Source organism: Ruegeria sp. CK2, from assembly GCF_056536585.1.
This window is the reverse complement of sequence record NZ_JBQFPW010000003.1, coordinates 55,922-279,142: the sequence shown is the minus strand read 5'-3', so window position 1 is coordinate 279,142 and position 223,221 is coordinate 55,922. Positions and strand designations below refer to the sequence as shown.

The 223,221-nt window shown below is 56.0% G+C and carries 224 protein-coding genes, 4 tRNA genes, 1 other RNA gene and 1 pseudogene (1 of these 230 running past the window's edge); 108 read left to right on the top strand and 122 right to left on the bottom strand.

Annotated elements, in window-relative coordinates; translation table 11 throughout:
• Nucleotides 1-275 precede the first annotated feature (275 nt).
• Together ACR0BU_RS06885 and ACR0BU_RS06880 are read left to right on the top strand one after the other, a co-directional pair.
• Nucleotides 276-3,905, top strand: a complete 3,630-nt coding sequence (locus ACR0BU_RS06885; protein WP_480735642.1) for a vitamin B12-dependent ribonucleotide reductase — start codon at nucleotides 276-278, stop codon at nucleotides 3,903-3,905.
• A gap of 548 nt (nucleotides 3,906-4,453) precedes the next feature.
• Complete coding sequence (locus ACR0BU_RS06880; protein ID WP_299889778.1) at nucleotides 4,454-4,699, top strand: EF-hand domain-containing protein; 246 nt, start codon at nucleotides 4,454-4,456, stop codon at nucleotides 4,697-4,699.
• Between the two features lie 54 nt (nucleotides 4,700-4,753).
• Here ACR0BU_RS06880 and ACR0BU_RS06875 read toward each other — a convergent pair whose 3' ends face one another.
• Nucleotides 4,754-6,298 carry a trimethylamine methyltransferase family protein gene (locus tag ACR0BU_RS06875; RefSeq protein WP_480735640.1) on the bottom strand — a complete coding sequence of 515 codons (1,545 nt, stop codon included), beginning with the start codon at nucleotides 6,296-6,298 and terminating at the stop codon, nucleotides 4,754-4,756.
• 450 nt (nucleotides 6,299-6,748) lie between these two features.
• On the opposite strand from ACR0BU_RS06875, the gene ACR0BU_RS06870 reads away from it, so the two are divergent.
• Complete coding sequence (locus tag ACR0BU_RS06870; protein WP_480735821.1) at nucleotides 6,749-7,234, top strand: outer membrane protein; 486 nt, start codon at nucleotides 6,749-6,751, stop codon at nucleotides 7,232-7,234.
• A gap of 6 nt (nucleotides 7,235-7,240) precedes the next feature.
• Here the strand turns inward: ACR0BU_RS06870 and ACR0BU_RS06865 are convergent, their stop codons facing one another.
• Both ACR0BU_RS06865 and ACR0BU_RS06860 read right to left on the bottom strand, forming a co-directional pair.
• The gene (locus ACR0BU_RS06865; protein ID WP_480735639.1) at nucleotides 7,241-8,428 is read right to left on the bottom strand and encodes a pyridoxal phosphate-dependent aminotransferase; all 1,188 of its coding nucleotides are present in this window, start codon (nucleotides 8,426-8,428) and stop codon (nucleotides 7,241-7,243) included.
• A 57-nt stretch (nucleotides 8,429-8,485) separates the two neighbouring features.
• On the bottom strand, nucleotides 8,486-8,830 hold the full coding sequence (locus tag ACR0BU_RS06860) for an MmcQ/YjbR family DNA-binding protein (RefSeq protein ID WP_480735820.1): 345 nt from the start codon (nucleotides 8,828-8,830) through the stop codon (nucleotides 8,486-8,488).
• Between the two features lie 219 nt (nucleotides 8,831-9,049).
• Here ACR0BU_RS06860 and cysS point away from each other — a divergent pair, with 219 nt between their 5' ends.
• From cysS to ACR0BU_RS06845, 3 genes are read left to right on the top strand one after another with little or no spacing between them, the layout of a single operon-like run.
• Nucleotides 9,050-10,447 (top strand): cysteine--tRNA ligase, encoded by a 1,398-nt coding sequence (gene cysS, locus ACR0BU_RS06855; RefSeq protein WP_480735637.1) that lies wholly within the window; start codon nucleotides 9,050-9,052, stop codon nucleotides 10,445-10,447.
• The gene (gene cimA, locus ACR0BU_RS06850) at nucleotides 10,447-12,081 is read left to right on the top strand and encodes a citramalate synthase (RefSeq protein WP_480735636.1); all 1,635 of its coding nucleotides are present in this window, start codon (nucleotides 10,447-10,449) and stop codon (nucleotides 12,079-12,081) included. The genes cysS and cimA overlap by 1 nt, the downstream gene beginning before the upstream one ends.
• Nucleotides 12,078-12,860 (top strand): squalene/phytoene synthase family protein, encoded by a 783-nt coding sequence (locus ACR0BU_RS06845; RefSeq protein WP_480735634.1) that lies wholly within the window; start codon nucleotides 12,078-12,080, stop codon nucleotides 12,858-12,860. Before cimA ends, ACR0BU_RS06845 begins: the two co-directional genes overlap by 4 nt.
• On the opposite strand, the gene ACR0BU_RS06840 is transcribed toward ACR0BU_RS06845, so the two are convergent.
• Nucleotides 12,861-14,081, bottom strand: a complete 1,221-nt coding sequence (locus ACR0BU_RS06840; RefSeq protein WP_480735818.1) for an MFS transporter — start codon at nucleotides 14,079-14,081, stop codon at nucleotides 12,861-12,863.
• Between the two features lie 103 nt (nucleotides 14,082-14,184).
• Here ACR0BU_RS06840 and ACR0BU_RS06835 point away from each other — a divergent pair, with 103 nt between their 5' ends.
• Genes ACR0BU_RS06835 through ACR0BU_RS06820 form a run of 4 tightly spaced genes read left to right on the top strand, consistent with a single transcriptional unit; the run spans nucleotide 14,185 to nucleotide 16,280 of the window.
• Nucleotides 14,185-14,817: a DNA-3-methyladenine glycosylase family protein gene (locus ACR0BU_RS06835; RefSeq protein ID WP_298934946.1), complete on the top strand. Its 633-nt coding sequence runs from the start codon at nucleotides 14,185-14,187 to the stop codon at nucleotides 14,815-14,817.
• Nucleotides 14,814-15,479 (top strand): alpha/beta hydrolase, encoded by a 666-nt coding sequence (locus ACR0BU_RS06830; RefSeq protein WP_298934947.1) that lies wholly within the window; start codon nucleotides 14,814-14,816, stop codon nucleotides 15,477-15,479. Before ACR0BU_RS06835 ends, ACR0BU_RS06830 begins: the two co-directional genes overlap by 4 nt.
• Nucleotides 15,480-15,481: 2 nt before the next feature.
• Nucleotides 15,482-15,973 carry an N-acetyltransferase family protein gene (locus ACR0BU_RS06825; RefSeq protein WP_480735632.1) on the top strand — a complete coding sequence of 164 codons (492 nt, stop codon included), beginning with the start codon at nucleotides 15,482-15,484 and terminating at the stop codon, nucleotides 15,971-15,973.
• Between the two features lie 4 nt (nucleotides 15,974-15,977).
• Nucleotides 15,978-16,280, top strand: coding sequence for a putative quinol monooxygenase (locus ACR0BU_RS06820; RefSeq protein WP_299889798.1), 303 nt, complete (start codon nucleotides 15,978-15,980; stop codon nucleotides 16,278-16,280).
• Between the two features lie 10 nt (nucleotides 16,281-16,290).
• Here ACR0BU_RS06820 and ACR0BU_RS06815 read toward each other — a convergent pair whose 3' ends face one another.
• Nucleotides 16,291-16,716 carry a VOC family protein gene (locus ACR0BU_RS06815; RefSeq protein WP_298934950.1) on the bottom strand — a complete coding sequence of 142 codons (426 nt, stop codon included), beginning with the start codon at nucleotides 16,714-16,716 and terminating at the stop codon, nucleotides 16,291-16,293.
• A gap of 32 nt (nucleotides 16,717-16,748) precedes the next feature.
• Entirely contained in the window at nucleotides 16,749-17,354 is a 606-nt protein-coding gene (locus ACR0BU_RS06810) for an rRNA large subunit pseudouridine synthase E (RefSeq protein ID WP_480735631.1), read from the bottom strand.
• Nucleotides 17,355-17,567: 213 nt separating this feature from the next.
• Between ACR0BU_RS06810 and ACR0BU_RS06805 the strand changes: the two genes are divergently transcribed.
• Complete coding sequence (locus ACR0BU_RS06805) at nucleotides 17,568-18,155, top strand: HNH endonuclease (RefSeq protein ID WP_298934952.1); 588 nt, start codon at nucleotides 17,568-17,570, stop codon at nucleotides 18,153-18,155.
• A 3-nt stretch (nucleotides 18,156-18,158) separates the two neighbouring features.
• Here ACR0BU_RS06805 and ACR0BU_RS06800 read toward each other — a convergent pair whose 3' ends face one another.
• Together ACR0BU_RS06800 and ACR0BU_RS06795 are read right to left on the bottom strand one after the other, a co-directional pair.
• Complete coding sequence (locus ACR0BU_RS06800) at nucleotides 18,159-18,623, bottom strand: disulfide bond formation protein B (protein ID WP_480735629.1); 465 nt, start codon at nucleotides 18,621-18,623, stop codon at nucleotides 18,159-18,161.
• Nucleotides 18,620-19,198 (bottom strand): YqaA family protein, encoded by a 579-nt coding sequence (locus ACR0BU_RS06795; protein ID WP_298934954.1) that lies wholly within the window; start codon nucleotides 19,196-19,198, stop codon nucleotides 18,620-18,622. Before ACR0BU_RS06795 ends, ACR0BU_RS06800 begins: the two co-directional genes overlap by 4 nt.
• Nucleotides 19,199-19,343: 145 nt before the next feature.
• Here ACR0BU_RS06795 and ACR0BU_RS06790 point away from each other — a divergent pair.
• The 5 genes from ACR0BU_RS06790 to ACR0BU_RS06770 all read left to right on the top strand — a co-directional run bounded on the left by ACR0BU_RS06790 (nucleotide 19,344) and on the right by ACR0BU_RS06770 (nucleotide 25,732).
• Nucleotides 19,344-19,429 (top strand) — tRNA-Leu (locus ACR0BU_RS06790).
• A 532-nt stretch (nucleotides 19,430-19,961) separates the two neighbouring features.
• Nucleotides 19,962-21,161 (top strand): glycosyltransferase family 2 protein, encoded by a 1,200-nt coding sequence (locus tag ACR0BU_RS06785; RefSeq protein ID WP_298934955.1) that lies wholly within the window; start codon nucleotides 19,962-19,964, stop codon nucleotides 21,159-21,161.
• A gap of 465 nt (nucleotides 21,162-21,626) precedes the next feature.
• On the top strand, nucleotides 21,627-22,595 hold the full coding sequence (locus ACR0BU_RS06780; protein WP_298934956.1) for a TAXI family TRAP transporter solute-binding subunit: 969 nt from the start codon (nucleotides 21,627-21,629) through the stop codon (nucleotides 22,593-22,595).
• A 99-nt stretch (nucleotides 22,596-22,694) separates the two neighbouring features.
• Nucleotides 22,695-25,304: a TRAP transporter permease gene (locus ACR0BU_RS06775; RefSeq protein ID WP_480735627.1), complete on the top strand. Its 2,610-nt coding sequence runs from the start codon at nucleotides 22,695-22,697 to the stop codon at nucleotides 25,302-25,304.
• Nucleotides 25,301-25,732: a universal stress protein gene (locus ACR0BU_RS06770; RefSeq protein ID WP_298934958.1), complete on the top strand. Its 432-nt coding sequence runs from the start codon at nucleotides 25,301-25,303 to the stop codon at nucleotides 25,730-25,732. Before ACR0BU_RS06775 ends, ACR0BU_RS06770 begins: the two co-directional genes overlap by 4 nt.
• Nucleotides 25,733-25,852: 120 nt before the next feature.
• On the opposite strand, the gene ACR0BU_RS06765 is transcribed toward ACR0BU_RS06770, so the two are convergent.
• Genes ACR0BU_RS06765 through ACR0BU_RS06755 form a run of 3 tightly spaced genes read right to left on the bottom strand, consistent with a single transcriptional unit; the run spans nucleotide 25,853 to nucleotide 29,941 of the window.
• A complete protein-coding gene (locus ACR0BU_RS06765; protein ID WP_480735626.1) occupies nucleotides 25,853-26,893 on the bottom strand; it encodes a lipocalin-like domain-containing protein in 1,041 nt (346 codons plus the stop codon).
• The gene (locus ACR0BU_RS06760; RefSeq protein WP_480735624.1) at nucleotides 26,883-29,297 is read right to left on the bottom strand and encodes an ABC transporter permease; all 2,415 of its coding nucleotides are present in this window, start codon (nucleotides 29,295-29,297) and stop codon (nucleotides 26,883-26,885) included. Before ACR0BU_RS06760 ends, ACR0BU_RS06765 begins: the two co-directional genes overlap by 11 nt.
• Nucleotides 29,294-29,941: an ABC transporter ATP-binding protein gene (locus tag ACR0BU_RS06755; protein WP_300067159.1), complete on the bottom strand. Its 648-nt coding sequence runs from the start codon at nucleotides 29,939-29,941 to the stop codon at nucleotides 29,294-29,296. Before ACR0BU_RS06755 ends, ACR0BU_RS06760 begins: the two co-directional genes overlap by 4 nt.
• 175 nt (nucleotides 29,942-30,116) lie before the next feature.
• Here ACR0BU_RS06755 and ACR0BU_RS06750 point away from each other — a divergent pair, with 175 nt between their 5' ends.
• A complete protein-coding gene (locus ACR0BU_RS06750) occupies nucleotides 30,117-30,551 on the top strand; it encodes an ion channel (protein WP_298934960.1) in 435 nt (144 codons plus the stop codon).
• Here the strand turns inward: ACR0BU_RS06750 and cls are convergent.
• From cls to ACR0BU_RS06735, 3 genes are all read right to left on the bottom strand, one after another.
• On the bottom strand, nucleotides 30,548-31,960 hold the full coding sequence (cls, locus tag ACR0BU_RS06745; protein ID WP_480735623.1) for a cardiolipin synthase: 1,413 nt from the start codon (nucleotides 31,958-31,960) through the stop codon (nucleotides 30,548-30,550). The two genes, ACR0BU_RS06750 and cls, sit on opposite strands and share 4 nt — an antisense overlap.
• Nucleotides 31,961-32,382: 422 nt before the next feature.
• Nucleotides 32,383-32,658 (bottom strand): hypothetical protein, encoded by a 276-nt coding sequence (locus ACR0BU_RS06740; RefSeq protein ID WP_480735621.1) that lies wholly within the window; start codon nucleotides 32,656-32,658, stop codon nucleotides 32,383-32,385.
• 225 nt (nucleotides 32,659-32,883) lie between these two features.
• Complete coding sequence (locus ACR0BU_RS06735; protein WP_298934963.1) at nucleotides 32,884-33,960, bottom strand: AI-2E family transporter; 1,077 nt, start codon at nucleotides 33,958-33,960, stop codon at nucleotides 32,884-32,886.
• Between the two features lie 172 nt (nucleotides 33,961-34,132).
• Here ACR0BU_RS06735 and ACR0BU_RS06730 point away from each other — a divergent pair, with 172 nt between their 5' ends.
• Nucleotides 34,133-34,999, top strand: coding sequence for a YihY/virulence factor BrkB family protein (locus ACR0BU_RS06730; RefSeq protein ID WP_480735619.1), 867 nt, complete (start codon nucleotides 34,133-34,135; stop codon nucleotides 34,997-34,999).
• A 323-nt stretch (nucleotides 35,000-35,322) separates the two neighbouring features.
• Nucleotides 35,323-35,496 carry a hypothetical protein gene (locus ACR0BU_RS06725; protein WP_298934965.1) on the top strand — a complete coding sequence of 58 codons (174 nt, stop codon included), beginning with the start codon at nucleotides 35,323-35,325 and terminating at the stop codon, nucleotides 35,494-35,496.
• 2 nt (nucleotides 35,497-35,498) lie between these two features.
• Here the strand turns inward: ACR0BU_RS06725 and ACR0BU_RS06720 are convergent, their stop codons facing one another.
• Nucleotides 35,499-36,215: an RlmE family RNA methyltransferase gene (locus tag ACR0BU_RS06720; protein WP_299075500.1), complete on the bottom strand. Its 717-nt coding sequence runs from the start codon at nucleotides 36,213-36,215 to the stop codon at nucleotides 35,499-35,501.
• A complete protein-coding gene (locus tag ACR0BU_RS06715) occupies nucleotides 36,215-37,327 on the bottom strand; it encodes a Ppx/GppA phosphatase family protein (protein WP_299075498.1) in 1,113 nt (370 codons plus the stop codon). The genes ACR0BU_RS06720 and ACR0BU_RS06715 overlap by 1 nt, the downstream gene beginning before the upstream one ends.
• Nucleotides 37,328-37,507: 180 nt before the next feature.
• Here ACR0BU_RS06715 and ACR0BU_RS06710 point away from each other — a divergent pair, with 180 nt between their 5' ends.
• The 6 genes from ACR0BU_RS06710 to ACR0BU_RS06685 all read left to right on the top strand — a co-directional run bounded on the left by ACR0BU_RS06710 (nucleotide 37,508) and on the right by ACR0BU_RS06685 (nucleotide 43,060).
• Entirely contained in the window at nucleotides 37,508-39,394 is a 1,887-nt protein-coding gene (locus tag ACR0BU_RS06710; protein ID WP_480735617.1) for a PhoX family protein, read from the top strand.
• A gap of 246 nt (nucleotides 39,395-39,640) precedes the next feature.
• Nucleotides 39,641-39,937, top strand: coding sequence for a virulence factor (locus ACR0BU_RS06705; RefSeq protein ID WP_298934969.1), 297 nt, complete (start codon nucleotides 39,641-39,643; stop codon nucleotides 39,935-39,937).
• Nucleotides 39,938-39,963: 26 nt separating this feature from the next.
• Nucleotides 39,964-40,890, top strand: a complete 927-nt coding sequence (locus ACR0BU_RS06700) for a methylenetetrahydrofolate reductase (protein WP_480735615.1) — start codon at nucleotides 39,964-39,966, stop codon at nucleotides 40,888-40,890.
• Between the two features lie 9 nt (nucleotides 40,891-40,899).
• Nucleotides 40,900-41,961: a methyltetrahydrofolate cobalamin methyltransferase gene (locus tag ACR0BU_RS06695; protein ID WP_298934970.1), complete on the top strand. Its 1,062-nt coding sequence runs from the start codon at nucleotides 40,900-40,902 to the stop codon at nucleotides 41,959-41,961.
• A gap of 126 nt (nucleotides 41,962-42,087) precedes the next feature.
• Nucleotides 42,088-42,915: a polyphosphate kinase 2 family protein gene (locus ACR0BU_RS06690; protein ID WP_480735613.1), complete on the top strand. Its 828-nt coding sequence runs from the start codon at nucleotides 42,088-42,090 to the stop codon at nucleotides 42,913-42,915.
• A 71-nt stretch (nucleotides 42,916-42,986) separates the two neighbouring features.
• Nucleotides 42,987-43,060: transfer RNA gene (locus tag ACR0BU_RS06685), tRNA-Gly, on the top strand.
• 15 nt (nucleotides 43,061-43,075) lie between these two features.
• Here ACR0BU_RS06685 and ACR0BU_RS06680 read toward each other — a convergent pair.
• Together ACR0BU_RS06680 and ACR0BU_RS06675 are read right to left on the bottom strand one after the other, a co-directional pair.
• Nucleotides 43,076-43,930, bottom strand: a complete 855-nt coding sequence (locus ACR0BU_RS06680) for a class I SAM-dependent methyltransferase (protein ID WP_480735611.1) — start codon at nucleotides 43,928-43,930, stop codon at nucleotides 43,076-43,078.
• Between the two features lie 24 nt (nucleotides 43,931-43,954).
• Nucleotides 43,955-45,997 carry an ASKHA domain-containing protein gene (locus tag ACR0BU_RS06675; RefSeq protein ID WP_480735609.1) on the bottom strand — a complete coding sequence of 681 codons (2,043 nt, stop codon included), beginning with the start codon at nucleotides 45,995-45,997 and terminating at the stop codon, nucleotides 43,955-43,957.
• A gap of 217 nt (nucleotides 45,998-46,214) precedes the next feature.
• On the opposite strand from ACR0BU_RS06675, the gene guaB reads away from it, so the two are divergent.
• The 3 genes from guaB to ACR0BU_RS06660 all read left to right on the top strand — a co-directional run bounded on the left by guaB (nucleotide 46,215) and on the right by ACR0BU_RS06660 (nucleotide 51,318).
• A complete protein-coding gene (gene guaB, locus ACR0BU_RS06670) occupies nucleotides 46,215-47,663 on the top strand; it encodes an IMP dehydrogenase (RefSeq protein WP_298934975.1) in 1,449 nt (482 codons plus the stop codon).
• Nucleotides 47,664-47,758: 95 nt separating this feature from the next.
• The gene (locus tag ACR0BU_RS06665) at nucleotides 47,759-48,916 is read left to right on the top strand and encodes an RsmB/NOP family class I SAM-dependent RNA methyltransferase (RefSeq protein ID WP_480735607.1); all 1,158 of its coding nucleotides are present in this window, start codon (nucleotides 47,759-47,761) and stop codon (nucleotides 48,914-48,916) included.
• Nucleotides 48,917-49,026: 110 nt separating this feature from the next.
• Nucleotides 49,027-51,318 (top strand): ATP-binding response regulator, encoded by a 2,292-nt coding sequence (locus ACR0BU_RS06660; RefSeq protein WP_480735605.1) that lies wholly within the window; start codon nucleotides 49,027-49,029, stop codon nucleotides 51,316-51,318.
• A 5-nt stretch (nucleotides 51,319-51,323) separates the two neighbouring features.
• Here ACR0BU_RS06660 and ACR0BU_RS06655 read toward each other — a convergent pair whose 3' ends face one another.
• Nucleotides 51,324-51,917, bottom strand: a complete 594-nt coding sequence (locus tag ACR0BU_RS06655) for a sulfotransferase family 2 domain-containing protein (protein WP_480735604.1) — start codon at nucleotides 51,915-51,917, stop codon at nucleotides 51,324-51,326.
• 192 nt (nucleotides 51,918-52,109) lie between these two features.
• Between ACR0BU_RS06655 and recA the strand changes: the two genes are divergently transcribed.
• The 4 genes from recA (at nucleotide 52,110) to ACR0BU_RS06635 (ending at nucleotide 57,277) form a co-directional block, all read left to right on the top strand.
• The gene (gene recA, locus ACR0BU_RS06650; protein ID WP_120635490.1) at nucleotides 52,110-53,174 is read left to right on the top strand and encodes a recombinase RecA; all 1,065 of its coding nucleotides are present in this window, start codon (nucleotides 52,110-52,112) and stop codon (nucleotides 53,172-53,174) included.
• A gap of 147 nt (nucleotides 53,175-53,321) precedes the next feature.
• Nucleotides 53,322-55,994 carry an alanine--tRNA ligase gene (alaS, locus tag ACR0BU_RS06645; protein ID WP_480735603.1) on the top strand — a complete coding sequence of 891 codons (2,673 nt, stop codon included), beginning with the start codon at nucleotides 53,322-53,324 and terminating at the stop codon, nucleotides 55,992-55,994.
• 1 nt (nucleotide 55,995) lies between these two features.
• Nucleotides 55,996-56,283 (top strand): DUF1330 domain-containing protein, encoded by a 288-nt coding sequence (locus ACR0BU_RS06640; RefSeq protein ID WP_299075468.1) that lies wholly within the window; start codon nucleotides 55,996-55,998, stop codon nucleotides 56,281-56,283.
• Between the two features lie 370 nt (nucleotides 56,284-56,653).
• Complete coding sequence (locus ACR0BU_RS06635) at nucleotides 56,654-57,277, top strand: transglutaminase-like cysteine peptidase (RefSeq protein ID WP_299889837.1); 624 nt, start codon at nucleotides 56,654-56,656, stop codon at nucleotides 57,275-57,277.
• An 81-nt stretch (nucleotides 57,278-57,358) separates the two neighbouring features.
• On the opposite strand, the gene ACR0BU_RS06630 is transcribed toward ACR0BU_RS06635, so the two are convergent.
• The 6 genes from ACR0BU_RS06630 to ACR0BU_RS06605 all read right to left on the bottom strand — a co-directional run bounded on the left by ACR0BU_RS06630 (nucleotide 57,359) and on the right by ACR0BU_RS06605 (nucleotide 63,140).
• Nucleotides 57,359-58,171 carry a hypothetical protein gene (locus tag ACR0BU_RS06630; RefSeq protein WP_480735601.1) on the bottom strand — a complete coding sequence of 271 codons (813 nt, stop codon included), beginning with the start codon at nucleotides 58,169-58,171 and terminating at the stop codon, nucleotides 57,359-57,361.
• 300 nt (nucleotides 58,172-58,471) lie between these two features.
• Complete coding sequence (gene typA, locus ACR0BU_RS06625) at nucleotides 58,472-60,289, bottom strand: translational GTPase TypA (protein WP_480735600.1); 1,818 nt, start codon at nucleotides 60,287-60,289, stop codon at nucleotides 58,472-58,474.
• Nucleotides 60,290-60,365: 76 nt separating this feature from the next.
• Nucleotides 60,366-60,701, bottom strand: a complete 336-nt coding sequence (locus ACR0BU_RS06620; protein ID WP_298935426.1) for a DMT family transporter — start codon at nucleotides 60,699-60,701, stop codon at nucleotides 60,366-60,368.
• Between the two features lie 380 nt (nucleotides 60,702-61,081).
• Nucleotides 61,082-62,245 (bottom strand): HD domain-containing protein, encoded by a 1,164-nt coding sequence (locus ACR0BU_RS06615; RefSeq protein WP_480735599.1) that lies wholly within the window; start codon nucleotides 62,243-62,245, stop codon nucleotides 61,082-61,084.
• Nucleotides 62,242-62,487: a hypothetical protein gene (locus ACR0BU_RS06610; protein WP_298935428.1), complete on the bottom strand. Its 246-nt coding sequence runs from the start codon at nucleotides 62,485-62,487 to the stop codon at nucleotides 62,242-62,244. The genes ACR0BU_RS06615 and ACR0BU_RS06610 overlap by 4 nt, the downstream gene beginning before the upstream one ends.
• Nucleotides 62,487-63,140, bottom strand: a complete 654-nt coding sequence (locus tag ACR0BU_RS06605; RefSeq protein ID WP_120635482.1) for an alpha/beta hydrolase — start codon at nucleotides 63,138-63,140, stop codon at nucleotides 62,487-62,489. The genes ACR0BU_RS06610 and ACR0BU_RS06605 overlap by 1 nt, the downstream gene beginning before the upstream one ends.
• A gap of 178 nt (nucleotides 63,141-63,318) precedes the next feature.
• On the opposite strand from ACR0BU_RS06605, the gene iscR reads away from it, so the two are divergent.
• From iscR to ACR0BU_RS06555, 10 genes are all read left to right on the top strand, one after another.
• A complete protein-coding gene (iscR, locus tag ACR0BU_RS06600; RefSeq protein WP_299075454.1) occupies nucleotides 63,319-63,777 on the top strand; it encodes a Fe-S cluster assembly transcriptional regulator IscR in 459 nt (152 codons plus the stop codon).
• Between the two features lie 53 nt (nucleotides 63,778-63,830).
• Complete coding sequence (locus tag ACR0BU_RS06595) at nucleotides 63,831-64,874, top strand: cysteine desulfurase family protein (RefSeq protein WP_480735597.1); 1,044 nt, start codon at nucleotides 63,831-63,833, stop codon at nucleotides 64,872-64,874.
• An 18-nt stretch (nucleotides 64,875-64,892) separates the two neighbouring features.
• Nucleotides 64,893-66,413, top strand: a complete 1,521-nt coding sequence (sufB, locus tag ACR0BU_RS06590) for a Fe-S cluster assembly protein SufB (protein ID WP_298935431.1) — start codon at nucleotides 64,893-64,895, stop codon at nucleotides 66,411-66,413.
• Nucleotides 66,413-66,616, top strand: a complete 204-nt coding sequence (locus tag ACR0BU_RS06585; protein ID WP_480735596.1) for a hypothetical protein — start codon at nucleotides 66,413-66,415, stop codon at nucleotides 66,614-66,616. The genes sufB and ACR0BU_RS06585 overlap by 1 nt, the downstream gene beginning before the upstream one ends.
• A gap of 49 nt (nucleotides 66,617-66,665) precedes the next feature.
• Nucleotides 66,666-67,421: a Fe-S cluster assembly ATPase SufC gene (gene sufC, locus ACR0BU_RS06580; RefSeq protein WP_480735594.1), complete on the top strand. Its 756-nt coding sequence runs from the start codon at nucleotides 66,666-66,668 to the stop codon at nucleotides 67,419-67,421.
• Nucleotides 67,421-68,701 (top strand): SufB/SufD family protein, encoded by a 1,281-nt coding sequence (locus tag ACR0BU_RS06575; protein WP_298935434.1) that lies wholly within the window; start codon nucleotides 67,421-67,423, stop codon nucleotides 68,699-68,701. Before sufC ends, ACR0BU_RS06575 begins: the two co-directional genes overlap by 1 nt.
• Nucleotides 68,701-69,186 carry a YIP1 family protein gene (locus tag ACR0BU_RS06570; protein ID WP_298935435.1) on the top strand — a complete coding sequence of 162 codons (486 nt, stop codon included), beginning with the start codon at nucleotides 68,701-68,703 and terminating at the stop codon, nucleotides 69,184-69,186. The genes ACR0BU_RS06575 and ACR0BU_RS06570 overlap by 1 nt, the downstream gene beginning before the upstream one ends.
• Nucleotides 69,183-69,764, top strand: a complete 582-nt coding sequence (locus ACR0BU_RS06565; protein WP_480735591.1) for a Yip1 family protein — start codon at nucleotides 69,183-69,185, stop codon at nucleotides 69,762-69,764. The genes ACR0BU_RS06570 and ACR0BU_RS06565 overlap by 4 nt, the downstream gene beginning before the upstream one ends.
• An 11-nt stretch (nucleotides 69,765-69,775) precedes the next feature.
• Nucleotides 69,776-70,996: a cysteine desulfurase gene (locus ACR0BU_RS06560; RefSeq protein WP_480735589.1), complete on the top strand. Its 1,221-nt coding sequence runs from the start codon at nucleotides 69,776-69,778 to the stop codon at nucleotides 70,994-70,996.
• A gap of 89 nt (nucleotides 70,997-71,085) precedes the next feature.
• Nucleotides 71,086-71,162, top strand: a tRNA-Arg gene (locus ACR0BU_RS06555).
• Nucleotides 71,163-71,399: 237 nt separating this feature from the next.
• Here ACR0BU_RS06555 and mepK read toward each other — a convergent pair.
• Nucleotides 71,400-71,969, bottom strand: coding sequence for a peptidoglycan L,D-endopeptidase MepK (gene mepK / locus ACR0BU_RS06550; RefSeq protein ID WP_298935438.1), 570 nt, complete (start codon nucleotides 71,967-71,969; stop codon nucleotides 71,400-71,402).
• Nucleotides 71,970-72,324: 355 nt separating this feature from the next.
• Here mepK and ACR0BU_RS06545 point away from each other — a divergent pair, with 355 nt between their 5' ends.
• Genes ACR0BU_RS06545 through ACR0BU_RS06530 form a run of 4 tightly spaced genes read left to right on the top strand, consistent with a single transcriptional unit; the run spans nucleotide 72,325 to nucleotide 76,567 of the window.
• Nucleotides 72,325-73,932 carry a L,D-transpeptidase family protein gene (locus ACR0BU_RS06545; protein ID WP_480735588.1) on the top strand — a complete coding sequence of 536 codons (1,608 nt, stop codon included), beginning with the start codon at nucleotides 72,325-72,327 and terminating at the stop codon, nucleotides 73,930-73,932.
• A gap of 35 nt (nucleotides 73,933-73,967) precedes the next feature.
• Complete coding sequence (lpxD, locus tag ACR0BU_RS06540) at nucleotides 73,968-75,059, top strand: UDP-3-O-(3-hydroxymyristoyl)glucosamine N-acyltransferase (protein ID WP_480735586.1); 1,092 nt, start codon at nucleotides 73,968-73,970, stop codon at nucleotides 75,057-75,059.
• A 32-nt stretch (nucleotides 75,060-75,091) separates the two neighbouring features.
• Nucleotides 75,092-75,349, top strand: a complete 258-nt coding sequence (locus tag ACR0BU_RS06535) for an acyl carrier protein (protein ID WP_298935442.1) — start codon at nucleotides 75,092-75,094, stop codon at nucleotides 75,347-75,349.
• Between the two features lie 9 nt (nucleotides 75,350-75,358).
• The gene (locus ACR0BU_RS06530; protein ID WP_480735585.1) at nucleotides 75,359-76,567 is read left to right on the top strand and encodes a beta-ketoacyl-[acyl-carrier-protein] synthase family protein; all 1,209 of its coding nucleotides are present in this window, start codon (nucleotides 75,359-75,361) and stop codon (nucleotides 76,565-76,567) included.
• A 60-nt stretch (nucleotides 76,568-76,627) separates the two neighbouring features.
• On the opposite strand, the gene ACR0BU_RS06525 is transcribed toward ACR0BU_RS06530, so the two are convergent.
• Nucleotides 76,628-77,224, bottom strand: coding sequence for an invasion associated locus B family protein (locus tag ACR0BU_RS06525; protein ID WP_299889858.1), 597 nt, complete (start codon nucleotides 77,222-77,224; stop codon nucleotides 76,628-76,630).
• A 452-nt stretch (nucleotides 77,225-77,676) separates the two neighbouring features.
• On the opposite strand from ACR0BU_RS06525, the gene ACR0BU_RS06520 reads away from it, so the two are divergent.
• Nucleotides 77,677-79,224, top strand: a complete 1,548-nt coding sequence (locus tag ACR0BU_RS06520; RefSeq protein WP_298935445.1) for a helicase HerA-like domain-containing protein — start codon at nucleotides 77,677-77,679, stop codon at nucleotides 79,222-79,224.
• A 35-nt stretch (nucleotides 79,225-79,259) separates the two neighbouring features.
• Here ACR0BU_RS06520 and ACR0BU_RS06515 read toward each other — a convergent pair whose 3' ends face one another.
• From ACR0BU_RS06515 to ACR0BU_RS06480, 8 genes are all read right to left on the bottom strand, one after another.
• Nucleotides 79,260-79,511, bottom strand: a complete 252-nt coding sequence (locus ACR0BU_RS06515) for a hypothetical protein (RefSeq protein WP_298935446.1) — start codon at nucleotides 79,509-79,511, stop codon at nucleotides 79,260-79,262.
• A gap of 190 nt (nucleotides 79,512-79,701) precedes the next feature.
• On the bottom strand, nucleotides 79,702-81,015 hold the full coding sequence (locus tag ACR0BU_RS06510) for a branched-chain amino acid ABC transporter permease (protein ID WP_298935447.1): 1,314 nt from the start codon (nucleotides 81,013-81,015) through the stop codon (nucleotides 79,702-79,704).
• Nucleotides 81,012-82,022, bottom strand: a complete 1,011-nt coding sequence (locus ACR0BU_RS06505; protein ID WP_298935448.1) for a branched-chain amino acid ABC transporter permease — start codon at nucleotides 82,020-82,022, stop codon at nucleotides 81,012-81,014. Before ACR0BU_RS06505 ends, ACR0BU_RS06510 begins: the two co-directional genes overlap by 4 nt.
• 182 nt (nucleotides 82,023-82,204) lie before the next feature.
• Entirely contained in the window at nucleotides 82,205-82,534 is a 330-nt protein-coding gene (locus tag ACR0BU_RS06500) for a hypothetical protein (protein WP_480735583.1), read from the bottom strand.
• A 390-nt stretch (nucleotides 82,535-82,924) separates the two neighbouring features.
• Nucleotides 82,925-83,335, bottom strand: coding sequence for a hypothetical protein (locus tag ACR0BU_RS06495; RefSeq protein WP_480735582.1), 411 nt, complete (start codon nucleotides 83,333-83,335; stop codon nucleotides 82,925-82,927).
• A gap of 6 nt (nucleotides 83,336-83,341) precedes the next feature.
• On the bottom strand, nucleotides 83,342-84,172 hold the full coding sequence (locus tag ACR0BU_RS06490; protein WP_298935453.1) for an ABC transporter ATP-binding protein: 831 nt from the start codon (nucleotides 84,170-84,172) through the stop codon (nucleotides 83,342-83,344).
• The gene (locus tag ACR0BU_RS06485; protein WP_299075405.1) at nucleotides 84,169-84,957 is read right to left on the bottom strand and encodes an ABC transporter ATP-binding protein; all 789 of its coding nucleotides are present in this window, start codon (nucleotides 84,955-84,957) and stop codon (nucleotides 84,169-84,171) included. The genes ACR0BU_RS06490 and ACR0BU_RS06485 overlap by 4 nt, the downstream gene beginning before the upstream one ends.
• A 105-nt stretch (nucleotides 84,958-85,062) precedes the next feature.
• Entirely contained in the window at nucleotides 85,063-86,244 is a 1,182-nt protein-coding gene (locus ACR0BU_RS06480) for an ABC transporter substrate-binding protein (RefSeq protein WP_298935456.1), read from the bottom strand.
• A gap of 163 nt (nucleotides 86,245-86,407) precedes the next feature.
• Here ACR0BU_RS06480 and ACR0BU_RS06475 point away from each other — a divergent pair, with 163 nt between their 5' ends.
• Entirely contained in the window at nucleotides 86,408-87,502 is a 1,095-nt protein-coding gene (locus ACR0BU_RS06475) for a PQQ-dependent sugar dehydrogenase (protein ID WP_480735580.1), read from the top strand.
• Between the two features lie 4 nt (nucleotides 87,503-87,506).
• Here the strand turns inward: ACR0BU_RS06475 and ACR0BU_RS06470 are convergent, their stop codons facing one another.
• The gene (locus ACR0BU_RS06470) at nucleotides 87,507-88,511 is read right to left on the bottom strand and encodes a GlxA family transcriptional regulator (RefSeq protein ID WP_480735578.1); all 1,005 of its coding nucleotides are present in this window, start codon (nucleotides 88,509-88,511) and stop codon (nucleotides 87,507-87,509) included.
• A gap of 168 nt (nucleotides 88,512-88,679) precedes the next feature.
• Here ACR0BU_RS06470 and ACR0BU_RS06465 point away from each other — a divergent pair, with 168 nt between their 5' ends.
• On the top strand, nucleotides 88,680-90,050 hold the full coding sequence (locus ACR0BU_RS06465; RefSeq protein ID WP_299075399.1) for a class II 3-deoxy-7-phosphoheptulonate synthase: 1,371 nt from the start codon (nucleotides 88,680-88,682) through the stop codon (nucleotides 90,048-90,050).
• Between the two features lie 55 nt (nucleotides 90,051-90,105).
• On the opposite strand, the gene ACR0BU_RS06460 is transcribed toward ACR0BU_RS06465, so the two are convergent.
• Entirely contained in the window at nucleotides 90,106-90,780 is a 675-nt protein-coding gene (locus ACR0BU_RS06460) for a PAS domain-containing protein (RefSeq protein ID WP_480735576.1), read from the bottom strand.
• Between the two features lie 244 nt (nucleotides 90,781-91,024).
• Here ACR0BU_RS06460 and ACR0BU_RS06455 point away from each other — a divergent pair, with 244 nt between their 5' ends.
• The 12 genes from ACR0BU_RS06455 (at nucleotide 91,025) to ACR0BU_RS06400 (ending at nucleotide 102,791) form a co-directional block, all read left to right on the top strand.
• Nucleotides 91,025-91,915: a YicC/YloC family endoribonuclease gene (locus tag ACR0BU_RS06455; protein ID WP_480735575.1), complete on the top strand. Its 891-nt coding sequence runs from the start codon at nucleotides 91,025-91,027 to the stop codon at nucleotides 91,913-91,915.
• Nucleotides 91,916-91,932: 17 nt separating this feature from the next.
• Nucleotides 91,933-92,574 carry a guanylate kinase gene (gene gmk / locus ACR0BU_RS06450; protein ID WP_480735816.1) on the top strand — a complete coding sequence of 214 codons (642 nt, stop codon included), beginning with the start codon at nucleotides 91,933-91,935 and terminating at the stop codon, nucleotides 92,572-92,574.
• Complete coding sequence (locus tag ACR0BU_RS06445) at nucleotides 92,571-93,095, top strand: gamma carbonic anhydrase family protein (protein ID WP_480735574.1); 525 nt, start codon at nucleotides 92,571-92,573, stop codon at nucleotides 93,093-93,095. Before gmk ends, ACR0BU_RS06445 begins: the two co-directional genes overlap by 4 nt.
• A gap of 27 nt (nucleotides 93,096-93,122) precedes the next feature.
• The gene (locus ACR0BU_RS06440; RefSeq protein ID WP_299889875.1) at nucleotides 93,123-94,169 is read left to right on the top strand and encodes a sensor histidine kinase; all 1,047 of its coding nucleotides are present in this window, start codon (nucleotides 93,123-93,125) and stop codon (nucleotides 94,167-94,169) included.
• Between the two features lie 196 nt (nucleotides 94,170-94,365).
• On the top strand, nucleotides 94,366-95,406 hold the full coding sequence (locus ACR0BU_RS06435; protein ID WP_480735573.1) for a substrate-binding domain-containing protein: 1,041 nt from the start codon (nucleotides 94,366-94,368) through the stop codon (nucleotides 95,404-95,406).
• 88 nt (nucleotides 95,407-95,494) lie between these two features.
• On the top strand, nucleotides 95,495-96,967 hold the full coding sequence (pstC, locus tag ACR0BU_RS06430) for a phosphate ABC transporter permease subunit PstC (RefSeq protein WP_480735571.1): 1,473 nt from the start codon (nucleotides 95,495-95,497) through the stop codon (nucleotides 96,965-96,967).
• On the top strand, nucleotides 96,964-98,295 hold the full coding sequence (pstA, locus tag ACR0BU_RS06425) for a phosphate ABC transporter permease PstA (protein WP_480735570.1): 1,332 nt from the start codon (nucleotides 96,964-96,966) through the stop codon (nucleotides 98,293-98,295). The genes pstC and pstA overlap by 4 nt, the downstream gene beginning before the upstream one ends.
• 15 nt (nucleotides 98,296-98,310) lie before the next feature.
• Nucleotides 98,311-99,108, top strand: a complete 798-nt coding sequence (gene pstB, locus ACR0BU_RS06420; protein WP_298935470.1) for a phosphate ABC transporter ATP-binding protein PstB — start codon at nucleotides 98,311-98,313, stop codon at nucleotides 99,106-99,108.
• Between the two features lie 31 nt (nucleotides 99,109-99,139).
• Nucleotides 99,140-99,841, top strand: coding sequence for a phosphate signaling complex protein PhoU (gene phoU, locus ACR0BU_RS06415; protein WP_298935744.1), 702 nt, complete (start codon nucleotides 99,140-99,142; stop codon nucleotides 99,839-99,841).
• A 12-nt stretch (nucleotides 99,842-99,853) separates the two neighbouring features.
• Nucleotides 99,854-100,543 carry a phosphate regulon transcriptional regulator PhoB gene (gene phoB / locus ACR0BU_RS06410; RefSeq protein ID WP_298935472.1) on the top strand — a complete coding sequence of 230 codons (690 nt, stop codon included), beginning with the start codon at nucleotides 99,854-99,856 and terminating at the stop codon, nucleotides 100,541-100,543.
• A 134-nt stretch (nucleotides 100,544-100,677) separates the two neighbouring features.
• Nucleotides 100,678-101,907 (top strand): acyl-CoA dehydrogenase, encoded by a 1,230-nt coding sequence (locus ACR0BU_RS06405; RefSeq protein WP_480735567.1) that lies wholly within the window; start codon nucleotides 100,678-100,680, stop codon nucleotides 101,905-101,907.
• Between the two features lie 116 nt (nucleotides 101,908-102,023).
• Nucleotides 102,024-102,791: an SDR family oxidoreductase gene (locus ACR0BU_RS06400; protein WP_480735566.1), complete on the top strand. Its 768-nt coding sequence runs from the start codon at nucleotides 102,024-102,026 to the stop codon at nucleotides 102,789-102,791.
• Here the strand turns inward: ACR0BU_RS06400 and ACR0BU_RS06395 are convergent.
• Nucleotides 102,788-103,657 (bottom strand): acyl-CoA thioesterase, encoded by an 870-nt coding sequence (locus ACR0BU_RS06395; RefSeq protein WP_480735564.1) that lies wholly within the window; start codon nucleotides 103,655-103,657, stop codon nucleotides 102,788-102,790. The genes ACR0BU_RS06400 and ACR0BU_RS06395 overlap by 4 nt on opposite strands.
• Before the next feature lie 50 nt (nucleotides 103,658-103,707).
• Complete coding sequence (locus tag ACR0BU_RS06390) at nucleotides 103,708-104,940, bottom strand: serine hydrolase domain-containing protein (protein WP_480735562.1); 1,233 nt, start codon at nucleotides 104,938-104,940, stop codon at nucleotides 103,708-103,710.
• A gap of 202 nt (nucleotides 104,941-105,142) precedes the next feature.
• On the opposite strand from ACR0BU_RS06390, the gene ACR0BU_RS06385 reads away from it, so the two are divergent.
• Nucleotides 105,143-105,748: a DsbA family protein gene (locus ACR0BU_RS06385; protein WP_480735560.1), complete on the top strand. Its 606-nt coding sequence runs from the start codon at nucleotides 105,143-105,145 to the stop codon at nucleotides 105,746-105,748.
• A 38-nt stretch (nucleotides 105,749-105,786) separates the two neighbouring features.
• Here ACR0BU_RS06385 and ACR0BU_RS06380 read toward each other — a convergent pair whose 3' ends face one another.
• Together ACR0BU_RS06380 and ACR0BU_RS06375 are read right to left on the bottom strand one after the other, a co-directional pair.
• Nucleotides 105,787-106,818, bottom strand: coding sequence for a phosphotransferase family protein (locus ACR0BU_RS06380; RefSeq protein WP_480735559.1), 1,032 nt, complete (start codon nucleotides 106,816-106,818; stop codon nucleotides 105,787-105,789).
• A 15-nt stretch (nucleotides 106,819-106,833) separates the two neighbouring features.
• Complete coding sequence (locus ACR0BU_RS06375) at nucleotides 106,834-107,652, bottom strand: SDR family oxidoreductase (RefSeq protein ID WP_480735557.1); 819 nt, start codon at nucleotides 107,650-107,652, stop codon at nucleotides 106,834-106,836.
• 144 nt (nucleotides 107,653-107,796) lie between these two features.
• Between ACR0BU_RS06375 and ACR0BU_RS06370 the strand changes: the two genes are divergently transcribed.
• The 3 genes from ACR0BU_RS06370 (at nucleotide 107,797) to ACR0BU_RS06360 (ending at nucleotide 110,110) form a co-directional block, all read left to right on the top strand.
• Nucleotides 107,797-108,792: an NADPH:quinone oxidoreductase family protein gene (locus tag ACR0BU_RS06370; protein ID WP_480735555.1), complete on the top strand. Its 996-nt coding sequence runs from the start codon at nucleotides 107,797-107,799 to the stop codon at nucleotides 108,790-108,792.
• Nucleotides 108,793-108,908: 116 nt separating this feature from the next.
• On the top strand, nucleotides 108,909-109,358 hold the full coding sequence (aroQ, locus tag ACR0BU_RS06365) for a type II 3-dehydroquinate dehydratase (RefSeq protein WP_299889898.1): 450 nt from the start codon (nucleotides 108,909-108,911) through the stop codon (nucleotides 109,356-109,358).
• Nucleotides 109,355-110,110 carry a LuxR family transcriptional regulator gene (locus ACR0BU_RS06360; RefSeq protein WP_298935485.1) on the top strand — a complete coding sequence of 252 codons (756 nt, stop codon included), beginning with the start codon at nucleotides 109,355-109,357 and terminating at the stop codon, nucleotides 110,108-110,110. Before aroQ ends, ACR0BU_RS06360 begins: the two co-directional genes overlap by 4 nt.
• A 356-nt stretch (nucleotides 110,111-110,466) precedes the next feature.
• Here the strand turns inward: ACR0BU_RS06360 and tsf are convergent, their stop codons facing one another.
• The 5 genes from tsf to ACR0BU_RS06335 form a co-directional block, all read right to left on the bottom strand.
• Nucleotides 110,467-111,342, bottom strand: a complete 876-nt coding sequence (tsf, locus tag ACR0BU_RS06355) for a translation elongation factor Ts (protein ID WP_299075347.1) — start codon at nucleotides 111,340-111,342, stop codon at nucleotides 110,467-110,469.
• Nucleotides 111,343-111,418: 76 nt separating this feature from the next.
• Nucleotides 111,419-112,228: a 30S ribosomal protein S2 gene (rpsB, locus tag ACR0BU_RS06350; RefSeq protein ID WP_298935487.1), complete on the bottom strand. Its 810-nt coding sequence runs from the start codon at nucleotides 112,226-112,228 to the stop codon at nucleotides 111,419-111,421.
• Between the two features lie 166 nt (nucleotides 112,229-112,394).
• Nucleotides 112,395-113,249, bottom strand: coding sequence for a lyso-ornithine lipid O-acyltransferase (gene olsA / locus ACR0BU_RS06345; RefSeq protein WP_480735553.1), 855 nt, complete (start codon nucleotides 113,247-113,249; stop codon nucleotides 112,395-112,397).
• Nucleotides 113,236-113,991: an L-ornithine N(alpha)-acyltransferase gene (olsB, locus tag ACR0BU_RS06340; RefSeq protein WP_480735551.1), complete on the bottom strand. Its 756-nt coding sequence runs from the start codon at nucleotides 113,989-113,991 to the stop codon at nucleotides 113,236-113,238. The genes olsA and olsB overlap by 14 nt, the downstream gene beginning before the upstream one ends.
• A gap of 106 nt (nucleotides 113,992-114,097) precedes the next feature.
• Nucleotides 114,098-114,280, bottom strand: coding sequence for a DUF3553 domain-containing protein (locus ACR0BU_RS06335; RefSeq protein WP_170430504.1), 183 nt, complete (start codon nucleotides 114,278-114,280; stop codon nucleotides 114,098-114,100).
• Nucleotides 114,281-114,322: 42 nt separating this feature from the next.
• On the opposite strand from ACR0BU_RS06335, the gene ACR0BU_RS06330 reads away from it, so the two are divergent.
• The gene (locus tag ACR0BU_RS06330) at nucleotides 114,323-114,919 is read left to right on the top strand and encodes a histidine phosphotransferase family protein (RefSeq protein WP_480735550.1); all 597 of its coding nucleotides are present in this window, start codon (nucleotides 114,323-114,325) and stop codon (nucleotides 114,917-114,919) included.
• On the opposite strand, the gene ACR0BU_RS06325 is transcribed toward ACR0BU_RS06330, so the two are convergent.
• The 9 genes from ACR0BU_RS06325 to ACR0BU_RS06285 form a co-directional block, all read right to left on the bottom strand.
• Nucleotides 114,916-116,178: a glutamate-5-semialdehyde dehydrogenase gene (locus ACR0BU_RS06325; RefSeq protein ID WP_480735548.1), complete on the bottom strand. Its 1,263-nt coding sequence runs from the start codon at nucleotides 116,176-116,178 to the stop codon at nucleotides 114,916-114,918. The genes ACR0BU_RS06330 and ACR0BU_RS06325 overlap by 4 nt on opposite strands.
• Before the next feature lie 44 nt (nucleotides 116,179-116,222).
• Nucleotides 116,223-117,329 carry a glutamate 5-kinase gene (proB, locus tag ACR0BU_RS06320; RefSeq protein ID WP_298935492.1) on the bottom strand — a complete coding sequence of 369 codons (1,107 nt, stop codon included), beginning with the start codon at nucleotides 117,327-117,329 and terminating at the stop codon, nucleotides 116,223-116,225.
• Nucleotides 117,317-118,351, bottom strand: coding sequence for a GTPase ObgE (gene obgE / locus ACR0BU_RS06315; protein ID WP_480735546.1), 1,035 nt, complete (start codon nucleotides 118,349-118,351; stop codon nucleotides 117,317-117,319). The genes proB and obgE overlap by 13 nt, the downstream gene beginning before the upstream one ends.
• A gap of 37 nt (nucleotides 118,352-118,388) precedes the next feature.
• Nucleotides 118,389-118,925, bottom strand: a complete 537-nt coding sequence (locus ACR0BU_RS06310; protein WP_120635435.1) for a GNAT family N-acetyltransferase — start codon at nucleotides 118,923-118,925, stop codon at nucleotides 118,389-118,391.
• On the bottom strand, nucleotides 118,922-119,530 hold the full coding sequence (locus ACR0BU_RS06305) for a LysE family translocator (RefSeq protein WP_298935494.1): 609 nt from the start codon (nucleotides 119,528-119,530) through the stop codon (nucleotides 118,922-118,924). The genes ACR0BU_RS06310 and ACR0BU_RS06305 overlap by 4 nt, the downstream gene beginning before the upstream one ends.
• Before the next feature lie 95 nt (nucleotides 119,531-119,625).
• Nucleotides 119,626-119,895 (bottom strand): 50S ribosomal protein L27, encoded by a 270-nt coding sequence (rpmA, locus tag ACR0BU_RS06300; protein ID WP_037306861.1) that lies wholly within the window; start codon nucleotides 119,893-119,895, stop codon nucleotides 119,626-119,628.
• An 11-nt stretch (nucleotides 119,896-119,906) separates the two neighbouring features.
• Nucleotides 119,907-120,551 (bottom strand): 50S ribosomal protein L21, encoded by a 645-nt coding sequence (locus ACR0BU_RS06295; RefSeq protein ID WP_480735544.1) that lies wholly within the window; start codon nucleotides 120,549-120,551, stop codon nucleotides 119,907-119,909.
• A 220-nt stretch (nucleotides 120,552-120,771) separates the two neighbouring features.
• Nucleotides 120,772-121,575, bottom strand: a complete 804-nt coding sequence (locus ACR0BU_RS06290; protein ID WP_480755739.1) for a DUF2059 domain-containing protein — start codon at nucleotides 121,573-121,575, stop codon at nucleotides 120,772-120,774.
• Entirely contained in the window at nucleotides 121,572-122,414 is an 843-nt protein-coding gene (locus ACR0BU_RS06285; RefSeq protein WP_480735541.1) for a DUF2059 domain-containing protein, read from the bottom strand. The genes ACR0BU_RS06290 and ACR0BU_RS06285 overlap by 4 nt, the downstream gene beginning before the upstream one ends.
• A 123-nt stretch (nucleotides 122,415-122,537) precedes the next feature.
• On the opposite strand from ACR0BU_RS06285, the gene ACR0BU_RS06280 reads away from it, so the two are divergent.
• A tRNA-Ser gene (locus ACR0BU_RS06280) sits at nucleotides 122,538-122,627 on the top strand.
• A 493-nt stretch (nucleotides 122,628-123,120) separates the two neighbouring features.
• On the opposite strand, the gene ACR0BU_RS06275 is transcribed toward ACR0BU_RS06280, so the two are convergent.
• The gene (locus tag ACR0BU_RS06275) at nucleotides 123,121-123,966 is read right to left on the bottom strand and encodes a LysR family transcriptional regulator (RefSeq protein WP_480735539.1); all 846 of its coding nucleotides are present in this window, start codon (nucleotides 123,964-123,966) and stop codon (nucleotides 123,121-123,123) included.
• Nucleotides 123,967-124,052: 86 nt separating this feature from the next.
• Between ACR0BU_RS06275 and ACR0BU_RS06270 the strand changes: the two genes are divergently transcribed.
• The 4 genes from ACR0BU_RS06270 (at nucleotide 124,053) to ACR0BU_RS06255 (ending at nucleotide 127,398) form a co-directional block, all read left to right on the top strand.
• Nucleotides 124,053-124,520, top strand: coding sequence for a c-type cytochrome (locus tag ACR0BU_RS06270; RefSeq protein WP_298935509.1), 468 nt, complete (start codon nucleotides 124,053-124,055; stop codon nucleotides 124,518-124,520).
• 13 nt (nucleotides 124,521-124,533) lie between these two features.
• On the top strand, nucleotides 124,534-125,442 hold the full coding sequence (locus tag ACR0BU_RS06265) for a cytochrome c (protein WP_298935511.1): 909 nt from the start codon (nucleotides 124,534-124,536) through the stop codon (nucleotides 125,440-125,442).
• Nucleotides 125,443-125,607: 165 nt separating this feature from the next.
• Complete coding sequence (locus ACR0BU_RS06260) at nucleotides 125,608-126,489, top strand: cation diffusion facilitator family transporter (protein WP_298935513.1); 882 nt, start codon at nucleotides 125,608-125,610, stop codon at nucleotides 126,487-126,489.
• 159 nt (nucleotides 126,490-126,648) lie between these two features.
• Nucleotides 126,649-127,398, top strand: a complete 750-nt coding sequence (locus ACR0BU_RS06255; protein WP_298935515.1) for a hypothetical protein — start codon at nucleotides 126,649-126,651, stop codon at nucleotides 127,396-127,398.
• A 75-nt stretch (nucleotides 127,399-127,473) separates the two neighbouring features.
• Here the strand turns inward: ACR0BU_RS06255 and ACR0BU_RS06250 are convergent, their stop codons facing one another.
• From ACR0BU_RS06250 to ACR0BU_RS06190, 13 genes are all read right to left on the bottom strand, one after another.
• Nucleotides 127,474-128,121 carry a response regulator gene (locus ACR0BU_RS06250; protein WP_480735537.1) on the bottom strand — a complete coding sequence of 216 codons (648 nt, stop codon included), beginning with the start codon at nucleotides 128,119-128,121 and terminating at the stop codon, nucleotides 127,474-127,476.
• Nucleotides 128,118-129,521 (bottom strand): sensor histidine kinase, encoded by a 1,404-nt coding sequence (locus tag ACR0BU_RS06245; protein WP_298935519.1) that lies wholly within the window; start codon nucleotides 129,519-129,521, stop codon nucleotides 128,118-128,120. Before ACR0BU_RS06245 ends, ACR0BU_RS06250 begins: the two co-directional genes overlap by 4 nt.
• A gap of 592 nt (nucleotides 129,522-130,113) precedes the next feature.
• Complete coding sequence (gene cueR / locus ACR0BU_RS06240) at nucleotides 130,114-130,500, bottom strand: Cu(I)-responsive transcriptional regulator (RefSeq protein ID WP_480735536.1); 387 nt, start codon at nucleotides 130,498-130,500, stop codon at nucleotides 130,114-130,116.
• 15 nt (nucleotides 130,501-130,515) lie between these two features.
• The gene (locus ACR0BU_RS06235; RefSeq protein WP_480735534.1) at nucleotides 130,516-133,026 is read right to left on the bottom strand and encodes a heavy metal translocating P-type ATPase; all 2,511 of its coding nucleotides are present in this window, start codon (nucleotides 133,024-133,026) and stop codon (nucleotides 130,516-130,518) included.
• 57 nt (nucleotides 133,027-133,083) lie between these two features.
• Nucleotides 133,084-133,296 carry a thioredoxin domain-containing protein gene (locus ACR0BU_RS06230; RefSeq protein ID WP_480735533.1) on the bottom strand — a complete coding sequence of 71 codons (213 nt, stop codon included), beginning with the start codon at nucleotides 133,294-133,296 and terminating at the stop codon, nucleotides 133,084-133,086.
• A 30-nt stretch (nucleotides 133,297-133,326) separates the two neighbouring features.
• The gene (locus tag ACR0BU_RS06225; RefSeq protein ID WP_480735531.1) at nucleotides 133,327-133,704 is read right to left on the bottom strand and encodes a thioredoxin domain-containing protein; all 378 of its coding nucleotides are present in this window, start codon (nucleotides 133,702-133,704) and stop codon (nucleotides 133,327-133,329) included.
• A gap of 1 nt (nucleotide 133,705) precedes the next feature.
• Nucleotides 133,706-134,179 (bottom strand): c-type cytochrome, encoded by a 474-nt coding sequence (locus ACR0BU_RS06220; RefSeq protein WP_480735530.1) that lies wholly within the window; start codon nucleotides 134,177-134,179, stop codon nucleotides 133,706-133,708.
• Nucleotides 134,179-134,571, bottom strand: a complete 393-nt coding sequence (locus tag ACR0BU_RS06215; RefSeq protein ID WP_480735528.1) for a multicopper oxidase domain-containing protein — start codon at nucleotides 134,569-134,571, stop codon at nucleotides 134,179-134,181. The genes ACR0BU_RS06220 and ACR0BU_RS06215 overlap by 1 nt, the downstream gene beginning before the upstream one ends.
• A 39-nt stretch (nucleotides 134,572-134,610) precedes the next feature.
• Nucleotides 134,611-135,510: a c-type cytochrome gene (locus ACR0BU_RS06210; protein WP_480735527.1), complete on the bottom strand. Its 900-nt coding sequence runs from the start codon at nucleotides 135,508-135,510 to the stop codon at nucleotides 134,611-134,613.
• A 9-nt stretch (nucleotides 135,511-135,519) separates the two neighbouring features.
• Nucleotides 135,520-136,089, bottom strand: a complete 570-nt coding sequence (locus ACR0BU_RS06205; protein ID WP_480735525.1) for a c-type cytochrome — start codon at nucleotides 136,087-136,089, stop codon at nucleotides 135,520-135,522.
• Between the two features lie 55 nt (nucleotides 136,090-136,144).
• Nucleotides 136,145-136,471, bottom strand: a complete 327-nt coding sequence (locus tag ACR0BU_RS06200) for a hypothetical protein (protein ID WP_480735523.1) — start codon at nucleotides 136,469-136,471, stop codon at nucleotides 136,145-136,147.
• A gap of 14 nt (nucleotides 136,472-136,485) precedes the next feature.
• Nucleotides 136,486-136,935: a c-type cytochrome gene (locus tag ACR0BU_RS06195; protein ID WP_298935536.1), complete on the bottom strand. Its 450-nt coding sequence runs from the start codon at nucleotides 136,933-136,935 to the stop codon at nucleotides 136,486-136,488.
• Between the two features lie 67 nt (nucleotides 136,936-137,002).
• A complete protein-coding gene (locus ACR0BU_RS06190; protein WP_480735521.1) occupies nucleotides 137,003-137,584 on the bottom strand; it encodes a L,D-transpeptidase in 582 nt (193 codons plus the stop codon).
• A gap of 358 nt (nucleotides 137,585-137,942) precedes the next feature.
• Between ACR0BU_RS06190 and ACR0BU_RS06185 the strand changes: the two genes are divergently transcribed.
• Nucleotides 137,943-138,215, top strand: coding sequence for a hypothetical protein (locus ACR0BU_RS06185; RefSeq protein WP_299075281.1), 273 nt, complete (start codon nucleotides 137,943-137,945; stop codon nucleotides 138,213-138,215).
• 10 nt (nucleotides 138,216-138,225) lie between these two features.
• On the opposite strand, the gene ACR0BU_RS06180 is transcribed toward ACR0BU_RS06185, so the two are convergent.
• Nucleotides 138,226-138,885 (bottom strand): L,D-transpeptidase, encoded by a 660-nt coding sequence (locus tag ACR0BU_RS06180; protein WP_480735520.1) that lies wholly within the window; start codon nucleotides 138,883-138,885, stop codon nucleotides 138,226-138,228.
• Between the two features lie 606 nt (nucleotides 138,886-139,491).
• On the opposite strand from ACR0BU_RS06180, the gene ACR0BU_RS06175 reads away from it, so the two are divergent.
• The 8 genes from ACR0BU_RS06175 to ACR0BU_RS06140 all read left to right on the top strand — a co-directional run bounded on the left by ACR0BU_RS06175 (nucleotide 139,492) and on the right by ACR0BU_RS06140 (nucleotide 147,949).
• Nucleotides 139,492-140,049 (top strand): hypothetical protein, encoded by a 558-nt coding sequence (locus tag ACR0BU_RS06175; protein WP_298935543.1) that lies wholly within the window; start codon nucleotides 139,492-139,494, stop codon nucleotides 140,047-140,049.
• A 211-nt stretch (nucleotides 140,050-140,260) separates the two neighbouring features.
• Entirely contained in the window at nucleotides 140,261-141,289 is a 1,029-nt protein-coding gene (locus tag ACR0BU_RS06170) for an alcohol dehydrogenase catalytic domain-containing protein (RefSeq protein WP_480735519.1), read from the top strand.
• Between the two features lie 74 nt (nucleotides 141,290-141,363).
• A complete protein-coding gene (locus ACR0BU_RS06165) occupies nucleotides 141,364-142,239 on the top strand; it encodes a branched-chain amino acid ABC transporter permease (protein ID WP_298935545.1) in 876 nt (291 codons plus the stop codon).
• A gap of 4 nt (nucleotides 142,240-142,243) precedes the next feature.
• Nucleotides 142,244-143,341, top strand: coding sequence for a branched-chain amino acid ABC transporter permease (locus tag ACR0BU_RS06160; RefSeq protein ID WP_480735517.1), 1,098 nt, complete (start codon nucleotides 142,244-142,246; stop codon nucleotides 143,339-143,341).
• Nucleotides 143,338-144,102, top strand: coding sequence for an ABC transporter ATP-binding protein (locus tag ACR0BU_RS06155; protein WP_480735515.1), 765 nt, complete (start codon nucleotides 143,338-143,340; stop codon nucleotides 144,100-144,102). Before ACR0BU_RS06160 ends, ACR0BU_RS06155 begins: the two co-directional genes overlap by 4 nt.
• Nucleotides 144,099-144,872 carry an ABC transporter ATP-binding protein gene (locus ACR0BU_RS06150; protein ID WP_298935548.1) on the top strand — a complete coding sequence of 258 codons (774 nt, stop codon included), beginning with the start codon at nucleotides 144,099-144,101 and terminating at the stop codon, nucleotides 144,870-144,872. The genes ACR0BU_RS06155 and ACR0BU_RS06150 overlap by 4 nt, the downstream gene beginning before the upstream one ends.
• A 5-nt stretch (nucleotides 144,873-144,877) precedes the next feature.
• Complete coding sequence (locus ACR0BU_RS06145) at nucleotides 144,878-146,764, top strand: AMP-dependent synthetase/ligase (protein WP_480735513.1); 1,887 nt, start codon at nucleotides 144,878-144,880, stop codon at nucleotides 146,762-146,764.
• Nucleotides 146,765-146,788: 24 nt separating this feature from the next.
• Nucleotides 146,789-147,949 carry an ABC transporter substrate-binding protein gene (locus tag ACR0BU_RS06140; protein WP_480735512.1) on the top strand — a complete coding sequence of 387 codons (1,161 nt, stop codon included), beginning with the start codon at nucleotides 146,789-146,791 and terminating at the stop codon, nucleotides 147,947-147,949.
• 47 nt (nucleotides 147,950-147,996) lie between these two features.
• Here ACR0BU_RS06140 and ACR0BU_RS06135 read toward each other — a convergent pair whose 3' ends face one another.
• The 3 genes from ACR0BU_RS06135 to rplM all read right to left on the bottom strand — a co-directional run bounded on the left by ACR0BU_RS06135 (nucleotide 147,997) and on the right by rplM (nucleotide 149,873).
• Nucleotides 147,997-148,713, bottom strand: a complete 717-nt coding sequence (locus tag ACR0BU_RS06135) for a class I SAM-dependent methyltransferase (protein ID WP_480735510.1) — start codon at nucleotides 148,711-148,713, stop codon at nucleotides 147,997-147,999.
• 210 nt (nucleotides 148,714-148,923) lie between these two features.
• Nucleotides 148,924-149,409: a 30S ribosomal protein S9 gene (gene rpsI, locus ACR0BU_RS06130; protein ID WP_074736371.1), complete on the bottom strand. Its 486-nt coding sequence runs from the start codon at nucleotides 149,407-149,409 to the stop codon at nucleotides 148,924-148,926.
• Nucleotides 149,410-149,414: 5 nt separating this feature from the next.
• Nucleotides 149,415-149,873: a 50S ribosomal protein L13 gene (gene rplM / locus ACR0BU_RS06125; RefSeq protein WP_058281323.1), complete on the bottom strand. Its 459-nt coding sequence runs from the start codon at nucleotides 149,871-149,873 to the stop codon at nucleotides 149,415-149,417.
• Between the two features lie 241 nt (nucleotides 149,874-150,114).
• On the opposite strand from rplM, the gene ACR0BU_RS06120 reads away from it, so the two are divergent.
• Nucleotides 150,115-150,480, top strand: a complete 366-nt coding sequence (locus ACR0BU_RS06120; RefSeq protein ID WP_480735508.1) for a nuclear transport factor 2 family protein — start codon at nucleotides 150,115-150,117, stop codon at nucleotides 150,478-150,480.
• On the opposite strand, the gene ACR0BU_RS06115 is transcribed toward ACR0BU_RS06120, so the two are convergent.
• Entirely contained in the window at nucleotides 150,481-151,884 is a 1,404-nt protein-coding gene (locus ACR0BU_RS06115; RefSeq protein WP_298935564.1) for an aminotransferase-like domain-containing protein, read from the bottom strand.
• Between the two features lie 99 nt (nucleotides 151,885-151,983).
• On the opposite strand from ACR0BU_RS06115, the gene ACR0BU_RS06110 reads away from it, so the two are divergent.
• Entirely contained in the window at nucleotides 151,984-152,211 is a 228-nt protein-coding gene (locus tag ACR0BU_RS06110; RefSeq protein ID WP_298935566.1) for a DUF1127 domain-containing protein, read from the top strand.
• Between the two features lie 59 nt (nucleotides 152,212-152,270).
• On the opposite strand, the gene ACR0BU_RS06105 is transcribed toward ACR0BU_RS06110, so the two are convergent.
• On the bottom strand, nucleotides 152,271-152,714 hold the full coding sequence (locus tag ACR0BU_RS06105) for a PaaI family thioesterase (RefSeq protein WP_298935747.1): 444 nt from the start codon (nucleotides 152,712-152,714) through the stop codon (nucleotides 152,271-152,273).
• 49 nt (nucleotides 152,715-152,763) lie between these two features.
• Between ACR0BU_RS06105 and ACR0BU_RS06100 the strand changes: the two are divergent.
• From ACR0BU_RS06100 to gluQRS, 4 genes and pseudogenes are all read left to right on the top strand, one after another.
• A pseudogene (locus ACR0BU_RS06100) lies at nucleotides 152,764-153,558 on the top strand (enoyl-CoA hydratase); the annotation flags it as partial.
• Nucleotides 153,559-153,818: 260 nt separating this feature from the next.
• Nucleotides 153,819-155,159 carry a methylenetetrahydrofolate--tRNA-(uracil(54)-C(5))-methyltransferase (FADH(2)-oxidizing) TrmFO gene (gene trmFO, locus ACR0BU_RS06095; protein WP_480735507.1) on the top strand — a complete coding sequence of 447 codons (1,341 nt, stop codon included), beginning with the start codon at nucleotides 153,819-153,821 and terminating at the stop codon, nucleotides 155,157-155,159.
• A gap of 37 nt (nucleotides 155,160-155,196) precedes the next feature.
• Nucleotides 155,197-155,811, top strand: coding sequence for a class I SAM-dependent DNA methyltransferase (locus tag ACR0BU_RS06090; RefSeq protein ID WP_300066013.1), 615 nt, complete (start codon nucleotides 155,197-155,199; stop codon nucleotides 155,809-155,811).
• The gene (gene gluQRS, locus ACR0BU_RS06085) at nucleotides 155,808-156,695 is read left to right on the top strand and encodes a tRNA glutamyl-Q(34) synthetase GluQRS (RefSeq protein WP_480735505.1); all 888 of its coding nucleotides are present in this window, start codon (nucleotides 155,808-155,810) and stop codon (nucleotides 156,693-156,695) included. The genes ACR0BU_RS06090 and gluQRS overlap by 4 nt, the downstream gene beginning before the upstream one ends.
• 10 nt (nucleotides 156,696-156,705) lie before the next feature.
• Here the strand turns inward: gluQRS and hisI are convergent, their stop codons facing one another.
• Nucleotides 156,706-157,095, bottom strand: coding sequence for a phosphoribosyl-AMP cyclohydrolase (gene hisI, locus ACR0BU_RS06080; protein ID WP_480735503.1), 390 nt, complete (start codon nucleotides 157,093-157,095; stop codon nucleotides 156,706-156,708).
• Between the two features lie 48 nt (nucleotides 157,096-157,143).
• On the opposite strand from hisI, the gene ACR0BU_RS06075 reads away from it, so the two are divergent.
• The gene (locus ACR0BU_RS06075; RefSeq protein ID WP_298935575.1) at nucleotides 157,144-157,596 is read left to right on the top strand and encodes an iron-sulfur cluster assembly scaffold protein; all 453 of its coding nucleotides are present in this window, start codon (nucleotides 157,144-157,146) and stop codon (nucleotides 157,594-157,596) included.
• Between the two features lie 58 nt (nucleotides 157,597-157,654).
• On the top strand, nucleotides 157,655-158,293 hold the full coding sequence (locus tag ACR0BU_RS06070; RefSeq protein WP_298935577.1) for a MarC family protein: 639 nt from the start codon (nucleotides 157,655-157,657) through the stop codon (nucleotides 158,291-158,293).
• A gap of 185 nt (nucleotides 158,294-158,478) precedes the next feature.
• Here ACR0BU_RS06070 and ACR0BU_RS06065 read toward each other — a convergent pair whose 3' ends face one another.
• The 5 genes from ACR0BU_RS06065 to sciP form a co-directional block, all read right to left on the bottom strand.
• Complete coding sequence (locus ACR0BU_RS06065; RefSeq protein WP_298935582.1) at nucleotides 158,479-158,601, bottom strand: hypothetical protein; 123 nt, start codon at nucleotides 158,599-158,601, stop codon at nucleotides 158,479-158,481.
• 112 nt (nucleotides 158,602-158,713) lie between these two features.
• Nucleotides 158,714-160,804, bottom strand: a complete 2,091-nt coding sequence (gene recG / locus ACR0BU_RS06060) for an ATP-dependent DNA helicase RecG (protein WP_480735501.1) — start codon at nucleotides 160,802-160,804, stop codon at nucleotides 158,714-158,716.
• Entirely contained in the window at nucleotides 160,801-162,927 is a 2,127-nt protein-coding gene (ligA, locus tag ACR0BU_RS06055) for an NAD-dependent DNA ligase LigA (RefSeq protein ID WP_480735499.1), read from the bottom strand. Before ligA ends, recG begins: the two co-directional genes overlap by 4 nt.
• A gap of 123 nt (nucleotides 162,928-163,050) precedes the next feature.
• Nucleotides 163,051-163,767 carry a response regulator transcription factor CtrA gene (ctrA, locus tag ACR0BU_RS06050; RefSeq protein ID WP_298935588.1) on the bottom strand — a complete coding sequence of 239 codons (717 nt, stop codon included), beginning with the start codon at nucleotides 163,765-163,767 and terminating at the stop codon, nucleotides 163,051-163,053.
• 84 nt (nucleotides 163,768-163,851) lie between these two features.
• Nucleotides 163,852-164,145, bottom strand: a complete 294-nt coding sequence (gene sciP, locus ACR0BU_RS06045; RefSeq protein ID WP_480735814.1) for a CtrA inhibitor SciP — start codon at nucleotides 164,143-164,145, stop codon at nucleotides 163,852-163,854.
• A 129-nt stretch (nucleotides 164,146-164,274) separates the two neighbouring features.
• Here sciP and mnmA point away from each other — a divergent pair, with 129 nt between their 5' ends.
• Nucleotides 164,275-165,420 carry a tRNA 2-thiouridine(34) synthase MnmA gene (gene mnmA / locus ACR0BU_RS06040; RefSeq protein ID WP_298935590.1) on the top strand — a complete coding sequence of 382 codons (1,146 nt, stop codon included), beginning with the start codon at nucleotides 164,275-164,277 and terminating at the stop codon, nucleotides 165,418-165,420.
• On the opposite strand, the gene ACR0BU_RS06035 is transcribed toward mnmA, so the two are convergent.
• From ACR0BU_RS06035 to ACR0BU_RS05950, 18 genes are all read right to left on the bottom strand, one after another.
• Entirely contained in the window at nucleotides 165,417-165,998 is a 582-nt protein-coding gene (locus ACR0BU_RS06035) for a hypothetical protein (protein ID WP_480735498.1), read from the bottom strand. The two genes, mnmA and ACR0BU_RS06035, sit on opposite strands and share 4 nt — an antisense overlap.
• Nucleotides 165,998-167,155, bottom strand: coding sequence for a lipid-A-disaccharide synthase (lpxB, locus tag ACR0BU_RS06030; RefSeq protein ID WP_480735496.1), 1,158 nt, complete (start codon nucleotides 167,153-167,155; stop codon nucleotides 165,998-166,000). The genes ACR0BU_RS06035 and lpxB overlap by 1 nt, the downstream gene beginning before the upstream one ends.
• A complete protein-coding gene (locus ACR0BU_RS06025) occupies nucleotides 167,155-167,949 on the bottom strand; it encodes an LpxI family protein (RefSeq protein WP_480735494.1) in 795 nt (264 codons plus the stop codon). Before ACR0BU_RS06025 ends, lpxB begins: the two co-directional genes overlap by 1 nt.
• A gap of 3 nt (nucleotides 167,950-167,952) precedes the next feature.
• Complete coding sequence (gene lpxA, locus ACR0BU_RS06020) at nucleotides 167,953-168,738, bottom strand: acyl-ACP--UDP-N-acetylglucosamine O-acyltransferase (RefSeq protein WP_298935598.1); 786 nt, start codon at nucleotides 168,736-168,738, stop codon at nucleotides 167,953-167,955.
• Nucleotides 168,735-169,208 (bottom strand): 3-hydroxyacyl-ACP dehydratase FabZ, encoded by a 474-nt coding sequence (fabZ, locus tag ACR0BU_RS06015; protein ID WP_298935600.1) that lies wholly within the window; start codon nucleotides 169,206-169,208, stop codon nucleotides 168,735-168,737. Before fabZ ends, lpxA begins: the two co-directional genes overlap by 4 nt.
• Before the next feature lie 73 nt (nucleotides 169,209-169,281).
• Nucleotides 169,282-169,815, bottom strand: a complete 534-nt coding sequence (locus tag ACR0BU_RS06010; protein WP_298935602.1) for an OmpH/Skp family outer membrane protein — start codon at nucleotides 169,813-169,815, stop codon at nucleotides 169,282-169,284.
• Nucleotides 169,816-169,878: 63 nt separating this feature from the next.
• On the bottom strand, nucleotides 169,879-172,239 hold the full coding sequence (bamA, locus tag ACR0BU_RS06005) for an outer membrane protein assembly factor BamA (RefSeq protein WP_480735492.1): 2,361 nt from the start codon (nucleotides 172,237-172,239) through the stop codon (nucleotides 169,879-169,881).
• A 128-nt stretch (nucleotides 172,240-172,367) separates the two neighbouring features.
• Complete coding sequence (locus ACR0BU_RS06000) at nucleotides 172,368-172,496, bottom strand: hypothetical protein (protein ID WP_298935605.1); 129 nt, start codon at nucleotides 172,494-172,496, stop codon at nucleotides 172,368-172,370.
• 80 nt (nucleotides 172,497-172,576) lie between these two features.
• Complete coding sequence (gene rseP, locus ACR0BU_RS05995; RefSeq protein WP_480735490.1) at nucleotides 172,577-173,929, bottom strand: RIP metalloprotease RseP; 1,353 nt, start codon at nucleotides 173,927-173,929, stop codon at nucleotides 172,577-172,579.
• Between the two features lie 4 nt (nucleotides 173,930-173,933).
• A complete protein-coding gene (gene dxr, locus ACR0BU_RS05990) occupies nucleotides 173,934-175,106 on the bottom strand; it encodes a 1-deoxy-D-xylulose-5-phosphate reductoisomerase (RefSeq protein ID WP_480735488.1) in 1,173 nt (390 codons plus the stop codon).
• Entirely contained in the window at nucleotides 175,106-175,888 is a 783-nt protein-coding gene (locus ACR0BU_RS05985) for a phosphatidate cytidylyltransferase (protein WP_480735487.1), read from the bottom strand. Before ACR0BU_RS05985 ends, dxr begins: the two co-directional genes overlap by 1 nt.
• The gene (gene uppS / locus ACR0BU_RS05980; RefSeq protein WP_298935613.1) at nucleotides 175,885-176,616 is read right to left on the bottom strand and encodes a polyprenyl diphosphate synthase; all 732 of its coding nucleotides are present in this window, start codon (nucleotides 176,614-176,616) and stop codon (nucleotides 175,885-175,887) included. The genes ACR0BU_RS05985 and uppS overlap by 4 nt, the downstream gene beginning before the upstream one ends.
• A gap of 9 nt (nucleotides 176,617-176,625) precedes the next feature.
• On the bottom strand, nucleotides 176,626-177,189 hold the full coding sequence (frr, locus tag ACR0BU_RS05975) for a ribosome recycling factor (protein ID WP_120635394.1): 564 nt from the start codon (nucleotides 177,187-177,189) through the stop codon (nucleotides 176,626-176,628).
• Nucleotides 177,190-177,373: 184 nt separating this feature from the next.
• A complete protein-coding gene (gene acuI / locus ACR0BU_RS05970; protein ID WP_480735484.1) occupies nucleotides 177,374-178,369 on the bottom strand; it encodes an acryloyl-CoA reductase in 996 nt (331 codons plus the stop codon).
• 102 nt (nucleotides 178,370-178,471) lie between these two features.
• A complete protein-coding gene (locus ACR0BU_RS05965; RefSeq protein WP_480735482.1) occupies nucleotides 178,472-179,575 on the bottom strand; it encodes a dimethylsulfoniopropionate demethylase in 1,104 nt (367 codons plus the stop codon).
• Nucleotides 179,576-180,082: a DinB family protein gene (locus ACR0BU_RS05960; protein WP_480735480.1), complete on the bottom strand. Its 507-nt coding sequence runs from the start codon at nucleotides 180,080-180,082 to the stop codon at nucleotides 179,576-179,578.
• A complete protein-coding gene (locus tag ACR0BU_RS05955) occupies nucleotides 180,082-180,786 on the bottom strand; it encodes a DUF1326 domain-containing protein (RefSeq protein ID WP_298935624.1) in 705 nt (234 codons plus the stop codon). The genes ACR0BU_RS05960 and ACR0BU_RS05955 overlap by 1 nt, the downstream gene beginning before the upstream one ends.
• 4 nt (nucleotides 180,787-180,790) lie before the next feature.
• A complete protein-coding gene (locus ACR0BU_RS05950; RefSeq protein ID WP_299076625.1) occupies nucleotides 180,791-181,570 on the bottom strand; it encodes a DUF2182 domain-containing protein in 780 nt (259 codons plus the stop codon).
• Between the two features lie 98 nt (nucleotides 181,571-181,668).
• On the opposite strand from ACR0BU_RS05950, the gene ACR0BU_RS05945 reads away from it, so the two are divergent.
• The 10 genes from ACR0BU_RS05945 (at nucleotide 181,669) to ACR0BU_RS05900 (ending at nucleotide 189,360) form a co-directional block, all read left to right on the top strand.
• Nucleotides 181,669-182,400, top strand: a complete 732-nt coding sequence (locus ACR0BU_RS05945) for a FadR/GntR family transcriptional regulator (RefSeq protein ID WP_298935626.1) — start codon at nucleotides 181,669-181,671, stop codon at nucleotides 182,398-182,400.
• Between the two features lie 131 nt (nucleotides 182,401-182,531).
• On the top strand, nucleotides 182,532-183,932 hold the full coding sequence (locus ACR0BU_RS05940) for a selenium-binding protein SBP56-related protein (protein WP_299075181.1): 1,401 nt from the start codon (nucleotides 182,532-182,534) through the stop codon (nucleotides 183,930-183,932).
• A 13-nt stretch (nucleotides 183,933-183,945) separates the two neighbouring features.
• The gene (locus ACR0BU_RS05935; RefSeq protein ID WP_298935628.1) at nucleotides 183,946-184,599 is read left to right on the top strand and encodes a hypothetical protein; all 654 of its coding nucleotides are present in this window, start codon (nucleotides 183,946-183,948) and stop codon (nucleotides 184,597-184,599) included.
• Between the two features lie 59 nt (nucleotides 184,600-184,658).
• A complete protein-coding gene (locus ACR0BU_RS05930) occupies nucleotides 184,659-185,309 on the top strand; it encodes a TenA family protein (RefSeq protein ID WP_480735477.1) in 651 nt (216 codons plus the stop codon).
• Between the two features lie 18 nt (nucleotides 185,310-185,327).
• Nucleotides 185,328-185,690 carry a DUF4345 family protein gene (locus ACR0BU_RS05925; RefSeq protein ID WP_299075173.1) on the top strand — a complete coding sequence of 121 codons (363 nt, stop codon included), beginning with the start codon at nucleotides 185,328-185,330 and terminating at the stop codon, nucleotides 185,688-185,690.
• Between the two features lie 36 nt (nucleotides 185,691-185,726).
• Nucleotides 185,727-186,098, top strand: a transfer-messenger RNA (tmRNA) gene (gene ssrA, locus ACR0BU_RS05920).
• Between the two features lie 100 nt (nucleotides 186,099-186,198).
• A complete protein-coding gene (locus ACR0BU_RS05915) occupies nucleotides 186,199-186,630 on the top strand; it encodes an ester cyclase (RefSeq protein ID WP_298935632.1) in 432 nt (143 codons plus the stop codon).
• Nucleotides 186,631-186,759: 129 nt separating this feature from the next.
• Nucleotides 186,760-187,575: a chromate resistance protein ChrB domain-containing protein gene (locus ACR0BU_RS05910; RefSeq protein ID WP_480735475.1), complete on the top strand. Its 816-nt coding sequence runs from the start codon at nucleotides 186,760-186,762 to the stop codon at nucleotides 187,573-187,575.
• The gene (gene chrA, locus ACR0BU_RS05905; RefSeq protein WP_480735474.1) at nucleotides 187,572-188,825 is read left to right on the top strand and encodes a chromate efflux transporter; all 1,254 of its coding nucleotides are present in this window, start codon (nucleotides 187,572-187,574) and stop codon (nucleotides 188,823-188,825) included. The genes ACR0BU_RS05910 and chrA overlap by 4 nt, the downstream gene beginning before the upstream one ends.
• A gap of 76 nt (nucleotides 188,826-188,901) precedes the next feature.
• Nucleotides 188,902-189,360, top strand: a complete 459-nt coding sequence (locus tag ACR0BU_RS05900) for an SspB family protein (RefSeq protein WP_298935636.1) — start codon at nucleotides 188,902-188,904, stop codon at nucleotides 189,358-189,360.
• Nucleotides 189,361-189,389: 29 nt separating this feature from the next.
• On the opposite strand, the gene ACR0BU_RS05895 is transcribed toward ACR0BU_RS05900, so the two are convergent.
• Nucleotides 189,390-189,926, bottom strand: a complete 537-nt coding sequence (locus tag ACR0BU_RS05895; RefSeq protein ID WP_299075157.1) for a hypothetical protein — start codon at nucleotides 189,924-189,926, stop codon at nucleotides 189,390-189,392.
• Between the two features lie 234 nt (nucleotides 189,927-190,160).
• On the opposite strand from ACR0BU_RS05895, the gene fumC reads away from it, so the two are divergent.
• Genes fumC through ACR0BU_RS05875 form a run of 4 tightly spaced genes read left to right on the top strand, consistent with a single transcriptional unit; the run spans nucleotide 190,161 to nucleotide 192,610 of the window.
• A complete protein-coding gene (gene fumC / locus ACR0BU_RS05890) occupies nucleotides 190,161-191,555 on the top strand; it encodes a class II fumarate hydratase (protein WP_480735472.1) in 1,395 nt (464 codons plus the stop codon).
• Nucleotides 191,555-191,731, top strand: coding sequence for a DUF4169 family protein (locus ACR0BU_RS05885; protein WP_300065942.1), 177 nt, complete (start codon nucleotides 191,555-191,557; stop codon nucleotides 191,729-191,731). The genes fumC and ACR0BU_RS05885 overlap by 1 nt, the downstream gene beginning before the upstream one ends.
• On the top strand, nucleotides 191,728-191,949 hold the full coding sequence (locus ACR0BU_RS05880) for a ribbon-helix-helix domain-containing protein (RefSeq protein ID WP_298935644.1): 222 nt from the start codon (nucleotides 191,728-191,730) through the stop codon (nucleotides 191,947-191,949). Before ACR0BU_RS05885 ends, ACR0BU_RS05880 begins: the two co-directional genes overlap by 4 nt.
• Nucleotides 191,950-192,007: 58 nt before the next feature.
• Nucleotides 192,008-192,610 (top strand): DNA-3-methyladenine glycosylase I, encoded by a 603-nt coding sequence (locus ACR0BU_RS05875; RefSeq protein ID WP_480735471.1) that lies wholly within the window; start codon nucleotides 192,008-192,010, stop codon nucleotides 192,608-192,610.
• A 26-nt stretch (nucleotides 192,611-192,636) separates the two neighbouring features.
• Here the strand turns inward: ACR0BU_RS05875 and ACR0BU_RS05870 are convergent, their stop codons facing one another.
• The 4 genes from ACR0BU_RS05870 to ACR0BU_RS05855 all read right to left on the bottom strand — a co-directional run bounded on the left by ACR0BU_RS05870 (nucleotide 192,637) and on the right by ACR0BU_RS05855 (nucleotide 196,968).
• On the bottom strand, nucleotides 192,637-193,518 hold the full coding sequence (locus ACR0BU_RS05870; RefSeq protein WP_480735469.1) for a fructose bisphosphate aldolase: 882 nt from the start codon (nucleotides 193,516-193,518) through the stop codon (nucleotides 192,637-192,639).
• A gap of 73 nt (nucleotides 193,519-193,591) precedes the next feature.
• Nucleotides 193,592-194,941, bottom strand: coding sequence for a cytochrome P450 (locus ACR0BU_RS05865; RefSeq protein ID WP_480735467.1), 1,350 nt, complete (start codon nucleotides 194,939-194,941; stop codon nucleotides 193,592-193,594).
• Complete coding sequence (locus tag ACR0BU_RS05860; RefSeq protein ID WP_480735466.1) at nucleotides 194,938-196,152, bottom strand: hypothetical protein; 1,215 nt, start codon at nucleotides 196,150-196,152, stop codon at nucleotides 194,938-194,940. The genes ACR0BU_RS05865 and ACR0BU_RS05860 overlap by 4 nt, the downstream gene beginning before the upstream one ends.
• Nucleotides 196,153-196,215: 63 nt before the next feature.
• Nucleotides 196,216-196,968 (bottom strand): cytochrome c biogenesis CcdA family protein, encoded by a 753-nt coding sequence (locus ACR0BU_RS05855; protein WP_298935654.1) that lies wholly within the window; start codon nucleotides 196,966-196,968, stop codon nucleotides 196,216-196,218.
• A 105-nt stretch (nucleotides 196,969-197,073) separates the two neighbouring features.
• Here ACR0BU_RS05855 and ACR0BU_RS05850 point away from each other — a divergent pair, with 105 nt between their 5' ends.
• Nucleotides 197,074-197,307 (top strand): sulfurtransferase TusA family protein, encoded by a 234-nt coding sequence (locus ACR0BU_RS05850; protein WP_298935657.1) that lies wholly within the window; start codon nucleotides 197,074-197,076, stop codon nucleotides 197,305-197,307.
• Between the two features lie 58 nt (nucleotides 197,308-197,365).
• On the opposite strand, the gene ACR0BU_RS05845 is transcribed toward ACR0BU_RS05850, so the two are convergent.
• The 8 genes from ACR0BU_RS05845 to purC all read right to left on the bottom strand — a co-directional run bounded on the left by ACR0BU_RS05845 (nucleotide 197,366) and on the right by purC (nucleotide 207,400).
• Complete coding sequence (locus ACR0BU_RS05845) at nucleotides 197,366-200,110, bottom strand: Rne/Rng family ribonuclease (RefSeq protein ID WP_480735811.1); 2,745 nt, start codon at nucleotides 200,108-200,110, stop codon at nucleotides 197,366-197,368.
• Nucleotides 200,111-200,586: 476 nt separating this feature from the next.
• Nucleotides 200,587-201,921, bottom strand: coding sequence for a sigma-54-dependent transcriptional regulator (locus ACR0BU_RS05840; RefSeq protein ID WP_120635372.1), 1,335 nt, complete (start codon nucleotides 201,919-201,921; stop codon nucleotides 200,587-200,589).
• A 12-nt stretch (nucleotides 201,922-201,933) separates the two neighbouring features.
• The gene (locus tag ACR0BU_RS05835) at nucleotides 201,934-203,712 is read right to left on the bottom strand and encodes a sensor histidine kinase (protein WP_298935663.1); all 1,779 of its coding nucleotides are present in this window, start codon (nucleotides 203,710-203,712) and stop codon (nucleotides 201,934-201,936) included.
• 36 nt (nucleotides 203,713-203,748) lie between these two features.
• Nucleotides 203,749-204,417 (bottom strand): phosphoribosylformylglycinamidine synthase subunit PurQ, encoded by a 669-nt coding sequence (purQ, locus tag ACR0BU_RS05830; RefSeq protein ID WP_480735464.1) that lies wholly within the window; start codon nucleotides 204,415-204,417, stop codon nucleotides 203,749-203,751.
• Between the two features lie 11 nt (nucleotides 204,418-204,428).
• Nucleotides 204,429-205,472: a zinc-dependent alcohol dehydrogenase family protein gene (locus tag ACR0BU_RS05825; RefSeq protein WP_480735462.1), complete on the bottom strand. Its 1,044-nt coding sequence runs from the start codon at nucleotides 205,470-205,472 to the stop codon at nucleotides 204,429-204,431.
• A gap of 4 nt (nucleotides 205,473-205,476) precedes the next feature.
• Nucleotides 205,477-205,707, bottom strand: a complete 231-nt coding sequence (gene purS / locus ACR0BU_RS05820) for a phosphoribosylformylglycinamidine synthase subunit PurS (RefSeq protein WP_298935669.1) — start codon at nucleotides 205,705-205,707, stop codon at nucleotides 205,477-205,479.
• A gap of 117 nt (nucleotides 205,708-205,824) precedes the next feature.
• The gene (locus ACR0BU_RS05815) at nucleotides 205,825-206,499 is read right to left on the bottom strand and encodes a MarC family protein (protein ID WP_480735460.1); all 675 of its coding nucleotides are present in this window, start codon (nucleotides 206,497-206,499) and stop codon (nucleotides 205,825-205,827) included.
• A 145-nt stretch (nucleotides 206,500-206,644) separates the two neighbouring features.
• On the bottom strand, nucleotides 206,645-207,400 hold the full coding sequence (gene purC / locus ACR0BU_RS05810; RefSeq protein ID WP_298935673.1) for a phosphoribosylaminoimidazolesuccinocarboxamide synthase: 756 nt from the start codon (nucleotides 207,398-207,400) through the stop codon (nucleotides 206,645-206,647).
• Nucleotides 207,401-207,586: 186 nt separating this feature from the next.
• Between purC and ACR0BU_RS05805 the strand changes: the two genes are divergently transcribed.
• Both ACR0BU_RS05805 and bmt read left to right on the top strand, forming a co-directional pair.
• Nucleotides 207,587-207,907 (top strand): DUF1476 domain-containing protein, encoded by a 321-nt coding sequence (locus tag ACR0BU_RS05805; RefSeq protein ID WP_298935675.1) that lies wholly within the window; start codon nucleotides 207,587-207,589, stop codon nucleotides 207,905-207,907.
• A 123-nt stretch (nucleotides 207,908-208,030) separates the two neighbouring features.
• On the top strand, nucleotides 208,031-209,044 hold the full coding sequence (gene bmt, locus ACR0BU_RS05800) for a betaine--homocysteine S-methyltransferase (RefSeq protein WP_299890007.1): 1,014 nt from the start codon (nucleotides 208,031-208,033) through the stop codon (nucleotides 209,042-209,044).
• 6 nt (nucleotides 209,045-209,050) lie between these two features.
• Here the strand turns inward: bmt and ACR0BU_RS05795 are convergent, their stop codons facing one another.
• From ACR0BU_RS05795 to ACR0BU_RS05750, 10 genes are all read right to left on the bottom strand, one after another.
• Nucleotides 209,051-209,827 carry an enoyl-CoA hydratase-related protein gene (locus tag ACR0BU_RS05795; RefSeq protein WP_299075126.1) on the bottom strand — a complete coding sequence of 259 codons (777 nt, stop codon included), beginning with the start codon at nucleotides 209,825-209,827 and terminating at the stop codon, nucleotides 209,051-209,053.
• Between the two features lie 73 nt (nucleotides 209,828-209,900).
• Nucleotides 209,901-210,356: a cytochrome c-type biogenesis protein gene (locus tag ACR0BU_RS05790; RefSeq protein ID WP_298935682.1), complete on the bottom strand. Its 456-nt coding sequence runs from the start codon at nucleotides 210,354-210,356 to the stop codon at nucleotides 209,901-209,903.
• Nucleotides 210,353-212,317: a heme lyase CcmF/NrfE family subunit gene (locus tag ACR0BU_RS05785; protein WP_480735457.1), complete on the bottom strand. Its 1,965-nt coding sequence runs from the start codon at nucleotides 212,315-212,317 to the stop codon at nucleotides 210,353-210,355. The genes ACR0BU_RS05790 and ACR0BU_RS05785 overlap by 4 nt, the downstream gene beginning before the upstream one ends.
• Before the next feature lie 74 nt (nucleotides 212,318-212,391).
• Nucleotides 212,392-212,970 carry a holin family protein gene (locus ACR0BU_RS05780; RefSeq protein WP_480735455.1) on the bottom strand — a complete coding sequence of 193 codons (579 nt, stop codon included), beginning with the start codon at nucleotides 212,968-212,970 and terminating at the stop codon, nucleotides 212,392-212,394.
• The gene (locus ACR0BU_RS05775) at nucleotides 212,961-213,572 is read right to left on the bottom strand and encodes a holin-associated N-acetylmuramidase (protein ID WP_480735453.1); all 612 of its coding nucleotides are present in this window, start codon (nucleotides 213,570-213,572) and stop codon (nucleotides 212,961-212,963) included. Before ACR0BU_RS05775 ends, ACR0BU_RS05780 begins: the two co-directional genes overlap by 10 nt.
• Before the next feature lie 118 nt (nucleotides 213,573-213,690).
• Complete coding sequence (gene ccmE, locus ACR0BU_RS05770; RefSeq protein WP_480735452.1) at nucleotides 213,691-214,137, bottom strand: cytochrome c maturation protein CcmE; 447 nt, start codon at nucleotides 214,135-214,137, stop codon at nucleotides 213,691-213,693.
• 7 nt (nucleotides 214,138-214,144) lie between these two features.
• Nucleotides 214,145-215,173 (bottom strand): N-acetyl-gamma-glutamyl-phosphate reductase, encoded by a 1,029-nt coding sequence (argC, locus tag ACR0BU_RS05765; protein ID WP_480735451.1) that lies wholly within the window; start codon nucleotides 215,171-215,173, stop codon nucleotides 214,145-214,147.
• Nucleotides 215,174-215,267: 94 nt separating this feature from the next.
• Nucleotides 215,268-216,077: a glutamate racemase gene (gene murI, locus ACR0BU_RS05760; RefSeq protein WP_480735449.1), complete on the bottom strand. Its 810-nt coding sequence runs from the start codon at nucleotides 216,075-216,077 to the stop codon at nucleotides 215,268-215,270.
• Between the two features lie 8 nt (nucleotides 216,078-216,085).
• Nucleotides 216,086-216,964, bottom strand: coding sequence for a lysophospholipid acyltransferase family protein (locus ACR0BU_RS05755; protein WP_299075114.1), 879 nt, complete (start codon nucleotides 216,962-216,964; stop codon nucleotides 216,086-216,088).
• Nucleotides 216,965-217,042: 78 nt separating this feature from the next.
• Nucleotides 217,043-220,462: an indolepyruvate ferredoxin oxidoreductase family protein gene (locus ACR0BU_RS05750; RefSeq protein ID WP_480735447.1), complete on the bottom strand. Its 3,420-nt coding sequence runs from the start codon at nucleotides 220,460-220,462 to the stop codon at nucleotides 217,043-217,045.
• A 169-nt stretch (nucleotides 220,463-220,631) separates the two neighbouring features.
• Here ACR0BU_RS05750 and ACR0BU_RS05745 point away from each other — a divergent pair, with 169 nt between their 5' ends.
• A complete protein-coding gene (locus ACR0BU_RS05745; protein WP_298935702.1) occupies nucleotides 220,632-221,540 on the top strand; it encodes a LysR family transcriptional regulator in 909 nt (302 codons plus the stop codon).
• Nucleotides 221,541-221,818: 278 nt separating this feature from the next.
• Nucleotides 221,819-223,221: the 5' portion of a mechanosensitive ion channel family protein gene (locus tag ACR0BU_RS05740; protein ID WP_480735445.1), read on the top strand. 862 nt of this gene lie beyond the right edge of the window; 1,403 of the gene's 2,265 nt are visible here — the first part of the coding sequence; it begins with the start codon at nucleotides 221,819-221,821; its stop codon lies beyond the right edge, outside the window.

Below are 223,221 nucleotides of genomic sequence, written 5' to 3'. Positions count from 1 at the left end.
AAATGACTGAAAAATGACGTTGACCTTATATGGGTATTTACGCCAGATTGTATGAGCCGAAGAAAGCGCCACTACATCTGGTATCGAAAACCAGAGAAGGCGCCGGGCGAGGGTCGGAAAGCACATCAAAGTATCGTGCAACCGTAGGGTCGGTTTCGCGCTGTTCGCAGCAGCGGTCGGACTTTTGCGCCTTTGTCTTCGGTTTGGTGGGCGGCTTGCAATTTCAAAGCCCCAAGTAGCGTGACGATGCAATTGACAGAACCAGGGCGGCGGACATGAAGATTGAAAGAAAATTCACAACAGCGGGGCAGGACGCATATGAGGATCTGGACTTTGTTTCAGCAACGTCTGAAATCCGAAATCCCGATGGCACGATCGTCTTCCGCCTAGATGACATCGAAGTCCCGTCCAGCTGGAGCCAGGTTGCCAGCGACGTCATCGCACAGAAATATTTCCGCAAGGCTGGTGTTCCGACCAACCTGAAGAAGGTCAAAGAAAAAGACGTTCCAGAATTCCTATGGCGCTCGGTTCCCGTTGATGGTGCGGACTTTGAAGGAGAAACCTCTTCCAAGCAGGTGTTCGACCGTCTGGCCGGCGCCTGGGCCTATTGGGGCTGGAAAGGCGGCTATTTCTCGACCGAGGAAGACGCGCACGCCTATTTTGATGAGATGCGCTATATGTTAGCGACGCAACGCGCAGCGCCGAACAGCCCGCAGTGGTTCAATACAGGCTTGCATTGGGCATATGGCATCGACGGCCCGGCGCAGGGGCACCACTATGTCGATTATAAGACCGGCAAACTGACCAAGTCGAAATCCGCATACGAACATCCACAGCCGCACGCGTGCTTCATCCAATCCGTGAACGACGATCTCGTGAACGAGGGTGGCATCATGGACCTGTGGGTGCGCGAGGCGCGTCTGTTCAAGTATGGCTCGGGTACCGGGACCAACTTCAGCCATTTGCGTGCCGACGGTGAGGCGCTGTCGGGTGGTGGCAAGTCTTCGGGTCTGATGGGCTTTCTCAAAATTGGTGACCGTGCAGCAGGTGCGATCAAATCCGGTGGGACAACCCGTCGGGCCGCAAAGATGGTGATCGTCGACGCGGATCACCCTGACATCGAGCAGTTCATCGAATGGAAGGTACTTGAAGAGCAGAAAGTAGCTTCGATCGTTGCCGGATCGAAGATGCACGAAAAGATGCTGAACGGCATTTTCGAGGCCATTCGCACATGGGACGGTGTTCAGGACGATGCGTATGATCCCAACAAAAACGATGCGCTGAAGACTGCCATTCGCGAGGCAAAAAAAGTCGCAATCCCAGAGACTTACATCAAGCGCGTGCTGGACTATGCCAAGCAGGGACACGACAGCATCGAGTTCCCGACCTATGATACGGATTGGGATTCAGAGGCTTACAACTCGGTTTCGGGGCAGAACTCGAACAACTCGATCCGCGTAACCAACGCCTTCCTGACGGCCGTCAAAAAAGACGCCGATTGGGAATTGATCAACCGCACCAACGGCAAGGTCGCTAAGACCGTCAAGGCGCGTGATTTGTGGGAAAAGGTTGGCCACGCAGCCTGGGCCTGCGCTGACCCTGGCATCCAGTTCCACGACACCGTCAATGAGTGGCACACTTGCCCCGAAGACGGCGCGATCCGCGGTTCAAATCCGTGTTCGGAATACATGTTCCTGGATGACACAGCCTGCAACCTCGCGTCGATGAACCTGCTGACATTCCTCAAGGATGATGAATTCCAGGCGGCGGACTACATGCACGCCTCGCGTCTTTGGACCCTGACACTGGAAATCTCGGTGACGATGGCCCAGTTTCCGTCCAAGGAAATCGCGCAACTGTCCTATGATTTCCGCACCTTGGGTTTGGGGTATGCAAATATCGGCGGGTTGCTGATGAACATGGGGCACAGCTACGACTCGGACGAGGGCCGGGCGATCTGTGGCGCGTTGACTGCGATCATGACCGGTGTGGCTTATGCGACCTCAGCGGAGATTGCCGGTGAATTGGGCAGTTTCAAAGGATATGAGCGCAACGCCGACCATATGCTGCGCGTGATGCGCAATCATCGCCGGGCATCTCAAGGTGTGACTGAGGGATACGAAAAGCTGGCGGTGAAGCCGGTTCCTCTGGATCACGGCAACTGCCCCGACAAGCGTCTGGTCGATCTGGCCATGTCAGCCTGGGATGAGGCGCTGACGCTTGGCGAAAAGAATGGGTATCGCAACGCGCAAGCAACAGTGATTGCACCAACTGGCACCATCGGTCTGGTAATGGACTGTGACACAACCGGGATCGAGCCTGATTTTGCGCTGGTAAAGTTCAAGAAGCTGGCCGGTGGCGGGTACTTTAAGATCATCAACCGCTCGGTGCCTGCGGCGCTGGAAAAGCAGGGATATTCTTCGTCACAGATTGAAGAGATCGTGTCCTACGCGGTTGGCCATGGCACTATCGGCAACGCACCTGGCATCAACCACACCTCACTGACCGGTCACGGTTTTGGACCGAATGAGCTGGCCAAGGTGGACGCCGCATTGGCAAGCGCGTTCGATATTCGGTTCGTCTTCAACCAGTGGACATTGGGCGAAGATTTCTGCACCGGTGTTCTGGGCATCCCGGCGACCAAGCTAAACGACCCAACGTTCGATCTGCTACGCCATTTGGGCTTTACCAAAGCTGATATCGACGCGGCCAACGATCATGTCTGCGGGACAATGACTCTGGAAGGTGCGCCGCACCTGAAGGAAGAGCATTATTCGATCTTCGATTGCGCCAACCCGTGCGGCAAGAAAGGCAAGCGTTTCCTGGGCGTTGACAGCCACATCACCATGATGGCGGCGGCGCAGAGCTTTATCTCGGGCGCGATTTCGAAAACGATCAACATGCCGAATGACGCCTCCATTGAGGATTGCCAGAAGGCCTACGAGCTTAGCTGGTCGCTGGGTGTGAAGGCCAACGCATTGTACCGCGACGGATCGAAACTCAGCCAACCGCTGGCTGCAGCTTTGGTCGAAGATGATGACGAAGCGGCCGAAGTGCTGGAAAGCGGCTCGCCGCAGGAAAAAGCCGTCGTGCTGGCTGAAAAGGTCATCGAAAAGGTTGTGGTCAAAGAAATCATCCGCAGCCATCGCGAAAAACTGCCCCATCGCCGCAAAGGGTATACCCAGAAGGCTATCGTGGGCGGTCACAAGGTGTATCTGCGGACCGGTGAGTTCGAAGATGGCAAGCTGGGCGAGATCTTCATCGATATGCACAAGGAAGGCGCGGGCTTCCGGGCGATGATGAACAACTTTGCCATCGCCGTCTCGGTCGGCCTGCAATATGGCGTGCCACTGGAGGAATTCGTGGACGCCTTTACCTTCACCAAGTTCGAACCGGCCGGGATGGTACAAGGCAACGACTCGATCAAGAATGCGACGTCGATCCTGGACTACATCTTCCGCGAACTGGCCGTGTCTTATCTGGACCGCACCGATCTGGCCCATGTGAAACCAGAAGGGGCATCTTTCGACGACCTTGGCCGGGGTGAGGAAGAGGGCGTATCAAACGTATCCGAGATAAGCGAAAGCGCGGCGACCAAATCCTTGGAAGTGCTGAAACAAATCAGTTCGACCGGCTATTTGCGTAAACGCCTGCCGCAAGATCTGGTGGTGTTCAACGGTGGCCAAGCCGAAGTGAACGGAATGGCAGAATCAGCAAGCCAGTTCGAAGTGCAAAGCGAAACAACTGTCGTGGCCGAGGTTGCAACCGGAATGGATGCGCGCACCAAAGCCAAAATGCAGGGGTACGAGGGCGACCCGTGCGGAGAATGTGGAAACTACACGCTGGTGCGCAACGGCACCTGCATGAAATGCAACACCTGCGGGTCTACCAGCGGGTGTAGCTAAAGAAAACACCCTGCCACGCGGGGGTGTAGGGGCCGGATTATCCCTCGGTAAACCGGTCCTGACGAACTCGGAGCAAGGCAAAGCCTAAGGCTTACCTAATTGCCTTGCTCCACTCGACCGGCATGCCCGTGTTGGTCGGGAACAGGGTGGGGCAGAATATTCGCTCTTTCCCACTCTTTCACGGAACGGGTGCGCTCGTTCCATGCGCAGTCCAGGCCGCAGGCAAAAAAATACCGGGCGGTCAACGAAATGAGCCTGGAAGGCGAAACTAACAGGGGGCTTCGGCCCCCTTTCTTTTTTGTCCGGCCCGAGTCGCCGTTTTGAGCAGAGCCTTGCCGGATTGTCGCAAACAAGTCGGGCAAGAACCGCCGAACCGTCGTGTCGGCGTTTCGCCCAGCGGGGGATTGCAGACCCGACTCGGCCAAACACGCGGAGTTTGGCGCGAAACCATCGCATTTGGCCGAGGCGGGTGGTCTGGCGTCTCGCAAAGGTGTCTTTGATGCCTGTCCGGACACAAACACGTAAAAAGTCACTCAGGAGGCAACGTAATGAAACCGCAAAATCTAGCTGTTATCTCGGCAATCGCACTTGGACTGCCGGCAATGGCACTGGCACAATCCAGCGCTGACACCAATGGAGACGGCGTTCTGACGATCGACGAAGTCCAGGCTGTAATGCCCGAAGTCGACACTGATGGCTTCTCGGCAATGGATGCAAATGGCGATGGCGCTTTGGATGCCGATGAGATCGCAGTTGCACAAGAGGCGGGCTTACTGCCGCCCAGCAACGGTTAATTAATAGACAACAGAGGCGGCCCGAATTCGTTCGGGCCGCCGTTTTTCAATAGCTTATGCAGGTAAGTGAATGTTGAATTTGCGGCGTAACTCGTCATCCAGCAGTGGATCGAATTTCGCCGGTGAAGCGGTCGACAGGATTTCTTCCTTACGCGCTGTTGCCTTATCCAGCAAATCAGGTTTGCCCAATTCAACCCATTCTTTCGGCGACGTACGATCGCCAAAAGTGGGATAGACATAGTCGGCCTGCATTCGGCTTAGGGTCGCATCGGTGCCCAGATAGTGGCCAGGACCGCCGATACAAACTTCGGCGATCTGATCCAGGGCCAAAGTCTCATCCGACACTTCAATTCCACGCACACACCGCAGGGCTTGTCCGATCAGGTCATCGCCAAGGATCAGACTTTCGAAGCAGAATCCCAACAGCGATGCATGCATGCCCGCTGCTTCGTAGACCATGTTCAAACCCGCCAAACCCGCCATGACATTTGAGCACATTTGTTCCCAACCAGCCTGCATGTCGGGTAGTTTGGAATCGGAGGCGCCGGCCGCGGCACCACCCGGAAGGTTATAGAACTTATGCATCTGAGCGCACCCAGCACTGAGAAGCGCCTGTTCACCTGATCCGATGGACATTGCGCCCGTGCGCAGATCCAGACCGAAGGGCCAAGTGCCAAAAACCGCCGGAGCACCGGGGCTTACGGCATTTACATAAACCAGACCGGCAAGGCATTCTGCAGTGGCTTGCGTGATCGCGCCGGCGATGGTTGAAGGGGCGGTAGCACCTGCCATACCCGCGGACAGCAGCAATACCGGCATTCCGGCTTTGATGCATTCCTCCATCACCTGACAGCTTTCGGTCGCGAACTTCATCGGCGGAACCACGAAGCAGTTGGAGTTCGACATGAACGGCCGCTCGCGCCATTTGTCTTCTCCGCCAGCGATCATGTGCAGCATTTCTATTGCCGGGGCGACGTGATGAGGCTCGGTGAACGAGGTGCCGATATGCTTATAAGTACCTGATGTACATGCATAAACAGTGTTCAAGTCCATTTCGAGATTGTCGGCGATATCGCGACAGACCATGGGTCGCTGAACAAAATGGATGTTGTCCAATTGCTGGCAAATCCGCGAGGCGTCGTGCAAGTCCTGCACCGTAGAATGTCGATATTCGCGACCGTGGACATCGACCATGCTCACGGCGGCACCGGCGGTGCCGTAGTGCACTTTTGACCCCGACAGCTCTAGGTCTGTTTTGCCGTCCCGGCTGTGGAGAGTAACTGATCGATTGGCCTTGGCAATCGTGTCTTCGACCAGAGCGCGGGGGAACCGAATGCGACCGTCGTCCCCCAGAATGCATCCGGCACCGACCAGATAGTCAATTCCGCTTGGCGGGGCATCGGCAAGGCCAATCGTTTCCAACGCTTGTAGGGCGGCTTCGTGGATGCGTTCCACCTGTGCCTGGGTCAGCGGTTTGTATGTCCCGCCTTCCATTCCAGGGCGCACAGGACGCAGATGTTCGGGCAGGGCGGATGCGCGGGCTGCACGGCGCGCAGAGCGTCCGCCACTGCGCGAGGTATTTCGGGTTTGGTTGTTCATGTATAAAGTCCGGTGGCTAATCTGTGTCGTGAGAAGATGGTTTCACGACACGTGCGGACGACCCCGTGCTGCACGCCCACGATCCGCACCAATGGTGCGGCTGATCAGGCGGATTTTCCAGACTTCATTATGCATGCGACCTCGCAAATCATGGTTCAGACTGTTCCAGTCGGGGACGGGACAATCTGTCCTGTTTGCGACCAGTGCCCAAAAAACCTGCGATGTGAGGGAGAACGTATAGCTTAGAGGAATACATGTCTCAGATTTTCTCCCGCTATAGGAGAAATCTGTTATGCTTCGATCACTTAATGAGGAGTGGAGCGCGATCTGAATTGAAATCTGACAATTACGAACCAAGTTTCAACTGATGGCTGGTGGTCGGCCGAAAGCATGCGTGGGCCCGTCGTGATAACGTGTACGAAACCTCTTTCAGCTCTGATTGTCTCGGTGATGATCACTTGTGCTGCCCCTGCTTTGGCAGAGGACTGGACAGGGGCCTATGCGGGTTTCAGCTTTGGATATGCCGATGCGGATGGCCCGGGTGGGGCCAGCGGCGATGACACGGCCTTTGGCGCGCATATCGGTTATGATCGGGACTTCGGTAACTTTGTTCTGGGTGGTGAGCTTGAGTATAACCGATTGTCCCTGAACCTGAGCGACGATCAGGGCAGTCTGGACAGCATGACAAGCCTGAAGTTTCGCGGTGGGTACGATTTTGGCAGTGCGCTTGGATATGTGGTTGTTGGTGCCGCGCGTGCGGAAACATCAGTTACCAGTGATACTGCCGCAGTTTACGGAATCGGTGTTGCCTATCCGATTGGAGACAACTTTGTCATCAGCGGCGAAGCGTTGCGCCAAAACTTCAACGATGTGACGCGAACGAATGGCGGCCTTGATTCGAACGTTTTCAACCTGCGAACAACCTTTCGGTTCTGAGGTGGATCACTCAGCAGCCTGACAATCGGCAAGGGTTGCGGCAAACTCACACAAAGTTTTCAACGCAGATGCAAACCGTTCGTCGTCGATGGTCATAGCGACCCGAACGTGACCTGCGGCGGCTTTCCCAAAGCTTTCGCCCGGCATGACGGCAATCGAATGCGCATCCAACAGGGCGTTGGCAAATCCTTCGCCGCTTAAGCCTGTGGCGCGGACATCCAGCATCACATACATCGCTCCTTGGGCAGGAACCAAACCGACAGTGTTCTGAGCTGCCAACAGGTCCATTGCCAAAGCACGGCGACGGCGGAACGGGGCAGCAATGTCTTCTTCGAGGACCGTGCCCGCATTCAGCGCGAAACTTGCCGCATCCTGAATGAAACCAGGCACGCCGTAAGTGGTATGGGTTGCCAGATTGATCAAGTGATCGATCACCTCTTCCGGGCCAACAATCCACCCGCAGCGAGAGCCGGTCATGGCGTGGGACTTGGACATTGACCCAACAACCAGGGTTCGATCAGCCATGCCGGGCAGGGCGCGGGGCGAAAGGTGGGCGCCTTGCCAGACCTGCGTGTCATACACCTCGTCCGAGATCAGCCACAGGTCACGCCGCTTGCACAGATCTGCAATATTCTCAAGCGTTTGGCGGGAGTAAACCACGCCGGTTGGATTGTTTGGGGTGTTGATCAACAACGACACGGCCCCGTCTGCTGCAGCCTCGATGGACTCGGCGCGAGGTTGGAACGCATCTTCCGCGGTAGTCGCGACGGCGCGCGCGATGGCACCGGCACCTCGGATCGTTCCGGGGTAAGTGGCGTAATAGGGATCAAGATACAGGCCGACATCGCCTGGATCACAGACAGCCATATGCGCCGCAAACAGACCTGCTTGGCCACCGGGTGTAATCAGTACGTTCTTGCGGGTGGTTGGGATGCCGCTACGCATCTGCACCCGTGCCGCGACAGTGTCGCGCAACATATCTGTGCCCGGAACCATCGCATAACCTGTATGCCCATCCCGAGCCGAGGTTTCCATGGCCTCCAAAATTGACGGATCGGTTCGGATGTCATGCTCGCCAATCGTCAGCTCGGTCACAGCGTGCCCTTCACTGACCATGCGCCGTGCGCGGTAAAAGACATCCCACCCGTCGCCGCCGCCACCGGTCAGATGAGTGATGCGCTGAGACAGTTTCATTGCTACGCCCTTGATAGTCTTTAAGGCGACTGGGGCAGAGCCAAGGACAATTGTCAATCAGCTTCGCGGCGGTAATTCAGCCTGAGCTTTTTTTGTCAGCGAGGCCCGTACCAGATCGTAAGATGCGGCGAGGCGGTGACGCATTTCTGCAGAGTCCGCATCGAAGGGCAGACGCACCCAACTGCGATGAAAGTACGGGGCTTTGACTCCGACGCCCGCATCAATCAGCATCTGAGCGGTTTCGATGTCAGGTGTTTTGACGGAAACCCCGTCATTTTTGACCCCGATGCAGGCAAACATTTTGCCGCCGATTTTCCAGGCGTCATGGCCACCACCCCACGGATCGGACCATTCGGCCCCCGGTAGGTCGCGGCAGATGGAATTGACGTGATCTCGGCTCATGCAAGTACAGTGCCGCGCTGCGCGTTCGAACTCAAGTCTTGGCATGTGATCAATCCCGTGATAATCGAGTTCCCATGAACCCGATGACCTGCATCATTATCTGCTGCATTACCTGCTGAATTCTCAAGCGGGCCGGTTTCTTTCGTTTTCATCCCTGAGACAAGTTGCTAAGCCCGCGCCAACGCGTGACGCGCATGCCGTTTCTTAGGAGCCCGACCGATGACCCCGATCAAGCTGCACAACACTCGGACACGGACGAAGGAAGACTTCGAGCCGATCGATCCTGACAACGTGCGGATGTATGTCTGTGGGCCAACCGTCTATGACCGTGCACATCTGGGCAATGCGCGGCCGGTGGTGGTGTTTGACGTGCTCTACCGTTTGCTGCGCCATGTCTACGGCGCGGATCACGTAAAATATGTGCGCAATTTCACTGACGTGGATGACAAGATCAACGCAACCGCGCTGTCGCGGAAACAGGCCGGGGCCGAGGGCTCGTTGGAACACCTGGTACAGGAACGTTCGAACGAAACCATCGGTTGGTATCTGCACGACATGGGCGCTTTGGCCGCGTTGGAGCCGGATGAGATGCCGCGTGCCACGCAGTATATCGCGCCGATGGTCGCCATGATCAAAGACCTGATTGCCAAGGGTCACGCCTATGCTGCCGAAGGTCATGTGCTGTTTGCCGTTGATACCTGGAAAGAGGACTACGGCAAGCTGTCGGGTCGCTCGGTCGATGACATGATCGCCGGTGCACGGGTCGAGGTCGCGCCTTACAAAAAGAACCCGATGGATTTTGTCCTTTGGAAACCGTCGACCGATGATCTGCCGGGCTGGGACTCACCCTGGGGCCGGGGCCGTCCCGGCTGGCACATCGAGTGCTCGGCCATGAGCTATGAACTTCTGGGTGACAGCTTTGACATTCACGGTGGCGGCAACGACCTGATGTTCCCTCATCATGAGAATGAGATCGCCCAGAGCAAATGCGCCCATCCCGAGGGTCAGTTTGCCAAGGTCTGGCTACATAATGAGATGTTGCAGGTCGAGGGTAAGAAGATGTCCAAATCTTTGGGCAACTTCTTCACCGTGCATGAGTTGCTGGAGCAGGGCGTGCCGGGCGAAGTGATCCGGTTTGTCTTCTTGCAAACCCATTATCGTAAGCCGATGGACTGGACCGAGAAAAAGGCGCGCGAGGCCGAGGCGACGTTGCGCAAGTGGCGGGCGCTGACAGCGGGCATCGAGCCCGTCGCCAGCGCGGCGCCTTCGGTTGTCGGTGCATTGGCGGATGACCTGAATACTGCAGGCGCCATTACTGAATTGCACCGGCTTGCCGCCGACGGAGATGCGGCGGGGCTTTTGGCTGGCGCGCAAATCCTTGGTTTGCTGTCTCCAGAGATGGGGAGTTGGGCAGAAACCGGTGGCGTGGATTTGGCATCTCATGCCGAGGTGCTGGCAAAGGCGCGGCTTGATGCAATGAACAGCAAGGATTTTTCCGAGGTTGATCGCCTGAAAGCCGCGTATATTGCCGCAGGACTTGAGGTTCGGATGAGCAAAGATGCCGTTGAACTGGTTCCCGGAGCAGGGTTCGACGCTGCCAAGCTGGAAGATGTGTGATGACCAAAGAACGCCTCTACCTTTACGATACGACCCTGCGTGACGGGCAGCAGACGCAGGGAGTGCAATTCTCGACCGCTGAAAAGGTGCGGATTACGAAAGCCTTGGATGAATTGGGCGTGGACTACATCGAAGGCGGTTGGCCCGGAGCAAACCCGACGGACAGCGCGTTTTTTGACACGGCACCAGCGACCTCGGCACGGTTGACGGCGTTTGGGATGACCAAACGCTCTGGCCGCTCGGCGGGGAATGATGATGTTCTGGCCGCTGTGATGAATGCGGGCACGCAGGCCGTATGTCTGGTGGGCAAGTCGCATGACTACCATGTCACCCACGCACTTGGCATCCCATTGAAGGAGAATGTCGAGAATGTCCGGGCTTCGGTCGCGCATATCGTGGCGCAGGGGCGTGAGGCATTGTTTGATGCCGAGCACTTCTTTGATGGCTACAAAGACAATCCGGAATACGCCGTCCAGGTGTGCCGCGCCGCGCTGGATGCGGGCGCGCGCTGGGTTGTGCTGTGCGACACAAACGGGGGCGCTTTGCCGGCGGAGGTCGGACGTATTGTCTCGGACCTGATTGCGGCTGGTTTTCCCGGCGATCGGCTGGGCATTCACACCCATAACGACACCGAGAATGCGGTGGCGTGTTCTCTGGCGGCGGTTGATGCCGGGGCGCGGCAGATCCAAGGCACATTGAACGGGTTGGGCGAACGCTGTGGCAACGCCAACCTGACCTCGCTGATCCCGACATTGCTGTTGAAGGAACCCTATGCCTCGGGTTTTGACATCGGCGTCAGCCTGAAAGCGCTGGCAGGTCTGACTCGGATCAGCCGAATGCTGGATGAAATTCTGAACCGGGTGCCGAGTAAGCAGACAGCCTATGTCGGGGCCTCGGCCTTTGCGCATAAGGCCGGGTTGCATGCCAGTGCGATCCTGAAAGACCCGTCGACTTATGAGCATGTTGATCCGGCAACCGTCGGCAACGCGCGCATCATTCCGATGTCGAACCAGGCCGGGCAGTCGAATCTGCGCAAACGCCTGACCGAGGCCGGGCTGACGGTCGAAGCCGGTGATCCGGCGCTGGGGCGTATTTTGGACCGGATCAAGCGTCGCGAGTCAGAAGGCTATTCCTATGACACGGCACAGGCCAGTTTCGAGCTGCTGGCCCGCGACGAGTTGGGGCAATTGCCCGAGTTCTTCGAGGTCAAGCGCTACAAGGTCACGGTCGAGCGGCGCAAGAACAAGTACAACAAGATGGTCAGCCTGTCCGAAGCGGTCGTCGTGGTGAAGGTCGATGGGGAAAAGAAGCTGTCGGTCAGCGAATCTCATGACGAATACGGCAGTGACCGCGGGCCGGTGAACGCATTGGCCAAGGCTTTGGCCAAGGACCTGGGTCAATATTCCCCAATCCTCGACGACATGCATCTGGTCGACTTCAAAGTCCGGATAACGCAGGGCGGCACGGAGGCTGTGACGCGGGTTATTATCGACAGTGAAGACGGGCAGGGGCGGCGCTGGTCCACAGTGGGCGTCAGTGCAAACATAGTCGATGCCTCGTTCGAGGCTTTGCTGGATGCGATCCAGTGGAAGCTGGTTCGGGACTGCGGGCCGCAAAAGGCAGCGGCAGAGTGAGCGTTTCCTTTGACGATGACGTCAAAGCCTGTGCTGCGCTGGTCCACAAAGCTGACCCGGACCGATTCCTTGCGGCGATGGCGGCACCCGTCGCTGCGCGTGCGATTCTGTTCCCGATTTACGCGTTGAATGTCGAGGTGGCGCGCGCCCCGTGGGTGACACAAGAGGCAATGATTGCCGAGATGCGCCTTCAATGGTGGCGCGATGCGCTACAGGAAATTGCCCAGGGCCCAACGGTGCGCCGGCACGAGGTGGTGACGCCTTTGTCACGGGTTCTGTCGCCGCATCTGGCAGAAAAGATGGACGAATATGTCGCCGTGAGGCGCTGGGATATCTACCGCGACCCTTTTGAAGATCAAGATCATTTTGAGGCCTATATCGATCACAGCAGCGGCACCCTTTTGGTTGCCGCGGCGCAAGCCCTTGGTCCGGCAGAGGAAGAGGTTGTGCGGGACTTTGGTTATGGCGTGGGCGTTGCGAATTGGTTCCGCGCGATCCCTGATCTTGAGGCGCGGGGACGTATCCCATTGCTTGATGGAACGTCCGCAGGTGTGAAGCAATTGGCTCGGTCTGCGCTGCGGCGCATTGAAAAGGCCCGGTCGAATCGGGCTTCGATCTCGGATCAGGCGCGGCCAGCGTTGTATGCGGGATGGCAGGCGGAATGGATTTTGAAACACGTGATTGCGCAGCCTGAACGGGTCGCTGCCGGTGCTTTGTCACAAGGTGAGATGCGGCGACGGCTGTCACTGATGTGGACGGCAGCCTCTGGGCGCTGGTAGTCAGACCGTTTCGGTGTCAGCCGGTCGCAGCATCAGCCAAAGCAACGCGCCACCTGCCAGTGTCAGCAATGGAATCATGGCCAGGTTTACCGCAGTCCAACCTTCTACCGGAGAACCACCAGAGCAATTCATCAACCCGCCAGAAGCCAGCGACGCAACGGTCACGCCGCCAAACACTAGCAGATCGTTCAAACCCTGCATGCGTCCCCGCTCATGCACTTCGTGAGACGCAGCCAACATGCTGGTTGCGCCGATAAAGCCGAAATTCCAGCCGATGCCCAAAAGGATCAGGGCGACGAAGAAATTGCCCAGTTCGACCCCCTGCAAAGCCACCACGCCGGCTCCGGCAAGGATGGCCAGACCAAGCGCCACGATCTTCTCGACACCAAACCGCGCGATCAGATGGCCGGTAAAGAAGCTTGGCACATACATTGCCAGCACGTGGCTGGTCACCACATCGGCCGCGTCATTCGCGCTGAAACCACACCCGACAACCGCCAGAGGTGTAGATGTCATCACAAGGTTCATCAAAGCGTAAGAGACCATCGCGCAGATGATCGCCACCGCGATACGCGGGGTCTTCAGCAGCTCCAGCCGTGACCGACCTCTGGGCGTATCTGCCGTGGGTTTGGGTGGCGTCGGGATGTCGAGAAAGAAGAACAGGCCCGAACCGAATACATTCAGCGCGATCACCGCAATGTAGGTGCCCAGAAACGGAATCACATAAGCTTCGGAGGTCAGTTTGACGATCTGGGGCCCGATGACCGCAGCCGCCAAGCCGCCCGCCATAACATAGGAGATCGCTTTGGGGCGAAACTCATCCGATGCGGTGTCGGCCGCGGCAAAGCGATAGAATCCGTGCGCGCTCATGTAAATGCCGGTCAGCAAGCTGCCGAGCAGGAAAATTGGGAAAGACCCGAGAAATAGACCATATGCCCCGATCAAACCGCCCAATGCGCCCGCTGTTGCGCCGACCAGAAACCCGACCTTGCGTCCCCATTTCTGCATGATGCCCGAGATCGGGGTTGCGGCCAGCATCGACCCTAGAACGATCAGCGATATGGGCAATGTCGCGAGGCAGGGATTGGTCGCCAGCGATTGCCCCGCCAGCCCTCCAACGATGAATATCATCGGCATCTGCGCCCCCAGAACCGATTGCGCGGCCACCAGAACGGCGACGTTTCGTTTGGCCTGAGAGTTGTCGGGGGCGGAGGTGGTCATTGTCATGGGCATATCCGTATCGGCGAAAACGATTGCACACAAGCGGGTTGCATATGCGACAAAGCCGCCTAACGTGCGGGCTGTCACTGAAGCTGGAGAACGCATGAAAGTCGGACGTATCATCGAAACGCCAGATTGCGTTGCCGAAGGCGCCGAATGGCTGGCCCAGGCCTGCCCGCGCATGGCGTTCGCGATGGAACAGACCGGCCCGTTACCCCTGCGTCGGCGTCCGGATGGGTTCGCACAGCTGCTCAGCGCCATTGTCAGTCAGCAGGTCAGTGTCGCATCCGCCAACGCAATTTGGCAGCGGTTGAAAGACGCGAAACTGACGGGCCCGCGCAAAATCATGTGGGCCACGGATGACGATCTGCGTGATGTGGGTCTCAGCCGTCAGAAGATTCGTTATGCCCGTGCACTTGCCGAAGCGCGCATTGATTACAAAGCCTTACGGAGTGCTTCTGATGCGGATGTCGTTGCCGTTCTAACCGAGGTGCCGGGTATCGGGGTTTGGACAGCCGAGGTTTACGCCATGTTCTCACTGGGCCGCGCCGATGTGATTGCACCAGGTGATCTGGCGCTGCAAGAAGCGGCGAGGGTTCTCTATGACTTGCCCAAGCGTCCCACCGACAAGGAACTGCGGCTGATGGCCGAGGACTGGTCGCCTTGGCGGTCGGTTGCGGCACGGGTTTTGTGGGCCTATTACCGGGTGGCCAAACAGAGAGAAGGGATCAGATGACACGGGTTTTGAATGCGCTCCGGAAAGAGCCTGTTTCGGGCGACACACGCTCGGTCGTGGTTTTCGTGCACGGCTATGGCGCTAACGGGGCCGACCTGCTGGGATTGGCGGATGTGCTTGGCGAACACTTACCCGAGACGCTGTTTGTAGCCCCAGACGCGCCCGAGCAGATCCCCGGAATGCCCAATGGGTTTCAGTGGTTCCCAATCCCGTGGATCGACGGCTCGTCCGAGGAAGAGGCGCGCCGTGGCATGGACATGGCTACCGAGGATTTCAATGCGTTTCTCGACGCCCTGATGGTGGACGAAGATGTATTGCCCGAGCAGGTGGTTCTGTTCGGGTTTTCTCAAGGTACGATGATGAGCCTGCATGTCGCCCCGCGGCGCGAAGACCCGGTTGCCGGGATTGTCGCCTTCTCAGGCCGTCTGCTGGAACCGGATATGTTGGCAGATGAGGTCGTCAGCCGAATGCCGATTTTGCTTGTGCACGGGGACGCTGATGATGTCGTGCCGCCACAATCGCTGCCCGAAGCCGCCGAAGCTCTACAAGGCGCAGGTTTCAAAGAGGTCTTCGCCCATGTCATGAAAGGCACCGGTCACGGTATCGCGCCTGACGGGCTGAGCGTCGCGCTGGCCTTCATGCGTGACAAGCTGAGCCTTTGACCATGATCGCCGTCCGCCCAATGATGCGCGAAGATGTGGCCGAGGCATGCCGCATTCTTAATGAGATCGTCGCCATCGGGGGCACTACGGCGCATGAAATTCCGTTCTCCGAGGTTTTGTTTGTGCAAAGCTATCTGGATGGCGCTGACAAGATCTGCTGTCATGTTGCTCTGGACGATCGGGGGGAAGTGGTCGGGTTCCAGTGGTTGGGCAGCCATGAAGCATTGCCGGAAGACTGCGCCGATATCGCCACTTTCACCCGCCGTGATCCGGTGTTGCGCGGTGCGGGACGTGCGCTGTTTGATGAAACCGTCAAAACAGCGGGCGCATTGGGGTTTCGTACTATCAACGCGACGATACGGGCAGATAATTTACTGGGCCTCAGCTACTATGAAAAAATGGGATTTCGCGATTTTTCGATCGCCCATGGCGTTCCCTTGCGCGATGGGACCCCGGTGAACAGAATCTCGAAGCGGTTTAGCCTGAAGGAGTGAGCCCATGTTGATCGTCACTGGTGTTGTCGAAGTTGCTGAAGAAGGTGTGGCAAGGGCGCGTGACGCTGCGCTGGCCATGGTGGCTGAGACGATGAAGGAACAAGGCTGCCTGGTCTACGAATTCAGCCAGGTTTTGGGGCATGCGAACCGGTTTCGGGTTTATGAGGAATGGCAGAATCAGGCCGCACTTGAGGCGCATTTTGCGACACCTCATATGGCGGCGTTCCGGGCTGTTCTGGCAGATATTGGCGTGATGTCCAGCGAGATTCACCGCGTTGTCGGCGGTGAAAAGCAGCCCCTGGGCTGAGCAAACCGGATCAATCCCACAACCAGCCTTCGGCAAATTCGACGGAGTTACCTGCCGGGTCGCGTACATACAGAGAGCGTGCACCACTAGGCCAGTCAAATTCGGCGTCCAAGGGAATGTTCCAATCCAGCAGGTGCTTGCGCATCAGGGCGATTTCATCCCGGGTTAGTACAAGGCAGACATGGCCTGCGCCGCGGGCGCCATGCGGCGGGACTGGCAGATCTGGATTGCTAGGCGGCTGCTCGGTTTGGTCCGGGTTGAACAGCAGCAAAACCGAGTCGCCAATTTTGTAAAATATATGCCGTTCAGGGATATGCTGAATGCGCTCAAGGCCCAGAATTTCACCATAGAACTGCTCGGCCGCGTCCAGATCATCGACGTAAAGCGCCGCTTCCAGAATGGCCCTTGGGGCAGGTATACCGGGCGTAAGTTTCATGGGCTTAGTCTAACAGATCAGGGCACGATCTGTCACCGGCGCGGGCGGCGATCCCGTTTGCGCTGCGGCGCGACCTTAAGTTCAGGCATTTGCAGACTATCCCACTTGCCGGGGCCAAGGTCATCCAGGGTCCAATCGCCGATCCGGTATCGGATCAACCGCAATGTTGGTAGGCCAACGGCAGCCGTCATCCGGCGCACCTGCCGGTTCTTGCCTTCGCGCAAGGTCAGCTCGATCCAGCTGTCCGGAACGGTTTTGCGTTCGCGGATCGGCGGCGTGCGGGGCCACAGCATGGGCGGCTCGTCTATCTTGCGCACTTTGGCCGGGCGAGTCAGGCCGTCTTTCAATTCCACCCCGTCTCGCAGCGCTTTCAGTGCCGCGACATCAGGCTTGCCTTCGACCTGAACCCAGTAGGTTTTAGCCATTTTGTGTTTCGGGTCTGAAATCTGCGCCTGCAAGCGCCCTTCGTCGGTCAGCAGCATCAGTCCTTCGCTGTCGCGATCCAGCCGTCCCGCCGGATAGACACCGGGCAGATCTATGAAATCCGAAAGCGTGCTGCGTGGCGCGTCGGCATTCGCGCGGTCGGTGAACTGCGGCAGCACATCAAAGGGTTTGTTGAAGCGAATGAACCATGTCATGCGCGCGACATAACGCGAGCGCCGTATCCGATGCAACCTGTGGATAACTGTCATGCCTCTGTTACGGAACAGGCTTACCCAGTCTTCGACATATTGTGGAAACTCGGGGCTTGTCAGAGATTTAACACGATATATAGTCACTATAAGGCTGGGGCGGGTGCTCTCCGCTCTGGTGTCACAAACGGGCAGCTGAGAGCGAGAGGCGATTCTACTATGGACGGAGATTTCAGGACCGAATTTGTCAGGGAGCCAGGTGCGCTCAAGCACCATCCGGCATTGGTTTTGAACGCCGATTACCGCCCCTTGTCCTATTATCCGCTGTCGTTGTGGCCCTGGCAGGAGGCGATCAAAGCGGCCTGGCTGGACAGGGTCGATATTGTTGCCGAGTATGACGAAGTTGTCCGCAGTCCAAGTACCGAGATCCGAATACCCTCGGTCGTTGTTTTGAAAGACTATGTAAAACCCAGAAAGCGCGTGGCCTTCACGCGCTTTAATTTGTTTCTGAGGGATGAATTTAAGTGCCAGTATTGCGGAGGCCGTGGTGATCTTACATTCGACCACGTTGTACCGCGCGCGGCGGGCGGGGTGACCAGCTGGCAAAACGTAGTTGCGGCTTGCAGCCCGTGTAACTTGCGCAAGGGCTCCAAATCGTTGCGACAAGCGGGCATGTCGCTTCGCAAACCGCCGCGCCAGCCAGACGCCGAGGCGTTGCGCAATATCGGCCGCAAGTTCCCTCCGAACCATTTGCACGAAAGTTGGATCGATTTTCTGTATTGGGACGCGGAATTGGACCAGCTGTAAGGTTCAGCTGCTGCGCCAGGCAGCGATCCAGACCAGCACCAGCCCGGCAGAAATCAGAGCATTCCAACCAGCCATGGACAGGCCTAACATTTCCCACGGGATATCATCGCAACGCACCAGCGGAGCGGACATGATCTGCTCCATCAACTCTTGCGAAGACAGCCCGCCAATGTCGCCCGATGTACAGCTGCTGGGTCCTTCCCATAATCCTCGCTCGACCCCTGCGTGATAAACTCCGATCCCGGCTGTTACCGCTGCAGCGACTGCACCGAACAGGGGCAGGATTCGAAGATTTGGCAAGGTTATGGCAACAAGCCCGACGGCGATTGCTACGCCATGTGGGTATCTTTGCCAGATACACATTTTGCAGGGTGCCATACCGCCGAAATATTGGAAGCTCCACGCTGCCAGCAGCAGCGCTGCAGATCCGCCCGCAGCCAAAACAACATAGGTCGTACGCTTTGTCATAGGTATCGCACCGCTAAGAAGCCGCCAAACAGCAGAATAATAAACAACGTGAACATCAGGCCCAGACGTTTCTCGATAAAGTCCCGGATCGGTTCACCAAAACCCCAAAGCAAACCTGCGACAAGAAAAAATCGCAAGGCCCGGGCCAGAATAGACGTGGCAATGAATGTCCCCAACGGCATCCCCGTCCAGCCGGACATGATGGTAATAACCTTGTAGGGAAAAGGGGTGATCCCGGCGGCAAGAACCGCCCAGAATCCAAAGTCGTTGAAGCGGGTGTTAAACTCTTCCATCGCATGTGCTTTGCCCATGGATTCCAGAATAGGCTGGCCGATGCTGTCGTAGAAGAATGCCCCGATCGCATAACCCAGCATGCCGCCCAAAACCGAAGCGACCAAGGCGACCGACGCGATCAGCCAGGCCCGCGAAGGCCGCGCCAGGATCATCGGAATCATCAACACATCAGGGGGAATCGGAAAGAAGGAACTTTCTACAAAGGCCACTATGGCTAGGGCCCACAGCGCGCGCGGGTGTTCCGCCAGCCGAATGGTCCAGTCGTACAACGATCGCAACATAAAGCACTCAAATCCAATTCTCAGACCGTGCAAGCCAAACCACGCACCTGCAGTACCGTCAACCGCCGTCGCGGAAACAATCAGAGTATTGGTTGTTTTTTGCCTCTGGACCTTCGTCGAGTTGAACGCTAATCCAGTGTCCGTGGCCCAAGTGGCGGAATGGTAGACGCAGGGGATTCAAAATCCCCCGTCCTAACGGACGTGCCGGTTCGAGTCCGGCCTTGGGTACCAAAGTAAAAACAGAGGGTTAGGGGAACCTGCTCTCTGTTTTTTCTTTACTCGCGGCTGGTTTACTCACACTTCCACGTTCTGATCTTGATGGATTTGCGAGCAAAAACAGGCAGATGCTGTTTGAAAACAAAGTTGATGGAACTCAAAATCTTCCGATGGAAATATCGTGAGAGTTCGAGGCATCGCTTGCGCCAAATTATTCGCATTTCTTTCAAAATCAAACCTTAAGATGGGCGAGAATACGTCGTTCCTTGGAGATTGTATCCGGATGTGCGGCGCAGAATCGGCTTCTTACCAAGACGACACAAGGGCGACGTTTACGAGCTCTGGTACCATCGGCAAAAACACTCGACGAGTTGCTGGGAATCTTGTCTCACAAACTTGTTTCGAATTAATAAACAAAGTATCTCTGGATTGGTTTATGTTCATGTCGAGTGAATAAATTTGTGCCTTTGCAGACTGTCCTTGACTTCGAAGTCGCGTCTGTAAATCTGATAGTGTTATTTGTTTAATTTTTAGTAGGTGGGTTCCATTGGTTGGGAAGCAAGAAATTACAGAATCATCGGATGAGTCTGACGCAATTGAGTTGACGATCCTGATGCCGTGCCTGAATGAGGCCGAAACGATTGAGGTCTGCGTTCGAAAAGCGCTCGATTACATCGCTCGTGATGGCATTCGGGGCGAGGTTTTGATCGCAGATAATGGCAGCACTGACGGTTCGATTGAGATTGCCGAAGGTCTTGGGGCCAGGGTCGTGAATGTCGAACAAAAAGGGTATGGCGCGGCATTGGCCGGCGGTATCGAAGCAGCCCGCGGAACGTTTGTAATCATGGGTGACGCTGATGATAGCTATGATTTCTCCAGGTTAGAGCTTTTTGTTCAGGAACTGCGGGCCGGAAATGATCTGGTCATGGGAAACCGATTCCGTGGTGGTATATCCGAGGGCGCGATGCCGTTTCTGCACCGCTATCTGGGCAATCCAGTTCTGAGTTTTATCGGTCGGCTGTTCTTCAACATCCGTATCGGCGACTTTCATTGTGGCATGCGCGGGTTCCGGCGACAGTCCATTCTGGACCTTCAATTGCATACGTCCGGCATGGAATTTGCGTCCGAGATGGTTGTCCGTTCCGCGATGAGCCGGCTGAAAATTGCCGAAGTGCCGACAACTCTCAAGCCGGATGGCAGAAGCCGTCCGCCGCATTTACGCACTTGGCGAGATGGCTGGCGGCACCTTAAATTCTTGCTGATGCACAATCCCAGATGGCTTTTTGTGTATCCGGGATTGTTCTTCACATTGGTTGGCGGCATCACTGCCCTCGTTCTTATGTTCGGACCGGTACGCGTTGCCGGATCTGTTGAGCTCGGGACGAATACTTTCCTGGCCTCTTGCCTGATCACAATCGTCGGGACCCAGTTACTGACGTTTGGTGCCCTGGCGCGCATGATTGCGACGACGAGCGGTCTGTTGCCTGTTGGAGAGCCCAGCAAAATCCTTAAAAACTGGGCGACCACAGACACTATTGCGCTCTTTGCGTTTTGGCTGCTGTTGTTTGGTCTTCTTTTGTTTGGGATCGCATTTGGGCAATGGGCGCGACTTGGCTTCGGCGACCTTTCCAACCCGTTGACGACACGTTTGACCGTCGCTGGGTTCAGTCTGATGGCAATATCGGTCCAGTCCGCATTTGCGGCGTTCCTGTTCGGAATTATCGAGATTCCAACACGGGAAAAGTAAGCAAAGTATCGATGCCGGGCTCATCGAAGGTCGGAGCTCAAACGTAAACTGCGTTTCAAAACAAATGTTTCGGTTCGGCTATTTTTTCGCCGGATCGGGCATCCTTGGTCCTCGGTCGGATGCTCTTCCCGTTTGAGATGGATCTCGCGGTGTTCAACGCCGTGAAGTTTGAACAATGACACTTTTGCTGCATTTGCTCGTGAGGGGTCAGGCATGAAGCACTTGTGCCCGTTAACGGGGAAACTTTTGAAAACTTCCTCAGATGTGCCGCTTTGAGCGGATGAGTGGTGCACTGGCCTTGACAATTGATGTGTCTGAATGAAACCTCGAAATTGTTGGGAGATATTGGAAAATTCACTGAGGTGCAGCCGTTGCATGACGGGCTGATCTGGCTTATCGGCGCGTTCCCCGAGTAAGGGGCTTTAGCCTTTTCCCCACCAACAAAATAAAAATGGGAGTTCTTAAATGAAAAACAGCAGCAAGCTTAGCCTCGGCGCATTCGTCACCGCGGCCATGATGGCTCCGGCGGCTTATGCCGAAGAGTTCATCACCATCGGCACCGGCGGTGTGACCGGCGTTTACTACCCGACCGGTGGCGCGATTTGCCGTCTGGTTAACAAGGGGCGCAAGGAACATGGCGTACGCTGTTCGGTCGAATCGACCGGCGGTTCCGTCTATAACATCAACACCATTCGCGAAGGCGAACTGGAGTTTGGTGTGGCGCAGTCTGACTGGCAGTACCACGCTTACAACGGCAGCTCGAAATTCGAAGAGGCTGGTCCCTTCGAAAACCTGCGTGCTGTCTTCTCGGTTCACCCTGAGCCGTTTACGGTCGTTGCCCGCGCCGATTCCGGCATCACCAATTTCGAGGACATGAAAGGTAAACGCGTCAATATCGGTAACCCCGGTTCAGGTCAGCGCGGCACTATGGAAGTTCTGCTGGGCGAAATGGGCTGGACCACTGGCGATTTCGAACTGGCGACCGAGCTGAAGGCGGCCGAACAGTCCGCAGCTCTGTGCGACAACCAGATTGATGCGATGGTTTACACCGTTGGTCACCCGTCCGGGTCGATCCAGGAAGCCACTACAGCGTGTGACTCGGTTCTGGTGAACGTCAGCGGTGATGCGGTTAGCAAACTGGTCGACGACAATTCGTTCTACCGGACCGCAACCATTCCTGGCGGCATGTATCGCGGTTCTGACGGCGATACCCAAACCTTTGGTGTGGGCGCAACCTTCGTGACGTCGGCAGACGTGTCGGATGATGCGGTTTACGCAGTGGTCAGCTCGGTCTTCGAAAACTTCGATGACTTCAAAAAGCTGCACCCTGCGTTTGCCAACCTCAAGCCCGAAGAAATGATCGCGGACGGCCTGTCGGCTCCACTGCATCCGGGCGCCGAGAAGTACTACAAAGAAAAAGGCTGGATCCAGTAATTCAGACCTGACACAGGGCGCCTGCGGGCGCCCTGCACCAAACCCGTATCAAACGGGTAAGTTAGAAGGCCGAAAAAGGCCGCGACGGGGAGACATGTCATGAGTTCCGATTCTCAATCCAATCGTCCGCTATCAGAAGAAGAGCTACAGGAGCTTGTAGCCTCGTCTGATGCGGGCGGACGCAATCCAGTCGGCAATGTCGGGATCTTCCTGGCCATTGTAGCGGCGATTTGGTCCATTTTTCAGGTCGTTCTGGCCTCTCCGCTGGCGAATTATGTATTGCCCGGTAGTGTTGTGAACAACGCGCGGCAGTTTCATTTGGCCTTTGCGATGTTTCTGGCCTTTGCCGCCTATCCGGCGCTGAAGTCCAGCCCGCGCGACTATATACCTATCCAGGACTGGATCATGGGTGTGTTGGGCGCGTTTGTCGCGCTGTATGGCTATTTCTTCTACAACAAAATCGTTGATGCTGGCGGGCTTGCAGACGATACCGACAAGTGGATCGCATTGGGCGGGTTGATCTTGTTGTTCGAGGCCGCGCGTCGCGCGCTTGGCCCAGCAATGGCGATCATTGCAACGATCTTTCTGGTTTATGTTTTCTTCGGCGCGTCCGATTGGGTCCCAGAGGTCATCCGTTGGAAAGGCGCCAGCCTGAAAAAGGCCATGAGCCACATGTGGATCACGTCTGAGGGCGTGTTCGGGATTGCGTTGGGTGTTTCAACGAAATTCGTGTTCCTGTTCGTGCTGTTCGGCGCTTTGCTGGATAAGGCCGGGGCAGGGAACTACTTTATCAAAATGGCATTTGGCGCGCTGGGTCACCTGCGCGGCGGCCCCGCCAAGGCGGCTGTCGTGGGCTCTGCTGCAACCGGCCTGATCTCTGGTTCGTCCATCGCCAACGTTGTGACCACCGGCACATTCACCATCCCATTGATGAAACGCGTTGGTTTCAGCAGCGAACAAGCGGGTTCGGTCGAGGTCGCCTCGTCAGTGAACGGTCAGATCATGCCTCCGGTTATGGGGGCCGCGGCCTTTCTGATGGTGGAATATGTCGGCATTTCCTATGTCGAGGTGATTACCCACGCCTTCCTGCCCGCAGCGATTTCTTACATCGCTTTGGTCTACATCGTGCACCTTGAGGCGGTGAAGCGGAACATGCCCACCTTGGGCGACCGCGATGTGAAGCTTGCGCGTACCGTCGTCGGGATGCTGTCCTTCTTCCTGGTCTTCGCCGGGCTGTGCTATGGTTCGCAATTCCCGGTCGAAGCTGTCACCAGTTGGGTGCCGTCTTCGGCGGGACTGGTCCTTAGCCTGATCGTCTGTGGTATCTATGTTGCTTTGCTATATCTGGCCGCTCAGGTGCCGGATCTAGAGCCGGATGATCCGAATGCAAAAGAAGTAACCTTGCCCGTCATCGCGGACATCTACAAAGCCGGTTTGCACTACCTGCTGCCGATCATTGTATTGGTCTACTTCTTGATGATCGAACAGAAGTCGCCGGGTTTGTCGGCCTTCTGGGCGACTACTTTGCTGTTCGTGATCCTGTTAACGCAGAAGCCCCTGAAGGCGATTTTCCGCGGTCAGAGCAACATGTATGATACGTTTATCGACGGTGTTGCTGACCTGTGGCAGGGCCTGATCGACGGCGCACGTAACATGATCGGTATCGCGTTGGCCACGGCCACGGCGGGTGTGATCGTAGGCACCGTGACACTGACAGGTGTCGGGCAGGTCATGGCTGATCTGGTCGAGTTCCTGTCAGGCGGCAACCTGATCCTGATGCTGGTGATGGTTGGTATCCTGAGCCTGATCCTGGGCATGGGACTTCCGACCACTGCGAACTACATCGTTGTCAGCTCTCTGATGGCCGGTGTGGTTGTCGAACTTGGGGCGCAAAGCGGCCTGATTGTGCCCCTGATCGCGGTCCACCTGTTCGTCTTCTATTTCGGCATCATGGCTGACGTGACGCCGCCGGTGGGTTTGGCGAGTTTCGCGGCCGCCGCCGTCTCAGGTGGGGATGCGATCAAAACCGGGTTCATCGCGTTCTTCTATTCGCTTCGCACTGTGGCGCTGCCGTTTGTGTTTATCTTCAACACGGACCTGTTGTTGATCGACGTCACGTGGGTGGAAGGCATAACGGTCGCCGTTTTTGCGACAATAGCGATCCTTGTCTTTACGGCGGGAACAATGGGGTACTTCCTTACCCATAGCCGCATCTATGAAAGCATTGCCCTGATCTTTGTAGCGTTTGCGCTGTTCAGGCCAGACTACTTCATGGACCGAATTTCGCCACCGTTTACAACTGTTGAACCGGCTGCGTTTGAGGAAACCATAGGTGAAACACCGCCCGGGACCGAGGTCCGGCTGGTGGTCCAAGGCCCGGATTTCGACACGCTGGAAATGGTCGATACAACCGTTGTTGTCACTGTTGGTAACGAGGACGGTGGTTCTGCCCGGGTCGAAGCGATGGGTCTGCTGCTGGTCCCCGAAGATGGGTTGGTCAAGTTGGAAGAACCTTTGTTCGGTACACCTGTGGCCGATAATCTGGGGAACTTTGATTATTACGGTGATGAAGCGGTGCGCCTGACCTCGGTCAGCTTGCCGTCCAGCCAATCCCCGAAACAGCTGATCTATATCCCGGCGATGCTACTGTTGGGTCTGATCGCCTTCCTGCAACGCGGCCGTGCCGCCAGACAAGAGGTGCCAGCATGACAAGTTCTGTTTTATGCGCCATCGACATCAGCAACGGAGATTTGGATGCGCCTGTGCTGAAAAGAGCGGCCGCGTTAGCGGACCTTGACGGCGCGCAGCTGGATGTCGTCACCGTTCTTCCCGATTTTGGAGAAAGCTGGGTTTCTGGCTTTTTTCAGCCTGATTTTCACGACAAAGCTCTCGAAGAAGCGCAGAACAACCTGACTAAGATGTGTACAGCCACTCTGGGTGCGGATCGCAATGAAAAGATACGGCATGTGGTGGCCACGGGCACGGCGTATCAAGAGATCCTGAAAACGGCCGAAAGTGCGGGTTCGGACCTGATCGTGATTGGCGCACACAAACCAGATCTAAAGGATTATTTGCTGGGACCGAATGCGGCACGGGTTGTGCGGCATTCGACTGTTTCGGTTTACGTTGTCCGTTAGGGACAATCCTGCCAAGTAAAGTTCTTACTGATATGCGAGGCTCCTTTGGGCTTCGCATTTTTTTCTTCTGTACAAAAAAATCAGACGCGCCCGATTGGCACAACAGACGGCGACGCTTGGTCAGTAGCCCGTCATCTCCAGATACCCGCGCCCCTTATGGGTGCCTGTGACGGTCACAGGCCCTTCCCAATATTCAAATCGGGTGGCCATCCAGGCATCTGGCACAAGCGCCGACACTTCCACATCGACACCGCGGTCTGGCAAAGTCACGCGCCACTCCACCGGAACGTCTCGGCCTGCAACATGTGCTGTTTCCAGCGGTGTGAAACTGGTGGACCCATCCGACAATGCCATAGAGGATCCATCTGCGCTGATCCAGGTTGCTGAGGTGAAATCACCCCGGTCTCCGCGCAGACGAAATGCCATCAGCTTGTCCCCACCATCGAAGCTGAGCGAGAACCAATCCCACCCGCTCTGATCCTCGGCCAGGGGTTGTGAGGACCATTCCCGGTCCAACCAACCATTTCCGCTGACCGCCATGTCCCCCTCAGGCAGATGCAGCACGCCTTCGACATTGTACGATGGTTGTGAATAGTAGTGACTGGCTTGCCCATCGGATGACTTTACCGAATAGCCATTTTCCCCGTGAAACACCAATGGACCCTGGGCTTTCAGCGACAAATCATACCCAAAGTCTTTACCGCTCGCAGTGAGTGTCAGGGTATCAAAGTCGGGCCCGCTCATTTGCCACTCATCAATCCATGCTGCAAAAGGCTCTGCTGTTGCACCGGCCTGCCCAATGCCGCCACGCGACAAACGTTCCGCAAAGTAGTGGGTTTCAGGAGTGGTGATCGCGGCATGACCCATCCAGATTTGCGGGCTTTGCCAGCCTTCAGTTTCGAACGGCTTCAGGGCTGATCGGAACAGCGTCCACTGAATGCCATAGTCGCGGCCATCGTCGCCTGTCAGGTTTGCGGTCAGATACCACCATTCGATTCGAAACGCGGGATGTGGTCCATGGTCCTTGGGAAACTCGAACTGATAGCCGCGCTGGGGGATTTCGAACCCATCGGCTGACCCGCCCAGGCCAGCATAACCCTGCGCCCAGCTGGGTACGGGCAGCATGCACATGATGGCTATCAGTAAGGCTCTAACGTTCACTGGCAAAAACCCTCAGCAAATCGGCAGGTGGCAGGCGCAGCAACCGCATCGCGGGTAGGGCGGCCGCGATAAGTGCTGCCAAAAGTGTAAGGACAAACAGATAGAGCCAATCCAGCGGAAAAACATACATTGGCAAGCGCCAACCAAAGGCCTGTACGTTGATCACCGTTAACAAAACCCAGGACAGAACCAACCCAAGCGGCAAAGCCAGGCACGCCGTAAGCGCTGCGAGCGTCACACTGCGCATCAGTTCTAAACGGGCCAATTGGGATCGGTCCAACCCCAGCGCCCAGACGGGCGCGATTTGCGGCAGGCGTTGGGTCCACAAGGTCAGCAGACTGGTGAGAATGGCAAAGCCTGCCACGCCAAGGGTCAGAACGTTTAACGCCGACGTTACAACAAAGGTCTTTTCGAAAATGGCCCGTGATTGCGCTTTCATCGCCGCCTGGTGGACTACGGATTGCCGGGGCAAATCAAACTGGCGTCGCAGCTCCTGTGCCATCTCAGTCGCATCCTCGTGGGGCATGCGTATGCCAAACCGTCGGGTTTCGGCACCCGGTGCGATTTGATCCAATTGTGCCATTGAAACCATGGCTTGCCCGGTCGGGTTTCCATAGTCGGAATAGACGCCTGCGATGGTCAGAACGTGACCGGGACGAAGCTCAAGGGTATCTCCAGGCCAGAGATCGGTGCGACGTGCCAGTTGTTCATTAATCAAAACAGCATGCCCGGTCATAACGTCGTCCCAAACACCCGTTGCCGAGGCGATCAAAGGCCAATGCAGCCGATACACCGGGTCATCAACAATGCCATACAAGAACAACGGCCCCGTTTCATGTGCCAGCTCGACAGTGCGAAGTGGCAAAATCGCGTCAACGCGCGGTTGGAGCCACTCAGATATCTCCTGTCCTTGCTGGTCGTCTACGGCTGTGACGTAAAGCTCAGAGGTCAAACGCTGATCCAACCAACCGACAAAGGTCAGGCGAAAGCTTGAGACCATTGTTCCAACGCCGATATTGGCGGCGAGGGCCAAAAGCAATGCCATCAGCGCAAGCGATAGGCCGGGCAATTGCGCCCGCATGTCCGCCCAGACCCATTGCGCGACAGGTCCCTGCGCGCGTCGAGCGAACAGGGCAAGGACACCGGACAAAGACAGCGGCAATAACAAAGCGGCACCGGTGAGCAAACCTGCAAGAAGAACAAATCCTGCGATCAGACCGCCGACACTGAGATATGCGAGTGTACCGCCCGCAATCAGAATCAAACCCGCCAGCGCAGTCAAGCGACGCGCCGGGGCGTTGTCTTGCCATGCGTGCACCCCAGGGCCAACCAATATTGGCATCTGTGACAATCGCCAGAGGGCCTGACCGCTGGCAAGCAACGTTCCGGCCACTGCCATGGCAATACCTGCGGCGGCCCATTCCGGGCGCAAGGACATCTGTCCGCTGACCGAGGCGCCGTACAAACCGCGCAGTGTCGCGGCCACATCCGGCAACAGTGCGCCAGCGATAAAGAAGCCCAGAACCAGGCCCAATGCCCCGCCGATCACTGCAAGCAACGTCAGTTCAGCCAGGATCAACACCACCAAACGGCGCATCGATACGCCAAGTGCGCGCATCGTTCTGATCATGCCGCGCCGCTGAGCAAACGCCAGCCCGACGGTTCCATGGACGATGAACAAACCGACGGCAAAAGACAGCATACCAAAGGCCGATAGGTTCAAGTGAAAGCTGCCCGTCAATTGGTCCGTATCCACTTGGGATGATGGACTAAATCGTTGCAGTTCCGGCGCGATGTCTGACAAGGCAGGGACCAGCTGCGGTTGGTCCGAAAGCACGACCAAGCGCGAGATATCCCCTTGCTGGTCCAGTAATGTTTCGGCGACACCAATATCCGTCAATATAACGTCTGGCGGCAAGGCAGAGCTTTCCAGTATCGGTGGCAAGTCGCCCTGTTCGCGTAGCAGTGGTGCCAATTCCGGAGAGGCCAGAATGCGCCCCGGGGCGGTCAACATATCGGCAGGGTCGGGGGCGGCGGCACTCTGTTCAGCTTCGACAATGGCGGGCAGGGCCGGGTAAGCCACCATATCCACGCCCATCAGGTGCACACTGCGTGTACCGAGCCGATAGGGCCCTTCCAAAACAGCAGCGACCTGCCATCCGGCGCGACGAAGATCAACATAACGCGCAATAGGGATGGGCCCCGTTGGGTCTCGCAATTCGTCAAACTGCCCAAGCGCCAATTGGGCATTCGACCGCGCATAGCTTGCCCGCGCTTCGGAGTTGATGGCCTGAACGGCCGACCAAAGGCCCGTGGCCAGCGCGATACCGATCAGCAGTGTTCCAAGCTGCAGGCGATGCGCACGCCAATGAGACAGCAGGGCCTGTAGGACCGTTCGCGTCACTGAATATGCCCGCCAGACAGATGGACGCGACGGTCTAGCCGCGCAGCGATATCGTGCGAATGGGTGACCAGCAGCAACGCAGCGCCAGTGTCCGCGACCAACGCCAACATCAGGTCCAGCACATTTGCGCTTGCGGTTTCGTCCAGATTACCGGTGGGTTCATCCGCCAATAGCAACTTGGGGCGCACGGCCATGGCGCGTCCGATCGCCACCCGTTGCTGCTGACCGCCAGACAGGTTTTCGGGATGTCGATCCAGTAAATCTGCGACGCCCAACCTGTCTGCCAGATGCAGGGTCCATTCCGGGTCCTGACATTCGGCGAGACGCGCGTGGAACGTCAAGTTTTGCAGAACTGTCAAAGACGGTATCAGGTTGAATTGCTGAAACACCAGCGAAACGCTGTTGCGGCGCAGTTGCGCACGACCTGCGTCATCCAACGGCGACAAACGCGTTCCGTCCAGTGTGATCTCGCCCTGATCGAAACTGTCCAGCGCGCCTGCCAGATTCAACAAAGTACTTTTGCCGCTGCCACTTTCTCCGGTCAGTGCAAGCGTTTGGCCCTTATCCAATGTTAGCGAAACGCCTTTTAAAACAGGTCGCCCGCCCGGATAGGATTTCTGGATGTTGTCGATATTCAATAACATGGCCTGACCCGTCTTACTGCGCAGGATGTGCAACTGTTTGCGTGCCTGTCCAGTGCTGACATGTATCCGGTTCCATTCGCCGCAGGCAAACTGATGCCGGGTCGGGCTTGTACCCGGGGGCGCCAAGGGTCATTCTGCACAGGCAAACCGAAGCCGCAATTCAGGATGTAAAAACATGACGTTGCCGCACCAGATCTTTTGGGGCAGTACTTTTCTGGGTCTCTGCATCGTGGTCGAGATCCTTTTGCTGACCTGGTGCACCGTGGTCATTATGAAAATGGAAGCAAAGTGGTCCGCGCGCGGCTTGTTCATGGGCACAGCAGGTCCGATTGCCACTGCGTTAGCCTTCATTGTCGCAACGCATACAATTCAAGTTTGGCTCTGGGCCATTGTCTGGGTGCTGCTTAAGGTGTTGCCGGATTTGAATTCAGCCCTTTACTTCTCGTTGGTCACATTCACGACCCTAGGTTACGGCGACATCGTCTTGGGGGATGGCCTGCGAATCTTTGGCTCATTTGCGGCTGTGGCCGGACTTTTGGCGTTCGGATTGTCTACGGCTTATATGGTAGCGCTGATGACACGGGTGTTTCAGGAGAACTTCTTTTCCTAAAGGATTGGTGCGAACAAACGGGCCAGTGGGGCGCCGAACCGGATATGGGCTGGTTGTTGGGACAGGGACCGTGTCAGCTCGTAACTCGCTTCGAAATCAGCCAGTAGCATTTGTTCCGCATCATGAGCGGCGCGGGTATCAAAAAACAGGGCCATCGCCTCAAAGTTCAGACGGAAAGAGCGGTTGTCGAGATTGGTCGTGCCGACCGCCATCAGCGTGTCATCGACCACAAATACCTTCTGGTGCATGAAGCCATCGGTGTATCGAAATACCCGCGCGCCACAGTCCCGAACCTCGTCAAAGTAAGCGAAGGCAGCTAGCCAGGGCAGACGGTGGTCAATCACCTCAGGAACAAGAATGCGGACATCCACGCCGCGCATCGCTGCGTGTTGCAGCGCGGTCATGATGTCGATGTCCGGAACAAAATAGGGAGATGCGATCCATAGGCGCTCTTTTGCCTCGGCAATGGCGGAAAAAAACATCATCGCGCCAGTTTCAGTATCGTCCCCGGGACCGGTCGCCACCAAAAGAGCGTTCATGTCCTGCTCTGATACACTGCCTGCCCAGTCCAGATGATCGATCAAATCTTCGTCGTGGGCCCAATGCCAATCCTCCGAGAAGATGAGCTGCAGCTGTCGAACAACATGCCCGGTCATCTTCAAATGGGTATCACGCCAGTGGCCAAAATGTGGATCTTCGCCCAAGTATTCGACACCTACATTATGCCCGCCGATAAAGCCGGTTTCGCCGTCAATAATCACGGTTTTGCGGTGATTGCGGTAGTTTAGCTGAAAGCGAAAATTCGGGCCGCGCTGTTGCCGTGGATCGGCGACATCAATCCCGGCTTCCTGCATCGTTTCCAGATATTGCGTGGGCAGGCCATAGCTACCGACAGCGTCGGTCATGAACCGCACATGAACCCCACGTTTTGACGCTTCGATCAGCTTTTCCTGAAGCTTTTGCCCCAGCGCATCGTCGCGGATGATATAGAACTGAATCAGCACATAGCTTTTGGCGGCGTCAATCGCCTCAAAGATAGCATCAAATGTTGCTTGCCCATCAATCAGCAACTGCGCACCGTTGCCGCGTGAGACGGGCAGGTGAGCCAAAAACTCAAACGGGCGAGGATTGATCGACATAGACGCGGGATCGGGTTTGGAATAGTCGGCAAAAGTCTTGATGCCTTCGACAACCCGTTCACTTTCCTGTCGGGCGATCCGGTAGCCACGGAACCGATGATGGCCCAGAAACAGATACATAGGCACCGCGAAAAAGGGCGCTGACAGCAAAAACACCACCCAACCGACGGCTCCCTGCGGCGTGCGTGCAGTCTGTGCGGCACGCACGGAAAACACAACCGCCGTGACGTACAGGGCAAAAACGAAGACGGAAAAGAGTAGTGTCCACATGGGGTTGGGTGACTCCGAGGTCGTTCAGTTTGCCCTAGTGTAGATGCGTGGCCAGTCATGCGCCATATCCACGATGAGCCTATCAACTCATGGCCCGGGCCCTTTGCTAAGACAAGATCAGTTTGCAATCGCCTATACGCAAAGACGGATCGCCGTTATCGATGAACTAGAAGATATCTCGGCGCAGACGCTCGCGGGTTCCTTCGTCGATAGACGTAGGTTTTGTAGTCCGGGCTATTGACTGTCGAATAATGCCTCAACGAGTTGCCAGAAACGCCAAAATTATACATAAAATCAATTTATTGTGCGAGGTATCTGCCATGTTCAAGCGTGCCAGAGGTGATTTCATCCGCCGCGCAGGTCATACGCCTCGCAGAGGGTAGCCGATAAGACAGAGCGGCCTCACCCGGATAGTTCGCATGTCAGGGTGCCTCCTCGGCGATCAGATGATTGGTGTTACGAAATAGCACAAAACTAGTGGTTTGTTGGCAGATACTCATCACGATTGACCAGGTGACCTTTGCCGATTTGATCAGTGACATAGTCTCGGTCTTCCGCAGACAAGCGATGGTTGGATCCTCGATTTGCATGCCTGCTTTGGTATCGCGCCGATGTCGGGCTTTTGATCCCGCATCAATGCTGGAATAGCCCGCCATTTCGCGATAGCGGCGGTTGCCAGCTTGCCACCCACGTGTCATGGGGGGCGGTCACATGTCATTGACGTTTAGCGGCGGTCCTGCGGCCACGACTTATGTAAAAGTCTAGCCATCGGCGGTATTCGAAGTTCAAATCTATCTGTAGGATGCTGATCTGCGTGTATCTTAAAAATTGAAGCAGAGATGCATGTTCTACGATGCAAACACATCTCGAATTCGAAATGTCCTATTTCTGAGTGATCTTTACTGGCCAAACAAACCAGACCTTTAGGTCCCGTTGTCATCTTCGCCCAGGCTACCGTCCAGGGACATCAGGATCGCAATGGGGCGCAATGCCGGAACATGGCTAAAGACAATCAGAATGCAGACAGTCAAAGGCACGCTGAGGAACGCACCGATCAACCCCCAAACCGTCGTCCAGAAGGTTAGCGCCAGAATGACAAGGAATGTGGACATGTTCAGCGACCTCCCCAACAGGGCAGGATCCAGGAAGTTACCAATCAGGAACTGCAGCGTGCCACAACCCAGAACAATGATCAGAAACGGGCCGATGCTGTCGAATTGCACCAAAGCAATCATTGCCGGGAAAATCACCGCGATAATCGATCCGATTGACGGGATGAAGTTCAACGCAAAGGTCAGTACCGCCCAAGTCTCGGCGTATTCCAACCCCAGAACTTTGAATACCGCATAGCTGATACCAGCCGTAAACAGGCTGATGAGCGTCTTAACCCCGACATAACGCTGAAGGCTGAACGAGATCGCGTCAAGCATCGACGAGAACTCTGCGCCGGTTTGTGGACTGCCTGCGGCCAGCTGGATTTTCTTGCGAAAGGCAAGGCGTTCGGCCATCAGAAACGCAACATAGAGGCTGATCAGAAAGAACTGGTTCAGCAGGGATGTTGCGCTGCCCAGTAACAGGCGGGCCAGATAAGACATGTCGATACTGACCAGATTGTCACGGATGAAGGTGGTGATATCGTTGCCCACCAAGCCGGTAATCCGATCAACCGCGCTGTCAAATTGTGTTTCATAGGTGCCGATTGAGCGCGCAAACTGCGTGGCCTGACTGCCCAGAATGTACATTATCATAAACAAACCGGCTAATACCACGGTTACGCCAGCGATGTTTGCCAACCAGACAGGCGCACGCGTAACGGCGATAACACGGTCGCTGAGTGCGATGATCAGAACATTTACTAACAATGCCATGGTCAACGGGATCAGGAAGGCAGCCCCTGCATATAGTCCCAACACCAAAAGGCTGGCGACAATGCAGGTGTCGCGAACGACCGACAACTTAAGTCTTGGGCGATCCGGTGTGTCTTGCTGATCCGAGGTCATCCAGATCCCTGAAATGCGCGCGGCGATGCGCTGGAAAAAATGGCGTAGATATCCTGATCCTGCACAAGCGATTGAGTTTATGCAATGCAGTCAGATATTTGTCGGATCGATTATTGCCGTGTGTCGCGTTTGACGGGTTCTGTGTTTTTCGGTGTCGCGATAGGGTCAAAGTATGACCGGACATGTGATTCCCTCGGTTGGTCTTCCCGTGCAGGCGTTGTGGATGGCCATTCGCCGCTTTAACGACAAGAACGGGTTCGTCATGAGCAGCCATGTCGCCATGTCGCTGATGATGGCGCTGTTTCCCTTTGTTCTGTTTACGGTGGCTTTGGCTGGCACACTGTCGCAGGGATATGCGACAGATGAATTGATCGATCTGATTTTTGGCGCATGGCCCAAGGATGTTGCCGACCCGATCGTTTCCGAATTGCGCGCGGTTCTGGCCGGATCAGGGTCGGGCGTCATCACGCTCGGGGGTTTGCTGGCAGTCTATTTTGCATCAAATGGTGTGGCCGCTGTGCGGGCCGCGATAAACCAAGCCTATCACGACTATGATCACTGGCCGTTCTGGAAAACGCGGCTGCTATGCTTCGTGTTGGTCATTTTAGGCGGCGCAGCGATTCTGGCCATCGCAGCGTTCGAAGTCGTCTTGCCGGTCTACACTCAGCTGGTTTCAGACAGAACGGCGGTGAATGTATCCGATTGGCTTTCGGTGGACAGGTTGCGATGGACGTTTACCGTGGCCGTTCCTGTGGGAACCGTTCTCTTGGCTCATTTGATCCTGCCGGCGCGCCGACATCGGTTGTCTCAGATCTTTCCGGGCGTCCTTCTGACACTGATCTTGTGGGCGATCGGAGGATGGGTGTTTTCTATCTATATCGCTCAATTCGCCACTTACAGCGCTACCTATGCCGGGCTGGCGGGCGCCATGGCGGCTTTGATCTTTCTTTACCTTTGTGCAGCAATGCTGATCCTTGGGGCGGAATACAACGGTGCCCTGATTGCATTGCGCACCAAAGCCAAAGACGATGCCTCATGAGGTTGGCGGTATGGCTCTGACGTTACGCAATGCGGGGCCGCCGAACAGGCGTTCCTCAAGGTTGCCATGATGGATCCGCAACGGGCCGAAGCCTGACCTATGCTGGTCCAGTTGGCGCAGATCGACCGGGGCCCGGATGCTGCCTGAGATGTATTGAACTAAGCATTGGTTCGGATGCCACTAGATCCAAGCTTGCTGCAATTGTCGACACAACTTGCCCGCTGACATGGCACCATCGTGCCAGTATTAAGCCATTTTCCCGGCGGATTTGGTGACTACGCTTCTGAGCAGAATAATGCTCTGAATGTGTTTAAAGGTGACCAATGTCGGACAAAACGACGAAGCAGAAGGTTTCGCTTGATCAGCGAATTGCCGAGCTGCGCGACAGAAAGCCCGTTGATCTGAACCACGGGGAGGCACTGCTGTTGCAGGGAATCGCCACAGCATCTTGGCGCGAGCCGCGTCTCGCAAAGGATCATTTCGCGCTCGAGGATTGATCTCAGCCACGGAACCCGGTTGCGACAACAAACTTTTCAGAACTGTCCGAACGAGATGCAGGTGGTTTTACATTGGCCACTTTGTCGAACTTCTGTTTCAACAGTTTTTGCAGGTCACCTTCGGCGCCCCCAGCCAGAACTTTGGCAACAAAGGTTCCGCCTTCTTCCAGAACATCGAATGAGAAATAGGCCGCCGTTTCGCACAGGGCCATGATCCGCAAGTGGTCCGTTTGCTTGTGTCCCGATGACGAGGCCGCCATGTCAGACATCACGACATCGGCCTTGCCGCCCATCCACTCTTTGACCTTTTGATCAGCGTCGTCTTCCATGAAATCCAACACATGAATTTCGGCCCCTGCGATCGGTTCAACCTCTTGTATATCGATGCCCAGAACAGTGCCGATTTTCTTGCCGGATTTCTCACCCAGCGCGTTGACGCGTTTGACGGCGACCTGACACCAGCCACCCGGAGCGCAGCCCAGATCAACTACCCGTGCGCCCGGTACAAGAAAGCGGAATTTTTCGTCCAGTTCCAGTATCTTGAACGCAGCACGCCCCCGGTAGCCTTCGGTCTGCGCCCGTTTGACGTAGGGATCATTCAGCTGCCGCTGCAGCCAGCGGGTCGAGCTGAGTTTGCGCCCGCGTGCCGTTTTCACTTGAACCTTCAGGTCGCGTTGTCCGCGACCCGAGGTGTTTTTACCAGTTGGTGTCTTCGCCATTAAAACGGTCCGTCTTCCAATACGCCGTCCGCGCTCATCTGAGCATAAAGCAGGCCCTCGCGCAGCCCCCGGTCCGCCACGGAGAGGCGGTCGGTGGGCCAGCAACGCAGCAATGCCTGCAAAATGGCCGAGCCGGACATGATCAGGGCCTGCCTATCATCACCGATACGGGGATCGCGGCGGCGCCCATGAGGGCCGAGTTCTAGATAACCACGTATGACTTTGTCAATCTGATCGCTGGTCATACGCAACCCGTCCACTTTGGTCCGGTCATAACGCTTGAGGCCAAGATGCGAGGCCGCGACTGTGGTCACCGTGCCGCTGGTGCCGACAATCTGAAACCCTTCGCGGGTCTGTTCGTCTTTATATGGGGCAAAATCGGCCAGGTTTTCTTCAAAGAACCAGCTCATCAAAGCAAACCGGGCCGAGTCATCCTCGACATCATTGAACTGATCCCGCAGTGTCGCAACGCCAAGGGGCACACTGATCCAGTCCACCACTTTGGCGGCGGGAAAGGGGCTATCTGCGGTGTGGAACCCGTTGTGCAATCGCATGATCGCCGCCGGACGGTCCCGGCGCGCAATTGACGAGATATCGATCCAAACAAGTTCCGTCGATCCGCCACCAATGTCCACAACTAGCAATTGCTCGGTCTTGGTTGAAACCAACGGGGCGCATGAAATGACGGCCAAACGGGCTTCTTCTTCGGGCTGAATGATCTCAAGCGTCAGACCGGTTTCACGTTTCACCTGGCGGATGAAATCACGTGAATTTTTTGCCCGCCGGCACGCCTCGGTCGCGACCAGACGCATCCGTTTGACTTTATTGCGTTTCAGCTTTTGCTGGCAAATCCGCAGGGCTTGTACGGTGCGCGCCATCGACGCCCGTGACAGCCGCCCGGTGCGTTCCAATCCGGCACCCAACTGCACGGACTTGGAGAAGCTGTCTACCACATGGAACCCGCTTGCCTTGGGCTGGGCTATCAACATGCGGCAGCTATTTGTCCCCAAATCCAGCGCCGCATACAAAGCATCTGGATCGGGTCTATCCGGCGCGGGGCTTTCAACCGCTTTCGGGAACGCGCCCGCACCTTTGGGACGCTTGGGCGCCATCGTCACGCCCTCCGATTTTCAAGTTACCCCGACCCTAGGCGGCGCTTCGCCGACGTGCAAGCGATTTCAATTTTGAATTTAACGCAACTGTCACATGCGGTTCATACTGAGATGCGACCTGATTGGTCGAAACCCATTGCGGGATTCTCTACCAGCTTACAGCCAGATACGGAGTCTGCCATGAATGATGAGCGCCCTCTTTCCTTTGATGAATTTGACGAAGTCGTAAATCCACGACCAGAAGAATGCGAATTTGACCGTGTTGTCGAACGCGCCTTGTCGCGTCGCGGATTTTTGGGTGGTGTTCTGGCCATGGGCAGTTTCACGGCTGTTGGTGGATCGATTCTGCCCTCAGGTGCAAGCGCTGCATCGGACCGGTTCTCATTCGAGGCAATTCCGATCTCTACAGCGGACGAAGTGATTGTACCGCCGGGGTACAAAGCCGAAGTCATGGTACGGTGGGGGGATCCGCTGTGGTCTGATGCACCTGAATTCGACCATGCGACCCGTGGCACCGCAGCCAGCCAGGAAAGGGCGTTTGGGGACAACACTGACGGCCAGGACGTGTTCTTTCACGACGGTCATACCCTACTGGTCGTCAACAACGAATATACCAATCGCGATATTCTTTGGGGCAACAACCCCGATGCCAAGGCAGCATCTGACGATGATGTCGCCAAGGGCATGATGGCCCATGGTGTAACCGTCGTCGAAATCGCCAATACCGACGGTAAGTGGGGTATCGTAAAAGACAGCCCTTATAACCGCCGCGTTACACCCCAGACCGTTATGACCCTGACAGGGCCTGCAGCAGGCGATGACCTGATGAAAACGGCTGCGGATCCAAGCGGCACTACATGCAAAGGCACCTGGAATAATTGCGGTAACGGCAAGACGCCGTGGGGCACCTATCTGGCCTGTGAAGAGAACTTTAACGGTTACTTTTCCGCAGCTGACGAAAACCACGAAGTCGAAGACCATCTCAAGCGCTATGGCGTGTCCTCGAAAGACTGGGGATATGGCTGGGCCAAGATTGACGAACGGTTCGACGTGTCCAAACATCCGAATGAACCGCATCGTGCAGGCTATGTTGTCGAGATCGACCCATCTGACCCGACGTCGACACCTCGTAAGCTGACAGCTTTGGGCCGTTTCAAACACGAAAACGCAGAAACTGTCGTCAACAACGATGGTCGCGTTGTTGTGTATATGGGCGATGATGAGCGGGGCGAGTTCCTGTATCGCTTCGTGTCTGACGGCGTTTATGCGCCTGGCGTCGATACCAACCCGCTGTTGGAAAACGGCACCCTTTCCGTCGCGAAATTCAACGACGATGGCACGGGTGAGTGGTTGGACCTGACCCCCGAAACGACTGGCCTTGCCTCGGCGGCCGAAGTCAGCGTGCATACACGTCAGGGTGCCTCGGCCGTCGGTGCGACCACGATGGACCGGCCCGAATGGGTTGCGGCAAATCCAAACGCACCCGAGGTCTATTGCTGTCTCACCAACAACAAGAACCGGGGCGTAAAGCCGAATGCAGGCGGCGATGAAACACCCGCAGGGGGGCCGAACCCGCGTGAGGCAAATAACTATGGCCAGATCGTGCGGTGGCGTCCCGATGGGGGCGATCATACTGCAGCCGGCTTTGGCTGGGATCTGTACGTGCTTGCTGGCAACCCAACTGTCCATCAAGACGCCTATGGCGGGTCGGACAACGTGAATGCTGACAACATGTTCAACTCACCCGATGGTCTGAAATTCGACAACCATGGCCTGCTATGGATCCAGACGGACGGTACGTACTCCAACGAAGGCAACTTTGAAGGGCAGGGCAATAACCAGATGCTGGCGGGTGATCCGGTCACCGGTGAAATCCGCCGTTTCCTTGTGGGACCTAACGAGTGTGAGGTTACTGGCCTAAGCTGGTCCCCGGATCGTCGCACCATGTTTGTTGGCATTCAGCATCCGGGCGAGGACGGCAACAGCCACTGGCCAGAAGGGGGTGATGCAGTGCCACGCTCGGCCATCATTGCGGTCACGCGCGATGACGGTGGCTTGCTCGGTTAAGCCCTCTTAAGCCTGAAAATGACCCTGAACGGTGGACGCCGCTCGGGGTTTTCTTTGTTTATGTGCCGATTTCATAGTGACGTTGAGAATTTTGATATGCGTGTTCTGTAAGGAATTGGCTAAAAGCCCCATATCCGGTCGTGGGCAAAAAACGTCGCTGGATAAGCGTCGTGTGTCGAAATTCGACCGACCCGCGCCCACATAGAAGTTTAGAACCAGCCCATCTGGTTAGGAGGAATCACGGCGATGCCTGACGTCACTATCGTATACTGGCGCGACATTCCCGCTCAGGTCATCGTTGGCAAAGGCCGACGTGGGGCCAAGCGGCAGCTGGAGGAACGGTTCGAGCAAGCCATCGACCGGGCTGCAATGAAGGTGAACGCCAAGGACAGTGATGCCTATCTGGCTGAGTGGCGCAAGGCGGCCCCCTTCGCAGTCGAAGGCGAGCCAGCCGAGATTGCCGAGGCAGAAGCCGTGCGTCTGGAAACGGAATACGATCAGGATCGCATCAAGACCCTGATTGCCAATGACGGTTGGGCATGAACCCAAAATCTTTATGGGAGGCCGCGATGGCTTTGCTGAACTTCAAGAAACGTGATGCGGCTGAAAAGGCCCCGGTAAACCCGACCGTCGAAGCCTTTTTGCAGGGTTATTCGATTGAGGTGATGCCGCGCACCGCCGAAAAGGTCGAAGATTTCCGCGCGTTGCTGCCCGAAGGTACACGCGTTTACATCGCCCATATCGAAGGCACGCCCATCGAGGATATGGTCAAGACCGCCAAGCGGATCGCTGACGAAGGCTATCCGGTCATGCCGCACTTTCCGGCGCGGATTATCAAAGATGCGGCGACGCTGGAAAACTGGATCTCGATGTATCAGGGCGAGGCGGGCGTAGATCAGGCATTGCTGCTGGCCGGTGGTGTTACCAACCCACACGGCGATTTCGACAGCTCGATGCAGTTGTTGGAAAGCGGTCTGTTCGACAAGGCGGGCTTTAAGCGCTTGCACGTCGCGGGTCATCCAGAAGGCAACAAGGATATCGACCCAGATGGCTCGACCAAGAATGTCGACGACGCGCTGCGCTGGAAGCAGAAATTCAGCGAGACCACGGATGCCGAAATGGCGCTGGCAACGCAGTTTGCGTTTGAAGCCAAACCGATCATCGAATGGGCCGACAGTCTGAAAGAAGCTGGTATCGATATTCCAGTCCATATCGGTATCGCCGGTCCGGCCAAGCTGCAGACGCTGATCAAGTTCGCCATCGCCTGCGGTGTTGGCCCGTCGCTGAAGGTCCTGCAAAAGCGTGCGATGGATGTGTCCAAGCTGCTGCTGCCCTATGAGCCGACCGATGTGATCACCGAGCTGGCCAACCACAAAGCGGCCAACCCAGATTTCAACATCACCAATGTACACTTCTTCCCGCTTGGCGGCATCAAGACCAACGCCAACTGGGCCATCAATAACGGCGGCGCTTCGGCAAAGCCTGCAAACTCCTAAGGAACGGACATGACGCGTACAGTCGTAGAATCAAAAACAAAAACTGCCGTTCTGGGCTTTGATGAGCCGTTTTGTGTGATCGGTGAGCGGATCAATCCGACCGGTCGCAAGAAGCTGGCAGCTGAGCTGGAAGCAGGCGATTTCTCGACTGTCGAGAAGGATGCATTGGCCCAGGTTGCGGCGGGCGCGACGGTTCTGGATATCAACGCGGGCGTTGTCTACAACTCGAACCCCAATCCAAACGAGACCGAGCCGCCACTGATGCGCAAGATCGTTGAACTGGTGCAGGGGCTGGTCGACGTTCCGCTTTGCGTCGATTCCTCGGTTCCCGGTGCGTTGGAAGCCGGGCTTGAGGCGGCCGAAGGTCGCCCTCTGCTGAATTCGGTCACTGGCGAGGAAGATCGTCTGGAATTGGTTCTGCCGCTGGTCAAGAAGTATAACGTGCCAGTCGTTGCGATCTCGAACGACGATACGGGTATTTCAGAAGATCCAAATGTACGGTTCGAAGTGGCCAAAAAGATCGTCGAGCGCGCTGCCGACTTCGGTATCCCTGCGCATGACATCGTCGTTGACCCGTTGGTGATGCCCATTGGTGCGATGGCAACCGCTGGCCAGCAGGTGTTTGCTCTGGTCCGTCGCTTGCGCGAGGAACTTGGTGTAAACACCACTTGCGGCGCTTCTAACGTCTCGTTCGGCCTGCCGAACCGCCACGGTATCAACAACGCCTTCCTTCCGATGGCTATGGGCGCAGGCATGACTTCGGCGATCATGAACCCGGTGGCGCTGCCGGTTGGTCCCAAGAAACTGGCAGAGAAAAAGGCCGAGGTTGAAGCCAAAGGCATTATCTTGCCCGCCGATATGGATGATGAAACTTTCTGCCAGCTGTTCGGTCTGGGTTCGACCCTGCCGCGTGCCGGGAAAGAGATGGAGGCAATTCGGGCCGCCAATCTGTTGACCAACAACGACCCGCATGGTGGGGCGTGGATCAAGTTCAACAAAGCCCCCAGCGAAGCCGGGGCTGAAGGGGCCGGAGGTGGTCGTCGTGGCGGTGGCCGCCGTCGTCGCGCCTGATTTACTTGAAATCGTCAAGCGAGGCCGGGCCATAAGCCTGGCCTTTTTCGTTTGACTCTGATCAATGCCAGGATCCCCGATTTGGGCAAAATGGCCTGACCCAGCACACAACGATCAGGCATTATCATGGCAAGACATCACCCTCCGAAACTGTCGGACGCTGACCTGTCGCAACGGTTGGCAAAGCACGACTATTACGATCAGCTTGCGGATCTGCAGGCGCAGCTTGCGCGTATTCAACAGGCCTTTTTGTTTCATGATTTAAAGGGGGTGATCGTATTCGAAGGGTGGGATGCCGCAGGCAAGGGCGGTACAATCCGTCGGATCAGTCAGGCTTTGGACCCGCGCAGCTTCAAGGTTTGGCCTATCGGGGCGCCTAGGAACTACTACCTCAATCGACACTACCTGCTACGCTTCTGGGAACGGCTGCCGCCCAGTGGGGCAATCTCGGCCTTTGATCGCAGCTGGTATGGGCGGGTGTTGGTCGAACGGATCGAAAACCTTACACCAGAAAATCGATGGCGCGCCGCGTATCAAGAAATCAACGATTTCGAACGCATGCTGGTGGATGACGGGACACGGATCGTGAAGCTGTACTTTCACATTTCCCCCGAAGAACAGATGAAACGCTTTACCGAGCGTCTGACCAATCCGCTGAAACGTTGGAAACTGACCTATGAGGATTTTCGCAACCGCGAAAAATGGGAGGCGGCTGAGGTTGCTGTAGATGAGATGCTAGCCCGTACGTCGACAGGTATAGCGCCGTGGCATGTTATTCCCGCAAACAACAAAAAATATGGGCGTATCAACGCGATGAGCGCGGTTGTTAAGGCGTTCTCGAAGGATGTGGACCTTAATCCTCGGCATTTGGATACGCGCACGTTGGACGCGGCCTGCGAGGCATTGGACCTGGATCAGTCCCTGATCAACAGTCTGCGTGCGCGGACGGAATGACGATTTTGCGCCGCGGCCTAGATGATCCGGCTTGAACCTTGGCTGGCGGCGATGATATCCAAACCAGAGCGGCGGGTATGATGTAATGGTAGCCTGTCAGCTTCCCAAGCTGAACGCGCGGGTTCGATTCCCGCTACCCGCTCCAACTCTGACCTTCACATCACGACGCACGGCGGGCTTGATACAAGTTGATCACGGCTGGAAGGCCGGTTTCGTCTGTTAACATAGGTCTGAACTCTTCAGAAACAGCCTGCTGAATTACAGAAACATCTTCTTTTGACCCGTCGAAATGAGAGATGACCCGCGCTGCCGGGCCGACGCGGGTGCATAAGGTCGCGGTTTTCTCGATCGTATCAAGAAAATTCAGCCCGATTGGGATTGCGTGCGCCCGGACGTCTTTCAATCCGGCTTCCGTCATCATACCGGCCACATGGTCAAGATCATGAAAAGCAAGCGGGCCGGGCGCGTAACGGTCAACCTTGGGCGGATGTCCCAATCGATTGGTGGCGGCGATATGCGGTATCCGAAACCACGGATTGTCCGCCAAGGGGCCCCAGGCGGCAAACGTCATTTGACCGTTCGGTGCCAGCGCTCGCGCAATGTTTTTGAACGCGGCAATGGAATCATCAAAAAACATCACCCCGAATCGAGAGATTGCCGCATCCCGGCCTGTTTCTGGAAACTGGGTGACCTGCGCATCGGCCCGTTGAAAATCAACGTTGCCCAGTCCGCTTTCTTTGGCTCGTTGCGCGGCCCGGTCCAGAAACGGTTGTGAGATATCGGCCCCGAGTATGTGCCCGTCAGCGCCAACTTGCCTCGCCGCAGCCAAGCTGCTGACGCCAGTTCCACAGCCGATATCCAGAACGCGCATGCCTTTGTTCAGATCGGCGTATTTCAGGATCAAATCAATGACCGGGGCCATCATATGATCAAGCTGGTCCTCATAGGTCAGCCATTTGGCGCCAGAAGGTGAGTTGCTCCAATATTCTGCCTGGTCCTCATTCGCGATCTGCATGCCGTCCTCCTGTGGATAGCAGGACTATGCTTTGCGCCGCCTCCTGCGGCCAGCTTTTTCAGGATCGCCGCCTGTGTTGAATGAAGGCGATGGCAGGGTAACAATCTGACCCAGTTCGGGGAATGGATCTGTCTTGTGCGGGATCGCATTTGCAGCGACGAAATGGTCCTGAAATTTGGGTTCGATGGCGGTTTCGACCTTTGTAATCTGGCGCACGACCTGCTCGATTTCCGACCGGGCTGCGATGTTACACAGCGCAATCCGTGCCCCGGTTCCGGCGGCATTGCCCGCGCTGGAGACTTTGTCCAACGGTGCGTCCGGGATCATCCCCAGAACCATGGCGTGTTTGGTCGAAATATGCGCCCCAAACGCGCCCGCCAGAACGACACGGTCAACCTTGTCGACCTTCATTTCGTCCATCAATAGGCGCGCACCAGCATAGAGCGCCGATTTCGCCAGTTGAATGGCCCGAATGTCACCTTGCGTGACGGTGATCCGCGGGCCACCTTCGGCGCTGGCGTCATGGATCAGATAGGAATGCGTGCGCCCTTCTGGGACGGCGCGTGTGGTGCCGGTTTGCTCGGCTGAACCGATCAAGCCACTTTCATCCAGCAGACCTGCGATGCGCATTTCGGCGACCGCCTCGATGATGCCGGACCCACAGATGCCGGTGATGCCGGTGGTCGCGATATCCTGATCAAACCCGTCTTCATCTGACCATTTCTCGGATCCGATGACCTGAAAGCGGGGTTCCTTGGTCACTGGGTCGATCTCAATGCGCTCGATTGCGCCAGGCGCTGCTCGCTGGCCCGAGCTGATCTGAGCGCCCTCAAACGCGGGTCCTGTGGGCGAAGAACAGGCCAATACGCGGGTGGTGTTGCCCAATAGGATTTCGGCGTTTGTGCCGACGTCAACGATCAGCACCAGATCCTCGGACTTGCCGGGTTCTTCCGACAGGGCAACGGCGGCACAATCGGCCCCGACATGGCCAGCGATGCAGGGCAAGATGTACACTTGCGCGCGCGGATTCATGTTGGTCAGGTCAATCTCGTGCGCTGGCAGCGAGAGGCTCTCGGACGTAGCCAGCGCAAACGGAGCTTGGCCCAGTTCCACAGGATCCAACCCCAGCAGCAAGTGGTGCATGACCGGGTTGCAGACAAACACCGTTTCCACAATCAGCTTTGCGTCGATCTCGGCGTCTGCAGCAATAGACGTGGTCAGATCATTGATCGCCTCGCGCACTGCTTTGGTCATTTCCTGATCGCCGCCGGGGTTCATCATGGCATATGAAACTCGGCTCATGAGGTCTTCGCCAAAGCGGATCTGAGGGTTCATCAGGCCAGAGGATGCTTTGACCTGGCCGGTTTCCAGATCGGTCAGGTGGGCGGCGATGGTGGTTGAGCCGAGGTCAATCGCCAACCCATACAGGCCACCTTCGTGCAGTCCCGGCCAGATTTCCACGATTCGGCCGGCATTGTCCTTGTGACCTTTGTGAACCGCGACCGTAACCTCCCATTTGCCTTTGCGCAGCGTGGGTTGCAGCTTGGACATAAGGGACAGATCGGCGGTGACGTCACCAATCATCCATTGCTGCTGCAAGGCCCGTTCCAAACGCTCAAGGTCACCTGTCGGAGAATGCATGTCCGGCTCTTCAACCACGACAAAATAAAGTCGGGTCGCCGGATCCATGGTGATTGCCCGCGCTGTCGCCGCTTTGCGGACGACCTGTCGATGCACCTGACTTTCAGGCGGCACATCGATTACAATATCGCCCTGAACAGTGGCTTGGCATCCCAAGCGGCGACCAGGTTTCAGGCCGCGTTTGTCGTCATAGCGCTGTTCGACCGCATTCCATTCGCTCAACGCGCCGTCTGATACGGTGACTCCGTGCTTGGGAAACTCACCGTAGCTGGGCGTGATCTGGCACTTTGAACAAATCCCGCGTCCGCCGCAAACCGAATCCAGATCGACCCCCAACTGGCGGGCGGCGGTCAGAATCGGTGTGCCTGCGGGAAAATGCCCGCGTTTGCCTGACGGGGTAAAAACAACAAGGGGGTCGGTGGTCATGAACGGCCTGCCTTTTGTATTCGCAAGTATCCCGCGCAACATATGGGTTTGCGGGCAAAGGGAAAGGGCATTCAGCGGCACGTTTTGCACATGTTGCGTCGTTTTGGGGCGCGGCATTGGCCCGCATGGAACAACAACTTGTTGCAGGGGGCTTTTCCTTGGGTCAAATCCATGTAATAGGGTCACCGCCAAACGGGCTTTTGCATGGAGTTAGATGATGCAGATTCGTGAGGCACTCACCTTTGACGACGTTCTCTTGGTGCCGGGCGCATCTTCCGTGCTGCCGGCAACGGCTGACACGGCGACGCGTGTAACGCGCGAGATCACCATGAATATCCCGCTGCTCAGCTCGGCGATGGATACGGTGACCGAGGCGCGGATGGCCATTGCAATGGCACAGGCGGGCGGAATTGGCGTTGTCCACAAGAACCTGACCATCGAAGAACAGGCGCGCGAGATACGACGTGTGAAACGGTTTGAATCCGGCATCGTCTACAATCCGGTCACGTTGCGTGTGGATCAAACGCTGGCCGACGCGCAGGCTTTGGTTGAGCGTTACAATTTCACCGGGTTTCCGGTGGTCGAGGAAAACGGCCGGGTGGTCGGCATCCTGACCAACCGGGACATGCGGTTCGCATCGTCTGACAATACGCCAGTCAAGGCGATGATGACCTCGGACAATCTGGCCATGTTGCAGGAACCCGCGGATCTGGAAGAGGCCAAAAGCCTGATGCGCGCACGCCGGATCGAAAAGCTGCTGGTCGTTGATGGTGAAGGCAAACTGACCGGTCTGCTGACCCTGAAGGATACCGAGCAAGCCGTTCTGAACCCGACAGCCTGCAAAGACCGCTTGGGCCGTTTACGCGTCGCGGCGGCGACCTCGGTCGGGGATGCAGGATTTGAACGGTCCGAGCAGCTGGTGGATTCGGGTGTCGATATTATTGTAGTGGACACCGCACATGGTCACTCTCAAGGCGTTCTGGACGCTGTCACGCGGGTCAAAACCCTATCAAACGAAGTGCAGATCATCGCGGGCAACGTCGCAACCGGAGAAGCCACCCGGGCGCTGATTGATGCGGGCGCAGACGCGATCAAGGTGGGCATCGGACCGGGGTCGATTTGCACAACGCGCATGGTGGCAGGGGTCGGAGTGCCTCAGCTGACGGCGATCATGGATTGCGCTTCGGCCGCGCAGGATGTGCCAGTGATCGCCGATGGCGGCATCAAGTTTTCCGGAGATTTCGCCAAGGCGATTGCGGCAGGTGCGTCTTGTGCCATGGTCGGATCAATGATCGCGGGCACCGACGAAAGCCCGGGCGAGGTCATCTTGTATCAGGGGCGGTCGTTCAAATCTTATCGCGGCATGGGTAGCCTGGGTGCAATGGCGCGCGGTTCGGCGGATCGCTATTTCCAAAAGGATGCGGCCAACGACAAGCTGGTTCCCGAGGGGATCGAAGGGCAGGTGCCTTACAAAGGGTCGGCCAGTGCAGTTGTACATCAGTTGGTTGGCGGGTTGCGTGCAGCCATGGGGTACACTGGCTGCGCGACGGTTGATGAGATGCGTCGCAACTGCAACTTCGTCAAGATTACAGGTGCGGGCTTGAAAGAAAGCCACGTACACGACGTGCAGATCACCCGTGAAAGCCCGAACTACCGGGTGATGTGATCCATTGGAGTCCATCTCACGGCGCCCTCAATAGGGCGCCGTTTTGCGTTCGAATTTGTCATTTTGTATGCCTCTGATCGCTAAGGATAACTGACATGACCCCTGCAGCCCGTGTTCAAGCCTCAATCGAAATCCTGGATGACATTCTGGCCGGGATGCCGGTTGAAAAGGCGTTGACGGGTTGGGCCCGGCGCAGTCGCTTTGCCGGGTCGAAAGACCGCGCGGCAGTTCGCGATTATGTCTTTGATGCGGTGCGTTGCAAGCGGTCCTTTGCTGCACTTGGCGGGGCGAACACGGGGCGCGGCCTGATGATCGGCGCAGTTCGTGCCGAGCAGGGGAATTTGGAGGCGTTGTTTTCCGGAGATCGACACGCACCGTCCCCAGTTCTTGAGGCTGAAACAACCAGAGATTTCACCTCGGACTCGGAACGTTTCGACATTCCCGAGTGGTTATGGCCCCGGTTCTCGGCATCGCTGGGCGGGGAAGCAATTCCAGTGGCGCAATCACTGCAAACCCGCGCAGCGGTTCATCTGCGCGTGAACCTTTTGAAGGGCGACGTGGCCACGGCACTGTTGGCGCTGGAAGATGACAATATCAAAGCGCTTCCTCATCCCGCCTGCGATACTGCGTTGGAGGTGACAGAAGGCGCGCGAAAAATCTCGCAAAGCCGCGCCTATGCCAATGGTCTGGTGGAACTGCAAGATGCAGCCAGTCAGGCGGTTGTGGCAGCCCTGGATCTAAAGCCCGGGATGCGTGTTCTTGACTATTGTGCAGGAGGCGGTGGCAAAGCGCTGGCGTTGGCCGCGCACAAAGGGCTCGAGGTGTTTGCCCATGACGTGAATGCCGGACGGATGCGCGACCTGCCGGTCCGGGCCGCGCGGGCCGGTGCAAAAATCACAATGCTGACCACTGACGAGATTGCCGGTGTGGCCCCGTTTGATGTTGTCCTAGCTGATGTCCCGTGTTCGGGCAGCGGTTCATGGCGACGTGCGCCTGCAGGTAAATGGGCACTAGCAGACGAGCGTTTGCAGGACCTGACGGCAATTCAGACAAGGATTTTGACGCAGATCATGAGTTTGGTTGGGGAGCACGGGACATTAGCATATGCGACCTGCTCAATGCTGAACGATGAAAACGGTACAGTCGTGGATCGTTTTCTTGAACGTAATCCGAAGTGGCGGGAAAGCTTTCGAAGATCGTGGCTGGTTACACACGGCACTGATGGTTTCTTCACAGCGCACTTGACGCGGTAACCATCTGGCGATTAGCAACCACAGGTAGAGTATTTCTTTCTAGTGTCCTTTAAGCGGGTGTTAACGTTTTTTGGATCGTTTTAACCCATAGTCCTTACCCCGAGCCATTAATGTCCGACACAGCAGATTTCTTTCCTAATCCATCCATCTCAAGATTTCCCCCAGTTTCGCGACTTGGACCACTTATTCTTCTGGCTGTTTTTCTGAGTGTTATCCCTGCAACCGGGATTTTGTCGCAGGATTGGAGCAGCGGGTTGCTTGTTGCCAGTTTGTCATTGCTGGTGGTGGCCGCTGGCGTTGTCATTCAGGTGCTGCTGGCCAATCGATCCGCGCGCCAGGCCACGGCAATCATGGCGGCTTTTGCCGAACAGGACCTGTTTCCGTGCCTGATCGCAAATTCGCATGGCGAAATTCTAGTAGCCAATTCTCAGGCCGTCAGTCGGCTTCATGCGGATACGAGATTGAACTTGGCCCAGTGCCTGAGATCTGTTTTTGGCAATCCACCGGCGATTTTGTTGCGGCTGCAATCTCAAGCCCTGTTAAAGGGGCGGGCAGGCGAAGATATCCTAACACATGGGGATACGATACCGGTGTCCGTTTTCCGGTTGGCCGAGGGTGTTTTCTGTTGGCGTTTCCAGTTGGATGAGCAAGCGAGCTGGCAAGATCTAACGCTGCCGGTTCTGTCCAAAGGTCGAAATGGGTTGGTGCTGGGTTTGAACGGTGCGGCTGAACGCCTGTTGGGGTCCAGACCGGGTTCCATTGAAGAGATTTTCCCGGACGGAACGCCAACAATTGGTGATATCAGCCAGGTACAAACGCGCGACGGCGCCGTCCCTGTCGTGGCGTCGCAACTCTCCCGATCCGGGTTCGGGCAAAACCTGGCGCTGTCACCTCTGAATGAGACTGCAAACACACAAGGCGGAACCGGTTTTGCGGACCTCCCGGTTGCGATCATGTGTCTTGCGCCGGATGGCACGATACTCGAGGCCAACCGACTGGCCAACAAACTGTTGGGCGACACGCGCCTGAGGGACACGAACATCAGTCAGATTATGCACGGCCTGGGCCATCCGGTTCTGGAATGGCTGCAGCGGACGGCAAATGAGGAAGACACTCAGCGATCTGAGTTTTTGCGGCTTAGCCGGGATGACAAGGAAGTCTTTGTTCAGGTCACCTTGAACCGCATCATTGATGACGGAAAGGTTTGTCTGATTGCGGTTTTAAATGACGCAACCGAGCTCAAAACACTAGAAGCTCAATTTGTTCAAGGCCAAAAAATGCAGGCCGTCGGGCAGCTGGCGGGCGGTGTGGCGCATGACTTCAACAACTTGTTGACGGCCATTTCCGGGCATTGCGATTTACTTTTACTGCGACATGATCAGAACGATTCTGATTACGGTGACTTGGTGCAAATCAACCAAAACGCCAATCGAGCCGCTGCGCTAGTCAGTCAGCTTTTGGCTTTTTCCCGCAAGCAGACCCTCAGACCCGAGGTGCTGGATCTAAGGGATACGATCTCGGACCTGATTCACCTTTTGAACCGTCTGGTTGGTGAAAAAGTCCAACTGACACTCAGCCACGACCCGGTGTTGAAATCCGTCAGGGCAGACAAACGCCAACTAGAACAAGTGCTGATGAACCTTGTCGTCAATGCGCGTGACGCGATGCCCGATGGAGGAGAGATTCGAATTGAAACCGAGGTTCTAAATCTGACACGGCCAATCAGGCGCGACCGTGCGACAGTGCAGCCCGGGGAATATGTGACCGTCAAGGTGATCGATCAAGGAATTGGGATTCCCACGGATAAGCTGCAAAAGGTGTTTGAGCCGTTTTATACGACCAAGCGCACAGGCGAGGGCACCGGATTAGGGTTGTCGACTGCCTACGGCATCGTAAAGCAAACAGGCGGCTTCATCTTTGTGGACAGTGCGCCGGGGCGGGGGACCGAGTTTGCCGTCCTTCTTCCTGTGAGTACCGCTGAAGCCGAACCTGGGCCGACGACATTTGAACAACCTGATACTCAAAACGCGGGTCAGGGCGAGGGCGTGGTGCTGTTAGTGGAAGACGAGGCACCGGTGCGGGCTTTTGCGACACGCGCATTGAGATTGAAAGGCTACACGGTGCTTGAGGCTGAGTCCGCAGAAGACGCATTGCGGCTACTGGAAGATCCGGATTTAAGCGTTGATGTGTTTGTCACCGATGTTGTGATGCCCGGCATGGACGGGCCAACTTGGGTGCGCCAAGCGATGGAGACGCGTCCGGACACGCGGGTGGTCTTTGTTTCAGGCTATACCGAGGGCGCCTTCGGCGATAACGGCCCGGAAATCGCAAATTCCACCTTCTTGCCGAAACCATTTTCACTCACCCAGTTGACCGAGGCCGTTTTCCAACAACTAAGCTGACCTGGCTATTCGGCCGAGTCATGCGTGGTAAATTCCGCTGCGTGTTTATTTCGAAACTTGCGGCTTGTTTCTTCGGTCAAAGAAAGGTCGCCGGGAGGAGAGACGTTTTCCCGAGGCAAGGTGATGTCTACGTTAAGGCGGTCCTGTAGGAAGGTCAGGATCTTGTCTTGGTTTTCGTATTTGAAAACGTGAGTGGCGCCGAATCCATTGCTGCGTGTGCGGAAAAACTGGCTCTGACTACCCACGTCGGCAAATTCAGGACGGGGATTTTGCATGTAAGCGCGGACAAACTCGTCGAACGTGACGTCGCGGGTCGAGTGTGGATGGCCGACACGGTCCTGCCTGCTGCGAAACCTGTACCAACTGCCGAGCCAATCGATGGGTTCGCGAACAACTGCCATGATCTCCATCTCGGTGTCGTACATCTTGCGAAACATGTTTTGAAAAAAGCGATCGTATCGGCGCACCGGGGCATGCTTCAATTCGGGTGGGCCTGCTACTACAAGGTCGGCACGGTCGCGCAATGCCGAATGATAGGCAGTGCTTCCGGTTTTTGGGACAGACAAAAACGCTAGGCGTTCCTTATAGAAAACAAGCATTTATCAATTTCCCGATCACATAACTTATACACGCAGATTGTCGTAAACGACTCTTTAATACAATTGCAGAACAGTGAGGTCTGTAAGTTTTAGTTGAAATGTTCTCTTTTTGGTCCCATAAGGAACAAGAGGCGAACAAAGCAGCGATTGCCGCCCGGCCAAGGGTGTGACAAAAGAGAAGGCGACAGGACAATGGCGGATCTTCTGACGATGAGCGACAAGAAAAACGCGGACAAGCAAAAGGCGCTCGACAGCGCGTTGGCCCAGATCGAACGCCAGTTCGGCAAAGGCTCGATCATGAAGCTGGGTGATGACACCAAGCAAGAGATCGAGGCAAGCTCGACCGGATCTCTGGGCCTGGACATTGCACTGGGCATTGGCGGGTTGCCGATGGGCCGCATTGTCGAGATTTATGGGCCCGAAAGCTCGGGTAAGACCACGCTGACCTTGCATTGTATTGCAGAGCAGCAAAAGCGTGGCGGTGTGTGTGCGTTCGTTGATGCGGAACATGCGCTTGACCCGCAATATGCCCGCAAGCTGGGCGTCGATCTGGACGAGTTGTTGATTTCACAACCCGACACGGGTGAACAAGCTTTGGAGATCACTGATACGCTGGTACGGTCTGGTGCGGTGAACATGGTTGTGGTCGACTCAGTGGCGGCGCTGACGCCGAAATCCGAGCTTGAAGGCGATATGGGCGACAGCAGTGTTGGTGTGCAAGCCCGTTTGATGAGCCAGGCGATGCGCAAACTGACCGGATCGATTAATCGCAGCAAGTGTATGGTGGTCTTCATCAACCAGATTCGGATGAAGATCGGCGTTATGTTTGGCAGCCCGGAAACCACGACCGGTGGCAACGCGCTGAAATTCTACAGCTCGGTCCGTCTGGACATTCGCCGCATCGGCGCGATCAAGGACCGGGATGAGGTTGTCGGCAACCAGACCCGTGTCAAAGTTGTGAAAAACAAGGTGGCACCGCCCTTCAAGCAGGTGGAATTCGACATCATGTATGGCGAAGGCATCAGCAAGATGGGTGAACTGTTGGATCTGGGCGTCAAAGCCGGTGTGGTCGAGAAGTCAGGTTCGTGGTTCAGCTATGGCGACGAGCGGATCGGGCAAGGGCGTGAGAATGCCAAGCAATATCTGCGCGACAACAGCCGCATAGGGCTAGAGATCGAAGACAAGATCCGTGCCGCGCATGGTTTGGATTTCGAGATGCCACCGAATGCCGACGAAGATGATATCCTCGAGGCATAGCAATAGCCTGGATTTCTGACAGAAGTTTTCGACGGGGCGGCCGGTTGGGCCGCCTTGTCAGTTTTCACCAACCGTATCCTGTGGACACTCCCTTGGCAGGGGGCTAAACCTTCGCGGACGACTGTGATTGCCCGCCGAGAGAGCCCTATGCCCACGCTGAACGATATCCGCTCAACCTTCCTGAACTACTTTGCCAAGCAAGGTCACGAAGTGGTTGCGTCCAGCCCGCTGGTGCCGCGCAATGATCCAACATTGATGTTTGTAAATTCCGGTATGGTGCAGTTCAAAAACCTGTTCACCGGCCTGGAGAACCGCGAATACCAACGCGCCACGACAGCACAGAAATGCGTGCGCGCTGGCGGCAAGCACAACGATCTGGACAATGTGGGATATACGGCGCGCCACCACACATTCTTTGAAATGCTGGGCAATTTCTCGTTCGGGGACTATTTCAAGCCTGAGGCAATTCCGTTTGCGTGGGAGTTGATCACCGAGGAATTCGGCATCGACAAGAGCCGCCTGTTGGCGACGGTCTATCATACCGATGATGAGGCGTTTGAGATTTGGAAAAAGGTCGGTATCCCAGAAGACCGGATCATCCGCATCGCGACTAATGACAATTTCTGGCAAATGGGCCCTACCGGGCCCTGTGGTCCGTGCACCGAGATCTTCTATGATCATGGCGATCATATCTGGGGTGGCCCTCCGGGATCAGCCGACGAAGACGGTGATCGTTTCATCGAAATCTGGAACATCGTTTTCATGCAAAACGAGCAATTCGAAGATGGCTCGATGGTGGAACTCGACATGCAGTCGATCGACACGGGCATGGGGTTGGAACGCATCGGGGCCTTGCTGCAAGGCAGCCACGACAACTATGATACCGACCTGTTCAAGACGCTGATCGAAGCATCAGCGGATGTCACACATGTCGATCCGTATGGTGATCAGAATGTGCATCACCGCGTCATTGCGGATCACCTGCGGTCGACCTCTTTCCTGATGGCGGATGGCGTGATGCCGTCGAATGACGGACGCGGCTATGTTCTGCGTCGGATCATGCGTAGGGCGATGCGCCATGCGCATTTGTTGGGTGCAAAAGATCCGGTCATGCACCGGCTTGTTCCGACCTTGGTGCAACTGATGGGCGCTCAGTATTCCGAACTGGGTCAGGCGCAAGCGCTGATCGAAGAGACTTTGTTGCTGGAAGAAACCCGGTTCAAGCAAACTCTGGATCGCGGGCTGAAACTGTTGGACGACGAAGTTGCCGGATTGCCGGAAGGTGAGCAACTGCCTGGCGACGCCGCGTTCAAGCTTTACGACACCTTTGGGTTTCCGCTGGATTTGACGCAGGATGCGCTACGCGAAAAGGGCCTGAGCGTCGATACCGATGGTTTCGATGCGGCCATGGCGGAACAGAAAGCAAAGGCGCGCGCTGCGTGGTCGGGATCAGGCGAAGCCGCAGATCAGGCCGTATGGTTTGACGTACTTGATCACGACGGCGCTACTGATTTTCTGGGTTACGACACCGAGAAAGCGGAAGGTCAGGTCATGGCCCTGGTGGTTGATGGCGCTTTGGTGGACAAAATCGAACAGGGCGGCGGTGGTTGGGTCGTTGTGAACCAATCCCCATTCTATGGCGAAGCTGGCGGCCAGATAGGCGATACTGGCGAAATCCGCCGACTGGAAGATCGCGACGATGTTGCAAAGGTCGAAGACACCAAGAAATTTGCCGACGGTAAGGTCTATGCGCATAAGGTGACCGTAGATCACGGAGCGTTATCCAAAGGCGATGCGGTCGAGTTGGAAGTTGATCACGCGCGTCGCACTGCGATACGCGCCAATCACTCGGCAACGCACCTGCTGCATGAGGCACTGCGCGAGGCGTTGGGTGATCACGTGGCGCAGCGTGGATCGTTAAACGCAGCAGATCGTTTGCGGTTTGACTTCAGCCATTCCAAAGCGCTGTCTCAGGAAGAAGTGCAGAAGGTCGAGCGTGAGGTGAACGATTTCATTCGCCAGAACTCGGCAGTCGAGACACGGGTCATGACCCCGGATGACGCGCGCGAGTTGGGGGCGCAAGCGCTGTTTGGTGAGAAATACGGCGACGAGGTTCGTGTTGTTTCGATGGGCAAGGCCCCAACCGGAAAAGGCCATGACGGCGAAACCTGGTCGATTGAACTGTGTGGTGGAACGCATGTTCGTCAAACCGGAGATATCGGAACATTTGTTGTCTTGGGTGACAGCGCCAGCAGCGCGGGTGTTCGGCGGATTGAAGCGCTGACCGGAGATGCGGCATTCCGCTATTTGTCGGCGCAGGATCAACGTGTGTCAGAGGTCGCGTTGGAATTGAAGGCGCAGCCGGATGACGTGGTCAGCAGAGTAAAGTCGCTGTTGGATGAGCGCAAAGCGTTGCAAAACGAGCTTGCCCAATTGCGGCGCGATCTGGCCATGGCTGGTGGTGCGGGTCAGGGGTCTGGTGCTGAGGCGCGTGATGTCAATGGCGTAAAGTTCCTGGCTCAGGCTCTGACTGGTGTGTCCGGAAAAGATCTGCCTGCGTTGATAGACGAGCATAAAAGCCGCATTGAATCCGGGGCCGTCTTGCTGATCGCAGACACCGGTGGGAAAGCGGCGGTTGCGGCCGGGGTGACACAGGATCTGACTGACAGGATCTCAGCCGTTGATCTGGTAAAGGCAGCGGTGGTCGAACTGGGCGGTAAAGGTGGCGGTGGGCGTCCGGACATGGCCCAGGGCGGCGGCAGAGATGCCGCCAATTCGGATGCAGCGATCAAAGCTGCGGAACAAGTACTGGGAGGATAAGATGCCTGCACTTTGGATTGCGCATGTAACAGTGACCGATGCTGAGGCATATGGAAAGTATGCTGAGTTGGCCGGACCAGCGATTGCCAAGCACGGGGGCGAATTTATCGCACGCGCGGCACGCTATGTGCAATTGGAAGGTAAGGAAAGACCTCGAAACGTGGTTGCCCGGTTCCCGTCCGTCGAAGCGGCGGTCGAGTGTTACAACTCGGTGGACTATCAAAAGGCCCTTGATCACGCACGCGGCGCAAGTGAGCGTGAACTTGTTGTTGTGGAAATAACAGACTGAGAATCAGTCTTCAAACATTGGTTCAAGACATTTGAGCCAAGTGTGCTGTTTGTAAGCAAATTTCAGCTTAGACCAATTGCGGCACGTGTAACGATTTCGTGTTCGGATGGCCTGTGAGGTTTATTTCATATTTGTCATGGACTTAACGGCATGCTCCCGGGCAAAGCCGTGGAACGCGTGCCCCAATTGTGGCCACCGCATCTAACTTCTTGCCCGAAATGGTCAAATTCGCTGACGAATTTCCGCCTTTTTTCCCCTTCAGTCTAACCGGAGATTGCATAACCAGGCCTGTTTACGGATAGTTTCAAAAAACGGTACAAGGTCCTGCTTTACGGCAATTGCTCGGAAAAACCTGGATCGAGGGACAGGCATGACATCGTATAGCACTAAGTTATCGTCAGGTATTGGTCACTTTGTGAGAACATCGGGACGCGCAACAGGACTATTTGCCCTTGTTTTGGGGTCTTTCTTCGTGGGATCCGAGGCCAAGGCTTTTGAAAAGGCCTTTATCACCACAGTCGCAGCTTCGCCTCCTCCGTCCGGGGCACATCAATTATGTCGTCAGTATAGTTGGGCGTGTTCCTCCAAGCGGTCGATATCGCTGACAAGTCAGCAGGAGATGCAGATTATTCAGCAGGTAAATCGCCGCGTGAACGCCACAACCCGCGAGGTGGCTGACCAGCTTCAGTACAAAACCCGGGAAAGATGGGCTTTGCCGACGTCTCGTGGCGGTGATTGCGAAGACTTCGCTCTTTTGAAGAAACGGGATCTTATCAAGGCTGGAATCGATCCGAAGAAGCTCCTGATCGCGACCGTTCTGGATAGAAGCCGGAATGGTCACGCTGTTTTGGTCTACCGGTCTGCAAATGGCGATCTTATTCTGGACAACGCGACGAGCCGGATCAAACCCTGGGCGGATACGCGTTACCTGTTTTTGCGGATGCAGGACCCAAATCAACCGCGCCGATGGGTTGGCGTTTACGGGAGTAGCTAATTCTCTTCCCTTCCAGTTTTGATGAAAATTAGAGGAACCGGTGAAAAGGTCACTTTTCACCGGTCTTTGTTTGTTTCTAGGTCAGTCTTTGACTGGATCGCTTGGGCCGTTCCCGCCACCGGACCCGCCGTCTCCGCCGCCGTCGCCGCCACCGGAGCCAGAGCCGCCGCCATCACCACCGCCAGAGCTGGATCCACCACCGGAACCAGAGCCGCCGCCATCACCACCGCCAGAGCTGGATCCACCACCGGAACCAGAGCCGCCGCCGTCACCGCCGCCAGAGCTGGATCCACCACCGGAGCCAGAGCCGCCGCCGTCACCGCCGCCGGAGCCTGATCCGCCACCGTCGCCACCACCGGAGCCGGAGCCGCCACCGTCGCCACCGCCGGAGCTAGAGCCGCCACCGGAGCTAGAGCCACCACCGGAGCTAGAGCCACCACCGGAGCTAGAGCCGCCACCGGAGCTAGAGCCACCACCGGAGCTAGAGCCACCACCGGAGCTCGAGCCGCCACCGGAGCTAGAGCCGCCACCGGAGCTAGAGCCGCCACCGGAACTAGAGCCGCCGCCCGAGCCGCCGCCTTCGTCGGCTGATCCATCACCAGTTCTTTGTGTTGGTGCGCCGATCGAAGCGGTCGGGAAGTCCGTCAGAACAGCGGCAAAGGCCGGGCAAAACTGAAGGGTTCTTGTGAGAATATCTTCGAAGTCGGGACGGCGCTGAATATAACGCAGCATCCGAGCATCGACGACGCTACACGCACAAAGCGTTTCGGTTGAAACAGATTGCTTGGCTGTTCTTACGGTGCACTTTTCTGCAGCCTGTGCCGGAGCACCAGCGAGTAATGGGACTGTGGCTGATGCGAAAACAATGGATAAAAGACGGAACTTGATGCGCATAGCGCGTCTCCTTGAAACTCGTTAACAACTACGTCGTACTTATGCGCTATACTGGATGCTGCGTGTATGAACGACGTCACACTTTGGCCATAAATACACCTTTCTTGAGCCCGATTTACAAGAAGATGTTTGGCTGATTGAGCTGTAATCGACTCCCCTAATAGTTGAATGTTCTTTCAAAACAGAGAGAAGGCCTGACGTAACGGCAGGCCCTCAACTTTTCATCATTTTTGAAATGGGTGAAAAAATGTCACACTCATGTCATTGTTTCCAGCCTCACACCAGTCCACAGGCGGTGTTTTAGGCCGATCTGGACATCCTTTTGCGCTCATGCGGATCCAGAAAGCGCTTGCGCAAACGGATTGCGTTGGGCGTAACCTCAACCAATTCGTCGTCGTCGATATAGGCAATCGCCTCTTCCAGTGAAAACTGGATGTGAGGCGTCAGACGGACCGCATCGTCGGACCCGCTGGCCCTGACGTTGGTAAGCTTCTTGCCCTTCAAAGGGTTCACTTCCAGATCGTTATCACGAGAGTGTTCGCCAATCACCATGCCCTGATAAACGTCTGTCTGAGGACCGACGAACATGCGGCCGCGCTCTTCCAGGTTCCAAAGCGCGTAGGCAACGGCTTGGCCGTTTTCCATGGAAATCAGAACACCTGCACGGCGACCGGGGATGGGTCCCTTGTGGGCCGACCAGCTGTGGAACACACGGTTCAAGACGCCGGTTCCGCGTGTATCGGTCAGAAACTCTCCGTGGTATCCGATCAATCCGCGGGACGGCACATGTGCGATGATGCGGGTCTTTCCGACCCCTGCGGGGCGCATTTCTGCCAGTTCGCCTTTGCGCGCACCTGTAATTTTCTCGATTACTGACCCGGAGTATTCGTCATCCACATCGATGGTGACCTCTTCGATGGGTTCAAGCCGTTGACCGTCTTCTTCGCGAAACAGAACCTGCGGGCGTGAGATGCTGAGCTCGAATCCTTCGCGGCGCATGTTTTCGATCAACACGCCCATCTGAAGTTCGCCACGACCGGCGACCTCAAAAGCTTCGCCACCGGGGGTGTCGGTGATGCGGATGGCCACATTGGATTCGGCCTCTTTCATCAGGCGATCACGGATCACACGCGATTGGACCTTTTTACCGTCGCGGCCAGCCAGAGGTGAATCGTTGATCCCAAATGTCACTGTGATCGTAGGCGGGTCGATGGGCTGGGCGGGCAGAGCTTCATCTACTTGCGGGGAAACCAGGGAGTCGGCCACGGTGGCCTTGCTCATGCCTGCGATGGTGACGATGTCGCCTGCTTCGGCCACATCGATGGGTTGTTGGCCCAATCCACGGAAGGCCAGGATTTTGGAGGCACGGAAGCTTTCAATAGGTGTGCCGTCCCGGCTGAGGGCTTTCAGGCTTTCACCCGCTGTCAACGTGCCGCTTTCGACGCGGCCCGTCAGGATGCGCCCGATGAACGGATCACTGCCAAGAGTAGTTGCCAGCATCCGGAACGGTTCATCCTTGTGTTCGGCCTGCTTGGGTGCGGGCACATGATCTACGACAAGATCAAATAGCGCGGTCAGATCCTTGCGGGGTCCGTCCAGTTCCATGTCAGCCCAGCCTGAGCGGCCCGAGGCATACATGGCAGGAAAATCCAACTGATCGTCATCTGCACCGAGGTTCGCGAACAGATCAAAGCATTCGTCCAGCGCGCGGTCCGGCTCGGCATCGGGTTTGTCGACCTTGTTCAGCACCACGATCGGACGCAGGCCAAGTGCCAAAGCCTTAGAGGTTACGAACTTGGTTTGCGGCATCGGACCTTCGGCGGCATCCACCAGCAAAACAACGCCATCGACCATGCTGAGGATCCGTTCTACTTCGCCACCGAAATCGGCGTGGCCGGGGGTGTCGACGATGTTGATCCGGGTGCCTTTCCATTCGACCGAAGTGGCCTTGGCCAAGATGGTAATGCCGCGCTCGCGTTCGAGGTCATTGCTGTCCATAGCACGCTCTGCCACGGCCTGATTTTCCCGGAACGCGCCGGATTGTTTAAGCAGCTCATCCACCAGGGTCGTTTTACCGTGGTCCACGTGAGCGATGATTGCGATATTGCGCAGGTCCATGAGAGGTCAGCCTTTGAACGGGAAGTTGCCGCGCGCATAACGCGGCACAGGCAATTATACCACCCCTAACCGACAGTCAGTGACCTGTGGTCTTGGAAAACAGGTGTATGATCAAGATTCCTGCAAGGATCATCGACAAGCCAAGGACCGCCGGCCAGTCGAGTTTTTGTCCGAAGACGACAAAACCGATGACAGCGATAAAGAAAATCCCAAGCCCGGACCAGATGGCGTAAACAATCCCCACGGGCATGACCTTCAGGGTGAGGGCCATCAAATAAAATGCAAACCCGTAACCGACAACAACTAACACTGATGGCCAGAGCTTTGTGAATTGCTGACTGGCTTGTAAGGCCGTTGTGCCAATTGTCTCGGCAAAAACGGCCAGCAACAGGATCAGATAGGCTTTGGGCATGGCGAAACACCTAAACACAGGGATATCTGGCCCGGTTGAGCACGATACTTCCCGTCTAGGCAAGGAGATTCGATGCCCTGCAACAGTTAAGACGATGACCTAGGGTCAGGTATACCTGACTATGGGTTTTTTCCGTTTGGTGTAAGATTTCCCCATATTTAATGATTTGTTAACGAGTATTGTTCAATGACGACATTTTCAAAATCCGTCATATTTGCTTCGGCTCTTATTGTGGCGCTTGGGTGGCTTGCAGGCGGGGGGTCCGTCTAGATTGCTGTAGCCCTATTTGGTTTATCAGTTAGATGGTTGCGTAGGATAAGCGCCATCCAGAACTTAGCAGGGAAAAAGGAGCTTTAGGGCTCCTTTTTTCTTTGGGTCGGTTATACGCAGGCAGCCTCAGATGCTGAAAAATACTCAGTCAGTTGAGGTTCAAGCCAGGCCCAAAGGTCGGGCGCACCGGCTTCGATGGCAGGGCGAACGCGAGCTTCGATCTGCGCGAACGTAACGTCGTAATCGATCCAGGACCCGCCACCCGTTTCCAGATTGGCGATCGGAGTTTGGAGCCGGTCAATGGCCTTGCCAAATCGCGCATCGTCGCTTTGGGCATTCTCGAATTCATGCCACAGATCAACAAAGGCAAGACGCTGGCTCTCCGGCAGCATGCCAAACAAGCGTTTCGCAGCGGCTTCCTCCTTCGCGGCTTGTGCGGCGTGATCAACTTGTCCGTGGATCGGATGATCCCCGGCATCAATTTCGACGATATCATGAAGTAAAAGCATCTGCAGAACCCGGTCGATCCTGACATTCGGGCCTGCGTATTCCGACAAGACCCAAGCATACAGCATGATGTGCCAAGAGTGTTCGGCCGAGTTTTCGAACCGATCACTGCCCATCAGACGAGAGGCGCGCAGAACAGATTTCAGCTGATCGGCCTCGGTCAGAAATGGCAGCCGGTTTGTGAACGCGTTAGTGTCAACGCCTTCGTTGGCCAGCAAATCGTGCGCGTGACGGTAGGCATAGGGAAACACACTTTCCAGATAGGCCGCACGCCCACCATCCAGATTATCCCGAACGACATCCAGATGGTCTGGCCTCGGTTGGGTTGCGCATAAGACCTGAAACAGGGGCTGGCACCGATCCAGTATCTTGGCAAATTGCGCGTCCGAGGTCTGATCTGCCTCGAATTCGCGCCACAACGACATGAACTCTTCTGACTGTTCCGAGGGGAGAAGGCCAAAAAGTTGCACTGCGGCTGCGTGTTCGGCTTTCGCGACACTTTCCCAATCCGTGCTCAGATGAATTGGGTGGTCGCCGACGATGATCTCGACAAGATCATGCAGCAGCAGCATGCGTATGACACGGTCAGTGTTTACATCGGGACCGGCCAGCGGTGCCATGACCAACGCCCAAAGCGCAAGATGCCAGCTATGTTCGGCGGAGTTTTCGGGACGGGACTGGTCGAGCAGGACATTCGCCCGCTCGACTGTTTTCAGATCATCCGCCCGTTTCAGGAACGTGATCTGAGCCGATAATCTCTCGGTCATTGCTTCTCTATCGCTTTGACCTTCGAGCGGTGATCGGTCAGTCGCTTTATCACGAATTGCCGCGCCTGCCGCTCCGCCAGACGCACCCGGACTTCGGTCAGGAATGCCTCTTCCAAAGACTGCGAGGATGCGCCCAAAAGCTCGGAAACTTGCATAAAGAAACGATCATCGCCGGTTTCATCCATGACCTTCAGCGTATCTTCGGCCAGTTTCGACGCCAGACGGGTGATCGTATCGGACATTAGCGCGTCGTTTCAGTCAGTCGACGCTTCACATAGTCGCTGACATCAGTGATCAGCGTGTCCATGTGGCGATCCTGGAAGAAGTGATCGGCACCTTCGACCTCGGTATGGGTGATGGTGATGCCTTTTTGCTCGTGCAGCTTGCTCACCAATCCAGTTGTATCGGCCGGAGGCGCGACGCGGTCCGCAGATCCGTTGATGATCAAGCCAGAAGACGGGCAGGGCGCCAGGAACGAAAAGTCATACATATTGGCTGGGGGCGACACGCTGATGAACCCTGTGATCTCGGGGCGGCGCATCAACAACTGCATTCCGATCCATGCGCCGAACGAAAAGCCTGCGACCCAGCAATGTTTGGAATTGGTGTTCATCGATTGCAGGTAATCCAGCGCCGACGCTGCATCGCTCAGCTCGCCTACGCCTTGGTCGTATTCGCCCTGGCTGCGGCCAACTCCACGGAAGTTAAAGCGCAACACGGTGAAGCCCATGTTGTAAAACGCGTAGTGGAGATTATAGACCACCTTGTTGTTCATGGTCCCGCCGAACTGAGGATGCGGGTGCAGCACGATGGCGATCGGTGCGTCTTTTTCCTTTTGCGGGTGGTAGCGGCCTTCCAGGCGGCCTTCGGGTCCGGGAAAAATCACCTCGGGCATGTGTGCTTTGGTCCTGTCTTTTTCTAATTGGCGCCGGGAATTACTTGACGGTATTCGTCGGGCACCTTAGAACGGTTCTAATTATCACGCTTAGCAAAAACGCGCTGTCCGTCGGAGATACGCACTGGCAGCGGCGGCGTCAATGATTTCGCGCGGATCTGACTAAGAGGACCGGATAATGAAGCTGTCGACCAAAGGACGTTACGCCATGGTGGCGTTGGCAGATATTGCTTTGCAGTCCACTGACAGGCTGGTCACACTGGGTGAAATCTCCGAGCGTCAGGATATCTCACTTCCTTACCTGGAGCAGCTGTTCGTCAAGCTTCGGCGGGCCGAACTTGTCGCATCTGTGCGCGGTCCGGGTGGCGGCTATCGTCTGGCGCGCCCGGCGTCTGAGATTCGTGTGGTTGAAATCCTCAGCGCGGTGGACGAAACGGTTGACGCATTGCAAAAGGGGGCCGGGGCGTCTGGCGCGTCTTCAGGCAGCCGTGCGCAGTCTTTGACCAACCGGCTTTGGGAAGGCCTTAGCGCTCATGTGTATGTGTTTTTGCACCAGACCCGTTTGTCCGACGTCATCAAGAACGATCTTGCTCCTTGTCCGGCAGTTCCGAACCTGTTCGCTGTTGTCGACGATTGATCTAACGGGTTTGAAAGCAACATCATGAGGATTGTTCGGGAAAAGATGTATCCATGACGCGTGTTTATCTGGATCACAACGCGACAACGCCTTTGCGGCCCGAAGCGCGCGACGCGATGATTGCGGCGATGGATGTCTGCGGCAATCCGTCCTCGGTCCACGCCGAAGGGCGCGCGGCTAAAGCTCTGATCGAGCGGGCCCGTGCCCAGGTTGCCACCGCATTTGGCGCTGATGGCGCCGACATTGTCTTCACATCCGGTTCCACCGAGGGTGCTGCATTGACGATGGCAGGTCGCGATCTTCACGGCTCTGCAATTGAACATGACGCGGTAAGGGCTTGGACTATTGAAGATATCCAAGTTCAGAGCAGCGGTTTGGTTGTGGTCGATGATCCTACGAAAGCTACCCTGCAAGTGGCCAACTCCGAAACGGGCATTGTTCAATCACTGCCGTCCGGGCTGGCCGTGACCGACGCCACCCAAGCTTTCGGTAAGCTGCCGATCGCGTTCAACTGGCTCGGCGCTCAGATGGCTTTGATCTCGGCGCACAAACTTGGCGGCCCCAAAGGGGTCGGTGCAGTGGTCATGAATCGTGGTACGGACCTGGCGGCCCAGATCAAAGGCGGTGGGCAAGAGATGGGGCGTCGGTCGGGCACCGAAAATGTCATTGGAATCGCAGGGTTCGGGGCGGCAGCTGAAGCATCGGCGCGTGACTTGAACAATGGTGTTTGGGCGCAAGTTGAAGAATTTAGAAATATTCTAGAAAACGCTCTTGAGGCTGGAAATAAATCACCTATTTTTGTCGGGAAAGGTCAAAAACGCCTTCCGAACACGCTGTGTTTCGCGTCCCCCGGTTGGAAGGGTGAAACACAGGTCATGCAGATGGATCTGTCGGGTTTTGCGGTCAGTGCGGGCTCTGCCTGTTCCAGCGGCAAAGTACGCGCCAGCGCGGTGTTGACTGCAATGGGATATGATGAGGTGACAGCAGCCAGCGCGATCCGCGTATCGCTGGGCCCTCGGACAACCGAAGAAGACGTGCTGCGTTTCGCCGAAACGTGGTTGGAAAAAGAGAAAAAGTATCGCGCGCGTGCCGCGTGATCTGACGGAGGGTAGAACATGGCCGCATTGGACCAGGCCCAGGTAAAAGAGGGTGTCGATCAGGAAACCGTGGATGCGGTTCGCGAAGTCGGAACCTATAAATATGGCTGGGACACCGATATCGAAATGGAATACGCGCCCAAGGGCGTGAATCCCGATATTGTGCGCCTGATCTCGGACAAGAACGAAGAGCCGGAATGGATGACCGAATGGCGTCTGGCCGCGTTCGAGCGTTGGACCAAGATGGACGAGCCCACTTGGGCGATGGTCCACTACCCGCCAATCGATTTTCAGGACCAGTATTATTACGCGCGCCCCAAGTCGATGGAAGAAAAGCCGAAATCGCTGGACGAAGTCGACCCTAAGCTTTTGGCAACTTACGAAAAGCTGGGTATCCCTCTGAAAGAACAGATGATTCTGGCAGGCGTCGAAGGTGCTGAAAACGCACCTGCCGAAGGACGCAAAGTTGCTGTGGACGCGGTGTTTGACTCGGTATCCGTAGGGACGACTTTCCAGAAAGAGCTGAAAGAGGCCGGCGTCATCTTCTGTTCGATTTCTGAGGCGATCAAAGAGCATCCTGAGCTGGTCAAAAAGTACCTCGGCACTGTTGTTCCTGTGTCAGACAACTTCTACGCAACACTGAATTCAGCCGTTTTCTCGGATGGATCCTTTGTCTACATCCCACCCGGCGTGCGCTGCCCGATGGAGCTAAGCACCTACTTCCGGATCAATGCGGAAAACACGGGCCAGTTCGAGCGGACGTTGATCATCGCCGACAAAGGCTCGTATGTCTCCTATCTGGAGGGGTGCACCGCGCCCCAGCGCGACACCGCACAGCTGCACGCTGCGGTGGTCGAAATCATCATCGAAGAAGATGCCGAGGTGAAGTATTCGACTGTTCAGAACTGGTTCCCCGGGGATGAGAACGGCAAGGGTGGTATCTATAACTTTGTGACCAAGCGCGCCGATTGTCGGGGCGATCGGTCTAAGGTGATGTGGACACAGGTTGAAACAGGCTCGGCTGTGACCTGGAAATACCCGTCCTGCATCCTGCGCGGCAATGAAAGCCAAGGTGAATTCTATTCGATCGCGATTGCCAACAACTATCAGCAGGCCGACACCGGCACCAAGATGGTTCATCTGGGCAAAAACACCAAGTCGCGGATCGTGTCGAAGGGGATCAGTGCGGGCAAGGCACAGAACACCTATCGCGGGCTGGTTTCGATGCACCCAAAGGCGAAGGACAGCCGCAACTATACCCAGTGTGACAGCCTTTTGATTGGCGACAAATGCGGAGCCCACACCGTGCCGTATATCGAGGTCAAAAACAACTCGAGCCGGGTGGAACACGAGGCCACAACCTCCAAAGTGGACGACGATCAACTGTTCTATTGTCGTCAGCGCGGCATGGACGAAGAAGAGGCTGTGGCCCTCGTGGTCAACGGGTTCTGCAAAGACGTGCTGCAGGCGTTGCCAATGGAATTTGCCATGGAAGCGCAACAGCTTGTCGCGATTAGTCTGGAAGGGTCTGTAGGCTAATGCCGGACAAGCCCCGCCAACGCATCCAAAGGGATGAAGTGCTGACCGCAATGGGTTATGCGCTTCCAGTGCTTGGTGGGTTGTTTGGCGTCGCTTACGTCAACATCAATCATATGGCCTTCATAAACCCGGTATGGGCGGTGGGTGGCGGAGTGATCCTGGGGTGGATTGCGTCGCGTATTCTCCGAAAGTTACTGGGATAGAAATTGAACGGAGCCCAAGTGCTCTGATGCTACACCAAAGGACAAATAAATGCTGGAAATCAAAAACCTGCACGTGAAACTTGAGGAAGAAGATAAGCAGATCCTCAAAGGCGTGGACCTGACCGTCGAGGCCGGTAAAGTGCATGCGATCATGGGGCCGAACGGATCGGGCAAGTCGACCCTCAGCTATGTGCTGTCAGGTCGTGACGGATACGAAGTCACCGAAGGTTCGGTAGATCTCAATGGTGAAGACCTGCTGGAGATGGAGCCTGAAGAGCGCGCCGCCGCCGGCATGTTCCTCGCCTTCCAGTATCCCGTCGAAATTCCGGGCGTCGGCAACATGACCTTCCTGCGCACAGCTGTGAACGCCCAGCGCAAAGCACGCGGGGAAGAGGAGATGTCAGCTGCTGACTTCCTCAAAGAAATCCGCGCCAAGGCCAAGTCTTTGAAAATCGACGCCGATATGCTGAAGCGCCCCGTCAATGTCGGGTTTTCTGGCGGTGAGAAGAAGCGGAACGAGATCCTGCAAATGGCAATGCTGGAACCCAAGCTTTGTATTCTGGACGAAACAGACTCCGGCCTTGATGTAGATGCGATGAAACTGGTTGCTGAAGGTGTAAACGCGCTGCGCGATCAGGGCAGGGGATTCCTTGTCATCACTCACTATCAGCGCTTGCTGGATCACATCAAACCGGATGTCGTGCACATCATGGCTGACGGAAAAATTGTCAAAACCGGCGGTCCCGAACTGGCGCTGGAAGTTGAAAACAACGGCTACGCTGACATTCTTGCCGAGGTGAACTAATGGCTGTCCCCGAGGTTAAACAATCTGCAACCGAGGCTCGATTGGCCACGTTGACGATGCCCGATGCCGGGTGCACCCGTGCTGCGCGCGAAGACGCTTTGGCGCGCGTGTTGGAAACGGGCCTGCCCGGACGTCGCGATGAGTATTGGAAATACACGCGCCCGGACACACTCATCACGTCTGATGCTATGCCGGCCGCAGTGTTGAAGGATGACGAGCCGCCGATTTTCGATAAGCTCGATCGACTGAAAATCGTTTTCGTCGATGGTGTGTTCAGCCCTAACGATTCGGATGACCTGTCTCTGGAAGGCGTCAGTATTGATCGCCTCGAAGATATCTGTTGCAAGGATATTCACTGGGCGAAAGAGCTATACGGTGTGCTTGAGGCTCGTGGTCAGGTTCCGGTGCAACGTCCTTTGGCGGCACTGAACACTGCTTTTGCGTCTGATGGAGTTGCCATCCACGTGACAGGTAAGCCATCCAAACCGATCAATCTGATCTACCGCCACGCGTCCCCGACATCGGACGCTATCCTACATCATGTAGTTCGCGTCGAAAGCGGAGCCGAAGCGACGATTCTGGAAACCGGCCCGGCTGCCTCCCGCTTTAATAAGTGTATGGAGATCGACGTGGCGGACAACGGCACATTGCATCACGTGCGCGCGCAGGGGCGCGATCATGAGCGGCGTGCAGCCACCCATATGTTCACCCGTCTGGGGCAGGAATCGGTCTACAAGTCATTCACCTTGACGGTGAACGGCGTGCTGACCCGGAACGAGCAGATTGTCGAACTGACCGGAGATGACGCTGTTGCTCACGTGGCGGGCGCTTGTGTCGGTGATGGTGATTTCCATCATGATGACACCGTGTTTGTCACCCACGATGCGGTGAACTGCGAAAGCCGGCAAGTCTTCAAGAAAGTGCTGCGCAACGGTGCGACCGGGGTGTTTCAGGGCAAGATTCTGGTCAAAGCAGGCGCTCAGAAAACTGACGGTTACCAGATCAGCCAGTCACTACTGTTGGATGATGACAGTCAGTTCCTGGCCAAGCCCGAGCTTGAGATCTATGCCGACGACGTGGCCTGTTCACACGGGTCGACATCCGGCGCGATTGACGAAACTGCTCTGTTCTACCTGCGGTCTCGTGGCGTGCCAACAAAGGACGCGACCAATATGCTGACCCTAGCCTTTTTGGCCGAGGCAGTAGACGAGATCGAAGACGGTTCCTTGGCCGAAGCCATTGTGAACCGTCTGGAAGGTTGGTTGGCGCGGCGCAGCTGATGCCGGTTTCGTCAGATATCGTGGCAACTTACCGGGGGCCGGGGCGCGTTGTGCGTCGGCTTCTGGATATGGGACCGCGCGAAGACCGGGCGCTGGCATTTGTCATGTCTTTTTGTCTGGTCGCGTTCATTGCGCAAATGCCGGGTCTGGCGCGTCGGGCGCATCTTGAAGGGCTGGAACTGAATATGCTTTTGGGCGGTGCCCTGTTGGGTTCCGTGTTCATATTACCGTTGTTCTTCTACCTATTGGCTCTGATCTCATATTGGGCGGCGCGACTGGTAGGTGGTCACGGAACAGCCTATGGCGCGCGTCTTGCTTTGTTTTGGGCTCTGTTGTCCTCGGCTCCGCTGGTATTGTTGAACGGGCTGGTTGCCGGGTTTATCGGTCCTGGGCCAACATTGACCCTGGTGGGCGGGGTTTGGGTTGCCGTATTTGTTTGGTTCTGGTTATCAGGCCTCAGGCAAGCACAAAGGGTTGCTGTATGAACACGGTCTTCTTCGGCAATCTGGCGGTCCTAACGCTGCGCAAACCGGCGGAAGCTGCGCGTCAGCTGTTGGCCCTGAAACCGGGGCGCGAGGTCTTGTGGCTGGCATTTTTCTTGGCTGTTGTTCTGAATTGCCTTGTGCAATTGGGCATCGAGCTGTTCGTTTCGGTGCCTGACATTGATGCTCCGGACAGCGAAACACTGACTGAGCCTGAATCGATTCCGTTAGTGTTGCTGAAATCGGCCGGAGCAATGATGTTGAGCATCGTTGCCTTTCTGTTCGTCGGCCGCCTTTTGGGCGGGACTGCGACGTTCGATGATATGATGGTTCTGACGATTTGGTTGCAGTTTCTGCAGATCGCTGCCCTGCTGATCACGCTGGTTCTAAGCATCACCTTTCCGTTTCTCATGCTGTTACTACTGATGGCGACGGCGGTGCTCAGCCTGTACATCACACTGCATTTTTTGAACGAAGCGCATCAGTTCGGATCTCTGGGTAAGTCTTTTGCTGTCATCCTGCTGTCCGCCCTCGTTGCGGTGCCTTTCGTCCTCATGTTGACCCCAAGCGGGCCCGTCTAGGGAATAAGCCTATGTATGATGTGCAAAACATCCGTTCAGACTTTCCGATCCTGTCGCGTCAGGTGAACGGCAAGCCGCTGACCTACCTCGACAATGGGGCCTCGGCGCAGAAACCGCAGGTTGTGATCGATGCGGTGACCCGGGCGTATTCAGAAGAGTATTCAAACGTGCATCGTGGGCTGCACTATCTGTCCAATCTGGCCACAGAAAAATATGAGAACGTGCGTGGAAAAATCGCACAGTTCCTTGGCGCACCCGACGAGGATGAAATTGTTCTGAATTCCGGTACGACGGAAGGGATCAATCTGGTCGCGTATGGCTGGGCCATGCCACGCCTGCAGGCGGGTGACGAGATCGTACTTAGCGTGATGGAGCATCACGCCAATATTGTCCCCTGGCATTTTTTGCGCGAGCGGCAAGGCGTTATCCTTAAATGGGTCGATGTGGATGCTGACGGCGGGTTGGACCCTCAGGCCGTGATCGATGCGATTGGACCCAAGACCAAATTGGTCGCCGTAACACATTGCTCGAACGTTCTTGGCACTGTTGTGGATGTGAAGGCCATTACCGACGGTGCGCATGCCAAAGGTGTTCCGGTTCTGGTCGATGGAAGCCAGGGTGCAGTTCATATGCCTGTGAACGTGCAAGACCTCGGTTGCGACTTCTATGCGATCACCGGGCACAAGCTTTACGGTCCCTCTGCGTCCGGTGCGATTTTCATCAAATCCGAACGTATGGCTGAGATGCGCCCGTTTATCGGTGGTGGCGACATGATCAAAGAGGTCAGCAAAGATCAGGTTATCTACAACGATCCGCCCATGAAGTTTGAAGCCGGAACGCCGGGTATCGTTCAAATCATCGGGTTGGGCGCTGCGCTGGACTACATGATGGAATTGGGGATGGAGAATATCGCAGCCCATGAGGCTGGGTTGCGGGACTACGCCATGCAGCGCCTTAAAGGATTGAACTGGTTACAGGTGCAGGGCATCCGACCTGACAAGGCTGCGATCTTCAGCTTCACACTGGACGGGGCAGGGCACGCGCATGATGTGTCTACTATTCTGGACAAGAAAGGTGTCGCAGTCCGGGCGGGTCATCACTGTGCAGGTCCCTTGATGGATCACCTGGGGCTGACCGCCACATGCCGCGCGAGTTTCGGTCTTTACAACACAACGGATGAGGTCGACACCCTGATCGAAGCACTCGAACTGGCCCATGATTTGTTCGCGTGAAGTGGACCAATCTGTCTAGGCGAAACCGATATGGGCGGCGAAGATTTGCAGTTGCACCCGGATCGGAACAAGGTTAGCTAACGGCCAAGGCACCTGTAGCTCAGCTGGATAGAGCGCTGCCCTCCGAAGGCAGAGGCCAGAGGTTCGAATCCTCTCAGGTGCGCCATTCAATAATCTTGACAGTCGAAGAATTTTGCGAGTGCAACGGGTCTAACGCGTTGTAGTTCAGTCGCTGCGGGGTGTTGTCTTGAGACTTTGGAGATGGAGTCTTTCACAAACAGAATACGGGACTATTGTGTTTGTTCTTTTCAGAAGTCAGGCAGTTTGCGGCACGTTGAAGTACGATCACATGCCATCCAAGCACGAATAAAGGCAGGATACTGAGGCTTTGTCGCGTTCGGGCTTAGCCGCGCCATGTGCGGACAACACCGCAGTCCATGTGAACAAAGTTCGAGCGGTAATACTGACCAACACCGCCAGCACGGCACGACATGGCTGCTTTGGCCATCTGAGAAACCGATCTGGACGCCAAACGCAAATCAGCCGCCTGACCCTGCATGTGCAACGAGTTGCGCGCAACGCGGCGGGATTTCGAACGCAGCATCGCGTTGGTCTGGGGTGAGCGATAGCCCGACAACAGCATATACGGCTCACTCGCGTCCAAAAGGTTATGTGAGGCGGCCATGATGTCGATAGTGCGCAGGTCCATGGACTTGCTCTGGTCAGTCCGCCAGTCACGCATGAAGTGGTTCACTTCCTTGACAGCGTCCTTGATATACTTGCCGTCCACCCAATATATCATATCAATCCGCTCGCCAGTGCGACCGGAATACATGCGGATACGGCGAATATCGCCGCCGCCGCGAAGAAAACCTGCTGCGTTGGAATAGGAAGGTGCTGCTGCGACCGCTGTGGCCGCGAATGCGCCCAATAGGGCACGCCGGGTCATTCCCGAGGTACTGCACTTGGTCATTTTTAGGTTCGTCCCGTACTGTTCCTGCCTGCACACGATGTTACGTGCGCGGTGTTAATTTATTCCCATCCCAGATGCGGAATTTATGGCACAATCAGATTCGGCCGCCAAGAAGTCTTTCAGAGGCATCTTTTCAAGGGGGAATTTTCGGCAGTTTTTTGCGCAAATGACACAGTGCGCCACAAAAATTTCTTAATTGGGTGTCGCGCAGCACGCAGCCGATGCAAACGCGCATCACGCGCGAGCGGAAGCTCTGAGGTAAGGAATTTGTGAATAGACAACAGGCGGGTCCGAAAACCATATTTGTCCGACGCAGCGACTATTGCTCAAGCTATTGAATAACCAAGGTCATCTCATGCTCTCTGTTTTTAGAACCAGTACCAGTGTTTTGCTAACCGCCTGTTTCGCGGCAACGGCCGCGATGGGTAACACCGCTTCGGACATCGCCCCCGATACTGCATTTCAGATGGCCGTTGCCGAACACACCCCGAATGCGGCGGGGATCGCTGAGTTTTACAAAGGCAACGGATTTGCGCCGGTTTGGGTGGGGAATACGCAAGAACACGCCCAGCGCCGGGCTGCTTTGATCAAGTCCTTGTCAGAGATGCATCTGCACGGGTTGCCCGCCGCAGGATATGACGTTCAGGCGTTGATCGACCAGATGCAACAGGCTCGTTCGGTTCGGGATCTGGGCGCGGTCGAAGCGGAATTGACCCGGGTTTTTGTCGAATACGCAGATGATCTGTACTCGGGAGCTTTGCGCCCGGCCAGCATCGATGCTGGACTGGTGCGTAAAGTGGAACGGCGCGGTGCCACAGACCACCTGCAACAGCTTAACACGCACGGGGCAGACTATCTGGATCAGGTTGCGCCACAGACGCTCCAGTATCGCTCCTTGATGAAGCAAAAAATGGCCCTGGAAGCGTTGGTTGATCAGGGCGGTTGGGGGTCTACAGTCCCGGTGACCAAACTGGAATACGGGGATACCGGATCCGGCGTGATCAAGCTGCGCAACCGGCTGGTGGCTATGGGCTATCTGAAGCCAACGGCCAGCCCGGTCTATGACGACGCGGTTCTTGCTGCGGTTCAGGCGTTCCAAACGGCCCATGGACTGGCCGCCGATGGCGTTGCCGGAAACGGTACGATCACGGAGCTCAACCAGCCTGCTTCCGAGCGGTTGAAAGCAGTGTATGTCGCCTTGGAACGCGAACGTTGGTTGCCACGTGAACGTGGCACACGTCATATTCTGGTCAATCAGGCCGATTTCTCGGCAAAGATCGTCGACGATGGGCAGGTCACGTTTGAGACTCGTGCTGTCATTGGCAAAAACACGCATGACCGTCGCAGCCCTGAATTCTCAGACGAGATGGAGCATATGGTGATCAACCCGAGCTGGTATGTTCCGCGCTCGATCATCACCAAGGAATACCTGCCAAAGCTTCAGTCCAATCCCAACGCTGTTGGCCATATTGAAATTACCGACCGACGCGGCCGCCAGGTCAATCGCGGTGCTGTGGACTTTACCCAATTCACGGCGCGCAATTTCCCGTTTGCGATGCGTCAGCCGCCCAGCAAACGGAATGCGTTGGGTTTGGTGAAGTTCATGTTCCCCAACAAGCACAACATCTATCTGCATGATACACCTCAGAAAAGTTTGTTTTCACGCGAAGTGCGGGCCTTTTCGCATGGCTGTATCCGACTGGCGCAACCGTTTGAGTTTGCTTACGCACTGCTTGCCAAGCAGGAAGAAGACCCCAAAGCGTTTTTCCATCGCATTCTAGGCACCGGAAAAGAGACCAAGGTCGAACTGGAGAACCCGGTTCCGGTGCATCTGATCTATCGCACGGCCTATATCGGGCCGAAAGGCGACGTACAGTATCGCCGCGACGTCTACAAACGCGATAGCAAGATTTGGCAGGCTCTGCAGAAGGCAGGGGTGGCCCTGCCGGACGTTCAGGGGTAATCACAGGGCGCAACTCCTGCCAAAAGGAAGCCCGCATGCAGTTTACCGTTCAGCAAATCGCCGAAGCCCTTGGGGCTGAGTGTCAGGGCGACACGGGCCTCACGATCATTCGGGCAGCCGAGCCGGGTGATGCGGGCCCGACGGATCTGGCGATGGCTATGGCGCCAAAATATGCTGAAGCGCTTTCAAACGGTGATGCGCGCGCGGCCGTGTTATGGGAAGGTGCCGACTGGCAGGCACTGGGTCTGTCCGCCGCAGTATTTGTACCGCGTCCTAGAATGGCGATGGCCGGGATCACCGCGATGCTGGACCGGGGGCAGGGGATTGAACCTGGCATCCACCCGTCTGCAGTGGTTGACCCGACGGCTCAGATTGCCGCGAACGTGTCCATCGGTCCGCTGACCGTTGTGGGCGCGCGCGCCCAAATTGGCGCAGGAGCGGTTATCGGAGCGCACTGCGTCATTGGCCTGGACGTGATCCTTGGCGAAAGTGCCGTTCTGCGCGAAATGGTCAGCATCGGGGCACGGGCCCGGATCGGGGACCGGTTTATCGCACAACCCGGTGCAAGGATCGGCGGGGACGGTTTCAGCTTTGTGACACCCGAAGTTTCGGGCGTTGAGAACGTCCGGAAAACGATGGGGGATCAAGGAGATGCGAAGGCACAGACCTGGTTGCGCATTCATTCGTTAGGTGCCGTGGAAATTGGCGATGATGTCGAAGTTGGGGCCAATTGCACCATCGACAACGGGACGATCCGTAACACATGTATTGGCAACGGCACCAAGCTGGATAACCTCGTTCACGTCGGACACAACACCCGCGTCGGCCAAGATTGCCTTCTATGTGGTCAGACAGGTGTTTCGGGGTCCGTCGAGATTGGCAATAACGTTGTTCTGGGCGGTCAAACCGGGGTAGTCGACAACATCTTTATTGGCAACGGCGTGATATCTGGCGGAGGCACCAAGATTCTGTCCAATGTTCCTGCAGGACGTGTCATCATGGGCTACCCTGGCATCAAGATGGAAAGCCATACGGATATCTACAAGGCACAGCGCCGCCTGCCTCGGATGGCACGTGACGTTGAGGCGTTGAAAAAGGCTGTTTTCAAACAGCCTCCGAGCGATTAAATCATCCTCAAACCGGCAATCAGGGGATCGACATGAGCATCAGCGACCGCGTCATCGCAATCATCGCAGAGCAGGCCTTGCTGGAGCCTTCGGATGTAACGCCTGAAAGCACGCTTGAAGATCTTGGGATCGACAGCATGGGGCTGGTCGAAAGCATTTTCTCTATCGAAGAAGAATTCGACATTTCTGTCCCGTTTAACGCAAATGAACCGCAAGCCAACGATTTTGATATTTCGAACGTTGCTGCGATCATCGCTGGGATCGAAAAGCTCGTGTCGGAAAAGGTCTGACGCAAAGTTATGAAACGTGTTGTTATTACCGGCGCCGGCACCATCAACTCGCTGGGCCATTCGGTCCCCGATACACTCGAGGCCATGCGCGAAGGGGTTTGTGGCATCTCCGAGCTTGAGTTTCGCGATGTCGAACGTCTGACCATCAAGATCGGTGGCCAGGTGCGTGGGTTCGAGGCCGAAGGTCGTTTCAACCGTCAGCAAATGACGCTGTATGATCGGTTCACGCAATTCACCCTGACCGCCGCGAAAGAAGCGATTGAGCAATCCGGGATCGAATTCCACGGTGATATGGCCGCGAGGTCGGGCGTTGTTCTGGGGACAGCAGGTGGCGGCGTTTCGACATGGGATGACAATTACCGCTCGGTCTATGAAGATGGCAAAAACCGTGTGCATCCTTTTGTGGTGCCCAAACTGATGAACAACGCTGCCGCCAGCCATGTGTCGATGGAGCATAATCTAAAGGGGCCCAGCTTTACGGTTTCTACAGCTTGCGCGTCGTCAAACCACGCCATGGCATTGGCCTTTCAGATGGTGCGCAGCGGCGCGGCCCCGGCCATGATCACCGGCGGCGCTGAATCCATGCTGTGTTTTGGTGGGGTCAAAGCCTGGGAAGGGCTGCGGGTGATGTCCAAGGATGCCTGTCGCCCCTTTAGCGCCAATCGAAACGGAATGGTGCAGGGTGAGGGTGCCGGCATTTTTGTCTTCGAAGAATTTGAGCATGCGCGCGCACGCGGTGCTGAAATCCTGTGTGAGGTTGTTGGGTTTGCCATGTCATCGGATGCGGCGGATATCGTTATGCCCAGTAAACAAGGGGCTTCTCGGGCCATGGCCGGGGCCTTGGCTGATGCTGGGTTAAACGCGAGCGATGTAAGTTACATCAACGCCCACGGGACGGGCACTGCAGCGAACGATAAGACAGAATGCGCCGCAGTTGCCGACGTTTTTGGCCCGCATGCGGATGATCTCATGATCTCGTCTACTAAATCCATGCATGGCCATTTGATCGGTGGCACCGGCGCTGTTGAGTTGCTGGCGTGCATCATGGCACTGCGGGACGGGATCATTGCGCCAACCATTGGCTACGAAGAACCCGATCCTGAATGTGCGCTGGACGTCGTGCCAAACGAATCCCGCGAGGTCAAAGTCGATGTTGCGATAAGCAATGCGTTTGCCTTCGGTGGGCTGAACGCGGTACTGGCTTTGAAGAAAGTGTGAAACCTGTGAGAGCCACCACCGCCAGGATCGTTAGCAGTGGTGGTCTTGTTTCAAACGGATTTATCTGACGTTAACGTCCAGACCGTCAAACCCTGCGGTAAAGCCAGACAGAGACATGTCCATTTCCAGGACCTGATCGGGGAAACGTGCCGGAACCAGCGAGAATGTCGCCTTGCTGCCAGCCTTCATCGCGCTGAGGTCACCCTGGCTGAGGCCCAATTGCGCAACACACCCTACGGGAACGCAGTGATGGTAGTTGTACAGTTTGCGTGGCGCACCATCGATTGACAGTGCTAACTGCGCCTGCAGCAGTGTTTCGAGCGGGACAATTACATTCGCCCAAGCCACGGCAGCTCCGCCTTCGGGCAGTTTACCGATGGAGACTTCGGCAATCGGCTCGCCTTGCGGACCGTTCAAGACTTGCACGATTGCACAGGGGTCTTCACCGTCCTCTGCTTTGATGCAGGACACGTCCCATTCACCTGATTTCTCTTTGACGAATTGCTCGCCGACGCGCGGACCGGATTCTCCAAGATCCAGCTCGGTGCCAGTCTCAGCGTTTGGTGTCTCTTCGGTGGGTGTCGCTTCTTGCGCGCTGACTGCGCCACACATCAGCGCCGCAGCCACAGTGTTGAGCGAGAGGATGTTCTTGATCATGAATGCCTCGGGGTTTTGATGATTGATCTTTTTGTTTCGTCTAGCACCCTAATCACCTGGTGTCAGGCGCTAAGCTGTCGGTGGGTCGGAATTTGAACGATTTCTTGCCAAAAGGGTAGAACAACTGCCTTACAGGACAAGAAAAAGGGAGCCATTTGCACAGCTCCCTTTCCCGAATTTTTCTCCCCGTCGGACTGGCCGACTTAGTTATGCGCAAATCCTAAGGAAGGGGCACTCAGCGGTCAACTGCTAACCTGAACTTTTAACATACTCATCAGTTCACTTTAATGCCGGAAACTTGAAAAAAGCCGCGCCCGAAGGCACGGCCAGTCGACAGGGAGGAAGTTTGTCCCCCGCAGCATGCACCGCAAAGAGAACGACAAGACTATCGCAGTTAAAGGTTAACTTTGTATGCTGGGCATGGATCGGTGAAAGCGAAGGCAAAAGAACAGATGACAAAAGAATTGTTTATAGGCGGTGCAGGGCAGGAATACAGTCAGCCACAGGGGCTGTCCTTGAAGTACGCCAATCGTCACGGCCTGATTGCTGGCGCAACAGGCACCGGCAAGACCGTGACACTGCAAATCTTGGCCGAGGGGTTCTCCAGCGCCGGTGTCCCGGTGTTTCTGTCTGACGTCAAAGGCGATTTGTCCGGGTTGGCCCTGGCGGGTAGCCAATCCCACAAACTACATCAGGCGTTTTTGGATCGGGCCGAGCGCATCGGCTTCTCCGATTTCTCTTACGAAGCCTTTCCGGTCACGTTTTGGGACCTATTCGGTGAGCAGGGGCACCCGGTGCGTACCACTGTTACCGAAATGGGACCATTGCTGTTGTCGCGATTGATGGAGTTGAGCGAGGCACAGGAAGGTATTCTGAACATCGCATTCCGTGTTGCCGACGAGGAAGGAATGCCGCTGTTGGACCTCAAGGATCTGCAGGCCCTTCTGGTTTGGATCGGCGAGAACCGGGCGCAGCTTTCGCTGCGCTATGGCAATGTGTCCACGGCATCGATCGGGGCGATACAGCGACGGTTGCTTGTGCTGGAAAACCAGGGCGGCACACGTCTGTTCGGCGAACCCGCTCTGGATCTGGCTGACCTTATGCGGACCGATGACGATGGGCGCGGGGTGGTCAACATTCTGGCGTCAGATCAATTGATGGGGTCACCGCGCCTCTACGCGACCTTCTTGTTGTGGCTGCTGAGTGAGTTGTTCGAAGAACTGCCAGAGGTCGGTGACCCTGATAAGCCCAAGCTGGTGTTCTTTTTTGACGAAGCACATTTGTTATTTGATGACGCCCCCAAGGTGCTGGTCGACAAGGTCGAGCAAGTCGCGCGTCTTATTCGATCCAAAGGCGTTGGTGTCTATTTCATCACGCAGAATCCAGCAGATATTCCGGAAGATATCCTGGGACAGTTGGGAAACCGTGTCCAACATGCGTTAAGGGCGTTCACAGCCCGCGACCGAAAGAACCTGCGCATGGCCGCCGAGACTTATCGCGAAAATCCAGCCTTCGACACCGAAGTTGCAATCCGTGAGGTCGGTGTTGGTGAGGCGGTTACATCGATGCTTCAGAAAAAGGGCGTACCGGGTATCGTCGAGCGCACTTTGATTCGCCCACCAGGGTCGCAACTGGGGCCGATTTCGGATGCAGAACGTCAGGCTATTTTGGGTGCATCGCCAATGGCGGCCAAATACGACACCGCGATTGACCGGAAATCCGCATTCGAAATACTTCAGGCCCGGGCGGAAGCGGCCGCTAAGGCTGCAGAGCGCGCCGAGGCAGATGAAGTAACGGAACAGCAGAGCCCTATGGAGCGTGAATACGCATCGGCCCGCAGGTATTCCGGAGCTCGGGTGGGTCGATCCTCCTCGCGCGCAGTGCGCAAGAAGGACACATTTGCATCAGCCATGAGTTCGGCTGTTATCAAGGAACTGAAGGGAACAACCGGTCGCCGCATTGTTCGCGGCATCCTCGGAGGTTTGTTTCGTAGCCGGTAGAAGTTGGTGGCGGCGCGATCAAAAGCGCCGCATCCTCACTTCAGCTGGCGTTGACCTTCCTGTTTGCAGTAAGCGTCAGCTTCCGGCACCGACATTTTGTCAGCCGGGAAATCAATGGCACGATCCCAGGTTACGCGGTCCGGACGGTAAAGTTGGCACGTGACCACGCCTTTGGGGGTCTGAACCTTGACCGGAGTCGTTTCCAGATCTTCCGGTGAAGGAATGCATGCTGTCAGTGCCGCAAGGACGGGCAGCAGCACAGTGGCTTTGGCGAGTGGTGTCTTCATGGGATACTTTTGCTCTTTTTAGTGAGTCTCAATGATCGTTACAGATCGGCTAAGCGTGTGTGAGTGAGTGCCGACAACACAACGCACCAAGTGGCCGGTGCGGTGTCCCCGTTTAGTCAGAAAATCGTTAAGAATCAAGAAACCGGGCCGTCCTACAGGCGCAGTTTCGCTGATCTACATGGTTTTTGCTCTATTTCTCGGGGATCAGGCCTCTTGGGCTAAATCTGAGAACAATCAACAGCACAAGGCCCATGGTGAACAGTCGCATATGCGCCGCGCTTTCGATCAGATGCACCTTAAGCACGCTACCATCCGGCATGCCCGAGGTGATCAGGTTCATGATCCAAAGCCCCATAGGCTCGACCTGCACCCAAAGGAACCAGATCAAAAATGCACCTAGTACTGCTCCGAAGTTGTTTCCTGATCCGCCGACGATAACCATCACCCAGACCAGAAACGTAAAGCGCAACGGGTTATAGGTCCCCGGCGTAAGTTGTCCGTCCAACGTCGTCATCATTGCCCCGGCAATGCCGCAGATCGCTGAGCCCAGAACAAAGATCTGAAGATGGCGACGGGTGACATCCTTGCCCATCGCCTCAGCTGCAACCTCGTTGTCACGAATGGCACGCATCATTCGACCCCAGGGGCTTTTGAGCGCCATTTGTGCCATCCAAAGCAATACAAGCAACACAATCATGAACAGCAGCGAGTAGCCCAGCTTCACAGACAGTGTGGAAGCAATGACTGGGTCCAGACCAAACCAGTCAGCCCGTGCAATAAAGCTGGGGTCGTTTTGCAGTTCGACCTCATATCCGACCACCGGGGCCGGGCGGGGAATGCCGTAGACGTTCTTGACACCGCGCGCCAACCAATCCTCATTCTTCATGACTGCGATGACAATCTCGGCAATGCCAAGCGTGGCAATTGCCAGATAGTCCGAACGCAGACCCAGTGCCGTCTTGCCAATCAGCCATGCAGCCCCTGCAGCCAGCAGTCCACCTGCGGGCCAAGCCAACAGTACAGGCAGGTTCAGGCCACCGATGTTACCCGCAACTGCGGGATTGATGGCCTCGATCGCGACCGCGTTGGGATCAAAGACCGCACGATAGACAAAGAAACCAATGATGAGAATGGCGACGATGACCAGAGTTTGCGCGCGCCCCTTCGGTATTTTCTGCGCGGCCAGCACTGCGGCAACAACGGTTACTGCCCCTAGCAAAAGGGCCAACACAACACCGTAGCCACCCTGCGACCACGCCCCCGGAGTGGGAGGTGTCGACACCAAAACAACCGCCAATCCACCCAGCGCCACGAAACCCATGACACCGACATTGAACAAGCCGGCAAAACCCCACTGCAGATTCACGCCAATCGACATAATGGCCGAGATCAGGCCCATATTCAGGATCAGGATTGCAGAGTTCCAGCTTTGCGTGAAGCCAGTCAGCAGGATCAAACCCCCAACGACCGCGAAAAGCAGCGTGTTTTTGACTGTCTCGGTCATACCGCTTTCCCTTTGAACAGGCCTGTGGGCTTAAACAGAAGCACGATCAGCAGGATGACAAAGCTGACGGCGAATTTGTAATCGGTGGACAGAAGCTGCACCAATCCCGACGGTTCCAGATTTTCTGGAGCGACATAAGTCAGCACCTTTTTCCAGGCATAGGTGATCGTGACCTCAGAAAAGGCGATGATGAAGCCGCCGGCAATGGCACCAAGCGGGCTGCCCAAACCGCCGACAATCGCCGAGGCGAAGATCGGCAGCAGCAACTGGAAATAGACAAACGGCTTAAAGCTCTTGTCGAGGCCATAGAGCACACCGGCAGTTGTCGCCAGGGCCGCCACCAGGATCCAAGTGATCATCACCACGCGTTCTGGATTGATCCCCGACAACAGCGCCAGATCCTCGTTATCGGAATAGGCGCGCATGGATTTTCCGGTGCGGGTCTTGTTGAGGAACCAGAACAGGGCCGCAACTGCAGCAACGGCGACCACGACCGTAATGACCTGTGATGTGCGGATCGCCAAGCCTTCGCTGAGCCCTGTCCACGCCTTGAAATCCCGTGCTTTGATCAGGAACCGCGCGCCGTCCGAAAACCTTTGGTCATCCGGGCCGATGATGAACCGGACCAGGCCGTTCATGATGAACATCACCCCCATCGACACGATCACTAGTATGACCGGTTTGGCTTTTTGTTCTCGGTAAAAGCGATAAACGAACCGGTCAGTGATCAGCACCAGAAGGATACATCCCAAGATCGCAAAGGGCAGGGCAAGAAGAGCGGTCGGTAACGGACCAAAACTGACGCCAGCGGCCTGCATACCCCATGTCACCAAGACGGCGATCATTGCACCAAAGGCCATCGTGTCGCCATGGGCAAAGTTGGAAAACCGGAGGATGCCATAGATCAAGGTGACCCCAAGCGCCCCAAGTGCCAATTGACTGCCATAGGCAATCGCAGGCACGATCACAAAGTTCGAAAGCGCAACAAGCGCGTTTAGTAAGTCCATCAATTCTTCTCACTGTCCGGGTGCGGCTTTATGGCATAGCGTTGTGAGAAGACACAACATTTTGTGGCCTGTTTTTTGCCTTTATGACGCTGCAGTACAAGGTTTTGAACAGTTACGTTGCCGTTTCATCGCATGCGGGAAAACACTGTCTGGCGGTCGCGTCCGCCAGACAAAGTTACTGCCTAAGCGTCGACCTGGATGCAGGTGCCGCGGTCGGTTCCAACATGGGGACCTTTGATCGAGAGGTCGTAGGTCATATCCTCGGTATGGATTACGAAAGTCACCACATTGCCGCCTTCGATATGAAGAAAGGTCATGTTGCCAACACCTTTCAAGATAGTCGCATCGCCGTCGATATTCTGCATCGCGATGCGACCTTTGTCACCTTCCGCAGCTTGGTTCAGACGCACTTCGCTACCGTCGCGGTCTGAGACGCAGACGAAGTGACGTTCTTCTGCGGCGGCAGCCGTGGCGAGCAGGGAGGTCGCAGCCATGCACATCCATTTTTTCATTGTTTTTCCTGATCTTTGTCATGTTTTTATGTTCAGAAGATCAACCAGTAGGTCAGATCAGTTTCGAAACAGACCCCAAGTCGTCGGCACCTTCTTGAAGTCAGGCGATAGGGGGATAATGTGACTGCAATTTAGCAGATCAGTGTCATTCTTTTGCTGACCAGCTTTATCATGTGAAGTGTTTTGTCTTTGAATTTTATGTTTAAATACAATTCAATAAGTTGAAATTATTACGTTGTACAAATGGGCCAACTTGGTTGGTGTGTCACATTGTGAACAAAGTGGTCGGAGGTTCAAAGTGAGCATCACTCCAGCGCCAACACGTTGCTTAGCTGATGGTCGAAACGATGGTGAAGTCGGAGTGCTCTGCAAGCTCCCTTATGAAGTCCATTAGTTGTTCACCCTGCACTGTCCTTTAAGCGTCCAAAGGGTCCGGTTAACTGAGTCATTAACCATTCTTTGGAGCGTAAACTCAGAAATTGCGGATTCATTGTTGAATTGAACATTCAGTAAGCCACGACTTTCAGTCATGCCTGATTGATACCAATCCATGTCTGACAAGTATGGACGACTCTCCTTTAAGGTGACATTCAAACGATCTCCGACCAGGTGCATTTTTCGCCCCTTGATCGAGACTTCAAAAACCCGGTCATCTTGTTGACAGCCTTTCTGGATCTGAAAAGCTTCCGTCCAACAGAACTTGGCCATCGCACACTTATAGTTTTGCGCCGACGCCTCAATTGACGCCTGCATGTATATGCATACAGCCAATAGTGTCACTATCGTCACCTGACCAGACATTTGTACTCACCCCCCCAAGAAACTCTTCCGAACCTCCGGGTCCGCCAGCAATTCCTTGCCCGTTCCGCTATACGCATTCCGCCCCTGAACCAGCACATACCCCTTGTCCGCGATCTCCAGCGCCTGCCGGGCGTTCTGTTCAACCATCAGGATCGGCAGCCCGGTGCGTGAAACCTCGATGATCCGGTCAAACAGTTCGTCCATTACGATTGGTGAGACACCGGCCGTCGGTTCGTCCAGCATCAGGACTTTGGGTTGGGTCATCAGTGCCCGGCCGACGGCGACCTGTTGGCGTTGGCCGCCCGACAGCTCTCCGGCCGCCTGGTTGCGTTTGTCGCGCAGGATCGGGAACAGCTCAAACACCTGCTCCATCGTCTCGGAAATGTCGTCACGACGGATGAATGCACCCATCTCGAGGTTTTCCTCGACCGTCATCGAGGTAAAGATATTCTGCGTCTGAGGCACAAACCCCATACCCCGGATCACACGATCTTGTGGCGTGAGGTTGGTGATATCCTCGCCATCCAACCGCACCGAGCCGGCGCGAACGTCCAGCATCCCGAATACGGCCTTCATTGCAGTGGACTTACCCGCGCCGTTGGGACCGACGATGACTGCGATTTCACCTTTATCAACGGCGATGGTGCAGTCATGCAGGATGTCCGGCCCTCTGCCGTACCCGCCTGTCATGGTGTCACCGATCAGGAAGGGGCCGCCTTCGACCTTGGAAACCGGGCCGCTTTTCGTGTGGGCCGGCGTCATTGTCCCAATTCCGGCGGTATTCGTGATCGAAGCGTCCTTGTTGCCGTGATCGTCCTGGTATGGGTTGTCGCTCATGCGCCAGCCTCCAGCTTGTCTTTGTTCTTCAGGCCAGTGCCAAGATAGGCCTCAATGACATGCTCATTTGCTTTGATCTCGTCGAGCGTGCCCTGAGCCAGCACCTTGCCCTCGGCCATGCAAATGACCGGGTCGCAGATCTTACCGATGAAATCCATGTCGTGTTCGATAACGACAAAGGTGTATCCGCGTTCTTTGTTCAGGCGCAGGATCGTGTCAGCGATGGTCATCAACAGGGTGCGGTTCACACCGGCGCCGACCTCGTCCAGAAACACGATTTTGGCGTCGACCATCATGGTGCGGCCAAGTTCCAGCAGCTTTTTCTGCCCGCCCGAGACCTGACCGGCCTTATGATCGGCCAGATGTTCGATGGTCAGAAATTCCAGAACCTCGTCTGCTTTGGCTTTCAGTGCACGCTCTTCATCCGCGATCCGTTTGCGTCCGAACCAGGTGTTCCACAGCGATTCACCGGATTGCGCGCCGGGCACCATCATCAGGTTTTCGCGGCAGGACATTGATGAGAATTCGTGCGCGATCTGGAAGGTTCGCAGCAGGCCTTTATGAAACAGATCGTGTGGGGGCAGGCCAGTGATATCTTCGCCATCCATGAACACCCTGCCACTGGTGGGCGGCAAAACCCCGGCGATGACGTTGAACAGAGTGGTTTTTCCGGCCCCGTTTGGCCCGATCAGGCCGGTGATCGACCCTTGTTCGATTTCCAGCGATGCCCCATCCACCGCGTGAAATCCGCCGAAATGCTTGTGCACGTCTTCAACGACGATCATGTTTTCCCCTTGCCTCATCCCCGAAAAACAGGTGCGGCCTTTTGTCATTGAAACAGCCCAGGCACAAGGCCCGGGCTGCTTTGTTTTTGGGCTGTTTACTTCAGATCAACGGAAGCTGACGGTCTTGTTTTCACCGTCGGTCACTTCGATCTCGCGGTAGGAGCCCGCGCTTTCACCGGGGCCGATCAGTTCAACACCCGAAGCGCCTACATAGTCGATCTCTTCGCCTGCCGCCAAAAGCTCCAGACCCTTGGCCAATTCACCCGGATAGATTTTTTCACCCGGTGCGTTGGCCACATCCATGACTTTCGCGGCATAATCTGCAGGGGTTGTCGAACCTGCGGCCTGCATGGCCAGCATGAACAGCGCCGCTGCGTCGTAAGATTCAGGCGAATACGGAGACGATCCGTCAAAGCCTGCAGCTTCGGACAGGGCAAAGTACTTTTCAGCACCTTCGCCACCCGAACCCGCGATCTGACCAAACGAGCCGTTCAGGTCTGCGCCCACATTGGCAGGCAGCGAGTCACCGATCATCCCGCCGGGCAGACCGAACGTGTCGAACGCGCCGCTGTCCAGCGAGGACTGGATAATCCCCAGACCACCTTGATCCAGATAACCCGCGACGACAAGAATGTCGCCTCCGGCCGAGGCCAGCGCGCCAACTTCGGCCGAATAATCCGCCTTGCCGTCTTCATGCGCAGCCACGATGGTCACTTCGCCACCGGCAGCTTCGAACGAAGACTGGATCGCGTCGGCCAGACCTTTGCCATAGTCGTTGTTGGTGTAGGTCAGCGCGATAGAGTTGATGCCGCGATCTTGCAGGATGTCCGCCATCACCTGACCTTCACGCGCGTCCGAAGGCGCGGTGCGGAAGAACAGGCCATTGTCTTCCATGGTCGACAGACCGGGCGAGGTAGCAGATGGTGAGATCATCACCATACCGTTCGGAATGGCGACATTCTGCAGAATCGCACCTGTCACACCCGAGCAGTCTCCGCCGATGATGCCAGCAACACCGTCGGCAATCATGCGTTCGCCGTTCGATGTGGACAGACCATTGTCGATACAACCCGTGTCAGCACGCATACCAACGACCGTGGCCCCATCAAGCAGTTTGCCCGATTCTGTAACTTCGGCGATCGCCATCTCGGCTCCTGAACCCATCGCGGGGGCCAGCGATTCGATCGGGCCGGTAAACCCGATCAGAATACCCAGTTTGACATCTTCGGCCATTGCGGCGCCCGCCAACAATGCGGTTGCTGCAGTTGCAGTAAGCAGCTTTTTCATATGGTTACTCCCTGATTTTATCTTCTTTCTGCGCACGACCCTAGGCAAGCTGCTCAAAAAAGAAAAGTCCTAACGAAAAAGTGCTTTTGCATACATTAATTCTATTTGTTTTGTTGGCGCTGCCGGGTTTCGGTGGTGTTTCAATACTTGGTGGAGGGCGAAGATGATCCGGCTTGTTGCGATTCTCATTTTGACTTGGGCGACCGGTACGGCCCATGCGGACACATTGCAAACTGCGTCAGGCCCAGTCCGTGTCACGCAAATGTTGAAAGGTCTGGACACGCCGTGGGCCGTGGGCATTTTGCCGGACGGTAGTTTCCTGGTTACGGAACGCGACGGCGACCTGCTTTACGTCAGCAATGGCAAAACGCAGCCTGTGTCTGGCGTGCCCAAGGTTGCTGCATCGGGGCAGGGCGGTTTGCTAGATGTCACCGTCGCAGAGGATTTCAGCCAAAGCCGAGAGGTGTTTCTGTCCTTCTCTAAACCGCAAGCAGATGGGGCCGGAACGGCGGTGGCCGTGGCGCGGTTGTCTGAGAATGGGCAACGCCTGACAAATCTGCGCGTCATATTCGAGGCTATGCCCGGCGGAGCGGGTGGGCGGCACTTTGGCTCGCGCGTGGTCGAGGCCAGAGATGGCACATTGTTCATAACTCTTGGTGATCGGGGCGACAGGCCCTCTGCGCAGGACAGATCAAACCACATGGGTTCTGTCATTCGGATTACGCGTGACGGTTCAGCGCCTGCCGACAATCCATTTATTGGGCAGCCTGATATCCGTCCTGAAATCTGGTCCTTTGGTCACAGAAACCCGCAAGGCGCCGGGTTGGACTTAGATGGGCAACTGTGGGTGTCCGAACACGGTGCGAGGGGCGGGGATGAGGTTAACACTATCCGCAAAGGATCAAACTACGGGTGGCCGGTGATCTCTTACGGTACCCATTATTCCGGGGAGAAGATCGGCGAGGGAACATCGCAAGCCGGGTTGGAACAGCCCGAACATTACTGGGACCCGTCTATCGCGCCATCGGGTTTGCTGGTCTATTCCGGCAAGCTGTGGCCCCAGTGGAGGGGTGACATCTTTGTCGGCTCGCTCAAGTTCGACTATATCGCGCACCTAGCAGGATCGCCGCTGCGCGAGGTTGAGCAGATCAAAGGGCCGGAAACCGAACGCGTTCGTGACATTGTCGAAGCTCCGGATGGATCAATCTGGTTTATTTCGGTCGGGCAGGGCGCCGTGTATCGCATGACGCCCGGCTAAGACCTCAGACCGACAAACGCCCGCTTTGCGTTCCGCGTTCGCGGTAGGGCGTGGTGTTGTAATGCGCCCGGTAGCATTTCGAGAAATGGCTGGGCGAGGCAAAGCCGCAGGCAAGTGCCACGTTGATTACGCTCATATCTGTCTGCATCAGCAGGTTGCGCGCCTTATGCAGTCGCAGTTCCATGTAGTAGCGCTTGGGTGAACGGCTGAGATACCGGCGGAACAGCCGCTCAAGCTGCCGGGTGGACATGCCGACATCCTTGGCCAGAATCGAAGGCGAGATCGGCTCTTCGATGTTCTTTTCCATCATCAGGATAACCTGGCTGAGTTTGGGGTGACGCACCCCAATGCGCGTTGGTGTCGACAGGCGCTGCGTGTCCTGGTCCGTACGGATCGAGGAATAAATCATCTGATCCGCGACTGCGTTTGCAAGATCTTCGCCAAAATCATCCGCGATCAGTTTGAGCATCAGGTCGATCGATGAAGTCCCACCGGCTGTGGTCATGCGGTTTCCATCGATCAGAAACACCGATTTGGTCAGCTCAACGCTGTCGAACTCCTCGGCAAAACTGTCCGAATTTTCCCAATGGATCGTCGCGCGTTTGCCATCCAGCAACCCGGCTTTCGCCAATGTATAAGCCGCAGTGCACAGCCCACCAATCTTTAGCCCCTTGCGCGCTTCACGGCGCAACCAGTTCAATACGCGCTTGGTGGTAGCGGCCTGAACGTCTACGCCACCGCAGACCATAATAACCTGGTCGCGCTGTAGCTCACCCAGGTCTGAATCCAGCTTAAACGTGGTTCCGGCTGAACAGGATACGGTTTCTCCACCTTCTCCTGCCAGAGTCCATGTGTATATGGTGCGATCAGCCATACGGTTGGCGATGCGCAGGCTATCCAGAGCAGATGCAAAAGACAGCAACGAGAACTTGTCCAAAAGGACAAAAACGAAGCTAACCGGTTTATCCGTGCGGGCGTCCACAGTGACAACTTGGCGTTGCTCTTGCATGGCGATTTGTCCTTGAATTGGCGACGGCTGCACCTACGTCGCATCTGAGTTGCCAGACACCATGCTCAAAGCTTCTTTACCACGTCAAGAGGTGCAAATCGGATATGGCCACTCTTCCCTGCTTTTTGTATAGAGACCACCTGAAATATATCAGCGGAGAACTAAGCTATGACTGAGTGGCAAAAAACGAGCTGGCGCAACAAGCCCCGGGTTCAGATGCCAGAGTATACCGACGCGGCCGCGCTGGCCAAAGTCGAGGCTCAGCTTTCACAGTATCCCCCGCTGGTCTTTGCCGGTGAGGCACGGCGTCTCAAGCAACATCTTGGTGCCGCCGGTCGCGGTGAGGCCTTTTTGCTGCAGGGTGGGGATTGCGCTGAAAGCTTTGAACAATTCAGCGCGGATGCGATCCGCGATACGTTCAAGGTGATGCTGCAGATGGCCATGGTTTTGACCTATGGCGCCAAGGTTCCCGTGGTGAAAGTGGGTCGCATGGCCGGCCAATTCGCCAAACCCCGCAGCGCGCCGACCGAGGTTATCGACGGCGTAGAACTGCCCAGCTACCGTGGCGATATCATCAACGAACTGGCCTTCACGCCCGAATCCCGGATTCCGAATCCTCAGAAAATGCTGCAGGCCTACACGCAGGCCGCCGCGACACTGAACCTGTTGCGCGCGTTTTCGACCGGTGGTTTTGCGGATATGAGCATGGTGCATTCGTGGACGCTGGGCTTTACCGATGAACAGGACGTTCAGAAGTATTCTGAAATTGCCGACCGAATTCAGGACACCATCGACTTCATGGGTGCGGCGGGGATTACCGCAGATACAACGCATGAGTTCTCGACGGTCGAATTCTACACAAGCCATGAGGGGCTGTTGCTGGAGTATGAAGAGGCGTTGACACGTTTGGACTCCACCTCGGGCAACTGGTTGGCCGGGTCCGGACACATGATCTGGATCGGTGATCGCACCCGTCAGCCCGATGGGGCACATGTCGAGTTCTGCCGCGGGGTTCAAAACCCCATCGGCCTGAAATGCGGCCCGACCACTTCGGCCGAAGACCTCAAGGTTTTGATGTCCAAGCTGAACCCGGAAAACGAAGAGGGTCGCCTGACCCTGATCGCGCGTTTTGGCGCTGGCAAAGCAGGTGAGCATCTGCCGCGTCTGGTCAAGGCCGTGAAAGAGGAAGGCGCCAATGTCACCTGGGTTTGTGATCCGATGCATGGCAACACCATCAAGTCGGCCACAGGCTACAAAACCCGGCCCTTCGATTCTGTATTGCGCGAAGTGCGCGATTTCTTTGGTGTTCATCAGGCCGAAGGCACCATTCCCGGCGGCGTGCATTTCGAGATGACTGGTCTGGATGTCACGGAATGCACCGGTGGCGTGCGTGCAGTGACCGAAGAGGATCTGTCCGACCGCTATCATACCGCATGCGATCCACGCCTGAATGCGTCTCAGGCGTTGGAGCTGGCCTTCCTTGTGGCTGAAGAACTGACCAATTTGCGTCGCGATCGTTCAAAGCGCCAAGCAAGCTAAGACATCTACGAGTTATCGGGAAGCGGCGGGTTATTGATCCGCCGTTTTTTGTTGGTCAGTCGTCTCTGGAAACGACCAGTCGGAGGTGGTTTCGGGGTCGCTTGAGTTCTGACTGATCTTCCGCAAAGCCGGCAGCATTTTCCAGTTCGGGTTTCGCGGGCACGTGCATGTCTGACACCAGTTTGATGCGTCTGTCGGATATGGCAAAACGGCGCGGTGTTGAGCCAATTGTACCCTCGCTCACCATGATGCCAAGAACCCGGCTCACATCTCCCAGGTCACTTTGTAGGGGAAGAAGTATCATGCGCGCCTGCAACCGCGCGCGACCCAGCGTGCCAGCCGACACGACACTTAGCTCTGCCGTCGAGGGTGCGGAGAGGACTTGTTCAAGCACGTCTTTCAAATCCGCTCGCGCATCAGGTTCAAAAAAGGATGTCAGCGGCATTCCCCGAACCTCCATTCCCGCGAGTTTGTTCAGATGGCTGCCAGCCAGGCGAAACCGCGCAAGGCCCGGCGCGATGCGTTCCAGAATGAACGTGTATTCCAGAACATTCTCTAACCCGCGCGGATCAACCTGCGACCGCTTCGGAACGCCGTCGCCTGTCAGTAATGCGGTCCAGTACGCCTCGGCCTGGCGGATCGGCGAGAGGCTGCGCCCACTGTCAAAGCGATCCATTGCGACGATCTTTCCAAATCCTGGCCCGGAACCAATCCCGAAAAAGGTTTTCATTTCCATCACCCTAACATCAAACCGCCGCCATTTTCATAAAATGCGAGACATCGCATATGTCGGCGGCCCAAAAGCCTCTGCTCTGGTCAGTTTGACTCGGGTTAAGACAATTTTGGAGTAATTCTTTAATGAATGGTTAACTTCTGCGGATCAATTGCGGCGTCAGCAAAGTCTTGCTCTGGACCGGTCAATGGCATTAGGTGCGGCAGGCGGCAGAAGCAGCGCAGTGACAGAAAGGGCAGTCATGATCAGATCCATGACCGGGTTTGCCTCGGGCAAGGGGGCATTTGGCCCGCATAGCTGGACGTGGGAACTGCGCAGCGTGAACGGAAAGGGACTGGATTTACGCATTCGGGTCCCGGAATGGCTGACCGGGCTAGAGGTTGCGTTGCGCGGTACCCTGTCTAAGTCTCTGAGCCGCGGAAACGTGACGCTATCCATGCGTCTCAGCCGCGATGAGGCAGATGCCGAACTAGCGTTGAACGAAGCCGCGATGGCCAACGCGATGGATGCTTTGGTGAAAACACAACAGATGGCCGAGGCGCGTGCGGTGTCCCTGGCGTTATCCAGTGCAACGGATCTGCTGGCGATGAAAGGGATGATGGAGGCCGGTACAGACGCCGATGATCCAGGCCCCTTGGTTGCGCATCTGACGTCCAAGTTCCCTGAACTTCTGAGTGCATTCATAGACATGCGTCAAACTGAAGGCGAAGCACTTGCTGGTGTGCTGACATCTCAGTTGGATCAGGTTTCCTCTTTAACCGAACAAGCCGCAGAGCTGGCGGCTCAGCGCAAAGATAAGATGGCGGATGCGTTGCGTGAAAATCTGGCGCGCGTAATGGATAACACACAGGGTGCAGACCCTGATCGCGTGGCGCAAGAACTGGCTTTGATCGCGGTCAAAGCGGACATAACTGAAGAAATTGATCGTTTGATTGCCCATGTGGCAGCTGCGCGTGACCTGTTGGGTCAAGACGGGGCCGTTGGGCGCAAGCTGGATTTCCTGATGCAAGAGTTCAACCGAGAGGCAAATACACTGTGTTCAAAAGCGCAAAGCGCTGATTTGACGTCCGTAGGGCTTGAGCTGAAAGCCGTGATCGACCAGATGCGTGAACAGGTGCAAAACATTGAATAGAAATGGGAATGACTGAAATGGCGCACCGCCGGGGTCTACTAATTATTCTCTCCTCGCCTTCAGGGGCGGGAAAGTCCACTTTGGCGCGACGGCTGATGGCATGGGACAGCGACCTGGAGTTTTCGGTGTCCGCGACGACCCGCGACCCGCGCCCCGGAGAAGAGCATGGGCGCGAGTATTACTTCCTCAGCGAGGATGCCTTCAGACAGCAGGTGTCCGAAGGTCAGATGCTGGAACATGCCCACGTGTTCGGCAACTTCTACGGCTCGCCTTCAGGACCGGTGCGGGAATCGATCAATGCAGGACGGGATGTGTTGTTCGATGTGGATTGGCAGGGCGAGGTTCAGATCAGGAACTCGGATATGGGAAAGCACGCGCTGTCGATCTTCATTCTGCCCCCATCGATTCCCGAACTGCGACGCCGGCTGGAAACACGTGGTCAGGACAGCGAAGACGTAATCGTCAAACGCATGCTCAAAAGCTGGGACGAGATCAGCCACTGGGGGTATTACGACTACGTTCTGGTGAATGACGATCTGGATGCAACCGAAGACAAGCTGAAGACAATTGTCAGCGCTGAACGGATGCGACGGATCCAGCAGCCCAGCCTACAAGACCATGTAAGAACCCTGCAAAACGAATTTGAGGGATTGTCATGACACTCTACGCCTTGGGCGAGCACACGCCGCAGATTCACGAAGACACCTGGGTGGCACCGGATGCCAATCTGGTCGGGAAAGTTGTCCTGGAGAAGGGTGCCTCGATCTGGTTTGGATGCACGATCCGGGCCGATCATGAAGAGATCCGTGTAGGTGCTGGCAGCAACGTTCAGGAAAACTGCGTCATGCATATCGACGCCGGATATCCTTTGATCATCGGTCAGAACTGCACCATCGGGCACAAGGTTATGCTGCATGGCTGTACGATTGGTGACAACACCCTCATCGGAATGGGTGCCATCGTTCTGAACGGCGCGAAGATCGGAAAGAACTGCTTGATTGGGGCAGGGGCGCTGATCACTGAAAACAAAGAGATCCCCGATAACTCCCTTGTTATGGGTTCGCCCGGTAAGGTTGTTCGACAACTGGACGACGCTGCTGCGAGGAAAATTACGTTTAGCGCGCTACACTATCAGGAAAACATGCGCTTGTTTCGTGAAACGTTGACACAAGTCTCTTAGGTACTTTGACAATCAGAGTTCCAAATCATGTCCACAGACTTACTTGAAGAATTAGTGTCAGCCATTCCTATGCCCGCATTGATGGTCGATCAGACCGAACGCATTATTGCGGCCAATACGGATGCGAAGACACTGCTCAGCCAGAATATTCAGGGTCGGCACTTCGCCACCATTCTCCGGCAACCACAGGTGATCGAGGCGATGGAGCAATGCCTGCGCACCAAAGGTCCCACCAAAACACGGCATTTGTCGAATGACGGGGCACAGGACACGACATTTGAGGTTCAATGCCGCTACATGAACGGCGTTGGTACCGTATCTGGTGGGGCAGTTCTGGCGATCTTTCAGGATGTCACACATCTGGATCAGGCCAGTCAGATGCGCCGCGACTTTGTGGCAAATGTCAGCCACGAATTGCGCACACCACTTACCGCGCTGATGGGGTTTATCGAAACTCTGCGGGGGCCAGCCCGCGATGATGATGCCGCGCGGGAACGGTTCCTGCAGATTATGGACGAAGAAGCCAACCGGATGAACCGCCTGGTCGGTGACTTGCTGTCCCTGAACCGGGTAGAAAGCGAAGAGCGTGTGCGTCCCAAGGAAGAGTTGGAACTGACAGGCTTGTTGCAATCGACATTGAATTCACTGCGGCCCCTGGCGGAAGATGCCGGTGTATCCTTGTCGTTGAATGCTGTGGCTGGTCCGATCTCGGTGCCCGGGGATAGCGATCAGTTGCGGCAGGTCTTCACCAACCTGATTGAAAACGCCATCAAGTACGGCGGAAGCGGCGAAAGTGTTGAGGTTCTGGTCTCTGCCTCCGAAAGGGACACGGCGATGCGAGGACCCGCAGTGCGCGTGCAGATCATCGACAAAGGCCCGGGAATCGATGCCGTCCACTTGCCCCGCCTAACCGAGCGATTCTATCGCGCCGACAGTCATCGGTCGCGGCAACTGGGCGGAACCGGTTTGGGGCTGGCGATTGTAAAACACATCGTGAATCGCCATCGAGGACGTTTGCGCGTGGAAAGTGATCTGGGAAAAGGGTCTGTTTTTACGGTGATTTTGCCGCGCTAGGCTTCTTCAAATATCTGAACCAATGCCGTCAGCCTTCCCTCAACCCAAAATGATTTTTGTCATCATACCGGTGAAACTCGCCGCTTGTCATGAAACCGTTACACACTTGTCACAAAAGGCTTACGCACGATCCATAGGGGTGCGCTCAGGATCATCATGGGGGTGATCGCAAATGTACTTTCTCAAGGAGACTGAAATGTCCTTTGCAAAACTGTCGGCTTCGGCTCTTGCCATCGCTGCTGTGTCCGCAACAACTGCTGCTGCCCGTGACAACGTTCAGGTTGCAGGGTCGTCGACCGTGCTGCCGTACGCATCGATCGTTGCCGAGTTGTTTGGAGAAAACACCGACTTCCCAACGCCTGTTGTCGAATCGGGTGGTTCTTCTGCCGGCCTGAAGCGTTTCTGTGAAGGTGTTGGTGAAAACACCATCGACGTTGCAAACGCATCACGCGCCATCCGCGAAAAAGAAATCAAAGCCTGTGCCGACAACGGTGTTACCGACATCATGGAAGTGCGCATCGGCTATGATGGCATCGTGTTCGCCAGCCAGCAGTCGGGTCCTGCATTCACCGCGTTCCAGCCGGCCGATATCTACAACGCCATCGGTTCCAAAGTGATGAAAGATGGTGCGTTGGTTGATAACGGCTTCAACAACTGGGCCGAGTTCAATGGCGACCTACCTGACGTTGAAATCGCAATGTTCATCCCCGGCACCAAGCACGGTACCCGCGAAGTGTTCGAAGACAAGGTTCTGCTGGCCGGTTGTGAAACCACAGGCGCAATGGAAGCCATGATCGCTGGCGGCATGAGCGAAGACGATGCCGAGGACGCATGCCTTGACGTTCGGACCGATGGCAAGTCGGTTGATATCGACGGCGACTACACTGAAACTCTGGCGCGTATCGACACCAACCCGAACGGCATTGGCGTGTTTGGTCTGGCGTTCTACGAGAACAACACCGACAAGCTGAAAGTCGCGACCATGGGCGACGTCGCACCGTCGACCGAAACCATCGCGTCGGGTGAATATCCGGTTTCGCGCCCGCTGTTCTTTTACGTCAAGAAAGCACATATCGGCGTGATCCCCGGCTTGAAAGAATACGCTCAGTTCTTCGTCGCTGACGAAATCGCTGGCGGTTCCGGCCCGCTGGCCAATTATGGCCTGGTGGCAGACCCTGAACTGGCGTCGACGCAAGACGCGATTGCCAACGAAGCAACCATGGGTTCCGGCAGCTAAGCCGGACATTGGTCTGACATGGTGTGGGGCGATCTGAACGGCGCCCCACGCTTTTCTCGAATTCCCCAACCGGACCAGTGAGGGTGGCATGCCAATACTCTGGCTTTTTCTGATCGTCATGGCGATCGCAGCAATCGGGTACGTGCTCGGGTGGTCTCGTGCATTGCAAAGCGCCGGAGGCGACAGCCGCGATCTGCACTCCCTGCCGGTGTTCTACGGCGCAAATGTTGCTTTGAAGGCGGTTGTACCAGCCTTTGGTCTGCTGATCATTTGGCTTCTGGCGCAACCACTTTACGTTTCCTCTCAGGTTTCTCAAACAATCCCTGACAGTGTCATCAAAGAAGGCTCATCACGTAGCCTTGTGATGGCCGAAGTTCGGCGTACGGCGTTTGGATTGGACAACGCCGTTGCACAAGGCGACATCACCGAAGAACTGGCCCGAAACGCCCGTGCCGACGTTGCGGATATGACGCAGCGCCTCAAAGATGCCGGGCAAGTTGTCACGTCGAACATCACACAGCCAGTTCTCATGGCGGCACAAAGTTACCGGATCTTGAATTCCACCGGCTACTTTATCATGTCGATTGTCGTGATTGCCGCTGCGCTGCTAGGGGCGGCATTCAGCTGGCGTCAAACCCATTCCGAGTACCGTGCACGCAATGTTGTCGAACAAGGTATTCGCGTTCTGCTGCTGGCTGCTGCGTCAATCGCCATCCTGACAACAGTCGGAATCGTCCTGTCGCTGGTCTTCAATACGTGGGAATTCTTCAAGCTATACCCCGCGACCGACTTCTTTTTTGGCCTGACCTGGTCACCGAGTTTCTCGGGGCGTGGCGGGTCATCTGCTTTGGGTGTTCTCCCGCTGCTTTGGGGCACGCTTTACATTTCGATCGTCGCGCTTTTGGTGGCTGTTCCGATCGGCCTGTTTGCCGCGATCTACCTGAGCGAATACGCCTCGCCCCGTGTGCGCGCCTTTGCCAAACCGCTGCTTGAGGTGCTCGCTGGTATTCCCACCATCGTCTATGGCCTGTTCGCCTTGCTGACGGTCGGCCCGCTTTTGCTGGGTATTTTTGGTGATGGCGGGTTGGGTTGGATGAAAGCCGGGACAGCCGTGATGACGGCGGGGCTGGTTATGGGCATCATGCTCATTCCTTTCGTCTCATCGCTGTCGGACGACATCATAAATGCGGTGCCGCAGGCGATGCGCGATGGGTCATATGGATTAGGCGCTACGCAGTCGGAAACCATTCGACAGGTGGTTCTCCCCGCCGCATTGCCGGGCATTGTTGGCGCGATCCTGTTGGCCGCGTCACGTGCCATTGGCGAAACCATGATTGTGGTGCTTGGGGCAGGCGCGGCCGCGCGCCTCAGCCTCAACCCGTTCGAAGCCATGACAACCGTGACCGCAAAGATCGTCAGCCAGCTGACTGGTGACGCCGATTTCGCCTCACCAGAAGCGCTTGTGGCGTTTGCGCTTGGAATGACACTCTTCATCATCACGCTGGGCCTGAACGTCTTCGCCCTCTACATCGTGCGCAAATACCGGGAGCAGTACGAATGACCGACGCAAGCATGCCAACCCCGGAAACGGGCCGTCACTCTGTCTCGCTTACGGCACCCGATGCGCGGACGCGCAAGCGTGCGCAAGCCGAAAAACGGTTTCGGGCTTACGGGATCATTGCGATTGCAACCGGCTTGTTCTTTCTGGTTGTCCTTTTCACATCGATCCTGTCGGAAGGCATTCCGGCGTTCAAGCGCACGGTTGTGAGCGTGGAGTTCATACTGACCCAACAGGACCGCGAAGAGGCGGAAAGCGAGCTGTTCAAGACAAAGGCGTATTCTAACCTGTTCGTCACCGCGCTCAAAACCGAACTGGATGAACGCGGCTTGAATGTCGACATCAACGAAGACGCCATCGAACGCCTGTTGGGCAAGGTTGGCGGCACGATCCGTACGTTCTACAGCGAGAACCCCGGCAAACTCGGGCAGCCGGTGCGGTTTGATCTGGCCGCATCCAGTCGGGTTGATGGATACTACAAAGGCCGCGTGACACGAGAGGCGATGCAAGACAGCAGGTTCTTGCAAAAAAGTGACCTTGACCTTGTGGATGCGATGGAAAAAGCGGGGATCATCAAACAGGCATTCAACTGGCCCTTTATCACAGGCGCGGATTCAGGCGTCGACAATCCGGGCGGTGCAGGTATCGGGGCGTCCGTTGTCGGGTCCTTTTTCATGATGCTGGTGGTTCTGGCCCTTTCCCTGCCAATTGGCGTCGCGGCCTCGATCTATCTGGAAGAATTCGCGCCGCAGAACCGGTTTACCGATCTCATTGAAGTCAACATCTCGAACCTTGCTGCGGTCCCGTCCATTGTGTTCGGTATCCTTGGTCTGGCGGTTTTCATCCAGTTCATGCACCTGCCGCAATCGGCGCCGCTAGTTGGCGGATTGGTTCTGACACTGATGACATTGCCGACAATCATCATCTCAACACGCGCGTCGCTTAAGGCGGTTCCGCCGTCGATCCGGGATGCGGCATTGGGGGTAGGGGCCTCGAAAATGCAGGCAGTCTTCCATCATGTTTTACCGCTGGCGGCCCCTGGTATTCTGACAGGTACCATTATCGGTCTGGCACAGGCACTTGGTGAAACCGCGCCGCTGTTGCTGATCGGTATGGTAGGCTTTGTGGCGCGAGGATATCCGGATGGGTTTGTTGCGGGTTTCACCGAAGCGAACTCGGCCATGCCAGCCCAGATTTATACCTGGGCCTCGCGCGCTGATGTTGCCTTTTACGAAAAAGCCTGGGGTGGGATCATCATCCTTCTGATGTTCCTGCTGACCATGAACATTATCGCAATTATCCTGCGCCGGCGCTTTGAACGTCGCTGGTAAATGGGGGATGTTACAATGAACGATATGACGCGAGTGGAGAGACAAGTGGACACCAACAAGATCAAGCTGGAGTGCCGTGACTGCCAGGTCCACTATGGTGAGACCCACGCGATCAAAGACGTGAACGTCGATATCGAAGACAAGACCGTGACGGCCTTTATCGGTCCGTCCGGCTGCGGCAAATCCACGTTTCTGCGCTGTTTGAACCGGATGAACGACACAATCGACATTGCCCGCGTCAAAGGGTCGTTCAAACTGGATGGTGAAGACATCTACGACAAGCGTGTCGATCCGGTGCAGCTTCGCGCCAAGGTCGGAATGGTTTTTCAGAAACCAAACCCGTTTCCCAAATCGATCTACGACAATGTCGCATATGGTCCGCGTATTCATGGCCTTGCCAAAAACAAGGCAGACTTGGACGACATTGTCGAGAAATCTCTGCGTCGCGGTGCGATCTGGGACGAAGTCAAGGATCGCCTGGATGCACCGGGCACTGGCCTGTCTGGCGGTCAGCAACAGCGCCTGTGCATTGCCCGCGCGGTGGCAACAGAGCCAGAAGTTTTGTTGATGGACGAGCCCTGTTCGGCATTAGACCCAATCGCAACAGCCCAAGTCGAAGAGCTGATCGACGAATTGCGCGAACAGTATTCGGTTGTGATCGTGACGCACTCGATGCAACAGGCCGCCCGCGTCAGCCAGAAGACGGCTTTCTTCCATCTGGGCAGTCTGGTTGAGTTTGGCGAAACCGGTCAGATTTTTACCAACCCTGTAGACCCCCGCACGGAAAGCTACATCACCGGCCGGATCGGCTGAGCATAGGTAATTAGAAATGACCGATAATCAAATGTCCGACCAACATATCGCATCCGCTTTTGACCGCGATCTTGAAACCATTCAGGCCCATATCATGAAGATGGGTGGCCTCGTTGAGGAATCGATTACGGGTGCTGCACGCTCGCTCGAAACCCGAGACGAAGAATTGGCGCAAGAAGTTCGCCAGAAGGATAAGGCCATTGATGAGCTGGAAGAGCTCGTCAACGAAGAGACCGCGCGATTGATCGCATTGCGATCGCCGACAGCCAGTGATTTGCGGCTTGTCCTGTCGGTGATGAAAGTCTCAGGCAACCTCGAACGTATTGGCGATTACTCAAAAAACATTGCAAAACGAACCACGGTTCTGGTCACTGCAACGGAAATCAACGGCAGCGCGGCAGCGTTGCGCCGAATGGCTCGCGAGGTAGAGATGATGCTGCGTGATGCACTGGATGCCTACATCCAGCGCGATTCTGAACTGGCGTCAGATGTCATCGAGCGTGACCAGGAAGTGGACCAGATGTACAATGGCCTGTTCCGCGAGTTCCTGACCTTTATGGCAGAAGATCCGCGCAACATTTCGGCCTGTATGCACTTGCATTTCATCGCCAAAAACATCGAGCGTATGGGTGATCACGTGACCGCTATTGCAGAACAAGTCGTCTACCTGGTGACCGGCGAACGTCCGGCCGAAGCCCGGCCCAAAGCTGATAACACATCGCAAACTGTCTAGAGGACGAAGGCAATGTCTGCTGATCAACCGAGTGTACTGGTGGTCGAGGATGAGCTCGCTCAGCGCGAAGTTTTGGCATACAACCTTGAGGCCGAAGGGTTTCGCGTCTCAAAAGCAGCCAGCGGCGACGAAGCGATGCTGCTGGTCGACGAAGAAAGCCCAGACATCATCGTACTGGATTGGATGATGCCCAATCTCAGCGGTATCGAGGTATGCCGACGCCTCAAGACCCGGCCGGATACACGCTCCATCCCGATCATCATGTTGTCGGCCCGTTCTGAAGAGGTCGACAAAGTGCGCGGGCTGGAAACCGGCGCAGATGACTACGTGGTCAAACCGTACTCGATCGTGGAGTTGATGGCCCGTGTACGGACCCAGCTGCGCCGGGTTCGCCCCGCGACTGTAGGGATACGGCTGGAATTTGATGACATTGTGCTGGATTCTGAAACCCACAAGGTCAGCCGCGGCAGTATGCCGTTGAAGCTTGGTCCGACTGAGTTCCGTTTGCTCAGCACATTCATGGAAAAACCCGGCCGTGTCTGGAGTCGCGAGCAACTGCTGGACCGGGTCTGGGGGCGCGACATCTATGTCGATACGCGCACCGTCGACGTTCATATCGGACGGCTGCGCAAGGCGTTGACGCAACATGGCGGTGAAGATCCCGTACGCACGGTGCGCGGAGCAGGATACGCCTTGGGCTGAAGTGATCGGGCAGGGGCCTTTGCTACGGACCCTGGCCCATGACTTTTACTCATGGGAAGGTGCGAAACTCTTGCTGTAACTTTCAGCGGGCGCGCGGTAGGCTTTGGCAAAATTGCCAACCCCGGAGAAGTCCCATGAACGCCCCCAGCACCAAACCAACCTTGCGCGCCAAGGATGCGCCCGATCTGGGGCAGTTTGCGTGGGATGATCCGTTCCGTTTGGCCGATCAATTGACCGAAGACGAACGCATGATCGCCGACAGTGCGCGGGCGTACGCGCAGGAAAAACTGCAACCCCGCGTGACCGAGGCGTTTCAGAACGAAGAAACCGACCCCGGAATCTTTCGGGAAATGGGCGAAATGGGCCTGTTGGGAACGACCATTCCTGAAGAATACGGCGGCATCGGCGCGGGCTATGTCGCCTATGGCCTGGTCGCACGTGAAGTCGAACGTGTGGATTCCGGCTATCGTTCGATGATGTCGGTGCAAAGCTCTCTGGTGATGTACCCGATCTATGCCTATGGCAGCGAGGAACAGCGCCAAAAGTATCTGCCCAAGCTGGCCAGTGGCGAGTGGATCGGGTGTTTTGGCCTGACCGAGCCGGACGCAGGGTCTGACCCGGCGGGCATGAAAACCCGGGCCGAGAAGATTGACGGCGGCTACCGATTGACCGGCAGCAAGATGTGGATTTCGAACTCTCCGATCGCTGACGTCTTTGTTGTCTGGGCGAAATCAGCTGCCCATGACGGCAAAATTCGCGGCTTTGTTCTGGACAAAGGCCTGAAGGGTCTGAGTGCACCCAAAATCCAAAACAAGCTAAGCCTTCGCGCATCGATCACCGGTGAAATCGTTCTGGACGGTGTTGAAGTGGGCGAGGGCGCATTGCTACCTCATGTGCAGGGCCTCAAGGGACCGTTTGGGTGTCTGAATCGTGCCCGGTTTGGAATCAGCTGGGGTGTTATGGGCGCTGCGGAATGTTGCTGGCATGCGGCGCTTCAATATGGGCTGGATCGCAAGCAATTCGACAAACCATTGGCGCAAACGCAACTGTTCCAACGCAAGCTCGCAGATATGCAGACCGAGATCGCTTTGGGCCTGCAAAGCAGCTTGCGCGTCGGTCGCCTGATGGATCAGGCCGAAGCCGCGCCGGAGATGGTTTCTATTGTAAAGCGCAACAACTGCGGAAAAGCGTTGGACATCGCGCGGATGGCGCGTGACATGCACGGTGGAAACGGGATTTCGCTTGAGTTTCAGGTTATCCGCCACATGGTCAACCTTGAGACAGTGAACACCTATGAGGGCACGCATGATGTACATGCGTTGATCCTGGGGCGGGCACAGACAGGATTGCAGGCCTTTTACTGAGCTATAGTATAATGCGTGTAATTGGTATTATGGTAAATATACGCCATTACACTGCACTTTAATTTTAAAACCAACGCCTTACCATGCAGTGTTGAATCCGAGATTTGGAGCGTCACATGGATCTGAACAGGAAAACTGTTGTCGTCACAGGCGCCGCACAAGGTATTGGCAAAGGTCTGGCAGAACGATTTGCACATGAAGGCGCAAGTGTCGTTTGTGCGGATATCGACGATGCCGGAGCGCGTTTGGTCGCGGAAGCCATCGGTGGACATGCCCTGCGCTGCGACGTCTCCAGCGAGGATGAGATTAAATCTCTGATCGAACACGTCGAAAACACAGTCGGTCCGATTGACCTGTTCTGTGCAAATGCCGGAATTCTGACGCTTGGCGGTCTGGATGTCCCGGATGAAGACTGGGATCGGATCTGGAAGATCAACGTAATGTCCCACGTTTGGACAGCGCGCCATCTGGTTCCTCGGATGACCGCGCGCGGTGGCGGATACATCATGACAACCGCGTCAGCGGCCGGCTTGCTGAATCAACCTGGCGCGGCTCCATACGGCGTCACAAAGCATGCAGCGGTCGGATTTGCCGAATGGTTGTCGCTGACCTATGGGCACCAGGGCCTGCGGGTTTCAGTTTTGTGCCCACAAGCAGTACGATCAGAAATGACCCGAGGACATGAAAATTCGGTGGCCGCAATCGACGGCATGCTAGAGCCTGAAGACGTGGCGCAAGCCTGTGTTGATGCGATCCGCGAAGAACAGTTTCTGGTTCTCCCACATCCTCAGGTGTTGGATTATATACGGCTGAAATCTGATGATTACGACCGATGGCTTGGAGGAATGATGAAGTTAAATCAGGTGTTTGTCGAGAATACCTAAGGTTTCTTCTGCGCTCTGCGCATAAGGCCTTCTTGCGCAACAGAAGCGACCAAAACGCCATCTTCGGTGTATATCGACCCGCGATTAAAGTTCCGCCCCTGCCCCGACCACGGCGAATCCATTGCATAAAGGTGCCAGTTCTCAAAATGCACCGGTGCGTGAAACCAGATGGTGTGGTCCAGACTGGCGCCATTGACCTCGCCGGTAAACCAGCTCAGCCCATGTGGGCGCATTCCCGAACTCATCAGGTTCATGTCCGAGGCATATGCCAGCAGCAAATGCTGTGTTTTTGCGTCCGCCGATGCGGCGGCTCCCATTCGGAACCAAATCTGATTGCGATCATCCGATACCGCCGGGTTGAACGGATCCAGATGATCGACTTCCCGGACTTCGATTGGGCGTTCGCGGATCAGCTCGGATCGCATTCGTTCGGGCACGCGATCCAGGTACTTCTGTCGCAACTCCGTTCGTGCCGGATAGTGTTCCGGGGTATCCAGATCCGGCATAGGGTGCTGATGATCCCAACCTTCGTCTTTGATGTGAAACGACGCGGACATGTTCAGAATTTGCTTTCCATGCTGAATTGCAACCACCCGCCGCGTTGTAAAAGAACCTCCATCGCGCGCTCTATCAACCTGATAAATAACGGGAATGTTTGGGTCCCCCGGGCGAATGAAATAGGCATGCAGCGAATGACACAGCCTGTCGTCGACAGTGCGATAGGCCGCTGCGAGTGCCTGAGCAATCACCTGTCCACCGAAAATACGCGTCGGGGTTTCGCCACCTGATCCGGTGCCGCGAAACAGATCAACTTCAAGACGTTCAACGTTTAGAAGATCAAGAAGAATGCGTTCGGCTTCGGTCATGGTCTACTCATCAATCTTTGGTCTCACTTGGCGTATCAGCCGCCGCGGCATCAATCAATCATCGCCGCAAGGACAAGCGCCTTAAGCTCTGCACGTGACGGGTATGAACTGGACGGTGACAACTGGGTAAAGAAAACGGCAGTCAGGTCATTTTCCCGATCAATCCAGAAATAGGTCGATGCCATGCCGCCCCAGCTGAAATCTCCGACGGATCCGGGCACGCGGACCCTGCCCGGGTTCAAGACGACGGAACCGCCTAGGCCAAAGCCCATACCTTCCATCGGTTGCTCGGCAAAGCTTTGCGGTCCCATAGATGCAATGTCGCCCGGTAAGTGATTGAGCATCATAAAGTCTACGGTCTTCGGTCCCAGCAATCGGTGACCGTTTCCAGTGCCTCCGGTCCGTAGCATTTCGGCAAACCTTGCGTAATCGTCGATTGTGCTGATCAATCCTCCACCACCGGAAAAAGTAGTCGTGTTTTCAAAAGGTGAATGTCCGGCGCGATCGACAAGACGCAAGGTATCCGTGCCTGCATCGGCTGAATTCAACGCCATCGCGTCACCTGCTAGCGGAGTGTAAAGCGACGCAAATCGATCCCCTGCCCCTGTTGTGACCGAGAACCCGGTGTTCCGCATGTTTAGCGGTGCAAAAACCTCTTGCTCAAAGAACACATCCAGAGACTTTCCCGAGACGACCTCGATCACGCGCCCGAGCACATCTAAACTGACCGAGTATTCCCAGCGGGTTCCGGGTTGAAAGGCCAGCGGCAGATCAGCCAAATCAGCCACTCGGTCCTTTAACAGACCCTGATTTGGCTTAAACAACAGGTCTTGGTCGTCCATCGCGGCAGGTAACAGCCCGGGATTGAACGGGTAACTGAAACCAGCGGTGTGCGTAAGTAGCTGGTGCACAGTCGGTGTTGTAGCATTCTGGGTTTGGTCCAACCGCTGCGCATCCGGAACAAGCGCCTGCATGTTGTCGAAGCCTGGAATAAAATCTGATAGAGGCGCATCCAGATGGAACAAACCCTGTTCTGCCAGCATCATGATCGCAACAGACGTCACGGGTTTGGTCATTGAGTAGATGCGAACCAGCGTATCCCTTTCAAACGACAGGTTGTCTTCAACGTTTCGCAATCCGGTCGCATGGAAAAACACTTCGCGACCTTTGCGAAACACCACCACCGAACTGCCTGCGTATTTCCGCTGATCAACATAGCTGTCCATCCATGTGCAGATGTGGTTCAGCCGTGTCTGTTCAAATGTCGTATTTACGTCGGGCATTGAAGATCGAACCTCATATGATCTGCTACGATCATGGTTGCTTGGGCGCTGAAACAACAGTGAAAATTGCAAGCCCCGGCAACTGACGTCTGGGCCGATTGCACTGGGTACAGCGGCTGTTTCAAGTGTTAGACTACCGAGGTCTCAGATTCGCCATACGCTCTTGCAACCCGACGATTTGCCGTCTTTCCGGAGGACCAACATGGCCCAAACCATCGATTTCGTCTTCGATTTTTGCAGTCCCAACGCTTTCCTGGCCCATAAATTGTTGCCGGGTCTGGCCAAGCGGCACAAGGTTGCGATCAACTATGTCCCGGTGCTGTTGTCCGGCGTGTTCAAAGCCACCAACAACCAAAGTCCTTTTCATGCGTTCTCGGAAAACCGCCAGAAATCGGCCTATCTGACGCATGATCTGCACCGCTTTGCCCGTCGCCGCGGGTTGAACTTTCACATGAGCCCGCATTTTCCCTTGAACACACGGTTTGCAATGCGTGGCGCTTACTTTGCTTCTGGAAAATCATGGGAAGTCAAATATATAGACGCCATATTTGATGCGATTTGGGTGCATGGTCAAAAGGTTGACGAGATGGGTGTGCTAACCGAAATTCTGCACGAGAATGGGCTGCCGGTTCGTAAAACACGTGAGGCGATAGGAAGCGCAGACACAATACAAAAACTGAAGGATCGAACCAAAGCGGCCGTCAAGCGCGGTGTATTCGGGGTACCCAGCATGTTCATCGGTGATGAGATGTTTTTTGGTAAGAACAGCCTTGCGAACCTTGAACTTGAGTTGTCCAATTCGAAGTAGGCCGTATAAATGTTTGAAAACAGTATGTTACCTCACTTTCATAAGCTTGTGTTCAGTGCCACCAACCCATGCTGCGCGAAGACGGGGACATAGGCGCCAAATGCTTGGGCGCGTTTGGGGTCAGACGCGTTACCGTCCAAAGCGCGCTTGTAAACTCCCTGCAGAATGCCCGCCATGCGAAAAAAATTGAACGCCAGGTAGAATCCAAAATTCTCGATCCGGTCGATTCCGCGCCGTGCGCAATACTGCGCGACAAAGGCCTGATCACTTGGCAGGCCCAGGCTTTCGCGATCGATGCCGGCCAAGCCGCGCCCTTCTTTGCCCGGTGGCATCTGCCATTGCATGATGACAGCAGCCAAATCGGCGTAAGGGTGCCCAATTGTTGACAATTCCCAGTCGAGCACCCCGACGCATTTGGCTCTGTCTGGGGCGAACATCAGGTTATCGATCCGGTAATCTCCGTGGACCAGTGTTCTTTGCCCGTCATCCGCTGGAATCGAGGCGTCCAAAGCCGAAATCAGCCTATCCATGTCAGCAATCACTGCGGTCTCTGACGCGCGATACTGCTTGGTCCACCGAGAGATTTGCCGCTCAAAATAGTTCCCGGTAGGTCCGTAGTCAGTCAGACCGGCAGCGCCTATATCCACCATATGAAGCTCAGCCAAAACACGGTTCATCTCGTCCAGAATGGCGGTCCGGGCTGTGTTGCTTTCATCCTTCATCGTGGGTTCAAGAAAGATCCGGCCCTGAAGATGCTCCATTACATAGAAGGTCGAGCCGATGACACTGTCATCTTCGCAAAGAAGGTACATTTCCGGCACGGGGACCTTGCTGCCCGCTATCGCGCGCTGCACACGGAATTCGCGATCAACGGCATGGGCTGATTTCAACAGGGTTCCGGGTGGTTTGCGGCGCAAAACGTAAGACCGGTTCGGAGTGCGTAGTTCATAAGTCGGATTGGATTGACCCACCGAGAATTTTGACGCCTCCAATGGGCCTTGATAGCCACTTAGATGCGCTGACAGATAAGCATCTACAGCGGGTAGATCTAACGTGTTGTCTTTGCTCATTTTCTGTACTCGCGATTACATGGCCTCGGCAAAGATATTGCCGGCAGTTACCACATTGATACCACCAGAAACTGGAATCACAGCACCGGTGACATAGCTGCCACCGCGACCGCACAGAAAAAGCATACATCCTGCGATGTCTTCGTCCCGCCCGACGCGCCCCAAGGGTACAGACTTACCGACCTTGTCTCTTGTTCCCTCATCAGCCGTAGCAAAAGCCGTCATGCGGGATACAAACGGCCCCGGAGCCAACGCGTTAACGGTCACATTATAGGGCGAAAGCTCCTTCGCCATGACCTTGGTCAGATGCAGAACGGCCGCCTTTGATGCTGAATAGCTGTACGCACCGTCCCCCATTGGAACTTCGCCCATGACGGAACCAACATTGACAACCCGTGCCGGATCTTCGGGCGATCCTGATTTCATCAGCAGTGGCAGAAGTCTCTGGGTAAGCTCGAAGATCCCGGCAACATTGACGGACATGACCTTTTCCCAAGCCTCGTACGGAAACTGGCCCATAGGCGCACCCCAGGAGGTGCCCGAGTTATTCATAAGAATATCAAGCTTGTCCGTGCGGGCATTAATGTCATCGACCAGGGAATCGATCCCTTCCTTGCTGCCAAGATCACCGGCAAAACCCTCGGCGCTTCCCGGGGCATCCAAGGCGTTTAGCTCGGCCGCCACCGCAGCGCATGCGTCGCCTTTGCGCGATGCGATCAGAACATGTGCTCCGGCCCGAACCAACGCTTCGGCTGCCATGCGGCCAATTCCTGTTGCCCCTCCGGTGACCAATGCGGTTTTACCGTGCAGCGAGAAAAGTGTTTCGGGTGTCATGGTCTGCTCCTCAGTTATGTGCGGTGCATCGATTTGCTGTGTCCGAACTTGCCGTTGCGGGAGCCGGGCGTCTGCGCCGTTGACAACCCAGGTCGGTGCACCAAAAGTTCTTCCTTACAGATTAACAGGGACAAGGCAGTCGACATGCAAGCATTACTCAGCGTCGCCCCCGGCGGGCCCGAGACATTGGAACTGACCACCCTGCCCGATCTCAAACAAGGTAAGGGTGATTTGCTAGTCGGTGTAAAGGCCGCCGGTGTCAATTTTCCGGATACTCTGATTATCCAGGACTTGTATCAAATGAAACCGCCCCGCCCGTTTGCCCCGGGCGGAGAAATCGCAGGCGACGTATTGGCTGTGGGTGAAGGGGTCACAGGGTTCGCAGTCGGAGATCGTATCCTGGCGTTGACCGGGCATGGTGGATTCGCGACGCAGGCGGTGGTCAAGGCGGCGACGGCACTCAAATTTCCAGATGCGATGCCATATCAAGACGCGGCCTGTTTCATCTTCACTTACGGAACGTCCTATCACGCCCTGAAGGATCGCGCTGCGATTCAACCCAACGAAACTCTGCTGGTTTTGGGCGCAGCAGGTGGCGCAGGGTCTGCCGCTATTGAACTGGGCAAGGCCATGGGTGCCCGAGTGATCGCAGCCGTATCGTCACCTGAGAAGGCAGAGTTTTGCCGCCAGATCGGGGCGGATGACACAATCCTCTACCCGCGGGAAATGGACAAGGACGCACAGAAGTCTTTTGCGCATGACATAAAGGCCCTGGCCGGGTCCGGTGGCGTGGATGTGGTGTATGACGCGGTCGGCGGGCCCTGCGCCGAACCCGCTCTACGCAGTATGGCCTGGAAAGGTCGATACCTTGTGGTTGGCTTCCCAGCCGGAATTCCGAACATCCCGCTTAACCTTGCGCTGCTGAAAGGCTGTCAGATCGTTGGCGTCTTTTGGGGGGCGTCCGTCTTTCGGGACCCAAAGGCGCATGCTGAGAACGTCAAAGAGCTTTTTGGGTACTATGCGGCGGGTCAAATCAAGCCACGTATCAGCGCCCGGTTTCCACTACGTGACGCGCCCGAAGCGCTGGAAAATTTGTCTCAGCGATCTGCCTTGGGAAAACTTGTGGTGACTATGGATTAGACCCGCCCTCTACGCCGGAAACATGTATCCCGAATACCCTTGACCCGCTGAAGTAAAGTCAGGTGGACAACCATACCAATTCATGACTATGAACGTTTAATGGGGACAATTTAGTAATGCATGACGTTTTGGTATTGAATGGGCCAAACCTCAACCTGCTGGGTACGCGCCAGCCAGAGGTGTATGGTGCGACCACTTTACAGATGATCGAGGATCGCTGCGTCAAACATGGTGCATCTGTCGGCCTGAAAGTGTCACATCTGCAATCCAACCACGAAGGCGTATTGATTGACGCGATCCACGCCGCTCGGGGTGTTCAGGACGGCTTGATTGTGAACGCAGGCGCCTTCACACATACCTCGATTGCCCTGATGGATGCGATTGCCTCTGTCGAATTGCCGGTTGTGGAAGTGCATTTGTCGAATATCCATGCGCGTGAGGCGTTCCGCCATAGCTCTTACATTGCGCCCGTTGCATTGGGCCAAATCTGCGGGTTTGGGGCCCAAGGCTACATCTTCGCGTTGGACGCGCTGGCTGCCCACCTGACATCGGGGACCGGCGCATGAAACTCAAGGAATACCTGCACTTTGTAACCTACGCCAAGACTCTGGAAGAGCTCTGGGACGCGCATTGCCGCCAAATGGCCGAATATGGGTTCGACCGGTTGATCTATGGCTACACGCAGTTTCGGACCGCAACGTCGCTCGGGGATCCCGAAGACTTCACAATACTGACGAACCACAGCCGGTCGTATGTAGACGGATTTCTGGGCGACGGGCTATATTTCCATGCGCCAATGCTGAAATGGGCGCTGGACCATGAAGGCGCAGCAAGCTGGCATATGATTCAAGATATGGATTCTAGTGGGGTGCTGACGCCTCAGGAACAGCGCGTCATTGATTTCAATAAATCCAAGGGTGTTATTGCGGGCTATACCGTCAGCTTCAACTCCGTCTCCATCCGCTCAAAAGGCGCGATCTCTCTGTCTGCAGAAAATGGCAGAACCCAGGATGATGTTGATGAAGTCTGGGAGAAGCATGGAAACGACATTCTTCTGATGAACAATGTCGCCCATCTGAAGATCCTGACCCTGCCTCACAGTCCGCCAAACCGTGGCCTGACCAAACGCCAGCGCGAGGCGTTGCAATGGGTCGGCGATGGCAAAACGACACAAGACATTGCGTTGTTGATGGGGCTGACCTCTGCAACGGTGGAAAAACACCTGCGACTTGCCCGAGAAGCCTTGTCCGTTGAAACTACAGCGCAGGCTGTTCTTAAGGCATCATTACACAATCAGATGTTTGTCGTCGAAGCCTGAGCCGCTGATTTGACGTAAACTGCGTCACTTTACCTAGGGTAAGGAAAACATGACTATCCGAATCTGGCAGGAAAGTTGCACAGTATCCTTGTTCCGTGAGTGGTGGCTTTAGCCAGGGAACATTCGGTTGGATCTTTGCAATAACAGAGCTCTCCAATCACTCTGACAAGGGGGCGTTTATTTATCCGCGTACCGGTGTCGGAATTTTGGGGGGCCTCGAACATCCCCATCATGCGGGGCCCTCCATTCAACATGTTGTTTAATGGCGGATTGAATTGGCTTAAAAAAACGGGCTACGCGATGCGTAACCCGTTTCAGCTTGGTGATAGGGCCGTGAACGGGCCCTACCTTTTTGATTAGCCCTGAGCGGCTTTTGCAACTTCGGCTGCGAAGTCTTCCTTCTCGACCACGATGCCTTCGCCAACTTCCAGGCGGACAAAGCCGGTGATCGTTGCGCCTGCTTCTTTTGCAGCCGCTTCAACGGTCAGGTCAGGGTTCACAACAAACGCCTGGTTCAGCAGAGTTGCTTCCGCCACGAATTTCTTCATACGGCCAACAATCATCTTTTCGATCACCTGCTCCGGCTTGCCGGATTCGCGGGCGATGTCCATCTGAACCTGCTTTTCCTTCTCGACAACTGCCGGGTCCATGTCGGCTTCGGACAGGGCCGCGGGGTTTACCGCTGCGATATGCATCGCAATCTGCTTGCCGATCGCTTCGTCCCCACCGGACAGAGCAACCAGAACACCGATTTTACCCATACCGTTGGTGGCCGCGTTGTGGACGTAGGATACAACGGTGTCGCCCGACAGCTTTGACATGCGGCGCACCGACATGTTTTCACCGATTGTGGCGATCTTGTCGGTCAACGTGTCTGCAACGGTCTTGCCGCCCAGATCGGCCGCCAGCAGAGCTTCGACATTGTCGACGCCTTCTGCGGCATATGCGATTTTACCAACCATTTCCTGGAACTCGGCGTTCTTGCCGACAAAGTCGGTTTCCGAGTTCACTTCCACTGCAACACCGTTGTTGCCATTGACATGAACAGCAACCAGACCTTCGGCTGCGGTACGGCCCGACTTCTTGGCTGCTTTGGCAAGGCCTTTGGTGCGCAGCCAGTCAATGGCTTCGTCCATGTTGCCGCCGGTTTCGGTCAGCGCTTTCTTTGCGTCCATCATGCCTGCGCCGGTTGTGTCGCGCAGTTCTTTCACCATTGCTGCTGTGATTGCCATCTCTTGGCTCTCCTCAATTCAAACGGATTTGGGGCAGGTCTACCCTGCCCCATATGTCATTTACGTGACGGGCAGCTTACGCTTCGGCTTTGGTTTCCGGAGCGGCTTCTGCGGTCTCTTCAGCCGCAGGCTCTTCCGCAACGACCTCTTCAACCGGTGCTTCTTCGAATGCACCCAGGTCAACACCAGCAGCACCCATCTGAGCGGTCATACCATCCAGAGCGGCACGTGCGGCCAGATCGCAATACAGCGAGATGGCGCGCGCAGCGTCATCGTTGCCAGGGATGATGTAATCAACACCATCAGGCGAGCAGTTGGTGTCGACAACAGCCACAACCGGGATGCCCAGCTTGTTGGCTTCGGCGATAGCCAATGCTTCTTTTTTGACGTCGATGACGAACAGCAGGTCGGGGACGCCGCCCATTTCGCGGATACCGCCCAGCGACGCTTGCAGTTTGCCCTGGTCACGTTCCATGCCCAGACGCTCTTTCTTGGTCAGGCCTTCGGCGCCGGTTTCCATCGCTTCATCGATCTGGTTCAGACGGTTGATCGACTGGGAAACGGTTTTCCAGTTGGTCAACGTTCCGCCCAGCCAGCGATGGTTCATATAGTACTGAGCCGACTTTTCAGCCGCTTCAGCGATCGGCTGAGCTGCCTGACGCTTGGTGCCAACGAACAGTACGCGACCGCCTTTTGCAACGGTGTCACGAACGGCCTGCAGAGCCTGATCCAGCATCGGAACGGTCTGGGTCAGGTCCATGATGTGGATGCCATTGCGTGAGCCGTAGATGAACGGGCCCATGCGGGGATTCCAACGCTGTGTCTGGTGACCAAAGTGAACGCCAGCTTCCAGCAGCTGACGCATGGTGAACTCGGGAAGAGCCATGCTATTTTCCTTTTCCGGTTTACGCCTCGGCGGGGGTGAAAGAAGCGGATGCTCCAACCGGCGGGCCAGATAAGGATGTCTCCCCTACAAAGCCCAAACCCCGCCTGCGGGTTTGAATGGCGCGCGTATACGGCAGGATTTAAGGCTGTGCAAGGGCCAAATGCCCTTATTTTTCAAGCCGGGCCAGCGCATGCGCGTGTCGCACCGCCTCTTCGCAATGTGCTGCCAGAGCTTTGCGGTTTTCGAAATCACACACCCGAGCTGGAGAGTGGTAAATCAACTCGACCGATCCCTGTCGGCGTGCGCCCAAAGTCTTCAACAGATGTGGTCCGAATTCCATGTCGCCCCACCAGCCGTAAAACCTGTCGGGCTGACCTTTGGGTGCGCGAAAGACGACGGACACGGGTTGCACATACATGAAATCGCGTAATTCATCTGCGAAGAATGCCGCAAAAAGCGTTGTTTTAAAAGGCAAAACCCGCAATCCATCGGTCGAGGTGCCTTCGGGGAAGAACAGCAATTTGTGACCAGCGTTCAGTCTTGTTTCGAAAATCCGCGTTTGTTCACGCGCTTTTTTTGGGTTTCGTTCGATGAAGACGGTTCCGGTCGCCCGGGCCAGCCAGCCGATACCCGGCCATTTTGCGACTTCGGCTTTGGACACGAAGTAAATCCGCTTGCGCGCGTTAAGGGCAAAAATATCCAGCCATGACGAGTGGTTTGCCACCACCGCTCCGTGTTCGCGCATCAAACTGCCCGACGTTCGGAATCCCATGCCCAGAATTCGAAACGCGTTTCGGCACACAAACTGAGTTATGTAAGGCGTAACAGGACGGCGCACTCCGAAAAACGGGCGTTCAAACACGCGGAGGATTAAGAGAATGATCAGCCCACCGAAGACGAAAATCGCCAACGGTAACCCACGCAACAGTACAAGGCAGCAGCCGACGAAACCCAACTCAAGCGGGTCTGGTGCGTCTTCACTGTTCCAAAGGGGCGCAGTCAACGGCTCACGCTCCGCCATAAATTCGTTTCTGCCGTTCGTTCATGCGCGCGGTATCCAGGATCAAACATACATCGGTGGTGTTAAACGCATGATCAATGAACGCCCCCTCGCCCACAAAACCGCCGAGCCGCAGATAGGCCTTGATCAGCGCAGGCACCTGAACCATCGCCGCGCGACGGTCCAAAGCCTCAGGTTTTACCAGGTTCATGGATTGAAACACTCCTGGCTGCGCCCTGACCCGCAGATCAACTGGAGCCAGGTGATTGTGGTGCAGCATAGACAGTGGCTGCGCCAGCGCTCCTACTTCTGTGCCATGAAAACTGGCCACACCAAAGAGGATCTCGATCTGACGCTCTGCGACATAACCAGCAAGACCATTCCACAGATGATACATCGCCGTGCCGCCCCGGTAATCCGGATGCAGACACGACCGACCGAGCTCCAACAACTTGCGGCCGCTTTGTTTCAGAACGGTTAAATCGTACTCGGCCTCGGAGTAGAACCGCCCCAGTTCTGCGGCAAGATCACCCGGTAACAGCCTGTAAACGCCCACGACTTCGCTCGTCGCGTCATCATAGGCCAGCATATGGTCGAAATAGGGATCAAACTCGTCCTGCTCCAACCCGGCGTCGTGATCGACCATCTCACCACCGCCGCCCAGTTCGTGCACGAACACGTCATAGCGCAATCGTTGCGCCGCGCGCAGCTCGTCCGCTGAGTCAGCAAGTCGTATAGTAAACGAAGGGCCTGCGTCGGGCATGTCAGAAAGATTGATCCTATGTTTCTGAAGCGCAGATATCGCAGTTTTTCAGGCAAAGGCAACCAGACGGTGACAGGCTTTCCTGTTAACTATTCCTAAACCAGTTTCACGGATCAAAGACCGGCATCAGGGCGATGCGTGTTCCATCGATTACCACTTTCCCCTGCTCGCGAAAGTTCACGGTGATCTTGCCTGCGATGTTGGATTGAACCTGTCCGACGCCCCAATCCGGGAAATCCGGGTGGCGCACGAACATGCCCGGTGCGAGAATGGCATTCAAATCTGTCATGCTTGGGCTCCGGTCCGGTGGCAGATACAGCAGGAGGTACGCATGGGCGGCTCAGACGTCAACCTGGCCGAGTTGATCGGCTCTCGGATCTGTCATGATCTGATCAGCCCGATTGGGGCAATTACCAATGGGCTTGAGCTTTTGGATATGGTTGGCGCAGTGCAAGGCCCGGAAATGGAGCTGATCTCGGGCAGTGTCGGCAGTGCTGGGGCGCGGATTCGCTTTTTCCGGGTTGCCTTTGGATCCGCCGGTGATCAGCCATTGGGTCGGACTGAGGTGGCGGATCTTCTGAAAGATGTTGAACGCGCCGGTCGGGTTCGAGTGCACTGGAATCTGACAGATGCGGTGCCGCGCAATCAGGTGAAACTGGCCTTTTTGGCGCTTATGTGCTGCGAAAGTGCCATGCCGATGGGGGGCGATGTCCGGATCAGTGCGCATGGCGACAAGTGGGAGGTGACAGGCACCGCTGACAAGCTGAATGTCGACGGTGACCTATGGAAACACGTTGTAACAGGGCGTTTTCCAAACAAGATCACACCTGCTCAGGTGCAATTTGCGTTGTTACCCGAAAGTGCCACAGCCATGGGTCGAAAAATAGCGGTCGAGACCGCATCGACCCGCGTTACCCTTAGATTTTAGGCGCGGGTCGTTCCGTTCCCGCGGACAAGGTACTTAAAGCTGGTCAACTGTGCTGCCCCCACCGGGCCGCGCGCGTGCATTTTACCGGTGGCGATCCCGATCTCGGCACCCATGCCGAACTCACCACCATCGGCAAACTGGGTCGAGGCGTTGTGCATCAGGATCGCACTGTCTAGCCGCTCAAAGAAACGGGCGGCGGCACTGGCATCTTCTGTCATAATACAGTCTGTATGGTTCGAACCGAATTGGCGGATATGCGAAATAGCGCCATCAATGTCAGTGACCGGTTTGGCGGCGATGATGCTGTCCAGAAACTCTTTGCCCCAGTCATCGGCCGAGGCCGAAACAGTGCCCTTCACAGCCAAAGGGCCTTCGGCATGAACCTCAACACCCGCCGCCAATAGGGCGGCGATGATGTCTTGCCCCAGCGTCTCAGCGACATCCTGATGGATCAGTAGGCATTCAGCCGCGCCACAAATACCTGTGCGGCGTGTCTTCGCGTTCAGCACGACATCCAGAGTTTTCTGCGGATCAGCGGCTTTGTCGACATAGATATGCACGATGCCTTCGAGATGGGCAAAAACCGGAACGCGAGCTTCGCGCTGGACCAGTCCGACCAAACCCTTGCCGCCACGCGGGACGATGACATCGACATAATCGGTCATTGTCAGCAATTCCTGAACCGCAGCGCGGTCGCGCGTCGGGACCAGTTGAATGGCATCTTCGGGCAGGTTCGCAGCCTTCAAACCCTCGACCAGACAGGCGTGGATGGCGGTGGACGAATGAAATCCCTCGGACCCGCCCCGCAGGATCACGGCATTGCCGGATTTCAGGCACAAAGCACCTGCGTCTGCCGTTACATTGGGGCGGCTTTCATAGATGACACCGATCACACCCAGCGGAGTACGCACGCGCTGGATGTTCAGACCGGATGGCATATCCCATTCCGTCAGCACCTCACCCACCGGGTCGGCCTGATCTGCGACGGTACGCAAGCCATCGACCATGCCTTGAACGCGTGTCTCATCCAGCATCAGACGGTCCATCATCGCGGGGCTGAGACCCTTGTTACGACCGAATTCCATATCCTTCTGGTTGGCCGCGATGATCTGAGCGCGATTGTACCAAACCGCCTCGGCCGCTGCGATCAGGGCCGCATGTTTGCGTTCCGTGCTTGCAAAGGCCAATTCCGCTGATGCTGCTTTGGCACGCTTTCCAAGGTCGGTCATCAGGTCGGGGATGCTGTCGAAATCCTTCATATCACGTGCCTTTCTGGTCGGTAGCTTTCAGTAACAGTGCGCCGCTAAAGCGCCAAGTCGTCGCGGTGGATCAATGCCGCCCGACCCGGATAGCCCAACGTCGCCTCGATTTCCGACGATCTGCGCCCTTTGATTGCGTCGGCCTCCTGCGCCGTATATCGGCTGAGGCCCTGTGCCAGTCGGCGAGACTGCGGATCGAGAACCGCAACTGGATCACCGCGCCCGAACTCTCCGTTTACCGCAACGATGCCAGCTGGCAGCAAGCTTTTTCCATTTGCCAACGCCTTCGCCGCGCCTGCATCAACCGTAATTTCGCCACGAGGTTTCATTGCAGAAATCCAACGTTTCCGGGCGGCATGTGGATCAAGCGTCGCCGTAAACCAGGTGCAGTTTGCGCCGTTGTTCAAAGATTTCAAAGGGTTCAATTTCGAACCTTCGGTAATTGCCATCGTACAACCTGCGGCAATAGCCATCTTTGCTGCAAGCAATTTGGTTTTCATGCCGCCTTTCGACAGACCGGATCCGGCGTCACCCGCCATCGCCTCGATCTCGGGCGTGATCTCATCAATCACGTCATAGCGCGTGGCCGAGACGTCTTCGCTGGGATTGCCGCTGTAGAACCCATCCACATCCGATAGCAGGATCAACTGATCGGCGCCAACGGTCACGGCAATCTGGGCCGCCAAACGGTCATTGTCGCCATAGCGGATCTCATCCGTTGCCACGGTGTCATTCTCGTTCACGATCGGGACCACACCCAAACCCAGCAAGGTCTCCAGCGTCGCGCGTGAATTCAGATACCGGCGCCGATTGGCACTGTCCTCCAGCGTAACCAGGACCTGAGCGGTCGTAATTCGGTGCGGCGTCAGCGCCTCTTCATAGGCGCGCGCCAGTCGGATTTGCCCAACTGCCGCCGCCGCCTGAGATTGTTCGAGCGCCAATGTGGCCGCAGGCAGGTTCAGAACACCGCGCCCCAATGCAATCGACCCCGAGGATACAAGAATGACATCTGTGCCCTGCCCTTTGAGCCAGGCAACATCCTGTGCCAGCGACTGCAACCAGTCTGATCGCAGCAAACCCGTTTCGCGATCCACCAACAGGGCAGACCCGATTTTAACGACCAATCGGTTTGCAGCGGTTAGGGCCGCCACGTCGTCGTCTCCTCGACAGGCTTCTGGCGCAACCTGTCTTCGTCAATTCGGGTTCTTAGGGCGCGCAGCACTTCGGTCACACCCTGACGGGCGACGCCGGACATTGTCATGATCGGGCCACCAACAGCCTCTTGCAATTCGGTTTTGGCCGCTTCAAGCTCTTCCTCATCCAACGCGTCGATCTTGTTGAGCACTGTGATCCGCGGCTTTTCGGCCAAGGCCCCGCCATAAGCTTCAAGCTCATGAATGATTGTACGGTAATCCTCGGCGACCGTCTCAGAGGTGCCATCGACCAGATGCAACAAGACCGCGCAGCGTTCCACATGGCCTAGAAAACGATCGCCAATGCCGCGCCCTTCATGGGCGCCTTCGATCAGGCCGGGAATATCAGCGACGACAAATTCCACGTTGTCCACGCCGACGACGCCAAGATTGGGATGCAGCGTTGTAAACGGATAGTCCGCAATCTTGGGGCGCGCATTTGATGTGGCCGCCAGAAAGGTAGATTTTCCGGCATTCGGCATGCCCAAAAGCCCGACATCCGCGATCAGCTTCAGGCGCAGCCAGATGGTCCGGTCAATGCCGCCCTGCCCCGGATTGGCGCGGCGCGGGGCCTGATTGGTGGCGGATTTAAAGTGCAGGTTGCCGAAGCCGCCATTGCCGCCCTTGGCCAGCAAGACGCGTTCGCCCACTCGCGTCAGGTCCGCGATCACGGTCTCTTCATCTTCGTCCAGAATCTCGGTGCCGACGGGGACGCGCAGAATGATGTCGTCACCATCCTTGCCGGTCCTTTGCTGACCGCGACCGGGTTGGCCACTTTTTGCAAAGAAATGCTGCTGATAGCGGAAGTCGATCAGGGTGTTCAACCCATCGACAACCTCGGCCCAGACCGAGCCACCATTGCCGCCGTCGCCACCATCGGGCCCACCATATTCAATATATTTTTCGCGCCGAAAGCTGACGCACCCGCCACCGCCGGCCCCGGACCGGATGTAGACCTTTGCAAGATCGAGAAATTTCATGTCAGTCCCCTACTGCAAAGGCCCCACCGGCCACAAGTCAGAGTTTCTTGCTGTATGTCCAGGTGGGCACATTTGCGTCGCGTGCCACCGAATAGCTCTCGGCGTCCCCCAAGTACTCGAACCCGCAGTGAATCAGCACCCGGGCCGAGGCCGGATTGTCCTGAAATACGCTGGCGAACATGTTCGCGTTCTTCAGCGGGTTGGTATTGACCAAGGCCTCGACGGCCAGTGAGGCGACGCCGGTATTCCAGTAGACAGGTGCAACCCAATACCCAACCTCAGTCTGGTTGCGATCCAGTCGAGTCAAGGAAATCAGACCGATAAGTTCTGGGCCGCCATCCTTGGTGGCATCCATGGCCCAGACATCTTCGTCCCGCTCGTCTGCCATCGAACGCGTCACGAAGGCTTCGATCGAACCCGGTGGCAGAGGGTGGGGAATACTGGTGGTCATACGCGCAACGCGTTCATCGCCTGCATAATGTTCGACGAGACCCATATCCGAACGACGCAAAGGGCGCAGATCGAACCGCTCGGTTTCGATGACCGGCTGATTTATTATTGTCTCAAGTTTCATGAGTGCGTTCCTCCTCCGAACAACACGAATAATACGGACGCAACAGTCAAACTGGCTAAAGTCCACATCAGATATTTTTCCGCGGGCCGTCCTTCAACCACATGGGCAATTCTATCGCCTGCAAAAGTCCAGATAGGGTGCAGGACAATCTGGCAGAGCAATAGACACAGAGCGATTGTAAATGTTGCGTTAAGACTGGGGGTACCTGCGGCAACAAAACCGGTGAAGCCGGCAATAATCATCGCCCAGGCCTTGGGGTTAAGCGGATGCACGATCAGCCCGGCCCAGAAACCGGGCACATCCTGAACGGACACGTCACGCGAAAGTCGCAGATTGGCGATTTTCCACGCAAGCCAGCAAATATATGCCGCCGAAGCATATTTCAGGGCAGCAAACGCCATCGGAGCCTGATCCGCGACCTGCATCAACCCGAACCCAACGGGCCAGATGATCAGTTGCTTGCCCAGAACAACACCAGCCACAAACGGCAGCGCCGCCCGAAAACCATAACGCGCACCTGTTCCCAGCAGGACCATATTGGCCGGTCCCGGTGTGCCGACCTGACTGGCGGCAAAGATCAGGAAACTGGTGGTTGCGACTGTCATCAGACCATTCGATCAAAATTGCGTTAAAACGAGAAAGGGGACCGGCACTTTGTGCCGGTCCCCCATGAATTTTTCTTAAACCTCTGGGTTTCGGCTTACTCTGCGGCCTCCGCCACTGGCAGGACCGAAATAAAGGTGCGGTTTTTGAGGCCTTTGTGAAACTTGACAGCGCCATCAGTGGTCGCAAAGATCGTGTGATCCTTGCCGATGCCTACGCCTTCGCCCGGCCAAAACTTGGTGCCGCGCTGACGCACGATGATGTTGCCTGCGATAGCGGCCTGGCCACCATACAGTTTCACGCCAAGGCGGCGACCAGCTGAGTCGCGACCGTTACGGGAGGAACCGCCAGCTTTTTTATGTGCCATTCTCTCTCTCCTTAGCCTTTAGCCAGTTCTTTGGCCTGTTCGATCCAGCCTTCACGCTCGATCCGGCCTTTGAACGACAGTTTCTCGTCCATAGCAGCTACGTCTTCATCCGTCCATGCCGCGATCTGGGCAAAGGTGGTGATGCCAGCCGCAAGAAGCTTCTTCTCAAGTGCAGGGCCAACGCCGGACAGTTTCTTCAGATCGTCTGCGCCAGCGTCAGCAGCGGGTGCTTCGGCTTTCTTGGCAGGCGCCTTTTTCGGTGCTGCTTTCTTGGGTGCTGCTGCTTCAACAGCTGCTGCGGAAACCGAACCGGTTGCAGCTTTGATGCCCGACTTGTCAGCGCCCGACGACAAGATATCGGTGATTTTGACCAGTGTCAGCTTCTGACGGTGGCCAACGGTGCGCTTCGAGCTGTGCTTACGACGGCGTTTGACGAACTTGATGACCTTGTCACCTTTGATCTGTTCGACAACTTCGGCTTGAACGCCGGCGCCTTCGATAAACGGCGCGCCAACAACTGGTGCGTCACCGCCCAGCATCAGTACGTCGTTGAATTGAACTGTTTCACCTGCGTCGGCAGCCAATTTTTCAACGCGGAGAATATCGCCCGCCTGAACCTTGTACTGCTTGCCGCCAGTCTTGAGGACCGCAAACATGCGTCTTTCCTTTTCATTCCCGCGTTCTGTGGTCCCCGTTTGGGTGTTTTGGCCCCAATGAACTTGAAGGCCACCTCGAACAGCGCGCCCTTTTCGGGCTGTGTGACTGACCTTTGGGGTATGCCCAATGGGTCAAATAATAACGGTACCCGGCGCGGGATACCGGCCGGGATGCGCGCTTATCCATAGATTACCTGTGAAAGTCAACACCCAACCAGTGTCAAAGATCCGATCCTCTGAGGACCTGTGCGGCGGCCTCGCCCAGACGGAAAGATATGCTGTCAAACATCTGGTCGAACCCGTCAAACAAGGCCTCATTCACGGCCTGACCCGTATCGGTACGAGAGAACGCTATATTTTCACGCATCTGCGCTTCGTCCATTGGTCGGTACGCAAGCAAAAGAAACGAGTACAGCCAGGTCGTGGCTTCTTCTGTCTTGCTGTCTGTCTCTGATAGCAACTCCGCCAGCAACTCACCTTCATCCGATAGCTCGCCATAGGCAAGACCTCGGAAAAAGTTGAAATCCGCGCTCAACGACCCTTCTACATTCTGTTCTACAAGGTTGTTGATCTGGATATACTCGTCGACCAGTTCATATCGCACCGAGTCCCGCGCGGTACTCTCATAGGCCTCGCGCGCCATTTCCTCGATGGCCTCGTCCGAAATTGCCCGTCTCGCGGAATTTTCAAGGGAGATAATCGTTTGGCCCAAGTCGCTTTCGAAAAATACGATGGCCTGATCCAATTGACTGTCCGTTAGCCCGCGTTCGAAGGCCTCTGTCACGCGTTCTTGCATCCAGACCGGATCGTAGATGTCTTCAACCTGCGCTTCAAAGAAGGCGCCGCCGGTGTTGTCCAACAGCGTTTCATCCAATTCACGACGCTGGACCATGGCTTCATCGACCAGAATGTCCATGACCTGCGACAGATGCATGGCGTCGGCCAAACGGTCGACCTTTTCGTCGGCCACCAGTGGCGGCGCCCAAATGACCAGAAAAGCTAAAAGGCAGCTTAGACGCATCATATATCCTGCGCCGGATGCAGATCAGCCATTCTGGCAGCCAGAATTTCGAACTTCATCGCCATGATCTCGTATTGAATGGCATTCAACAGCTCGTACACTTCCTGCATCAACGGCTGTTCCAGCGCCTCGACATAGGCATCGACATCCGAATCCGAGAAATCCTGATAAGTGTATGCCGCCCCCGCCAGTGCCGACAATTGCAAAGACTGGCGCATAGCGGTTTCGTTGCGCTTCATCATCTGGCGCAGCTCGTCTGCGCCGAGTTGAAGGTCGATCACGCCCGATGCGCTTGCGGCCAGCAGGAACCGCAACTGAATCTCCTGTAGCGCCCGCAACGCCGTTCCGGTGGAATCGATCGCGCGGTTCATCCGCTTCAGGCTTTCCACGCGTTGCGACCCGTCTTGGATCAGGCCGGCAACAATCTCCTGCCCTTCCAGCTGCTTGGCCTCGTCGTCATCTATCATATGCGACGCATTCTCGGCCTCTACCAACCGCTGACCCAGATCCGAGGCATAAAACTCGACAGCATGTCCCAAAGCTTCGTCGCTGAGAGTTTGTTCCAGGATCGTCACGGCGGTTTCGTGCATATCCTCTGTGTCAAACACCTCTTCCGTCAACCGTGTCCAATCCGACCCGAACCCGTCGGGATCAATGCCCAGCATTTGTGGCGCGGATCCCGACGCCAACGCAATGCTTTCGAGCGCCACGTCAAACCCGGTTGTTGTCAAAAACGCCTCAACACGGTCACGGTTGGCTGCCGCGACCTGAAGCGGGATCAGGACCAAAGCCGCAAGCGGCACAAGAAACGGAATGGCGAAACGCCGTGCAAAATATGTCATGCCTAATAGCCTAGGAGTTTTATGCCTGCAGGCAATGGAAAATCCGGGCTTTGATGATTTGTGGAACTTTGTGCTTGCACCGCTGTACGTTCCTCACTAAATCCCCCCCTCACAGACCCCCGCGGAGAGGTGCCGGAGTGGTCGAACGGGGCGGTCTCGAAAACCGTTGTGGGTGCAAGCCTACCCAGGGTTCGAATCCCTGTCTCTCCGCCACTATTCCAGTGAAAAACAGTGAAAATTAACGCGTTTCAGGGTCTAGCGGGGCTTTCGGGTTGGCGTTAGTTTAGACCAAAGGTGTCACACTATGACTCATTTGGGGTCCTCCGGCTATGTCAACTATGCTCCCTTTGGCGCCTACTATGTCACTTTTGGTCCCTTCCCAAATTCGTTCAGGCAAACAAAAAGGGACCCCGCGTCTGCAGGAATCCTTTTAGTTTTCGCGGCTTTTGTTGAGCTTAAGCGGATACCGTTGTCTCCTTCAGCCTTACTCGGGCGGGAAGCAGTCATTCGCAGCGGTGTGCGCCAAGGTCGGTTCCGGGTAAGACTAAGCACCAGCAACTTCGGCCATCGGAGTGACCGTTCGACGGGCCAAAGCGTTCTTCCTGCGGGCAGCCCGTTAGTTTTGATGCAACCATTATAGGTTCTACGTCGTCTATCTGCTAGGAGTGTAATCCGAATGCTCGGGACTGATTTCAAAAAAACAACGTCATCCAGTCAGAACAATGTCTAAGCGTTCAACCAACGCTCGTTGAACGACTGCAAATCTGGGAGTGTTCGCTATTTCGTCCAGCGTCGCAACCCAGAGTGGAACCTCAATTTTTGGGGTGACGTCGTGCGACCTGCGAAGCCTGGAATCCGTGTCGCCAAAAAACGTAGGCAAAAACGTTTTACCGACTCCTGCGGCGGCCATCTGCTGTAGCACCAAAAAACTGTCTGCCCCGTTTATCATTTCGTCAGCACTGACATTCTCCTCCAACCATTTGGCAGGAAGCGAACTGCTTAACGCCCCATCAAGCCTCATCCATTTGCGATCGGGAGAGCCGTCGTCAAAGACTCCGAACGACAGTGTTCCTGCACGCTGCCCAATCAGCCCCTCCCCGAGCTTTATCGATGGGCGCACGGCGATGTCTGCGCTCAACCGGGATAAATCATGGTGACTATTTCCGCTTAGCAAAGTCAGTTTCAGGCTGGGGTAAAGCCGTGAGATCTCAATTAGTATTGGAGGTAGAACAATCTGGCAAAGGCTGTCGGTGGATGTAATGCGAACATGGCCCACAGGAGAACGATTTGCGCCCACAATGGCCCGCTCCACCGATAGTACCGCGTCTTCAACACTTTCCATAGCCGATAAGATCGCACTGGCTTCAGGGAGAACGGAATACCCTGATGGGCCCTTCTGAAAAACCATGCAGCCATTTTGCTCTTCGAATGCAGCAACTCTACGAAGGACCGTGGCATGCGTGACACCCAACGCCGCGGCGGCTGCATTCAATGAACCGTGTTTACTGACGGCAAGCGCATAGCGAATGTTATCCCAATTCTCGTTGTTCATAAATTAACAAGTGACGACGAATAACAAACAATTACAATAAATTTCGTTCAAGCTAACATTCGGCTTGTTGAACAGGGAGACACATCATGATGAAGAAGTTCTCAATTTTCGCGGCAGGTCTTTTGTCAGTTGCCGCTATTGGCGCAGCCATCGCCCATGAAAGCGAAAACCCGGCTGTGAAAGCTCGGACCTCAATCATGCAGCTCTATGCCTTCAATCTTGGTACGCTCGGCGGCATGGCTAAGGGAGAGATCGATTACGATGCTGACGCCGCAGCACGGGCCGCGAATAACCTTGTTGTTTTGACGCAAATCGACCAATCAGCGATGTGGCCACCGGGATCCGACAATGTGTCCGATCCGTCTACTCGAGCATTGCCTGTGATCTGGGAAAGCTTCCCTGACGTGGGTGCTAAAGGACAGGCCATGGCAGATGCCGCTGTTTCGATGCAGACTGCCGCAGGGCAAGATGTTGATGCCCTGAAAGCTGCGATGGGCGATCTGGGCGGAAGCTGTTCGGCATGTCACAAAGCGTACAGAGCACCAAAGAATTGATTGGGCACTGACGGTGCGGCGCTTTCTATTCTTCGTCGTAATTGTCGTCGTGTTGGTCGGGCTGGCCGGTTTGGTGCTGACCCGACCACAAAGAATGGATCAGACCCAACTGGTTGGTTTGACCCCTGATCTTGCCAGAGGTGAGTCTGTGTTCCACGCGGCAGGATGTGCTTCCTGCCATTCAGCGCCGGGGTCGGTTGGTGAGGACAAGCTTTTACTCGCCGGAGGCCGCCGGTTCGAGACGGATTTTGGCGCGTTCATTGCCCCCAACATATCCAGTGACCCGGAGGTTGGTATCAGGTCCTGGTCTGCACTGGATCTGGCCAATGCCCTGATTCATGGAACCGGACCCGAAGGGCAGCACTATTTTCCTGCGTTTCCCTATACGTCTTACGCCAACATGTCGGCCACAGACGTTGTTTCGCTTCATGCATTCCTCGGCACGCTGCCGGCGGTCGCAACCGAAAGCCTTGCGCATGAGGTAGGTTTTCCCTTCAACGTTCGGCGCGGGCTGGGGGGATGGAAGCTCTTGTTCATGTCACCAGGCTGGGTGGTCGAAGGTGATCTGACCGACCAACAAAGACAAGGCCGGTATCTGGTGGAGGCGCTGGGTCACTGCGCTGAATGCCATACGCCGCGCAACGGCTTGGGGGGGCTGCAACGCGATCTCTGGTTGACGGGTGCGCCAAATCCCAGCGGAAAAGGACGCATCCCTGGGCTGACCTCTGCCCAACTTGATTGGTCCGAGGCTGATATTGCCGAGTATCTGAAGTCTGGCTTCACGCCAGATTATGACAGCGCAGGTGGTGAGATGGTGGAGGTTATCGAGAACACATCACGCCTTACGGATGAGGAGCGCTTGGCTATTGCTGCCTATCTCAAAGCTGTTCCCGCGTCGTCGACAGGGCTTGCCTCGCAGTAACAGCCGTTCGGCACCATACAGCGAACGCGAAATGCAGTAGCGGGTCGCAAGCAGGAAGCTTCAAGGCCTGTTTCCTTTTCACCAAACACCTGTTTTACGTTTAGAAAATCGGAGCTCACCGATCGCCCGAGTTTCTGTTCATGATTGAGTGAGGGTTGTGGCCAAATGACACAAAAAATCGCTCTTTGGTCCATTCCGATATCCATTGCGGTACTGGCCCTGAAACTGCTGGCTTGGTGGCTGACAGGCTCTGTGGCGTTGTTATCGGACGCGATGGAATCTACCGTGAATGTCGCTGCGGCGTTGCTGGCATATTTTGCGGTTCGGGTTGCCAATAAACCCCCCGATGAAAACCACCCCTTTGGTCACAAAAAAGCCGAGTATCTTTCCGCCGTCGTGGAAGGCGCACTTATTGTGCTGGCAGCGTTCTTGATCATCAGAGAAGCCGTGTTGGCACTTCCGAACCCGCATCTTGAGGATGCGCCGCTGCTTGGAATCGTCGTCAATGTCATTGCCACGGGCGTGAATGGCGCGTGGGCCTACCTGCTGCTCAAAATCGGCAGACGCGAGGGTTCGCCCGCCTTGGAAGCAAGCTCCCGGCACATTTTCACAGATGTCATGACCTCAGTTGGTGTCATCGCAGGTCTGATACTTGCACTTGTCACCGGCTGGCTGATCCTCGATCCGATCCTAGCAATTCTCGTTGCACTGAACATCTTGTGGGAGGGCTGGAAAGTTATTAGGTCGTCCGTCGATGGCCTGATGGATGTGACACTTTCGGACCATGACTTGCAGACTGTTTCCAACGCAATCGAAGCAAATCTCGGCGCTGCCTTAGAGTACCACGACCTCAAAGGGCGCAGATCCGCAAATGTCACCTTCGTGGAGTTTCATCTTGTTTTGGACGGCACAATGCCAGTCAGCGCGGCGCATGATATATGCAATGACATCGAGGAAGAATTGAATCGTTTGTATCCGGGTTCCGTCTTTGTCATTCACCTCGAACCTGATGAGGAGTTGAAGGGTGACGGGGTCAGTTCCCACTAAACTGGTCACATGGCTCAGCAAAAACTCTATTGGTTTGACTGATCTGACTAAGACGTTCGGCTTGAAATTCGTCAGACCTAAGCCCGATGTGGGCAAGCCGAACCAGAAGTAACCTGTCTCCAACGTCACGAAGCGTGACGCTCAGAATTGGAGGCGAAAATGAAAATTCAAAGAAAGCTGGGTCAACTTCTTGGTACTGCGGCGTTGGCTTCGTTGATTGCGGCGACGCCTTATGTGCCAGCATTTGATGAAGACGGTCGCCTACATTTTGAACCGTCATATGCCTTTGCAAAAAGCGGCAAGGGGAAAGATGGGGATGATCGCGACGACGACAGAGACGATGATCGCGACGACGACCGGGATGATGATCGTGACGACAATTCAGGATCAGGCAAAAGTGGTCGCGACGACGATGACGATGACGATGACGATGATGCCTCGAAACGTTCCAAAAAGGGCAGCGGAAAGAAAGATAGTTCTCAAGCTGGGGGCAAGCCGTCGGGTTCGACCGGGGTAACAAAGGTTGAAACAAACGCCAACGGCATTGAAGTGCGTTACGCTGACGGCACCAAGGAAGAGATCGAAAACGGGCGGTATGAGAGAAAAAATTCTCAGAACCGAACTGTCGAGGAGCGCCCCGCGACCGGTGCCGATGTCTCAAGGCTTCGGTCTTTGGCGAATGGTATCTCAATCGACAACGTACGCTCTTCCGGGCAAGGAGGTACTGCTGGAAGTCGACCCACGAAAATCGAACGCCAGGGCAACAATATTGAAGTAAACTATGCCAACGGTTGGAAAGAGGAGATCGAGTTTGGGCGCTACGAGTTGAAAGACCAGTACAATCGGACTGTTGTTGAGAGGAACGCTACGGCCTCAGATCGCCGGAGATTACAAGCGGTTGCAAACTAAGCAGCAACTATAGTCGATGATCCGTTGGCGGTTTCTCTTGGTGAGAGGCCGCCAACTTTGTCAAAGAGACCGCAGTTAGTCTCCCTTGTTCCAAACCTCATGAGCAATGAGTGCGGCCTCTACCCGATTTCGTGCATGAAGCTTGGACAGAATTGCCGTCATGTAATGCTTCACAGTCTTTTCCTGAAGATCCAATTCCTCGGCGATTTCTCTATTGCTTAACCCTTTAGCCACACGTCGAAGTATCTCTTCTTCGCGATGCGTAAGGTCATCGAGAATGCTGCCGTTCTTTGAGGTGCCGGTGTCAGCGTTGATTTGAAGCAGTACCCGAGAGGCCAAGCCCGGAGAAACGAACCCTTCACCTGCGGCTATGCTGCCTAGGGAAGCCGTCAACTCGCTCGCTGTCACTCCTTTCACGATATAACCAATCGCACCCGCCTCCAATGCGTCCGCGACATCGCTGCTGTTCTCTGAGACCGTTAAAATCGCAATGAAGGGCGGATTTGCCATCGCCGCAATTTTACGTGTCGCACTTATCCCGCCACCGGGCATCGAGAGGTCAAGAATGGCTATGTCCGGCTGATGCGTGCCGACCAGCGATACTGCCTCTTCAGCGTTGGACCCAGCAGCTAAAACTTCAAAACCATCAGCTTCATCCAACGTTCGCTGCAAACCATCTCTGAAAATTGGATGATCATCTGCAATAACGACAGTTGTTGTCATGATACACTCATCTTTCTTGGAAACAGTGTCATAGCAATGGTGGTGCCTTCGCCCAGCCTCGTCGCGACTTCTAACCTGCCGCCAACACTCTCGACCCGATCCCGCAAACCCAATAACCCTTGGCCTCCATCGTTGCCCAAAGCGGTTTCTTCTGACTTATCAAATCCAGGTCCGTCGTCTTTGACCTTTACAACTATGCGGTCGCTCTGCACCTCAGAGGTAACAGTGCAGTTGGAAGCTGGGGCATATCTCGCGGCGTTGGAAAGCGTTTCCTGGAGGAACCGAAACACACACAGCTTGTCAGACAATGACAACTCCGGGGCCTTGCTACCCTGGAACGAAACATCCGGCCGCAGCGGGCTTTGTTCTACGTGATCTTCTACGGCTCTCTTCACGACATCGACAAGTGCCAGCTTGTCGATGTCTGGCGCGGACAGTCCTCGCGAAATAGCACGAATTTCAGTCAGAGACTTCTGCAAAGACTGCTGGATTTCTTCTGCCTCCCTTGGCTTTTCAGAGCGTTCTGAAAACGCAGCCTCCAATCGTAGCGCGGCGAGCGACAGGTATTGCGCAGGACCATCATGTAGCTCTGCACCAAGATTCTTGAGGAACCGATCTGTTTGCGTGGCATATCTTTCTGACGCCTCGACCACACGCGCCCTCAGCAGGGCATTCTGCTCAGCCATCCTTTCACTTTCTGTCAGGCGCTGTTTAAGGAGATTCCCCTGTCGTCGAATTGTTTTGTCGCCAATTGCGACGATGGAATACAAAACAATAGTACTTGCCAGAAATGCGGAGCCGACGACCAACCAACTTGTTCGCCTGGCCTTGGCTAAGTCTAACTCCAGCTGATCAGCTCTTTCGTAGAACTCCGCAACTGCGATGATTTCGCCGGACCAGAGTTCGCGGATGGGGCTGTAAACTTCAAGTAATGGTATCCCAAGTGCCGCTTCGGCAGCGCTTTCGGCATGATCAAGCTCTTCGAAAGAGCCAGAGATTCCTCCGTTCCACGCTCGCCTTAAATCATCCGTTGGATTGAAACGGTTCCCAATGATGCCCGTGTCCGAGGCATGTGCAATCACGCCGCCTTGCTTCCAGAACTTGTACGAAACAATGCGGTCGCTCATTGGTTGGGTCATGAAAATCTCGTCCAGCGCAAGGCTTGCTTGCTCTGAAAGGCGGTCGCCATGCGCCAATTCTTGGCTGAGCGGGGATACTACGCTTTCCATATACAGCGCCGCGGAATTGGCGGAGTTCTGCACGACGGCGTTCTGAATTCGATTTGATACCCATACCCCGACGATCGCGGTAGCAGTGCCCATCACGAAAATGCTGGCCGCAAGAAAGACTCGCGACAAAGACCAATTGCCAATCGTCAGGTCAGTTACTTTCGCTCTCATCGTGAAATCGACTATGAACTACTATCTGTTACCGTACCACAGACCTTGGTCTGACGTGATTTGTTGAGGGCGATCGGGCGTCAGAGGCGCCCGAGAGCGATGGATGTCCGTATCCATGTTACAGTTTTTTTGACCAACAGCTTCAACCAAAACCATAAGACCTATTTGGGTCAAATATTCACCAACGCAACAGATATCGGAATGGCATTCCCCGCCATGATGCACGTGGTCATTTGCTTGATGTTGATCGGTCGTAGAATGTAAGCGGCTATGGTCGTGTTTGAATTCTGATGCTTTTGATGCGATCGAAACGCCATATTGGTCGTAAGTGTGTGCGATCTTAAAGTCATTGTTTGTAAAAGCAAAAGTGCCGACGATTGTCCTCGCCAAACAGACGGACGTCAGAAGCGTTACCTCAAAACAGTGATCAACTCACTTCCATAGACCGCACGAAGTGCGATCATAGCAAACATGCAAACCCGAATCCGACAAAACTAAATTTGGTAGTGCGGCGCACGTTAAAAAACGCGAATTGCCGCGGCTGAAGAAAAAGGTTGCCCAAATTGGAGGCAAATCAAGCGACCGGGGGCAACTACGCTTGGCCCAAGTTTTTTAGAAATGGACAGTCGGGCCGATGGTCGCCGGCGCATTCATTGATCAGATGAGACAGTGTCGCATGCATCGCCTTTAGGTCGGCAATCTTGGCATCAATCTCTTTCAAGTTCTGTTTGGCAATATCCTTTACATCTGCGCTTGCGCGTTCTTTGTCTTCGTACATCGCCAGTAGCGAGCGGCAATCCTCAATGGTGAAGCCCAAAGAACGAGCCCGCCCGATGAAAGCCAGTTTGTGCAGTTCCTTCTCGTCAAAATGGCGATATCCGTTCGGGCTACGTCTGGGTTTGATGAATCCGATATCCTCGTAATAGCGGATGGTCTTGGCCGGCAGACCCGAACGTTCTGCTACATCTCCGATATTCACAGTGGTTCTCCCATTCTATTCGGCAGGCGCTGATCGCAGCGCCTGCTCGGTGCTCTGCGAGATCTGATCTCGCCCAACTTTGATCGGCTTTACCCAGCGCAACCGCCGCGCGTTGGTCAGAACAAATACACTGGACAGAGCCATGGCACCTGCAGCTAAAACCGGCGACAGTAGTGGACCGCCAAACGGGTATAGCGCCCCCGCCGCAACCGGTATAAGCAGCGTGTTGTAGCTGAACGCCCAAAACAGGTTTTGGCGGATGTTACGCATAGTTCGCCGACTAATACCGAAAGCGTTGACCACACCTGTAAGGTCGCCTGAGATCAGAACGACGTCGGCCGCCTCAATGGCGATGTCAGTGCCTGTACCAATTGCAATTCCAACGTCAGCAGCCGCAAGAGCGGGCGCATCATTGATGCCATCGCCTACAAAGGCCAGTTTCCCACCATTTGAACGCAGATCCTGCAACGCGGACACTTTACCTTCAGGCAGAACTTCGGCCACAACATGGTCGATACCCAACTGCGCCGCGATGGATTTGGCAGTAGCGGTATTGTCGCCGGTAATCATCGCTACTTTCAGCCCCAGTCCGTGCAAAGCTTCAATGGCGTCTGGCGTGGTGGTCTTGATTGGGTCCGCCACGGCGATGACGGCTGCAATAAATCCGTCTACGGAGGCATAAAGTGGAGTCTTTCCGTTGATTGCGAGTTCAGCGCCCCGATCAGTCAACGCGCCCATTTCAACCCCTTCGCGACTCATCAGGCGGTCGGCCCCGATCAGGATTGTATGACCTTCGACTGAGGCGCTTACCCCGTAACCGGTGATCGACGTGAAGTCTTCTGGCTTCGGAAGCTCCAGACCACGGGTTTCAGCCGCGCGCACGATGGCCGTGGCGATCGGATGTTCGGATGTGAACTCAACGGCAGCAACAAGGCGCAGAACCTCCTCCTCGGTCATTCCTTCGGCCACAATCAGGTCGGTCAGCTCCGGACGCCCTTCGGTCAAAGTCCCCGTCTTGTCCACCGCAACAACGGTGGTTTCCTGCAGCATCTGTAAGGCGTCGCCCTTGCGGAATAGGACACCCATCTCGGCCGCGCGTCCGGTGCCAACCATGATTGAGGTTGGTGTGGCCAACCCCATGGCGCAGGGGCAAGCAATAATCAGTACCGCAACCCCGGCCACCATCGCCAGGCTGAGCGCGGGATCGGGTCCGAACAACATCCAAACCAGCACAGTCACAACGGCCACTGCGATCACTGCAGGCACGAACCACAGCGTGATGCGGTCGACCAGACCTTGAATCGGAAGCTTCGCACCCTGAGCTTCTTCGACCATCTGAATGATCTGGGCCAACATAGTGTCTGCGCCGATCTTTTCGGCACGGTACGTCAATGCACCAGTGCCGTTTACGGTCCCTCCGACCACAGTTGCGCCTTCGCTCTTTTCAACAGGAACCGGCTCGCCTGTGATCATGCTTTCATCGACATATGACGCGCCGGTCATTACGGCACCATCCACCGCGATTTTTTCGCCCGGTCGAACGTGCACAATATCCCCTACAACGATCTGCTCGATCGGTAGCTCGACAACCGATCCGTCGCGCTCAACTCGCGCTGTTTTTGCCTGCAGACCGACCAGTTTTCGGATCGCTTCACCAGTTCGGCCCTTGGCGCGCGCCTCGAGGAACCGCCCAAGCAATATGAGAACCACGATCACCGCTGCGGCCTCGTAGTAGACGTTTGCGGTTCCGGCCGGAAGAATACCCGGTGCAAAGGTCGAGATAAGCGAGAAGCCATAGGCCGCCGAAGTGCCCAGAGCCACCAGAGAATTCATGTCCGGCGCGCCTTTGAACAAGGAAGGGAAGCCCTTGGTATAGAACTGCAATCCTGGGCCAAAAAGAACGATCGTGGTCAGAAGGAATTGCAGGTAATAGCTGTTCTGGATGCCGATCGTGCTCGCTATCAGGTGGTGCATGCCCGGTATAACATGCGAGCCCATTTCGAGAATGAATACCGGGAAAGCGAGCAAGGCGGCAAAGCTTGTTCGCCGGGCCAATTGGCGAATCTCTTCGGCTTTGCGGTTTTGTGGTTCGCTTTGCGTCGTGGATCGCAGGGTCGCCGGATAGCCAGCAGATGCGGCAAGCGCCGCGATGGCTTCGGGTGTTGTGACTCCCTCAGCAAAACGCACAGTAGCACTCTCGGTGGCCAAATTGACCGACGCGGACAATACGCCATCATCAGCTTGCAAGGCGCGTTCAACGCGCCCTACACATGATGCGCAGGTCATGTTCTGCACATCCAGAGTGACCTCTTCGGTCCGTACCGGGTATCCGGCGCTGCTTAGCGCATCTGCAATCGCCGCCTTATCAGTTGGATCGCCGAAATCGACCTGAACGCTTTCGCTGGCAAGATTAACCGAAGCGGCATCTACCCCTGGAACAGCTTTCAGCGCGCGCTCGACCCGTCCTACGCAGGAAGCGCAGTTCATACCCTGAACCTGAAACCGCACAAGTGAATTTTTAGTCATGTTATCACCACAAGTATTATGCTGATGGGCAACATAAGGGTTCCAGCAAGTGGAAGGTCAAGTGTTGATGCTAACTTTCTTTCCCAATAACTTTGCGTCGACTTCCGGCGCCTCCATATCTGCGTGCAATTGATCCTCGTCCAGGCCAAGTTCCCGAACAACTTTCATAACAGTGGCCTCAGTGGCGCAACCGTTCAGAGCCATAAGCGCCCAATGAAATTCTTCGTATTTTCCCTGGTTTCGTGAGACAAGCGCGGTGCCTGCCGCCAAGTCGGAACCTTCTCCGAGTATGCGCCATTCTCAATAAACAACTCGGGCATCGGAATCGCCTGCGATTGCATTTTTCACGACCGGGGCCGCGCGTTTGCAATACGGGCAGTTATAGTCAAAAAGCTCGACCACGGTTACATCGCCTTCCGGGTTTCCGATGACAGGCGCATTCGGATCTTGTTCCAGCAATTCACGCTGATTTTCCAAGACACTTCCAATTGCTTCTGCTTTTGCCCGATCCTCGCGCTGTTGAAGCAATTGAATCGCCTGCATGATGATCTCAGGGTTTTCCAAAATGGCTTCGAGAGCCAGTCGTTTTACATCGGCTTCAGACAGCTCGTCGGCGCGAGCCGTAGGAACGCCAATCGACATGGCGATGGCGATTAAGCCTGCAAGTATTCGTTTCACATCAGTTTCCTTCCGTTTGTTCTGCCTCGGTGCGCTGCTCTTGCAGCTTGCGTTCCCGATCCGGCCAACTCTTCTTGATGAAGGCGAGGATGTCCCAGATTTCCTGATCCGACAGAGTATCCTCGAAACCTGGCATACCGCTTTTGACGTCAGTGACCCCCATCTGTTTTAGTGTTTGGTCCCCGCCAAGCTTTGTATAATCGAACAACAGCTTGTCGCTGTGATGCCAAGTGTGCCCTGTTCGGTCATGCGGGGGTGCCAGTAGTACGCCATCTGCACTGGGTGTTTGCCAATCCGGCTGACCCTCCAAAGCTGCCCCGTGGCATGACGCGCAGTTTTCGGCGTACAAAACTGCACCACGTGCCGAATCCGCCGATGCACTGTTCTGTGCACGCCCACTCAGGCCCCAGCCAGCGACCGCGACAATGATCACCACAGCAGCCAGTGACACCCATTTCGCCGCGCTCTTGTTCATCACACCACGCTCAGCCAGGTCTTCATACCACCGGCCTGATGCGACAGCATGTGGCAATGAAACAGCCAGTCCCCCGGGTTATCCGCAACGAACGCAATCTCCCGCGTTTCCATTCGGTCAACCAGTATTCCGTGCCAATGGATTGCCGTAGGCTGAGGCAGTGAATTCAGGAGCGTCCGGCGAACCGTTTCGCCCTGCCGGGCACGAATTTCGGGGCCCGGAACACCGCCATCATATCCCCATATCTCGGTTTCAGGATAGCTGTCGGGGGCAACACGTGCCAATCCTGAACGCGCCTCGATTATTCGGGGGGCGGTGGCCGCCCTCCCGATAGCCGGCACCGCGAGCAGTGCAGACGTGCCTGCAACGAATTGCCTGCGATTGAGCTTCATGAAGACTTCCTTCCAAAGAATACTTGATCTCTCACTGGATTATCCCCCGTCGTGCACATCCAGCAGATAGGTTGCCATCGCCTTCCGGTCATCGTCTGTCAGAAAACTGGTGCCGTAGTTCACGACCTCCCCCATGGCACCACCGAAGACATCGCCATCCGGCATGACACCGGTGCGCAGCGCGTAGGCCAGATCATCTACAGTCCACCCACGCTTTTGCAGGGTCTCAAAATCGATGGCCGGCGCTTTGTCACCGCCCGGCAGAGAGTCGCTTCCCTTGAAGTGTTCGGTGTCCGAATTTCTTGCGCCAGCCAGGTTCCTCCCGGTGTGGCAGGCCGCACAATGCGTGGCACCTTCGACCAGTAGCCGGCCCCGGTTCCACACTTCGTCATTGCCCGGCACGGGATCAGTGCGGGGTGGTTCCAGAAAAGCCGCGCGCCACAGCTTCAGGCCCCATCTCTGATTGAAGGGGAACGCCATTTCCTGCTCTTTTGACGGTTCCGCTACCGGTGCAACCGTTTGCCAGGCGGCCCAGAGATCGGCGATATCCTGATCTGTGAAGTTGGCATAGAACGGATAAGGAAAGGCCGGGTAATAGGGTTGTCCATCGGGCGACACACCCTGACGTACGGCGCGGGCGAACTCCTCGATGGTCCAATCACCGATCCCGTGATCGGGATCAGTAGTTAGATTCGGTGAATAGAGCGTGCCAAATGGTGTATCCAACTCCACCCCACCAGCCAAGGGCGCCCCCCTTTTGGCAAAATCTGTGTGGCAAGCGATACAGCCACTTGCCCTTGCCAGATAAGCACCACGGTTAACGTCACCCTGAATGTCGAGAGCTTGTAAGGGCTGGCCAATTGGCCAAGCCATCACGGCAACAAGTCCCGCTGATGCCGTTACGGCGGCAGCAAGGCCCAATCGGAATACCGGTCTCATGACGCATTCCTATTCCGACCGAAATTGCGTGTGACACGCCGAGCATGTCTGGCTCAGCATCATGAACACACCATCTGCCGGCATTTCAGAAAGTTGTGCCTGGTTTGGACTGTCGCCCATCATTCCGGCACCCATCATAGAACCGCCACCCATCATGGATGCGCCGGCCATCATGCCCGAACCTTGCCCCGATCCGGACATCATCAACCCGTTGTCCGCCGCAAGCACGAGGCCTTCAGAGTAGGTTTCCAACTGGCTGGCCAAATCTGCAAAGGAGCCCCAATCCTGCCAGATCTCCGATTTGGCCTCCGAGGGTTTGCCATCAGATCCCTCTGGAAACAGCTTTGTCATACTCTCGCCAGCGTGACGCCCGATTTTCTTGGCCTCGCTTCGTACCATTTGCGCATTGTAGGGCGTTTTCCCCTGCATCATCGGCGTAAGGATCTTCATGCTGTCCTTCATCGCGGACATACCATCCATGCGTTCTTTTACGATGCCGGTTGCGCCACCATGCGCCAGGGCTGCGGCTGCGAACAGAGAAACCAGGGCAACGCCTGTAGTCATTTTTAGAATGTTCATTGTTTTGTCCTTGTCGTCTGCTTCGACGCGCCCATGTTGAGCGCAATTCGACTGGTCAGATCAGGACACGCGGCGGTGGTGGGTCAAACGCCGCGATACCGAGAACCCGGTATTGGGCTCGAGGGATCGAGTATCTTTGTTCAGTATCTTGGGGGCCAGACGGTATTGGACCCATCGAAAATAGACCAACAGCGTTGCAAATCGTTCCGCCATGACAATGTCCGGGATGACCCTGCTTGACATGCTCAACGTCCGCAGAGTCCGTTTGGTCAGTCACATGCTGTGACCCACTGCCATGCGCATGAGCAGCATCGGCCATCACAAGCATCCCACCAATGGCCAGCACCACTGACAGGATGATGTAACGAATTGCACTGCCCATTCGGCTCGTCACCTTCAGAAAATCCCGTTTTCCTGCTGCAGCTCTCTGATATACGCCACGATGCCTTTCACATCCGCACGGGTCAAGCCATCGACCGGCGGCATATTGCCGAACTTCCAATGGTGTGCCCGAACTCCATTCTGGACTGCCACATAAAATGACTCGTCCGAATGGTGGCTTGGTTCATAGATTTTATGCACCAAAGGTGGTGCAAGGCCTTCCAGACCTGTTGCATTCGCGCCATGGCACGTCGAACATTTGACGTCGAATGCCACTTTGCCGACGGCCGCAAATTCGCTTAGCTGGTCCGGCAGATTGACGTTTTCGATTGGGTCTCCTTGCTCCAGTGCTGACGTATCGGGTGGCGTCATCGAGTGACCTGTTGGTTGCTGGTTAAGGTTGTAGACGATTGCAGCAGCACCTGCGATCGCTACCCCGGCTATCAAGAGTGTAAGCTTATCCATCTCAGTGTTTCACATGATTTTCAGTTGTTCTGTATTAGCAGGCGTCCGAAAGACTAACTGACCAAGGTCAAATCAGTTTTACCTGCGTACCAATGGTGGCGAGTTCAAACAGTTCAGCGATCTGCTCATTGTAAAGACCGATACAGCCGTTCGAAGATTTCCGGCCGATTTTTCGCGTATCGTTGGTGCCATGAATTCGATAGTACTGCCAGCTCAGGTAAAGTGCATGCGTGCCGAGCGGGTTCTCCGGACCGGGCCCTACATAATCAGGCCACGCTGGATTGCGCTCTTTCATAGCCGGTGTCGGTCGCCACGACGGCCCTTCGACCTTTCTTATGATCGTCGTGTACCCAAGCCGCGTGAGGTCTTCCGTGAGTGGGACGCTGCTTGGGTACAGACGATAGACGCTTTGATCCTCGGACCAATATTGCAGCACTTTAGACTGCGTGTCTGAGAGGATAGCGCCGTTTTTGAGGGTCTTAAAATGGTCCTGGCATTGCGCTACGCGAAACGACGATACATTGCGATGCGTACCGGCAGTTGATCCGGATTGAGCCCAAACGGCCGGTGTGGGAATAAGTGTCGTCGCAGCAAATCCGGCAATCACCCGGCGGCGTGAAATGCCGTGTCTATTTTTGCTCTGCTTCATGCCTGCCGTCCAAAACGATTATTGTTGTTACTCGACTCAATTTACTCGTATGCCCGGTTCCTGCGCTGGAAGGTCAACATGCAAAAGCTTTGCATAAGCGATATGTCATTTGGCAGGTCACAACGGCTGGGTAGGGATTTAATCCCCAGAGGCGCACTCAAATCATCAAGCCGTTGTGGAAAAACAGTTTTCTTGGACGTGTCCTCAGGCCGCTTCAAACCAAACTTGGCTATTTTGAATTGGCCGAGCACAAAAAAGCAACGCTAACAATCGCTTAGTTCTTGGTGAATTGAAGTGATCTCCCGCCGGTGCGAGGGTAACAGTTACTACAACTGACAATCATAGTGGGCTACGCGTCATGTCCTCCAAGAAAGCTTTGCAAGCACTGGCCGTACTTTTGTTCATCAGCGCCTGTACCGAAACAACATCGCTATCTGCAGATAGCGAGCCCGGAACGCTTTCGCGAGTTCCGGACGCCGTCGCCGAGATCGCAGCCCCTGGGCAGGACCTGACCGCTGTTAAAATCATGCCAGAGGATGGGTGCTATTGGTATCGCTACGTTGGGCCGGTCGAAACAACCTTCCTGCCACTCAGGACTATTGACGGGCGCCCGATCTGTACGCGCGCCTGACAAGCACCTGTTAGCTGGTGGCGGTCAGAAGCCGCTCGGGAGGGTAGAGATGCGCCTTAGACCCTGCCCTGACGCGATCATAAAGCCCGATGATATGCGGCATAGCCATCCTTACGCAGCCGGAACTTGCGCGACCTCCGATGGATCTTGGGTAAGGTGTTCCGTGAATTCGCAAGTATGTATCGCGACTACCTTCGTATAAATACAACGCCCTTGATCCCAATGGGTTTGTCGGCCCACCGGGCACACCATCCGCAAATTGAGTATATTCCTCAGGGTCGCGCTCAATCATTTCAGCAGTGGGAGTCCAACGCGGCCATTTGGCCTTTCGCTTGATTGTGTAGACTCCGGGTTCGTAAAGATTACCCCGCGCAATGGCTACGCCGTAACGCATTGCCATGCCACCGTCTTCGATGAAATACAGATAGCGTGCGACAGCATCGACATGGATGTCACCCGGAACAAGTGCTCGGTTGGTTTGCACGCGCTGAGGCAGGAAACGCGGGTGTAGCCCCCAAGGATTAGATTTCGCGGGATCAAAATTGGGCGGTGTTACCCTGGCGTCCCATGCCGCCCATTGGGAAGAAGTAGATGCTGTAGTGCGTGTCGAAAACAACGGCTGAGAAAGCATCGCTAATGAAGATGCAACAAAGTGCCTCCTGTTAAGCATAGTTCCCACCGCTCCCAGTTTTTTGAAGCCCCAGAAAAGGCAAATCGGTTCGTAACATCTCAAGTATTGAGCGATGTGTCTATTCATTCATGGGGCCAGAGCAATCTTGCTGGCAACGTGATGCTTTTTGCCAACTGTGCTTAGATTTTATCATAGAGAGGTGCGTCGAAGTTAGTAATCTCCAGTCTCAGCTCTACGACGCTCTTCTATGACACCCCTACCCGCTTACCATGCCGACTTGCATATTTTCGCCCTTGTTTTATTGGTGTGAGCTCTTTTGACTTGATATCGAAAACCGTTGTGGGTGCAAGCCTACCCAGGGTTCGAATCCCTGTCTCTCCGCCACTCATTCAGAGTCGCAAAACCCTTCTGACAGCACAAATCGATAGCATCGCTGCTTGTTGGTCGGTTCGTGGCGTTTGCAAGGCGCTCAGCGCAAGAAAATGACCGGGCACATGCGTGTTGGCGTGTTATCGCCACGCCCTACCTGCCAGATCAGCGTAGCATGGCTCATGCCCGTATTCTGCTGACATTTCTCGGGAATTCCCCTTTGCGACTCGCTAGCGTTGACCCATCCCGGCGACACATTTTCCAAAGGAGACACACATGTCGCGTACTCTTATTGTTGCAGTCGTCATCGCCGCAATTGGCGCTGGCGGATACCTTTACCTCAACCAACCCGAGCCGACACCGGCCGAGCAGCTTCAGGCAGCCGAGCAGGATGTGAACGATGCTGTGGACGAAACCGTTTCCGCTGCTCAGGACACCGCGACGGATGCGGCAGATACGGCCACGGATGCAGCCACTTCCCTGACGGATCAAGCCGCAGATGCGGTGGACTCAGCGGCTGAGCAAGTTGGCGATGCAGCATCTTCACTGACTGAACAAGCCAACGAAGCAGCGTCGTCGGTTGCTGAACAGGCCGGCGATCAGGTTGCTGCAGTGGCAGGCCAAGGTCAGGACCTGTTCAACTCCTGGATTCAAGGGGGCATGTTGACGATACAGAATTTCGATTATGAAACGATGGTCGCATCAGTTGAGAACAGTACTTTGACCGAGGAAGTTAAGACTGGCGCAATCCGAATCCTTGATGACATCAAGGCCTCGCCGGAATTGGTTGTCGAAAAAATGCAGGATTTGCGCAACCTGCTGACCCAACAATAAAAACCAAAGGGCCGATCCGACGGGTCGGCCCTTTGCCGCGCATCTGATGAGCTGCCGCGACGTAAGATCCCGGTTTGGTTGACCCGGCGCACCGCTTTTGTTTGGGTTGCGTCAAACTCCAGCCTGTATCGCAGCCAGAGCTTCCCCGCCTGAACCCTGGTTATCGGCGACCCGGTCGCGTGCTATACATGCGCTTTTAAGGATGAAAAACATGTCTGCTCTTCCCTCCTCGATGTTCGCTACAATTCTGAAACATGACGGATATTCTGGCGCAATGACCGGGCCTGTGATCGACGATGCCGCGGATTGGCTGGCTGAGGCGGAGCTGCCAGTTCCCGAACCGGGTCCGGGGCAGGTTCTGATCCGTTTGCGGACCGCATCCGTCAACCCTTCTGACATGCATTTCATCAAGGGTGAATATGGGCAGCCACGCGTTAAAGGTGCGGCTGCTGGTTTTGAAGGATGCGGGGATGTCGTCGCTATAGGCAAAGGCGCTGAGGCTCTGCAAGACCAGCGCGTTGCCTTTGTTGCGGCAGGTTCCGGAGCATGGGCTGAGTACGTTGTGACTCAGATGCAGATGTGCATCCCACTGCGCCCCGATATCTCGGACGACGACGGAGCGGCGCAGATTGTGAACCCGCTAACCGCGATGGCGATGGTCGATATGGCAAAAGAGGCGGGCGAGGCGTTTGTCGTTTCTGCTGCAACCAGCCAGTTGGGCAAACTGATGTGCAGCCTGGGCCGGGATCTCGGGTTGAAACCGATCGCTTTGGTCCGCCGTGAAGAGACGGTCGAGTCGCTGAAAAACCTGGGCGCATCCGAAGTTTTGGTCACTACAGACCCAGACGTGGTGCAGAAATTCTCGGACCTGAGCGCGACGCTAAAACCGCGCGTGTTCCTGGATGCGGTGATGGACCAGCTTTCTGAACAGCTGTTCTGCGCCATGCCCAATCAGGCGCGTTGGGTTTGCTATGGCAAGCTGGGCAGCGACTCGCCTACGCTTACACAGACCGGGCAGTTGATATTCATGGGCAAGCGGATCGAAGGGTTCTGGCTGACCCAATGGATGATGTCCACGCCCCCCGCCGATCAGATGCGTGTGGTGGCCGAGGTTCAGGCGCGTTTTGCCGATGGTCGGTGGAAAACTGATGTGTCGGAACGGCTTACGTTGAAGAATCTGATCCCAAATCTCGCCGATGCGCTGAAAAAGAGTGACGGAAAGGTGATTATCACGCCATAGTAGAGCAAGACCCGCGCATCTAAGCAAACCTGCGGGCTGTTCAAACGTCGGGCCACCGACATGGGGAGGAGAGTTTGGATAACGCGCAGCTGCTGATCAGCGGGCTGGCGAATGGCTGTGTCTACGGCCTGATCGCGCTTGGCTTTGTTCTGATTTACAAAGCGACCGAGGCTGTGAATTTTGCGCAAGGCGATTTCATGATGCTGGGCGCCTTCGTCACCATTGGCCTGACAAATACTGAATATATGGGCCTGCCCTTTTGGCTGGCTCTGCCGATCTCACTGGGGATCATGGGGGCTTTGGGCTACCTTCTGGATCGCCTGATCATCCGCCGCTTGTTTGGGGAAAGCCAGACCGCGGTTGTCATCCTCACCATCGCATTGGGTTTTGTGATCCGGTTTGTCGCTGGTCTGATCTGGGGACACGAACCGCAGACGCTGCAAAACCCGTTGGCCGGCAAAGAAGTCCGGTTTGGCGGGCTGGTTCTGGGGATGGAGGACGTGGCTGTCATTGTCGTCACGATCCTGCTGACCTGGGGCCTTTACGTCTTTTTCAGCAAAACAAGATTGGGGCTGGCGATGCAGGGCGCGTCCCAGAACCAGCTGGCTGCCTATTACATGGGTATCCCTGTCAAACGTGTTCAGGGGATTATCTGGGCTTTAGCCGGAGTGGTGGCCGGAATCGCTGGCATTCTTTTTGCCGCCAAAGGGTCTGTTGATCCAACCACCGGCCTGTTGGGAATAAAGGCTTTTGCAGCTGCCGTGATAGGTGGGTTCGGCAGCCTTCCCGGTGCCTTGGCCGGAGGATTGATTGTTGGTGTGATAGAACCCTTTGCCAGCCGTTACATAGCGGCGGGTTATAGTCAGATCGCGCCATACGCCTTGCTTCTGGCGGTCCTCATATTCAGGCCCAACGGGCTGTTCAGTCAGGTTCGGGTCAAGAAGGTCTAAACGCATGCGGATTGTTTTCAAAACGGATTACATGCAGGATATCAGGCCGTGGAAAGACAGTTTTCAACTGACCATGTACTTGATCCTGCTGGTAATTGTCGCCGCAGCACCTTGGCTTCTGGATGACTTTTATCTCGGCGAGCTGACCAACGTGCTGATCTGGGCCATCGCTGGTCTCGGCCTGATGATCCTAACGGGGCACACGGGTCAGGTTAGCCTGGGCCACGCAGCGTTTCTTGCCTTTGGCTGTTATGCCAATGTCATCCTGATTGAAGCTGGAGTTCCCTTCCTGATCGCCTTCCCTCTGGCGGGTATCCTGACCGGGATTGCCGGCGTAACGGTCGCTATCCCTGCCCTGCGCCTGCATGGCATATACCTTGCGATTTTCACCATGGCCCTGTCCATCCTGATGGACGACGTCATCGTATTGACCGAACCGATCACCGGCGGTGTCGCGGGTAAGTATCTGGGTGGCGTAGAAATCTTCGGCCATCTGGTCGACCGTTGGGCGACACCAGATCAGTTCTTCTGGCTGGTCCTGATCGTCGCTATTTTTGTAACCCTTGGGTATATCAATCTGCTGCGCGCACCGTTGGGGCGCAGCTTCATTGCCGTGCGCGATTCCGAGGTCTCGGCGCAGGCGATGGGTGTGGACGTTGCCAAAACCAAAACGCTCTCGTTTGCGCTGTCTTGTGCGGTGACCGGATGGGCCGGCGCGCTGATGGGGCTTTATGCCGGCGCGTTCAACAACGAAACGTTCAGTGTCATAATCTCAATCCAGCTGCTGATGATGATCGTCATCGGCGGCTTGGGCTCAATCCACGGCGCCTTTCTTGGGGCTATCGTCATTGGCTTTCTGCCGCAGTTCTTGTCGATCTCGAAGGAATACGTTGCGGCGGCGTTTGGTGGTAACACGGTCGCCATCCCGGGGCTGGAATTTGGCATCTTCGGCGTGATCCTGATTTGCTTTATCCTGTTCGAACCCATGGGCATGTATGGCCGCTGGCTGAAAATCCGCACTTGGTTCGAGCTTTTCCCGTTTTACCGCAAAGACATGTTCAAACGTCAGAAATCCTATCTCAAGACGGAGCGTCTGAGATGAGTATGCTGGAGTTTGAAAACGTCACGCTAAAGTTCGGTGGCCTGACCGCTGTGAATGATCTGTCGTTCGAGATTCAAGAAGGCGAGGTGTTTGCCATCGTCGGACCCAACGGTGCCGGTAAATCCACTGTATTCAACCTGATCTCGCGCTTTTACGATCCCTACGCAGGCTCAATCCAGTTTGACGGGCATGATCTGCTACAGGTGAAACCCTCGGGCGTTGCTGAATATGGGGTCGCGCGCACGTTTCAGAATATCGAGCTTTTCGAGCACGCGACTGTCCTGCAGAACCTGCTGGTCGGGCGGCATCGACATCGCAAAACCAATCTGATCTCAGAGATTCTGTTCACCCCCTCGGCGCAGCGCCAAGAGTTGGAGAACCGCGAAAAAGTTGAAGAAATCATCGATTTTCTCGATCTTCAAGCCTTCCGTGACAAGATGATTTCAGGCCTGCCCTATGGTGTGCGCAAAGTGGTCGAGGTCGCCCGCGCGCTGGCCACCGACCCAAAATTGCTGCTGCTGGATGAACCGGCCTCGGGCCTGTCTGTCGAAGAGACTACGGACATGCGCTGGTGGATCGATGACATCCGGCGGCAGATGGGGATCACGGTGTTGATGGTCGAACATGACATGGGGTTGGTATCCGGCGTGTCTGACCGGGTTTTGGCCATGGCCGACGGGGCAAAACTGGCCCTTGGCACCCCAGCCGAGGTACAGTCGCACCCCGCCGTGGTCGAGGCGTATCTGGGGAAAGCTTCATGAGTGAGCCAATCCTGAAGATCCGCAATATCGAGAGTTTCTATGGCCCGATCATGGCCATCCGTGGTGTCTCGCTGGATGTTCACCCAGGTCAGATCGTTTCTATTCTTGGGGCCAACGGCGCGGGCAAGACAACGCTGATGAAGACCGTGTCCGGTGTCATGGATCCTGAAAAGGGCAAGATCACCTTTGATGGGCAGGACATCCAAGGGTCTGAACCGCACAAGGTCGTGCAGAAAGGTATCGTACATGTCCCCGAAGGGCGCGAAGTCTTCCCCCTGCTCACAGTGGATGAAAACCTGAGCCTTGGGGCTTATACGCTGACAGACAAAGCGCAGATCGAACGCGACCGGGACTTGGTTTTTAGCTATTTTCCGGTTCTGAAAGACCGTCGCGGGCAAGAGGCCGGAACCCTGTCAGGCGGTCAGCAACAGATGCTGGCAATCGGACGTGGGCTGATGGCCAATCCCAAGATCATGCTGTTGGATGAACCCTCGCTCGGCCTGTCCCCGTTGCTGGTACAAGAGATCTTCGGCATCCTCAAACGCCTGAATGATGAACAGGACATGACAATGATGCTGGTTGAACAAAACGCCCACGCAGCTTTAGAACTGGCCGATCATGGATATGTCATGGAGGTTGGCCGCATTGTCATGGATGGCGCGGCAGATGTTTTGCTAGAATCCGAAGACATTCAGGATTTCTACCTTGGCGCTCAGCAAGACGGCGCGCGCGAAAATCGCCGCTGGAAGCGTAAAAAGACGTGGAGGTGACCCGGATGGAGAACAGCCCCCTGCCCGCGCAGATCACGATCAACGGCGTTCAGTTTAATGCAACCCCGGGACAGCGCCCGCTGCGTGTGGATGGATGCGTCACGATTTGCCAGTTGTTCCAAAGCCGCTGCGCCGAGTTGGGTGATCGCACAGCACATCGTGAAAAAGACCTCGGTGTCTGGAAATCCTATTCCTGGGCCGATTACTGGCAGCATGCCAAATGGATCGGACTGGCCTTACGCCAACTGGGACTGGAGCGCGGTGACGTGGTTTCCGTCCTGTCCGAGGATCGCAAGGAATGGGCCTGGTTCGACATGGGCATCCAAGGGATCGGCGGGATCGCCTCTGGCGTCTATACCACCGATGCCGCCAACCAGTTGCAATACCTGATCAATGACAGCGGCAGTCGATTCCTGATCGTCGAGGACGAAGAACAGCTGGACAAATTTCTGGAGATCGAAGACGAGGTTCCCGATCTGCTCAAAGTCATCATCCTGGAAGACGAAGGGCTGCACGAACTAGATCATCCGCGCTGCATGATGATTGGAGACCTTTACGACATTGGCAAACAAGCCGAGGCAGAAAACCCCGGATTGTTTGAAGCGGAGGTAGCGCTGGCAAAACCGCAGGATACAGCGTTGCTGGTCTATACGTCTGGAACAACCGGTCAGCCCAAAGGCGCGATGCTGAGCCATGAAAACATACTCGCCGCCATCGAATCCGGTGCCCGCGCCCTGCCCACGTTGGCAAGTGACGAACAGCTGTGTTTTCTACCGCTGTGCCACATCCTGGAACGCGATGTGTCGGTCTTTTACCCGTTGGCGGGCAGATGCACGGTGAATTTCGCCGAAAGCCCCGAGACGGTGTTTGCCAACCTGCAAGAGGTGTCGCCAAGTACATTCACAGCCGTCCCGCGTGTGTGGGAGAAGATCTATTCTCAGGTCCAAATCCTGACCCAAGATGCAACACCCTTGGGGCGCCTTGCGTTTGGCATGGCCTTAAAAGCAGGACTGGCACGTGCTGAGTATCTGACATCCGGCAAGCCAGTCCCAGCGGGTGTTGCTGCGCGATATTGGGTTTGGGATCATTTGGTCCTTAAAAACGTACGGCGGATGCTGGGCATGGATAGGCTGCGTCGTGGTGGATCCGGTGCAGCTCCGATTTCGACCGAGTTGCTGAAATGGTATTGGGCCATTGGCGTTCCTCTGGTTGAAGGGTTCGGGATGACCGAGACGGCAGGCCTCGCGTCACTCAACACGACAGAAGAAAACAGGATCGGCACAATTGGCCGGGCTGTTGCAGGCAATGACATCCGCATTTCGGATCAGGGCGAAATCCAACTGAAGGGCATGAATGTCTTTCAGGGGTATTGGCGCAACAACGCCAAAACGGCGGAAACCTTTACTTCGGACGGCTGGCTGCGCACGGGCGACTTGGGACATATCGATGATGACGGCTACATCACCATCACGGGTCGGTTGAAAGACATCATCATCACAGCCGGCGGCAAGAATATCACCCCGGCTGAAATCGAAAGCCGATTGAAGTTCAGCCTTTATGTCTCGGACGCGGTCATCGTCGGAGATCAGCGGAAATTTTTGTCCGCGCTCATCATGATAGATCAGGAAAACGTTGAAAAATTTGCACAGGACAGAAAAATTCCGTTTTCGAACTTCGCTTCTCTCTGCGCGGCACCCGCAGTGAAAGAACTGATAGGCGCCGAAGTGGCTGCCGTGAACAAGGAATTTGCGCGCGTTGAACAGATCAAGGATTTCCGTTTGATCGACGTTTTATTGACCGCCGAGGACGATGAACTGACCGCGACAATGAAACTGAAACGCGGGTTGGTGGAAAAGAAACACGCACATCTCATTGAAGACATGTACAATTAGAAAAAACGTTAACGGGAGGAAAAGATGAATAGCATAATCAAACGGCTGGCCGCGGCCACCGCTTTGACGGCGTCAGCGACGCTGGCCTGGGCAGACACACAAGGCGTATCCGACGATGAAATCGTCATTGGCTCAGTCAATGATTTGAGCGGGATTTTTGCCGCCGTTGGTGTCCCGGCGACCAAAGGCGCCAATGTGGTCTTTGATCGGGTGAACGCCGAAGGTGGCGTGCATGGCCGCACCATCCGCTTTGTGGTCGAGGATAACGGCTATCAGATGCCGCGTGCGATGCAGGGCTATAACAAGCTTCTGAACCGCGACAAGGTGTTTGCCATGTTGCAATCGCTAGGCACGCCGATGAACGTTGCGGGGTTCAAACTGCTTGACCCCAAAGGCATCCCGAATGTCGCCCCACTGACAGCGGCCAGGCAGATGCTGCAAGAGCCGATGGACAACAAGTTCACGTCGTTCTCGACCTATTTTGATCAAAGCCGTATCGGCGTGAAATACCTGGCCGATCAGTTCGGATCACAGGCGGTGTGCACCATGTACCTGCCCACCGATTTTGGTGAGGAAATCCTGGAGGGCAGCAAAGCAGGTGCGGAAGAGGCTGGCATCTCTTTTGCGGCAGAGACCACGCATAAACCGGATGAAACTGATTTTGTTGGCTCGCTCAGCAAGCTCAAGGAAGAAGGGTGTGGCATCGTCACAATGGCCCTTGGTGTGCGTCAGGCGATCACTGTCGTCGGTACTGCCAAAAAGATGGGTCTTGCGGATATGAAGTTCCTCGGCACCTCTGCCAGTTTCCTGACCGTTGTGGCTCAGGTGCCCGGTGGTGTGACCGACGGGTTCTATGCCGCCGCGTCCTGGCAAGATCTCTGGGCGCGCGCCGACGAACCCGTTCCAGCCGCGTTTATCGAAGAGTACAAAGCCGCGACCGGCGAAGATCCGGTCGGGTTTGCGATGCTGGGTTATTCAGCGGCCGAGATGATGGTCAAAGCGCTGGATGCGGCGGGCCCTGACTTGACCCATGAGAGCTTTATCGCCGCAATGGAATCCCTCAACTATCAGGATGAGCTGGTTGGAAACCATATTTCGTATGGGCCTGATGACCATCAGGGGGCTGATACGGTGTTTGTGAACGTCGTAGAAAATGGCGCCTGGAAATTGGTTTACGAAGAGTAACCAAACCTGACTATCAACCGAAAGGGGCTGTCGTCCCTTTCGGTACTTCATTTCAGTATTTTCTTCAGCGTCTTCCGAAGAGATTGCAATTTGGGCCGGGTGTAAATCTGCGCTGGTGTCAGATCCGCATACCCGCCGTGATCGATGACTCGAAAACCGCTTGGGTCATTGACGATCAGGAACTGGTTGAATGGCAGCGTGTAAATCGGCAAGCCCTGTGCCTCGCAAAAGTAGATCGCGTACGGAAAAACCTCACTGGGGCTGAATTCCTTGCTATGCTGCCAGATCGTTTTGGTGAAATCGTCACCGCCGATAAAGCCGTTTTTTCGAATTTTCGGAAGCATCGAGAACAGGTCCATGGTGATCCCGCGCAAGGTATGATCCCCGTCTATATATGCAAAATCAAGCGAGCCGTCTGGAATTTGCAATTGCGCGTTTTTGGTCGTGTCCCGGATTTCGATGACCTTGTCCATATGCGGGCGCACGCGGTTTAATGCCTCCTCCCGGATTTCTTCAAACTCGACATTTGATCTGTTGGCGGGCTTGTTCCAATCTGGCAAGTTCCGCCAGGGATCGATCAGCTTGTAGGCTTCGATTGTCGGAATTTGCCCAAGCAGAATCTCAGCAAACTGCCCTTTCCAGACGCCAACCTCACATAAAGATACGCATTTCAGATCAGAGACCAGCCTGACCCATAATTGATGCCGGTTCTCGCTGGACGCGATGGCGCGTTCAACGATGTCATCGACTGATGTTTCAACCATGGTGTTTCGTCCTCAATCGCGGCGCCCTGCCGGAAAAGACCTTACGCTCTTCGCAGTAATGGCCCGCCTTCGCGAAACAGGTTTACAAATTCTTGGCTGATTATCTAACGGCTTCATCCAAAGCGGCATGATGCTGCTTAGTCCGTAAGCAAAAGGGCGCCCGCATGCACGCGGACGCCCCGAAATCTAGGCTCGTAAAGCGATCTGGAGTTAACGCTTCGAGAACTGGAACGAACGACGCGCTTTGCGCTTACCGTATTTCTTACGTTCCACAACACGGCTGTCGCGAGTTAGGAAGCCAGCAGCTTTCAGCGCGCCACGCAGGGACGGATCGTACAGCTGCAGCGCTTTGGAAATGCCATGCTTGACCGCACCGGCCTGACCTGTCAGGCCACCGCCTTTGACGGTTGCAACAACGTCGAACTCACCTTCGACACCAGCAATCTGGAACGGCTGGCGCAGGATCAGCTGCAGAACGGGGCGTGCAAAATACACGTCCTGGTCTTTGCCGTTCACGGTGACCTTGCCGGAGCCCGGCTTGATCCAAACGCGGGCAACAGCGTCTTTACGCTTGCCGGTGGCGTAGGAGCGGCCCAGTTCGTCACGTACGGGTTCGCGAACGATGACTTCTTCAGCCACAGCTTCGACGCCTGCAACGGCGCTCAGCTCTTCGAGAGTATTGATCTGATCAGCCATGGTCATTAGCTCCGGGTGTTTTTCTTGTTCATGGATGCAACATCCAGAACTTCGGGCGCTTGCGCCTCGTGGGGATGCTCGGCACCGGCATAGACGCGCAGATTGGTCATAACCTGACGCGACAGGCGGTTGCCCGGCAGCATGCGCTTGACCGCCTGGGTCACAACGCGCTCGGGGTGTGCACCCTCAAGGATCTGCTGCTTGGTGCGCGACTTGATGCCGCCCGGGTGGCCGGTGTGCCAGTAGAAGTTTTCTTCGCGCTTCTTGCCGGTCATCTGGATTTTGTCAGCGTTGATCACGATGACATTGTCGCCCATGTCCATGTTAGGGGTGAACGACGCTTTGTGCTTGCCACGCAGGCGCATGGCGACGATCGAGGCAAGACGGCCCAGAACAACGCCTTCTGCGTCGATCAGGATCCATTTCTTGTCGATGTCTGCAGGTGTTGCAGAAAAGGTTTTCATGGCAGGATAGTCCTGTTTGATGTGAAAGACCGCCCCTTACGGAGCGGCCCGAATTCGATGGATGGGGTGTAGACCTAGCTGTGGAGCACGTCAATACACGGAAAGCTGTTTTAACCCTTCAAAAACAATGCGTTGTAAAATAGGTATTAAAATACCCCAAATTCTCAGACGTATTCGCGCCCTGGCAAACGGCCTGCTATCATCTCTGTATATGCTTGCCACGATAGTGAAGGAGAATCCAATGTCCGATCTGAACCAAGTTGTTTCTGATTATGGCGCTGCCTGGCGGGAAACGGATGCGGATAGACGGTTGGAATTGCTGACGCGCTGCTTCGCAGATACCGGGCAATACACCGACCCAACGGCTGCCGTCAGTGGGCGACATAACCTGAGCGTTCATATTGGCGAAGTGCTGCAAAGCGCAGGAGGGCGAGTTGAAATCACCAGCGCCCCAAACTCACATCACGATGTGGTTCACTTTACCTGGCATATGGTTGCTGATGATGGGTCAAAAATGGTCGAAGGTCATGACTTTGTCCGTTTGGACACGGATGGAAAAATCTCATACCTGTCGGGCTTTTTCGGTGATCCTGATCCCCTGACCTGATCAGACACTGATTTGTTCAGGCGGATTGTCCAGCAAAGCACGCAATCGCAGCATCGCGTCTTCAAACTGGCGCAGTGAGATATGCCCGTTCACTGCAATGCGCACGGCGTTCGGCGCCCGCCCGTCCCGCAGGGCAAACTCATCCGCTGACCGTAGCTGTATGCCCTCTCTCTCAGCCGCGCGGCTGAATGCGGCAGACCGCCAGCCAGATGGCAGATTCAACCAGACAAACGGAATATCGGAATCCCAGTTCAAATCAAACCCGCCTAAGGCATTCACGGCCACGCGAACATATTCGCCCATTTTGGATCGGACGTCCGCGGCCAACTGCCGTGCACTTGGGTCCCCGAGCAGCAAGCGAGTCAATTCGGCCAATGGCTGTGCCAGTCCGAAATAACCGTATTCAGCAGACCGTCGCAAATCGCCACTGCGTTCCTTTGGTGCGATCGCAAACCCGACGCGCAGCGCTGGTGTCAACGTTTTTGAGATGGATGACACATGCCATCCCCGTTCAGGCGCAAGCGCGCGATAGCTGGGTGCGCGGGCCTCACCCATGCGATAGCAATCGTCTTCGATGATCTGAAGGTCGTATTTTCTGGCAATCTCGACGACTTCTTTGCGCCGCTCCAGGGGTGAATGTCCCCCCGTTGGGTTCTGGACCTCGGGTGAAACGCAAATCGCCTGGGCATGGGTGTGCCGTAGAACATGGTCAAGCGCTTCGGGGCTGATCCCCCATTTGTCCATTTTTACACCGATGACATCAGCACGCATCAATTCGCCTGCACGGCGAAACCCGGCATAAGACAGGTCCTCGACCAAAACGACGGGCTTTGGGCCGCTCAAAATGGTTTGAAACACAACACACAAACCGCTTTGCCCACCATGGGTCAAAACGATGTCGTCGGCTGTCAGCACACCCAGCGGTAAATCCGACAACCAGTCGACCACCACCTGCCGCACCGACTGATAAGCGTCGCGTGTTGGATAGTTCATGAACATCCTTGGGTCGCCTTGGGCGATCTTTGCCAGGCACGCGCGGATCAGGGCCACCTGCCCAACATCTGGTAAACGCGGACTGAACAGGCTGACATTTGCCTCGTACTTGTCGTCGCGCAAGTGCAGCTGCCTGGACCAGACATCATCCAGAATTGGGGATTTCGGCGGGGCAACAAATGTACCACGTCCGACCTCTGCTTGCAGCAAGCCCTCATCCGTTAGGATGGTATAAGCCCGCGCAACAGTACCTGGCGTAATTTGTAACCTATAGGCAAGTTCCCGCACCGGAGGCAGTTTTACGCCTACGGACAACGTTTTGTTTTCAATGGATTTCCTTATTGTGTCGGCAACCACAGTGTACTTTGGTCCTTTGGATTTCGGCAGCGAGTCCGGCCAAATTGTATCCATTACAATTCTTCCTTTGATTTCGACACAATTTCGAATGTATCAAGCACATGTACCGAACATCTATCATTTGTGTCAATACAATTTGGAAGGAATACTGAGATGACACGCACAATGCACAACCCCGCCCTCTTGCTGCTGAATGACAGTCCCCGACTGCCGTTGATCGCCGCGCTGGCCGTGCGGTTTGCGGCGGCGGTCACTCAATGGGAACGCCGTCGGCGCAGCCGAATTAATCTAGGTTATCTGGATGACAGGCTGCTCGAAGATGTCGGTTTGACCCGGCATCAGGCCAACCGAGAAGTGAAACGCTATTTCTGGATTAACTAACGATCCCCAGTCCCATTCAGGGACCTCTTCCTAGGCCGGGGCAAGTCCCCGGCCCTTTTTTATCCGAAATTGGCGGCGGCTGACCCTGCCGGCGGCAATGAATATGTCATACTGGCCCGTGCAACCGGATGATCTGACCCGTCCGAGTACATCAGCACGTCCCCAACCGCCAAAGTGCGACCCAGCTTCAGCAACCTGCATTTGGCGATCATGTCCGCATCGCCTTCTGGTTTGCGCAGAAAATCCAGCGAACTGTTCGTAGTGACGGCCAAAGATTGACGGCCTTTCCGTGCAAGCACCATGGCATAGACACACACATCGGCCAGTCCGAACATCGAAGGTCCGGATACCGTACCGCCGGGGCGTAGATGGCGATCATCGACCACCAGTCGCATGGTGATGGTCTCTTCGGTCAACTCTTCGACGACAAAGTCTTTGTGTATCTGCGGAAAAACCTCTGTCAGATACTGTGACAGTTCGCCTCTGTTCATCGCTAACGCCATGCTTCCCCTCATTCAGTTACCGTCCTAGAGTTGGCCCGATAGCCAGCAGGAGGGCAAGATGGCAATTCTGGAACGTAACGACACAGGCGCGGTTGCACAGCTGAAGTTGAATGCCCCTGACCGGCTGAATGCCCTGAGCGACGAGATGCTGGCGGCTTTGCAGGCCGAGTTTGATGCGCTGCGCGAAGACGGTTCTATCCGCGCGGTCACATTGTCGGGATCGGGTAAGGCGTTTTGCGCTGGCCATGACCTGAAACAAATGACCGCCGGACGTAGTTCTGAAGATGGCGGCAAAGCCTATTTTCAGGATCTCTTTGGTCGATGTGCCAAAATGATGATGTCGATCCAGTCCCTGCCCCAACCCGTCATTGCCCAGGTTCACGGGATCGCAACTGCGGCGGGATGCCAATTGGTAGCCACATGTGACCTGGCTGTTGCCGCCGAAGGCACGCGATTTGGTGTGAATGGTGTGAATATTGGCCTGTTCTGCTCGACTCCGATGGTCGCGCTCAGCCGGAATATTCCTAGAAAACAAGCGTTTGAGATGCTGACGACCGGGGATTTCATCTCAGCCGAACGCGCAGCAGAGCTGGGGCTGGTGAACCGAGTGGTACCGGAAATGCTGCTGGAGCATGAGACGATATCGCTGGCCGAGCAGATTGCGGCCAAGCTAGGAACCGCCGTCAAGATCGGAAAAGAAGCATATTATCAACAGCTTGAAATGCCGATCGACCAGGCCTACGCCTATACAGGCGAGGTAATGGCGCAGAATATGCTGCATCGGGATACCGAAGAAGGCATTTCTGCGTTTATCGAAAAGCGGCCGCCCAATTGGACCCAATAACGCAATTGTCATGCACATTTTTTACGACTGTTCGCATTTTAGCACTTTTCAAAAGGGCAACACTGTGGCAATGCTGGGTCGAGGCCGAGGCCTTGAACATACTTTTGGGTCGCCGTGGGCGGAAGGTCCCTCCGAGCTGGTCTCTCTCACCAGCGTTGACATTCCCGCAGCGGCGACCCCAAGACTCCTCCTGATAAATTCGCCAATGTAAGCCCGGGCCTGAGTTGCGTCCGTCGGTTCTCTGCCCTATGTGGCAGCGCATGACACAAGTTTTGCATATCGTGGGCGGCGGCATGGCCGGGTCCGAAGCCGCCTGGCAGGCTGCTGAAATGGGCGTGGACGTTGTTATTCACGAAATGCGTCCGACCGTTGGAACATTTGCGCACCAGACCGGAAATCTCGCCGAAATGGTGTGTTCCAACTCTTTCCGCTCAGACGATGATGAGCAGAACGCTGTTGGCCTGCTGCATTGGGAGATGCGCGCCGCGAACGGATTGATCATGACTACCGCTGACTCATACCGTCTGCCTGCCGGTGGTGCCCTGGCCGTTGACCGTGATCCCTTTGCCGAAGGTGTGACCGCCAAGCTGCGCGCGCATCCGCGCATTATCGTCACGGATGAAGAAGTCACCTCTCTGCCGGATGATGGTCAATGGATCTTTGCCACTGGTCCTCTGACCTCTCCGGCTTTGGGAGAAGCAATCAGAACTGAAACCGGCGCCGAGGCGTTAGCCTTCTTTGATGCAATCGCCCCGATTGTATACGCCGACAGCATCGATATGAGCAAAGCCTGGATGCAGTCGCGCTATGACAAGGGCGAGACCGAGGAAGAACGCACAGCCTATCTGAACTGCCCGATGGATCGGGATCAGTACGAGGTATTCATTGATGCGCTGTTGGCCGCTGACAAGGCCGAGTTTCACGAAGGTGAGACCGCCGGTTACTTCGATGGCTGCCTGCCGATCGAGGTCATGTCGGAACGTGGACGCGAAACCTTGCGTCATGGGCCGATGAAGCCGGTTGGCCTGACCAACCCTCATCAACCGGACGTCAAGCCCCATGCGGTTGTTCAACTGCGCCGCGACAATGCCCTGGGCACTTTGTTCAATATTGTTGGATTCCAAACCAAAATGAAATACGGCGCGCAGACCGAAGTGTTTCGCATGATCCCCGGATTGCAGGACGCCAGTTTTGCGCGGTTGGGCGGTATTCACCGTAACACGTTCATCAATTCACCCACATTGCTGGATGCGCAGATGCGGCTGAAATCCAAACCTAATATTCGTTTTGCCGGTCAGATAACCGGTGTCGAAGGCTACGTGGAAAGTGCCGCGATGGGGTTGTTGGCAGGCCGGCTGGCCGCATCTGAAATTCTGGGCCGCACACTGCCCGAAGTACCGCAAGACAGCGCCATGGGTGCTTTGATCCATCACATCACTGGCGGGGCCGAAGCCAAGACATTCCAACCCATGAACGTCAATTTCGGCCTGTTCCGCCCGGTAGAGGGCCTAAAGGGTGGACGCCGGGGCCGCAAGGACCGCTACAAGGCCTACACAGATCGGGCAAAGGCCGAATGGACAAGCTGGCTGGCACAATGCTGACTGGACGCGCCATGCTCGCTCGGCCTAGCATGGTTGCATGAACGACAAGTTTTTCCAAAGCACCTACGAACTTGAAACGCCTGAGGACACTCAGGAACACTATCAGAAATGGGCCGCAACCTACGAGGATGAGGTTGCCGCACAAGGCTACGCCACACCCGGTCGCGTGGCCGAGGCGCTGTGGTCTCAGATGCCGCAGTCAGAAACGCCGATTCTGGATTATGGCTGCGGAACTGGCCTGTCAGGCGTCGCGCTGCGGGCGGCGGGTTTTGATGTGGTCGACGGTATGGATCCGACGCCCAACATGCTTGAAGTTGCAGCCGCCAAAGCTGTCTACCGTGATCTGTCCAGTTTTGAGATCACCGATCCCGAACCGCTGAAGCAGGATGCTTATAGAGCCATCACCGCCATCGGAGTGATTGGCACAGGTGCCGCGCCGCCTGAAACACTGGATCTGCTGATGAAGGCGCTTCCTAAAGGTGGAATGCTTGCGTTTTCCTTTAACGATCATACGCTTGCAGATCATACTTATACCTGCCGTCTGAATGATTGGCTCGATATGGGGGCCGCTCGGTTGTTGTTTCGTGAACATGGTCCGCACCTGCCGGGTATGGACCTTAAATCTGACGTGTATGTATTAGAAAAGACGTGACTTTCACCACTCGCTTTGCCCCGTCCCCAACCGGACCACTGCACCTTGGGCATGCCTATTCTGCTTTGTTGGCTTACGACATGGCCGTCTCCGAAGGCGGGGATTTCCTGTTGCGGATCGAAGACATCGACCAGTCCCGATCCCGAGCCCATTGGGAAGACCAGATCTATAGTGATCTCAAATGGCTGGGTTTGACATGGCCTGAACCTGTCATACGCCAATCTGAACGACAGTCGATCTACGATCAGGCCCTTGATGATCTCTGGTCCCGTGGTCTGCTTTATCCGTGTTCATGCAATCGCAAAGACATCGCAGCTGCGGCCAGTGCTCCTCAAGAAGGTGCCCCGCTGCTGGGGCCGGATGGGATCATTTATCCGGGAACGTGTCGTGTTCGCTGGCAAGGGACCGATCTAAGCCGGCGCGCGCGTCCCAAGGACCAACCGCTGCGATTGAATATCGCAAAGGCAGCCCAGCTGGTCTTTGGTGACGCGAAGCCCGGTGGCTCTTTTCAAGAACTCGGTCTTTGTCCAATGAAAGAAAGCGGCCATATCGCCTTCACACCGGATGAGTTGCAGACCACCATCGGCGATTTCGTCCTGTCGCGTCGTGATATGGGCACATCCTATCACCTGTCGGTGGTTCTGGACGACGCAGCACAAAAGATCACACACGTTGTGCGCGGTCAGGATCTGTTTGAAGCGGCGCGTATCCATGTTTTGTTGCAAGCCCTGCTAGACCTTCCAACACCTGCGTATTTTCATCATCGTCTGATCCGAGACGACGCTGGAAAACGGCTTGCAAAGCGCGATGATGCCCGTGCAATCGCCAAGTATCGCGCCGAAGGCGCCTCGCCCCAGGATATTCGGGCCATGGTCGGGCTTTGACCCGTGTCGGTCACTCCATCGGTGACATCAGCTCAACCTCGTCACCATCGCGCACGGCTGTGTAGAAACAGGTTCTGCGATTGGTGTGGCATGCCGCCCCGGTCTGGCGCACCAGCACAAGCAGGCAATCGCGGTCGCAATCGATGCGCAAATCCACCAGTTCCTGCACGTGACCGGATGTTTCGCCCTTGATCCAGAACGCCTGACGAGAGCGTGACCAATAGGTGACGCGACCCGTCTGCAACGTGCGCTCGACCGCCTGGGCATTCATCCAAGCCATCATCAGAACCTCGCCAGATGCCTCGTCCTGCGCAATGGCAGGGACCAATCCTGCGTCATTATATGTAAGAGTCGAAGGGTCAAAGACGACTGGGTCAGACATGATAAAAACCTTTTGCATCCCGAGGGCTGGCCACTATGTATGGGGAACACTCTACGAGGGAAAGCCATGAGCGGCGAGAACGACCTTATTAAGCTCTACTCTGGACGTATTCTGGCGCTTGCGGCGGAAATCCCGCATCTGGACCGGCTCGACACCCCTGATGCAACGGTCAAGAAACGCGCGCCTTTGTGCGGGTCGACCGTAACTGTAGACGTGACGCTGCGCGATGGTCGGATCAGCGAGTTTGGTCAGGACGTCAAAGCATGCGCCTTGGGTCAGGCCTCAGCATCCGTTGTGGGGAATGCCGTAATAGGCGCCACACGGGCCCAAGTTGAAACTGCGCGTGAGCAACTGACTGCGATGCTGAAAAAGGATGGCCCTGCCCCCGATGCGCCGTTTGACGGGCTCGAGGTGCTGATGCCTGCGCGGGACTATAAAAACCGTCATGCATCGATCCTTCTGGCGTTGGATGCAACGGCGGAAGCCATGGAACAAGCCGAACAGGCAAATTGCGCCTGAACATGGCGTTTTAGTACAAACCTGTCTAACCTCTGGAAAAATTTGAGGAGTGATGGGATTGAATAACTTGCTTGAGCATTTTGTAACGCTTTGGGTCGTCATTGATCCGATTGGTACAATACCCGTCTTCATAGCAGTAACCGCAGGGCTCGAAGCTGCCGCCCGTCGGCGCATGGCGTTGCTTGCCTCGTTGATCAGCGCCGGCATTTTGTTGTTTTTCCTCATATTCGGACAGCTACTGATTGAGGCGCTGGATATCGGCCTGAACTCTTTTCAGGTTGCCGGGGGCATCATCCTGTTCCTGTTCGCTTTGACGATGATTTTCGGAGAAAGCAAACAGGACGTAGAACAACGCCAGGCCGAAGAAGACCTGGAAGATAAAACCCACAAGCAAAACCCAGCTATTTTTCCCCTCGCGGTGCCGTCTTTGGCATCCCCCGGGGCAATGCTTGCGATTGTCATTCTGACTGACAATCACCGATATAGCATGGTGGATCAGGGTATTACAGCGCTGGTCATGTTGGCAGTGCTGGTCGTGGCATTTGTATTGATGCTGCTGGCTGAACCGATCATCCGTTTGATCGGCCATTCCGGCGCGGCCATCATAAGCCGGGTGATGGGCATGATATTGGCCTCGGTCGCCGTAAACTCTGTTTTATCGGCATTGATGGAAATCATGAAAACTGGACAACTGTAAAAAAAAGCCGCCGCTCCTTCCGGGCGGAAAGGGCGGCGGCAGGTAATGCGTTTCTCGTGTGGGGTCCGGGTCTCCGCGGGGCCGAGGCATGGCCCCTCAAGGGAATTGGGACAGGCAGGTCACCCTTGACTGAGATGGGGATAACACGCGCGAGACAATCGGCACGAGAGCGCAGGCAGAAAGGCTTAGAAACCGACGGGCAGATGCAGTGCAACAACCAGAATCACGACCAGAGACATCACACCCGCCGCATCCTGGAGAATGGTCGATTGTGAACGGCTGAATACGCTCTTGATCTGGGTCAGCATAGGGTCACCTCCGGTCAGAGTTTTAATCCTTTGTTGACCTTTTGTTCTCATATTTTGCCGAGTCGGTAAAGAACTTTTTAAGAACATTTGTGAACTTTACGGAACTTGCGCTCTAACCTACTGAAATCAAACGGATCGCCTGATCCTGTTTCATCAGCCAAAGCAGAACACGGGCGGCCTGCCCACGCTCAGACGTCAGCTTTGGGTCTGCGTTCAACAAGGTGCGCGCATCCGATTGGGCAACTGCCATCAAACCTGCCTGCCTCTCCAGATCGGCAATGCGAAATCTCGGCAAGCCAGATTGGGCCGTGCCGATCAGATCACCTGCCCCGCGCATCTGAAGGTCGGTTTCCGAGATCCGGAACCCATCCTCTGTCTCGCGCAGAACCTCCAACCGTTTGCGCCCGCCTTCACTCAGAGGTGCCTGATACATTAACAAACAGGTGGACTCGGCCTCGCCCCGACCGACGCGACCCCGCAATTGATGCAGCTGAGCCAGACCGAAGATTTCGGCCCGTTCGATCACCATGATGGTTGCGTTGGGTACATTCACGCCCACTTCGATGACCGTTGTAGCTACCAACACCTTGGTCTGACCGGTCTGGAACGCTGTCATCGCCGCGTCTTTGTCGGTTGGCGGCATCTGGCCGTGAACCAAGCCCACAACGTCGTCGCCAAGAATGCCGCGCAACCGTTTGAACCGATCTTCCGCCGCCGTCAGGTCCGAGACCTCGGATTCATCGACCAGCGGGCACACCCAATAACACTGTCGGCCTTCTGCAATGGCCTTTCGCAGATGCGCCACAACATCGTCCATGCGTTGCGTGCTGATGATCGCGGTTTTGATCGGCTTACGCCCCGGCGGCTTTTCATCCAGAACCGAGACATCCATATCGCCATACTGCGCCAGCGCCAAGCTGCGTGGGATCGGCGTGGCCGTCATCACCAGAACGTCCGCGCCCTGCCCTTTTTCCGACAATTCCATCCGCTGCCGCACGCCAAAACGGTGCTGTTCATCGACAATTGCCAGACGCAGCGCGTTAAATTCGACATCGCTTTGAAACACGGCATGAGTTCCGACAAGAATCTGGATATCTCCGCGTTTTAATGCCTCAAGTTTTGACCGTCGCTCCGCGCCTTTGTCCCGTCCGGTCAATATCTCCAGAACAACTCCAGCGTGTTCGGCCAGTGGTCGCAACCCCTCCAGATGTTGTCGCGCCAGGATCTCGGTCGGGGCCATCATGACACCCTGACCACCGGCCTCAACCGCTACAAGCAAAGCCATGAATGCCACAAGCGTCTTGCCTGCGCCAACATCCCCTTGAAGCAGGCGATTCATGCGTGTTTCCGCCGCCATATCCTGCGAGATTTCTTCGATGGCACGGGTTTGCGCCCCGGTGGGCCGATATGGCAAGCTGGACAGAACTTTCGACTGCAGCGTTCCTGTTCCAACGCTGACAATCCCGCGTGCCTTACGGTCCCGTTGCCGGGCCAGTGCCAAGGTCAGTTGATGGGCCAACAGCTCATCATAGGCCAAACGCTCGCGCGCAGGAGCGAAAGCCGCGACATCATCAGCACCGTGCGGATTATGGGCTGATTGAATGGCCGCTGCCCAATTCGGCCAACTTTTTTGGGTAACCTGTGCAGGATCAATCCATTCAGCGAGCTCAGGCGCGCGGGACAATGCGCTACGCGATGCTTTAAAGACCGTCTTTTGGGTCAGGCCGTGTGTCAAATGATAGACCGGTTCAAATTCGGGAATCTCGCCTGCCTGCTCCGCCGGCAGGATATGATCCGGATGCACCATCTGCGCCATGCCGTCGAACAGTTCGAGCTTGCCAGAAACCACGCGGCGGGATCCCTGCGGCAAGACCTTTTTCAGGTAGTCACCGCGCGCATGGAAAAAGACCAGTTGGAAATCAGCCTGTGCGTCTTCGACATGTACTCGATAGGCGCCACCTTTGTTTCGGGATGGCCGGTGCGTGCCGACGGTCACCTCAACGGTCAGCGTTGTCGGCAGATCAACCCCCTGGATCGTGTCTCGCCGGCGCCGGTCCACGACGGCATATGGCAGGCCGAACAGCACGTCGCGCGGGCTTTCGATCCCGGTTTGCTCCATGATCTGGGCGGTTTTTGGCCCGACACCCTCGAGTGTCTCCAAACCGGCAAACAGAGGGAAAAGCTGTTCCGGCCGTCCGCTCATGCGCCTTCAATCAGCTGCAACCAGCCATCCTCATCCAGAGTCTCAATACCCAGGTCAGCCGCCTTCTTGGCTTTCGATCCAGCCCCGGGCCCAGCCACCAAAAGATCGGTTTTCTTGCTGACAGATCCTGAAACCTTTGCCCCCAACGCCTCGGCACGCGCTTTGGCCTCGACACGCGTCATTTTTTCAAGCGTGCCTGTGAAGACAACGGTCTTTCCGGCCACCGGGCTACCCGAACTATCAGGTCGTTTGGCCTCCTGCACCTGCAACTGACCCACCAGATCGTCAATACTTGCACGTTCGGCAGACTGGGAAAACGCTGACACCAACGCACGCGCCATGACCTCTCCGATCCCATCAATGCCCAGCAAATCCTCCCATTCGGGGCCGGAAAAACCAGATGCGGCGGTGATGGCGTTTTCGAATTCGTCCCAGGTGCCGTAATGATTGGCAATCAGGTTCGACGCGGCCTCTCCGGTATGACGAATTCCCAATGCAAACAGCAGACGACCAAATGGGATCGCGCGTTTTTCATCGATTGCCTCCCACAAGTTTCCGGCACTCTGGGCACCCCAGCCTTTGCGATTGGCAAGCTTGTTCAGATTGGCCGCGTCGCGCTGCTGTAATGTGAAAATATCAACCGGTGCTTTGACCGGCAAATCGGGATCATCATAGAACATTTCGATCTGCTTGGCACCCAGACCTTCGATATCGAATGCTTTGCGCGATACGAAGTGTTTCAATTTTTCGACGGCTTGCGCCGGGCATATCAATCCCCCGATGCAGCGCCTGACTGCATCACCCTCTTCTCGAATAGCATCGCTTTGGCATTCCGGGCACTTGGTTGGAAAGACGAAAGGCTCGGCCTGTTCAGGGCGTTTGGACACGTCTACGTCGGCAATTTTCGGGATCACGTCGCCTGCGCGATAGACCTGCACCCAATCGCCAACGCGTATGTCCTTGCCGTCACGGATGGTTTCTCCCCTGGCGTCCCGTCCGCTGATGTAATCTTCGTTATGCAATGTGGCGTTCGACACGACCACGCCGCCAACGGTTACCGGGTGCAGCCGTGCAACGGGGCTAAGCGCACCGGTGCGGCCCACCTGAATGTCTATCGCTTCAAGCCGTGTCCACGCCAATTCAGCCGGAAATTTGTGGGCAATCGCCCATCTCGGGGTCGTCGACCGAAAACCCAATCGCGCTTGCAAGGCCAGATCGTTAACCTTGTACACAACCCCGTCGATATCATACCCGAGGGTCGACCGTTGCGCCTCGATATCCCGGTAATGCGACAGCATCTCTTGGGTCGTTTCACATAGCTTTGTCAGCTTGTTGGTTGAAAACCCAAAGCTGCTAAGCTGCCCGATCGCGGCCATTTGTGTGTCTGCCAGGGGCGCCGACAATTCTCCCCACGCATAGGCAAAAAAACGCAAGGGTCGAGAGCGCGTGATCTCGGAATCCAACTGCCGCAATGAACCCGCCGCCGCGTTTCTGGGATTGGCAAAAGGCTTACCGCCGATCTCGGACTGGCGTTTGTTAAGATGTTCGAAATCCTCGTGCGACATATAAACTTCCCCCCGCACTTCGAGGATTTCGGGGGCGCCATCGATATGATGTGGAATGTCAGAAACAGTGCGCGCATTTGCTGTTACGTTTTCGCCAACCTCACCGTCCCCGCGTGTTGCGGCCTGAACCAGCTGCCCATTCTCGTAACGCAGTGACAATGACAGGCCGTCAATTTTTGGCTCTGCCGTGAATGCCAATCGCGCGTCGGCGTCCAACCCGAGGTATTTCCGAATTGATTTGTCAAAGTCCGCAACATCTGCTTCATCAAAGGCATTGCCCAGTGACATCATGCGCACGGCATGAGTGACTTTTGAGAACCCATCGGAAACGCGTGCGCCAACCTGTTCAGACGGGCTGTCCTGACGTTTCAATTGTGGGAAACGGGTCTCAATCTCAGCATTGCGCCGTTTCAGGGAATCGTATTCCGCATCTGAAATCTCGGGCGCATCTTCTGCGTGGTACAGCGTGTTAGCCCGTTGCAGCAATGCAGCAAGGCGCGCCAATTCCTCGCGCGCCTCATCTTCTGTGAGCTCTGGTACCGAAATTGAGTTGCTCATGGCCTCGCCCTGTCACGAATTCTTGGACTTCAGTGATAGGGCGAGGCCATGGCGAGGTCCAGTCGTGCTGAGCCATGAGTGGAAATGCCGCCCTGGACCGACGGCGGTACGTCTTAGGCCAGATCAGGCGCCGACCGCCATCCTGGTGTCATCCAGGCTGTTGGTCTGCGGGTCGCGCAAGACATAGCCACGCCCCCAAACAGTTTCGATGTAGTTATCACCGCCCGTCGCATTGCTGAGCTTTTTTCGCAGTTTGCAAATGAACACATCGATGATTTTCAATTCGGGCTCGTCCATCCCGCCATAAAGATGGTTCAGGAACATTTCTTTGGTCAGGGTGGTTCCCTTGCGAAGGCTCAATAGTTCCAGCATCTGGTACTCTTTGCCGGTCAGATGAACGGTTTGCCCGTCAACCTCGACCGTTTTCGCATCCAGGTTCACCGCGACGCGACCTGTATGGATGATCGATTGCGAATGTCCTTTTGAACGACGAATGATTGCGTGAATGCGCGCCACCAGCTCTTCGCGGTGGAACGGCTTGGTCAGGTAATCATCTGCGCCAAATCCAAAGCCTTTGATTTTGCTTTCTGTATCATCCGCGCCCGACAGGATCAGGATCGGGGTTTCGACCCGAGCGATCCGCAGCTGGCGCAGAACCTCATGCCCGTTCATATCCGGCAGATTGAGATCCAGCAAAATCAGATCATAATCATAAAGCTTCGCCAGATCGATGCCTTCTTCTCCAAGATCCGTCGCGTACACATTAAGGTTCGCATGTGTCAGCATTAATTCAATGCTTTTGGACGTTGTAGGATCATCCTCGACAAGAAGTATTCGCATTTACCTGCTCCAATTCGGGTCAATTATTCCAATTAAAAATAAACCTGACCAAGAATGGTTAATCTGACGTTACCGTTGATTCATTTATTCACTTTCAATCTTAGGTTGTCGATATTTTTTTAGCGCCGTGACTTTTAACGCGTCCACACCGTGTTCTGCGACGGCCGAAACCCAAATATTGAATTCCTCGTCGCTGATGCCGTATCGTTTTTTGGCTTCGGATAAAGTGATCAGTCCATAAAGTACCCCGCGTACCACGACCACTTTACGTGACGCGACCCAGCGTCGCGTATCGGCAGGCGGAAGATCTGCGCGCGTTAAAACCGTTCCATCCGGCAGGGTTACCGATCTTGGCCCTTCAACTTTGTGCAAATACATCTCTTTACCCTTTTCTTGCTGCGACAAAGCTGACATCAGCCTACTTAATTCGGGGTGAAACCGCCCCTTGAGAGTGTGTAGAATTTTCCTATATTCTGCCGGTCTTTCTTAATCCGGACTGGAACCCCCATGGCCCTTGATGCCGAAACCCCGCTAAACTCGCTTGGCTTTGCCAAACCGCCCTCGGAAACCCGGGTGGTTGTGGCCATGTCTGGTGGTGTCGACAGCTCGGTCGTGGCCGCGCATCTGGCGGATCAGGGGTATGATGTGGTGGGCGTGACCCTGCAGCTTTATGATCATGGCGCGGCGCTGGCCAAGAAAGGCGCGTGCTGTGCCGGGATCGATATCCACGATGCGCGCCGTGTGGCCGAGGAGCGTGGTTTTCCGCACTACGTGTTGGATTACGAAAACATCTTCAAAGATGCCGTAATCGATGAATTCGCCGACAGTTATCTGGCGGGTGCCACCCCTGTGCCCTGCATTCGCTGCAACGAGAGGGTGAAGTTTAAGGACCTGCTGGAAACCGCCAAGGACCTTGAGGCTGATTGCATGGCAACCGGTCACTACATCCAGCGCAAGATGGGATCTAACGGCGCAGAACTGCACAGCGCCGAAGATGCCAATCGCGATCAGTCCTATTTCTTGTTCTCGACAACGCCGGATCAACTGGCGTTCCTGCGCTTTCCTTTGGGCCACCTGCCGTCAAAAGACGCAACGCGGGAAATGGCAGCGCAATACGGGCTCGCCGTGGCGGATAAGCCTGACAGTCAGGACATCTGTTTTGTGCCTAACGGCAACTACGCCAGCGTGATCGAAAAACTGCGCCCAGGTGCCGCTGAACCCGGCGACATCGTGCATGCGGATGGCCGAGTTCTGGCGCAACACAACGGTGTCATTCACTACACGATCGGACAACGCCGAGGCTTGGGCATTGGGGGCCTTAGCGAGCCGCTATTCGTAGTGAAACTGGACGTGGACAAAAAACAGGTCGTGGTTGGACCCAAAGACATGCTGGCCACCCGGACCATACCTGTGCGCGAAATCAATTGGCTGGGCGATGCCCCCTTCACCTCCCAAACGGAATGGCATCTGTCGGTCAAAGTTCGCTCGACCCGGCCCCCGCGCGAAGCGATTGTCCGACCCCTGTCAGAGACAACGGCCGAAGTTGAATTGCTGACCCCTGAAGAAGGTGTCTCGCCCGGACAGGCTTGCGTGTTCTATGAGTCCGAAGGCAGCCGTATTTTTGGCGGTGGATGGATCTGGCGCGGTTACTAGATCGCGTCCGTCCACGAATTGCTGAGAATATACAGCCCGGCGCAAATCATCACATAGGGCACCAGCCGTTCCAGCTTGCGCGCCAGCCCGCCGGTTATGAAAGGGACTTTCGAGCCCAACAGTGCGACGATAGCCAACCCGATCGCAGCCGCACTTGCACCGAAAAGACCCGCCAGTCTGAACCCGGGGGCCGAGTCGGCCAATAGCGGTCCGAGTACCGCAAACGTATCCATCGACAAGCTTACGAACAGCATCGAGATCACGATGGTCGAGCCACCGGTCTGAACAGTTGGTTCGGCTTCTGAGGGCGCGCTGCGGAATTGTCTGACAACGCCGACCAAGCCGAGGGACAGTGGCACGATGCCCAGATACCCGGCCCAATGGGGGATGACGTCGCCAACGCCAAGTGCCAGAAGAAACGCGGCACCAATGACAATGAATTGCGCCACTAAGAACCCAAAAACCGAACGCCTTGGCCCCGTGACCAGAACCAAAGCCAACAACGCGGCCAAATTATCCAAGTTCGTCAGAATCTGCGCCATAAACGCAGACAACGCGAAGACACCATAATCCAACATCAGGCGTTCATCCGTTCCAAAACGGCCCTAGCCGCCCTGAGACCCGGCGGTTCGCCTCCACGCCCCAAACGGTCCATTGTCAGATCCATGGCCTGCCTCTGAGCGTCAGGCGCGTCCGCGACTTGGTTCAGTGCCGCGGCAATCTTGTCTGGCACGCAGTCGTCCAGTAGGCATTCGGGCACCGCGCGCGTATCAGACACCAGATTGACCAGCGTGACGGTATCCAGCTTGACCATTCGCTCGGCCATTTTTTGTGTCAGCCAATTGAGCTTGTAGGCAATCACCATGGGTGTGTTCTGAGCCGCCAGTTCCAGCGAAACCGTGCCGGAAGCGGCCAGCGCCAGATTGGCGGCCCCAAAGGCCGCGCGTTTATAGGCGCTGGCTTGGTCGGCCCCGATGTGTCGCGGGTCCAGCACAACCGGATCTCCCGGCCAGCTTGGAACCACAGAGTTGATCAGATCGGTTGCAGCGCCAACCGTCGGCACGACAACGCGGTATTCGGGCCGGTCCGAGATGAACTGGTGCAGCGCATCCCGAAAACACTCAGACAGCCGTTCAATCTCACCCCGTCGCGATCCGGGCAACGCCAACAAGATCGGTGCGTCGCCCAATTCAAATGTCGCGCGAAACGCTGCAATTTCTTGCGGCGTCGCAACCGGTTCACTGGCGACAGGGTGACCTACAAAGTCACATTCCATACCGGCGCGCTCCATATAGGGAGGCTCGAATGGCAGCAAAGCCAACACATGATCGATGACCTTGGCCATCTTATCCGCCCGTCCCGGCCGCCAGGCCCAAACGCTGGGCGCGACGTAGTGAACGGTGCGAATGGTACTGCAGGCTTTGACCAGTTTGGCCACCCGCAGGCTGAAATCGGGACTGTCGATTGTAATCAGGACATCTGGCTGTGTGTCCAGAACTGCCTGCGCCGTTTCTGAAATCCTGCGTTTGAGGTGGAAGAACTTTGGCAGCACCTCAACCAACCCCATCACGCTCAGCTCGGACATCGGAAAGCGGCTGGTCAGGCCTTCAGCTTGCATCAGCGGGCCGCCGACCCCGTCGAATTCAATATCCGGCACCAGGGTTTTCAAACCCTCCATCAGTGCACCACCCAGCCGGTCGCCAGACGGTTCACCAGCGACCAGAAAAACGCGCATCAGACGGCGCGCTCGCGCACAAATAGGAACAGGCCAAGTCGATTGCACTCGGCAATCAAGCGGTCTTTTTGCAGAACGATCACCCCACCCTTTTCAATGACGATACCTGACAACCCTGCCGCAACAGCGCCCGTCACCGTCTCGGGCCCGATGGCAGGCAAATCAACCCGCCGGTCCTGACCTGGTTTTGGTCCCTTGAACAGGATGCCGCCGCCCGCGTCCGGTCGTTGCGTCAGCGACTGCAGCATCCAGGCTGTGCCGAATATGCCCTCGACCGCCAATGCCTGCCCTTTTGATACCGCGCAGGCTTGGCCCACATCTGCGGAACCCATCGCGCTCAGAATACTTGCACCGCGATCCGCATCTGCCAGATCCAATTGCGAGGGTTGCGCCTCGGTCAGACTTCCGAGTGACGGCAGCAAGGTTGGGGCAATCTCATGCGCGGCTCGAACGCTCAGTCCGGCGTTCTCGAATATTTCAATCACCGCACGCAAAGCGCCGTCATCGCTGGTCATGATTGCCTGCTGCAAGATCGGTACCAAGGGCATGGTCGCCGCATCAATCCGGCTTGGATCCACGGACGGACGCTGTACCGCGCCGGCCATGCAGATTTCGGTTATGCCCCTGTCCTGAAGCTCGGTGATAAAACTGCCCAGATGTTCCAAAGGAAAAACAATGTCTGCAGACAGCGCATCCGGAAGAAACCCCTCCATCGCGCAAACCACCGGAGGCTCAGCAAGGGCTGCGACAACCTCACTCGGCAATGCGCCTGTTCCTGCAATCAGCGCCAGCATGTTCTATTTTCCCGGAGTCAGGAACGAGCGGTCACTGTGCCCGGTGACAAAGTCGACAATACGTTGCACATATTCGCTTTCATTCTTCGCCCCAACCCTATGGGCGCGATCCATGAACGTGCCCTCGCCTTTGCTGAGTTCACGAAATGCACTGCGCAGCGCCGAAATGTCCTCGCGCGACACACCCTTTCGCTTGAGGCCAACAAGGTTCAGCCCATCCAACTCTCCGCGCGGAGCCTGCACAAGTCCGTATGGGATGACATCATTCGGCACCATGGTCAGCGCGCCAATAATGGCGCCACGACCAACCCGGACCCATTGATGTAGGCCCGAAATACCGCCGATGATCACATCGTCTTCGATGATGCAGTGCCCTGCGGCACCCGCATTGTTCACCATGATTACGCGGTCGCCCATCTGTACATCATGCGCCACGTGAACCCCCGCCATCAAAAGGCAATCGTCGCCGATCCGAGTAACGCCTCCACCACCATCTGTACCAGTGTTCACTGTGACATGCTCGCGAATGCGATTGCGTTTGCCAATCTCCAGGCGCGTGTCTTCGCCGCCGAATTTCAGGTCCTGTGGGATCTCACCAATGACCGAGAAATTGAAGATCACCGAGTCTTCGCCGACCGATGTATCTCCGGTCACAACCACATGGGATTTAAGCTCGACCCGGTCACCCAGCTTGACCCGTGCGCCCACGTAACAGAACGGACCGATCACACAATCCTGCCCGATTTTTGCGCCGTCTTCGATGATTGCGCTTGGGTGAATGCCGCTCATGCCGTCTTTTCCATCTCCCAGTCGACATAGGCCGAAAACTCGGCTTCGGCCGCCACTTCACCGTCTACGGTCGCGCGACCGCTGAACTTGAACAGCTTGCCGCCTTTTTTGCCGCGCAGGGTTTCCACATGCATCTCAAGAACGTCCCCGGGCACCACCTTGCGGCGGAATTTGCACTTGTCGATGCTCATGAAGTAGATCAGCAGTTCGGTGTCGATGACGTCCATGCCAACACCCAACATCACGCCTGCGGTCTGGGCCATTGCCTCGACAATGGTGACGCCTGGCATGATTGGCGTACCGGGAAAGTGACCCTGGAAATGGGGTTCATTCATGGTGACATTCTTGATGCCGATGGCGGATTGATAGCCGGTGATATCCACCACCTTGTCGACCAGCAAAAACGGGTAGCGATGCGGCAATATCCGCTGAATCAGCTGAATGTCGGCGCTTTTGGTTTCCGTGGTCATAGTGCAGATGTCCCGTTCTGGATGTCTTGTTGCCCGCGTGGTTAGCAATACCAGAACCAGAGGGCAAGCAAACCTATTCGCCGGTGCCGTCCTGCAGCCCGGTGCCATCGCCGATTGTTGCGTCAATGCGGGCAATTGCGGCATCGGTAATGTCAGATGTATCCGAACTCAGAAAGACATTCGAACGCTCAAGGATCATCGACGCACCGGTTTCACGTAACAGGTCAATCAGAACCGGGCGCGCCAGTTGAAAAAAGCTCTGCCGGTTCTCTTCGCTACGCCTGGCCAACGTATCTAGCTTGGCCCTCTGCCCTTCGCGGTGGGACTGGACCTTTCTGTCAAAGGCTTCGGCCAATGGGCGGAATTCATCTGCTTCCAGACTTGCACGCTTTTCCGTCAGGTCTTTTTCTTCTTTGCTCAACTCAGCGACGATCCGTTCGTTTTCTTCAGCCAGTAACGCGCTTTCTTGTTCGATCTCATCCATGACCCGTTGCCCATATGCAGAATCAGAAAACAACCTGTCGCTGGAAATCGTCAACACGACCGGCTGGGGTACCCCCAGTTCAAGCTGCTGAGCAAAGGTTGGGAGAGCCAGAAGAAAGGTCAAGAAAACACACAGGGCCCGAAGCGGGCCCTGTCTTTGCGTCCAAAAGACACTCAACATCGCAAATCAGAACCTGGCCTGAATGGTCAGGTCAAAATTCTGTTCCTTGTCGAAGTCTTCTTTCTTTAGTGCCTTCGAAAAGTTGAAACGCAGCGGGCCGAACGGTGTATCCCACAAGACCGAAATGCCAATGACGTGACGAATAGCACCGTCTGCACCAACAATATCGGCCCCTGCAGTGTTCACATTGTCGATGTTGTACAGGTTGCCCACATCGTAGAACAGACCGCCCCGCAATCCCAGTTCCTCGGGCAGACCCAGAGGGAAATCCGTCTCAAAACGCGCAACCCAGTAGTAGTTGCCGCCGATGGCATCGTCCTGCCCATTGGACAAATCACGCGGACCCAGACCAGCAGGCTCAAACCCTCGGAACGTATTCGGTCCCAGAACGAAACGGTCAATGGTGCGGCTGAAGTCGTTGCCGCTCCAATGAAGGGCGCCGAGCTCCAATGACGCCCGCAGGGTCACTTCTTCGCTTAGCACTTTTGTCTGAGCGATACCGCGCGCAGTGGTTTTGACGAATTTATTGTCGCCGCCAAGTCCAGCAGCATCAACTCCAACCTCGAACAAAACGCCTGCGTTTGGATTCAGGCCTCCGATGCGGCTGTCATACACATAGGACAGACCCAACGAGCTAGAGGTCCGCTTCCCCTGATCAATTTCCGAAGAAATAACCGCGCCGTTGATTTCGTCGTCCTGCTGGCTCATCTCGCTGTTTTCCCAGCCATACCGCAAACGGACAGCTGACAATTCGCCAATCGCGTAGCTAAGCTGCGGATTAAAGAATATCCGTTTGGTGTCATAGCTGGCAAAGCTCGAGTTCGTCGTGGCCAGACCCAACCCAAGATCAAAGCGCAGTTTACGCCCCAGCAAATAGGGTTCGGTGAAGTCGATGGTATATTGCTCAGAGTCCTGGGCTGTCGAAAGTGAAACGCCAAGGTTTTGACCACGTCCAAGGAAGTTGGCTTCGTTCAGACCAATGGCCAAACCGAAACCATCCGAGGCTGAGAAGCTACCGCCAAGGCTCAGTGACCCGGTTGGTTGTTCTTCGACATCCACATCCAGAATGACCTGGCTGGGCGTTGACCCCTCACGCGGTTCGACGTTGGCGGTAGAAAAGAAGCCCAGTGCGTTGATGCGTTCTGCCGCCTGACGGATTTCGCGCGGATTGAACGGGTCACCTTCGACGGTGTCGAATTGACGGCGGATCACACGGTCAAGCGTGGTCGTGTTGCCCTCAATATCGATCCGCTCGACAAAGACGCGCGGTCCTTTGGTTAGAACAAACTGAACATCCAGCGTCAGATCGCGAGGATTGCGTGTCACGCGCGGCTCGACACGCAGAAAATCGACACCTTGTTTGACACCCAAACGCTCCTGACGGGCGATCGAGTTCTCGATCAGCGTCGGCGAGTAAGTGACGCCCGGCTTGATCTTCAGCGCGTTTTGATAGTCCGCTGCGTCAACACCCGGAATTTCGCTGACAGTGCTGATCTGCCCGAACGAGAACTTCTGGCCTTCGGTGATGTTCATGACCAGGAAAAATGCGTCCCGCTCGCGGGTGAATTCAACGTTGGCACTGTTCACACGAAAATCGATATATCCGCGTGACAGGTAGAAATCGCGAAGGACCTGTTTATCAAATTCAATCCGGTCGCCAATAAATGTGTCACTCCGGAAGAACGTCCGCAGGAAAGTGGCCTGCTTGGTTTCAAGAACGCGGCGCAGGCGGCGATCAGAATAAGCGCGGTTGCCCACAAAACTAACGCGCTCAACCTCGATGGTTGTGCCTTCGGCGACTTCGAAAACCAGATCCACACGATTGTCGCTGCGTCGGATGATGCGCGGGATAACGGTTGCCGATACGCGGCCCTGCGCCGAATAGACCTCGGCAATCAAATCGGCATCCGCTTCGGCAACCTGGGGTGTAAATACGCGACGAGGCTGAGACGAGATGACTTCAATCAAAACGTCATCTTTTACGCGGCGGTTCCCCTCGATGCTGATCTGGTTGATCGTCGGGTATTCCTGAACTTCGATCACCAGCGTGCTGCCGCGTGGTGTCAGTTCGACTGTTTCAAAAACACCACTGTCAAGCAAACGCTGATAGGCGTCGTTCAGCTGTCCGGCTGTCACAGTCTGTCCGGGCTCAATACCCGTTCGCGCTATGATTGTTCCGGTTTCGATGCGGCGGTTGCCGTCAACATCAAAAGAATTGATGGTGAAGTTCTGCGCCCGCGCCTCTTGCGGCAAAGCCAGTAAACTTGCTGCTGCAAACAGGAAAAAAAACGTTAGCGTTCGCCACAAAATCTTGTTTGTTGGCTTTTGCACCCCGCAGGATGTTCCCGCGCCACGCCCTTTGGTCATTTTTGTTCTCTACCCAGCAATTCAAGAATTTAATGCTGAGTAGCGGGAATAGTTGGTCTTGTCAAAAGGCCAAAATGCGCACCGAGTTATTGGTCAGTTCGGCATTCTATCGAGACGAGAGTGAAGAATCACATCCCAGCCAGGTATGCGCCACAAACCAAAGCCAATGCAGTGACGGCGAAGCTCAAAAGCATGTCCCAGTTCAGCATGAACAGGAAACTCAGGCTCTGATAGGATTTATGCATCGTATTTGTCATAGTAGGCCCTCAACCAGCGGCGTTTCGATAGCCGAGGAATGCGGCAATAGTGCGGCATTTATGTGCCGCACGCGCCTCAATCAGCAAAACAAGTCGTTGGTCAAAGAAAACAACATCAGGCTAAGAATCAGCGTGATGCCGACACCCATAAGCACCCGCAGCGCCTTGTCGCTGGGTGGTTTACCGGCAACGGCCTCGTACGCGTAAAACACCAAATGGCCGCCGTCCAAGGCGGGGATCGGAAACAGATTCAACAGACCGACGGCCGTCGACAACACGGCAATGAAGAAGATGAAGTTCTGTGCGCCCTGACTGGCCATTGCACCTGATGTTTCGGCGATACCAATCGGGCCGGATATGTTGCAGGTGCTGATCGCCCCTGTCACCATATGCCATATCCCCGATAGCGACCCTTCGATGATCCTTATCGTCTGTTGTACGCCGCCCGACAGCGACTCCAACACTCCCGCAGGCTCGGTGGCAGCCTCCAGCATCATGCCGCCTACAATCCCGATGCGCCAATGCGTTACGAACCCACCATCTGGCTGCGGCTCATCCGTCCGGCGCGGTGCAAGCGCAAACTCTAGATCAGCCCCGTCTCGCCAAACGTTCAGCAACAAAACCCGTCCGTCCGAGCCTTCGACAAATTCTTTGAGCTGCTCAAAAGCAAAGATTGGCTCTCCGTTTATAGAGGTAATCACATCCCCTTGCGCCAACTGGATATCCATGGCCGCGCTGCGGGGGGTCACTTGACGGATCAAGGGTGGGAACAACCAGGGAGCGGCGACGTCAATCGTCTGGCCGTCGCGGATAACGGTGTACTCCAGAATGGGCTCCACTGGCAGCGAATCCGTGAAATCGCCCCATGCGCCCTCTTCGTCAAAATCCGGTGTCGGAATGCCAGCGATCGCAACGATTTCATCGCCTTCCTGTAACCCTTGCTCTGTTCCTGGCAAGGGCTGAAGACTGCCGACGGTCAGCGGTTCACGCGACACGCCCTGCGACCAGAAAATCATCCCAAACACAAGGATCGACATGACGAAGTTAAACACCGGCCCTGCTGCGACTGTCGCCGTACGGGCCCAAAGGGGCGCGCCATGCATCGTGCGGCGCAGCTCTTCCGGGCTTTGTTCGGTGATCTCTTCCATCGCCTCTTCGTCTTTGCCCGAAGCGGCATTGGCATCCCCAAGAAATTTGACATATCCGCCGAAGGGTAACAGAGCGATCTGCCATCGCGTACCGCGCTTATCCATGCGGCTCCATAGGACGGGACCAAACCCAATGGAAAACACCTCGGCATGGATGCCAGACCACCGTCCAACGATGTAGTGGCCGTATTCATGAACTGCGACAATCACCGACAAAGCGATCACGAAGGCCACAATGGTCCAAAGCAAGTTGCCAAACTGTGGGATCAGAGAAAGTACGTCCAAAATTTTATCCTGCTCGTTTGATCACGGCATCATCAACCCATTGACGTGCCAGATGGTCTGTTTTCCACACGTTATCAAGTGTCATAGGGGCATCAATAAGGCCATCCGTTGCCTCGAACCGCTCTAGAACCGCGTCCACGACCTCGGCCATATTCAGGAATCCGATCCGGTGTGCGATGAAAAGGTCCAGGGCGCGTTCTTTGGCGGCGTTGAACACGGCGCCGGACAACCCGCCGCGCGCCATGACGTCGCGCGCCAATTTCAGCGCCGGATACCGCGCCAGATCCGGATCGCTAAAGCGCAACTGCCCCAGCTTTGCCAGATCCAGCCGTTGCACCGGCAGAGCCTGTCGTTCCGGCCAATGCAATGCATATCCGATGGCATGGCGCATATCCGGCGCGCCCAAATGGGCCATCACCGCCCCATCGTGAAACCCCACCATCGCGTGCACAATGGATTCCGGATGCACCAGAACTTCGATCTGATCCGGGGCAATGCCAAAGAACTCTCGGGTCTCTATGACCTCCAAGGCCTTGTTGAACATAGATGCACTGTCGATCGTGATGCGCTGACCCATATTCCAATTTGGGTGGTTGGACGCCTGCGCGACAGTGGCTTTGGCCAGTTCCGGCAGCGGCCAGTCCCGAAAGGCACCACCACTGGCGGTGATAATCACCCGCTCAACTGCGTCCATATCTTCGCCAGCTAAAGCCTGAAACACAGCCGAATGCTCGCTGTCTACCGGCAGGATACGCGCGTCATGCGCGCGCGCCGTGTCCAAGACCAACGCACCAGCACAAACAAGCGTTTCTTTGTTTGCCAGCGCCAACGCGGCCCCTTGCTTCAACGCCTCGATCCCCGGTGCCAGGCCAGCCGCACCCACAATCGCCGACATTACCCAATCGGCCGGCCGTGCTGCGGCCTCGGCAATGGCAGTCTCACCTGCTGCAACCTCGACCCCGCTGCCTTGCAGCGCATCTTTCAGGTCTTGAAAGCGGTCTTCATGGGCCGTAACCGCGAGATTAGCGCCCAACTTGCGGGCATCTGCCGCCAGCTGCGCGATATTCGCCCCGCCTGTCAGGGCGACGACATCATAGGCGTCTGGGTTTCGCGCAATCAGGTCAATCGTGTTCTGCCCGATCGAGCCGGTTGCACCAAAGATCGAAACTTTCCGCATCACATGGCTCCGGGCGCGTAGATCAATCCAGCAATGAGAACAAACAAGGACGCCCCCATCATACCGTCGAAACGATCCAGAAACCCGCCATGACCTGGGATCAGGTTGGAACTGTCCTTGACCCCGAATTTGCGCTTCGCAGCGCTTTCGACAATGTCACCCGCCTGGCTGGCCATCGACGCCAGAACCGAGATCAGGACGAAGGCCACACCAAACCCGCCATATTGGGCGAACACTATCCCGACAATTGCCGCCGCAACCCACCCTCCGGCAGTGCCGGACCAGGTTTTCTTCGGACTGACCTTGGGCCAGAATTTAGGGCCACCAACGGCTTTGCCAACGAAATAGCCGGCAACATCCGTGGCCACGACAACTGTGATCAACCAGATCATCCAGCCAAAGCCCATGTTTTCGCGAATGGATATGAACCCCAAGCCTGCGGCAGCTATCCAGATGGCAAACACCGCGTACAATCCGCGGAACTGGCTGACCTGCCCTGCCCCAACCAGCGCCGGAGCCAGCAGAAACGGCACTTTGTACAAGGGCGGCAAGTGATAGCTTAGAATGACCGCAACCCCGGTCAGAATGCCCAATTGCACAGCCACGCCTGCCCGCTGTGGCTCGATCATGCGGACCAGTTCCCAGGTCATAAGACCACATGCGGCGGCGATGAAGGTCTCGAACCAGATCCCCCCCAGCCAAACCTCGACCGAGCCAATCGCAACCAGAACGATCGCAGACAGAACCCGCGTGGTCAGATCAGACCATCGGCCGTCACTCATGCCGGAACCGCTCCAAACCGCCGTTCGCGCGACCCGTAATTGCGGCACAGGCGTTCCAACTCATCCGCAGAGAAATCGGGCCAGAGCGTGTCGATGAATTCGTATTCCGAATACGCCGATTGCCAGAGCAGAAAGTTGGAAATCCGGGCTTCGCCACTGGTCCGGATCACCAGGTCCGGGTCCGGCAGAACACGAGTATCCAGGTATTTTGGCAGCGTTTCCTGATCTACATCCTCGGGCCGCAACCGGCCTTCGGCCACGTCCAGGGCCAGACGCTTGGTCGCCCGCGCCACTTCATCCCGGCCGCCATAGTTCAACGCTACGGTCAGATGAACCAGATCGTTACCTTTTGTTTCCTCTTCCAGCGTATCCATCAAATCGGTCAGCTTGGCATCCAGCCGCACCCGATCCCCAATGAAACGCACGCGAATGCCGTTTTCCGCCAGCGTAGTGGTTTCCTTGATGATGTAGCGCCGAAACAGGCTCATCAATCCGGCGACTTCGACCTGCGTCCGTTTCCAGTTTTCTGTCGAAAAGGCAAACACTGTCAGATATTTGATGCCCAATCCCGGGCAGGCTTCGACCACTTCGCGCACGCGCCGCGCACCTGCATGGTGACCAAACAGCCTTGGCCGTCCGCGTGCCTGTGCCCAACGGCCGTTGCCATCCATGATGATGGCGACATGGCGCGGGCCGGCACACAGTTCGGGTTGGGGATCTTTGGGCATTTTACCGGTTCAGACCTGCATGATTTCGGACTGCTTGTTCTCAAGCGCAGCATCGACGGCTTTGATCATCTCGTCCGTCAGGTCCTGAACTTCGCTTTCCCAGAACTTCTGATCATCCTCGGACATGCCGTCGGCTTTGGCCTTCTTGATCTGATCCATACCGTCACGGCGGACGTTGCGGACGGAGACACGCGCGCTTTCTGCATATTGCCCGGCCACCTTGGTCAGCTCGCGGCGGCGTTCTTCGTTCAATTCGGGGATCGGCAGCATGATGATCGTGCCATTCAGCTGAGGATTGATCCCTAACCCGCTTTCGCGGATCGCTTTTTCCACTTTGCCGACAAGGCCCTTGTCCCAGACATTTACCGTGACCATGCGCGGTTCAGGAACGTTCACTGTGCCCACTTGGTTGATCGGTGTCATCGCGCCATAAGCGTCCACCATCACAGGTTCGAGCATCGAGGCCGACGCCCGACCTGTCCGCAGCGACGCAAATTCGGTTCTGAGGTTCGCCATAGCGCCGTCCATGCGGCGTTTCAAATCATCGGTGTCCAGTTCAAAGTCGTCAGACATGCTGCTCACTCCCCGTCTTCAGGTGATGTTTGGATGGGTCTTAAGCCATCACAATTGGGATGTATAGCAATCATGATCAGGAATTGTACCGATGGCCAGAGTCGTTTCGGCCATTTTTCATCAACATCTCAATCAGAAAACCGGCCAACCTGTGGGTCAGCCGGTTTGGAAATGTCTTTTGCCGTCAGGCGTTCACATCAACAACCACACGGCCCTTGACCTGACCTTTCAGAATGTCTGCGCCCAGTTGGGGAAGATCGGACAAAGCGGCCGGGTGAACCATTGCTTCCAGCTTGTCCATGGGCAAATCCGTGGCAACCCGCTGCCAAGCCCGGACGCGGTTGTCATAAGGCTGCATAACGCTGTCGATGCCCAGCAGGTTCACCCCTCGCAACAGGAACGGAATCACGGTTGCAGGCAATGCCGCGCCACCCGCCAGACCAACCGCGGCAACAGAGGCACCGTATTTCATTTGCCCCAACACACGCGCCAGCATTTCGCCACCAACCGCATCAACGCAGCCCGCCCAGTTTTCGCTTTCAAGCGGGCGTTTGGTGGTCTCATTCAGCTCATCACGCGGAACAATAGTCGTAGCCCCCAGGGATCTCAGGTAATCTCCGGTTTCCGGACGGCCAGTCACGGCCGCAACCTCATAGCCCAGATGACCCAGAATGGCCGTCGCAACCGATCCAACGCCACCTGCGGCACCAGTCACCAGCACGGGTCCGTGCTCCGGTGTCATGCCATGATCTTCCAAGGCCATCACGGCCAGCATCGCGGTGAAACCAGCGGTTCCCACGGCCATAGCCTGTCGCGTATCCAGGCCATCGGGCAAGGGTACCAGCCAGTCCGCCAATGCGTTGGCTCTCTGAGAATAGCCACCCCAATGCGCCTCACCCACGCGCCAACCGGTCAGAACAACCTTGTCACCCGGCTTGTAGCGATCATCCGAGGACGCCTCGACCGTACCGGCATAATCGATGCCGGGCACATGCGGATAAGATCGCACCAACCCGCCGCCCTTGGGCGACATGCACAAACCGTCTTTGTAGTTCACAGTGGAATACTCGACGGCCACAGTCACGTCGCCATGTGGCAGCGCATCCAAAGAAAGCTGCTGGACCGACGCGCTCGCCAGGCCGCTTTCCTCATCCTTTTCCATCACCAATGCATTGAACATCCAAAGCTTCCTTTCGTTGTTTCGCGACCGGATTCACACTTCATCTGGCCAAAAATATCCCGGGGGAGTTGCGTAGCAACGCGGGCAGAGCCCCAACACCCATTAAATCCAGAACCTCTCTTGCACCGTTGCGCGGCGCATGCCGTCAGGTGTCTCGACCTCCACACCTGTTCCAGCGTCCCAGTGGCTCAACCTCAGCATACCAATCGAAACGTTTGTTTCGAAATCTGGGGACCAGGCCGAAGAGGTCACCTGCCCCACCCGTTTGCCACTTGCATATACCGGCCAGGGGCCATCACATGGCGGCACAACATCCCCTTCAATCGCGATCGGTCGGATTTGCTGAACTGGTCCTTCCTTGGCCACGCGCAGCAGGGCGTCTCGTCCGATGCAACCAATTGCCGTATGGGTGTTGCAGAACTTGCCTAACCCACATTCATGCGGAGTGTTATCGTCGGTCATGTCGTTGCCGTAAGACAACAAGCCACCTTCGATCCGCTCGATCAAATTCGGACATCCGGCGCGCACTTGCAGGTCCCCACCCGCAGCGAACAGCGCATTCCACAAAGGCATGCCGATATCTCTGCCTTCGACATAGATCTCAAAACCGCCCTGCTTGGAATAGCCTGAGCGTGCAACCGCCAGATCCCTGCCTTCGAACTGGAACATGTCAAATTTGAAGAACCGAATGTCCCGCACCCGGTCGCCAAAGACCCGTGCCATGAGTTCGTCGGCCTTTGGTCCTTGAATCGCCAGAGGTGAAACGTCCGGCTCATCCACCAGCACGTCCAGACGATACCCGTTGGCCAAGCCCTTGACCCAAAGCAACAAATCGCTGTCGGCAATAGAGACCCACCAGCGATCTTCGGACAGTTTCACAGCCACCGGATCGTTCAACATGCCGCCGGTTTCATCGACAATAGGCACGTAAAAGCACTGGCCCGGCAGCATGCCGCGCAAATCTCGGGGCGTCAGCATCTGCATCAACCGTGCTGCGTCGGGCCCTCGCAGTTCGACCTGGCGTTCGCAGGAAACATCCCAAACCTGAACACGTTCCTTCAGGTGCCGATAATCAGCCTGCACGCTTTCGAAAACCGTAGGCAACAACATGTGGTTATAAACCGTATATGCCTTTACGCCCGCAGCTTCGACGCCATCTGAAAATGGCGTTCGCCGCAAGCGGCGGGACAAGGAAATTTGCGGCATTCACACCTCCTGTGGCATAAAGACAAGATCGCTGACAGGCGCGGCCGAGCCGGTTTCAGTCAGCATTTTGTGGATTTGTCCCCGGTGATGGGTCTGGTGATTGAAGAAATGGATGATGCTTCGGGCGTAAGGCACCGTAACATCGTCTTGTTTCGCGGCTGAAAACCACGTGAACTCACCCGTCAAAGAGCCGTCTCCCAGGCTCTTGGCCCAGTCTGCTATGCGCGCGTCCATGGTATTCCGAAGGGGCAGCCATTCGCTCAGATCCGCGCAGATCGCGGTGCTTTCCGGTATTCCGCAATTGGGGCCTTCGCCCTTGTCAAAGCGCGACATCCAGATCCAGTCGCCCCAGAGCAGGTGGTTTGCCGTTCCCAGGATCGACCCGAAAAAAGCCCCACGTTCGCGCGTCAATTCTTCTTGGGTCAGACCTTCAAAGAACTCTGCCAGCTGATTGTTTTGCCACGTATTATAACGCGCCATTTCAAGGGCATAGGCACCGGTGATCATCACTTTGGTCCATGCCAGTCGATGGGGCAAATTTCGGCGGATTTGCCGCCAAAGTCCCAAATGCGGCCATAGTCGCGCACCCGCGACTTGGTTCCACGAGCCACAATGATGTCCGGACCCATCCAATATTTTGAGTTCGACACCATGACCGGGTGCTCCGGGTCCTGGCCCGCCAGCATCTCGATCTCGCCCTGAATCTTGCGCCCAATGGCGATCCGACGCTTGTTACCGTCTCGCTCAATCTGAACCGGGGCACGTTCGGCGCCGATGATCTCGCTGACCAGCATGGTGAACAGACCCGTGGTGCCCCCCGCCTGACCACTGAAGATTTGCAGCAGACCATTGTACGCTTTGCCGCTGGCGCGTTCGTCCACATAGGCCGCAACTTTCCACTGCCCCTCACCCATGCGGCCGGGAATATCGACCAAAAGACCGACGTTCAGACCCGACAGATCCTCACCTTCGAAATGGCCTTCATCGATGATCACACCCATCCAGGCGTGGCAATGCCCTTCGGTTGGAGGGTGCGCGCCCAGAGACACAACACAGGGACAAAACACATCGCAGGAACAGTTTAGGATCAGCTCACCTTTAATGGCCCATTCCGTCGGGCTCATCTCGCGCCGCTTGGGGTTGGGCATGCGGCTGTCGATCCGTTGACTGATAGGCAACCTGTCGGCTTCTGGTTTTCTGTTTTTGGCCATAGGCTTATCCTCCGTATACAATGGGATAGATCAGCAGTGCGGCGCCGCCTGCTATTAGTAGAAACCCCATCGGTCGGGTCACGACATGACCGATTTGGGGAAGTTTTTCCAAAACCATAAACAAGGTCGCCAGCCCCATCCACAACAGGCTCATGACACCGCCGACGAAGCCAAGCGCCATAAAGCCCCAGCAACAGCCGACACAGAACGCGCCCAATCCAAGGCCCATGCGCAGGCCGCCTGTAAAGCCGGGTTTCCAGTGGCCCAGGAAATAGGTCATTGGGGCGTGGCACACGCCATGACAGACCTCTTTCGCACGGGTGAACTGGAAAGCGCCAACAGCGATCAGCAATCCGCCTGCGATCCAGTTGGATTTGGCTATGCCCAGCATGTCCACAACGCCGCCAAACAGCAATACAAGCTGAATACCTGTGATCAGGGCGGCAAATCCAACCCACACCACGAAATAGCCGGTCAATACGCCCAACCACCCGCTGCGCGACCCGTCAGCGCTGCGGATCAGGTCTTCATAGCTGCGCAAGGTGGGTACCAGCGTCGGCAACATCATCGCTGCCATCATGATCGCCCACATCCAGAACAACGGGCCGAACTCGGCCATGGGCATGTACATGTCCATGCGTGGGTCCATGGCACGCATCGCCTCGCCCATCGGGCCCGGGCGCCCGATCCAATCCAGATCCATGTCCCGGTTCATCGAGAACATGATCCACCATGACCACAGGATCATGGCGTAAAAGCCCAGCCATAAACCGCTGCGAAGCATTGCGCGACTCACGTGTCCCTCCCGACTCATCTCTTGCTTTTCAAATGTCAGACTTTTAAATGTCAGACAAATAAAAATTGATCCACGGTTGCCGAAACATGAAAATCGACCCTCAAAAACCTGCTGACCTGTCCGCCCAGATTGCACAGGCCATCCGTGATGCCATTGTGTCCGGAGAGTTGATCGTTGATGAGCGGTTGCCGTCTGAGACCGAATTGTCGGATCAGTTTCAGGTCTCGCGCCCTACTGTACGCGAAGCCTTGAAGCGGCTGGCAGCCCAATCATTGATACGGACGCAACGCGGCGCTTCCGGGGGTGCATTTGTCAATCGCCTCAGCTTTCAGGACGCGTATTCGCAGCAAATCACAACCTCGACGCTGTTGTTGTCGATGAATGCGGTGACCTTCGACACGGCTTGCGAGGCGCGGTATGCGCTGGAGCGGGCCTGCGCGCCGATGTCGGCGGAACGGCGCACGGCGGATCAACTGGCGACTATGCGCGCCGAGATTTTTCGCCAATCTCAACCCGGTCTGACGGATGAGGCTTTCTGCGCATCAGATGTGGCCTTTCATCGCGCGTTGGTCGATGGCGCAGGCAACCCGGTTTTGTCCTACCAACTGGCCGGCGCAGTCGAAGCGATGCAGCCCTTGATGAACATGATCACCTTCACTGCGCGTTCCCGCGAAGAAATCATTCTGTTCCATGAGAAAATCGCTGACGCGCTTGAGGCGCGGGACGCCGAGACTGTAGACAATACTTTGGTCGATCTTGAATCCTACACACGTCTGCTAGCCCATGATGTGGCCGAACGGCGACGCAAACCCGCCTGATCCCACATCAGGCCCGAATTCGAGGCAGAGAAACAGGCACAAGGACACACGAGCAGCTAGAAGGATGTCATCCGGCATCAAGACCGGAACTCTCAATAAAATTGAATATCAATTGCTTACGGGAGGACGTTATGAACCAAAGACCGGACCCTACCTTTTATCCATCAGCCAAACTGGCAATGGAGGGCCCGACTGAGACGCTTGCTTTCACGCTGATGCTCAGTCCTGATTTTTCGCAACCTGATGGGCTGGCGGTTGTGAATGTCGATCCGACATCGGACGACTTTGGCAAAATCGTGCATCAGGTGATCATGCCGGAAAAGGGCGATGAGTTTCACCATTTCGGATGGAATGCCTGTTCGTCTTCCCTGTCGCCGCTTAGTGGCCATGCCTTCCTCGAGCGTCGGTATTTGATCATTCCCGGCATTCGATCCAGCCGGATCTACATCATCGATGTGAAGAACCCGCTGGAAGCGAAGATTCACAAGATTATCGAACCCGAAGAAGTCTTTGCAAAGACAGGGTATTCCCGCCCCCATACGATCCATTGCGGCCCCGAAGGCATCTATGTCAGCACCTTGGGCGGTGCGGGTGAAGACGGTACAGACGGCCCTCCGGGCATCTTCATCATGGACTGCGAGACCTTCGATATCATCGGACGCTATGAAATCGAACGCGGCGTGCAGGACAAACACTATGATTTCTGGTGGAATCTGCCGCGCGATTACATGGTCAGTTCCGAATGGGGTCTGCCCCCGCAATTCGAAAACGGGATCGTGGCCGAGGATTTGCTGTCGAACAAATACGGACACAGCATCCATTTCTGGAACCTGCGCAACCGAACCAACATCCAGACAATTGATTTGGGTGAAAACCACCAGATGGCGCTGGAAATTCGCCCTGCGCATGATCCGGTCAAGCAATATGGGTTCTGTGGCGTGGTTGTGGACACGACCAACCTGCAAGGCGCGATTTTTACATGGTGGCGCAACGACGATGGCACGTTCGAGGCCAAGAAAACCATCACGATCGACCCGCAGCCGGCAGACCCGGACGACCTGCCCGAGTTGCTTAAAGGGTTCTCGGCCGTGCCTCCGCTGGTCACGGATATCGACCTCAGCCTGGATGACAAATATCTGTACGTTGCCTGCTGGGGCACGGGTGAGATGCATCAATACGATGTTTCGGACCCGATGAACCCGAAATTGGCCGGTAAGGTCGAGGTCGGCGGGATTGTCAAAAAGACCAAACACCCGAACGGGCAGGACTTTGGCTATGGTCCCCAAATGGTCGAAATCAGCCGCGACGGCAAACGTGTCTACTGGACCAATTCGCTGTATTCCACCTGGGATGATCAATTCTATCCCGGTGAACGCGGCGCCGCCATGGTCAAGGCGGATGTCGGTGAGAACGGAGGCCTGACACTGGATCCGAAATTCTGGGTCGATTTCCCTGCCGGGTATCGCGCCCATCAGATCCGTCTGGAAGGTGGCGACTGTTCAACGGACAGCTTCTGCTACCCCTCCGTCTAATTTGGAGTGGTTGATGACATCAACGGCTGGCCTTTGGCTGGCCGTTGTACTCAGCGGTGCTTATCACGGGTTGAACCCCGGTATGGGATGGCCGCTGGCGGTATCTTCCGCATTGATGGAGCAACGGCAATCGGCACTGTGGCGCGCGCTGGCGGCTTTGGCGGGCGGGCATTTCGTGGCCATGCTGGGAGTGCTTCTACCCTTCGCGCTGATGGCGGTATTGGTGGATTACCAAAAAGAAATCCGCATCGGCGCCGCGCTAATTGTCATTGCCATGGGTCTCTACATCGCTATTACACGCCGCCATCCGCGGATGTTGTCGCGTATTCCACCCAGCAAGCTGGCCTTGTGGTCTTTTCTGGTGGCATTGGCGCACGGGGCCGCCCTGATGCTGGTGCCGATCTACCTTGGGCTCTGTGGGCTGGATGAGCTGGATGCGGGCCATCGCGCCGTATCCGAGATTATGGCCACAAATGGCCTGCTGGTACTGGCGGTTGCGGCAATCCATACAGCCGCGATGATCTTGGGCGGGGGTCTTCTCGCCTATGCCGTTTATCGCTGGTTGGGCCTGCAGTTTCTATCGCGCACCTGGTTCAATCTCGAACTGATCTGGGCGTTCAGCCTAATTTTGGTTGGTGCGTTGGGGCTCTGGTCTACGCTCGGGTGACCTTGCACTTGGAACTCAAACACGCTTTGTCTGCCCCGGACATTTCATGGAGCTTCCATATGCAAGACAGCACGCGCCCGACAGATATGCTGCGTCAGGGCAAATCCGCCGATTGGCAGGCCGCAACCACGCACGCCTTCACGCGTGAATTGGCCGACGGCACCCTGCCCGAACATAAGATGCGCTGGTATCTGGAGCAGGATTATCAATTCGTGGACGGCTTTGTGCGCCTGCTGGCCAGCGCCATCGCCCATGCCCCGAGTTTGGCCGACAGTGTCCCTGCAGCGCAATTTCTGGCGGTGATCACCGGCCCCGAAAATACCTATTTCCTGCGCGCGATGGAGGCCTTGGGCACCGAACCCAGCAATGATGCCGCCCCGGCCACCCGCGCATTTCAAGACCTGATGGCCGAGGCCGCAACATCAGGTCGATATGAGAACATGCTGGCTGTCCTTGTGGTGGCCGAATGGGTGTATCTGACCTGGGCCAGCCCGGAAAACCCTCCGAAAGATGAACTTCCTTTCTGGTTCGCCGAATGGATCACGCTACATGCGGGCGACGGGTTCGAGAGCGTTGTGGACTACCTTCGAAGTCAGCTCGACAAGGTCTGGCCCACGCTGAATACCAGTGCTCAGGCCGAGGTCACACAGCTGTTCCACCGCGCGATCGAGCTTGAGCGTGAATTCTTCGACGCCGCATACGCGGCCTGATACGGGAAAGGTCCGTTTATGGTCACAACACTGAATGTCATCGCCGCCGTACTGACCATCGGCTTTGGATTGTTTGGATTTCTGGCGCCCGCTTGGACGGCAGCGTCGTTGGATCTAGCACCCACAAATAGTACAATGGGTCTAAGCGAGATGCGCGCCTCGGTCGGTGGGTTGTTTGTCGTGACGGGCATAGCTGTCCTGTGGCTGAACGCTCCGATGGCCTATGCCATGCTTGGTGTGGTCTATGCCGGGGCGGCGTTGGGGCGGTTCGTGTCTGTGTTTGTCGACCATCCCCCCTTGGCCAAGGCCGTAACATTTGGTGGAATCGAACTGGTCCTGGCTGTTTGGCTGATTGCAGCGAACATCAATAAAACACCATAACATATTGTAACTGCTAAGATCGAGCGGATGTAATCTGAGTTTGCATCCGGTCGGAACCTCACCTATATAAGTCTTGTCCTTCGGGACTATGGACATAAACGCGCTCGTAATAAGCGGATCGGACCCGGGGGCGGTACCCGGCGGCTCCACCATATATCTTCTGGAGATATCCTTCATTTGGGGATTTCGTCAGAATCGGGGGGCCGAAATAGGATCGACGAACGTCTAAAGGGGTTAGCTTTGTCTCGGCTGTCTGCCACCGTTACCGGCGAAAACAGTACAATTGCAAATGACAATCGTGCTCCGGTTGCAGTTGCTGCGTAAGCAGTAGCAAGACCGAAACTTAAGCCCTTGCGCCTAGCCGTGTAAGGCGGGGTTCGCAGGTACCTGGCAACAGAAACCTGCATTTTCCTGCAATTTTGTCTGCGTTTTTAGCGTTCTCTGTACATATTCAGGGTTTGTTCATCCCTTTTTGCCAACGTCTGACCGGACAGACAGGAGAGCCGGGATGGCAAATTCAGACATACTCAAAACATGGTATTCCGAGGTTTGGGAAAACGGGAATACTGACGCAATCGATCAGTTCTTCGCGCCCGAAACAATGGCCGAGGGGTTGATCCCAGAAATGCAGGTTGGTGCGGATGACTTCCGCGATCTGGTTATGGCATTCCGACACGTGCTGGGCGAAATCAAGGTTGATTTGCCCAAGATCATCGAGAATGACGATTGGGTATCGGCCATTCTGCATGTCAAAACCTTTCGTGCAGACAATGGCGCGCCGCTTGAAGTGACAGGTCAGGTCATGGCGCGGTTCAAAGACAACAAGATGGTCGAGGCTTATAACCAGTTTGATTTTGTGTCATTGTTTGAACAACTTGGTCAGTTTCCACAGGACACACTGCCAGTTTGCATGACTGGGCAAAGGCTCGACTGGGCTTGATCAGACGCAAACCAATCTTGACCCCCAAGGCGCTTGCGCGGTAGCAAGTGCCATGGGGTAAGATTGCGAACGCCCCGTGAGGCGACAGCCCAAGTTTCGCATGTATCCGACAGTATAAGGAAACATGCCATGGCATCGCCAAACTCAATTGCTCCCAGACAACTGCTGCGTTTGATCGGCACGCCACAAGCACCAGTGCTGGTCGATATTTGTATCGATGAAGATTTCGAAGCCGATCCGTTTCTGATCCCAGGGTCGATCCGGCACCCGGCAACCGACATACCCGGGTTGGTTCGGCTGCTTTCGGGGCGTCCGAGTGTCATCATTTGTCAAAAAGGCAAAAAGCTGAGTCAGGGAATGGTCTCGTGGCTGCGCAGTGAAGGCCATTCAGCCGAATATCTAGAAGGCGGGATGTATGCGTGGCGTGACCTGCCAGAGGCGTTGCGCATCCCTGTTGCCCCCCTACCCGCACTGGCGGCCGGCGGAACAGTCTGGGTGACCCGTCATCGGCCAAAGATCGATCGGATTGCGTGCCCTTGGCTGATCCGGCGGTTCATTGATCCCAACGCCCGTTTCTTGTTCGTTGCGCCGGACGAGGTTGAAAGCGTAGCTGAGAAATTTGATGCCATCCTCTTTGACGTCGAAAACACCTTTTGGACCCATCGTGGCGACAAATGTACGTTTGATACATTGCTGGAGGAATTCAGCCTCTCGTCTGCCGCTTTGGACCGACTTGCACGTGTGATCAGGGCTGCGGACACCAACAGACATGATCTGGCGCCCGAAGCGGCTGGATTGCTCGCCGTTTCCGTTGGACTGTCACGCCAATTCCGTGACGATCACGAAAACCTCGACGCGGGCATGAACCTGTACGATGCGCTGTATCGCTGGGCGCGCGATGGGTTTGATGAAGGTCACGACTGGCCCACAGGTCGCAAGCCATGACGCCAACATTGAAAGAACTTATCCAAGTGTTTGGGCGCATCGGTCTGCTGTCTTTTGGCGGGCCAGCGGCGCAAATCTCGCTTATGCATCAAGAGCTTGTCGAACGCCGACCCTGGCTGGACGAACAATCATATCTGCGGGCCTTGTCGCTGTGCATGTTGTTGCCGGGCCCCGAGGCTATGCAGCTGGCGACCTATGCGGGTTGGAAAATGCGCGGTGTGAGCGGTGGCCTGATTGCCGGCAGTCTCTTTGTCCTGCCCGGGGCCATCGTGATCACCGTCTTGGTCTCGCTTTATGCAGCATTTGGCGATCTTCCACCTGTTCAGTCCGCATTCCTGGGGATCAAAGCGACAGTCATCGTGATTGTCCTACAGGCCCTACGCAACCTGTCACGCAAGGCATTGACAGATGTCGAGCATCGGATGATTGCAGGGCTGGGATTTATTGCGATCTTTCTGCTGAACCTCCCCTTCCCGCTTATCATTCTTGTTGCTGCAGTGTGGGGGTATGTGTCCTTCAAGGGCACGGTTCCCGTGATCGAAACACCTGCAACCCCAAGCTTGGCGCGACCCGTGCGGACAACCGCCATTTGGTTGACGCTGTGGCTGGGCCCATTGTTTTTGCTCAGCATCACCGGGCAACAGCTGCTCAGTGATTTGGGCTGGTTCTTTGCGCGCTTGGCTGTTGTAACCTTTGGCGGGGCCTATGCGGTTCTCGCCTACATGACGCAAACTGTGGTCGATCAATACCACTGGATCAGCACCAACCAGATGATCGACGCGCTTGGGCTGGCGGAAACCACCCCCGGCCCCCTTATTCTGGTCACCCAATTTGTGGCGATGCTAACCGGACAGATGAATGGCGGTCTCTCGCTGGCGCTCGCAGCCGGAGCCGTAGCGCTTTGGGCGACATTTGTTCCCTGTTTCCTTTGGATTTTTCTGGCGGCCCCATATCTTGACCGCTTGGCCACCCGCCCCCGGCTGTCTGCAGCATTGCATGGAATCACCGCGGCCGTCGTGGGCGTGATTCTCAACCTTTCATTGTGGTTTGCCCTGAACGTTCTGTTCGGATCCGTTCCGCGAATGTCATGGGGCCCGGTAGCACTTCCTGTCCCGGATGTCGGCAGCCTGGACTTTACGGCACTGGCCTTGACGCTTGTCGCCGGTGTGTTGATTTTCCGAATGAAACTCGGGATGGCGACTGTGTTGACGCTGATGGCAGTTGTTGGATTGGCTGCACATTTTATCTGATCAATCCGGTCATACGCGCCCTTTCGTTTCCGAACAAAACCCCTATGCTGAGTCCAACCACTTTCGAGGATGACACATGTCGCAAGACATCGACTATGGAAACCTGATGCACACCGCCATGCGCGGGTTGATCAAGACTGTTCTGACCGGGGTTTCTGAGACCGGCTTGCCCGGGTCTCATCATTTCTTCATCACTTTCGACACGCGAGAAGAAGGCGTGGATATCGCAGACTGGCTGCGCGAGCGATATCCAGAAGAGATGACAATTGTTGTCCAGCATTGGTTCGACAACCTTGACGTTGGAGATGACGGCTTTGCGATCACGCTGAACTTCGGAGACAAGCCAGAACCTCTGTATATCCCGTATGAGGCAATAAAGACCTTCGTGGACCCGTCCGTAGAATTCGGCCTGCGATTTGAAAGCCCTGAAGACGAAGCCGACGAAGACCCCGTTGTCGAGGAAATGATTGAGGTTGAGGAAGAGGACGAGCATCACGACGCAGACGTGGTGTCACTGGACAGCTTCCGAAAGTAAGACCAACTAAGCCCTGCGCAACGCGGGGCTTATTGTTTCATCAGGAAGGTTTCGACGGATCGAGACTTTTCGCCGTTGATAAAACGCGTAAAGGCAAGGTTCAGACCGCCATCCGTTAGGGTGCGGTCGAATTGTTGCAACTCGTAGCCGCCCTGCTCGTTGATAAACAACGAAAACACAGTCAGTGTTTGCCCATCAATCCTACCCCAGACAAATGGCTCGCCTTTGATCGGGTCAAGCGGGACCTCGTGCCCAAACACGTTTCTTTTCATGGCCGCCGAGAACACGTCGGGGCGATCAGATTGCTGAAAATCAACCGAGAACTTTTGCTCTTTCACCCTGCCATCCAACTTATACGTCGTTGTTTTCCAACTGACGTTGAATCCTTTTGCAGTTTCATGAATGGATACGCTCATATCCCGGGGCGTGGCGGTTCCATCAACATCAACAACATCAGCCGAGCCGATATAGCTGCCGATAAAGGGGGTGATTTCAGCGGCCCGCACGGTACTGCCCAGCACGACGACCCAAAGCAGAAGTCCAGCAGTAAATGTGGCAACTTTCATGGGTGAAATCCGTTGAGATACGAGCATTTAGTTCTCCAAATCGGCTGTCCTGACATTGTAGCCAAGCGGGTACGGTTAACAATGGCGCATTCTGAAGCTGGGACAATAAAAATGACGCACCCACGTGCCTATACCTTTGACGTCCCTGTGTTTATGGTGCGCGCAACTTGCCGATTGCATCGCAGATTTACTGGGGCTAAACGGCATACGATTGCATACCAGACGGAGTGACCGATGTCTCAAACCCGCACCGAATCCGACAGCTTTGGCCCGCTGGAGGTTCCCGCCGACAAATACTGGGGCGCGCAGACACAGCGTTCGATCATGAACTTCCCGATCGGTTGGGAAAAACAACCGGTCGCCATCGTGCGTGCGCTGGGCGTAATCAAGAAAGCCTGTGCCATGCAGAATAAGGCAACAGGCCACCTGGACGCTACAATCGCAGATGCGGTTATTGCCGCCGCAGGTGAGGTGATTGAGGGCAAGTTTGACGACAACTTCCCTCTGGTCGTGTGGCAAACCGGGTCGGGCACCCAATCGAACATGAACTCGAACGAAGTAATCGCCAATCGTGCGATCGAGATTCTCGGCGGCGTGATCGGCTCAAAAGACCCGGTTCACCCTAATGATCACTGCAATATGGGCCAATCGTCGAACGACACTTTCCCCACCGCCATGCATATCGCCACAGCGATGAGCGTGCGTGATGTGCTGCTGCCCGGCCTTGAAAAACTTGCGTCTGGGTTGGAGCAGAAGGCAGACGAGTTCAAAGACATCATCAAGATCGGTCGTACGCATACACAAGATGCAACGCCGCTGACACTGGGGCAGGAATTTGGCGGATACGCTCATCAGATCCGTCAGGGCATCGCCCGGGTTCAGGCCGCCATGCCGGGAATGTATGAGCTGGCCCAGGGCGGCACCGCGGTGGGCACCGGCCTGAACACGCAAAAAGGATGGAGCGAGTCTGTCGCAGGCCACATGGCCGACATCACCGGCCTGCCCTTCGTCACCGCGCCGAACAAGTTCGAAGCACTGGCCGCCCATGATGCGATGGTCTTCCTTTCAGGCGCTTTGGCCACGATTGCAGGCAGCTGCTACAAGATCGCCAATGACATCCGCTTCCTGGGTTCGGGCCCACGTTCGGGTCTGGGTGAGTTGGTTCTGCCCGAAAACGAGCCCGGCTCGTCCATAATGCCCGGGAAGGTAAACCCGACGCAGGCCGAAGCGCTGACTCAGGTTGCGGCCCACGTGATGGGCAATGACGCCGCCATTAAGTTTGCCGGCAGCCAGGGGCATTTCGAGCTCAATGTCTATAACCCGATGATGTCTTACAACCTGTTGCAGTCCATCCAGCTGCTGGGTGACGCGGCTGACAGCTTTACCGAACGGATGTTGCTGGGCATTCAGGCCAATGAGCCGCGCATCGAAAAGCTGATGAAGGAATCGCTGATGCTGGTCACAGCGCTAGCCCCAACCATCGGCTACGACAACGCCACCACCGTAGCCAAAACCGCGCATAAGAACGGCACGACCCTGAAGGAAGAGGCCATCGCGCTGGGTTTTGTCGATGAGGCAACTTTTGATGCGGTTGTCCGTCCTGAACAGATGATCGGTCCGAAAGACTGATGGGCAAGCCGGTCAACTTGAACCGGTATCGAAAAGAAAAGGCACGGGCCGAGAAAAAGGCCCGTGCAGACGAAAACGCTGTGAAATTCGGCCAATCACAGGCCGAGAAAGACGCAGTGAAGCAGCGAGACGGCAAGACACGCCGCGACCTGGATAATCACGAGTTGGAAGAATGAGCGGTCGTCCGATCAAACGTTCTCTGACACTCAAAGGTCACCGGACCTCGGTCTCGCTAGAGGATGAATTCTGGCAGGCATTTCGGAATATCGCCAAGCAGAAAAATATTCCAATCAATGTGTTGGCTGCGGAAATTGATGTGGCGCGCGATCCAGAAACCGGTCTGGCGTCGGCCATTCGTGTGTTCATCCTAAACTGGTATAGCGAACGGCAATGACCCCTTGCATTGGTCCAGATCCTGAGTTTAGGATAATGAGAACAAAAAGGGTACATTTATGAGCGAGACTATAGTTGGCCCGGATGGGCAACCCCGCTGCGCATGGTGTCAATCTGCGCCAGAATTCTTCGAATACCATGACAACGAGTGGGGTTATCCGGTGGCCGATGATCAGCGGCTGTTCGAAAAGCTGTGCCTTGAGAGTTTTCAGTCCGGCCTCAGCTGGCGCACGATCCTGTCCAAACGCGAGAATTTTCGAAGCGCGTTTTATGGCTTTGATTTCAACAAAATGGCCACGTTTTCTGATGCGGATGTCGAACGCCTGCTGCAAGACAAAGGTATCATACGTCATCGCGGCAAGATCGAAGCTGCGATCAACAATGCCCGCCGCGCGCAGGAGCTGATCGTATCGGATGGATCTTTGGCGGCTTATGTCTGGCAATACGAATCCAAAACACCACCAGACCCACAAACCACATCAACCTCGCCAGAATCCGTGGCGATGTCGAAAGACCTGAAGAAACGTGGTTGGAAGTTTGTTGGCCCCACCACCGTATTCGCCTTCATGCAGGCGATGGGGTTGGTCAATGATCACGGCACGGGCTGTGTCATGCGCGAAAAGGCATCAAAACTGCGCCGCGAATTCATCAAACCGGAGTAAACAGGCGCCCCGAAGGGCGCCAAAGATCACGCGGACGCGCTAAAGATCTTATTAATGTTTCCACCCAGCGCCGCGTTGAATTCCGCATCGGATTGCTGTTTAGCCAAGCCTTCGGTCAACGCACGCGAGAAGGATGCAATCATCTTGCCGTTCTGACCCAAAAGATCACAGGCCTGTTCCGTCGAATATCCCCCAGAAAGGGCCACAACGCGCAGCACGCGCGGGTGATCGGCGACCTCGTCATACAGGTTCGCCTGATTGGGGATCGTCAGTTTCAACATGACATCCTGATTGTCATTCAACTGATCGAGGTTCCTCAGAAGTTCCACCTTCAGAATGTCTTCTGCCGCGGCCTTTGTTTCTGAATGAATGTTCACTTCGGGCTCGATGATTGGAATCATGCCCGCCTTGACCACCTCACGCCCAACATCGAACTGCTGTGACACGACGGCGGCGATGCCTTCGGCATTGGCTTCGTGGATGACAGACCGTTCCTTGGTGCCAAAAACGCCGTCTGCTTTGGCCAAGGTCTCGGCCAACCCCGGGATCGGTTTCATCACTTGAACACCATTGGCCTTTTCTTCCAGACCTTTGTCGATTTTCAGGAACGGAACGATGCCTTTCACCGACCAAAGATAGTCAGCCACTTTGCGGCCATCGATCTCCTCGCCCAATGTGCGTTCGAACAGGATTGCCCCGATGACTTTGTCCTTGGTGAAATCATCCGCCAGAATGATCCTTGCCCGCATCTTTTGGATTTCGCCGAACATTTCTTCGTCCGAGCTATAGTCGGACGCTTCTACCCCATAGAGCGCCAGCGCTTTGGGTGTCGATCCGCCGCTTTGATCCAGTGCTGCGATAAAACCTGCTCCGTTGGACATCTGCGCGCGCTGTTCTGCTTTGGACATAATGCTTTCCCGTTCAATACTGATTCCGATTTCCTCACCCGCATACAGCACGTGGATCAACGATGGTAGATTGTTAGCGCTCAACCAGCCGCAACCAAATTCCATCCTTGGAGCGAACCGTCAAATGAGCGACCGGAACCGGCGTTTTACCGCTGATTGTTTCGAATTTGAAATGGCGCAGTAGCATCGACAGGATCAACGGCCCTTCGACCATGGCAAATCCGGCGCCAGTACAGACGCGGGGACCAGTAGAAAACGGGATGTAAGCCTCTCGTTGGCAGGTCTTGCCATTCTCGGTGGCCCAGCGGGACGGATCAAAGCCATCCGGGTTGTCCCACAGCCGCTCTTGCCGGTGCAGATGCCACGGGCTGATGACAATCTGCGATCCCTTTGGCACGTCCCGGTTTCGGAACTTTTCCGGGCACCCGGCCTCACGCACCATCATCGGAACCGGTGGGTAAAGTCTCAGCGCCTCACGAAACACATCGCGGCTGATTTTTAGCTTGGACATGGTCGCGAATGTGGGATCGTCCAGCGCCTGCGCCTCGGCTGCGACCTTGTTCTGCCAGTCAGGATACAGCGCCATCAGATACAGCGTCCAGGCAAGGGCCGACGCGCTGGTTTCATGCCCGGCCAAAAAGAATATAGCAACCTGATCAATCATCTCATGGGTTTCAAAGCACTGACCTGTCATTGGATCAGGTGTCGTCATGATCTTGGTCGCTAGATCATCCGGTGCAGTTCCATCCGCAATTGCATCGGCACGTTTTGAGGTGAGCTTTGCGATCAGCTTTCGAATTTCTTGTGCATTTCTACGCGTTTTGCGTGAATGAAACCGAGGCAACCACCGTGGCACCGGCACAAACGCCGCAAGATTCAGCAGAGGCTGTTCGCGTTGATAGGCCCGAAACTTCTCGAAAACTTGCGCCGCGACCTGATGTTCGATCGGAACCGAAAACAAAGTGCGAAATATCACATCTGCGGCCACATGGCTGGTGATCCCCTCGCATTCGATCTGCGTTCCAACATGCGGACGCAAACGTTCGACACAGGACTCAGCGGCTGAAAGCATGGCCGGGAACGTGTCTTTGAGGCGTCCACCCTCAAAAGCAGGATCAATGATCCTGCGCTGGCGTTTCCATACCGCACCATTGGTCAAAAATACGGAGTCGCCCAACAACGGGCGCAAACCTTCGCTGATCCGGCCAGATTTGGGAAAGTCGTCCGGGCGCTTTTTCAGAACGGTTTCAATTAGGTCCGGTTGGTTGACCATGTAAGATCGGAAGAACGGCGTGCGGAATTCAGCCATCCAGGCACGATACAGGCGTTGGGGCTGCGCTGACAGTAGATCCTGCCTGAACAGCCTCAGATACCGCCAGAGCGAGACCTTATCGGGGCGTGGCTGCGGTTTGGGTGGGTTCATGCGTCCACCGAGGTGTATTTCGAAACGGACGCCTCGATGCGTGACTTGGACGGTGTGCGCCCTTTGAAACGTTCGCCCAGTGTTTGCGGGCCAGCTGTGATACGAAAGTAATCATATGTGCCGGGCTGGTCGAAGGCGCAGAGATACTGGAAATGAAGCCTGAAAAACCGCCAACGCAACGCATTCCAGCGCTCGAGTGAAAGGGTTTTGGTGAAAGCCGCTGACAGGACCAGTGGCCATTTTTTGCACGGCCCGGCCACGCCGCTGACGGACACCGGATCGCATAACGCAAAAGCGCAACCATCACCTGGTGCAGAAACATCGACCCAGGTTAGGTTATCGCTGTTTGAGAGAAACTGAAGATCTGCCCGCAAGCGGTGCGCCTTGGGCAGGAACGAGACCATGGGCACCACCTGCCCCAGGGTCAGGAAGGACAGAACCGGACCGTTCTCCGGCACACGGTGGTCGCGGATCAGGTCAGACAAGACCGACACACCCAGATGTGCGCCCGAGCTGTGCCCCACAATCAGCACTTCGTCCACCTCTGTTTGCAGTGCCTGTTGCACCAAACCAGCGAAGCTATCCAGACGCTTCTGCAACTCTGCCGAGGTTTCGCCTTTCGACTGGGCCGAATAGGCGTAGTCATGCATCAGATAATAGGCAAACAGGCGGTTATCGATCTTTCGGAACCACCGTAACAATCCATGGGCCGCAGCAAGCGCAGGCACGAAGGCCAACCATCCGACCAAGGACCACAACAAAGCTGTGATGCCCCAAGCCACCAAAAGCGCAGCCAAAAGTTGCGTCAACAACATCCCCACGGGATACAGCGCCGCGATCACGGGCCCCTTGCGCAAACGCACTAACCGCCCCAACGCACCGGTCGACAGGTAGATCCACGCAGTATGCGCCAATTGCAGGTAGGTCGCGGGAATCGATCCAGACATACTGTCCTGAACGATATCGGACCAGGCCAGGACGTCGACATCCGTTTGGACCTGCATCCCGTCCTGAAAGGACACCACCCGCCAACCGAAAGGACCGTCGCCGGACTTTGGCGAAATCGAAATATCGTAGCCGGAAATTGCCGCCTGCAGGCCTGACTCGGTTCGATACAACTCGCGATATCGCCGCGGAGGCATCGGGTCATATCCGGGTATATAGAACACCCGGCGCCTATGCACCTGAGGGGGATTTGTCTGACTGCTCATGGCCTTACCTTCTACCGCACAGGTTAGCGCAGCATTGCGGCCAAGGTAAGGTGGCTTCGCGATTTAACCCAGAACTGCCAGCGCGGGGAAGGTTTCTAGCAGCCACCAGCTGAACTCGGTGAACAGCCCCGTGACCAGCATGATGCCCACAAACAGCAACAGCGCACCCATCACCTTTTCGATCGTGCCCATATAGGGTTTGATCCGGTTCATGACGGTCATCGAACGGTTCAAGAACATCGCCGCTAGCAGGAACGGAATCCCCAGCCCTGCAGCGTAGACACCAAGTAACAGTGTGCCCCGCGCGACTGACGCCTCGGATGCGGCCAAGGAGAGGATCGCGCCCAATTGCGGGCCGATACACGGCGTCCAGCCAAAGGCAAAGGCAAGCCCCAGAATATATGCGCCAAACACAGATCCACCGGAATCGCCGGTCTCAACACGGGCTTCCCGGTCCAACAGCGGAATTCGGAAGACATTCAGAAAATGCAGGCCAAAGACAATCACCACGGCGCCCGATATCTTGGCAAACAGCACCTGGTTTTGCAGCACAAATGCCCCGAAAGCCGACGCCGTAAAGCCCAACAACAAAAAGACTGTGGACAGACCCAGAACAAAGAACAGCGCTGACAAGGTTGCCTTGCGACGCGCGCGGGCTTCATCCTGCATTTCGTTGATCGTCACACCGCTCATATAGGCCAGATAGGGCGGCACAATGGGCAGCACGCAAGGCGACAAAAAGCTGATGAGCCCGCCAATCAAGGCGACGAACATGGCAGGAAGAAGACCCGCATCGATGATTTCTATTCCGAACATAGATCAGCACATATGGTATCGATGCGTCGCCGTCACGGGGCCAATCGGTCACATCATCGTGGTTGCACGCTGGACACCATGGCAAAGTGGAAATATCTGATCCCCATGTCAAACCCGACCGAAACGCTGGACGCCCTTGGCCTGCTGTGCCCACTGCCCGTCCTGAAGGCTCGCAAACGCCTGAAATCCATGCCTGCTGGGGCTGTTTTACGCGTATTGGCTGACGATCCTGCCGCGATCGTCGATGTCCCGCATTTTTGCGTCGAAAGCGGTCATCATCTGGTGTCTCAGGAAGATGCCGACGGGCATCAGATCTATCTCATTCAAAAATCAGGCTGACCGGTTACAGGGGCGTGCAAAAGAAAAGGCGGACACGCTGGCCCGCCTTTTTGTTTGACTACTGGCCCAAGGACCACCAGCCTCGCCGTTTAGGCTTGGCGGGTTCGCTGGGTTTTTCGGGTTCGGGAGCGGTCGTTGCAAGCACGGGCTCGGCAGGTGTTTCTTCTACACTTTCCTCGTTCGAAACCTCAGCCACGTCCGCAACTTCGACAGGTTCGGGCGTTGCTTCAGCAACCAATGGCGCCTCTTCCGCAGGCTCGGCCGCTGTTTCCGGTTCAGGCGCAGGCTGCTCATCCAAAGGCTGTTGTACGGGTTCAGAGGCCTGCTCTGGCGCGACCTCTTGCGTGGCCGTGGCGTCCGCCTCGGTCACAGCGTCAGCCGCAACGGGCTCGACCTCTTTTTTCTTGCGACGCGGCGCTCGGCGTTTTTTCGGCTTGGCTGGGGCCTCGTCTTCACTCTGCGGTTCCGCGGGAGCATCCGTCTCGGCTGCCTCTGCGGGTTCAGCCGCGGTTTCGCCGTCTTCAGCCGGCGCATCGCCGGTTTCGGATCCAGCGTCCTGAGCGTCTGCTCCTCCGCCGTTCTTTTTCCGACGGCGACGACGGCGCTTGCGCTTGGGCTTTGCTTCGTCTTCGGCCTGAACGGCCTCGTCAGCGACTTCGGCCTCTTCCTCGTCGGATGAATCCACCAGATCCATCAGTGATGCATCCACCGAGACGACAGGTGCCGTTGCCTCGGGTACGATCCGGCTCGCCGTCTTGAACTTCTCCATCGAGAAATCCGGGCTCACCAGATGCAGATCGCCCTCAACACGCACAGACAGGCCGTAACGGGATTCGATCTGAGCGATATGTTCGCGTTTCTGATTCATCAGGAAGTTGGCGATGCTGACCGGGCAGCGCACCAAAACCTCGCGCGAACGACGACGGGTGCCTTCTTCTTCGATCTGGCGCAAGATCGACAGCGCCATGTTGTCGTCGGACCGGATCAGACCTGTCCCATGACACGCTGGGCATGGCTGAGTTGTCGCTTCCAACATACCGGGACGCAGACGCTGACGGCTCATCTCCATAAGACCAAAGCCCGAGATACGGCCCATCTGGATGCGCGCGCGGTCGGTCTTCAGCTTGTCCTTCATGCGCTTTTCGACGGCCGAGTTGTTCTTGCGCTCGTCCATATCGATAAAGTCGATGACGATCAGACCCGCCAAGTCACGCAGCCGCAATTGGCGCGCCACTTCCTCAGCCGCCTCAATGTTGGTTTTAAGCGCCGTTTCTTCGATTGAACCTTCTTTGGTCGCCCGGCCCGAGTTCACATCGATGGCCACCAGCGCTTCGGTCACGCCGATCACGATATACCCACCGGATTTCAGCTGTACGGTCGGGTTGAACATGCCCGCCAAATAGCTTTCCACCTGGTAGCGCGCGAACAAGGGCAGCGCGTCCTCGTACCGTTTCACGTTCTTGGCGTGGGACGGCATGATCATCTTCATGAAGTCCTTGGCAATGCGGTACCCGCCTTCGCCTTCGACCAGAACTTCGTCTATATCGCGGTTGTACAGATCCCGGATCGACCGTTTGATCAGGTCGCCTTCCTCATAGATCTTTGCAGGCGCAATGGACTGCAGGGTCAGTTCACGGATTTGTTCCCACAAACGCTGCAGATATTCGTAGTCGCGCTTGATTTCGGATTTGGTCCGCTTCGCGCCAGCCGTGCGAATAATCAAACCCGCACCCGTCGGTACATCAATTTCCGAGGCGATTTCCTTGAGTTTCTTGCGGTCCGGTGCGTTGGTGATCTTGCGGCTTATACCGCCGCCACGTGCCGTGTTTGGCATCAGCACACAATAGCGACCGGCCAGCGACAGGTAGGTGGTCAGCGCTGCGCCTTTATTGCCGCGCTCTTCCTTGACCACTTGAACCAACAGCACCTGACGGACTTTGACGACTTCCTGGATTTTATACCGGCGCGGGCGCGGCTTGCGCGGCGGACGGATATCTTCGCTGTCGTCTTCATCGGCAACGGATTCGATGGAATCGTCCTTGCTGGTCGCGTCCGAGCGCGCGTCGCCCTCGTCAGCATCCTCTGCGTCGGCTTTTTTGCCGTTTGTATCCGAAGTCTGTTCTACTTCTTCCGAAGTGGCGTCTGTCGCATCCGCTTCAGCAGCTTTCGCACCGTCGCCACCCTCAGTCGCATCTGCCTCAGGGGCTGCTGCAATCTCATCTGACGGTGTGTCGTCAGATTTTTCAGCCTCTGCTTCATCGACCGGTTCTTCAACAGGTGTATCCGCGACCAGCTCCACCGGTGAGGTGCCTTCGGGCACGTCCATTTCAACCGTCTCGTCGGTGTTCTCGCCATCTTCCAGATCGATGGTTTCCATGCCAGATGGTTCCGAAGACACTTCGATTGACTCGACAGCATCGTCAGATTTCACATCCGCCGCTTTAGTCCGGGACCGCGAACGGCGTCTTTTGGGCTTGGCCTCTTCCGCCTCATCCCGAGCCTTCATGGCCTCGGCATAAGCGCGTTCTTCTTCCATCAGCGCCTCGCGGTCGGCGACCGGGATTTGGTAGTAATCCGGATGGATCTCGGAAAACGCGAGGAACCCGTGGCGATTGCCGCCATAGTCCACAAAGGCCGCCTGCAGTGACGGCTCGACCCTGGTTACTTTTGCGAGATAGATGTTGCCAGCAAGCTGGCGTTTGTTTTCGGATTCAAAATCAAATTCCTCGACCTTGTTTCCGTCGACCACCACAACGCGAGTTTCCTCTGCGTGGGTGGCATCGATAAGCATTTTCTTAGCCATGTGTCCTTGGTGCACCGCGCCAAACGCGTTGTCCTGACCCGTCCGGGCGGACAGGCGCTTTTGGGGTGGTGTCTTGTCAGGGCGATATCGGACGGCGCGCGGCAGGGTCTGGCGCTCTGGCCCCCTGCCCGTTCTCTCAATCGTTGCGCGCGCGTCATCGCGGTTCTTCTCCGACAGGCGCGATACAAGCCGCCTCCTGCCCATTTATTCCTTTCGCCCGACGCGTCGGGCTCAGGCACTCCACTGCCCCATGCGGGGCACAATCGGTCTGCTTTGCGGTGAAAGATCGATCATCACTTGTGGCAAAGCAGCGAAACTCATTGATTCGGGACTTAAAGACGCAAAAAAGGATCAGGCCCGTCCGCACACATTAAAAGCAGTCCTGTGGAAAACACAATGGGCAAACTGCATCGCCGGCAATCAGTTAAGACCGCCGGCGTTCCAAATGTTGCAGCTGTTAAGGTGGCACTTGCCCGTTAGAGATAGTCCGACCGCTGCAGGCTGTACTTGGCCATCTTTTCGTTCAACGTCCGACGCGGCAGGCACAATTCATCCATCACGGACGCGATCGAGCCTTTGTGGCGGCGCATTGTGTTGTCGATAAGCATCCGCTCGAACGCTTCGACATATTCCTTCAGCGGCTTGCCTTCGGTTGTCATCACCGGCTGCATTTCTTCGTGATCAGACATCAGCAAGGATGCAATCGTACCCGAACCACGCCGCGATTGCAGCACGGCGCGTTCCGCGATGTTGATAAGCTGACGCACATTGCCGGGCCACGGCGCCTGCAACAGTTGCGCTGCTTCCTGAGCGCTGACCTGTGGGGCATCACAGCCATATTCCTCGGCAAATTGCTCGCTCAGACGCGTAAACAGCGTCAGAATGTCTTCGCCGCGCTGGCGCAGCGGCGGCATCGTGATGCGCAGGGCCGCCAGTCGGTAGAACAGATCAGGGCGCAGAACATCCTCGCTGGTTTTTCCCGCTTCCTGAAGGTTTGAAATTGCGACGATCCGGGTTTCCGCCGGGGTGCCCTGATCGTTCATAACACTCAACAGCTTGGCCTGAAGTGTATCGCTTAGGGCCTCAACATCCTCCAGCACCAATGTACCCCCGCGGGCCTCTTCGATGGCTGGCAGTTGGGCATCTTCAGGCATCATTGGGCCAAACAGACGCTTTGATAGCGCCTCTTCTTCCAAGGCCGCACAGGACACTAACACGAATTTCTTGCCCGCTCTGCTGCCAACGGCATGCAAGGCATGGGCGACCAGAGTTTTGCCTGTCCCGGTCTCTCCGTCGATCAGAACGTGACCATCGGCCTGCCCCAGATCCAGAATGTCCTCGCGCAACCTTTCCATAACCGGGCTGGCACCGATCAATTTGTTCATGATCTGAGTGCCGCCGGACAGCTCGCGCCGCAGTGCCCGGTTGTCCAGGGTCAGCCGTCTGGCGTTGCTGGCGCGCTTCGCCAATTCCGACATGCGGTCCGGGTTGAACGGTTTTTCGAGAAAATCAAACGCTCCGACCCGCATCGCCTCGACCGCCATGGGCACATCGCCGTGACCGGTGATCATAATGACCGGCAGTGTACTGTCGGCGCCCATCAGCTTTTTCAGCAGTTGGATGCCATCCATTCCCGGCATCTTGATGTCTGAAATTACAATGCCCGGGTAGTCCGGCCCCAAAACCTTGAGTGCATCTTCTGCACTGCCAAAGGTTTCAGTGTCATAGCCTGACAGCGCCAGCCATTGGCTGATCGACTGCCGCATGTCCTGTTCGTCGTCTACGATGGCGATTTTCATGGCTTGTGCCATATGTCTTCCCCGTTATTCAGCGGCCTCAAGGCCGTCGCTTCCTAGTATCGGCAGTTGCATCTCGAACACCGCGCCACCTGATTGGCCGTTCCGAGCTGTCAGCCGTCCGCCATGGTCGTTCACGATCCCGGACGAGATGGCAAGCCCCAGCCCGACCCCATCGCCGGGCTGTTTGGTGGTGTAGAAGGGTTCGAACAGGTTCTCGATGTTTTCGATCCCGTGACCATTGTCGCGCACTGTCAGCACCGCCATTTCGCCCGCCGCCAGAATGATTTCCAGATCTGGCTCGGGTACTGACTTGGTGGCGTCCAGCGCGTTTCGCAAGAGGTTCACCATCACCTGTTCGATCCGCATGCGGTCGCCCATCACGACAACCGAGTCCTCGGGCAGGATCTGTGTGATCTTGACCTCCCGTTGGCGCAGCTGCGGCTCCATCATTGACAGGGAAGAGGCCAGCGCCTCCCCAAGGTTTACTGGTGAAAACGCATCTGCACCCTTGCGCGCGTATGATTTCAGCTGTCGTGTGATCGCGCCCATACGCTCGATCAGCCCATCAATGCGACCAAAGCTGGCGAGCGCCTCTTCGGGACGGTTTCGACGCAGTAGCAGACGCGCGCCAGCAAGATAGGTTTTCATTGCAGCCAGCGGTTGATTCAGCTCGTGGCTGACGGCCGCGGACATTTCACCCAACGCCGCAAGTTTCGAGCTTTGCGCGAGGGTCTGTTCCGCCAGATCCAACGTCTTTTCAACCCGTTCCCGCTCAGCAATTTCCCGCTGCAGCCTTGCGTTCAATGCGCGAAGCTCTGCCGACTCGCGCTGGAACAGCGCCATCCGAAGCGTCGCGCGGCGGCTGAGTGCATAGAAGGTCAGCGCCAGAAGAATCGCAAATCCCATGATTTCCAGCGCCAGCACGCTGTTCACCTTTTCCCGGATCGACGCATAGGTAGTGAACGACGTCATCTGCCAGCCGCGGAACGGAATCCGCGTTTTCATCCGCATCACTGCCTCACCCTGAAGATAGGCATCCGGCGGCAGAGCCGTCCAATCGGTGGTGGCCCGAATGGCGCGTTGGATCGCGTTTTGTGGCGGTTGGCGCAGCATGGCAGCGTTTTCATCCACCCCACGCCATTGTGGTTCGGTCGACAGAATGATGTTGCCGGTGCTGTCGGTCACCATTACGGCATCTGAAATTCCCGCCCAGGCGCGTTCGAACTTCTGCAGATCGACCTCTACGACGATAACGCCCAGAATCTCCGATCCGGCCTGAATGCGTCGTGAATATACAAAGCTGTAGCCGCCGGATTCCTTTGGTATGACGGTAAAGATGGTCGAATTTGATCTGATGGCATCCACAAAATAGGCAGAATTCCGATGTGCCTCGCCCAGCCGGTTCCTGTCGGTGGCAGCAACAGACCGCCCATCCCCGTCCAGAAGCATCAGCGAGGCAGCGCCAATTTCTTCGACAAAAGAAATCAGGCGCTGTGTCGATAACGTATAATCGCTGGACCGCAGCGCCGAGATCAGCGTTGGATCGCGCGCCAGCAATTGCGGTACAATCGCGTTACGGCGCAATTCGCTCAGCAGGTTGCCGGAATACAGCGCCAGGCGCAGCTCAGCCCGGTTTCGCGTAGATTCAGTGAACCGATCCGTAAGCAGCCGGTTGGTGATCCAAACGGTCGAAACAGTGGCCACCAAAAGAAGAATGATCGCAACGCGCAACCGCCACCCTAGTGGAGCACCCCGGAACGGGTTTTTCAGTTTGGACCAGCCAGAGCTAACTTCGGTACTCATCCCCAGAAGTTACGCTTGCATCAGTCCGATCTCAAGTCACGCCGGTGCGAGAACACCTGACAATGCGCGGAACAGCGCCACCCCGTCGGTCCCGCCATGGCCTTCATCTGCCGCGCGCTCGGGATGGGGCATCATCCCGAGAACACGACGGTTTTCCGATAAAATGCCTGCGATATCCCCAGCCGAGCCGTTCGGATTCTCGGTATAGGTGAACGCGATCCGGTCTTGATCCTTCAGCGCGGACAATGCTGTGTCATCGGCGAAATAGTTTCCATCGTGATGAGCGATGGGAATACCGATCACGTCGCCGGCATTGTAGCCTTCGGTAAAGGCCGAGTTGCTGGTTTCAACTTTCAGACCAACGGTCTTGCAGATGTATTTCAGACCCGCATTGCGCAGTAGCGCGCCAGGCAGAATCCCGGTTTCGGTCAATATCTGAAACCCGTTGCAGACCCCAACCGCGTATCCACCACGCTCGGTATGATCGACCACAGCCTTGCAAATCGGTGATTGTGCCGCAATTGCACCGCAGCGCAGATAGTCGCCATACGAGAATCCGCCGGGCACTCCTACAATGTCGATGCCTTCCGGCAATGCCGCGTCCTTGTGCCAGACCATATCGACCTGGAACCCGGCTTGTTCAAAGGCAACGGCAAGATCCCGGTCACAGTTCGAACCGGGGAATACGATGACGGCTGCGCGCATTGCGGACCCTCCTAAGAAACAAAATCAGTGACAACCGCGACGCCCGGAGGTGTCGGAGTATCAAAAGCGGCAAGCTCATCGCTCACCTGGTTCAGTGATATCTTTCGTGTCACCAGCGGGCTAAGGTCAACACCCCCACCCGAGATCAGTGACAAAAGTGATGGGTAACGCCAACTTGGCATTCCTCGTGTTCCATAAATGGACAGTTGTCCTGAATATAGAACATCCATCGGCAGTGACATCTGGGCGTGTTCTCCCGTTGGCATGCCGATCTGGACAAGACGCCCAAGTTTGCGCAAAGACCGCAGGGCCGACACGGTGGTGGTCTCAACCCCCAGGGCCTCGATTGCCACATGCGCGCCGCCGCCAGTAAGGTCTTTTATTGCCTCAGGTGCATTGCACATGGCCGCATTAAGGACAGCGTCCGCACCAAGTGTTTTGGCATAGGCCAGCTTGTCATCGTCGATATCGACGACGGCAACACGCGCGCCCAACGCCTTTCCGAGTAAAAGTGCCGAAACGCCAACACCGCCGCCACCAAAAACCGCCAGCCAGTCACCGCCTTGCAACTGCGCCCGCCCCACCAAAGCCTGCCAGGCTGTCGTCACGCGACATCCCAAGGCCGCACCGATTTCCGGGGCAAGGGTTTCGGGCAAAACCGACAGGTTTGCGTCGGCATGAGCAACAGCGATGTATTCGGCGAATGCGCCGTCGCAGGTGAAACCGGGTACGATCTGATCCGCGCAAACGGTCTGATGACCCTGCGCACAATCGCCACACTGACCGCATGCCAGAATGAAGGGGGCAATCACCCTGTCCCCGACGCGCCACCGGGCAACCTGTGCTCCGACGGAAACAACCTCACCGCAATACTCGTGCCCCGGTGTAATGGGTAACGCTACATCAGGGTCCGAGCCTGACCAGGCATGCCAGTCCGACCGGCAAACACCGCACGCCAACACCCGAACAACAACGCCATGTGCGGCAGGTTCAGGGTCGGGAACGGTGCTTACCTCAAGTGGCTGGCGAAAGCTGGTGAGGCGCGCTGCCCGCATTGCTTCAGACCAGTTCGATTTCGTAGCGTTCGATTACGGTGTTGGCCAAAAGCTTTTCGCACATTTCGGTCACGTCTGCCTCGGTCGCGCCTTCGGTAAGCTCCAGGTCGATCACTTTGCCTTGCCGTACACCTTCGACCTGATCAAAGCCCATGGCGCCCAATGCGTGCCGCACCGCTTCGCCCTGCGGGTCCAACACCCCGTTCTTGAGCATCACATGCACCCGTGCTTTCATATTCGCAACTCCACCTGCGGGCCGCGCGTTTGGGCCCATTCCGTTGCGCGGGGGATAGCGCGCCTGATGCCATTGGACAACCCTGTTTACCGTGCGGTTTGCCGCAGTGGCCGAGCGCTACCCTTGCGCGCCCTGCCCGGTCGTCAAACCCGGATAGTGCATGTCAATTGCGTTGAACACGCCGGTCAGAACCATTTCGACAGCAACGGCCACCAGCAAGATCGCCATGATACGGGTCAGAACATTGATCATCGTATCGCCAAGGAACCGCGAAATCTGATCTGCAAACAACAATCCCAGACCGACAATCGAGCACGCAATGACGACCGCTGAACCCAATGTCACAATTTCCGTACCGGGCGTTGCCTGATGTGAAAAGACAATGGTGATAGCGATTGTTCCCGGACCGATCGTCAGCGGTATGGCCAAAGGTACCACAGCAAAATTGAACTTACGTTCATGCCCGTCTGCAACGGCCGCCTGATCTCCGGGAGGGCGATCCTCAGCATTCAGCATCGACATGCCAATCCCGAAGATAATGATCCCGCCCGCGATGCGAAACGACGGAACATCTATACCAAAAACAGCAAGAATTTCTTCTCCGATCAAAACGGCCGTCAACGCAATAACCGTGACAGAGGTCATGACAATCAGGGCAACGCGCCTTCGCTCGGGCGCCGAGCACCCGCGCGTCATACTCAGGAAAATCGGCATGTTGTAGAGCGGGTTGAAGATCGCAAGAACAGCGGCCATGAATTTCAGAAAAACGGCCTGATCAAAGAATTCTGCCATGTATTGCGTCACCTTTTTTGCCAAACTTATCGGGCAAATCTTCCCATGCACGTACTGATTATCAAATTAAGTGATCACGCAAACACAAAAAACGCCGCTTCTTTGGAAACGGCGCTTTTGAATTTAGGTCAGGCCTGCAATCGGATCAATTGATCAGTGTTGGCTTGGTCACGTTGCTTTTGGGCAAAACACCCAACCGGCGCGCGACCTCTGAATAGGCATCGGTCAGATTGCCCAAATCGCGGCGGAACACATCCTTGTCCAGCTTTTGGCCGGTTTCGATATCCCACAAACGGCAGCTATCGGGGCTGATTTCGTCGGCCACGATCAGGCGCTGGAAATCACCCTCATAGACGCGTCCGATTTCGATTTTGAAATCGACCAGGCGAATGCCAACTGCCAGCATCACGCCGCTCATGAAATCATTCACGCGCAGCGCCAGGCTTAGGATATCGTCCATATCCTGCTGGCTGGCCCAGCCAAAGGCCGCGATATGCTCTTCCGAAACCAGCGGATCACCCAGGGAATCGTCTTTGTAGCAATACTCGATGATCGGGCGCGGCAGCTGCGTGCCTTCGGCAATACCCAAACGCTTGGACATCGATCCGGCAGCATAGTTGCGCACGATGATTTCCAACGGGATAATCTCGCAATTGCGCACCAACTGCTCTCGCATGTTCAAACGGCGGATAAAATGGGTCGGCACACCGATCTGGGTCAAGCCGGTCATGAAAAACTCGCTCAGACGGTTGTTCAGAACACCTTTGCCGTCGATCACGTCTTTCTTTTCGGCGTTGAACGCAGTGGCATCGTCCTTGAAGTACTGCACAATCGTGCCCGGTTCAGGGCCCTCATACAGAATCTTGGCTTTGCCTTCATAGATCTTCTTGCGACGCGCCATAAGCGACCTTTCCAGTCCTGGGTGAGTGAATGAGTCCCTCTCCGGTGGCGCCCTCATAGTCCAAGCCCCCCTTTCCCGCAAGTTCGCAAGGCCGAGAGGCTTTGACTCAGCGCAAATACCTTGCACCTGCGGTCTCGTATAGTCATATCATCAGGAAAGAAGTTTAACCCAAGGGGTCCCCAACCAATGACCACATTTGACGAACGTGAAGCCGCGTTTGAAAACAAATTCGCACATGATGAAAAAATGCAGTTTATTGCCCGCATGCGCCGCAACCGATTTATGGCGGTTTGGGCTTCGGCGCTGAAGGGCGAAACCGTGGAACAAGCGCGTGCATACGGGCAGGTACTCGTTCACGCTGACCTTCAAAATGTCAGCGAAGACGATGTTGTCGAGGCTGTTAAAGGCTACCTGGGCGATCTGGCGGACGAAGCAAAAATTCGCGAAAAGATGCTCGAACTGCTGGTTGAAGCCAAAGAGCAAGTGATGGCAGAGGCCGAAGCCTGAGTCCTTAATTCTGGAACTCATGATCTTCATGAGTTTTATGAAATTGATTTGACGTCCCGGTCATGAGACACGGGGCGTCTCTGATTTAAAACGGCGTTTTGCGCCTATTTTTTGGAACATCCCATGACAAACGCCCTGAGCAAACTTCTGGAAACTGCGGACTCTATTTTGGCTGACGGTGCGACCGGGACCAATCTGTTTAATATGGGCTTACAATCCGGCGATGCGCCTGAACTTTGGAACGTGGACGCCCCCGACAAAATCCGGTCCTTGTACAAAGGATCCGTCGATGCGGGCAGCGATCTGTTCTTGACCAACACGTTTGGCGGCACCTCAGCCCGATTGAAATTGCATGACGCTCAGAACCGCGTCGCTGAACTGAATCGTGCCGGCGCCGAGCTTGGTCGCGACATAGCGGACAAGGCCGGACGCCCGGTTGTGGTTGCCGGATCTGTAGGCCCAACCGGCGAGATCATGCAGCCCGTTGGCAGCCTGTCTCATGCCGAGGCTGTCGAGATGTTTCACGAACAAGCCGAGGCGCTTAAAGATGGTGGCGTCGATGTTCTTTGGGTCGAGACCATCAGCGCACCCGAAGAATTCCGCGCCGCAGCTGAGGCTTTTGCTCTTGCCGACATGCCATGGTGCGGCACGATGAGCTTTGATACCGCCGGGCGCACCATGATGGGTGTGACCTCGGCCGACCTGGCATTGCTGGTGGAAACGCTGCCCAACCCGCCGATCGCCTTTGGCGCAAACTGCGGCACCGGAGCGTCGGACATCTTGCGCACAGTGCTGGGCTTTGCCGCTCAGGGCACTGAACGCCCACTGATTTCAAAGGGCAATGCAGGCATTCCGAAATATGTCGATGGCCACATCCATTACGACGGCACCCCTGAACTTATGGCGCAATACGCGGCGATGGCCCGGGATTCCGGAGCCAAGATCATCGGCGGATGCTGCGGCACCATGCCTGCACATCTTGAGAAGATGCGCGAAGCCCTCGATTCAGTGCCGCGCGCAGATCGCCCAACTCTAGATCAGATCACCGATGCTTTGGGGCCATTTTCGTCGGCGTCCGACGGCACCGGTGACGATGCCGCCCCCGAGCGGCGCACGCGCCGCCGCCGCCGCGCTTAAACCGTATCAGCGCCCTTCAAATTTTGCGGGGCGCTTTTCCAAAAAGGCGACAACACCTTCCGAGAAATCACGTGTACGTCCGCAATTTCCCTGCAAATGGGCTTCGGTCGCCAATTGCTGCGGCAACGTCTTTTCATAGGTCCCGCGCAACGCCTGTTTGATGGCACCAAAGCCTGCAGTCGGACCGCTGGCCAGATACGCGGCCCGCTTGCGCCAATGGGCGTCAAACGCATCATCTGCAATCGCCTCCCAGATCAGGCCCCATTCATCTGCCTGACGGGCGCTGATCTTGTCGGCAAACAGGGCCGCGCCCATCGCTTTGGCCAGCCCCATCTGACGCGGCATGAACCAGGTGCCACCGGCGTCTGGCAGCAAGCCAATGCGCGCAAAAGCTTGAAGGAAATAGGCGCTTTCGGTCGCAATCACTACATCGGCACACAGCGCCAGATTGGCCCCGGCCCCTGCAGCAGGTCCGTTTACGGCGGCAATCGTTGGAACCGGGCAGTTGTGAATGGTCTCTAGCATCGGCTCGTATTCGTCACGCAGCGACCGTTCCAGATCGATTTTGCCGGTACTGGATGCATCCCCAAGGTCCTGACCGGAACAAAAGGCAGGACCCGCCCCTGTCAGCACAACGCACCGGGCGTCTTTGGCGGCTTGTTTCATCGCATGGGTGATCTCGGCCCGCATCTGAGTGGTCAGCGCGTTCATCTTGTCAGGACGGTTCAATGTCAGAACTGCCAACCCATCCGTGATGTCCAACAGGATCGTTTCGTATTCCATGGAAAGCCTCCCTCGCGCCGTGTTTTGCGGAACCCTGACGCATTCGCGCGTCAAGGAAAAGCGGAACCACGCGTCAGTCTTCGAGAATTTGGCGCAGGTGCTCTTTTTCCTCGTCACTCAGCGCGTCGTTATCACCAAGCTCGTGGGCTTTGGATCGATTGCGCAGGAAGGTCCACCCCACGCCTGCCGCGATGAACAACATGATTGGCCCTGCCAGCCACAAAAACACGTTCGATCCGGACGTTGTTGGCTTCAACAACACATACTCACCGTATCGATCCACGATGAATGCAATCGCTTCCTCATCCGAGTCACCAGCCACCAGGCGTTCGCGCACCAACAGCCGCAGGTCTCGGGCAAGATCGGCGTTGCTTTCGTCGATGCTCTCGTTCCGGCACACAAGACACCGCAATCCGGTGCTCAGGTCGCGGGCCCGCTGCTCCAACACCGGGTCCTCAAGAACTTCGTCAGGCTGCACGGCAAAAAGTGGCGAGGCCATCAGCAGAAAGATCAGGACAAGACGCTTCATTCGGCAGGCACTCCGCCTGGCGCGGTTTTACGCGCCCCGGCTGCCACGCGGAAACGGCGGTCACACAAGCTGAAGACACCACCCAGTGCCATCATCAAGCACCCCGCCCATATCCAGTTGGCGAACGGTTTGATATAGGTGCGCATAACCCAGCCGCCATCCCGTTGCTGATCCCCGATCACCACATACAAATCCCGCGTAAACCGGTAGTCGATCGCTGCCTCGGTTGTCGGCATGCGCGCAACCGGATAATCGCGCTTCTCGGGCTGCAAGGTCGTCACAGGACGTCCGTTCCTTTCGACAAGCACATCGGCCATAGTCGAGAAGTAGTTCGGTCCCTGAACGCGACGGACATCCTGCAATGTCAGAGTAAACTGCCCGACTTCAAAGGGTTGATTGGGCTGCGCGACGCGAATGTCTTCGACCTCCCACGCCGTCAGGCCCGCAATAGCGAATATTGTGACGCCAAGACCGGTATGGGCGACAGCCTTACCCCAATCAGCGCCCGGCAGCCGCAACAACCGTTTTAGGTTGCCATTGCGCCCTGTGCGGCTCCAGAGATCGACTATCGCGCCGAAGGTGATCCAAGACCCCAGGAACACGCCAGCCGGTCCCAAAGCACTGCGTCCTGTCTGCATGGCCCAAACCAGCAACGCCAGTGCAAGAGCCAGCCCAAAGATATACCGCAACGACCAGACGGCCCGTCTCAGGCGCCCTCGTTTCCACGGCAACATCGCACCAATTGGCAGGACAAGGCCCAGCAGAACCATGAACGGGGTGAAGGCCGCGTTGAAAAATGGCGCTCCGACCGACAGCTTCCGATCGAACGCCATCTCGGCCACCATTGGCCACATCGTGCCCACGAACACCACGAAACAGCTGACCGCAAGCAGCACATTGTTCACAATCAGTGCGCTTTCGCGGCTCACCATGCCAAACACGCCTTTGGCCTCCATCGCTTGGGCGCGCGCAGCAAACAACGTCAGCGCCCCGCCAATGAACACCACCAGGATAAGCAGGATAAAGATACCGCGTTCAGGGTCGGTCGCGAAGGCATGTACGGATGTCAGCAGGCCTGAACGCACAATGAATGTGCCGATCAGCGAAAACCCGAATGCGATTATAGCCAGCAAAATGGTCCAGCTTTTCAGCGACTCGCGTTTTTCCACTACGATAGCGGAATGCAGCAACGCCGCCGCCAGCAACCACGGCATGAACGAGGCGTTCTCGACCGGGTCCCAGAACCAGAACCCGCCCCAACCCAGCTCATAGTAGGCCCACCACGACCCTAATGCGATTCCAATCGTCAGGAAAATCCAAGCCGCAAGGGTCCATGGTCGTACCCAACCACCCCAAGCTGCGTCGACCCGGCCTTCGATCAACGCCGCAACGGCAAAGCTGAACGCCATGCTCAGGCCCACATAGCCCAGATACAGAAACGGCGGATGGAAGGCCAAACCCGGGTCTTGCAGCAATGGGTTCAGATCGCGCCCGTCAAACGGGGCAATGGCCAGCCGGTCAAACGGGTTCGAGGTGAACAGGATGAAGGCAAAGAACGCCACCGCTACCGAGGATTGCACCGCCAGGACGCGCGCCTTGAGCGTGGGTGGTAAACCGCCACCAAAGAATGCCGCCATAGCGCCGAACAAGGTGACAATCAGCACCCACAACAGCATCGAGCCTTCGTGGTTCCCCCATGTTCCACTGATCTTATAGAGCATTGGTTTCGCCGAGTGACTGTTTTCCACCACGATCCGCAGCGAGAAGTCCGAGGTGGTAAACGCCCAGACCAGTGCGCCAAAGGAAAATGCCGTCAGCAGGAACTGCGTGATTGCCGCCGGTTCCGCAAACAGCATCCAGCCATTCCAGCGCTTCGAGGCACCAATCAGCGGCACCACGCTTTGCACGATTGCTACAAAAAAGGCGAGGATAAGGGCGAAGTGGCCAAACTCTGTGATCATGCGAAAGATATACTCCTGAGCGGGCCCAAGCACCAATAACTTTCGCCTTATTAAAAGGCACATAGTGTCGCGGCTCATGCCTTGCGCAAGCGCCGCCAGTCCTCCAACGCGGGATTGGCGTCCGATTGACTGAGCGCTATCGACAACCCGGCATCAGGGCCCGGATCTGCCACACCCGGACTGTCGGCCCGTAGGTTTTGCAAGGCCTCCAGATTGGCCATCACCGTCGGAGCGCGCAGCATCGTTGCCGAGATATCCCTTTGTAGATCCTGTATTTTAGCCTGATGGCGGGCACCAAAGTAGAAGGACACGATCACCCCTAGAAGCCACCACAGGGGCTCGGGCACCAGGGCTAGCCCCTGCATCCGCGCTGCAAACCATAAAGGATCGACCATGGCGGTGACAAACAAACCCAACGTGCCCAATGCCAGCGCAGGACGGGGCAAGCGGTTCAACCCATCCATGAAACGATCAAAGCCACCTTTGCGCGGGACCTGAAACTCGGCCCCGAACTGTGTCATGGCCTGAGTCTGAACCGCCAGCGCACGGTTACCCCCTGCCTCAGAGTTTTCCCGAAAGATTTCAGCAGTTTCCTGAACGACATTGCGCCCGCCGCCAAACAACAAAGCCAACACGCCCGAGATCAAGCCCATCCTGCGACCCTCCTTTGAAATTCTGCAGCCGTCATGTGGTATCGCGGCGACAAAAACTCCTCGGCGCGTTTGATCCAGCCACCTTTGCCTCCGGCACGTGTACGTGCGTATTTGCGTGATGCAACCCGCCGATCCGCCAATCGGAAATAGTAGTTTCTTCGCGCGACACCGTAAGCATCGCGCAGTGCGACGGGATCAGGCTGCCCTGCGCGGTTGCAGGCCTGCACAGTTTGCGGGCCGATCATCCCATCCACCGAAATGTCGAACCGCATATCCCGCAGAAGGTTTTGGAGGATTCTGACGGCCTGCGCCCCGGCATTCACATACATATCGAACATCGATGCATGCAGCACCTCAGGCAGGTGCGAGATATTCGGTTTCTCAAAATAGTGTTGAACAAATATATCAACGGCTTGCCGACTGGTTAACGATCTGACATCAGCCTTCGTCACAATCCCGTCCCCGGTCAGATCCAGCCCCAGCCTTCGCATCGTATGGATTGTGACGCCAAACTTGGTCGCACCGCCCGGATCATCCGGATCATCCACAAACCCGCCTTCCCGCGCCACAATCTCATTGGCGATCTGTCGAACTGCCTGCATGTCACACCCCTAAATCCCGGTGCGTCAGACCATCCCGAACAGCAGTTAAGACCGGCACAAAACAAAGGGCGCTGCATGTCCAGAACACGCAACGCCCCAAAACCAATTGTATTGAACCTCAGCTCTCGCCGGGTTCTTTGTAGACGCCCTGCTCCTTAAGGGCATCCATCACCTCTTTCGGCATATATGTTTCATCATGTTTGGCAAGTATTTCAGTTGCTTCGAAGACACCGTTCACGTAGCTTCCAGTGCCAACCATGCCTTGGTTTTCCGTGAACAGATCCGGCAGAACGCCAGTGAAGGCTACGGGAACGCTTTCCCCACCATCGGTCACGACAAACCGAACGGTTTCACCCTGACCCCGAACGATCGAGCCATCTTCGACCAGCCCACCGATACGAAACACCTCGGTTGGTGACGGTGGCTCTGCAATCACCTGACTGGGCGAGCGGAAAAAGTTGATCCCATCCCGCATCGCATAGCCAATCAACGCCGTCGACACCGTCAGGGCGACAACGGCCACCAGAATGACTTGTATACGGCGACGTTTCTTTAGCGTTTTCATACCGTCCTCATGGGAACAAAGGGGCCATCATCAGACCCTGGGTTTCATCCTCACCTAACATTAGGTTGGCGTTCTGCAAGGCTTGTCCACTGCTACCTTTTGTCAGATTATCCAGTGCCGCGACCACAATCGCGCGACGTTCGATCCGATCAGCAACAACCCCGATATGGCAGAAATTCGAGCCACGCACATGGTGCGTCGACGGCGTCTCACCCATCGGCAACATCTGGATGAAGGGTTCATCCTGATACGCCTTGGCCAGTGTTTCATAAACACTTTGTGGATCACCTTTGACGTAAGTCGTGGCCAAAATCCCCCGGTTGGCCGGAATCAGATGCGGCGTGAACTGTATGTGAACAGCCCGCCCTGCCAGTTTCGAAAATTCCTGATCGAACTCGCCCAAGTGCCTGTGGGTGCCCCCAAGCGCATAAGCGTTCGCGCCTTCGCTCATCTCGGCATGCAGCAGGTTTTCCTTCAATGACCGCCCGGCCCCGGACACGGCACATTTCAGGTCCAGAATGATGTCGTCCAGATCGATGACACCCGCCGTGATCAGCGGTCGCAGAACAAATTGCCCCGTTGCCGCGTTGCAACCCGTGCCAGCCACCAGACGCGCAACGCGGATTTCATCCCGGTAGAACTCGGTCAGGCCATAAACGGCCTCTTCCTGATGCTCGAGCGCGGTGTGTGGATTGCCATACCACTTTTCGTACTCGTCCGCCTCTCGCAGCCGGAAATCAGCCGACAGATCAACGATTTTCAAGGTCTTAGGCAGATCCCTGATCACTTCTTGGCTGGTTTTATGCGGCAATGCGCAAAAGCAAAGGTCGATCTGGGCAAAATCAATCTCGGAAATCTTGCATAGGTCCGGCAGGTCCATGTGGCGCAGATGCGGGAAAACCTGTGCCATCGTTAGGCCCGCCTTACGCTCAGCGGCCAACGCGACGATTTCCATGTTCGGGTGCTCGGCGATCAGCCGCACCAGTTCTGCACCAGTGTAACCGGACGCGCCCAGAATTGCGATTTTATGGGTCATGTCAGACCTCTTACTTCAGTGTGTCACATATCACGACCGCCGATGCGACGGTCTTCGAGTTAAGGAAAGTTTCAGGCGCAGTCCTTGACCTAAGTCAGGCCGCCTCGAACGCGATTTGTCGTCGGAGAAACTGGGTTGCCCGGTCACTGACAAAGCTCGGCTTGCCCGTGGTTACAAAACCACCCGCGCCATCGCCCAGCATGTTGGGGTGCCGTTGCAAGTAGTCACCCAGGCTTTCGGCGACCAGATCGCCCTGGCTGAACACCTGAACATCTTGGCCAAGCGCCTTCTGGAACGCATCAGTCATCAACGGATAATGGGTACAGCCCAGAATGGCGGCCTGAGGCTCGGGCATTTTCCGTTTCAGCGCATCCACATGGCTCCGTACCAGCGCTTCGGCCAGGATCATGTCACCCTCTTCGATCGCGTCGACGACGCCCCCACAGGCCTGCGCCTCGACGTCCACACCTATGGCCCGAAACGCCAATTCACGCTGAAAAGCCCGGCTGGAAACGGTGGCAGGTGTCGCGAACAGAGCGACGTGTTTGACCGCAACCTCGCGCGGCGGGCTGTTGTCGCCCCATTGCCGCTCGGTCAGGGCCTCGATCAGGGGTACAAAGACACCCAAAACGCGCTTGCCCTCGGGCACGCCTTCTTCCTGCATCCGTCGCAATGCCGCAGCGCTGGCGGTGTTGCACGCCAGAATCACCAGATTGCAGCCCCGCGCCCACAAATCCTGAACGGCTTTGCGGGTCAGCTGGTAAATATCATCTGCGTTGCGCACACCGTAGGGTGCGTGCGCATTGTCCGCATAATATAGAAAATCCACGTCCGGCAGATGTTTCTGCGCGGCGTTCAGGACGGTCAAACCGCCCAAACCGGAATCAAAGATGCCTACTGCCATTTGCCCCTTTAGGCGCGATGCCGTTCCTCGAATTCATAGCCGTAGTCATAGGACTTCAACGGCTTCGGAGACAGCTCATACGTGGCTTTGCGCAGGAAATCCATCATCTTGCGCGTATCCTTGCCCATAGGGTCCAGAACATCACGCTGGATGGGTTCACCGATGACCACTTTGACGGGCGTATCGACGCGTTTTTTGAACTCTTTGATCAACAGACCCATCCGCAGAGTATTGTGCAAATGACTGGCAATCTGGAACAGGCGCGATGTGTGGCCGTCAAAAAACACAGGCACTACAGCTGCATCAGATTTGGCCACCATCCGCGCCGTAAACCCGCGCCAGCCGGGATCCATCGGTTGCGAAAACAGCTTGACCGCGGTGCTGACCGTGCCACCGGGGAATACCCCCATCGCCCCGCCTTCGCCCAGATAGTTCAACGCAGTTTTCCGCGTCTCCAGGTTCAGCTTCATCGCCTCTTTTGTTTCGTCGAACGAGATCGGAAGGATAATGCGGTTCAGGTCCTCGGCTTTGCGGAACACACGGTTGGCTAAAATCCGGAAATCACCCCGCGTCTGAGACAGGATATGCCCCATCATCAAACCGTCCAGAATACCATAAGGGTGGTTGGCAATCAGGATCAGCGGCCCATCCTTGGGAATATTGGACAATGACCCGCCGACCACGTCCAGCGTCAGCCCATAGCGTTCGACCATAACGGCCCAAAAATCCCGGCCCTTGGCGACCTCTCTCTCGTACCCGTCCGCGCGCTTGATCAGACGCAGGCGACCGGTGGTGTTTTCCATCAGTTTGATGACCATCCGTCCGCCTTTGGTCGCGGCCGAATAAGAATAAGAAATGTCACGAACGACATGGCGGCGCGAGGGCATGCGGGTCTCCGGTTTGCTGCCTGCAGTATAAATGCAGGCAGCAATTTTGCCTAGATAACGTGACAAACTTGTGACGCGCTACTCGGCCGCCGCTCGTACTTCCGGGCCTCCACTGCGGATGGTCGCCAGCAGTTCTTCGCGTCGTTTGGCCGCTTTTTCTTCATTTTCCATCAGAACCGGCCCGAAACCACGAATGTCCAATGGCAACCGGGCCAGAGCCACGACAGCATCATGTGTGTTCTGCGACAGCAAAGCCAGAACCTCTGTCATGTCTTTTTCGTATTGCCGGATCAAAGCGCGTTCCATTTTCCGCTCTGCTGAATATCCAAAGACATCCAGCGGCGTGCCACGCAAAGACTTCATCTTTGCCAAAAGCTTCAATGGGCCAAGCATCCATTCCCCAAATGCCCGTTTGCGCGGACGGCCATTGCCGCTGTTGCCACCAAAGATCGGTGGGGCCAGATGGAAGGTCATCTTGAAGTCACCATCAAACTCGGACGCGGCTTTGTCACGGCTTGTCAGCAACAGCCGGGCAACCTCGTATTCGTCCTTGTAGGACAGCAGCTTGTGATACCCTTTGGCCACGGCTTCGCGCACCGTCTCATCCGTCACCGAGTCCACCAGTTTGCGATACCTTTTCGCCAGTCGGGCGCTTTGATACGCGCTTAGGTGCTGTTCCCGGAACGCGATGATCTGGTCCAGCGTTTTGGGCAATTCGGTCACGGACGGCGACAGAATGGTCTTGACCTCATCTGGATGCAAAACCGCCCAACGCCCAAGATCAAAGGCGCGTTTGTTGCGCTCAACTGCGGTGCCGTTCAGCTCCAGCGCCCGCAGGATGGCCTCATGGCTGACCGGCAGGATGCCGCGCTGCCAGGCAGCGCCAAACACCATCATGTTCGAATAAATCGAATCCCCCATCAAAGCGCGGGCCAGATCGGTCGCATCGAATGTTGAAACCCCATCCTTCAACCGCGCCTGTAAGGCCAGTTCTAGTTGATCACTGGGGATGCGGAATTCGGTATCCCGGGTGAAATCGCCCGTCACTGTCTCGTGGTTGTTCACGACTGCGCCTGTTTGGCCCGTTCGCGTCAGACCCAGAGTCTTTGCCCCGGCCGAAACCACCAGATCGCCCCCGATCAGCGCATGCGCTTCGCCAGTCGCAACCCGAATGGCACTGATGTCTTCCGGGCGGTTGGCAATGCGGCAATGGATATGCACCGCGCCACCCTTCTGGGCCAACCCGGCCATCTCCATCATGCCTGCGCCCTTGCCATCAATCTGTGCGGCCTGCGCTAAGACGGCACCAAGTGTCACGACACCCGTACCGCCGACCCCAGTGATCACCACGTTATGCGTGCCCTTGATGTCGGGCAGCACTGGCATTGGCAGATCCGGTAGGTCGATTTCGGTGGTCGCCTCTTTGCGGATCTTGGCGCCTTCCAATGTCACAAAGGACGGGCAGAATCCGTTCACACAGGAAAAGTCCTTGTTGCAACTGGATTGGTCAATCGCCCGTTTGCGGCCCAGTTCCGTCTCCTTGGGAACGATCGAGACACAGTTCGACTGCACGCCACAATCGCCGCAACCCTCGCAAATCTCCGAGTTGATAAAGACGCGTTTGTCCGGGTCGGGGAATGTTCCCCGCTTGCGGCGACGACGCTTTTCGGCGGCACAGGTCTGAACATAAACAATGACCGAGGTGCCCTCGATCTCGCGAAACCGTTCCTGCACTTGCATCAATTCGGCGCGCTCAAAAGTTTCAACACTCGCTGGCAGCGTGGTGAAATTCACGTCTTCCTTTTCGTCATAGACCAATGCGACATCCTTGACGCCCATCGCCTTGACCTCGGCCACGATGCGCTCAGCGGTCAGGTCCCCTTCGTTATCCTGCCCCCCGGTCATTGCGACCGCGTCATTGAACAGGATCTTGAAAGTGATATTTGTGCCCGCCGACAATGCCGCCCGAATGGCCTGCACACCGGAATGGTTATAGGTTCCGTCGCCCAGATTCTGAAAAACGTGCTTGGTGATCGAAAACGGCTCTTCCCCGATCCAGTTCGCACCTTCACCGCCCATCTGGGTAAAGCCTGTGGTGTTCCGGTCCATCCACTGCACCATGTAGTGGCAGCCGATCCCCGCATATGCCCGACTACCTTCCGGCACCTTGGTCGAGCTGTTATGCGGACATCCCGAGCAGAAATAGGGCAACCGGGTCGCGATCTCTTGGGCGTTATCCGCCCGGCGCGCCTCGGACAGTTTGGACAGCCCTGCCCTCACACCGTCTGTATCGCGCCCCTCCTCGATAAGGATGTCGCCCAGTTTCTCGGCAATCATAATCGGATCAAGTGCGCCCCGTGTCGGGAACAGTTCTTCGCGGTGCAACGTCCCAGCACCGCCCTTGTACCAGCCATAAACCCGGCGGCCGCGCCGGTCATCAAATATCGCTTCTTTGACCTGAACTTCAATCAACTTGCGCTTTTCTTCCACGATAACAATAAGGTCCAACCCCTCGGCCCAATCGTGGAACCCGGTCATATCCAACGGGAAGGTTTGGCCAACCTTGTAAGTGGTGATCCCCAGCCGCTCGGCCTCGGCCTCATCAATATTGAGCAGAGACAAAGCATGGGTCAGGTCCAACCAGTTCTTGCCTGCCGCAACTAGACCGATTTTGGCGCCGGGTTCGCCCCAGACCCGCTTGTCCAGCTTGTTTGCGCGGGAAAATGTCTCGGCGGCGAACCGTTTGTAATCGATGATCCGCGCTTCTTGCAGATGCGGCGTGTCGCCCAGACGAATGTTCAGCCCACCCTCGGGCATGTCAAAATCTGGAATGGCAACCTGCATCCGATCAGGGCTGCCATCCACGACCGAGGTCACCTCGATCGTGTCTTTCATCGTCTTGAGACCCACCCAAACCCCGGCAAACCGGCTGAGCGCGAAGCCGTAAATGCCGTAATCCAGAATTTCCTGCACACCAGCAGGGCTGACCACTGGCATATACATATCAACCAGTGACCATTCGGATTGATGCAACACGGTCGAGCTTTCGCCGGTATGGTCATCGCCCATCGCCATCAGCACACCACCATGTTTTGCCGTTCCAGCCATATTGGCGTGACGCATGACATCGCCGGACCGGTCGACGCCAGGGCCTTTGCCGTACCACAGGCCAAAGACGCCATCGAACCGGCCATCGCCACGCAAACCGGCCTGCTGGCTGCCCCAAAGGGCGGTCGCGGCCAAGTCTTCATTCAAACCGTATTGAAAGGTAACGTCGCTTTCCGCCAGTTGCTTCTGCGCGCGGGTCATTTGTAGATCCACCGCACCCAAAGGCGATCCGCGATACCCCGTCACCAGCCCTGCCGTGTTTAGCCCGGCCTGCCGGTCGCGCTCTTTCTGCATCAGCATCAAGCGTACCAGTGCCTGAGTACCGTTCAGAAGAACGGGGTTTTTAGTAAGATCGAACCGGTCGTTTAGCGAAATTTGTGGCTGACTCATCAAACGTCTCCCCTCGTCAGATCAGTGTGCTTCATCTTCAGGCATTTTAGGTCATATATTCTGACCTGCATAGAGGTTATCCCCTGAAAGGTAACGATTTCACTGTTTGAATGTGGAACTTGTTACCTATTTCATATAGGCCTTCCCGAGGATAACGAAAGTTGCGGCGATGGATTGGGACAAGCTTAGAATATTTCACGCGGTTGCAGACGCTGGCAGCCTGACGCACGCAGGCGACAAACTGAATCTGTCGCAATCCGCTGTCAGTCGTCAAATCCGCGCACTGGAAGAATCACTCGACGCGACCCTGTTTCACCGGCACGCGCGCGGCCTCATCCTCACTGAACAGGGCGAGCTATTATTCGATGCCACCTCTGCCATGTCCAAACGTTTGGACGCGGCAGCGGCCCGTATCCGCGACAGCGAGGAAGAGGTCTTTGGCGTTCTGCGCGTAACAACAACCTTCGGCTTTGGCACCCTGTGGCTGGCCCCTCGTCTGCCGAAACTTTATGAACAATATCCCGACCTCAACATTGATTTGATGCTGGAAGAGCGTGTGCTGGACCTGCCCATGCGCGAGGCGGACGTCGCCATTCGCATGAAAGAACCCAGCCAAGCCGATCTTGTCCGCAAGCGCCTGATGACGGTGCAGATGATGCTCTATGCCACGCAGGAATACATCGAAACCCACGGCGGTATGCTGGAAAACCTAGAAGACATCAAAAACCACCGTTTGATTTGTCAAACACCCGCCGCGCCGCAGGTAGGGGCTAGCGCATCGATGGTGGGGCACCTGATGACCTACAACCCCAGGTCACTATTGACCGTCAATAATTACTTCGGCGTTCTGCAAGGGGTTCTGCACAATCTGGGTATCGGCGTTCTGCCCGATTACGTAACCCAGGACTTCCCCCATCTTGTTCCCGTGCTGTCGGATATCGAAACTGCGGATGTGCCCGTGTACCTCGCCTATCCCGAGGAATTGCGCCAATCTCAGCGGGTTGCCGCGTTCCGGGATTTCGTTCAGGATGAAATCATCGCGCAGCGCAAGCAACTGAAGCAAATGGGAAAACTCTAGGTATGCAGCGATCGCATATCGGACATGCCTTAAAGTAAGGTTAAAACATCTTGAACGTTCACAAACTGACACCTAAATGAGCATTCGAAGGCGGTGATGCTGTAACGCTCATCATCTTCATACCTCCCTGTTGGACTACGGCCGAGCTTAGTGCTCGGCCTTTTTTTTGGCCTATCGCCTATTGCGTACCAATAGGCCGCTGAATCTTCTGGGAAAAACGCAGGCGCCCGCCTATGATCACGAAAAAAACCAATTTTTCGTGATCGAGGACAAAACCGATGTTCCACCCATTTCGCATGCTGATGGCGTTGCTGTCAGTGTTACTGCTTTCAGGGCCGCTACACGCGCAAGTGACCGGCACAACAGATTCAACCTCGAGTGTCAGTATCCCCGAGGACCTAACACCTGACCAAGTCGATGGTCTGGTGGCCCGGATGTCGGACGATCAGGTTCGTGCTATTCTGCTGGAACGCCTAGATGCCGTTGCCAAAACACAAGCAGCCGCACAGGAAGATCACGAAGATCCGCTGACCGAGATCAGTGAGATTTGGGCCGAGATGGTCACATCCTGGACCCAGGTCCTAAAGACTTTGCCAAATATCGTGAGCGCACAGCTTACTGCATTTGACAATTTCGCAGCGACATTTGGATCAAGCGGTGTGTTTACACTCTTTGGGCTTATCCTGATGGTTCTGGTGGCCGGGTTCATCGCCGAAAAGCTGTTTGGCCTGCTCACCCGAAAGTGGCACGAAAAGTCCGACGGTGAAGACGATGCCGATCTCTGGGGCGCAGTCCGATATCTGTTTCGTCGGTTCTGCCGTGAGATCGCCGGGCTGGTTGTTTTCTACGTCGTGATACGTGCACTTGGGCGTGGCCTGCTGACGACGGAACAAATTACCTACGCCGCGCCATTCGTATTCTACCTGATCTGGGTTCCGCGTTTGGGCGCCGCAGCTTCACGTTTCATACTTGCGCCTAACAAGCCACATTATCGGTTGGTCAATATTGACGATCACTGGGCGAAATACCTGCACCGGAACCTGATCGGCCTGCTTCTTCTGATCGGTGTCACCTTGTTCGTCGTCCGGTTCAATGCGCTTAACGGCGTCACACCGGCGGACACCCGGATCGGTTTCTGGCTCAATGCTGCGATACACATCTATATTGGTGTGATCGCCTGGACGGCCCGAGAGGGCCTCTCTCAGATGATGCTGGGCACTGATCCTGACCACACCAAGTTCGATGAAGATGTGGCTCATTACTATCCCTACTTCGCGATCGGTGTTTCAGCAGTAATCTGGCTGCTTGTCGAGTTCCTGGTTGCTCAGCGTGATCCGTCGACCCGCGCCCTGCTGTCGAAGGGGCCGCACTTTACCACCATGTTCTGGCTGCTGATTGCGCCTGCGCTGGATACGCTCATTCGGGGTCTGGTACGTCACCTTCAGCCGCCCATGGCCGGTGAAGGTCCGCTGGCCGAACAAGCCTATCGGTCGACCAAACGCAGCTATATCCGAATTGGCCGGGTTCTGGCCGGGTTGTTTGTCGTCTTCATGATTTCACGAACCTGGGAGCTGGATCTGCGTCACGTCGCGTCGGCAGGGATCGGTGCCGAAGTTGGCGGAGCCGTCATCGAGTTCCTTCTGATCATAGCTGTTGGCTATATCATGAACGAAATCGTGTC

Excerpts from the sequence above, each read along its gene's own strand:
- ACR0BU_RS06885 (WP_480735642.1), top strand. The coding sequence starts at position 276 with ATGAAGATTGAAAGAAAATTCACAACAGCGGGGCAGGACGCATATGAG.
- ACR0BU_RS06880 (WP_299889778.1), top strand. The coding sequence starts at position 4,454 with ATGAAACCGCAAAATCTAGCTGTTATCTCGGCAATCGCACTTGGACTG.
- ACR0BU_RS06875 (WP_480735640.1), bottom strand. The coding sequence starts at position 6,298 with ATGAACAACCAAACCCGAAATACCTCGCGCAGTGGCGGACGCTCTGCG.
- ACR0BU_RS06870 (WP_480735821.1), top strand. The coding sequence starts at position 6,749 with ATGATCACTTGTGCTGCCCCTGCTTTGGCAGAGGACTGGACAGGGGCC.
- ACR0BU_RS06865 (WP_480735639.1), bottom strand. The coding sequence starts at position 8,428 with ATGAAACTGTCTCAGCGCATCACTCATCTGACCGGTGGCGGCGGCGAC.
- ACR0BU_RS06860 (WP_480735820.1), bottom strand. The coding sequence starts at position 8,830 with ATGAGCCGAGATCACGTCAATTCCATCTGCCGCGACCTACCGGGGGCC.
- cysS (WP_480735637.1), top strand. The coding sequence starts at position 9,050 with ATGACCCCGATCAAGCTGCACAACACTCGGACACGGACGAAGGAAGAC.
- cimA (WP_480735636.1), top strand. The coding sequence starts at position 10,447 with ATGACCAAAGAACGCCTCTACCTTTACGATACGACCCTGCGTGACGGG.
- ACR0BU_RS06840 (WP_480735818.1), bottom strand. The coding sequence starts at position 14,081 with ATGACCACCTCCGCCCCCGACAACTCTCAGGCCAAACGAAACGTCGCC.
- ACR0BU_RS06835 (WP_298934946.1), top strand. The coding sequence starts at position 14,185 with ATGAAAGTCGGACGTATCATCGAAACGCCAGATTGCGTTGCCGAAGGC.
- ACR0BU_RS06830 (WP_298934947.1), top strand. The coding sequence starts at position 14,814 with ATGACACGGGTTTTGAATGCGCTCCGGAAAGAGCCTGTTTCGGGCGAC.
- ACR0BU_RS06825 (WP_480735632.1), top strand. The coding sequence starts at position 15,482 with ATGATCGCCGTCCGCCCAATGATGCGCGAAGATGTGGCCGAGGCATGC.
- ACR0BU_RS06820 (WP_299889798.1), top strand. The coding sequence starts at position 15,978 with ATGTTGATCGTCACTGGTGTTGTCGAAGTTGCTGAAGAAGGTGTGGCA.
- ACR0BU_RS06815 (WP_298934950.1), bottom strand. The coding sequence starts at position 16,716 with ATGAAACTTACGCCCGGTATACCTGCCCCAAGGGCCATTCTGGAAGCG.
- ACR0BU_RS06810 (WP_480735631.1), bottom strand. The coding sequence starts at position 17,354 with ATGACATGGTTCATTCGCTTCAACAAACCCTTTGATGTGCTGCCGCAG.
- ACR0BU_RS06805 (WP_298934952.1), top strand. The coding sequence starts at position 17,568 with ATGGACGGAGATTTCAGGACCGAATTTGTCAGGGAGCCAGGTGCGCTC.
- ACR0BU_RS06800 (WP_480735629.1), bottom strand. The coding sequence starts at position 18,623 with ATGACAAAGCGTACGACCTATGTTGTTTTGGCTGCGGGCGGATCTGCA.
- ACR0BU_RS06795 (WP_298934954.1), bottom strand. The coding sequence starts at position 19,198 with ATGTTGCGATCGTTGTACGACTGGACCATTCGGCTGGCGGAACACCCG.
- ACR0BU_RS06780 (WP_298934956.1), top strand. The coding sequence starts at position 21,627 with ATGAAAAACAGCAGCAAGCTTAGCCTCGGCGCATTCGTCACCGCGGCC.
- ACR0BU_RS06775 (WP_480735627.1), top strand. The coding sequence starts at position 22,695 with ATGAGTTCCGATTCTCAATCCAATCGTCCGCTATCAGAAGAAGAGCTA.
- ACR0BU_RS06770 (WP_298934958.1), top strand. The coding sequence starts at position 25,301 with ATGACAAGTTCTGTTTTATGCGCCATCGACATCAGCAACGGAGATTTG.
- ACR0BU_RS06755 (WP_300067159.1), bottom strand. The coding sequence starts at position 29,941 with ATGTTATTGAATATCGACAACATCCAGAAATCCTATCCGGGCGGGCGA.
- ACR0BU_RS06750 (WP_298934960.1), top strand. The coding sequence starts at position 30,117 with ATGACGTTGCCGCACCAGATCTTTTGGGGCAGTACTTTTCTGGGTCTC.
- cls (WP_480735623.1), bottom strand. The coding sequence starts at position 31,960 with ATGTGGACACTACTCTTTTCCGTCTTCGTTTTTGCCCTGTACGTCACG.
- ACR0BU_RS06740 (WP_480735621.1), bottom strand. The coding sequence starts at position 32,658 with ATGACACGTGGGTGGCAAGCTGGCAACCGCCGCTATCGCGAAATGGCG.
- ACR0BU_RS06735 (WP_298934963.1), bottom strand. The coding sequence starts at position 33,960 with ATGACCTCGGATCAGCAAGACACACCGGATCGCCCAAGACTTAAGTTG.
- ACR0BU_RS06730 (WP_480735619.1), top strand. The coding sequence starts at position 34,133 with ATGACCGGACATGTGATTCCCTCGGTTGGTCTTCCCGTGCAGGCGTTG.
- ACR0BU_RS06725 (WP_298934965.1), top strand. The coding sequence starts at position 35,323 with ATGTCGGACAAAACGACGAAGCAGAAGGTTTCGCTTGATCAGCGAATT.
- ACR0BU_RS06720 (WP_299075500.1), bottom strand. The coding sequence starts at position 36,215 with ATGGCGAAGACACCAACTGGTAAAAACACCTCGGGTCGCGGACAACGC.
- ACR0BU_RS06715 (WP_299075498.1), bottom strand. The coding sequence starts at position 37,327 with ATGGCGCCCAAGCGTCCCAAAGGTGCGGGCGCGTTCCCGAAAGCGGTT.
- ACR0BU_RS06710 (WP_480735617.1), top strand. The coding sequence starts at position 37,508 with ATGAATGATGAGCGCCCTCTTTCCTTTGATGAATTTGACGAAGTCGTA.
- ACR0BU_RS06705 (WP_298934969.1), top strand. The coding sequence starts at position 39,641 with ATGCCTGACGTCACTATCGTATACTGGCGCGACATTCCCGCTCAGGTC.
- ACR0BU_RS06700 (WP_480735615.1), top strand. The coding sequence starts at position 39,964 with ATGGCTTTGCTGAACTTCAAGAAACGTGATGCGGCTGAAAAGGCCCCG.
- ACR0BU_RS06695 (WP_298934970.1), top strand. The coding sequence starts at position 40,900 with ATGACGCGTACAGTCGTAGAATCAAAAACAAAAACTGCCGTTCTGGGC.
- ACR0BU_RS06690 (WP_480735613.1), top strand. The coding sequence starts at position 42,088 with ATGGCAAGACATCACCCTCCGAAACTGTCGGACGCTGACCTGTCGCAA.
- ACR0BU_RS06680 (WP_480735611.1), bottom strand. The coding sequence starts at position 43,930 with ATGCAGATCGCGAATGAGGACCAGGCAGAATATTGGAGCAACTCACCT.
- ACR0BU_RS06675 (WP_480735609.1), bottom strand. The coding sequence starts at position 45,997 with ATGACCACCGACCCCCTTGTTGTTTTTACCCCGTCAGGCAAACGCGGG.
- guaB (WP_298934975.1), top strand. The coding sequence starts at position 46,215 with ATGCAGATTCGTGAGGCACTCACCTTTGACGACGTTCTCTTGGTGCCG.
- ACR0BU_RS06665 (WP_480735607.1), top strand. The coding sequence starts at position 47,759 with ATGACCCCTGCAGCCCGTGTTCAAGCCTCAATCGAAATCCTGGATGAC.
- ACR0BU_RS06660 (WP_480735605.1), top strand. The coding sequence starts at position 49,027 with ATGTCCGACACAGCAGATTTCTTTCCTAATCCATCCATCTCAAGATTT.
- ACR0BU_RS06655 (WP_480735604.1), bottom strand. The coding sequence starts at position 51,917 with ATGCTTGTTTTCTATAAGGAACGCCTAGCGTTTTTGTCTGTCCCAAAA.
- recA (WP_120635490.1), top strand. The coding sequence starts at position 52,110 with ATGGCGGATCTTCTGACGATGAGCGACAAGAAAAACGCGGACAAGCAA.
- alaS (WP_480735603.1), top strand. The coding sequence starts at position 53,322 with ATGCCCACGCTGAACGATATCCGCTCAACCTTCCTGAACTACTTTGCC.
- ACR0BU_RS06640 (WP_299075468.1), top strand. The coding sequence starts at position 55,996 with ATGCCTGCACTTTGGATTGCGCATGTAACAGTGACCGATGCTGAGGCA.
- ACR0BU_RS06635 (WP_299889837.1), top strand. The coding sequence starts at position 56,654 with ATGACATCGTATAGCACTAAGTTATCGTCAGGTATTGGTCACTTTGTG.
- ACR0BU_RS06630 (WP_480735601.1), bottom strand. The coding sequence starts at position 58,171 with ATGCGCATCAAGTTCCGTCTTTTATCCATTGTTTTCGCATCAGCCACA.
- typA (WP_480735600.1), bottom strand. The coding sequence starts at position 60,289 with ATGGACCTGCGCAATATCGCAATCATCGCTCACGTGGACCACGGTAAA.
- ACR0BU_RS06620 (WP_298935426.1), bottom strand. The coding sequence starts at position 60,701 with ATGCCCAAAGCCTATCTGATCCTGTTGCTGGCCGTTTTTGCCGAGACA.
- ACR0BU_RS06615 (WP_480735599.1), bottom strand. The coding sequence starts at position 62,245 with ATGACCGAGAGATTATCGGCTCAGATCACGTTCCTGAAACGGGCGGAT.
- ACR0BU_RS06610 (WP_298935428.1), bottom strand. The coding sequence starts at position 62,487 with ATGTCCGATACGATCACCCGTCTGGCGTCGAAACTGGCCGAAGATACG.
- ACR0BU_RS06605 (WP_120635482.1), bottom strand. The coding sequence starts at position 63,140 with ATGCCCGAGGTGATTTTTCCCGGACCCGAAGGCCGCCTGGAAGGCCGC.
- iscR (WP_299075454.1), top strand. The coding sequence starts at position 63,319 with ATGAAGCTGTCGACCAAAGGACGTTACGCCATGGTGGCGTTGGCAGAT.
- ACR0BU_RS06595 (WP_480735597.1), top strand. The coding sequence starts at position 63,831 with ATGACGCGTGTTTATCTGGATCACAACGCGACAACGCCTTTGCGGCCC.
- sufB (WP_298935431.1), top strand. The coding sequence starts at position 64,893 with ATGGCCGCATTGGACCAGGCCCAGGTAAAAGAGGGTGTCGATCAGGAA.
- ACR0BU_RS06585 (WP_480735596.1), top strand. The coding sequence starts at position 66,413 with ATGCCGGACAAGCCCCGCCAACGCATCCAAAGGGATGAAGTGCTGACC.
- sufC (WP_480735594.1), top strand. The coding sequence starts at position 66,666 with ATGCTGGAAATCAAAAACCTGCACGTGAAACTTGAGGAAGAAGATAAG.
- ACR0BU_RS06575 (WP_298935434.1), top strand. The coding sequence starts at position 67,421 with ATGGCTGTCCCCGAGGTTAAACAATCTGCAACCGAGGCTCGATTGGCC.
- ACR0BU_RS06570 (WP_298935435.1), top strand. The coding sequence starts at position 68,701 with ATGCCGGTTTCGTCAGATATCGTGGCAACTTACCGGGGGCCGGGGCGC.
- ACR0BU_RS06565 (WP_480735591.1), top strand. The coding sequence starts at position 69,183 with ATGAACACGGTCTTCTTCGGCAATCTGGCGGTCCTAACGCTGCGCAAA.
- ACR0BU_RS06560 (WP_480735589.1), top strand. The coding sequence starts at position 69,776 with ATGTATGATGTGCAAAACATCCGTTCAGACTTTCCGATCCTGTCGCGT.
- mepK (WP_298935438.1), bottom strand. The coding sequence starts at position 71,969 with ATGACCAAGTGCAGTACCTCGGGAATGACCCGGCGTGCCCTATTGGGC.
- ACR0BU_RS06545 (WP_480735588.1), top strand. The coding sequence starts at position 72,325 with ATGCTCTCTGTTTTTAGAACCAGTACCAGTGTTTTGCTAACCGCCTGT.
- lpxD (WP_480735586.1), top strand. The coding sequence starts at position 73,968 with ATGCAGTTTACCGTTCAGCAAATCGCCGAAGCCCTTGGGGCTGAGTGT.
- ACR0BU_RS06535 (WP_298935442.1), top strand. The coding sequence starts at position 75,092 with ATGAGCATCAGCGACCGCGTCATCGCAATCATCGCAGAGCAGGCCTTG.
- ACR0BU_RS06530 (WP_480735585.1), top strand. The coding sequence starts at position 75,359 with ATGAAACGTGTTGTTATTACCGGCGCCGGCACCATCAACTCGCTGGGC.
- ACR0BU_RS06525 (WP_299889858.1), bottom strand. The coding sequence starts at position 77,224 with ATGATCAAGAACATCCTCTCGCTCAACACTGTGGCTGCGGCGCTGATG.
- ACR0BU_RS06520 (WP_298935445.1), top strand. The coding sequence starts at position 77,677 with ATGACAAAAGAATTGTTTATAGGCGGTGCAGGGCAGGAATACAGTCAG.
- ACR0BU_RS06515 (WP_298935446.1), bottom strand. The coding sequence starts at position 79,511 with ATGAAGACACCACTCGCCAAAGCCACTGTGCTGCTGCCCGTCCTTGCG.
- ACR0BU_RS06510 (WP_298935447.1), bottom strand. The coding sequence starts at position 81,015 with ATGACCGAGACAGTCAAAAACACGCTGCTTTTCGCGGTCGTTGGGGGT.
- ACR0BU_RS06505 (WP_298935448.1), bottom strand. The coding sequence starts at position 82,022 with ATGGACTTACTAAACGCGCTTGTTGCGCTTTCGAACTTTGTGATCGTG.
- ACR0BU_RS06500 (WP_480735583.1), bottom strand. The coding sequence starts at position 82,534 with ATGAAAAAATGGATGTGCATGGCTGCGACCTCCCTGCTCGCCACGGCT.
- ACR0BU_RS06495 (WP_480735582.1), bottom strand. The coding sequence starts at position 83,335 with ATGTCTGGTCAGGTGACGATAGTGACACTATTGGCTGTATGCATATAC.
- ACR0BU_RS06490 (WP_298935453.1), bottom strand. The coding sequence starts at position 84,172 with ATGAGCGACAACCCATACCAGGACGATCACGGCAACAAGGACGCTTCG.
- ACR0BU_RS06485 (WP_299075405.1), bottom strand. The coding sequence starts at position 84,957 with ATGATCGTCGTTGAAGACGTGCACAAGCATTTCGGCGGATTTCACGCG.
- ACR0BU_RS06480 (WP_298935456.1), bottom strand. The coding sequence starts at position 86,244 with ATGAAAAAGCTGCTTACTGCAACTGCAGCAACCGCATTGTTGGCGGGC.
- ACR0BU_RS06475 (WP_480735580.1), top strand. The coding sequence starts at position 86,408 with ATGATCCGGCTTGTTGCGATTCTCATTTTGACTTGGGCGACCGGTACG.
- ACR0BU_RS06470 (WP_480735578.1), bottom strand. The coding sequence starts at position 88,511 with ATGCAAGAGCAACGCCAAGTTGTCACTGTGGACGCCCGCACGGATAAA.
- ACR0BU_RS06465 (WP_299075399.1), top strand. The coding sequence starts at position 88,680 with ATGACTGAGTGGCAAAAAACGAGCTGGCGCAACAAGCCCCGGGTTCAG.
- ACR0BU_RS06460 (WP_480735576.1), bottom strand. The coding sequence starts at position 90,780 with ATGAAAACCTTTTTCGGGATTGGTTCCGGGCCAGGATTTGGAAAGATC.
- ACR0BU_RS06455 (WP_480735575.1), top strand. The coding sequence starts at position 91,025 with ATGATCAGATCCATGACCGGGTTTGCCTCGGGCAAGGGGGCATTTGGC.
- gmk (WP_480735816.1), top strand. The coding sequence starts at position 91,933 with ATGGCGCACCGCCGGGGTCTACTAATTATTCTCTCCTCGCCTTCAGGG.
- ACR0BU_RS06445 (WP_480735574.1), top strand. The coding sequence starts at position 92,571 with ATGACACTCTACGCCTTGGGCGAGCACACGCCGCAGATTCACGAAGAC.
- ACR0BU_RS06440 (WP_299889875.1), top strand. The coding sequence starts at position 93,123 with ATGTCCACAGACTTACTTGAAGAATTAGTGTCAGCCATTCCTATGCCC.
- ACR0BU_RS06435 (WP_480735573.1), top strand. The coding sequence starts at position 94,366 with ATGTCCTTTGCAAAACTGTCGGCTTCGGCTCTTGCCATCGCTGCTGTG.
- pstC (WP_480735571.1), top strand. The coding sequence starts at position 95,495 with ATGCCAATACTCTGGCTTTTTCTGATCGTCATGGCGATCGCAGCAATC.
- pstA (WP_480735570.1), top strand. The coding sequence starts at position 96,964 with ATGACCGACGCAAGCATGCCAACCCCGGAAACGGGCCGTCACTCTGTC.
- pstB (WP_298935470.1), top strand. The coding sequence starts at position 98,311 with ATGAACGATATGACGCGAGTGGAGAGACAAGTGGACACCAACAAGATC.
- phoU (WP_298935744.1), top strand. The coding sequence starts at position 99,140 with ATGTCCGACCAACATATCGCATCCGCTTTTGACCGCGATCTTGAAACC.
- phoB (WP_298935472.1), top strand. The coding sequence starts at position 99,854 with ATGTCTGCTGATCAACCGAGTGTACTGGTGGTCGAGGATGAGCTCGCT.
- ACR0BU_RS06405 (WP_480735567.1), top strand. The coding sequence starts at position 100,678 with ATGAACGCCCCCAGCACCAAACCAACCTTGCGCGCCAAGGATGCGCCC.
- ACR0BU_RS06400 (WP_480735566.1), top strand. The coding sequence starts at position 102,024 with ATGGATCTGAACAGGAAAACTGTTGTCGTCACAGGCGCCGCACAAGGT.
- ACR0BU_RS06395 (WP_480735564.1), bottom strand. The coding sequence starts at position 103,657 with ATGACCGAAGCCGAACGCATTCTTCTTGATCTTCTAAACGTTGAACGT.
- ACR0BU_RS06390 (WP_480735562.1), bottom strand. The coding sequence starts at position 104,940 with ATGCCCGACGTAAATACGACATTTGAACAGACACGGCTGAACCACATC.
- ACR0BU_RS06385 (WP_480735560.1), top strand. The coding sequence starts at position 105,143 with ATGGCCCAAACCATCGATTTCGTCTTCGATTTTTGCAGTCCCAACGCT.
- ACR0BU_RS06380 (WP_480735559.1), bottom strand. The coding sequence starts at position 106,818 with ATGAGCAAAGACAACACGTTAGATCTACCCGCTGTAGATGCTTATCTG.
- ACR0BU_RS06375 (WP_480735557.1), bottom strand. The coding sequence starts at position 107,652 with ATGACACCCGAAACACTTTTCTCGCTGCACGGTAAAACCGCATTGGTC.
- ACR0BU_RS06370 (WP_480735555.1), top strand. The coding sequence starts at position 107,797 with ATGCAAGCATTACTCAGCGTCGCCCCCGGCGGGCCCGAGACATTGGAA.
- aroQ (WP_299889898.1), top strand. The coding sequence starts at position 108,909 with ATGCATGACGTTTTGGTATTGAATGGGCCAAACCTCAACCTGCTGGGT.
- ACR0BU_RS06360 (WP_298935485.1), top strand. The coding sequence starts at position 109,355 with ATGAAACTCAAGGAATACCTGCACTTTGTAACCTACGCCAAGACTCTG.
- tsf (WP_299075347.1), bottom strand. The coding sequence starts at position 111,342 with ATGGCAATCACAGCAGCAATGGTGAAAGAACTGCGCGACACAACCGGC.
- rpsB (WP_298935487.1), bottom strand. The coding sequence starts at position 112,228 with ATGGCTCTTCCCGAGTTCACCATGCGTCAGCTGCTGGAAGCTGGCGTT.
- olsA (WP_480735553.1), bottom strand. The coding sequence starts at position 113,249 with ATGGCGGAGCGTGAGCCGTTGACTGCGCCCCTTTGGAACAGTGAAGAC.
- olsB (WP_480735551.1), bottom strand. The coding sequence starts at position 113,991 with ATGCCCGACGCAGGCCCTTCGTTTACTATACGACTTGCTGACTCAGCG.
- ACR0BU_RS06335 (WP_170430504.1), bottom strand. The coding sequence starts at position 114,280 with ATGACAGATTTGAATGCCATTCTCGCACCGGGCATGTTCGTGCGCCAC.
- ACR0BU_RS06330 (WP_480735550.1), top strand. The coding sequence starts at position 114,323 with ATGGGCGGCTCAGACGTCAACCTGGCCGAGTTGATCGGCTCTCGGATC.
- ACR0BU_RS06325 (WP_480735548.1), bottom strand. The coding sequence starts at position 116,178 with ATGAAGGATTTCGACAGCATCCCCGACCTGATGACCGACCTTGGAAAG.
- obgE (WP_480735546.1), bottom strand. The coding sequence starts at position 118,351 with ATGAAATTTCTCGATCTTGCAAAGGTCTACATCCGGTCCGGGGCCGGC.
- ACR0BU_RS06310 (WP_120635435.1), bottom strand. The coding sequence starts at position 118,925 with ATGAAACTTGAGACAATAATAAATCAGCCGGTCATCGAAACCGAGCGG.
- ACR0BU_RS06305 (WP_298935494.1), bottom strand. The coding sequence starts at position 119,530 with ATGACAGTCGCAACCACCAGTTTCCTGATCTTTGCCGCCAGTCAGGTC.
- rpmA (WP_037306861.1), bottom strand. The coding sequence starts at position 119,895 with ATGGCACATAAAAAAGCTGGCGGTTCCTCCCGTAACGGTCGCGACTCA.
- ACR0BU_RS06295 (WP_480735544.1), bottom strand. The coding sequence starts at position 120,551 with ATGTTTGCGGTCCTCAAGACTGGCGGCAAGCAGTACAAGGTTCAGGCG.
- ACR0BU_RS06290 (WP_480755739.1), bottom strand. The coding sequence starts at position 121,575 with ATGATGCGTCTAAGCTGCCTTTTAGCTTTTCTGGTCATTTGGGCGCCG.
- ACR0BU_RS06285 (WP_480735541.1), bottom strand. The coding sequence starts at position 122,414 with ATGACATATTTTGCACGGCGTTTCGCCATTCCGTTTCTTGTGCCGCTT.
- ACR0BU_RS06275 (WP_480735539.1), bottom strand. The coding sequence starts at position 123,966 with ATGAACAACGAGAATTGGGATAACATTCGCTATGCGCTTGCCGTCAGT.
- ACR0BU_RS06270 (WP_298935509.1), top strand. The coding sequence starts at position 124,053 with ATGATGAAGAAGTTCTCAATTTTCGCGGCAGGTCTTTTGTCAGTTGCC.
- ACR0BU_RS06260 (WP_298935513.1), top strand. The coding sequence starts at position 125,608 with ATGACACAAAAAATCGCTCTTTGGTCCATTCCGATATCCATTGCGGTA.
- ACR0BU_RS06255 (WP_298935515.1), top strand. The coding sequence starts at position 126,649 with ATGAAAATTCAAAGAAAGCTGGGTCAACTTCTTGGTACTGCGGCGTTG.
- ACR0BU_RS06250 (WP_480735537.1), bottom strand. The coding sequence starts at position 128,121 with ATGACAACAACTGTCGTTATTGCAGATGATCATCCAATTTTCAGAGAT.
- ACR0BU_RS06245 (WP_298935519.1), bottom strand. The coding sequence starts at position 129,521 with ATGAGAGCGAAAGTAACTGACCTGACGATTGGCAATTGGTCTTTGTCG.
- ACR0BU_RS06235 (WP_480735534.1), bottom strand. The coding sequence starts at position 133,026 with ATGACTAAAAATTCACTTGTGCGGTTTCAGGTTCAGGGTATGAACTGC.
- ACR0BU_RS06220 (WP_480735530.1), bottom strand. The coding sequence starts at position 134,179 with ATGAACAAGAGCGCGGCGAAATGGGTGTCACTGGCTGCTGTGGTGATC.
- ACR0BU_RS06215 (WP_480735528.1), bottom strand. The coding sequence starts at position 134,571 with ATGAAGCTCAATCGCAGGCAATTCGTTGCAGGCACGTCTGCACTGCTC.
- ACR0BU_RS06210 (WP_480735527.1), bottom strand. The coding sequence starts at position 135,510 with ATGAGACCGGTATTCCGATTGGGCCTTGCTGCCGCCGTAACGGCATCA.
- ACR0BU_RS06205 (WP_480735525.1), bottom strand. The coding sequence starts at position 136,089 with ATGAACATTCTAAAAATGACTACAGGCGTTGCCCTGGTTTCTCTGTTC.
- ACR0BU_RS06200 (WP_480735523.1), bottom strand. The coding sequence starts at position 136,471 with ATGGGCAGTGCAATTCGTTACATCATCCTGTCAGTGGTGCTGGCCATT.
- ACR0BU_RS06195 (WP_298935536.1), bottom strand. The coding sequence starts at position 136,935 with ATGGATAAGCTTACACTCTTGATAGCCGGGGTAGCGATCGCAGGTGCT.
- ACR0BU_RS06190 (WP_480735521.1), bottom strand. The coding sequence starts at position 137,584 with ATGAAGCAGAGCAAAAATAGACACGGCATTTCACGCCGCCGGGTGATT.
- ACR0BU_RS06185 (WP_299075281.1), top strand. The coding sequence starts at position 137,943 with ATGTCCTCCAAGAAAGCTTTGCAAGCACTGGCCGTACTTTTGTTCATC.
- ACR0BU_RS06180 (WP_480735520.1), bottom strand. The coding sequence starts at position 138,885 with ATGCTTAACAGGAGGCACTTTGTTGCATCTTCATTAGCGATGCTTTCT.
- ACR0BU_RS06175 (WP_298935543.1), top strand. The coding sequence starts at position 139,492 with ATGTCGCGTACTCTTATTGTTGCAGTCGTCATCGCCGCAATTGGCGCT.
- ACR0BU_RS06170 (WP_480735519.1), top strand. The coding sequence starts at position 140,261 with ATGTCTGCTCTTCCCTCCTCGATGTTCGCTACAATTCTGAAACATGAC.
- ACR0BU_RS06160 (WP_480735517.1), top strand. The coding sequence starts at position 142,244 with ATGCGGATTGTTTTCAAAACGGATTACATGCAGGATATCAGGCCGTGG.
- ACR0BU_RS06155 (WP_480735515.1), top strand. The coding sequence starts at position 143,338 with ATGAGTATGCTGGAGTTTGAAAACGTCACGCTAAAGTTCGGTGGCCTG.
- ACR0BU_RS06150 (WP_298935548.1), top strand. The coding sequence starts at position 144,099 with ATGAGTGAGCCAATCCTGAAGATCCGCAATATCGAGAGTTTCTATGGC.
- ACR0BU_RS06145 (WP_480735513.1), top strand. The coding sequence starts at position 144,878 with ATGGAGAACAGCCCCCTGCCCGCGCAGATCACGATCAACGGCGTTCAG.
- ACR0BU_RS06140 (WP_480735512.1), top strand. The coding sequence starts at position 146,789 with ATGAATAGCATAATCAAACGGCTGGCCGCGGCCACCGCTTTGACGGCG.
- ACR0BU_RS06135 (WP_480735510.1), bottom strand. The coding sequence starts at position 148,713 with ATGGTTGAAACATCAGTCGATGACATCGTTGAACGCGCCATCGCGTCC.
- rpsI (WP_074736371.1), bottom strand. The coding sequence starts at position 149,409 with ATGGCTGATCAGATCAATACTCTCGAAGAGCTGAGCGCCGTTGCAGGC.
- rplM (WP_058281323.1), bottom strand. The coding sequence starts at position 149,873 with ATGAAAACCTTTTCTGCAACACCTGCAGACATCGACAAGAAATGGATC.
- ACR0BU_RS06120 (WP_480735508.1), top strand. The coding sequence starts at position 150,115 with ATGTCCGATCTGAACCAAGTTGTTTCTGATTATGGCGCTGCCTGGCGG.
- ACR0BU_RS06115 (WP_298935564.1), bottom strand. The coding sequence starts at position 151,884 with ATGGATACAATTTGGCCGGACTCGCTGCCGAAATCCAAAGGACCAAAG.
- ACR0BU_RS06110 (WP_298935566.1), top strand. The coding sequence starts at position 151,984 with ATGACACGCACAATGCACAACCCCGCCCTCTTGCTGCTGAATGACAGT.
- ACR0BU_RS06105 (WP_298935747.1), bottom strand. The coding sequence starts at position 152,714 with ATGGCGTTAGCGATGAACAGAGGCGAACTGTCACAGTATCTGACAGAG.
- trmFO (WP_480735507.1), top strand. The coding sequence starts at position 153,819 with ATGACACAAGTTTTGCATATCGTGGGCGGCGGCATGGCCGGGTCCGAA.
- ACR0BU_RS06090 (WP_300066013.1), top strand. The coding sequence starts at position 155,197 with ATGAACGACAAGTTTTTCCAAAGCACCTACGAACTTGAAACGCCTGAG.
- hisI (WP_480735503.1), bottom strand. The coding sequence starts at position 157,095 with ATGCAAAAGGTTTTTATCATGTCTGACCCAGTCGTCTTTGACCCTTCG.
- ACR0BU_RS06075 (WP_298935575.1), top strand. The coding sequence starts at position 157,144 with ATGAGCGGCGAGAACGACCTTATTAAGCTCTACTCTGGACGTATTCTG.
- ACR0BU_RS06065 (WP_298935582.1), bottom strand. The coding sequence starts at position 158,601 with ATGCTGACCCAGATCAAGAGCGTATTCAGCCGTTCACAATCGACCATT.
- recG (WP_480735501.1), bottom strand. The coding sequence starts at position 160,804 with ATGAGCGGACGGCCGGAACAGCTTTTCCCTCTGTTTGCCGGTTTGGAG.
- ligA (WP_480735499.1), bottom strand. The coding sequence starts at position 162,927 with ATGAGCAACTCAATTTCGGTACCAGAGCTCACAGAAGATGAGGCGCGC.
- ctrA (WP_298935588.1), bottom strand. The coding sequence starts at position 163,767 with ATGCGAATACTTCTTGTCGAGGATGATCCTACAACGTCCAAAAGCATT.
- sciP (WP_480735814.1), bottom strand. The coding sequence starts at position 164,145 with ATGTATTTGCACAAAGTTGAAGGGCCAAGATCGGTAACCCTGCCGGAT.
- mnmA (WP_298935590.1), top strand. The coding sequence starts at position 164,275 with ATGGCCCTTGATGCCGAAACCCCGCTAAACTCGCTTGGCTTTGCCAAA.
- ACR0BU_RS06035 (WP_480735498.1), bottom strand. The coding sequence starts at position 165,998 with ATGTTGGATTATGGTGTCTTCGCGTTGTCTGCGTTTATGGCGCAGATT.
- lpxB (WP_480735496.1), bottom strand. The coding sequence starts at position 167,155 with ATGCGCGTTTTTCTGGTCGCTGGTGAACCGTCTGGCGACCGGCTGGGT.
- ACR0BU_RS06025 (WP_480735494.1), bottom strand. The coding sequence starts at position 167,949 with ATGCTGGCGCTGATTGCAGGAACAGGCGCATTGCCGAGTGAGGTTGTC.
- lpxA (WP_298935598.1), bottom strand. The coding sequence starts at position 168,738 with ATGAGCGGCATTCACCCAAGCGCAATCATCGAAGACGGCGCAAAAATC.
- fabZ (WP_298935600.1), bottom strand. The coding sequence starts at position 169,208 with ATGACCACGGAAACCAAAAGCGCCGACATTCAGCTGATTCAGCGGATA.
- bamA (WP_480735492.1), bottom strand. The coding sequence starts at position 172,239 with ATGACCAAAGGGCGTGGCGCGGGAACATCCTGCGGGGTGCAAAAGCCA.
- ACR0BU_RS06000 (WP_298935605.1), bottom strand. The coding sequence starts at position 172,496 with ATGACAAATACGATGCATAAATCCTATCAGAGCCTGAGTTTCCTGTTC.
- dxr (WP_480735488.1), bottom strand. The coding sequence starts at position 175,106 with ATGCGGAAAGTTTCGATCTTTGGTGCAACCGGCTCGATCGGGCAGAAC.
- ACR0BU_RS05985 (WP_480735487.1), bottom strand. The coding sequence starts at position 175,888 with ATGAGTGACGGCCGATGGTCTGATCTGACCACGCGGGTTCTGTCTGCG.
- uppS (WP_298935613.1), bottom strand. The coding sequence starts at position 176,616 with ATGCCCAAAGATCCCCAACCCGAACTGTGTGCCGGCCCGCGCCATGTC.
- frr (WP_120635394.1), bottom strand. The coding sequence starts at position 177,189 with ATGTCTGACGACTTTGAACTGGACACCGATGATTTGAAACGCCGCATG.
- acuI (WP_480735484.1), bottom strand. The coding sequence starts at position 178,369 with ATGTTCAATGCATTGGTGATGGAAAAGGATGAGGAAAGCGGCCTGGCG.
- ACR0BU_RS05965 (WP_480735482.1), bottom strand. The coding sequence starts at position 179,575 with ATGCCGCAAATTTCCTTGTCCCGCCGCTTGCGGCGAACGCCATTTTCA.
- ACR0BU_RS05960 (WP_480735480.1), bottom strand. The coding sequence starts at position 180,082 with ATGATCACCGGTGCCTATGCCCTTGAAATGGCGCGTTATAATACGTGG.
- ACR0BU_RS05955 (WP_298935624.1), bottom strand. The coding sequence starts at position 180,786 with ATGGCCAAAAACAGAAAACCAGAAGCCGACAGGTTGCCTATCAGTCAA.
- ACR0BU_RS05950 (WP_299076625.1), bottom strand. The coding sequence starts at position 181,570 with ATGCTTCGCAGCGGTTTATGGCTGGGCTTTTACGCCATGATCCTGTGG.
- ACR0BU_RS05945 (WP_298935626.1), top strand. The coding sequence starts at position 181,669 with ATGAAAATCGACCCTCAAAAACCTGCTGACCTGTCCGCCCAGATTGCA.
- ACR0BU_RS05940 (WP_299075181.1), top strand. The coding sequence starts at position 182,532 with ATGAACCAAAGACCGGACCCTACCTTTTATCCATCAGCCAAACTGGCA.
- ACR0BU_RS05935 (WP_298935628.1), top strand. The coding sequence starts at position 183,946 with ATGACATCAACGGCTGGCCTTTGGCTGGCCGTTGTACTCAGCGGTGCT.
- ACR0BU_RS05930 (WP_480735477.1), top strand. The coding sequence starts at position 184,659 with ATGCAAGACAGCACGCGCCCGACAGATATGCTGCGTCAGGGCAAATCC.
- ACR0BU_RS05925 (WP_299075173.1), top strand. The coding sequence starts at position 185,328 with ATGGTCACAACACTGAATGTCATCGCCGCCGTACTGACCATCGGCTTT.
- ACR0BU_RS05915 (WP_298935632.1), top strand. The coding sequence starts at position 186,199 with ATGGCAAATTCAGACATACTCAAAACATGGTATTCCGAGGTTTGGGAA.
- ACR0BU_RS05910 (WP_480735475.1), top strand. The coding sequence starts at position 186,760 with ATGGCATCGCCAAACTCAATTGCTCCCAGACAACTGCTGCGTTTGATC.
- chrA (WP_480735474.1), top strand. The coding sequence starts at position 187,572 with ATGACGCCAACATTGAAAGAACTTATCCAAGTGTTTGGGCGCATCGGT.
- ACR0BU_RS05900 (WP_298935636.1), top strand. The coding sequence starts at position 188,902 with ATGTCGCAAGACATCGACTATGGAAACCTGATGCACACCGCCATGCGC.
- ACR0BU_RS05895 (WP_299075157.1), bottom strand. The coding sequence starts at position 189,926 with ATGAAAGTTGCCACATTTACTGCTGGACTTCTGCTTTGGGTCGTCGTG.
- fumC (WP_480735472.1), top strand. The coding sequence starts at position 190,161 with ATGTCTCAAACCCGCACCGAATCCGACAGCTTTGGCCCGCTGGAGGTT.
- ACR0BU_RS05885 (WP_300065942.1), top strand. The coding sequence starts at position 191,555 with ATGGGCAAGCCGGTCAACTTGAACCGGTATCGAAAAGAAAAGGCACGG.
- ACR0BU_RS05880 (WP_298935644.1), top strand. The coding sequence starts at position 191,728 with ATGAGCGGTCGTCCGATCAAACGTTCTCTGACACTCAAAGGTCACCGG.
- ACR0BU_RS05875 (WP_480735471.1), top strand. The coding sequence starts at position 192,008 with ATGAGCGAGACTATAGTTGGCCCGGATGGGCAACCCCGCTGCGCATGG.
- ACR0BU_RS05870 (WP_480735469.1), bottom strand. The coding sequence starts at position 193,518 with ATGTCCAAAGCAGAACAGCGCGCGCAGATGTCCAACGGAGCAGGTTTT.
- ACR0BU_RS05865 (WP_480735467.1), bottom strand. The coding sequence starts at position 194,941 with ATGAACCCACCCAAACCGCAGCCACGCCCCGATAAGGTCTCGCTCTGG.
- ACR0BU_RS05860 (WP_480735466.1), bottom strand. The coding sequence starts at position 196,152 with ATGAGCAGTCAGACAAATCCCCCTCAGGTGCATAGGCGCCGGGTGTTC.
- ACR0BU_RS05855 (WP_298935654.1), bottom strand. The coding sequence starts at position 196,968 with ATGTTCGGAATAGAAATCATCGATGCGGGTCTTCTTCCTGCCATGTTC.
- ACR0BU_RS05850 (WP_298935657.1), top strand. The coding sequence starts at position 197,074 with ATGTCAAACCCGACCGAAACGCTGGACGCCCTTGGCCTGCTGTGCCCA.
- ACR0BU_RS05845 (WP_480735811.1), bottom strand. The coding sequence starts at position 200,110 with ATGGCTAAGAAAATGCTTATCGATGCCACCCACGCAGAGGAAACTCGC.
- ACR0BU_RS05840 (WP_120635372.1), bottom strand. The coding sequence starts at position 201,921 with ATGGCACAAGCCATGAAAATCGCCATCGTAGACGACGAACAGGACATG.
- ACR0BU_RS05835 (WP_298935663.1), bottom strand. The coding sequence starts at position 203,712 with ATGAGTACCGAAGTTAGCTCTGGCTGGTCCAAACTGAAAAACCCGTTC.
- purQ (WP_480735464.1), bottom strand. The coding sequence starts at position 204,417 with ATGCGCGCAGCCGTCATCGTATTCCCCGGTTCGAACTGTGACCGGGAT.
- ACR0BU_RS05825 (WP_480735462.1), bottom strand. The coding sequence starts at position 205,472 with ATGCGGGCAGCGCGCCTCACCAGCTTTCGCCAGCCACTTGAGGTAAGC.
- purS (WP_298935669.1), bottom strand. The coding sequence starts at position 205,707 with ATGAAAGCACGGGTGCATGTGATGCTCAAGAACGGGGTGTTGGACCCG.
- ACR0BU_RS05815 (WP_480735460.1), bottom strand. The coding sequence starts at position 206,499 with ATGGCAGAATTCTTTGATCAGGCCGTTTTTCTGAAATTCATGGCCGCT.
- purC (WP_298935673.1), bottom strand. The coding sequence starts at position 207,400 with ATGGCGCGTCGCAAGAAGATCTATGAAGGCAAAGCCAAGATTCTGTAT.
- ACR0BU_RS05805 (WP_298935675.1), top strand. The coding sequence starts at position 207,587 with ATGACCACATTTGACGAACGTGAAGCCGCGTTTGAAAACAAATTCGCA.
- bmt (WP_299890007.1), top strand. The coding sequence starts at position 208,031 with ATGACAAACGCCCTGAGCAAACTTCTGGAAACTGCGGACTCTATTTTG.
- ACR0BU_RS05795 (WP_299075126.1), bottom strand. The coding sequence starts at position 209,827 with ATGGAATACGAAACGATCCTGTTGGACATCACGGATGGGTTGGCAGTT.
- ACR0BU_RS05790 (WP_298935682.1), bottom strand. The coding sequence starts at position 210,356 with ATGAAGCGTCTTGTCCTGATCTTTCTGCTGATGGCCTCGCCACTTTTT.
- ACR0BU_RS05785 (WP_480735457.1), bottom strand. The coding sequence starts at position 212,317 with ATGATCACAGAGTTTGGCCACTTCGCCCTTATCCTCGCCTTTTTTGTA.
- ACR0BU_RS05780 (WP_480735455.1), bottom strand. The coding sequence starts at position 212,970 with ATGGGCTTGATCTCGGGCGTGTTGGCTTTGTTGTTTGGCGGCGGGCGC.
- ACR0BU_RS05775 (WP_480735453.1), bottom strand. The coding sequence starts at position 213,572 with ATGCAGGCAGTTCGACAGATCGCCAATGAGATTGTGGCGCGGGAAGGC.
- ccmE (WP_480735452.1), bottom strand. The coding sequence starts at position 214,137 with ATGAAAACGCTAAAGAAACGTCGCCGTATACAAGTCATTCTGGTGGCC.
- argC (WP_480735451.1), bottom strand. The coding sequence starts at position 215,173 with ATGACCCATAAAATCGCAATTCTGGGCGCGTCCGGTTACACTGGTGCA.
- murI (WP_480735449.1), bottom strand. The coding sequence starts at position 216,077 with ATGGCAGTAGGCATCTTTGATTCCGGTTTGGGCGGTTTGACCGTCCTG.
- ACR0BU_RS05755 (WP_299075114.1), bottom strand. The coding sequence starts at position 216,964 with ATGCCCTCGCGCCGCCATGTCGTTCGTGACATTTCTTATTCTTATTCG.
- ACR0BU_RS05750 (WP_480735447.1), bottom strand. The coding sequence starts at position 220,462 with ATGAGTCAGCCACAAATTTCGCTAAACGACCGGTTCGATCTTACTAAA.
- ACR0BU_RS05745 (WP_298935702.1), top strand. The coding sequence starts at position 220,632 with ATGGATTGGGACAAGCTTAGAATATTTCACGCGGTTGCAGACGCTGGC.